Annotated in this window: 187 protein-coding genes, 1 tRNA gene, 3 pseudogenes and 1 riboswitch (2 of these 192 running past the window's edge); of the genes and pseudogenes, 106 read left to right on the forward strand and 85 right to left on the reverse strand. The window is 68.0% G+C overall.

Annotation, left to right across the window (positions count from 1 at the left end; genetic code table 11):
• Positions 1 to 353 carry the 3' portion of a 7-cyano-7-deazaguanine synthase QueC gene (gene queC, locus ACIPR8_RS03420; RefSeq protein WP_446540156.1) on the forward strand. Its footprint begins 316 nt before the window's first position, so 353 of the gene's 669 nt are visible here — the last part of the coding sequence; the start codon falls outside the window, past its left edge; its stop codon occupies positions 351 to 353.
• Between the two features lie 61 nt (positions 354 to 414).
• A tRNA-Lys gene (locus tag ACIPR8_RS03425) sits at positions 415 to 490 on the forward strand.
• Between the two features lie 796 nt (positions 491 to 1,286).
• On the opposite strand, the gene ACIPR8_RS03430 is transcribed toward ACIPR8_RS03425, so the two are convergent.
• Entirely contained in the window at positions 1,287 to 1,937 is a 651-nt protein-coding gene (locus ACIPR8_RS03430; protein ID WP_446540157.1) for a hypothetical protein, read from the reverse strand.
• A gap of 561 nt (positions 1,938 to 2,498) precedes the next feature.
• Positions 2,499 to 3,572, reverse strand: a complete 1,074-nt coding sequence (locus ACIPR8_RS03435) for a DUF5694 domain-containing protein (protein WP_446540158.1) — start codon at positions 3,570 to 3,572, stop codon at positions 2,499 to 2,501.
• Positions 3,573 to 3,863: 291 nt separating this feature from the next.
• On the opposite strand from ACIPR8_RS03435, the gene ACIPR8_RS03440 reads away from it, so the two are divergent.
• Both ACIPR8_RS03440 and ACIPR8_RS03445 read left to right on the forward strand, forming a co-directional pair.
• Positions 3,864 to 4,415: an ECF-type sigma factor gene (locus ACIPR8_RS03440; RefSeq protein WP_165931196.1), complete on the forward strand. Its 552-nt coding sequence runs from the start codon at positions 3,864 to 3,866 to the stop codon at positions 4,413 to 4,415.
• Between the two features lie 22 nt (positions 4,416 to 4,437).
• Positions 4,438 to 7,182: a protein kinase domain-containing protein gene (locus ACIPR8_RS03445; RefSeq protein WP_446540159.1), complete on the forward strand. Its 2,745-nt coding sequence runs from the start codon at positions 4,438 to 4,440 to the stop codon at positions 7,180 to 7,182.
• A gap of 4 nt (positions 7,183 to 7,186) precedes the next feature.
• Here the strand turns inward: ACIPR8_RS03445 and recQ are convergent, their stop codons facing one another.
• Complete coding sequence (gene recQ / locus ACIPR8_RS03450; RefSeq protein WP_446540160.1) at positions 7,187 to 8,989, reverse strand: DNA helicase RecQ; 1,803 nt, start codon at positions 8,987 to 8,989, stop codon at positions 7,187 to 7,189.
• Positions 8,990 to 9,305: 316 nt separating this feature from the next.
• A complete protein-coding gene (locus tag ACIPR8_RS03455) occupies positions 9,306 to 9,854 on the reverse strand; it encodes a Dps family protein (RefSeq protein WP_132865321.1) in 549 nt (182 codons plus the stop codon).
• An 88-nt stretch (positions 9,855 to 9,942) separates the two neighbouring features.
• On the opposite strand from ACIPR8_RS03455, the pseudogene hrpA reads away from it, so the two are divergent.
• Together hrpA and ACIPR8_RS03465 are read left to right on the forward strand one after the other, a co-directional pair.
• A pseudogene (gene hrpA, locus ACIPR8_RS03460) lies at positions 9,943 to 11,961 on the forward strand (ATP-dependent RNA helicase HrpA); the annotation flags it as partial.
• A gap of 78 nt (positions 11,962 to 12,039) precedes the next feature.
• Positions 12,040 to 14,148 (forward strand): annotated as a pseudogene (locus ACIPR8_RS03465) (DUF3418 domain-containing protein); the annotation flags it as partial.
• A 4-nt stretch (positions 14,149 to 14,152) separates the two neighbouring features.
• Here ACIPR8_RS03465 and ACIPR8_RS03470 read toward each other — a convergent pair.
• Positions 14,153 to 14,695, reverse strand: coding sequence for a DUF4124 domain-containing protein (locus ACIPR8_RS03470; RefSeq protein WP_446540161.1), 543 nt, complete (start codon positions 14,693 to 14,695; stop codon positions 14,153 to 14,155).
• Positions 14,696 to 14,736: 41 nt separating this feature from the next.
• Positions 14,737 to 15,261: a hypothetical protein gene (locus ACIPR8_RS03475; protein WP_192287414.1), complete on the reverse strand. Its 525-nt coding sequence runs from the start codon at positions 15,259 to 15,261 to the stop codon at positions 14,737 to 14,739.
• Between the two features lie 62 nt (positions 15,262 to 15,323).
• Here ACIPR8_RS03475 and ACIPR8_RS03480 point away from each other — a divergent pair, with 62 nt between their 5' ends.
• Complete coding sequence (locus tag ACIPR8_RS03480; protein ID WP_446540162.1) at positions 15,324 to 17,483, forward strand: RelA/SpoT family protein; 2,160 nt, start codon at positions 15,324 to 15,326, stop codon at positions 17,481 to 17,483.
• A 103-nt stretch (positions 17,484 to 17,586) separates the two neighbouring features.
• Positions 17,587 to 19,140 (forward strand): hypothetical protein, encoded by a 1,554-nt coding sequence (locus ACIPR8_RS03485; protein WP_446540163.1) that lies wholly within the window; start codon positions 17,587 to 17,589, stop codon positions 19,138 to 19,140.
• A 16-nt stretch (positions 19,141 to 19,156) separates the two neighbouring features.
• Here the strand turns inward: ACIPR8_RS03485 and ACIPR8_RS03490 are convergent, their stop codons facing one another.
• Positions 19,157 to 21,265 carry a glycosyltransferase gene (locus ACIPR8_RS03490; RefSeq protein ID WP_446540164.1) on the reverse strand — a complete coding sequence of 703 codons (2,109 nt, stop codon included), beginning with the start codon at positions 21,263 to 21,265 and terminating at the stop codon, positions 19,157 to 19,159.
• A gap of 96 nt (positions 21,266 to 21,361) precedes the next feature.
• On the opposite strand from ACIPR8_RS03490, the gene mrcB reads away from it, so the two are divergent.
• The 4 genes from mrcB (at position 21,362) to tsaB (ending at position 27,234) form a co-directional block, all read left to right on the forward strand.
• The gene (gene mrcB, locus ACIPR8_RS03495) at positions 21,362 to 23,779 is read left to right on the forward strand and encodes a penicillin-binding protein 1B (RefSeq protein ID WP_446540165.1); all 2,418 of its coding nucleotides are present in this window, start codon (positions 21,362 to 21,364) and stop codon (positions 23,777 to 23,779) included.
• Between the two features lie 8 nt (positions 23,780 to 23,787).
• Positions 23,788 to 24,318: a tetratricopeptide repeat protein gene (locus ACIPR8_RS03500; RefSeq protein ID WP_132865314.1), complete on the forward strand. Its 531-nt coding sequence runs from the start codon at positions 23,788 to 23,790 to the stop codon at positions 24,316 to 24,318.
• Between the two features lie 131 nt (positions 24,319 to 24,449).
• The gene (locus ACIPR8_RS03505) at positions 24,450 to 26,516 is read left to right on the forward strand and encodes an ATP-dependent DNA helicase (RefSeq protein ID WP_446540166.1); all 2,067 of its coding nucleotides are present in this window, start codon (positions 24,450 to 24,452) and stop codon (positions 26,514 to 26,516) included.
• A 10-nt stretch (positions 26,517 to 26,526) separates the two neighbouring features.
• Positions 26,527 to 27,234, forward strand: coding sequence for a tRNA (adenosine(37)-N6)-threonylcarbamoyltransferase complex dimerization subunit type 1 TsaB (tsaB, locus tag ACIPR8_RS03510; protein ID WP_446540167.1), 708 nt, complete (start codon positions 26,527 to 26,529; stop codon positions 27,232 to 27,234).
• A 54-nt stretch (positions 27,235 to 27,288) separates the two neighbouring features.
• Here tsaB and ACIPR8_RS03515 read toward each other — a convergent pair whose 3' ends face one another.
• Both ACIPR8_RS03515 and gshB read right to left on the reverse strand, forming a co-directional pair.
• On the reverse strand, positions 27,289 to 28,179 hold the full coding sequence (locus ACIPR8_RS03515; protein WP_132865311.1) for an energy transducer TonB family protein: 891 nt from the start codon (positions 28,177 to 28,179) through the stop codon (positions 27,289 to 27,291).
• Positions 28,176 to 29,126 carry a glutathione synthase gene (gene gshB, locus ACIPR8_RS03520; protein ID WP_192287409.1) on the reverse strand — a complete coding sequence of 317 codons (951 nt, stop codon included), beginning with the start codon at positions 29,124 to 29,126 and terminating at the stop codon, positions 28,176 to 28,178. The genes ACIPR8_RS03515 and gshB overlap by 4 nt, the downstream gene beginning before the upstream one ends.
• 237 nt (positions 29,127 to 29,363) lie before the next feature.
• Between gshB and pilG the strand changes: the two genes are divergently transcribed.
• The 7 genes from pilG to ACIPR8_RS03555 all read left to right on the forward strand — a co-directional run bounded on the left by pilG (position 29,364) and on the right by ACIPR8_RS03555 (position 41,580).
• Positions 29,364 to 29,765 carry a twitching motility response regulator PilG gene (gene pilG, locus ACIPR8_RS03525; protein WP_132866201.1) on the forward strand — a complete coding sequence of 134 codons (402 nt, stop codon included), beginning with the start codon at positions 29,364 to 29,366 and terminating at the stop codon, positions 29,763 to 29,765.
• 17 nt (positions 29,766 to 29,782) lie between these two features.
• Entirely contained in the window at positions 29,783 to 30,145 is a 363-nt protein-coding gene (locus tag ACIPR8_RS03530) for a response regulator (RefSeq protein WP_132865309.1), read from the forward strand.
• A complete protein-coding gene (locus tag ACIPR8_RS03535) occupies positions 30,145 to 30,675 on the forward strand; it encodes a chemotaxis protein CheW (protein ID WP_132865308.1) in 531 nt (176 codons plus the stop codon). The genes ACIPR8_RS03530 and ACIPR8_RS03535 overlap by 1 nt, the downstream gene beginning before the upstream one ends.
• 41 nt (positions 30,676 to 30,716) lie before the next feature.
• Positions 30,717 to 32,753, forward strand: coding sequence for a methyl-accepting chemotaxis protein (locus tag ACIPR8_RS03540; protein WP_132865307.1), 2,037 nt, complete (start codon positions 30,717 to 30,719; stop codon positions 32,751 to 32,753).
• 107 nt (positions 32,754 to 32,860) lie between these two features.
• Complete coding sequence (locus tag ACIPR8_RS03545) at positions 32,861 to 39,787, forward strand: Hpt domain-containing protein (RefSeq protein ID WP_446540168.1); 6,927 nt, start codon at positions 32,861 to 32,863, stop codon at positions 39,785 to 39,787.
• On the forward strand, positions 39,774 to 41,084 hold the full coding sequence (locus tag ACIPR8_RS03550) for a chemotaxis protein CheB (protein WP_446540169.1): 1,311 nt from the start codon (positions 39,774 to 39,776) through the stop codon (positions 41,082 to 41,084). The genes ACIPR8_RS03545 and ACIPR8_RS03550 overlap by 14 nt, the downstream gene beginning before the upstream one ends.
• Positions 41,085 to 41,109: 25 nt before the next feature.
• Positions 41,110 to 41,580, forward strand: coding sequence for a chemotaxis protein CheW (locus ACIPR8_RS03555; protein WP_132865304.1), 471 nt, complete (start codon positions 41,110 to 41,112; stop codon positions 41,578 to 41,580).
• A 112-nt stretch (positions 41,581 to 41,692) separates the two neighbouring features.
• Here the strand turns inward: ACIPR8_RS03555 and ACIPR8_RS03560 are convergent, their stop codons facing one another.
• Complete coding sequence (locus ACIPR8_RS03560) at positions 41,693 to 42,427, reverse strand: 16S rRNA (uracil(1498)-N(3))-methyltransferase (protein WP_446540170.1); 735 nt, start codon at positions 42,425 to 42,427, stop codon at positions 41,693 to 41,695.
• A gap of 124 nt (positions 42,428 to 42,551) precedes the next feature.
• Between ACIPR8_RS03560 and nudE the strand changes: the two genes are divergently transcribed.
• The 11 genes from nudE to ACIPR8_RS03615 all read left to right on the forward strand — a co-directional run bounded on the left by nudE (position 42,552) and on the right by ACIPR8_RS03615 (position 49,897).
• Entirely contained in the window at positions 42,552 to 43,100 is a 549-nt protein-coding gene (gene nudE / locus ACIPR8_RS03565) for an ADP compounds hydrolase NudE (protein WP_132865302.1), read from the forward strand.
• The gene (gene cysQ, locus ACIPR8_RS03570) at positions 43,097 to 43,903 is read left to right on the forward strand and encodes a 3'(2'),5'-bisphosphate nucleotidase CysQ (protein ID WP_446540171.1); all 807 of its coding nucleotides are present in this window, start codon (positions 43,097 to 43,099) and stop codon (positions 43,901 to 43,903) included. The genes nudE and cysQ overlap by 4 nt, the downstream gene beginning before the upstream one ends.
• 67 nt (positions 43,904 to 43,970) lie before the next feature.
• Positions 43,971 to 44,789, forward strand: a complete 819-nt coding sequence (mazG, locus tag ACIPR8_RS03575) for a nucleoside triphosphate pyrophosphohydrolase (protein ID WP_446540623.1) — start codon at positions 43,971 to 43,973, stop codon at positions 44,787 to 44,789.
• On the forward strand, positions 44,786 to 45,109 hold the full coding sequence (locus ACIPR8_RS03580) for a YnfA family protein (protein ID WP_313251747.1): 324 nt from the start codon (positions 44,786 to 44,788) through the stop codon (positions 45,107 to 45,109). Before mazG ends, ACIPR8_RS03580 begins: the two co-directional genes overlap by 4 nt.
• Positions 45,110 to 45,147: 38 nt before the next feature.
• Complete coding sequence (locus ACIPR8_RS03585) at positions 45,148 to 45,450, forward strand: DUF962 domain-containing protein (protein WP_132865298.1); 303 nt, start codon at positions 45,148 to 45,150, stop codon at positions 45,448 to 45,450.
• Between the two features lie 51 nt (positions 45,451 to 45,501).
• Positions 45,502 to 46,473: an SPFH domain-containing protein gene (locus tag ACIPR8_RS03590; RefSeq protein ID WP_132865297.1), complete on the forward strand. Its 972-nt coding sequence runs from the start codon at positions 45,502 to 45,504 to the stop codon at positions 46,471 to 46,473.
• A 3-nt stretch (positions 46,474 to 46,476) separates the two neighbouring features.
• Positions 46,477 to 46,908 carry an NfeD family protein gene (locus ACIPR8_RS03595; RefSeq protein ID WP_132865296.1) on the forward strand — a complete coding sequence of 144 codons (432 nt, stop codon included), beginning with the start codon at positions 46,477 to 46,479 and terminating at the stop codon, positions 46,906 to 46,908.
• A gap of 88 nt (positions 46,909 to 46,996) precedes the next feature.
• Positions 46,997 to 48,103 carry a glycine cleavage system aminomethyltransferase GcvT gene (gcvT, locus tag ACIPR8_RS03600; RefSeq protein WP_192287405.1) on the forward strand — a complete coding sequence of 369 codons (1,107 nt, stop codon included), beginning with the start codon at positions 46,997 to 46,999 and terminating at the stop codon, positions 48,101 to 48,103.
• A 90-nt stretch (positions 48,104 to 48,193) separates the two neighbouring features.
• Positions 48,194 to 48,589 carry a glycine cleavage system protein GcvH gene (gene gcvH / locus ACIPR8_RS03605; protein WP_132865294.1) on the forward strand — a complete coding sequence of 132 codons (396 nt, stop codon included), beginning with the start codon at positions 48,194 to 48,196 and terminating at the stop codon, positions 48,587 to 48,589.
• Between the two features lie 72 nt (positions 48,590 to 48,661).
• Positions 48,662 to 48,826: a hypothetical protein gene (locus tag ACIPR8_RS03610; RefSeq protein WP_446540172.1), complete on the forward strand. Its 165-nt coding sequence runs from the start codon at positions 48,662 to 48,664 to the stop codon at positions 48,824 to 48,826.
• 567 nt (positions 48,827 to 49,393) lie between these two features.
• Complete coding sequence (locus ACIPR8_RS03615) at positions 49,394 to 49,897, forward strand: histidine biosynthesis protein HisIE (protein ID WP_132865293.1); 504 nt, start codon at positions 49,394 to 49,396, stop codon at positions 49,895 to 49,897.
• Positions 49,898 to 50,179: 282 nt separating this feature from the next.
• On the opposite strand, the gene ACIPR8_RS03620 is transcribed toward ACIPR8_RS03615, so the two are convergent.
• Both ACIPR8_RS03620 and ACIPR8_RS03625 read right to left on the reverse strand, forming a co-directional pair.
• Positions 50,180 to 51,592, reverse strand: a complete 1,413-nt coding sequence (locus tag ACIPR8_RS03620; RefSeq protein ID WP_313251739.1) for a serine hydrolase domain-containing protein — start codon at positions 51,590 to 51,592, stop codon at positions 50,180 to 50,182.
• A 212-nt stretch (positions 51,593 to 51,804) separates the two neighbouring features.
• Positions 51,805 to 53,388, reverse strand: coding sequence for a GMC family oxidoreductase (locus ACIPR8_RS03625; RefSeq protein ID WP_446540173.1), 1,584 nt, complete (start codon positions 53,386 to 53,388; stop codon positions 51,805 to 51,807).
• A gap of 165 nt (positions 53,389 to 53,553) precedes the next feature.
• On the opposite strand from ACIPR8_RS03625, the gene ACIPR8_RS03630 reads away from it, so the two are divergent.
• The gene (locus ACIPR8_RS03630; protein ID WP_446540174.1) at positions 53,554 to 54,879 is read left to right on the forward strand and encodes an NTP/NDP exchange transporter; all 1,326 of its coding nucleotides are present in this window, start codon (positions 53,554 to 53,556) and stop codon (positions 54,877 to 54,879) included.
• Between the two features lie 50 nt (positions 54,880 to 54,929).
• The gene (locus ACIPR8_RS03635) at positions 54,930 to 55,277 is read left to right on the forward strand and encodes a DUF1304 domain-containing protein (protein ID WP_446540175.1); all 348 of its coding nucleotides are present in this window, start codon (positions 54,930 to 54,932) and stop codon (positions 55,275 to 55,277) included.
• 27 nt (positions 55,278 to 55,304) lie between these two features.
• On the opposite strand, the gene ACIPR8_RS03640 is transcribed toward ACIPR8_RS03635, so the two are convergent.
• The 4 genes from ACIPR8_RS03640 to ACIPR8_RS03655 form a co-directional block, all read right to left on the reverse strand.
• Positions 55,305 to 55,709 carry a hypothetical protein gene (locus ACIPR8_RS03640; RefSeq protein WP_446540176.1) on the reverse strand — a complete coding sequence of 135 codons (405 nt, stop codon included), beginning with the start codon at positions 55,707 to 55,709 and terminating at the stop codon, positions 55,305 to 55,307.
• A 6-nt stretch (positions 55,710 to 55,715) separates the two neighbouring features.
• Complete coding sequence (locus ACIPR8_RS03645) at positions 55,716 to 56,195, reverse strand: hotdog fold domain-containing protein (protein ID WP_446540177.1); 480 nt, start codon at positions 56,193 to 56,195, stop codon at positions 55,716 to 55,718.
• A 64-nt stretch (positions 56,196 to 56,259) separates the two neighbouring features.
• Positions 56,260 to 58,734, reverse strand: a complete 2,475-nt coding sequence (locus ACIPR8_RS03650) for an acyl-CoA dehydrogenase (RefSeq protein WP_192287400.1) — start codon at positions 58,732 to 58,734, stop codon at positions 56,260 to 56,262.
• Positions 58,731 to 59,639: an alpha/beta fold hydrolase gene (locus ACIPR8_RS03655; protein WP_132865285.1), complete on the reverse strand. Its 909-nt coding sequence runs from the start codon at positions 59,637 to 59,639 to the stop codon at positions 58,731 to 58,733. The genes ACIPR8_RS03650 and ACIPR8_RS03655 overlap by 4 nt, the downstream gene beginning before the upstream one ends.
• 165 nt (positions 59,640 to 59,804) lie before the next feature.
• Between ACIPR8_RS03655 and ACIPR8_RS03660 the strand changes: the two genes are divergently transcribed.
• Complete coding sequence (locus tag ACIPR8_RS03660; protein WP_132865284.1) at positions 59,805 to 60,407, forward strand: TetR/AcrR family transcriptional regulator; 603 nt, start codon at positions 59,805 to 59,807, stop codon at positions 60,405 to 60,407.
• Between the two features lie 123 nt (positions 60,408 to 60,530).
• Here ACIPR8_RS03660 and ACIPR8_RS03665 read toward each other — a convergent pair whose 3' ends face one another.
• The 3 genes from ACIPR8_RS03665 to hslO form a co-directional block, all read right to left on the reverse strand.
• A complete protein-coding gene (locus ACIPR8_RS03665) occupies positions 60,531 to 63,359 on the reverse strand; it encodes a TonB-dependent receptor plug domain-containing protein (protein ID WP_192287398.1) in 2,829 nt (942 codons plus the stop codon).
• Between the two features lie 235 nt (positions 63,360 to 63,594).
• Positions 63,595 to 64,413: an XOO1806 family protein gene (locus ACIPR8_RS03670; RefSeq protein ID WP_192287912.1), complete on the reverse strand. Its 819-nt coding sequence runs from the start codon at positions 64,411 to 64,413 to the stop codon at positions 63,595 to 63,597.
• Between the two features lie 151 nt (positions 64,414 to 64,564).
• A complete protein-coding gene (gene hslO, locus ACIPR8_RS03675) occupies positions 64,565 to 65,458 on the reverse strand; it encodes an Hsp33 family molecular chaperone HslO (RefSeq protein WP_132865278.1) in 894 nt (297 codons plus the stop codon).
• Between the two features lie 77 nt (positions 65,459 to 65,535).
• Here hslO and mtgA point away from each other — a divergent pair, with 77 nt between their 5' ends.
• From mtgA to ACIPR8_RS03690, 3 genes are read left to right on the forward strand one after another with little or no spacing between them, the layout of a single operon-like run.
• The gene (gene mtgA / locus ACIPR8_RS03680) at positions 65,536 to 66,291 is read left to right on the forward strand and encodes a monofunctional biosynthetic peptidoglycan transglycosylase (protein WP_446540178.1); all 756 of its coding nucleotides are present in this window, start codon (positions 65,536 to 65,538) and stop codon (positions 66,289 to 66,291) included.
• A 26-nt stretch (positions 66,292 to 66,317) separates the two neighbouring features.
• Positions 66,318 to 67,337 carry a glycosyltransferase family 2 protein gene (locus tag ACIPR8_RS03685; RefSeq protein ID WP_446540179.1) on the forward strand — a complete coding sequence of 340 codons (1,020 nt, stop codon included), beginning with the start codon at positions 66,318 to 66,320 and terminating at the stop codon, positions 67,335 to 67,337.
• Positions 67,297 to 67,728 (forward strand): CBS domain-containing protein, encoded by a 432-nt coding sequence (locus tag ACIPR8_RS03690; protein ID WP_132865275.1) that lies wholly within the window; start codon positions 67,297 to 67,299, stop codon positions 67,726 to 67,728. Before ACIPR8_RS03685 ends, ACIPR8_RS03690 begins: the two co-directional genes overlap by 41 nt.
• Before the next feature lie 18 nt (positions 67,729 to 67,746).
• Here ACIPR8_RS03690 and ACIPR8_RS03695 read toward each other — a convergent pair whose 3' ends face one another.
• From ACIPR8_RS03695 to ACIPR8_RS03710, 4 genes are all read right to left on the reverse strand, one after another.
• Positions 67,747 to 69,708, reverse strand: coding sequence for an AsmA family protein (locus ACIPR8_RS03695; protein WP_446540180.1), 1,962 nt, complete (start codon positions 69,706 to 69,708; stop codon positions 67,747 to 67,749).
• 120 nt (positions 69,709 to 69,828) lie between these two features.
• Positions 69,829 to 70,461 carry a PAQR family membrane homeostasis protein TrhA gene (trhA, locus tag ACIPR8_RS03700; RefSeq protein ID WP_132865273.1) on the reverse strand — a complete coding sequence of 211 codons (633 nt, stop codon included), beginning with the start codon at positions 70,459 to 70,461 and terminating at the stop codon, positions 69,829 to 69,831.
• A 125-nt stretch (positions 70,462 to 70,586) separates the two neighbouring features.
• Entirely contained in the window at positions 70,587 to 72,191 is a 1,605-nt protein-coding gene (locus tag ACIPR8_RS03705; protein ID WP_446540181.1) for a peptide chain release factor 3, read from the reverse strand.
• Between the two features lie 147 nt (positions 72,192 to 72,338).
• A complete protein-coding gene (locus ACIPR8_RS03710) occupies positions 72,339 to 73,142 on the reverse strand; it encodes a M23 family metallopeptidase (RefSeq protein ID WP_446540182.1) in 804 nt (267 codons plus the stop codon).
• A gap of 117 nt (positions 73,143 to 73,259) precedes the next feature.
• A riboswitch (SAM riboswitch) is annotated at positions 73,260 to 73,379 on the forward strand.
• 69 nt (positions 73,380 to 73,448) lie between these two features.
• Here ACIPR8_RS03710 and metX point away from each other — a divergent pair.
• The 4 genes from metX to rarD all read left to right on the forward strand — a co-directional run bounded on the left by metX (position 73,449) and on the right by rarD (position 77,917).
• Positions 73,449 to 74,477: a homoserine O-succinyltransferase MetX gene (metX, locus tag ACIPR8_RS03715; protein ID WP_446540183.1), complete on the forward strand. Its 1,029-nt coding sequence runs from the start codon at positions 73,449 to 73,451 to the stop codon at positions 74,475 to 74,477.
• Entirely contained in the window at positions 74,474 to 75,721 is a 1,248-nt protein-coding gene (locus ACIPR8_RS03720) for an O-succinylhomoserine (thiol)-lyase (protein ID WP_446540184.1), read from the forward strand. The genes metX and ACIPR8_RS03720 overlap by 4 nt, the downstream gene beginning before the upstream one ends.
• Positions 75,718 to 76,785 carry a homoserine dehydrogenase gene (locus tag ACIPR8_RS03725; RefSeq protein ID WP_446540185.1) on the forward strand — a complete coding sequence of 356 codons (1,068 nt, stop codon included), beginning with the start codon at positions 75,718 to 75,720 and terminating at the stop codon, positions 76,783 to 76,785. Before ACIPR8_RS03720 ends, ACIPR8_RS03725 begins: the two co-directional genes overlap by 4 nt.
• 229 nt (positions 76,786 to 77,014) lie before the next feature.
• Positions 77,015 to 77,917, forward strand: coding sequence for an EamA family transporter RarD (rarD, locus tag ACIPR8_RS03730; RefSeq protein WP_313251710.1), 903 nt, complete (start codon positions 77,015 to 77,017; stop codon positions 77,915 to 77,917).
• On the opposite strand, the gene ACIPR8_RS03735 is transcribed toward rarD, so the two are convergent.
• From ACIPR8_RS03735 to ACIPR8_RS03760, 6 genes are all read right to left on the reverse strand, one after another.
• Positions 77,892 to 78,680, reverse strand: a complete 789-nt coding sequence (locus ACIPR8_RS03735) for a hypothetical protein (protein ID WP_132865266.1) — start codon at positions 78,678 to 78,680, stop codon at positions 77,892 to 77,894. The genes rarD and ACIPR8_RS03735 overlap by 26 nt on opposite strands.
• Positions 78,681 to 78,866: 186 nt before the next feature.
• Positions 78,867 to 80,030: a low temperature requirement protein A gene (locus ACIPR8_RS03740; protein ID WP_446540186.1), complete on the reverse strand. Its 1,164-nt coding sequence runs from the start codon at positions 80,028 to 80,030 to the stop codon at positions 78,867 to 78,869.
• 28 nt (positions 80,031 to 80,058) lie between these two features.
• Positions 80,059 to 80,310, reverse strand: coding sequence for a hypothetical protein (locus ACIPR8_RS03745; RefSeq protein ID WP_132865265.1), 252 nt, complete (start codon positions 80,308 to 80,310; stop codon positions 80,059 to 80,061).
• 3 nt (positions 80,311 to 80,313) lie between these two features.
• A complete protein-coding gene (locus tag ACIPR8_RS03750; RefSeq protein WP_446540187.1) occupies positions 80,314 to 81,765 on the reverse strand; it encodes an aldehyde dehydrogenase family protein in 1,452 nt (483 codons plus the stop codon).
• An 86-nt stretch (positions 81,766 to 81,851) separates the two neighbouring features.
• Complete coding sequence (locus ACIPR8_RS03755; RefSeq protein ID WP_132865263.1) at positions 81,852 to 82,625, reverse strand: SDR family oxidoreductase; 774 nt, start codon at positions 82,623 to 82,625, stop codon at positions 81,852 to 81,854.
• A 98-nt stretch (positions 82,626 to 82,723) separates the two neighbouring features.
• Complete coding sequence (locus tag ACIPR8_RS03760; protein WP_192287386.1) at positions 82,724 to 83,206, reverse strand: hypothetical protein; 483 nt, start codon at positions 83,204 to 83,206, stop codon at positions 82,724 to 82,726.
• Positions 83,207 to 83,592: 386 nt separating this feature from the next.
• Here ACIPR8_RS03760 and ACIPR8_RS03765 point away from each other — a divergent pair, with 386 nt between their 5' ends.
• Together ACIPR8_RS03765 and ACIPR8_RS03770 are read left to right on the forward strand one after the other, a co-directional pair.
• Positions 83,593 to 84,165 (forward strand): hypothetical protein, encoded by a 573-nt coding sequence (locus ACIPR8_RS03765; RefSeq protein WP_192287385.1) that lies wholly within the window; start codon positions 83,593 to 83,595, stop codon positions 84,163 to 84,165.
• A 313-nt stretch (positions 84,166 to 84,478) separates the two neighbouring features.
• Positions 84,479 to 85,855 carry a sensor histidine kinase gene (locus ACIPR8_RS03770; RefSeq protein WP_446540188.1) on the forward strand — a complete coding sequence of 459 codons (1,377 nt, stop codon included), beginning with the start codon at positions 84,479 to 84,481 and terminating at the stop codon, positions 85,853 to 85,855.
• Here ACIPR8_RS03770 and ACIPR8_RS03775 read toward each other — a convergent pair.
• Both ACIPR8_RS03775 and ACIPR8_RS03780 read right to left on the reverse strand, forming a co-directional pair.
• On the reverse strand, positions 85,837 to 86,574 hold the full coding sequence (locus tag ACIPR8_RS03775) for a response regulator transcription factor (RefSeq protein WP_446540189.1): 738 nt from the start codon (positions 86,572 to 86,574) through the stop codon (positions 85,837 to 85,839). The genes ACIPR8_RS03770 and ACIPR8_RS03775 overlap by 19 nt on opposite strands.
• A 145-nt stretch (positions 86,575 to 86,719) precedes the next feature.
• Positions 86,720 to 88,102, reverse strand: a complete 1,383-nt coding sequence (locus tag ACIPR8_RS03780) for an L-serine ammonia-lyase (protein WP_446540190.1) — start codon at positions 88,100 to 88,102, stop codon at positions 86,720 to 86,722.
• A 98-nt stretch (positions 88,103 to 88,200) separates the two neighbouring features.
• Between ACIPR8_RS03780 and ACIPR8_RS03785 the strand changes: the two genes are divergently transcribed.
• The gene (locus ACIPR8_RS03785) at positions 88,201 to 88,428 is read left to right on the forward strand and encodes a glutaredoxin family protein (protein WP_132865257.1); all 228 of its coding nucleotides are present in this window, start codon (positions 88,201 to 88,203) and stop codon (positions 88,426 to 88,428) included.
• Between the two features lie 116 nt (positions 88,429 to 88,544).
• Here the strand turns inward: ACIPR8_RS03785 and ACIPR8_RS03790 are convergent, their stop codons facing one another.
• From ACIPR8_RS03790 to ACIPR8_RS03800, 3 genes are read right to left on the reverse strand one after another with little or no spacing between them, the layout of a single operon-like run.
• Positions 88,545 to 89,117 (reverse strand): YceI family protein, encoded by a 573-nt coding sequence (locus ACIPR8_RS03790; RefSeq protein WP_132865256.1) that lies wholly within the window; start codon positions 89,115 to 89,117, stop codon positions 88,545 to 88,547.
• Entirely contained in the window at positions 89,114 to 89,692 is a 579-nt protein-coding gene (locus ACIPR8_RS03795) for a cytochrome b (protein WP_132865255.1), read from the reverse strand. The genes ACIPR8_RS03790 and ACIPR8_RS03795 overlap by 4 nt, the downstream gene beginning before the upstream one ends.
• Complete coding sequence (locus tag ACIPR8_RS03800) at positions 89,682 to 90,359, reverse strand: YceI family protein (RefSeq protein ID WP_446540624.1); 678 nt, start codon at positions 90,357 to 90,359, stop codon at positions 89,682 to 89,684. The genes ACIPR8_RS03795 and ACIPR8_RS03800 overlap by 11 nt, the downstream gene beginning before the upstream one ends.
• A gap of 256 nt (positions 90,360 to 90,615) precedes the next feature.
• Here ACIPR8_RS03800 and ACIPR8_RS03805 point away from each other — a divergent pair, with 256 nt between their 5' ends.
• The gene (locus ACIPR8_RS03805; protein ID WP_446540191.1) at positions 90,616 to 94,191 is read left to right on the forward strand and encodes a hybrid sensor histidine kinase/response regulator; all 3,576 of its coding nucleotides are present in this window, start codon (positions 90,616 to 90,618) and stop codon (positions 94,189 to 94,191) included.
• A 5-nt stretch (positions 94,192 to 94,196) separates the two neighbouring features.
• Positions 94,197 to 97,760 (forward strand): two-component regulator propeller domain-containing protein, encoded by a 3,564-nt coding sequence (locus tag ACIPR8_RS03810; protein ID WP_446540192.1) that lies wholly within the window; start codon positions 94,197 to 94,199, stop codon positions 97,758 to 97,760.
• A 91-nt stretch (positions 97,761 to 97,851) separates the two neighbouring features.
• On the opposite strand, the gene mdtD is transcribed toward ACIPR8_RS03810, so the two are convergent.
• The 6 genes from mdtD to ACIPR8_RS03840 all read right to left on the reverse strand — a co-directional run bounded on the left by mdtD (position 97,852) and on the right by ACIPR8_RS03840 (position 103,251).
• Complete coding sequence (mdtD, locus tag ACIPR8_RS03815; RefSeq protein WP_446540193.1) at positions 97,852 to 99,282, reverse strand: multidrug transporter subunit MdtD; 1,431 nt, start codon at positions 99,280 to 99,282, stop codon at positions 97,852 to 97,854.
• A gap of 75 nt (positions 99,283 to 99,357) precedes the next feature.
• Entirely contained in the window at positions 99,358 to 100,041 is a 684-nt protein-coding gene (locus ACIPR8_RS03820; protein WP_446540194.1) for a hypothetical protein, read from the reverse strand.
• Positions 100,042 to 100,092: 51 nt separating this feature from the next.
• Entirely contained in the window at positions 100,093 to 101,166 is a 1,074-nt protein-coding gene (gene hemE, locus ACIPR8_RS03825) for a uroporphyrinogen decarboxylase (RefSeq protein WP_446540195.1), read from the reverse strand.
• 55 nt (positions 101,167 to 101,221) lie between these two features.
• A complete protein-coding gene (locus ACIPR8_RS03830) occupies positions 101,222 to 101,473 on the reverse strand; it encodes a WGR domain-containing protein (protein ID WP_132865249.1) in 252 nt (83 codons plus the stop codon).
• Between the two features lie 129 nt (positions 101,474 to 101,602).
• A complete protein-coding gene (aroB, locus tag ACIPR8_RS03835; RefSeq protein ID WP_446540196.1) occupies positions 101,603 to 102,712 on the reverse strand; it encodes a 3-dehydroquinate synthase in 1,110 nt (369 codons plus the stop codon).
• Positions 102,709 to 103,251 carry a shikimate kinase gene (locus tag ACIPR8_RS03840; RefSeq protein WP_132865247.1) on the reverse strand — a complete coding sequence of 181 codons (543 nt, stop codon included), beginning with the start codon at positions 103,249 to 103,251 and terminating at the stop codon, positions 102,709 to 102,711. Before ACIPR8_RS03840 ends, aroB begins: the two co-directional genes overlap by 4 nt.
• A 99-nt stretch (positions 103,252 to 103,350) precedes the next feature.
• Between ACIPR8_RS03840 and ACIPR8_RS03845 the strand changes: the two genes are divergently transcribed.
• Positions 103,351 to 103,554, forward strand: a complete 204-nt coding sequence (locus ACIPR8_RS03845) for a dodecin family protein (RefSeq protein ID WP_132865246.1) — start codon at positions 103,351 to 103,353, stop codon at positions 103,552 to 103,554.
• A 9-nt stretch (positions 103,555 to 103,563) separates the two neighbouring features.
• Here ACIPR8_RS03845 and ACIPR8_RS03850 read toward each other — a convergent pair whose 3' ends face one another.
• On the reverse strand, positions 103,564 to 104,382 hold the full coding sequence (locus ACIPR8_RS03850) for a kinase (RefSeq protein WP_446540197.1): 819 nt from the start codon (positions 104,380 to 104,382) through the stop codon (positions 103,564 to 103,566).
• Positions 104,383 to 104,423: 41 nt separating this feature from the next.
• On the opposite strand from ACIPR8_RS03850, the gene pdxH reads away from it, so the two are divergent.
• The 3 genes from pdxH to ACIPR8_RS03865 are packed head-to-tail and all read left to right on the forward strand — an operon-like array spanning position 104,424 to position 106,186.
• Positions 104,424 to 105,023 (forward strand): pyridoxamine 5'-phosphate oxidase, encoded by a 600-nt coding sequence (gene pdxH, locus ACIPR8_RS03855; protein ID WP_446540198.1) that lies wholly within the window; start codon positions 104,424 to 104,426, stop codon positions 105,021 to 105,023.
• Between the two features lie 30 nt (positions 105,024 to 105,053).
• Positions 105,054 to 105,398: a hypothetical protein gene (locus ACIPR8_RS03860; protein WP_132866197.1), complete on the forward strand. Its 345-nt coding sequence runs from the start codon at positions 105,054 to 105,056 to the stop codon at positions 105,396 to 105,398.
• Positions 105,398 to 106,186: a cobalamin-binding protein gene (locus tag ACIPR8_RS03865; RefSeq protein ID WP_446540625.1), complete on the forward strand. Its 789-nt coding sequence runs from the start codon at positions 105,398 to 105,400 to the stop codon at positions 106,184 to 106,186. Before ACIPR8_RS03860 ends, ACIPR8_RS03865 begins: the two co-directional genes overlap by 1 nt.
• 18 nt (positions 106,187 to 106,204) lie before the next feature.
• On the opposite strand, the gene ACIPR8_RS03870 is transcribed toward ACIPR8_RS03865, so the two are convergent.
• Positions 106,205 to 107,434, reverse strand: coding sequence for a citrate synthase family protein (locus ACIPR8_RS03870; protein WP_132865243.1), 1,230 nt, complete (start codon positions 107,432 to 107,434; stop codon positions 106,205 to 106,207).
• A 114-nt stretch (positions 107,435 to 107,548) separates the two neighbouring features.
• On the opposite strand from ACIPR8_RS03870, the gene prpB reads away from it, so the two are divergent.
• The 10 genes from prpB (at position 107,549) to pbpC (ending at position 127,581) form a co-directional block, all read left to right on the forward strand.
• Positions 107,549 to 108,433 (forward strand): methylisocitrate lyase, encoded by an 885-nt coding sequence (prpB, locus tag ACIPR8_RS03875; RefSeq protein WP_132865242.1) that lies wholly within the window; start codon positions 107,549 to 107,551, stop codon positions 108,431 to 108,433.
• Positions 108,434 to 108,523: 90 nt separating this feature from the next.
• Positions 108,524 to 109,681, forward strand: coding sequence for a bifunctional 2-methylcitrate synthase/citrate synthase (gene prpC / locus ACIPR8_RS03880; protein ID WP_446540199.1), 1,158 nt, complete (start codon positions 108,524 to 108,526; stop codon positions 109,679 to 109,681).
• Positions 109,682 to 109,990: 309 nt separating this feature from the next.
• Positions 109,991 to 112,606, forward strand: a complete 2,616-nt coding sequence (gene acnD / locus ACIPR8_RS03885) for a Fe/S-dependent 2-methylisocitrate dehydratase AcnD (protein WP_446540200.1) — start codon at positions 109,991 to 109,993, stop codon at positions 112,604 to 112,606.
• 117 nt (positions 112,607 to 112,723) lie between these two features.
• Positions 112,724 to 113,917, forward strand: a complete 1,194-nt coding sequence (gene prpF / locus ACIPR8_RS03890) for a 2-methylaconitate cis-trans isomerase PrpF (RefSeq protein ID WP_446540201.1) — start codon at positions 112,724 to 112,726, stop codon at positions 113,915 to 113,917.
• Between the two features lie 124 nt (positions 113,918 to 114,041).
• Entirely contained in the window at positions 114,042 to 115,163 is a 1,122-nt protein-coding gene (locus ACIPR8_RS03895; RefSeq protein ID WP_446540202.1) for an AAA family ATPase, read from the forward strand.
• On the forward strand, positions 115,160 to 115,570 hold the full coding sequence (locus ACIPR8_RS03900; RefSeq protein WP_446540203.1) for a bpX5 domain-containing protein: 411 nt from the start codon (positions 115,160 to 115,162) through the stop codon (positions 115,568 to 115,570). The genes ACIPR8_RS03895 and ACIPR8_RS03900 overlap by 4 nt, the downstream gene beginning before the upstream one ends.
• On the forward strand, positions 115,567 to 117,378 hold the full coding sequence (locus ACIPR8_RS03905) for a hypothetical protein (protein ID WP_446540204.1): 1,812 nt from the start codon (positions 115,567 to 115,569) through the stop codon (positions 117,376 to 117,378). The genes ACIPR8_RS03900 and ACIPR8_RS03905 overlap by 4 nt, the downstream gene beginning before the upstream one ends.
• Positions 117,371 to 120,082, forward strand: a complete 2,712-nt coding sequence (locus ACIPR8_RS03910; RefSeq protein WP_446540205.1) for a bpX6 domain-containing protein — start codon at positions 117,371 to 117,373, stop codon at positions 120,080 to 120,082. Before ACIPR8_RS03905 ends, ACIPR8_RS03910 begins: the two co-directional genes overlap by 8 nt.
• A 77-nt stretch (positions 120,083 to 120,159) precedes the next feature.
• On the forward strand, positions 120,160 to 125,079 hold the full coding sequence (locus tag ACIPR8_RS03915; protein ID WP_446540206.1) for an alpha-2-macroglobulin family protein: 4,920 nt from the start codon (positions 120,160 to 120,162) through the stop codon (positions 125,077 to 125,079).
• Positions 125,080 to 125,196: 117 nt separating this feature from the next.
• On the forward strand, positions 125,197 to 127,581 hold the full coding sequence (gene pbpC, locus ACIPR8_RS03920) for a penicillin-binding protein 1C (protein WP_446540207.1): 2,385 nt from the start codon (positions 125,197 to 125,199) through the stop codon (positions 127,579 to 127,581).
• Positions 127,582 to 127,650: 69 nt separating this feature from the next.
• Here the strand turns inward: pbpC and ACIPR8_RS03925 are convergent, their stop codons facing one another.
• Positions 127,651 to 128,229: a ferritin-like domain-containing protein gene (locus ACIPR8_RS03925; RefSeq protein ID WP_132865236.1), complete on the reverse strand. Its 579-nt coding sequence runs from the start codon at positions 128,227 to 128,229 to the stop codon at positions 127,651 to 127,653.
• Between the two features lie 27 nt (positions 128,230 to 128,256).
• Complete coding sequence (locus tag ACIPR8_RS03930) at positions 128,257 to 128,739, reverse strand: peroxiredoxin (protein WP_132865235.1); 483 nt, start codon at positions 128,737 to 128,739, stop codon at positions 128,257 to 128,259.
• A 150-nt stretch (positions 128,740 to 128,889) separates the two neighbouring features.
• Here ACIPR8_RS03930 and ACIPR8_RS03935 point away from each other — a divergent pair, with 150 nt between their 5' ends.
• Together ACIPR8_RS03935 and ACIPR8_RS03940 are read left to right on the forward strand one after the other, a co-directional pair.
• Positions 128,890 to 129,324, forward strand: coding sequence for an Hsp20/alpha crystallin family protein (locus tag ACIPR8_RS03935; RefSeq protein ID WP_446540208.1), 435 nt, complete (start codon positions 128,890 to 128,892; stop codon positions 129,322 to 129,324).
• A 120-nt stretch (positions 129,325 to 129,444) separates the two neighbouring features.
• Positions 129,445 to 130,341, forward strand: coding sequence for a DnaJ C-terminal domain-containing protein (locus ACIPR8_RS03940; RefSeq protein ID WP_446540209.1), 897 nt, complete (start codon positions 129,445 to 129,447; stop codon positions 130,339 to 130,341).
• A 75-nt stretch (positions 130,342 to 130,416) separates the two neighbouring features.
• Here ACIPR8_RS03940 and pilH read toward each other — a convergent pair whose 3' ends face one another.
• Together pilH and ACIPR8_RS03950 are read right to left on the reverse strand one after the other, a co-directional pair.
• A complete protein-coding gene (gene pilH / locus ACIPR8_RS03945) occupies positions 130,417 to 130,800 on the reverse strand; it encodes a twitching motility response regulator PilH (protein WP_132865232.1) in 384 nt (127 codons plus the stop codon).
• A 92-nt stretch (positions 130,801 to 130,892) separates the two neighbouring features.
• On the reverse strand, positions 130,893 to 131,888 hold the full coding sequence (locus tag ACIPR8_RS03950) for a YhdH/YhfP family quinone oxidoreductase (RefSeq protein WP_446540210.1): 996 nt from the start codon (positions 131,886 to 131,888) through the stop codon (positions 130,893 to 130,895).
• A gap of 141 nt (positions 131,889 to 132,029) precedes the next feature.
• On the opposite strand from ACIPR8_RS03950, the gene hflK reads away from it, so the two are divergent.
• The 5 genes from hflK to radA all read left to right on the forward strand — a co-directional run bounded on the left by hflK (position 132,030) and on the right by radA (position 138,220).
• A complete protein-coding gene (gene hflK, locus ACIPR8_RS03955; RefSeq protein WP_192287363.1) occupies positions 132,030 to 133,133 on the forward strand; it encodes an FtsH protease activity modulator HflK in 1,104 nt (367 codons plus the stop codon).
• A complete protein-coding gene (hflC, locus tag ACIPR8_RS03960; RefSeq protein WP_132865229.1) occupies positions 133,130 to 133,993 on the forward strand; it encodes a protease modulator HflC in 864 nt (287 codons plus the stop codon). The genes hflK and hflC overlap by 4 nt, the downstream gene beginning before the upstream one ends.
• Positions 133,994 to 134,345: 352 nt before the next feature.
• Positions 134,346 to 135,638: an adenylosuccinate synthase gene (locus tag ACIPR8_RS03965; RefSeq protein ID WP_446540211.1), complete on the forward strand. Its 1,293-nt coding sequence runs from the start codon at positions 134,346 to 134,348 to the stop codon at positions 135,636 to 135,638.
• Between the two features lie 408 nt (positions 135,639 to 136,046).
• Complete coding sequence (locus tag ACIPR8_RS03970) at positions 136,047 to 136,760, forward strand: AraC family transcriptional regulator (protein WP_132865227.1); 714 nt, start codon at positions 136,047 to 136,049, stop codon at positions 136,758 to 136,760.
• A gap of 74 nt (positions 136,761 to 136,834) precedes the next feature.
• A complete protein-coding gene (radA, locus tag ACIPR8_RS03975) occupies positions 136,835 to 138,220 on the forward strand; it encodes a DNA repair protein RadA (RefSeq protein ID WP_132865226.1) in 1,386 nt (461 codons plus the stop codon).
• A 108-nt stretch (positions 138,221 to 138,328) separates the two neighbouring features.
• Here the strand turns inward: radA and ACIPR8_RS03980 are convergent, their stop codons facing one another.
• Entirely contained in the window at positions 138,329 to 139,120 is a 792-nt protein-coding gene (locus ACIPR8_RS03980) for a cytochrome C assembly family protein (RefSeq protein ID WP_132865225.1), read from the reverse strand.
• Between the two features lie 110 nt (positions 139,121 to 139,230).
• Between ACIPR8_RS03980 and ffh the strand changes: the two genes are divergently transcribed.
• From ffh to rplS, 8 genes and pseudogenes are all read left to right on the forward strand, one after another.
• The gene (ffh, locus tag ACIPR8_RS03985) at positions 139,231 to 140,613 is read left to right on the forward strand and encodes a signal recognition particle protein (RefSeq protein WP_192287362.1); all 1,383 of its coding nucleotides are present in this window, start codon (positions 139,231 to 139,233) and stop codon (positions 140,611 to 140,613) included.
• 106 nt (positions 140,614 to 140,719) lie between these two features.
• Entirely contained in the window at positions 140,720 to 141,154 is a 435-nt protein-coding gene (locus ACIPR8_RS03990) for a hypothetical protein (protein WP_192287361.1), read from the forward strand.
• Positions 141,155 to 141,184: 30 nt separating this feature from the next.
• Positions 141,185 to 142,258: an NAD(P)H-dependent flavin oxidoreductase gene (locus ACIPR8_RS03995; RefSeq protein WP_446540212.1), complete on the forward strand. Its 1,074-nt coding sequence runs from the start codon at positions 141,185 to 141,187 to the stop codon at positions 142,256 to 142,258.
• Positions 142,258 to 143,049, forward strand: a complete 792-nt coding sequence (locus ACIPR8_RS04000) for an aminotransferase class IV family protein (protein WP_446540213.1) — start codon at positions 142,258 to 142,260, stop codon at positions 143,047 to 143,049. The genes ACIPR8_RS03995 and ACIPR8_RS04000 overlap by 1 nt, the downstream gene beginning before the upstream one ends.
• 137 nt (positions 143,050 to 143,186) lie before the next feature.
• A pseudogene (gene rpsP, locus ACIPR8_RS04005) lies at positions 143,187 to 143,444 on the forward strand (30S ribosomal protein S16); the annotation flags it as partial.
• Positions 143,445 to 143,456: 12 nt separating this feature from the next.
• Positions 143,457 to 143,972, forward strand: coding sequence for a ribosome maturation factor RimM (rimM, locus tag ACIPR8_RS04010; RefSeq protein ID WP_132865219.1), 516 nt, complete (start codon positions 143,457 to 143,459; stop codon positions 143,970 to 143,972).
• Between the two features lie 5 nt (positions 143,973 to 143,977).
• Entirely contained in the window at positions 143,978 to 144,757 is a 780-nt protein-coding gene (gene trmD / locus ACIPR8_RS04015) for a tRNA (guanosine(37)-N1)-methyltransferase TrmD (protein ID WP_446540214.1), read from the forward strand.
• A gap of 139 nt (positions 144,758 to 144,896) precedes the next feature.
• Positions 144,897 to 145,310 (forward strand): 50S ribosomal protein L19, encoded by a 414-nt coding sequence (gene rplS / locus ACIPR8_RS04020; RefSeq protein ID WP_132865217.1) that lies wholly within the window; start codon positions 144,897 to 144,899, stop codon positions 145,308 to 145,310.
• A 266-nt stretch (positions 145,311 to 145,576) separates the two neighbouring features.
• On the opposite strand, the gene ACIPR8_RS04025 is transcribed toward rplS, so the two are convergent.
• The 7 genes from ACIPR8_RS04025 to ACIPR8_RS04055 form a co-directional block, all read right to left on the reverse strand.
• Positions 145,577 to 146,044 (reverse strand): hypothetical protein, encoded by a 468-nt coding sequence (locus ACIPR8_RS04025; protein ID WP_446540215.1) that lies wholly within the window; start codon positions 146,042 to 146,044, stop codon positions 145,577 to 145,579.
• 108 nt (positions 146,045 to 146,152) lie between these two features.
• Entirely contained in the window at positions 146,153 to 147,952 is a 1,800-nt protein-coding gene (locus tag ACIPR8_RS04030) for an MFS transporter (RefSeq protein ID WP_446540216.1), read from the reverse strand.
• Between the two features lie 79 nt (positions 147,953 to 148,031).
• Entirely contained in the window at positions 148,032 to 149,156 is a 1,125-nt protein-coding gene (nagA, locus tag ACIPR8_RS04035) for an N-acetylglucosamine-6-phosphate deacetylase (protein WP_446540217.1), read from the reverse strand.
• The gene (locus ACIPR8_RS04040) at positions 149,153 to 149,929 is read right to left on the reverse strand and encodes a DeoR family transcriptional regulator (protein WP_192287354.1); all 777 of its coding nucleotides are present in this window, start codon (positions 149,927 to 149,929) and stop codon (positions 149,153 to 149,155) included. The genes nagA and ACIPR8_RS04040 overlap by 4 nt, the downstream gene beginning before the upstream one ends.
• A gap of 36 nt (positions 149,930 to 149,965) precedes the next feature.
• A complete protein-coding gene (locus ACIPR8_RS04045; protein ID WP_313251650.1) occupies positions 149,966 to 151,300 on the reverse strand; it encodes a D-tagatose-bisphosphate aldolase, class II, non-catalytic subunit in 1,335 nt (444 codons plus the stop codon).
• An 18-nt stretch (positions 151,301 to 151,318) separates the two neighbouring features.
• Positions 151,319 to 152,254, reverse strand: coding sequence for an ROK family protein (locus ACIPR8_RS04050; RefSeq protein ID WP_446540218.1), 936 nt, complete (start codon positions 152,252 to 152,254; stop codon positions 151,319 to 151,321).
• Entirely contained in the window at positions 152,247 to 153,395 is a 1,149-nt protein-coding gene (locus tag ACIPR8_RS04055; RefSeq protein ID WP_446540219.1) for an SIS domain-containing protein, read from the reverse strand. Before ACIPR8_RS04055 ends, ACIPR8_RS04050 begins: the two co-directional genes overlap by 8 nt.
• Before the next feature lie 320 nt (positions 153,396 to 153,715).
• Here ACIPR8_RS04055 and ACIPR8_RS04060 point away from each other — a divergent pair, with 320 nt between their 5' ends.
• The 3 genes from ACIPR8_RS04060 to ACIPR8_RS04070 all read left to right on the forward strand — a co-directional run bounded on the left by ACIPR8_RS04060 (position 153,716) and on the right by ACIPR8_RS04070 (position 161,654).
• On the forward strand, positions 153,716 to 157,078 hold the full coding sequence (locus ACIPR8_RS04060; protein WP_446540626.1) for a TIM-barrel domain-containing protein: 3,363 nt from the start codon (positions 153,716 to 153,718) through the stop codon (positions 157,076 to 157,078).
• Positions 157,079 to 157,201: 123 nt separating this feature from the next.
• Positions 157,202 to 160,177 carry a TonB-dependent receptor plug domain-containing protein gene (locus ACIPR8_RS04065; protein ID WP_313251646.1) on the forward strand — a complete coding sequence of 992 codons (2,976 nt, stop codon included), beginning with the start codon at positions 157,202 to 157,204 and terminating at the stop codon, positions 160,175 to 160,177.
• Between the two features lie 121 nt (positions 160,178 to 160,298).
• Positions 160,299 to 161,654, forward strand: coding sequence for a Gfo/Idh/MocA family protein (locus ACIPR8_RS04070; RefSeq protein WP_446540220.1), 1,356 nt, complete (start codon positions 160,299 to 160,301; stop codon positions 161,652 to 161,654).
• A gap of 147 nt (positions 161,655 to 161,801) precedes the next feature.
• Here the strand turns inward: ACIPR8_RS04070 and ACIPR8_RS04075 are convergent, their stop codons facing one another.
• Positions 161,802 to 163,277, reverse strand: coding sequence for an MATE family efflux transporter (locus ACIPR8_RS04075; RefSeq protein WP_446540221.1), 1,476 nt, complete (start codon positions 163,275 to 163,277; stop codon positions 161,802 to 161,804).
• A 103-nt stretch (positions 163,278 to 163,380) separates the two neighbouring features.
• On the opposite strand from ACIPR8_RS04075, the gene ACIPR8_RS04080 reads away from it, so the two are divergent.
• A complete protein-coding gene (locus ACIPR8_RS04080) occupies positions 163,381 to 163,791 on the forward strand; it encodes an RNA-binding S4 domain-containing protein (protein ID WP_446540222.1) in 411 nt (136 codons plus the stop codon).
• A gap of 150 nt (positions 163,792 to 163,941) precedes the next feature.
• Here ACIPR8_RS04080 and ACIPR8_RS04085 read toward each other — a convergent pair whose 3' ends face one another.
• Positions 163,942 to 164,550, reverse strand: coding sequence for a DUF937 domain-containing protein (locus ACIPR8_RS04085; RefSeq protein WP_313251642.1), 609 nt, complete (start codon positions 164,548 to 164,550; stop codon positions 163,942 to 163,944).
• A 154-nt stretch (positions 164,551 to 164,704) separates the two neighbouring features.
• A complete protein-coding gene (locus tag ACIPR8_RS04090; RefSeq protein ID WP_446540223.1) occupies positions 164,705 to 166,345 on the reverse strand; it encodes a catalase in 1,641 nt (546 codons plus the stop codon).
• A 236-nt stretch (positions 166,346 to 166,581) separates the two neighbouring features.
• On the opposite strand from ACIPR8_RS04090, the gene ACIPR8_RS04095 reads away from it, so the two are divergent.
• Complete coding sequence (locus tag ACIPR8_RS04095) at positions 166,582 to 167,274, forward strand: helix-turn-helix transcriptional regulator (protein WP_132865204.1); 693 nt, start codon at positions 166,582 to 166,584, stop codon at positions 167,272 to 167,274.
• Between the two features lie 66 nt (positions 167,275 to 167,340).
• Positions 167,341 to 167,961: a glutathione S-transferase family protein gene (locus ACIPR8_RS04100; protein WP_132865203.1), complete on the forward strand. Its 621-nt coding sequence runs from the start codon at positions 167,341 to 167,343 to the stop codon at positions 167,959 to 167,961.
• Positions 167,962 to 168,042: 81 nt separating this feature from the next.
• Here the strand turns inward: ACIPR8_RS04100 and mutS are convergent, their stop codons facing one another.
• From mutS to ACIPR8_RS04150, 10 genes are all read right to left on the reverse strand, one after another.
• A complete protein-coding gene (gene mutS, locus ACIPR8_RS04105) occupies positions 168,043 to 170,613 on the reverse strand; it encodes a DNA mismatch repair protein MutS (RefSeq protein ID WP_225591831.1) in 2,571 nt (856 codons plus the stop codon).
• A 137-nt stretch (positions 170,614 to 170,750) separates the two neighbouring features.
• Positions 170,751 to 172,070 (reverse strand): amino acid permease, encoded by a 1,320-nt coding sequence (locus ACIPR8_RS04110; protein ID WP_446540224.1) that lies wholly within the window; start codon positions 172,068 to 172,070, stop codon positions 170,751 to 170,753.
• Complete coding sequence (locus ACIPR8_RS04115) at positions 172,067 to 172,972, reverse strand: cation diffusion facilitator family transporter (protein WP_192287344.1); 906 nt, start codon at positions 172,970 to 172,972, stop codon at positions 172,067 to 172,069. Before ACIPR8_RS04115 ends, ACIPR8_RS04110 begins: the two co-directional genes overlap by 4 nt.
• 345 nt (positions 172,973 to 173,317) lie before the next feature.
• Positions 173,318 to 175,606, reverse strand: a complete 2,289-nt coding sequence (locus tag ACIPR8_RS04120) for an Orn/Lys/Arg family decarboxylase (protein ID WP_323439318.1) — start codon at positions 175,604 to 175,606, stop codon at positions 173,318 to 173,320.
• Positions 175,607 to 175,636: 30 nt separating this feature from the next.
• Positions 175,637 to 176,986 (reverse strand): arginine/agmatine antiporter, encoded by a 1,350-nt coding sequence (gene adiC / locus ACIPR8_RS04125; RefSeq protein WP_192287342.1) that lies wholly within the window; start codon positions 176,984 to 176,986, stop codon positions 175,637 to 175,639.
• Between the two features lie 102 nt (positions 176,987 to 177,088).
• Positions 177,089 to 178,510, reverse strand: a complete 1,422-nt coding sequence (locus ACIPR8_RS04130) for a DcaP family trimeric outer membrane transporter (protein ID WP_446540225.1) — start codon at positions 178,508 to 178,510, stop codon at positions 177,089 to 177,091.
• Between the two features lie 351 nt (positions 178,511 to 178,861).
• Positions 178,862 to 179,971 carry a metallophosphoesterase gene (locus ACIPR8_RS04135; protein WP_446540226.1) on the reverse strand — a complete coding sequence of 370 codons (1,110 nt, stop codon included), beginning with the start codon at positions 179,969 to 179,971 and terminating at the stop codon, positions 178,862 to 178,864.
• 282 nt (positions 179,972 to 180,253) lie between these two features.
• Complete coding sequence (locus ACIPR8_RS04140; protein ID WP_446540227.1) at positions 180,254 to 182,746, reverse strand: TonB-dependent receptor; 2,493 nt, start codon at positions 182,744 to 182,746, stop codon at positions 180,254 to 180,256.
• Positions 182,747 to 182,855: 109 nt separating this feature from the next.
• Positions 182,856 to 183,938 (reverse strand): ROK family protein, encoded by a 1,083-nt coding sequence (locus ACIPR8_RS04145; RefSeq protein WP_446540228.1) that lies wholly within the window; start codon positions 183,936 to 183,938, stop codon positions 182,856 to 182,858.
• 576 nt (positions 183,939 to 184,514) lie between these two features.
• Positions 184,515 to 185,948 carry a diguanylate cyclase gene (locus ACIPR8_RS04150; RefSeq protein ID WP_446540229.1) on the reverse strand — a complete coding sequence of 478 codons (1,434 nt, stop codon included), beginning with the start codon at positions 185,946 to 185,948 and terminating at the stop codon, positions 184,515 to 184,517.
• A 137-nt stretch (positions 185,949 to 186,085) separates the two neighbouring features.
• Between ACIPR8_RS04150 and ACIPR8_RS04155 the strand changes: the two genes are divergently transcribed.
• The 3 genes from ACIPR8_RS04155 to ACIPR8_RS04165 all read left to right on the forward strand — a co-directional run bounded on the left by ACIPR8_RS04155 (position 186,086) and on the right by ACIPR8_RS04165 (position 188,806).
• Entirely contained in the window at positions 186,086 to 186,883 is a 798-nt protein-coding gene (locus tag ACIPR8_RS04155; RefSeq protein ID WP_446540230.1) for a prolipoprotein diacylglyceryl transferase family protein, read from the forward strand.
• A gap of 28 nt (positions 186,884 to 186,911) precedes the next feature.
• On the forward strand, positions 186,912 to 187,736 hold the full coding sequence (gene dsbG / locus ACIPR8_RS04160; protein ID WP_446540231.1) for a thiol:disulfide interchange protein DsbG: 825 nt from the start codon (positions 186,912 to 186,914) through the stop codon (positions 187,734 to 187,736).
• A gap of 83 nt (positions 187,737 to 187,819) precedes the next feature.
• Entirely contained in the window at positions 187,820 to 188,806 is a 987-nt protein-coding gene (locus tag ACIPR8_RS04165) for a cation diffusion facilitator family transporter (RefSeq protein WP_446540232.1), read from the forward strand.
• Between the two features lie 117 nt (positions 188,807 to 188,923).
• On the opposite strand, the gene ACIPR8_RS04170 is transcribed toward ACIPR8_RS04165, so the two are convergent.
• A complete protein-coding gene (locus ACIPR8_RS04170; RefSeq protein WP_446540233.1) occupies positions 188,924 to 190,987 on the reverse strand; it encodes a 3-hydroxyacyl-CoA dehydrogenase NAD-binding domain-containing protein in 2,064 nt (687 codons plus the stop codon).
• A 238-nt stretch (positions 190,988 to 191,225) separates the two neighbouring features.
• On the opposite strand from ACIPR8_RS04170, the gene rpoE reads away from it, so the two are divergent.
• The 9 genes from rpoE (at position 191,226) to recO (ending at position 199,983) form a co-directional block, all read left to right on the forward strand.
• On the forward strand, positions 191,226 to 191,846 hold the full coding sequence (gene rpoE, locus ACIPR8_RS04175) for an RNA polymerase sigma factor RpoE (protein ID WP_132865191.1): 621 nt from the start codon (positions 191,226 to 191,228) through the stop codon (positions 191,844 to 191,846).
• Entirely contained in the window at positions 191,843 to 192,736 is an 894-nt protein-coding gene (locus ACIPR8_RS04180; protein WP_446540234.1) for a sigma-E factor negative regulatory protein, read from the forward strand. The genes rpoE and ACIPR8_RS04180 overlap by 4 nt, the downstream gene beginning before the upstream one ends.
• Positions 192,737 to 192,857: 121 nt before the next feature.
• Positions 192,858 to 194,378 (forward strand): DegQ family serine endoprotease, encoded by a 1,521-nt coding sequence (locus ACIPR8_RS04185; protein ID WP_446540235.1) that lies wholly within the window; start codon positions 192,858 to 192,860, stop codon positions 194,376 to 194,378.
• Positions 194,379 to 194,534: 156 nt separating this feature from the next.
• A complete protein-coding gene (gene lepA, locus ACIPR8_RS04190) occupies positions 194,535 to 196,325 on the forward strand; it encodes a translation elongation factor 4 (RefSeq protein WP_165931246.1) in 1,791 nt (596 codons plus the stop codon).
• A 53-nt stretch (positions 196,326 to 196,378) separates the two neighbouring features.
• A complete protein-coding gene (gene lepB, locus ACIPR8_RS04195) occupies positions 196,379 to 197,182 on the forward strand; it encodes a signal peptidase I (RefSeq protein WP_132865188.1) in 804 nt (267 codons plus the stop codon).
• A gap of 29 nt (positions 197,183 to 197,211) precedes the next feature.
• Positions 197,212 to 197,583, forward strand: a complete 372-nt coding sequence (locus ACIPR8_RS04200; protein ID WP_323439326.1) for a DUF4845 domain-containing protein — start codon at positions 197,212 to 197,214, stop codon at positions 197,581 to 197,583.
• Positions 197,573 to 198,250 (forward strand): ribonuclease III, encoded by a 678-nt coding sequence (rnc, locus tag ACIPR8_RS04205; RefSeq protein WP_446540236.1) that lies wholly within the window; start codon positions 197,573 to 197,575, stop codon positions 198,248 to 198,250. Before ACIPR8_RS04200 ends, rnc begins: the two co-directional genes overlap by 11 nt.
• Positions 198,247 to 199,146 carry a GTPase Era gene (gene era, locus ACIPR8_RS04210; RefSeq protein WP_132865185.1) on the forward strand — a complete coding sequence of 300 codons (900 nt, stop codon included), beginning with the start codon at positions 198,247 to 198,249 and terminating at the stop codon, positions 199,144 to 199,146. Before rnc ends, era begins: the two co-directional genes overlap by 4 nt.
• A gap of 111 nt (positions 199,147 to 199,257) precedes the next feature.
• The gene (gene recO / locus ACIPR8_RS04215; RefSeq protein ID WP_446540237.1) at positions 199,258 to 199,983 is read left to right on the forward strand and encodes a DNA repair protein RecO; all 726 of its coding nucleotides are present in this window, start codon (positions 199,258 to 199,260) and stop codon (positions 199,981 to 199,983) included.
• Between the two features lie 9 nt (positions 199,984 to 199,992).
• On the opposite strand, the gene ACIPR8_RS04220 is transcribed toward recO, so the two are convergent.
• Positions 199,993 to 200,709, reverse strand: coding sequence for an Hpt domain-containing response regulator (locus tag ACIPR8_RS04220; RefSeq protein ID WP_132865183.1), 717 nt, complete (start codon positions 200,707 to 200,709; stop codon positions 199,993 to 199,995).
• Positions 200,710 to 200,833: 124 nt separating this feature from the next.
• On the opposite strand from ACIPR8_RS04220, the gene rlmD reads away from it, so the two are divergent.
• The 9 genes from rlmD (at position 200,834) to ACIPR8_RS04265 (ending at position 209,423) form a co-directional block, all read left to right on the forward strand.
• Positions 200,834 to 202,171, forward strand: coding sequence for a 23S rRNA (uracil(1939)-C(5))-methyltransferase RlmD (gene rlmD, locus ACIPR8_RS04225; RefSeq protein WP_446540238.1), 1,338 nt, complete (start codon positions 200,834 to 200,836; stop codon positions 202,169 to 202,171).
• Between the two features lie 3 nt (positions 202,172 to 202,174).
• A complete protein-coding gene (locus ACIPR8_RS04230) occupies positions 202,175 to 202,660 on the forward strand; it encodes a CYTH domain-containing protein (protein WP_446540239.1) in 486 nt (161 codons plus the stop codon).
• Positions 202,661 to 202,936: 276 nt separating this feature from the next.
• Positions 202,937 to 203,626 carry a DsbA family oxidoreductase gene (locus ACIPR8_RS04235; protein ID WP_446540240.1) on the forward strand — a complete coding sequence of 230 codons (690 nt, stop codon included), beginning with the start codon at positions 202,937 to 202,939 and terminating at the stop codon, positions 203,624 to 203,626.
• Positions 203,627 to 203,692: 66 nt separating this feature from the next.
• Complete coding sequence (nagZ, locus tag ACIPR8_RS04240; protein ID WP_132865179.1) at positions 203,693 to 204,700, forward strand: beta-N-acetylhexosaminidase; 1,008 nt, start codon at positions 203,693 to 203,695, stop codon at positions 204,698 to 204,700.
• A complete protein-coding gene (locus ACIPR8_RS04245) occupies positions 204,700 to 205,251 on the forward strand; it encodes a hypoxanthine-guanine phosphoribosyltransferase (RefSeq protein ID WP_132865178.1) in 552 nt (183 codons plus the stop codon). Before nagZ ends, ACIPR8_RS04245 begins: the two co-directional genes overlap by 1 nt.
• A 117-nt stretch (positions 205,252 to 205,368) precedes the next feature.
• A complete protein-coding gene (locus ACIPR8_RS04250; RefSeq protein WP_192288545.1) occupies positions 205,369 to 206,115 on the forward strand; it encodes an S-methyl-5'-thioinosine phosphorylase in 747 nt (248 codons plus the stop codon).
• 90 nt (positions 206,116 to 206,205) lie between these two features.
• Entirely contained in the window at positions 206,206 to 206,412 is a 207-nt protein-coding gene (locus ACIPR8_RS04255; protein WP_005410590.1) for a cold-shock protein, read from the forward strand.
• 81 nt (positions 206,413 to 206,493) lie between these two features.
• Positions 206,494 to 207,729 (forward strand): FAD-dependent oxidoreductase, encoded by a 1,236-nt coding sequence (locus ACIPR8_RS04260; RefSeq protein WP_446540241.1) that lies wholly within the window; start codon positions 206,494 to 206,496, stop codon positions 207,727 to 207,729.
• A gap of 56 nt (positions 207,730 to 207,785) precedes the next feature.
• Positions 207,786 to 209,423 (forward strand): acyl-CoA dehydrogenase family protein, encoded by a 1,638-nt coding sequence (locus tag ACIPR8_RS04265; protein WP_446540242.1) that lies wholly within the window; start codon positions 207,786 to 207,788, stop codon positions 209,421 to 209,423.
• Positions 209,424 to 209,542: 119 nt separating this feature from the next.
• Here ACIPR8_RS04265 and ACIPR8_RS04270 read toward each other — a convergent pair whose 3' ends face one another.
• The 3 genes from ACIPR8_RS04270 to ACIPR8_RS04280 all read right to left on the reverse strand — a co-directional run bounded on the left by ACIPR8_RS04270 (position 209,543) and on the right by ACIPR8_RS04280 (position 211,748).
• Positions 209,543 to 209,971 carry a hypothetical protein gene (locus ACIPR8_RS04270; protein ID WP_446540243.1) on the reverse strand — a complete coding sequence of 143 codons (429 nt, stop codon included), beginning with the start codon at positions 209,969 to 209,971 and terminating at the stop codon, positions 209,543 to 209,545.
• A gap of 138 nt (positions 209,972 to 210,109) precedes the next feature.
• Entirely contained in the window at positions 210,110 to 210,451 is a 342-nt protein-coding gene (locus tag ACIPR8_RS04275; protein ID WP_132865173.1) for a hypothetical protein, read from the reverse strand.
• 121 nt (positions 210,452 to 210,572) lie between these two features.
• On the reverse strand, positions 210,573 to 211,748 hold the full coding sequence (locus tag ACIPR8_RS04280) for a thiolase family protein (protein ID WP_313251546.1): 1,176 nt from the start codon (positions 211,746 to 211,748) through the stop codon (positions 210,573 to 210,575).
• Between the two features lie 190 nt (positions 211,749 to 211,938).
• On the opposite strand from ACIPR8_RS04280, the gene ACIPR8_RS04285 reads away from it, so the two are divergent.
• On the forward strand, positions 211,939 to 214,773 hold the full coding sequence (locus ACIPR8_RS04285; protein ID WP_446540244.1) for a S8 family serine peptidase: 2,835 nt from the start codon (positions 211,939 to 211,941) through the stop codon (positions 214,771 to 214,773).
• A 58-nt stretch (positions 214,774 to 214,831) separates the two neighbouring features.
• Here the strand turns inward: ACIPR8_RS04285 and ACIPR8_RS04290 are convergent, their stop codons facing one another.
• On the reverse strand, positions 214,832 to 215,929 hold the full coding sequence (locus ACIPR8_RS04290) for a Glu/Leu/Phe/Val family dehydrogenase (protein WP_132865170.1): 1,098 nt from the start codon (positions 215,927 to 215,929) through the stop codon (positions 214,832 to 214,834).
• 306 nt (positions 215,930 to 216,235) lie between these two features.
• Here ACIPR8_RS04290 and ACIPR8_RS04295 point away from each other — a divergent pair, with 306 nt between their 5' ends.
• The 3 genes from ACIPR8_RS04295 to ACIPR8_RS04305 all read left to right on the forward strand — a co-directional run bounded on the left by ACIPR8_RS04295 (position 216,236) and on the right by ACIPR8_RS04305 (position 221,397).
• Entirely contained in the window at positions 216,236 to 219,754 is a 3,519-nt protein-coding gene (locus ACIPR8_RS04295; protein ID WP_446540245.1) for a methylmalonyl-CoA mutase family protein, read from the forward strand.
• An 81-nt stretch (positions 219,755 to 219,835) separates the two neighbouring features.
• Positions 219,836 to 220,303 (forward strand): DUF4288 domain-containing protein, encoded by a 468-nt coding sequence (locus tag ACIPR8_RS04300; RefSeq protein ID WP_446540246.1) that lies wholly within the window; start codon positions 219,836 to 219,838, stop codon positions 220,301 to 220,303.
• 50 nt (positions 220,304 to 220,353) lie between these two features.
• Complete coding sequence (locus tag ACIPR8_RS04305; protein ID WP_132865168.1) at positions 220,354 to 221,397, forward strand: S66 peptidase family protein; 1,044 nt, start codon at positions 220,354 to 220,356, stop codon at positions 221,395 to 221,397.
• Positions 221,398 to 221,436: 39 nt separating this feature from the next.
• Here the strand turns inward: ACIPR8_RS04305 and ACIPR8_RS04310 are convergent, their stop codons facing one another.
• The 7 genes from ACIPR8_RS04310 to ACIPR8_RS04340 form a co-directional block, all read right to left on the reverse strand.
• A complete protein-coding gene (locus ACIPR8_RS04310) occupies positions 221,437 to 222,399 on the reverse strand; it encodes a tetratricopeptide repeat protein (RefSeq protein ID WP_446540247.1) in 963 nt (320 codons plus the stop codon).
• Positions 222,400 to 222,452: 53 nt separating this feature from the next.
• Positions 222,453 to 223,043 carry a TMEM175 family protein gene (locus ACIPR8_RS04315; RefSeq protein ID WP_446540248.1) on the reverse strand — a complete coding sequence of 197 codons (591 nt, stop codon included), beginning with the start codon at positions 223,041 to 223,043 and terminating at the stop codon, positions 222,453 to 222,455.
• A gap of 90 nt (positions 223,044 to 223,133) precedes the next feature.
• Entirely contained in the window at positions 223,134 to 223,472 is a 339-nt protein-coding gene (locus ACIPR8_RS04320) for a tRNA-binding protein (protein ID WP_323439341.1), read from the reverse strand.
• Between the two features lie 80 nt (positions 223,473 to 223,552).
• Positions 223,553 to 223,951, reverse strand: a complete 399-nt coding sequence (locus ACIPR8_RS04325) for a nuclear transport factor 2 family protein (protein WP_446540249.1) — start codon at positions 223,949 to 223,951, stop codon at positions 223,553 to 223,555.
• Between the two features lie 26 nt (positions 223,952 to 223,977).
• On the reverse strand, positions 223,978 to 224,439 hold the full coding sequence (locus ACIPR8_RS04330; RefSeq protein ID WP_446540250.1) for a methyltransferase family protein: 462 nt from the start codon (positions 224,437 to 224,439) through the stop codon (positions 223,978 to 223,980).
• Between the two features lie 64 nt (positions 224,440 to 224,503).
• Positions 224,504 to 224,866, reverse strand: coding sequence for a VOC family protein (locus ACIPR8_RS04335; RefSeq protein WP_446540251.1), 363 nt, complete (start codon positions 224,864 to 224,866; stop codon positions 224,504 to 224,506).
• Between the two features lie 136 nt (positions 224,867 to 225,002).
• Positions 225,003 to 226,805, reverse strand: coding sequence for a DUF885 domain-containing protein (locus ACIPR8_RS04340; RefSeq protein WP_132865162.1), 1,803 nt, complete (start codon positions 226,803 to 226,805; stop codon positions 225,003 to 225,005).
• A gap of 194 nt (positions 226,806 to 226,999) precedes the next feature.
• Between ACIPR8_RS04340 and ACIPR8_RS04345 the strand changes: the two genes are divergently transcribed.
• On the forward strand, positions 227,000 to 227,794 hold the full coding sequence (locus ACIPR8_RS04345; protein ID WP_446540252.1) for a DUF4349 domain-containing protein: 795 nt from the start codon (positions 227,000 to 227,002) through the stop codon (positions 227,792 to 227,794).
• A 50-nt stretch (positions 227,795 to 227,844) separates the two neighbouring features.
• Here the strand turns inward: ACIPR8_RS04345 and ACIPR8_RS04350 are convergent, their stop codons facing one another.
• The 5 genes from ACIPR8_RS04350 to ACIPR8_RS04370 form a co-directional block, all read right to left on the reverse strand.
• Complete coding sequence (locus tag ACIPR8_RS04350) at positions 227,845 to 228,093, reverse strand: hypothetical protein (RefSeq protein ID WP_132865160.1); 249 nt, start codon at positions 228,091 to 228,093, stop codon at positions 227,845 to 227,847.
• Positions 228,094 to 228,108: 15 nt separating this feature from the next.
• Positions 228,109 to 228,501, reverse strand: coding sequence for an OsmC family protein (locus ACIPR8_RS04355; protein WP_132865159.1), 393 nt, complete (start codon positions 228,499 to 228,501; stop codon positions 228,109 to 228,111).
• A 107-nt stretch (positions 228,502 to 228,608) separates the two neighbouring features.
• Positions 228,609 to 230,003, reverse strand: a complete 1,395-nt coding sequence (locus tag ACIPR8_RS04360; protein WP_446540253.1) for a DUF2867 domain-containing protein — start codon at positions 230,001 to 230,003, stop codon at positions 228,609 to 228,611.
• A gap of 18 nt (positions 230,004 to 230,021) precedes the next feature.
• Positions 230,022 to 230,342 carry a metalloregulator ArsR/SmtB family transcription factor gene (locus ACIPR8_RS04365; protein ID WP_057635045.1) on the reverse strand — a complete coding sequence of 107 codons (321 nt, stop codon included), beginning with the start codon at positions 230,340 to 230,342 and terminating at the stop codon, positions 230,022 to 230,024.
• Between the two features lie 191 nt (positions 230,343 to 230,533).
• A protein-coding gene (locus ACIPR8_RS04370; RefSeq protein WP_446540254.1) for a peptidylprolyl isomerase crosses the window boundary here: on the reverse strand, positions 230,534 to 230,686 show its 3' end. It continues 762 nt past the right edge of the window; only the last 153 of its 915 coding nucleotides appear in the window; the start codon falls outside the window, past its right edge; its stop codon occupies positions 230,534 to 230,536.

The raw sequence follows: 230,686 nt of genomic DNA on the forward strand, positions 1-230,686 counted from the left end.
GCTGGGCCGAGGTCCTGGGCGCCAACGACATCTTCTGCGGCGTGAACGCCGTGGATTACTCCGGCTACCCGGACTGCCGGCCCGAGTTCGTGGCCGCCTTCCAGGCGCTTGCCAACCTGGCCACCAAGGCCGGCGTGGAAGGGGCGGGCATCGTCGTGCACGCGCCGCTGCAGTACCTGAGCAAGGCGCAGATCGCCGCCGAAGGACAGCGCCTGGGCGTGGACTTCGGGCTGACCGTGTCCTGCTACCAGGCCGACATGAACGGCCGAGCCTGCGGCCATTGCGACGCCTGCCGCCTGCGTGCGGACGGCTTCGCCGCCGCCGGCCTGGCCGACCCCACGCACTACGCCTGATTTCCGGTTTGCTGCTTCTTGCGCTAGAATGCGCACCCCGGCTACGGCCGGGTCTTTGTTTGGGCCGTTAGCTCAGTCGGTAGAGCAGAAGACTTTTAATCTTTTGGTCGAAGGTTCGAATCCTTCACGGCCCACCAAGCAAATCAAGCAGTTAGAAATCAGAAAAGGCACCGCATCGCGGTGCCTTTTTCGTGTGGTGCCTACTTGGTGCCTACATTCGCTGGGCTACATCGCCGGCTTCCATTCGTCGCGCATCCGCGCACGGAGGGTTCTCGGGGAACAAGATGGGACGACTTCGTCGTGGTGCCGAGTCGGCCATATGCGCCGATGTCTTCCGGCCCGTCAGGAGGCAGTCTCCAGTGGGTGATGTCGCTGCCGTCATCGCCGTGCCAGGGGGCCGAACACGGCCTCGCTCCGGACCCTGTGTCATAGCATCAGCTCGGCTCGCGATATCGCTGACCAAACTGTGCCGTTGGTTTGAAGTAGCCCGCCGCACGACGTGCTACAAGCCCCCCCCGAGCGCTGGCGAAGGTCGACCGAGTTGGCTACGCCGATCAAGGAAATGATCAAAGTAGAACCGTCGTTTGGCTATCGCACGGCTGCGGCGCTGCTAGACATGAATAAGAACGCGGTGCGGCGGATCTTCCAGCGCAAGGGGGGCAGGTTCGCAAGCGGGCCGTGGGGCAGCGCCGACGGATCGAGGCCAGGGCATCTTGAGCCGAACCTCTGGATCGGTGCTGGGCCATAGACCTTTGCCTGTATGGGGCGGGTACAGACTGGCGCCGGTGATCGACTGCCACATCCGGCAATTGCTGGGCTGGCACCTACCGCGGACCGGCAAGGCAAGCACGGCGTCCGCCGGCCTGGAACAGGCTCTGATCACCTGCTACGGCGCTTTGGGCCGCAACCGGTTGTTCATTACACTTCAGGGGCTCAGCGGTTTACCACACACCCTGCGGTTGCTGCGCCGTGGTAGGTGATATTGGTAAGCACATTACCGGTCTTGATTGTCCACGTTTCCCTACTGGTCCGCTTGAACTCGGTGCTGAGCTCTGTGGCGGGAATGGAAAGAGGCTGCCCGGGAAACGCTATTGTTATCGCCTTGCAGCTCATGGTTGCTACACCCACTGTTGACGTATTTTCAGTGAGAACGGTAGGGCAGTCGCGATCTTCTTCACCCGTCCTCGTGTCCCACATGAAGGGGTTGCTGAAACTCTCGATCACCTCCTGTTTGGTGGCGCAGACGGTCTCGCTTCGGGGCGGGACGGTTCTTCCGTCTGTGAGGGTTCCCGTGGTGACCATTGTCCACATGCCGGTCTGGGCGGCCTCCTGGACGACTTTCAGGTCGGAGAAATTTGCGGCATAAGTCAGCACCGGACTGGTCAGTACGGCGGCGAGCACAAGGTATGAGACTGCTTTCAATCGCATGAATCCCGATCTCCAAGGGTAATAAAGGCGCGGCATTCTACCCACTGCGAACTGTTGATTTCGGGCGGAATGCAGCCTGACAATTCGTTCAAGCCAAGCTTGCTTCATCGCGCTGGCAAAACGGCAGGTTAAGGAAGACCCGAACAACCAGTACATGCACTCAAATTTCCAGAATTCGAACCAACCTTGCAGGCCACTGGTAGTGAATCATTAACCTGTCGATCAATATCCGTATCGCAGGACGGTGCCTCCCGTCCTGCAGGCGCAACTGCTCTTTCGTTGTAGATCGGATTTAAAACAGATGGTTTTTGGTGGCCGTGCGTGGCCATCATGCCGCGTCAACGCATGCAAATAGAGATTGGAAAGAAAATGCGTGAAACGACCTAATGCGAGTGACGCACAAGCAGGCCCTGCCCGTAGCTCGCTGTAGTGGGCGCTTTCACTGCAATTCAAGAAGCTGGGAGGATCTCGGGCTCTCGTTCCCAGTTGAGGCATCGAATTTCTTGATCTTTTGGTCGAAGGTTCGAATCCTTCACGGCCCACCAGCATTGCCAAGGGTTCCGGAGATTCCGGAGCCCTTTTTTATTTCCGCAATCGGCAGTTTTTCGCAACTTCACTTCGTCCTGGTTGCAGAACGGAAAAGGCACCGCATGGCGGTGCGTTTTCCGTTCGGTGCCTGTCCGCCATCCCGGCGGTGAGGCGGCGGTGGATGCGCGGTTACTTCAGCAGCGTCGGCACATCGACGATGCGCACGTCGTGCATCTGGTCCAGGTAGGTGTCCAGGTAGGCCTTGTGCGAGGCGCCGACGATCACCAGCGTGCGCATGCCCGGCGTCGGTCCCATCAGGTCGCGGATGTTGGCCGCCATGCGCAGGTTGCGGGTTTCCCACGAGGTCACGTAGAGGCGGCCATAGCCTTGCGGCGAGGGTTCCTCCAGGGCAGCGCCGTAGTCGCCCTCGAAGGCGATCGGCGCCATCTCCGGACCGTTGTAGTGGCGATACAGCGCCAGCGCCTTTTCCGGTGTGTCGATCTGCGCTTCGATGCCTCCGAACATCGCCGACCGGCGCGCGTTGGCGGGGTTGTCCCAGGCCTTGCGGATGGCTGCCACGTAGGCCTTGGGATCGGGCCCGTAGCGGTCGGAACTGTGGTCATCCATCGGCCAGAGCCGCTCGTGGCCCAGGCGTGCGGCGAGTGTGGCGGCAATGACCGTGTTTTCATTGCGGCTGGCACGCAGGGCTTCCAGTGCGTTCACCAGTTCCTCGTCCAGGCCGTCGCCGGCGTGCCGTTCGGCGGCGGGAAGCCGCAGCCACTGGACGAGCGCGGAATCGCGCTCGCCGGCAGCCAGGAACGTGGCCGCCAAGCGGCGGCGCTGCATTGCCGTCGGCTGCGCGGGCCATGTGGCCAGCAGGGTTTCCGCCGCCGCGTTCGCGGCCGGTATGTCGAGCCCGGTGGCCTTGGCCGCGGCCGAGACGTCGGGGCAATAGTCGTGCATCGTCAGTGCGTAGCGGGAGGGCTGGCGGCTCAGCATGTCGCACTGCAGGCCCGAGACGGCCTCGATGGCGATGGCCCGTGGCTGCCAGTTGGCCAAGCGGTCGAGCAGGCCGGCGAGCGATGCGGGGTCGAACGTGTCCGGCAGCCCTGCCAGATGGGCGGTACCCAGTACCGCGACCTCGTTCGGCACGCCGTGCCGGGGCCCCTTGTGTGTGTGCGGTTCAAAGCCCTGCGCCTGTGCTGCGCCTGCCAGCAGGCATCCGGCCAGCGCCGTCCCGACCAGTAGGTTTCGTCCCAACATTCCCTGTATCACTCCCTGGCCCATGGTGGTTTGCCGTTGAAGCGCCAGCTCGGCGCAAGCTGGCGAGGATTCCTGTCTGCCCGAGGGGCTGTCAATGGCCATGTTTCACGGTGCCCAAGGTCATCGACGGACGGCGCTGGATACCTGCCTCACCTGCCGCCGGGGGACGACGCGCGCTATCGGGATGCCGGCGATGGCTGGCAGTGGATGAGCGCTCGGCCTACCATGCGGCTTGGCATCCGGCGCCCACGGCAGGCGGATGGCGACACCGATGGCGGCCCGGGGGCACGTTTGGACAGACAGATCACGCTATTGCTGCATCGCTGGCGCGAAGGCGACCTGGATGCGCGTGAGCACCTGTTCCAGGCGCTGTATGCGGACCTGATGCAGATCGCGCGCAGCCGCCTGTCCAACCAGACCAACGGCACGCTGCAACCGGCCGCGCTGGTCAACGAGTCACTGATGCGCCTGCTTGGCAGCGACGCCGACTACCAGGACCGTACCCATTTCATCGCCATTGCCGCGCTGAAGATGCGCTCGGTGCTGGTCGACCACCTGCGCGCGCGCTCTGCCGACAAGCGCGGTGGCAACGCCGAGCAGCTCACGCTTTCGCATGCGCAGGACATGAGCGATGAGGACACCATCGGCCATGACGTGCTGGCCCTGCACCAGGCGCTGAACAAGCTGGCCGAGCTGGAGCCGCGTGCGGCCAGCACCATCGAGCTGACCTATTTCGGCGGCATGAGCCGGGACGAGATCGCATTGGTGCTGGATGTCTCGGTGCCGACGGTGGACCGCGACCTGCGTTTCGCGCGGGCGTGGTTGAACCGGGAACTGCGCTGAAACCGCGCACGCCGGGGGCAGGGTGAAGGAGCGCTGGCAGCGGGTACGGGAACTGTTCGATGCGGTGTGTGAGCTGCCGCGTGAGCAGTGGCCCGCCGCGTTGGCCGAGCGTTGCGATGACCCGCAGGTGCGGGAGGAGGTGCTGCAGCTGCTGGGTGCGCAGACGGTGGGGCTCAGCCGGGTCAGCAACCGCCTGGACATCGCGCTGGCCCGGGCGATGGCCCCGGAGTTCGGCATCGGTGACCGGCTGGGACCGTGGCGGCTGATCGAGCGCGTCGCCCAGGGGGGCATGGGCACGGTGTTCAAGGCCGAGCGTGCCGACGGCGTGTACCAGCGGGTGGTCGCGATCAAGCTGCTGCACGGCTTGCCCGGCGGCATGGAAGTGGAGCGGCTGGCGATCGAGCGGCAGGTGCTGGCCGACCTGCAGTTGGCGCACGTGGCGCGGCTGTACGACGGCGGCACCACGCCCGATGGCCATCCGTACCTGGTGATGGAGTACATCGACGGCAAGCCGGTGGACCAATGGTGCAGCGAACAGCAACTGGACCTCCCTGCGCGGCTGGCGCTGTTCCTGGACATCTGCGGCATCGTGCAGTCCGCGCACGAACGGCTGGTGCTGCATTGCGACCTCAAGCCGAGCAACGTGCTGGTGCAGGGCGACGGGCAGCCGGTGCTGCTGGATTTCGGCCTGGCGCGGATGCTCAGCGAGGTGCGCCAGGAGCGGGATTCGGGCTATTGCACGCCGTCGTATGCCAGCCCGGAGTTGATCCGCGGGCAAATGGTCGGTGCCGCCGGTGATGTGTACAGCCTGGGCGTGATGCTGCTGGAGCTGGTATCGACCCGGCCCTGTCTGCGCGAGCCCGGTGACGTGGACGTGCCGGTGCCATTGCCCAGCGAGCATGCGCCGGCGGAGTTGCCGTGGCGCCGGCGCCTGCGCGGTGACCTGGATGCCATCGTCCGGCGTGCCTGCGCGCTGGATGTCGGCGAGCGCTACCGTACCGCCGAGGCGTTGATGGGCGATGTGCGTCGCTACCTGGAACAGCAGCCGCTGCAGGCCCGTCGTGCTGATCGCCTGTACCGCGTGCGCAAGGCGTTGCGCCGCAACTGGCAGGGCGTGGCAGCGGCCAGCGGCTTGCTGGTGCTGCTGCTGGCGTTCGTGATCGGCCTGGTGCAGACCCGCCGGCAGGCGCAGGAGGAGGCCGCCGTCGCCCGCCAGGTCAGCAAGTTCATGGTGGGCGTGTTCGAGACGGCCGACCCGTTCCTGCGCACCGAGCGGGGGGAGGAGGAACTGACCGCACGCCAGCTGCTGGATCGTGCGGCATTGCAGGTGGACAACGAGCTGCGCGAAGCGCCGGTGGAGCGTGCGCGGATGCAGGCGGTGCTGGGTGCGGCCTACCAGAACTCGGGGGTGCCGCTGCAGGCGGAGCGGTTGCTGCAGCGGGCGTACGAAGGGTTCATGCGCACGGATGTGAACCGCCGCGAGGATGCCGCGTCGGTGCTGGCCAGCCTGTCCACGCTGAGGACGAATGAAGGTGACGGTGCCAAGGGGCAGCAACTGGCCGAGCGCGGCCTGGCGCTGGTCGATGGCGCGGCGACGTCGGAAGTGAAGGCACGCCTGCTGGCGGCGCGTGCGTTGGCCTATACCAACCAGCAGCTGTTCGACCGTGCGGAAGTGGCGTTCAAGCAGGCGCGCGCGGCCTATGCGGGGCTGTCCGGCACCGATGACGAGGCGCAGCTGCACGAGCTGGTCTACAACACCGGCCTGATGTACCTGCGCTGGGGGCGCACGCAGGACGCCGCGCGTCACTTCCGGCAGGTGATCGACAGCCTGCATGGCCGGCGCACCAGCCTGGCGCTGGCCGCGGAAACCCGGCTGGCGCAGATCCTGCGCGAGCAGGGCGACTACGCGCAGGCACTGCCATTGCTGCAGGCCGGCATGCACCAGGCCATCGCACTGTATGGCGCCGAGAACAGCTTCGTGCTCGTGCAGCACGAGGCCCTGGCCGACCTGTACCAGGACATGGGCAACTTCACCGCGGCCGAGGAGCAGTTCCGGGCACGGCAACGGCTGAGCGCGATCATCGATGGCGAAGCGTCGGTGCGCTACTCGATGGGATTGTTCAACTACGGCACCCTGCACGAGCAGCGCGGTGACCTGGATGCGGCGGAGCAGATGTATCAACGCGCCTGGGAAATCCGCCGCGACCAGCTCGGGGCGCAGGCGCCGGTGACGATGCGCGCCGAAAGCGGGCTGGGGCGGTTGCTGATGCGGCAGGGGCGGATGGAGGCGGCCGGAACCCACCTCAAGCACGCCGACCTTGGGATGGCCGCCGCGCTGCCAGCCGATGCACCCGGGCGGCAGGAAGTGCGGCTGTACCGCATCGCCTGGCATGTCCGCCAGAACGAACTGGAGCAGGCCAACGCGTTGCTGGAGCCCATTGGCGCGCAGGCAACGCCGATGCTGTCGCTGCAGTTGCTGCAGGTGCGCGCGGACCTGGCCGCGCGGCGCGGTGACGGGAAATCCGCGCTGGCCCTGCGTGATGCGGCGTTGGGACTGTCGATCAGCGTGTACGGGCAGGACAAGATGGAGACCCTGCAGAACCGCATCGCACTGGCGGAAACGCAGCTGCAGTTCGGCCATGCCGGCAAGGCGCTGGCCGAGCTGGACAAGGTGGCCCCGGTGCTGAGCCGCATGCAGGTCGATGGTTCGCCGGACCGGCGCAAGGTCGAAGGGCTGCTGTTGCTGGCCCGCGGTGGACGCGGCTGACGGCTCAGCCCTGCTCGCGCACGATGTCCACCAACCGCTGGCCATAACGGGCCAGCTTGCTGCCACCGATGCCGCCGACCCGGCCCAGCGCGTCGATGCTGGTCGGCCGTTGCTCGGCGATGTTGCGCAGCGTGCTGTCGTGGAAGATGACGAAGGCCGGCACGTTCTGCTCGCGCGCCAGTTCCGCGCGCAGCCCGCGCAGGGCATTGAACAGGGCCAGGTCCCCGGCCTGCACCGGCAGGCCGCTGCGCTGGCCGCCACGTTCGCGTTCGCGCGCCACCGGGCTCTCGCGGCGCATCATCAGCTGGCGACGGCCCTTGAGCACGTCGCGGCTGGCGTCGGTCAGGCGCAGCCCGCCGTGCGCCTCGGGGTCGACTTCCAGCAGGCTGGCCGCGACCAGCTGGCGGAACACGCTGCGCCAGCTGCGCGCATCCAGGTCGCTGCCGATCCCGTAGGTGCTGAGCTTGTCGTGGCCGAGCTGGCGCATGCGCTCGTTGTCGCTGCCGCGCAGGATGTCGATCAGGTGGCCCACGCCGAAGCGCTGGCCGCTGCGGTACACGCAGCTCAATGCCTTCTGCGCCGGCACGGTGGCATCCCATGCAGCCGGCGGGGTCAGGCAGTTGTCGCAGTTGCCGCAGGGCTTGGGGTAGGTCTCGCCGAAACCGGCCAGCAGCACCTGGCGGCGGCACTGCATGGATTCGCAGTAGCCGAGCAGGTGGTCGAGCTTGGCGCGCTCCAGCTGCTTGCGCTCCTCACTGGCCTCTGACTGCTCGATCATCTGCTTGAGCAGCACCACGTCGCCGAGCCCGTAGCACAGCCACGCCTCGGCGGCCTCACCGTCACGGCCGGCGCGGCCAGTCTCCTGGTAATAGCCTTCCATCGACTTGGGCAGGTCGGTATGCGCGACGAAGCGCACGTCCGGCTTGTCGATGCCCATGCCGAAGGCGATGGTGGCGCACATCACGATGCCGTCCTCGTGCAGGAAGCGGCGCTGGTTGGCCGCACGCACTTCCGCCGGCATGCCGGCGTGGTAGGGCAGGGCCTGCAGGCCTTCGTTGCACAGGAACTGCGCGGTTTCCTCGACCTTGCGCCGGGACATGCAGTAGACGATGCCGGCTTCGCCGCGGTGCGCCTTCAGGAAATCCAGCAGCTGGCGCTTGGCGTTGTCCTTCTGCACCACGGTGTAGCGGATGTTGGGACGGTCGAAGGAACTGACGAAGTGGCGCGCCTGCGCCAGGTCCAGGCGTTCGGCGATCTCGCGCTGGGTCGGCGGGTCGGCGGTGGCGGTCAGCGCGATGCGCGGCACCTGCGGCCAACGCTCGTGCAGCACGGTCAGCTGCCGGTATTCCGGGCGGAAGTCATGGCCCCATTGCGACACGCAATGGGCCTCGTCGATGGCGAACAGGGCGACCCGGCTGCGTCCGAGCAGCGACAGGAAGCGGCCGGTGAGCAGCCGTTCGGGGGCGACGTAGAGCAGCTCCAGCTCGCCGTCGAGCAGTTCGCGCTCGACCCGTGCGGCCGTCTCGGCATCCAGCGTGGAGTTCAGGAACTCGGCACGCACGCCGGCCTGGCGCAGCGCTTCCACCTGGTCCTGCATCAGCGCGATCAGGGGCGAGATGACGATGCCGCAGCCATCGCGCAGCAATGCCGGGATCTGGAAACAGAGGGATTTGCCGCCGCCGGTGGGCATCAGCACCAGCGCGTCATTGCCGCTGGCAACATGTTCGACGATGGCCTGCTGGTCGCCGCGGAAACTGTCGTAACCGAAAACGCTGGAAAGCAGTTCTTGCGCGTGACTCTGGGGCATCGCGCTAGTTTACCTGCTGGCGTGGACTGGCCGGGTGTCGGTTATGTGGCTTTCGCGCAGGGGAGACGATGCCGGGGCGCGTAGGGCGGTTGGCGGCGGTGCGCAGGCAGCACCCCACCCCGGCCCTCCCCTTCGCTGCGCGAAAGGGAGGGGGTGTTCACGCAACCTGGCAGAAGCCAGCGAAATCGCCGAACGCAGCGAACCCGTTCTTCCCCCTCCCTTTCGCGCAGCGAAGGGGAGGGCCGGGGTGGGGTAAGCGCTGCTTCCCCGGCTCGAACCTGCCTCGTCCACGCGAGGGGAGGCAGCCCTGCAACGCTTACTGCAGCAGCGAACGCAGCATCCAGGCGTACTTTTCGTGGATCTGCAGGCGCTGGGTCAGCAGGTCCTCGCTGGGCGCATCATTGGCCTTGCCGGCCTGTTCCAGTACCTTGCGCGCGGTGCGGCAGACCGCTTCGTTGCCGGAGACCAGCTGCTGGACCATTTCGCGCCAATCCGGGGCATCGGTCAGGCCGGGCTCCTCGGCGATGGAGGTCAGGGTCACGAATTCACGGTAGGAACCGGGTGCGTTGAAGCCCAGCGCACGGATGCGCTCGGCGATCTCGTCCAACGCGTTCCATTGCTCGGTGTACTGGTCCATGAACATGTTGTGCAGCGAGTTGAACATCGACCCGGTGACGTTCCAGTGGAAGTTGTGGGTCTTCAGGTAAAGGGTGTAGGCATCGGCCAGGAAGTGTGAAAGGCCGTCGGCCACCTTCTTGCGATCGCTGTCCTTGATCCCGATATCCACCCCCGGGGCCGACGGTGCGGCCGCGGCGAGCTTCTTCTTGCCGGCTTCGGATTTGCTGCTGTGCTTGGTTTTGGCCATGACGCTTTACTCCTTGGCGGGTTGAATGGCTTCACAATACCGCTCCGGTAACCGTACCGGTATTTCAAGTTTTCACGTTGAACGATTGATGAGCGCTATCGAAAATCAGACTGCCATCCGCCTGCGCGACGCCCGCAAGGCCATTGACGGGGCGATGAGCCGCGACCGCGGCCGCCTGCTGGGCCTGTGGTCACGCTGGCAGGGCAAGCCGGCCGATGCGGCCGCCGAGCAGGCGCTGTTGCAGCTGTTGGAACGCTCGCAGGCGCAGCGCAGGCAGCGGGCCGCGCAGCCGGTTTCCATCACCATGGACGATGCGCTGCCAATCGCGCGTGAAGCCGACCGGATCACCGCGCTGATCCGCGCGCACCAGGTGGTGGTGATCGCCGGTGAAACCGGTTCGGGCAAGACCACCCAGCTGCCGAAGCTGTGCCTGGCCGCCGGCCGTGGCCAGGCCGGCATGATCGGTTGCACCCAGCCACGCCGCATCGCCGCCCGGGCGGTGGCCGCGCGCGTGGCCGAGGAACTACAGACCGAGCTGGGTTCGGTGGTGGGTTACCAGGTGCGCTTCACCGACAAGGTCGGCGAGGACAGCCGCATCAAGTTCATGACCGACGGCATCCTGCTGGCCGAGATTGCCTCCGACCGCTGGCTGTCGCGCTACGACACGCTGATCATCGACGAGGCGCACGAACGCAGCCTCAACATCGATTTCCTGCTGGGCTACCTGAAGCAGCTGCTGCGCAAGCGCCCGGACCTGAAGCTGATCGTCACCTCGGCCACCATCGACACCGAGCGTTTCTCGCGCCACTTCGACGATGCACCGGTGGTCAACGTCGAGGGCCGGACCTACCCGGTGGAAGTGCGCTACCGCGCACTGGACGAGGCGGCAGCCAACGGCGAGGAAATGCGCCCGGCCGGCGCGCGCGGCCGCCGCGAGGACGCGGATTCGGACCCGGTGTCGGTCAACGACGCCATCGTCGCTGCGGTGGACGAGATCACCCGCAGCGACGCGCGTGGCGACGTGCTGGTGTTCCTGCCCGGCGAGCGCGAGATCCGTGACGCGCACCAGGCGCTGGAGCGCCGCAAGTACCGCGAGACCGAAGTGCTGCCGCTGTATGCGCGGCTCTCGGCCAAGGACCAGGACCGGGTGTTCAACCCGGGCCCGAAGCGCCGCATCGTGCTGACCACCAACGTGGCCGAGACCTCGCTGACGGTGCCGCGCATCCGTTACGTGATCGACCCCGGCCTTGCCCGCGTCAAACGCTACAGCCCGCGCCAGAAGCTGGACCGCCTGCACATCGAGCCGGTGTCGCAGGCCAGCGCCAACCAGCGCAAGGGCCGCTGCGGCCGCATCTCCGAAGGCATCTGTTACCGGCTGTATTCCGAAGCCGATTTCCAGTCGCGCGCGGAGTTCACCGACCCGGAGATCCGGCGCTCCTCGCTGGCCGGCGTGATCCTGCGCATGTTGCAGCTGGGCCTGGGCCAGATCGATGAATTCCCGTTCCTGGAAGCCCCCGACGAGCGCGCGGTGGCCGACGGCTGGCAACAGCTGGCCGAGCTGGGCGCCATCGATGCGGAGCGCAAGCTGACCGCGATTGGCCGGCAGATGGCCCGCCTGCCGGTGGACGTGAAGCTGGCGCGCATGCTGGTGGCCGCACAGAAGGGCGGTTGCCTGCGCGAGATGCTGGTGATCGCCGCATTCCTGGGCATCCAGGACCCGCGCGAGCGTCCGCCGGAAGCCCGCGAGGCGGCCGACAACGCGCATGCGCAGTTCGCCGACGGCCGTTCGGAGTTCATCGGCATCCTGCGCCTGTGGGAGGCCTATCGCATCGCACATGAAGATCTCACCCAGTCCAAGCTGCGCGACTGGTGCGGACGTCATTTCCTGGGCTTCCTGCGCATGCGCGAATGGCGCGAGCTGCACCGCCAGCTGCGCCTGCTGTGCGAGGAGCTCGGTTGGTCGGTCAACGAGGGCGATGCCTTCGGCAGGGCGCTGCTGGCCGCACCGGTCGCGGTGCCGGCCGGCGGCGATGCCGAGGCCAAGCGCAAGGCCACGCGTGGCGAGCTGCACAAGGCCGCGCGCCTGGCGCGCGAGGGCAAGCCGGACCCGGCTGCCACCGGCACGCCCCGTGCGCAGGGCAGGGGGAACGCCGAGTCCGACACCGCGCCAGGTATCCCGGAGAAGGTGCGCGTGGCCGCCTACCAGGCCCTGCACCGCGCGATCCTGGCCGGCCTCCCGACCCAGGTCGGGCATCGCACCGACAAGGGTGATTTCCAGGCGCCACGACAGCGCCGTTTCCACCTGTTCCCGGGGTCGGCGCTGGCCAAGCGGCCGCCGCCGTGGGTGCTCAGTGCCACGCTGCTCGACACCCAGCGCGTCTGGGGCCTGACCAATGCGTCGATCGAGCCGGACTGGGTGATCGCCGAGATTCCCCACCTGCTGGCGCGCAAACACTTCGATCCGCATTGGTCGCGCGCGCAGGGACAGGTGCTGGCGTCGGAGCAGATCAGCCTGTTCGGCCTGGTGCTGGCACCGAAGAAGCCCGTGCATTACGGCAAGATCAACCCGGGCGAGGCGCACGACATCTTCGTGCGGCAGGCGCTGGTGACCGGCGAGATCAACACGCGCGCCGGCTTCGTCGCCGACAACATCAAGGTGCTGGAGCAGGCGCGCGAGGAAGAAGCCAAGCTGCGCCGTGCCGGCATCGTCGCCGACGAGGATTGGCAGACACGCTGGTACCTGGATCGGGTGCCGCCGCATATCCATTCGGCCAGCCTGCTCGACGGCTGGTGGCAGGCGTTGCCGCCGGAGCAGCGTCGCACGCTGCAGTGGTCGTTGACCGACCTGCTGCCGGGCGAAGGCAGCGAGGAAGACCGCTACCCGAAGTACTTCGCGCTGGGCGACGCACGCCTGGCGATGCATTACCGCTTCGAGCCCGGTGCCGAGGATGACGGCGTGACCCTGGACGTGCCATTGCACCTGCTCAATGCGCTGGACCCGGCGCGGCTGTCGTGGCTGGCACCGGGCTTCGTCGCCGACAAGGCCAGTGCCATGATCCGTACCTTGCCCAAGGCGATGCGCCGCAACTACGTGCCGGCGCCGGACTTCGGCCGGGCCTTCTTCGAGGCCTGGCCGCAGCCTTCGGCCGATGACATCCGTGGCGAGCTGGCGCGCTTCCTGAGCAAGACCACCGGGGCGACGGTGGCGGCCACCGATTTCGAGGTGGATGCCCTGGAGCCGCACTTGCGGATGAACCTGCGCCTGTTCGAGGCGGCGCCGTCGCGCGGCGCTGAACCGGGCAGGGGCAATGCACCGGGCAAGGAGGTCTCGGCGAACGGGAAGGGAGCCAGGCTGCTGGCCATGTCGCGCGACCTGGAGGCGCTGCGTGCGCGCTTCGGCGAACGTGCCGGCAGTGCGTTTGCCGCGCGCGCCGGGCAGGCGCTGGCGGCCGAAGGCCTGCGCGAGTTCCCGTCGGCAGCGATCCCCGGGCAGGTCCCGGGCGAGGCCGGCGTGCCCGCCTATCCGGCGTTGGTGGACACCGGTGATGCCGCCGCGCTGCGCATCTTCGCCGACCGCAACGAGGCGGCGCTGGCGCATCCGCTGGGTGTACGCCGGCTGCTGGAAATCGGCCTGGCCGACAAGGTCAAACAGGCCCGCAAGCAATTGCCGGTCTCGCCCAAGACCGGCCTGTTGTACGCGGCCATCGAGTCGCAGGAGCGCCTGCGCGGCGACCTGGTGGATGCGGCGATGAACGCGGTACTGGCCGATGGCCTGGCCGGGATCCGCACACCGGAGGCGTTCGAGCAGCGCCGCAGCGAGGCCGGCAGGCAGTTGTTCGGCGAGGCGATGACACGGCTCAAGCTGGCCGAGACCATCCTGGGCCTGGTCGGTGAGCTCAAGCCACAGCTGGAAGCACCGCTGATGGGCTGGGCGCGCGGCAACCTGGACGACATGGAGGCGCAGTTGGCAGGGCTGGTGCATGCCGGCTTCCTGCGTGAAACGCCGGCCGATGCGCTGGCCCAGTTCCCGCGTTACCTCAAGGCCATGCTGCTGCGCGCCGAACGCGCCAAGCGTGACCCGCCGCGTGACCAGGCACGCATGCTGGAGCTCAAGCCGTTCGTCGACGCGCTGGATGAGGCGCGGTTGCAGGGCCGCGCCGCGCGTGCCGAATGGGCGGCGTTGCGCTGGGACATCGAGGAGCTGCGGGTATCGCTGTTCGCGCAGGAACTGGGCTTCCGCTCGGGGATCTCCGCCAAGAAGCTGGCGCAGCGGGTCGCCGCGTTGCGCGGCTGACCCCTCAGCGGGCCGGCACCGCCGCCGGGCGGTGCTGCTCGGCGCAGGCGCGGCGCGCAGTGTTGAGCTGGCTCTGTGCGTTGGCGTGTTCGCGGGTGATGGCCTGGCGGAACGTGGCCATGCGCCCGCGCAGGGCCTGGCTGCGCTCGGCGGTGGTGGCCGCGGCCAGCTGGTCGTTGAGCATGGCCATCTGCTGCTGCAGGGTGCCGACGCGGTCGTTGGACGAGCCGTAGATCGATGCCGTGGCCGTGGCGATGCAGGCACGTTCGGCGGCGCGGTTGGCCTCCCCATCGGCGCTGGTGCCGGCATCGGCGGTCGCCGCCGGCGCGGCCTCCGTCGGGGGCTGGCCGGGTGGCTCGGTACCGGTGCCGGCAGCCGTCGACGCGATGCGGTCCTCGCGCAGCTTCATCGGCTCGGCGCGGGCGTCGCAGGGATGCTCGGAGTACATCGTCTCCCCCGATTTGCCCTTGCATTTGTAGACCTGCGCATGCGCGCCGGCAGGAAGCAACAGCAACAGCAACAGGGGCAGCAGGATCGTGTTGGGCATGGCAGGTGGGGTCGCTGGGAGGGGCGGTGCCGCGGCGTCGGTCACTTGGTCCGGCGGACCTTGGCGCGGGTGTTCAGACCTTCCACGCGCAGGTACCAGACGTTCATCAGCCCTGGGGTGATCTCCACCGTGGGCATGTCACGGCGCACGCCGGAGACGCTGGCCTCGTCGGTCTGCTCCCAGACCTGGCCGTTGTCGAGCGTGTACTGGCGGCCCTTGCCGAAGCCACGGAATTCGCCTTCCAGCTTGGCCACGATCGGGTCGCGGCTACCGAAATCGAAGAAGCCGCGGTTCTTCACGATCACTTCCTGGCGCCCTTCCTCGCGGGCCTGTTCCACCGCGGCGCTGGCAACGCTGGCGGCCTGTTCCACCTTGCCCTGCAACCAGTTGTTCAGTGCCGCCAGCTCCTCGGCATTGAGCTTGTCCAGGCCGGCGGCCTTGAACTCGGCGGGCGACATCTGCTGCTGCAGGTCGCCATGGACCACGCGCTGGGCATGGGCCGGCAGCAGCGGCGACAGTGAAAGCGCGGTGAAGGCGGCGAGGACGGCAAGGCGAGGCAGCTTCATGAACGTTGTTCCCGGCGGCAGTTGGGCGCTAGTGTAGGGGCATCCACCTGCAATTGACTGCTGTGAACCGTTCTTCCTCCCCTGGCCTGGATACGCTGCTGCAGCGTCCTTCCACCCGCGCCCTGTCCGAACCGCTGCGGCAGGCCCTGTTGTCGTGCTGGCAGCAGCCCGACGTGGCGCACGCGCCGCGCCTGCCCTGGCCGGTGTTGGCCGACACCCTGGATTCGCTGGCGCTGCTGTCCGCCGACGAGAGCGTGATCATCGCCGCGCTGCTGTTCGACCTGCCGGGCCTGCGCGCGCGCGCGGCCGAGCTGCCGCTGGGCGGCATGGCCGCGGCGGTCACCGGCCTGCTTGATGGCCAGGACGCCGCCGACCAGGTGTGGGCGCTGCATGCCGGGCGCGACGCCGGGCGCAACTCCGAGGGCCTGCGCCGCCTGCTGCTGTCGATCATCCATGACCTGCGCGTGGTGCCGATCCTGCTGTCGCGGCAACTGGCCTGCATGCGCGCGGCCGACAAGCTGCCCGACGAACAGCGCCGCGCACTGGCCCAGCTGACCCGCGACATCCATGCGCCGCTGGCCAACCGGTTGGGCATCTGGCAGTTGAAATGGGAACTGGAAGACCTGGCGTTCCGTTTCCTGGACCCGGAAACCTACCGCCACATCGCCCGCGAAGTGGACGAGACGCGCATCGCGCGCGAGCGCTACGTCGAAGCAGTGAAGCGCAAGCTGTCCGGTGCCCTGGCCGAACAGGGCATCCCCGCCGAGGTCAGTGGCCGCCCGAAGCACATCTACAGCATCTGGCGGAAGATGCAGAAGAAGCACCTGGCCTTCGAGCAGCTCTACGACCTGCGCGCGGTGCGGGTGATGGTCGACGACGTGGCCGCCTGCTACGCCACGCTGGGCGTGGTGCATGCGCTGTGGACGCCCATCCCCAGCGAGTTCGACGACTACATCGCCCGGCCCAAGGCCAACGACTACCGCTCGCTGCATACCGCGGTGATCGGCCCGGAGGGGCGCACGATCGAAGTCCAGATCCGTACCCATGAAATGCATGCCCAGGCCGAACTGGGCGTGGCCGCGCACTGGAAGTACAAGGAGGGCGGCAAGGGCGCGGAGAAGGCGTTCGACCGCAAGATCACCTGGATGCGCCAGCTGCTGGAGCAGGCCCAGGACCCGGCCGCGCCGGAGGACCTGGCCGGCGCGCTGGATGCCGAACTGGTCGAGGACCGCGTCTACGCGCTGAGCCCCAAGGGCGAGGTGATGGACCTGCCGGCCGGGGCGACGCCGCTGGACTTCGCCTACCACGTGCACACGATGGTCGGGCACCGTTGCCGCGGGGCGAAGATCAACGGCCGCATCGTGCCGTTGACCTACCACCTGCGCAGTGGCGACCGGGTCGAGATCCTGACCGGCAAGGAGGCCGATCCCCGTCGCGACTGGCTGTTGCCGGCCAACGGCTTCCTGGCCAGCAACCGCTCGCGCGAGAAGGTGCGCTCGTGGTTCCACAAGCTGGACCGTGCGCGCAACGTGCAGGCCGGCCGCGACCTGCTGGACCGCGAACTCAAGCGGCTCGGCCTGCAGCAGGCCGACCTGGCGACCGTGGTGCGGCGCTTCCACGCCGAGAGCGTGGATGACCTGTACATCCAGGTCGCGCTCGGCGACACCGGCCCCAACCAGGTCAGCCGCGCGCTGCTGGAAGCGGAGAAGGCGGCGCAGGCACCGGCCGCGCCGCCGCCGTTGCCGCGTCCCACCGCGCGACGCGGCAGCACCGGCAAGTCCGATTTCACCGTGCAGGGTGTGGGCAACCTGCTGGTGCAGCTGGCGCGCTGCTGCCAGCCGGTGGCCGGCGAACCGATCCAGGGCTACATCACCCGCACCCGCGGCGTCACCGTGCACCGGGCCGACTGCGTCGCGCTGGCCCGGCTGGCCGCCGCGCACCCGGAGCGGGTGCTGCCGGTGGAGTGGGGGCGCACCGGCTCCGGCTACGAGGTGGACGTGATGGTGCGTGCGGTCGACCGGCGCTGGCTGCTCAAGGACATCACCAACCTGATCGCCCAGGAAGACGCCTACGTCACCGAGATCAACAGCGACAACCTGCGCGAAAGTGGCCGGGTGCAGTTGCGCCTGCGCCTGAAGGTCAGCGACTACGGCCAGCTCTCCACCTTGCTGGGCAAGCTGGATGCACTGCCGGGCGTGGACGACGTGCGCCGCTTGGGATGATGCCGCGCGCCCTGTCCGGCAGCGGGCAGGTGCGCGCCTCACGGGAAAACACGGCAGGGCACGGCAGGATGGCCGTCATGCCCCGACAGGTATGCTGGAACGCATGGAGAATTGGCGGCACCGCTGCAGGCAGGGACTGGAAACGCTCGGCGACACGCTGCGGCTGTATGGCCGTTGGTGGGTCGCGCGTGGCTGGAACAGTCCGCGTGCGTGGCGCTCGATCGGCCTGGGCGTGGCGGCGTTGGCGTTGCTGTTGACCCTGCTGCGGCAGCCGTTGGCCGATTGGTTCTGGCCGGAAACACGCATCCAGCAGTTGCTCGATGACGGTCGCCGTGCCCTGGCGCAGGGGCGGCTGACCGCCCCGGATGGCGATGGGGCCCGCGAACTGTTCGCCGCGGCGGCGGCCCTGGACCCGGACCGGCGCGACGTGCAGGACGCCTTGGTGCAGACCGGCCAGGCGGCGTTGGCGCAGGCACGCCGGCAGATGGGTGCCGGCCAGTTGGCCGCGGCACGTACGTCGCTGGAGCTGGCACGGCAACTGCAGGCGCCTTCGGCCGAGATCGAGCAGATCGAGCGCGCGCTGCAGCATGGCAGCCGCGAGCAGGACGGCGTGGAGCAGTTGCTGCGCGATGCGGAGGCCGCGCACCTGGCTGGCAGCCTGGACGACGGGCCGGACAGCGCGCTGCCGCTGTACCAGCGCGTGCTGGCGGTGCAGCCGGACCGCATGCAGGCGCTGGAAGGACGCGACGACGCGTTGTCCGACCTGTTGGCACGGGCCTCGGGTGATGCCAACGAAGGACGGCTGGCCGACGCGGCGGCGCTGCTGCAGCGGGTGGAGCGTTATGACCCCGGCCATGCCGAACTGCCGGCGGCCAAGGCGGCGCTCAATGCGGCGTTGGAACAGCGCGCCCGGCAGGGCGAGCGCGAACTGGCGCGTGGACGGTTGGCGCAGGCCGCCGAATCGTTCCAGAAGGTGCTGGCGGTGGGCGAGGACGCGGCCGCGCGCCGTGGCCTGCAGCGCATCGCCGTGGCACAGGCACAGGAGGCCACGCGCCTGGCTTCCGACTTCCACTTCGGGCAGGCCGAGGCGGCGCTGGCGCAGGCCCGCGCGCTGGCCCCGGACAGCACCGAGGTGGCCGCCGCCGAGCAGGCGGTGCAGCGTGCGCGCGACGCACGCCAGTCGATGGAAACCCCCTTGTCCAACGCCGAGCGCGAGCGGCGCCTGAAGCGCCTGCTCGTGCAGTTGCAGGAAGCCGAGGCGCGCGAGCAGTGGCTGTTGCCACCGGGCAGCAGCGCCTATGACCGGTTCAAGGCAGCGCAGGCGCTGGCGCCGCAGGATGCGCGGGTGCGGCGCGCCGCTGCCCGGATCCAGCCGGCGGCCCGGCAGTGCATGGAAGACAACCTGCGCGGCAATCGCCTGCGTGCCGCGCGCACCTGCCTGGATGCCTGGCAGGCGTTGGCGCCGAGCGACCCGGCGCTGGCCCCCGCGCATCGGCGCCTGGCCCAGCGCTGGCTGGCCGTTGGCAGCGAGCGGCTGGGCATGGGCGACACCGCGTTCGCCGCGCAGGCCCTGCAGCAGGCGCGCCAGATCGACCCGGGCACGCCGGAAATCCACGCGTTCGCCGAACGCGTGCGCTCGGCCGGTCCGGGGCCCTGAGCCGCGCAGGGCGGCGTCAGTCGAAGAACACCCGCGTGACCGCCGCCTGGGCGGCCTCCATCGAGAAGTGCCGGGCGATGTTGTGCAGGCCGTTGTCGGACAGGCGCTGCCACAGCACCGGATCGGCATACAGCTGCACCACCGCATCGGCGAAAGCCTGCGCCTCATCGGCCACGCGCACGTCCTGGCCATCGCGCAGGAACATGCCCTCCACGCCGCAGCTGGTGGCGACCACCGGCTGGCCGTGGGCCATGCTCAGGTTGACCTTGCCCTTGACCCCGGCGCCATAGCGCAGCGGTGCCACCGCGAGGCGGGCCTGTTCCATGTACGGCACCACGTCCGGTACGTAGCCGTGCACGATCACGCCGGGGCAGGCGGCGGCCAGCGCCTGGATGGCCTCGGGCACGTCCGCACCGATGCAGTGGAAGCGGACATCGGGCAGCTGTACGCGGATCCGCGGGAACACCTCGCCGATGAACCACTGCATCGCGTCCAGGTTCGGCGGGTGGCGGAAGCCACCGACGAACACCAGGTCGTGGCGCTGCGCGTACGGCAGGCCGTGGCCGGCCACTTCATGCAGGTTGGACACCAGTTCGACCCGGACCTGCGGCGCGTCCACGCGTAGCTGCTCCTGTTCGGCGGCACTGACCAGCAGGGTGATGTCGGTGGCGGCCATGATCGCCAGCTCGCTGGCGCGGGTACGCTCGGCGCCACGCAGCAGGCTGGCGTCGCCGGCCACTTCGGCGCCGCGGCGCTCGCGCAGGTAGTGCAGGTCGACGGTATCGAACACGGTGCGCGCCTGCGGCGCGAATTCGCGGACCAGCGCCAGGCATTCGTTGGCGACGTGGTAGCGCACCATCATCACCACCGCGAAGCGCTTGCCGTTGTCACGCAGCCAACTGCCGATGCCGCCCAGGAACGGTGCGTGCCAGACTTCCACGCCCATCGCCTGCAAGGCTTCGGTGGCGCCGCCGGCATGCTCGCCGCGGGTGGGCACGAACACCACGTGCGCGCCCTGCGCGAGCAGCATGCGGATCAGGTTGACCTGGCGCAGTGACGCCGAGTCACGGTCCGGGTGCGGCATGGATTCGTCCAGGACCAGGATCTGGCGCTGGTCCCGGTGCAGCAGCGCCGGGCCGGGCACGCTGCCGACCGGCAGCTGCCGGCGCAGGGCATCGCGCCACTTGTCGGCGAACACCTGCTGGTTGCGTACCTGGTAGGCCTTGACCCCGCTGCCGGTATCGGTGCCATTGCTGGTGCCTTCGTCGTGCACCACGCGGCTGGCCGGCTGGACCAGCACGCGCCGGCCGGCGGCGCGCACCTTGAAGGCCAGGTCGGTGTCCTCGTAATACGCCGGCGCGTAGCGGGCATCCAGCCCGCCAAGCTGTTCGAACAGTGCACGCGGCACCGCCAGCGCCGCACCGGAGCAGTAGTCGGCGTCGCGCAGGCTGGCATAGCGGGGATCCTCCGGCGACTCGAAGCGGCCGTAGCTCCAGCAGCTGCCATCGTCGAACACCACGCCACCGGACTCCTGCAGGCGGCCATCGGGGTACAGCAGCTGCGCGCCGACCAGGCCGGCTTCGGGAACCCGGGCGAAGGTATCCAGTAGCGCATCCAGCCAGCCGGGCTGGGGAACGGTGTCGTTGTTGAGCAGCACCACGTAGTCGCCGCGACTCAGGCGCAGGCCGTCGTTGCAGGCGGCGATGAAGCCGCCGTTGCGTTCACGCAGGTGGTAGCGCAGGCCCTGCACCTGCGGCATCCAGGTGGCGGTTTCGTCGCTGCTGCCGTCGTCGACCACCAGGATCTCGCAGCTGGCCGCCGGCGGATGCGCGGCCAGCGCGCGCAGGCAGGCCAGGGTGTGGGCGCAGTGGTTGTAGACCGGGATCACGATGCTGGCGCGCGGCTGTTCGCTGGCCGGCACGCTGAACGGTGCGAACGGTGCGAACGGGGCGGCTTCCGGGAAGAACAGCGGCGCGCGCTGCGGCGGCGGCTGGCGGCGGGTATGCACGCCGACCCGGTGCAGGGTGGCGCGCCAGCCGCGGGTACGCAGGCTGGCCAGCCCGCGGCGGATCAGGCCGACGATGCGTTTGAGGTGGTAGCGCGCATCGGCCAGCGACATCGACATTCCGGTGGAACTCCAGCTTAAGCAGGGAAGGGCCCGCGACCGCGCCCCGGGGCATGGCTGCGTTAGACTCATTGCAACTCACATTCTCGCATCCCCGTGCCGCCACGCTACGATTCCGACGAGTTCGACGACGATACCGACGACAGCAGTCCGCCGTGGCGCAGCCGCCTGATCACCTGGGGCATGGCCGCCGTCGCCCTGGGATTGGGCTTCCTGGCCCCCTACACGATCTACCTGAACAACCAGGTCACCCAGCGTTTCGGTGAACTGCGCTGGCAGATCCCGACCCGTGTCTACGCGCGGCCGTTGGTGCTCAGCCCGGGCGTGGCGATGAACGCGGCCACGCTCAAGACCGAGCTGGCGGCCTCCGGCTACCGTGATGACGGCACCGGCAGCAGCCCCGGCACCTACCGCGTGCAGGGCGGCAGCTTCCGCATTTCCAGCCGCGGTTACATCGACGTGGATGGCCGGATCGCGCCGCGCCAGGTCGAGGTGGTGGTGTCTGGCGGGCAGGTGGCTTCGCTGCGTGACGCGGCCGACCGCAAGGGGCTGAAGGCGGCGCGGCTGGACCCGGCGCGCATCGCCACGCTCTATGGCCAGAAGCAGGAGGAGCGCCGCCTGGTGCGGATCTCCGAGACCCCCGAGCTGCTGGTCACCGGCCTGCAGGCGGTGGAAGACAAGGACTTCGCCCATCACCACGGCATCGACATCAGCGGCATCGTGCGCGCGGTGTGGGTGGCCGTGCGTTCGGGCGGTGAAACGCGCCAGGGCGCCAGCACGCTGACCCAGCAGCTGGCGCGCAGTGGCCTGCTCGGGATCGGCAAGGAACAGACGCTGACCCGCAAGTTCAATGAAGTGCTGTACGCGCTGATCATGGAGGCGCGCTACGACAAGGCCACCATCCTGGAGGCCTACCTCAACCAGGTCTACCTGGGCCAGCGTGGCAAGCAGGCCATCCACGGCGTGGCGTCGGGCGCGGAGTTCTGGTTCGGGCGCGACCTCAATTCGCTGACCACCGAGCAGGTGGCGTTGTTGATCGGCCTGGTCAAGGGGCCGTCGTACTACGACCCGCGGCGCAACCCGGACAACGCGCTGGACCGCCGCAACTTCGTGCTCGGCAAGCTGCACGAGAACAAGCTGATCGACGATGCCGAGTACCAGCGCGCACTGAAGGCACCGCTGGGCGTGTCCAAGACGCCGGGCATCGCCGCGGCCAACCGCTTCCCGGCCTACATCGACCTGGTGCGCCGCCAGCTGGGCAACGACTACCCGGAAAGCGTGCTGCAGGGCGCCGGCCTGAACGTGTTCACCGGCATGTCGCCGTCCGCCCAGGCCTACGCCGAAGGGGCGGTGCAGCACACCATCAAGGCACTGGAGAACAAGCGCCGCCCCGAACTGCAGACCGGGCTGGTGCTGACCGACGTGCACAACGGCGACGTGCTGGCGGTGGTGGGCAGCCGCGACGTGTCCGAGCCGGGCTTCAACCGCGCCATCGAGGCGCAGCGCCCGGTCGGCTCGCTGCTCAAGCCGTTCGTCTATCTGCTGGCGCTGGCCCAGCCGGACCGCTTCTCGCTGGCGACCTGGGTCGAGGACACGCCGGTGACGGTCAACCTCAGCCGGGGCCGCAACTGGACCCCAGGCAACGCCGACAACCGCAGCCATGGCACGGTCCGGCTGATCGATGCACTGGCGCGCTCCTACAACCAGGCCACGGTGCGCGTGGGCATGCAGGTCGGCCCGGAGCGGCTGACCCACCTGATCAACGTGCTGGCCGGGCTCAAGGCCGAGGCCAACCCGGCGGTGATCCTGGGCTCGACCGACCAGAGCCCATACGGCATGACCCAGCTGTACCAGTTCCTGGCCTCCGGTGGTGAAATCCAGCCGTTGCACGCGGTGCGTGGCGTGGTCGATGCGCAGGGCAAGCTGCTCAAGCGTTACGACAAGAGCCCGGCGCCGGCGCAGGAGGGCGATTCCATCGCCGCCAACCTGATCAGCGTGGGCCTGCAGCAGGTGGTGGCCAGTGGCACCGCCGCCCGGCTCAACGCCGAGGGCCTGTCGCACCTGCAGGCGGCCGGCAAGACCGGCACCTCCAACGATGGCCGCGACAGCTGGTACGCCGGCTACACCGGCGACCACCTTGCGGTGATCTGGATGGGCAACGACCAGAACGAACAGACCGGCCTGTTCGGTGCCTCCGGCGCGATGCGGGTGTGGTCGGGCATCTTCCGCAACCTGCCGAGCAAGCCGCTGCGCGTGAACAACAAGGGGCTGGACTGGCAGTACGTGGATGCCAACGGCAACAACGCCACCGACGAAGGTTGCCCGGGCGCACGCCGCTTCCCGTTCGTGGTCGGCTTCGCGCCGGCGTATGCGCCGTGCAGCCCGCCGGCCGAGGCCGTGCCGGATGCCGGCGAGGGTGGCAGCGAAGGCGGTGGCTGGCGCAGCTGGTTCGGGCTGGACCGCAAGGCGCCTGAACCGGCCTCCACGCCCGCTTCCGAGACGCCTGCGCGATAATGCCGGGCATGAACGTTTCTTCTGCTCTTCGTTTCGCGCTGGCCGCTACGGCGGCCTCCCTGCTGCTGGCGGCCTGCGTGAGCACGCCGCCGTCGCCACCGGTCGTGCAGGACACCACCACGCCGGCCCAGCGCCTGGCCGCGGTGGAGGCCATCGCCGGCGTCGATGACACCGAGTTGTCGGTGCAGCCGCTGCGCGACGCCCAGGTCGATGACCTGCGCGAGAACGCCATCGCCAAGCGCAAGGCCGGTGACCTGGCCGGTGCCGCCGAGGACCTGAACCAGGCGCTGATGCTGGTCGACAATGACCCGGGCATCCTGCAGGAACGTGCCGAAGTGGCGCTGCTGCAGGCCGACTGGGCGCGCGCGGAGACCCTGGCCAAAAAGGCCGTGGACCTGGGTTCGCGTACCGGCCCGTTGTGCCGCCGGCATTGGGCGACCATCGAGCAGTCGCGCCTGGCCCGCGCCGAGAAGGAGAACGCGGTGTCCGCGCACGCGCAGATCGAAGGCTGCACGGTGCCGGGGATCAAGCGGTTCTGACCGCGCCCGGGACGCGGGCAGCGATGCCGCGACGCTGAGTGGCCGGCAGGACCCGTGCACCGGGTTCCCTCGAACGGTCGTCTCGTCCACCGCCCTCCCGTTCCCCGACACCGGTTCTCCGCGCCAAGGCCATGTCCTCCCTCGCCACCGCCAGCTGTGAAGCCCTCAGCGAAGGCGGCGCGCTCGCCCGCGCGCTGGATGCCTTCGTGCCGCGCCCGGCCCAGTTGCGCCTGACCGGTGCCATCGCCGAGACGCTGCAGCAGCGCGACGTACTGCTGGCCGAAGCGGGGACCGGCACCGGCAAGACCTTCGCCTACCTGGTGCCGGCGCTGCTGTCGGGCCTGAAGACCATCGTTTCCACCGGTACCCGCGCGTTGCAGGACCAGCTGTACCACCGCGACCTGCCGCGCGTGCGCGCCGCGCTGGGGGTCGGCCATCGTGCGGCGTTGCTGAAGGGACGCGCCAATTACCTATGCCGCTATCGCCTGGACCAGGCGCGTGGCGAGCCGCGCTTCAGCACGCCGGAGCAGGTGGCGCAATTCCAGCGCATCGTGACCTGGTCCGGGCGCACGCAGTACGGCGACATCGCCGAGCTCGATGGCCTGGCTGACGATTCGCCGCTGCTGCCGATGGTCACCTCCACCGTCGACAACTGCCTGGGCACCGATTGCCCGTTCTGGAGCGATTGCTTCGTGGTGCGGGCCCGCCAGCGCGCACAGGAGGCCGACCTGGTGGTGGTCAACCATCACCTGCTGCTGGCCGACCTGGCGCTCAAGCAGGAAGGCTTCGGCGAAATCCTGCCTGGCGCGCAGGCGTTCATCATCGATGAGGCGCACCAGCTGCCGGAACTGGCCACCAATTTCTTCGGCGAAGGCTTCGGCATGCGCCCGTGGCAGGAGCTGGCCCGCGACTGCCTGGCCGAATGCCGCAGCGTCGCCGGCGCGCAGGCCACCCTGCAGCAACCGGTGGCGACGCTGGAGCTGGCGCTGCGCGCGCTGCGCGAGGCGATGGAAAAACTGCCGCCGCGCGGCACCCGCTGGCGGGCGATGGCCCAGCCGGAAGTGGCCGACGGCTTCGATGCGGTCAGCGCCGCACTGGCGCAGCTGCGCGATGCGCTGGCGTTGGTGCGCGAGGCCTCGCCGGGCCTGGATGCCTGCCATGCGCGCGCGCAGGAAGCCGTGTCACGGCTGGCGCGCTGGCTGGGCGAGGACCTGCCGCTGTTCGATTTCGAGGCCGACGAGCATGACGCCGCCGGCGTCGACGATGGCAACGACGTGCTCTGGTACGAGCTGACCCCACGGGGGTTCCGCTGCCAGCGCACGCCGATGGATGTGTCCGGCCCGTTGCGCGAGCACCGCGAGCGCTCGATGGCGGCGTGGGTGTTCACCTCGGCCACGTTGACCGTGGACGGCGGCTTCGATCACCTGGCCAAGCGGCTGGGGCTGGATGACCCGGACACGCTGGTCCAGCCCAGCCCGTTCGATTGGCCGCAGCAGGCACTGTGCTATCTGCCCCAGCACCTGCCCGATCCGGCCGCGCGCGGCTATGGCACGGCGCTGATCGCCGCGCTGCGGCCGGTGCTGGAGGCCTCGCAGGGGCGGGCGTTCCTGCTGTTCGCTTCGCATCGCGCGTTGCGCGAGGCCGCCGAGGCGTTGCGCGACGGGCCATGGCCGCTGTTCGTGCAGGGCGAGGCACCGCGCGCCAGCCTGCTGCAGCGTTTCCGTGACTCCGGCAACGGTGTGTTGCTGGGCTCGGCCAGCTTCCGCGAAGGCGTGGACGTGGTCGGCGATGCACTCAGCGTGGTGGTCATCGACAAACTGCCGTTCGCCGCGCCGGACGACCCGGTGTTCGAGGCGCGGCTGGACGCGATCCGGCGCGAGGGCGGTAATCCGTTCCGCGACGAACAGCTGCCGCAGGCGGTGATCGCGCTCAAGCAGGGCGTAGGACGGCTGATCCGCAGCGAGACCGATCGCGGCGTGCTGGTGCTGTGCGACCCGCGCCTGTTGTCCAAGGGCTACGGCCGGGTGTTCCTGGATTCGCTGCCACCGTTCCGGCGGACGCGCGAACTGGCCGATGTGCAGGCCTTCTTTGCGCGACAATGGGGCCCTTCGCCTGAAACCGATGCCGCCGCGACCATCGCCGCGGGTGTGCCTGACGCCGTCGCGGATCCTGCCGTGCCGCCATTTTCCCTGTCGTGAACGTATCGCCATGAAGCTGCTCGCCTTTGAAACCGCCACCGAAGCCTGTTCCGTCGCCCTGCATGTGGATGGGCAGGTGCTGGAGCGTTTCGAGGTCGCGCCGCGCCGGCATGCCGAACTGTGCCTGCCGTGGGCCGAGCAGTTGCTCGCCGAGGCCGGCGTTGCCCGCAGCCAGCTCGATGGCATCGCACTCAGCCGTGGTCCCGGCGCCTTCACCGGCGTGCGCCTGGGCATCGCCATCGCCCAGGGCATCGCGTTGGCGCTGGACCGCCCGTTGCTGCCGGTATCCACGCTGCAGACGCTGGCGTTGCGCGCACCGGCTGATGCGCCACGGGTACTGGCCAGCATCGACGCCCGCATGGGCGAGATCTACGCCGCGCGTTACCTGCGTGATGCGGAGGGTGGGCTGCTGCTGGACGGGCAGGAAGTGCTGGTGGCCCCGGAGGCGTATGAGCTGCCGGACGATGCTTCGGCCTGGTCCGCGGTCGGCACCGGCCTGGGGGCGCTGGAAGGCGTGCTGGCGGCGCGGCTGGCCGGGCGTCTGCTCACGCAGGACCCGGCGGCGCTGCCGCATGCGGCGGACGTGCTGAAGATCGCGGTGCCGATGCTGGCTCGTGGCGAAGGCATCGCCCCGGAACGGGTGCAGCCGGCCTACCTGCGCGACAACGTCGCCCTGACCCTGGTCGAGCAGCAGGCGCTGCGCGATTCCAGGCGCTGAGCGGGCCGCAGGCAGAACTCCACAGGCAGGGATGGAATCCCCGCCGTCACCGCCTCAGCGGTCGTCGCGCAGCTCGCCACCGGGCAGGAATACCCAGGTGCGGGTGACCTGCAGGATGTCGATGTCATCCTCGGTCCGTGGCAGCGCCGGGAATGGCTGCGCCAGTTCGATCACGCGCAGGGCGGTGGCATCGAGCAGCGGCACGCCGCTGCTGCGCAGCACCCGGCTGCTTTCCACGCTGCCGTCGCGGCGCACGCCCACCGTGATCACCACCTGGCCACCCAGCCGGCGCCGGCGTGCTTCGTCGGGGTAGTTGAGGTTGCCCACGCGCTCGGCGCGGTCCACCCAGGCGCGCAGGTAGTTCGCGTAGGCGTACTCGCGGGTGCTGGCCGAGACGAACTTGCGGTTCGGCCGCTTGGCATATTGCTCCGAGCGCAGGTGCACCTCGGCGGCTAGGCGCGCCATCTCCGCGTCGCGCTGCTCGCGGGCGGTCATCGGCGCATTGGCATCGGGGCGGTCGGGCAGGGGCCGCGACTGCGCATCGGCGACGCGGTCCTGGCCGTGCACGCTGGTGATCACCCGTGCTTCCGGCGGAGGCGGCGCGGCGGCCGACTGCGCCTGCAGCGGCACCGGGGCCAACCCGTCCTGGTTCTGCGGCACCACGCCGGCCTGGCTGTCGCGCGGACGCTGTGCCTTGTCATGGTCGCCGCCGCCCTGCTGGTTGGCCTGGGCGAGGAAGTCGGCCTGCTTGGGCGTCAGTGGCGTGCTGGTCTGGCTGAAGATCACGTCCAGCGTCGGCACCAGTGGCGCGTTGTCGCTGACCGCGAAGCCCACGCCCAGGATCAGCAACCCATGCACCAGCGTGGACAGCACCAGCGTGGCGGTCAGTCGTTGCTGTTCGGTAACGCGTGACGAGGCGGGCAGGCCGGCGGCGGTGGAACTCATTGCGTCAGGCCGGCCTCGATGACGTCGAACAGCTGCCCGGCGATGTTCAGGCCGAACTGGGCGTCCAGCTCGCGCACGCAGGTGGGGCTGGTGACGTTGACCTCGGTCAGGTAGTCGCCGATCACGTCCAGGCCCACGAAGCGCATGCCACGGCGCTTCATCTCCGGGCCGACCTGGGCGGCGATCCAGCGGTCGCGCTCGCTCAGCGGGCGGCCTTCGCCGCGGCCACCGGCGGCCAGGTTGCCGCGGAACTCGTCGCCCTGCGGGATGCGCGCCAGGCAGTAGTCCACCGGTTCGCCATCGACCAGCAGGATGCGCTTGTCGCCGGCGCTGATGTCGGGGATGAAGCGCTGCGCCAGGGCCAGTTTGTGGCCGCCTTCGGTCAGCGTTTCCAGGATCACGTTCAGGTTCGGATCGCCCGTGCCGCTACGGAAGATCGAGCGGCCGCCCATGCCATCCAGCGGCTTGAGCACTGCCTGGCCGTGTTCAAGCACGAAGGCCTTCAGCTCGGCGGCGCTGCGGCTGACCAGGGTCGGCGGGCAGCACTGCGGGAACAACAGCGCGGCCAGCTTCTCGTTGAAGTCGCGCAGGCCCTGCGGGTCGTTGACCACCAGCGCGCCGGCCTGCTGGGCGATGCCCAGGACGAGGGTGTCGTACAGGTACTCGCCGTCGAACGGCGGGTCCTTGCGCATCAGCACGATCTGGCCGGGGCCGAACGCCAGCGGCGCGAAGGCACCCAGGGTGAACCAGCCGGCCTTGTCGTCGCGGACCTGCAGCGGCGCCACCTCGGCCATGGCCACGCCCCCGTGCAGGGACAGGCCGCCCGGGCGGACGTAGTGCAGGCGGTGGCCACGGCGCTGGGCTTCCAGCAGCATCGCGAAGGTGGTGTCCTTGGCGATCTTGATGTGGGCGATGGGGTCCATCACCACGATGACGTCTAAAGGCATGGGTCCAATCCGGCAATTCAGACGGTGATGGTAGCCGTTCGTGGCAGGTGCGCCCAGCGCGGGACGGGGCGGGGGAGCCTGAATGGACTTGCGCCATAAATGAGAAGTACGTCACATGTGAAGGATGTCCGGCCTGTTCCCGTGGACATTGCTTGACAGCAGCCGCGTGGGCTGGGATATAGATGCGCTTTCGCGGCGGCATCGTCGATGCAGGCCGCGCGTTCGGGGAAACAGGAAATGGTTGAAGAAATGGCTGCGGGTGGGGAACTCGCAGGACTGAGGGTGATGGTGATCGATGACTCGAAGACCATCCGGCGTACCGCCGAAACACTTCTGAAACGTGAAGGCTGCGAGGTCGTTACCGCGACCGATGGCTTCGAGGCATTGGCCAAGATCGCCGACCAGCAGCCACAGATCATCTTCGTCGACATCATGATGCCGCGTCTGGACGGGTATCAGACCTGTGCCCTGATCAAGGGCAACCAGCTGTTCAAGTCGACGCCGGTGATCATGCTCTCGTCCAAGGATGGCCTGTTCGACAAGGCACGCGGCCGCATCGTCGGCTCCGAGCAGTACCTCACCAAGCCATTTACCCGCGACGAACTACTGGGTGCCATCCGCACATACGTCAACGCCTGACCAGGGGGTAAGGCAAAATGGCTCGAATTCTGTTGATCGAAGACTCACCGACCGACCGGGCGGTGTTTACGCAATGGCTGGTCAAGGCCGGCCACGAAGTATTGTCGGCGGACAACGCCGAGGAAGGGCTGCAGATCGCACGCAGCCAGGGGCCGCAACTGGTGTTGATGGACGTGGTGCTGCCGGGCATGAGCGGTTTCCAGGCCACGCGCGCGATGTCGCGTGACGAGGCCACCCGCGATATCCCGGTGCTGATCGTCAGCACCAAGAGCATGGAAACGGACAAGGCCTGGGGCATGCGCCAGGGTGCGACCGACTACATCGTCAAGCCGCCGCGTGAGGATGACCTGATCGCGCGGATCAACAAATTGGTGGGTTGATGCGTTCTCCCTTCGACATCCTTGAAGCTTACGAACGGCGCAGCCTGGCGCACGCGGTGCAGTTGCCCGAGCGGCGCTTCTCACAGGATGTCTGGCGCGGGGTGGGCTTCCGCATCGGCACGCGCCACCTGGTGTCCGACTTCCGCGAAGTGGTCGAAATCGTGCCGATGCCGCCGATCACCCTGGTGCCCGGCGCGCAGCCGTGGCTGCTGGGCGTGGGCAACCTGCGCGGCAACCTGTTCCCGGTGGTGGACCTGAAGAATTTCCTCGAAGGCGAGCGTACCGCGCCGCAGGAAGGCCAGCGCGTGCTGATCATGCGCCAGGCCGGCGGCGACGTGGCGCTGGTCATCGACGAGTTGTACGGCCAGCGCAGCTTCGAGCAGCACATGCAGGTGCCGGCCGGTGACATCGCCCAGGGCCGCTATGCCCACTTCGTCGAGCGTGCCTTCCACGACGAGGGGCGCGACTGGGGCGTGTTTTCGCTGTCGTTGCTTTCCCGCACTCCTGAATTCCGGCAGGCCGCCGCCTGATTGGCGTGCCTGCTTCATCGCATTGATATCGAGGTCGAACGATGAGTACTGCTCCTGAATCCACCAGGGCCGGCAAGCTGGGCAACGTGGGCACCAACTTCTGGTTGGGCCTGCTGGTGCTGTCGATGATCGTCTTCGGCGCCAACACCGGCGTGGCAACGTGGCAGGGCAGCCGCCTGGCAGGCGCCAGTACCGGTGCCGCCGACCTGCAGGTGCTGTCACAGCAGCTGGCCAACCAGGGCCGCGACGCCGTGGGCGGCAGCCGCACGGCGTATGCCGCGTTCAAGGACACCCGCAGCAAGATCGAAGGCACCGTGAGCGAGCTGCAGGGCCGCTTCGGCACCGAGGCCGGCGTGTCCCGCCCGCTGGCCAACCTGGTCGACACCTGGAAGCCGCTGTCCAAGAACGCCGAACAGATCGTGGCCAGTGAGCCGGCGATCATGGCGCTGGCCGGCAACGCCGACAGCTTCGTCGGCGCGGTGCCGCAGCTGCAGGCGCAGTTGAACGAGGTGGTACGCGAAATGACCGCCGGTGGCGCGCAGTCCTCGCAGGTGTACAACGGCCTGCAGCAGGTCGTGGTGGCCGGCACGATGGCCCGCCGCGTGACCGAAATCCGCGCCGGTGGCCCGGGCGCCAGTGGCGCCGGCGACGCGCTTGCGCGCGACATGGTGGTGTTCTCGCAGGTGCTGGAAGGCCTGCGCCACGGCAACCAGGAAATGGGCATCACCGCGGTGCGCAGCGCCGATGCACAGGTGGCGCTGGAGCAGTCGGCCAACCAGTGGGCGAAGATGAAGAAGGACGCCGACGCCATCCTGGCCAGCTCGCGCAACCTGTTCGCCGCACAGTCCTCGGCCACCGCGCTGACCACCGGCTCGGACAAGATGCTGGAGAGCAGCCGCAGGCTGTTCGACGCGTTCTCGGCCTTCGGCTCGACCCGTGATACCCGCATCTTCCCGAACTTCTGGTGGAGCGTGGTGTTCGGCGGCCTGTCGGTGCTGTCGATCATCATGTTCGTCTGGAGCACCGTGCGCAGCCGTTCGCGCGAACAGGAAACCCGCTACCAGACGCAGGTGGAGTTCAACAGCCGCAACCAGCAGGCGATCATGCGGCTGCTGGACGAAATCAGCTCGCTCGGTGAAGGTGACCTGACGGTGAAGGCCTCGGTGACCGAGGACATGACCGGCGCCATCGCCGACGCAATCAACTACGCCGTGGACGAACTGCGCCACCTGGTGACCACCATCAACGACATCTCCAGCAAGGTGGCGGTGTCGGCGCAGGAAACCCAGGCCACCGCCATGCAGCTGGCAGAAGCGGCCGGCCACCAGGCCGACGAGATCACCAGCGCCTCGGACCGCATCGGCGAAATCGCGACCTCCATTGAACAGGTGTCGCGCAACTCCAGCGAGTCGGCCGAAGTGGCACAGCGCTCGGTGGTCATCGCGACCGAGGGTGCCGGCGTGGTGCGCCAGACCATCCAGGGCATGGACCAGATCCGCGACCAGATCCAGGAAACCTCCAAGCGCATCAAGCGGCTGGGCGAGTCCTCGCAGGAAATCGGCTCGATCGTGGAACTGATCAACGATATTTCCGAGCAGACCAACATCCTGGCATTGAACGCGGCCGTGCAGGCAGCGTCGGCCGGTGAAGCGGGCCGCGGCTTCGCGGTCGTGGCCGACGAAGTGCAGCGCCTGGCAGAACGTACCTCCGGCGCGACCCGTCGAATCGAAGGCCTGGTCCAGGCGATTCAGGCCGATACCAACGAAGCGGTCACCTCGATGGAGCAGACCACCGCCGAAGTGGTGTCCGGTGCGCGCCTGGCCGAGGACGCCGGTACCGCGCTGACCGAAATCGAACGCGTGTCCAACGCGCTGAACAACCTCATCAAGAGCATCTCCGTCGCCGCCAACCAGCAGGCCGCAGCCGCTACCGACATCACCCAGACCATGGGCGTGATCCGGCAGATTACCGGCCAGACCTCGCACGGTGCGGGGCAGACCGCCGATTCGCTGGGCCAGCTGAACCAGCTGGCGGCCGAGCTGCGGCGTTCGGTGGCCGACTTCAAGCTGCCGGCTTGAACGGGCTGACTGGTCGGGGATGAAGGGAACCAGCAGATGAAGTATTGCCATACCGCGAAGCAGGGCCAGAACCTCGCCATGCGATCGCTGCTGTACAGGGGAGTGCGATGAGTACCTTGCGCGATGCCATGAGCCACGCGGCGCTGGGCTGGGTCAAGCCGGAGCTGGACGAGACCCTGCGCCAGGTGCGCAACGAGGTCGAGCAGTTCGTTGAAGACCCGAGCGACACCAGCCGCATGCGTTTCTGCGCCGGCTACCTGCACCAGGTGCAGGGCACGCTGCGCATGGTCGAGCTGTACGCCCCGGCGATGGTGGCCGAGGAGCTGGAGCTGCTGGCCAACGCGGTGCGCGACGGCGCCGTGCCCGAGCGCGAGGAAGCCTGTGCCACGCTGATGCGCGGCACCGTGCTGTTGCCGGACTACCTGGAGCGCCTGCAGAACGGCCACCGCGACATCCCGATCGTGCTGCTGCCGCTGCTCAACGAGATCCGCGCCGCGCGTGGTGCCGAAGGCATCAACGAGAGCGTGCTGTTCGCGTTCAACCCCGATGCCAGCGACGCCAGCCCGGCCGAACTGGAACATGCCCGCGGCAGCCTGCGTGGCCGCAACCGCGAACTGCTCGACACGGTCGGCAACGCGGTCAAGGAAGACCTGATGCGCATCAAGGATGCGCTGGACCTGCACGTGCGCACCGGTGGCAACGCGGCCGACCTGCAGACCCAGGTCGACGAACTGCGTGCGGTGTCCGACACGCTGGGCGTGATGGGCCTGGGCGTTGCCCGCGGCATCGTCGCCAAGCAGCGCGACGCGCTGGCCGAGGTGGTCGCCGGCAACCGTGGCATCGACGACAACCTGTTGCTGGATATCGCCGGCTCGCTGCTGTACGTGGACGCCTCGCTGGACGACCAGGTCGCCCACCTCGGCGCGAATGCCGAAGGCGAGGACGACGCGGCTGCGGTGGAAACCCGGCGCACGGTGGAGGTGCTGGCGCACGAAGCCATCGCCAACTTCACCGCCGCGCGGGAATCGTTCGTCGCCTTCATCGAGACCAACTGGGACCACGAGCGCCTGGCCGAAGTGCCGCGCCTGCTCGGCGAGGTCGCCGGCGCGCTGCGCATGCTGGAACTGCCGCAGCCGGCCGACTACCTGCTGGCCGTGCGCCAGTACATCGAATCCGAACTGATCGGACGCCGCCGCATTCCCGGTGGCCGCCAGTTGGATACCCTGGCCGACGCCATGGCCAGCCTGGAGTACTACCTCGAAGCGCTGCGTGACCGCCGCTCGGGCCGCGAGGACATCCTCGACATCACCCGCAGCAGCCTGGAAGCACTGCATTACTGGCCGATCCCGGCATTGACCGTCGACGCGCCGGCCGGCATGGCCGCCGCCGTCACGATGGACGCACCTGCCATGGCGGAAGCTGCCCCGGTTGCGCTCGTCGAGGCCCCGGCAGCGGCCGAGCCGCCGGTCGAGACGCCGCGGTGGGACCTGGAACCGGTGCAGGAAACGCCGGTCATCGTCGAGGAAGCCGCTCCGCAGGCCGAGCCCCCGGTACAGGAGCCGGTTGCCGCGACGGTTCCGCCGCCGCTGCCGGAGATCGTGCCTGCCGCTGCCGCTGCCGCTGCCACGCCAACGCCGGCCTATCCATTGCTGTTCGGCGCGGCCATCCATGCCAAGCCCACGTTGAACGAACTGCCGTCGGTGCCGAATGTCGCCGGGCCGTTCGAGGTGCCGGCCGAACCGGCCGTCACTGCGGATGCGTCGGTGTTCGACCCGGTCGCGGCCGAATACACGCAGCCGGTGGGCAACGACGATGTCGTGGCGCCGATCGTGCTGGAAGAGCGTGACGATGCACCGGCCACGGACATCGCACCCACCGCATTCCAGGCTTTCGACCCGGTGGCCTCCGAGGAGGTCGTGCCCGAGGCTGCGGCATCGACGGTCTTCACCTTCGACAGCAGCCTGCTGGAGCTGGACGATGCGTCTGCGCGCGTCGAGCCGGCCGCGGTGCAGGACGTGACCGTCGCCGACGGCTTCTTCGCGCCGGAGCTGGACGAGGCAGTCACGCTGGAAGCAGCGTCGCCCGTCGAACCCGCCGCGATCGACGCACCGGCTGACTGGCAGCTGGAGGAAGCGCCGCTCCTGCAACAGCCGACCGAAGCCGCCGATGCTGCCACACCGGTGGCACCGGCCGAGGAGCCGTCGGTCGTGGTCGCCCAACAGGTGCCCGAAGCGGTGGAAGTGGCCGATGCCGAGGCTGCCGCCTTCATGGCCGAGCTCAATGCCGCCGCCGACGCGTTCGATCCGTTCGCACGCCCGGCCGCGCCGGAACCGGCACGCGTGCCGGAGCTGGTGGAGGCCGCGGCTGCGGCCGCCGCACCTGCCGCGCGTGCACCGGTGTCGTTCGCCACGCTCGATGGCGGGTTCATCGATGGTGGTGATGACATCGACCAAGACATCCGCGATGTCTTCATCGAGGAGTTCGACGAAGAACTGGTCAACTTGGGGCACCTGTTGACGGCCTGGCGCGCTGCGCCGGGCAACATGGAGCGGCTGCGCCCGGTGCGCCGCGTGTTCCATACCCTCAAGGGCAGTGGTCGCCTGGTTGGCGCACGCACCTTGGGCGAGTTCAGCTGGAAGATCGAAGGCATGCTCAACCGCGTGCTGGACGGCAGTCGCCCGGCCAGCCCGGCCGTGGTCGCCATGGTCAACCAGGCCTATGACGTGCTGCCGGAGCTCAATGCCGCGCTGCGCGGCGCCGGCAGCCTGCATTCGGACCTGCTGGGCATGCAGGATGTGGCCGACCGCGTCGCCGCGGGCGAGGAAGCGTTCTACCAGACGCCGAGTGCTGCGCCTGCTCCGGCACCCGCGCCGGTCGCCGAGGCGATCGTGGCCGAGCCGATGGCGGTGGCCGCCGTCGAGGCGGAAGGCACCCCGGCCTCGGTGGACAGCGTGCTGCGCGAGATCCTCGAAGCCGAGGTCAGCGTGCACCTGGAAACGGTCAATCGCTGGCTGGCACAGTCGAACGAAGCACCGCAGCCGGTCAACGAAGACCTGCTGCGCGCCGTGCACACCATGAGCGGTGCGTTCGCGATGACCGACGTGCCGGTGATCACCAGCATCACCTCGCCAGCCGAATCCTTCGTCAAGCGCTCGCTGGCGGCCGGCATCGTGCCGGGCGCGGTCGGTGTACAGGCGCTGTCGCAGATGGCAGCGGCCATCGACACCACCATCAACGCACTGCGCGACCAGGCGCCCCGTATCCCGGCATTCCCGGGTGTGGCCGAACGCCTGCAGGCGCTGGTCGATGCATTGCCGGATGCCAAGTGGCCGCCGATGCCGGCCGAGGACGAGTTGTCGCTGGACGACGCCGACCCCGCAGCCGTCGAGGAAACCGGCGCGGTGGAACCGTCCACCCCGGAACTGTCCATGGCCGAAGACTTGTCGGCGTACCTGGATGCCTCGCTGCTGGAAGGCACGCCGGGCGCCGTGCCGGTGCAGGATGTGCAGACGGATGCCGGACAGGCCATCGAATCGCCTGTGGACCTGTCGTCCACCGAAGCGGAGATGGCCGTCGAGCCGACGACCACGACGGACGCGGTTGCCGCCGCGTTGAATGTTGTCGATGCAGCCGATACTGCGCAGCAGAATTCCCACGCCGACGTGGATGAAGCCGCACAGCGGGCACCGATCGATGAGGCACCGGTTGCCTTCGCCGACGACGTCCGCCAGGAACCCGCAGAAGCGGCCGAAGTGCCGTCCGCGCAGGAAGCGGTTGAGTCTCCGGCGGCTTCGGGGACATCGTCACCGTTCGCCTGGCTGGCGACGGCCGGCGCAGCGGTTGCGGGCGTCGCGGCCGCGGCGTTCCGCAAGGACACGCCAGCCGAGGAGGTTGTTCCGGCCCGTGAGGCGAACGCGCTGGAGCCGTCCGTGCCCGACGAGGCCACGCCGAGCGAATTCGAAGCCCCGTCGGTGCAGGACGCCGACCTTGTTGCCGACGCCGACGCCGACGTGCAGGTGTCGGAGTTCGCGGCGCAGGTGGACGAGGTCGAGGACTTGTCTGCCGAGCTCGCACCGCTGGCGGATAGCGAAACGGTGCCGGCCTCGGAAGCTGCCCTGCAAGATGTCGATGCCGAAGGTGCTGTCGCGGTCGGGAACGACGTGGATGCACTGCCGGAAGCGGTTGTCGTCGACGTCGAGGAAACTGCCTCCGACGTCGCAGCGACGGACGCCGCCGTGGACGAAGCGACGGCCGGTGTCGAGGATGCCGATGTGTCCGCGCCCAGCGAAATGCGGCTGGAAGACACTGGTAACGTCGCCGAAGACGCGCCGCTGCAAGACGCAGCGGCTGAAGCCGCAGTCGCACCGGCGCTGGAAGACGCCGCGGTCGACGTGCCGGTTGCCGTCGTCGTGGAACGCGACGCCGCCGCCACCGCAGGCGCCGAGGTCGCAATCGACCCGGTCGTGGACGCGGAAGAGGTCGACACGCCGGCTGCCGATGTGGCCGGGCAGGGCGACGAAATCACGGCGCCGGCTGAACCTGTTGCCGACGTGCCGGTCGATGTGCCGGGCATGGCTGCCAGGATCGAACTGGCGCCACTGACCGCCCCGTTGCCGGAAGACCAGCCGGTGGTGGTGTCCGAGCCGGTGCTGGCCGAACTGGTGGTCGGCCCGCTGGACTTCAACGAGCTGGACCGCGAGCTGGTCGACATCTTCGTCGAGGAAGGCAAGGACCTGCTCGACCACTGCGATGGCCTGCTGCACGAGCTGCGCTCGACGCCGGAGGACCGCGAAGCACTGGCGGGCCTGCAGCGCGACCTGCACACCCTCAAGGGTGGTGCGCGCATGGCCGGCATCAATGCCATTGGCGACCTTGGCCACGGCATCGAATCGCTGCTGGAAGCGGTGGCGGCCAACCGCACCGAGATGACCCGCGGCGACGTCACGCTGCTGGAGCGGGGCTTCGACCGCCTGCACCAGCTGCTGGTGCATACCGGTGATCACCACGCGGTGCAGATGCCGCTGGACCTGATCGGCGCGTTCGAAGCCCGTACCGATGGCCGCGCCGAAGCGGCACCGGCACCGGTCGAGGCACCGGCGCTGGACGCGTCCGCCCCGATGCCGGTGACGGACGAGGTGCAGCCGCAGCCGCTGGCAGCCGCGGTGCCGTTGTCGGCACCGGTGATCGACGAGCAGGCCGCCGAGGAAGACGGTGCCCCGCGTGGCCAGGAACAGGTGCGCGTGCGCGCGGACCTGCTCGACAGCCTGGTCAACCACGCCGGCGAAGTGGCGATCTACCGCTCGCGCCTGGAGCAGCAGCTCGGTGCCTTCCGTGGCGCCATGGCCGAACTGGACCGCACCAACGCGCGTCTGCGCGACCAGCTGCGCCGCCTGGACCTGGAAACCGAAGCCCAGATCGTCGCCCGCTACCGCCGCGAGCACGAACAGGCCGACCAGACCTTCGACCCGCTGGAACTGGACCGTTTCTCGACGCTGCAGCAGCTCAGCCGTGCGCTGAACGAATCGGCGGCCGACTTGGGCGGCCTGCAGGGCGTGCTCGACGAGCTGTCGCGCAACTACGACACGCTGCTGCAGCAGCAGTCACGCGTGAGCTCGGAACTGCAGGACGGCCTGATGCGCGCGCGCATGGTGCCGTTCGACGGCCTGGTGCCGCGCCTGCGTCGCGTGGTCCGCCAGGCCGCGCACGACACCGGCAAGCAGGTGCACCTGAAGCTGGAAGGCACGCACGGCGAACTGGACCGCAACGTGCTCGACCGCATGGTCGCGCCGCTGGAGCACATGCTGCGCAACTCGGTTGCGCATGGCCTGGAAGAACCGGCCGCACGTGCCCGGGCCGGCAAGGTCGAGGAAGGCGAGATTGCCCTGCGCCTGCGCCGCGAAGGGTCGGAAATCGTGCTGGAAGTGGCCGATGACGGCGCCGGCCTGGACCGCGCGGCGATCCGCCGTCGCGCCGAGCAGCGTGGCCTGCTGGGCGCCGAGGAGCAGATCGACGACAGCCAGCTGGACCAGATGATCTTCGCCTCGGGCTTCAGCACCAGCGAGCAGGTCAGCCAGCTGGCCGGCCGTGGCGTGGGCATGGACGTGGTGCGCAACGAAGTACGCCAGCTTGGCGGCTCGGTGGACATCCATTCCGAGCGTGGCCACGGCGCCACCTTCACCCTGCGCCTGCCGCAGACGCTGGCGGTCACCCAGGCGGTGTTCGTCCGCATCGGCGAGACCACCTACGCGGTGCCGGTGGCATCGGTCAGCGGTATCGGCCGCATTTCCCGCGAGCGCTTCGAATCCGGGCAGAGCGGTTACCACTACAACGGCGAAGACTTCACCCTGTACAACCTGGGCACCCTGGTCGGCCAGGCCGCAGCCAAGGCCGAAGGCCAGAACGAGATCCCGTTGCTGCTGGTGCGCTCGGGCGACCTGCGCGCGGCGGTGGCGATCGACCAGGTGCTGGGCAACCGCGAAATCGTGGTCAAGCCGGTGGGCCTGCAGATCGCCTCGGTACCGGGCATCTACGGCGCCACCATCACCGGCGAAGGCAACGTGGTGGTGATCCTGGACGTCGCGCCGCTGGTGCGTCGCCACCTGGCCCAGCCGCAGCAGGCGGTGGAGGCGACCGTGGTCACCAGCCAGCGCCATGCGCCGCTGGTGATGGTGGTCGACGATTCGCTGACCATGCGCAAGGTCACCGGCCGCGTGCTGGAGCGCCACAACTTCGAGGTCGCCGCCGCGCGCGACGGCGTCGAGGCGCTGGAGCTGCTGGAAGAGCGCGTGCCCGACCTGATGCTGCTGGACATCGAGATGCCGCGCATGGACGGCTACGAGTTGGCCACCGCCATGCGCGCCGACCCGCGCTACAAGGACGTGCCGATCGTGATGATCACCTCGCGCAGCGGTGACAAGCATCGCCAGCGTGCGTTCGAGATCGGCGTGCAGCGTTACCTGGGCAAGCCGTACCAGGAGCTGGACCTGATGCGCAATGTCTACGACCTGCTGGGGATCGCACGTGTACGCGAATGACACCACCAAGCCGGTAGCCCTGCTGGCCCGTGCCGGTGCGGCACGCGAACGCCTGCGTGAGGCAATTGCCGCCGCCGGTGGCCACGTCGTGCTGGAGGAGGATCCCAACCAGCTCGACGGTGCCGCCCTGGAAGCCGCTGCGCCGCAGGTGGTGCTGGTGGCGTTGGAGCCGGCGGTCGAGGACGCCCTGGAGCGCCTGGAGCCGCTGCTCGAAGCCCCGCACCTGACCCTGATGTTCGAGGAAGCCGAACTGGCCGCGCGTCGCGAGGGCTGGGAGGCGCAGCGCTGGATCCGCCACCTGGCCGCCAAGCTGCAGGGACATGGCAACGTGCTGCCCCCGGGGCAGGAGGACGACGCCGCCGAGCCGGCCGCCGCACTCGAACCGGGGCTGCCGGAACGTCCGGCCGATCGCCATGTCGATGCGCCGTTGCAGTTCCACCTCGACGAGGCATTCGTCGAGTCGGTGGACGTGCCGGCCGACGCGCTGTACGTGCCGCCGGTCGTGCCCGAAGAGCGTCCGCAGGTGCTTTCCTTCGAGGAACTGATCGCAACGCCGGCGGCCGAGTCGCCGCCGCTGCCGGAACCGGCCGGGACCGAACCGGCCGTGCAGGTGCCGGCGGCGGAGACCACCGCACCGGTCATGGACTTCAGCAAGTGGTCGCTTGTCGAGGAAGAGGGTTACCAGGAGGTTGCGGCGACGCCGGAGGCCCCGCCACCGCCGGCGCTTGCCAGCCTGCTGAACACCTCGCTGTCGCTGGTCGACATCGAGGAAGAAGGTGCCGATGGCGGAGCAGTGCTGCTGTTCGCCGGCATCGGCGGCCCGGACGCGGTGCGCCGCGTGCTGGCCGGCCTGCCGGAAGATTTCGCGCGCCCGGTGCTGGTGCAGTTGCGCCTGGACGGTGGCCGGTACGCCAACCTGGTCAAGCAGATGTCGCGTGCGACCAGCTTGCCGGTGAGCCTTGCCGAACCGGGCGTCAGCCTGGCCGGCGGCAATGTCTACATCCTGCCGGATGCCACCAGCCTGTCGTCCGAGGGCGGCTTGCGCTTTGGCGACGGGCAGGGTGACCTGCTGGAGGCATTGGACCCGGTGCGCAGCGCGGTGATGCTGCTCAGTGGCGCCGATGTCGGCTTGGTCGAACCGGTGCTGGCGTTCGCCGAACGCGGTGGCTGGGTCGCGGGCCAGATCGGTGAAGGCTGCTACGACCCGGCGGCGGCCAGCCAGCTGGCGGTTGCCGGCAAGCCGGCGGGCGACCCGGAGTATCTGGCCGCCGAACTGGCAACGCATTGCGCCGGCTGATGCCGGCGCAACCAAGGAATCGACGATGAGCTACGCAAACAACGACGAAGTACGTGGGGTCCTGATCCAGGCCGGCAACGAGCGCGTGCTGCTGCCCAATGCCACGGTCGCGGAAATGATGTCGCGTGTGCCGGTCGAGCCGATCGGCAATGCCCCGGCCTGGCTGGTCGGCCAGATCGCCTGGCACGGCTGGAGCGTCCCGCTGCTGTCCTATGCCGGCCTGAGCGGGCAGGGCGGCGAGCCGGTCAGCGGCAACAACAAGGTGGTGGTGCTCAAGGCCCTGGGTGGAAACCCGGAGCTGCCGTACTTCGCGCTGCTCACCCAGTCCTTCCCGCAGCTGATCGCGGTGCCCCGTGATGGCCTGCTGGCCGACGCATCGGAAGAAAGCCTGCCGGGCGTGGTGCACATGCGCGTGCTGCTGGGCGAGCAGAGTGCCCTGCTGCCGGACCTGGATGCCATCGAAAGCGCGGTGACCGCGGCGCTGGCGGCCGCCTGAGCCCAGCGCCGGGACAGAAAAGCCGCGCACTCGCGCGGCTTTTTTTTATCTGTCACCAGCCTGTGCGGCCGCGACCGCCTGCCGGGCCACTCGCGCGTGCACCCGGCAACGCTCAGAGATCGCCCAGCTTCGCCTGCAATGCGGCGATGGCCGCCAGCCCCGCGGTTTCGGTGCGCAGGATGCGCGGGCCGAGCTGCAGGCCCTGGAAGCCGGCATCGGACAGTTGCTGGCGGTCACGGGGCGACCAGCCGCCTTCCGGACCGATCGCGATCACCACGCCATTGGCCGGTGCCGCCTCCAGCGTGGCAAGGCGATGCTCGCCCTGCGGGTCCAACGTCAGTCGCAGGGTCTGGGGCGGCAAGGCCGCGGCCGCGGCGGCCAATGACAGCGGTGCGTCGATTCGGGGAATCCGTGCGCGCCCGGATTGCCCGCAGGCCGAGCCAACCACGCTGCGCCAGTGCGCCAGCCGTTTCTCGGCGCGCGCCGCATCCAGCTTCACCTCGGTGCGCTCGGCATTGACCGGCAGGATCCGGCTGACGCCCAGTTCGGTGGCCTTCTGCAGGATCAGGTCCATCTTCTCGCCGCGCGCGATGCCCTGCAGCAGGGTGATCGTCAGCGGCGATTCGTTGTCCAGTGCGTCGGAGCGGTCGACATGCACCTGCACCTCGCGCTTGCCGATGCTGCTTACCGTGGCGGCGTAATCGTGGCCGTCACCGTTGAACAGCACGCAGCCTTCGCCTTCGCGCAGGCGCATCACCCGCACCAGGTGATTGGCGGCCTCTTCGGGCAGCGACAGGGTCTGGCCCACCTGCAGTGGCAGGTCGACGGGGCAACGGGTCAGGCGCATCGGGGGACCTCGCGATGGCGGGTCGGCGGGAAAGGGGCCGGGTCTGCTAGCATTTCAGGCTCATGAGAACGTATCTGCCAATGCGCATTCTATCGATCCTCCGCATTCGTGCCGGGGCCCACGCATGAGCCGCCGGTTGCCGCAGATCCACAAGGTGGTCGAGCAGGACATCGGTCCGTTCCGCCAGGAACAGCTGGACCTGGAGTTTTCCAACGGTGAACGCCGCCACTTCCAGCGGCTGGTGAGCCGTGGGCATGGCGCGGTGGTGGTGGTGCCGATGCTGGACGCCGAGACCGTGCTGCTGGTGCGCGAGTACGCCGCCGGCCTGCACCGCTACGAACTGGGCTTGGTCAAGGGCCGCATCGATGCCGGCGAAACCCCTGAACAGGCCGCCGACCGCGAGCTGAAGGAAGAAGCCGGCTACGGCGCGCGCAAGGTCGAGGTCCTGCGTGCGATGACATTGGCACCGACCTACATGAGCCACGCGTCGTGGCTGGTGCTGGCGCGTGACCTGTACCCGGAACGGCTGGCCGGGGATGAGCCGGAGGAGCTGGAAGTGGTGCCGTGGAAGCTGGCCGAGCTGGACCAGCTGATGCTGCGCGAGGACTTCTCCGAAGGCCGCTCGCTGGCGGCGCTGTTCATCGCCCGCGAGTGGCTGGGGAAGCAGGCATGAGTGGGCTGGACCGTTTGCAGCGCGAGGCGGTGATCGACATTGCCCAGCGTGCCGGCGTGGCGATCATGCAGGTCTACGCCAATGGCTTCGATATCGAACGCAAGGACGATGACAGCCCGGTCACCACCGCCGACCTGGCCGCACACCGGCTGATCGTCGACGGCCTGGCGGCACTGACACCCCACATCCCGGTGCTGTCCGAGGAGTCGGCGCAGCTGCCATGGGAAACCCGTCGGCAGTGGTCGCGCTACTGGCTGGTCGACCCGCTCGACGGCACCCGCGAATTCATCAAGCGCAATGGCGAGTTCAGCGTGAACATCGCGCTGATCGTCGATGGCCACGCGGTGTTCGGCGTGGTGCAGGCACCGGTGACCGGGGTGGTCTGGCACGCAATGCGTGGCGACAGGGCCTATCGCCGGGAGAACGGGCAGGACGAGGTGATCATCACCCGCGTGCCGCCGGCGCTGCCGTTGCGTGTGGCCGCCAGCCGTTCGCACCGCAGCGACCGTACCGAGTTGCTGCTGCAGCGCATGGGCGAGATCGAGATGGTCGCGCAGGGCTCGTCACTGAAGTTCTGTCGCATCGCCGAGGGCACGCTGGACGTGTACCCGCGGCTGGGACCGACCAGTGAATGGGACACGGCCGCCGGGCAATGCGTGCTGGAGGCCGCCGGTGGCGTGCTGCTGGCCGCCGACAGCGGCGCACCGTTCCAGTACAACCAGCGGCCGCGTCTGCTCAATGGCGACTTCGTCGCGTTGGGGGATGCCTCGCTGCCGTGGCAGGACTGGGTGGCCGGGCTCTGAGCCCGCTGCCTGCATGCTGATCCGCGCCGGCCGACGCCGGCGCTTTGTTGATGAGGGCACCACCGACATGTCCGGGCGCAACGACATCCAGACGCTGTTGAACATCATGGCGCGCCTGCGCGATCCGGACGGCGGCTGTCCGTGGGACCTGCAGCAGGACTTCGCCAGCATCGCGCCGTACACCGTCGAGGAAGCCTACGAGGTGGCCGATGCGATCGATCGCAACGACCTGGACGACCTGAAGGACGAACTCGGCGACCTGCTGCTGCAGGTGGTGTTCCACGCGCAGATGGCCAGCGAGCAGGGGGCGTTCGACTTCGGTGACGTGGTGGCCTCGATCAGCGACAAGATGGTCCGCCGCCATCCGCACATCTTCGCCGACGCCCGCGTTGACGGTGCCGGCGATGTCAGCGCCAACTGGGAACAGATCAAGCGCGCCGAGCGTGCCGCCCGGGGCGAGACCGATGATTCGGCGCTGGCCGGCATCTCGCGCGGCCTGCCGGAATGGCAACGGGCGACCAAGCTGCAGTCGCGTGCCGCGCGCACCGGCTTCGACTGGCCCGACCCGGTGCCGGTGCTGGACAAACTGCGCGAGGAGGTGGATGAGGTGCAGGCCGAGTTCGCCGCCGGGCCGGTCGATGCCAACCAGGCGCGGCTGCAGGAGGAAATCGGCGACGTGCTGTTCGTCTGCGCCAACCTCGCGCGGCACGCGCGCGTCGATGTCGGCACCGCGTTGCGCCAGGCCAACCTCAAGTTCGAGCGCCGCTTCCGCGCGATGGAAGCACACGCGCGGGCACGCGGTGGTGCCATGCAGGACCTGGACCTGGCGCAGCAGGAAGCACTGTGGCGGCAGGTGAAGGACGAGGAAAAGGGCGCGGCGCGATGAAGACGGCGTTGCTGTTCCTGCTGACCGCGGTGGCCGAGATCGTCGGCTGCTACCTGCCGTGGTTGTGGCTGCGCAGACAGGGCAGTCCCTGGCTGCTGCTGCCGGCGGCGGCGAGCCTGGCGCTGTTTGCCTGGCTGCTGACCTTGCACCCCACCGCCAGCGGGCGCGTCTATGCGGCCTACGGCGGCGTCTATGTGTGCGTGGCGCTGCTGTGGCTGTGGCTGGTGGACGCAGTGCGGCCGAGCCGCTGGGACCTGCTGGGCGGTGGCCTGTGCCTGCTCGGCATGGCCGTGATCATGTTCGCGCCACGCGCCGACTGAAGGTTCTATCCTGCGCGCGGGAACCCCGGGAGCAGGCCATGTCGCGTTTCAGCAGTTTCCGCCAGTTCTACCCGTACTACCTGCAGGAGCACCGCAACCGCACCTGCCGCCGGCTGCACTTCATCGGCAGCTGGGGCGTGCTCGGCTGCCTGGCGCTGGCCATGTGGCAGCAGCAATGGGGCTGGTTGCTGGCCGCGCTGCTGTGCGGCTACGGCTTCGCCTGGGTGGGGCACTTTTTTTTCGAGAAGAACCGCCCGGCCACCTTCAGCCATCCGTTCTATTCCTTCGCCGGCGACTGGGTGATGTTCGCCGACATCCTGCGCGGGCGCCTGCCGCTGTAACCGGCGGGGCTGGCTATACTCGCCCCATCACACAGGCTCGGGAGAGGGCAAATGGGCGGCGGAGCAGGATTTCTCGCGTTGGTCGTGGCGGTGGCAGGCATCATCGTCCTGTTCAAGACCGTGCGCATGGTGCCGCAGGGCTACGAGTGGACGGTCGAGCGCTTCGGCAGGTACACCCACACGATGACCCCCGGCCTGCACTTCCTGTTCCCGGTGGTGTACGGGGTGGGGCGCAAGGTCAACATGATGGAGCAGGTGCTGGACGTCCCCAGCCAGGACGTGATCACCAAGGACAACGCGGTCGTGCGCGTGGACGGGGTGGTGTTCTTCCAGGTGCTGGACGCGGCCAAGGCGGCCTATGAAGTGGCCAACCTGGAAGTGGCGATGATCGCCCTGGTCCAGACCAACATCCGCACCGTGATCGGCTCGATGGACCTGGACGAATCGCTGAGCCAGCGCGAGACCATCAACGCCAAGCTGCTCAACGTCGTCGACCACGCCACCAACCCGTGGGGCGTGAAGGTCACCCGCATCGAGATCAAGGACATCCAGCCGCCGACCAACCTGGTGCAGTCGATGCAGCAGCAGAAGATGGCCGAGCAGAACAAGCGCGCCGCGGTGCTGGAAGCCGAAGGCGTCCGCCAGTCGGAGATCCTGCGCGCCGAAGGCCAGAAGCAGGCCGCGGTGCTGGAGGCCGAGGGCCGCAAGGAGGCCGCCTTCCGCGATGCCGAGGCCCGCGAGCGTCTGGCCGAGGCCGAAGCCAAGGCGACCACGATGGTGTCCGACGCCATCGCCAACGGCAATGTGCAGGCGATCAACTACTTCGTCGCGCAGAAGTACGTGGAGGCCTTCGCCGAACTGGCCAACTCGCCGAACCAGAAGCTGGTGCTGATGCCGATGGAGGCCTCCGGCGTGATCGGTTCGATCGCCGGCGTCGCTGAATTGGCCAGGGAGGCGTTCGGCCGCCAGGACGAGCGCAAGCCGGCACCGGCACGCGGCAACCCGCCGCCGCTGGAGCGCTGAGCCATGCGCTGGGAGGTCATTGCGTGGGCGGCGCTGGCGGTGGTGCTGTTCGCCGCCGAAGCGTTGCTCCCCGGCGCATTCATGCTGTGGATGGGCATCGCCGCGGCGGTGGTGTTCGCGCTGGTGTGGCTGTTCGATGGCATGAGCCTGCTGCTGCAGGTGGTGCTGTTCGTGGTGCTGAGCTTCGTCTCCATCCAGGTCTACCGCACCTGGTTCCGCAAGGCGGCACGGCAAAGCGACCAGCCACTGCTCAACCGCCGCGCCGAGCAGCTGGTCGGGCGCGTGGTGGTGCTCGAACAGGCCATCGTCGATGGCAGCGGGCGGGCCAAGGTCGACGATGCGCTTTGGGTGGTGGCCGGGCCGGACCTGCCGGTGGACAGCCGCGTGCGCGTGGTGGCGGTGGACGGCATGACCCTGAAGGTGCAGCCGGCCTGAGTGCCGGCGGTGCCATCGTGTGGCGGTGCCGCAGGTTTTAAATGGTGCCATCTGGGATAATGCCGCACCTCTTTTACGTGGAACGGCCATGACCCTGAAAACCCTGCTCAACGACACCCACCGCTCGCTCGGCGCCAAGATGGTCGACTTCGGCGGTTGGGACATGCCGATCCACTACGGCTCGCAGATCGATGAGCATCACCTGGTCCGCACCGCGGCCGGCATGTTCGACGTCAGCCACATGACCGTGGTCGACCTGAAGGGTGCGCGCACCCGTGAGTTCCTGCGCCACCTGCTGGCCAACTCCATCGACAAGCTCAAGGTCAGCGGCAAGGCGCTGTACTCCTGCATGCTCAACCCGCAGGGCGGGGTGATCGACGACCTGATCGTCTACTTCCTGGGCGAGGACTTCTTCCGCATGGTGGTCAACGCCTCCACCCGCGAGAAGGACCTGGCCTGGATCCGCCAGCAGGCCGCCGCGTTCGACGTGGACGTGGTCGAGCGCGAAGAGCTGGCGATCGTCGCCGTGCAGGGGCCGCAGGCGCGTGCGCTGGTCGCCGGGCTGGTGGCCGAGGCCGACCGCGCCGCGCTGGACAAGCTGGCACGTTTCGCCGCGCTGGAGGTCACCTCCAGCGCCGGCGTGAAACTGTTCGTCGCACGTACCGGCTACACCGGCGAGGACGGCTACGAAGTGCTGTTGCCGCAGGACCAGGTCGTCGCGTTCTGGAACGCGCTGCTGGCCGCCGGCGTGAAGCCGGCCGGCCTGGGCGCGCGTGACACGCTGCGCCTGGAAGCGGGCATGAACCTCTATGGCCAGGACATGGACGAAACCGTCAGCCCGTTCGAAGCGGCGCTGGCCTGGACCGTCAGCTTGGACGAGGGTCGTGACTTCATCGGACGCCCGGTGCTCGAGGCGCAGAAGGCTGCCGGTGACGCGCGCCAGATGATCGGCCTGGTGATGGACGAGAAGGGCGTGCTGCGCCATGGCCAGAAGGTGCTCACCGCCAATGGCGAGGGCGAGATCCTGTCCGGTACCTTCTCGCCGACGCTGGGCAAGGCGATCGCCTTCGCCCGCGTGCCGGCCGGCGTGCCGGGCGAGGTGCGCGTGGACATCCGTGGCAAGGAAGTGCCGGTGCGGGTGGTGAAGTTCCCGTTCGTGCGCGACGGCCAGGCGCAAGCCGGCATCAACCTCTGATTGTTTGCCTGACCGGACCGGGCACCACCGCGTGCCCGGTTCGTTAAACTAGTGTTCCATCCCGACCACCGCTTTTTTCGGAGCAGTTCCATGAGCGAGATCCCTGGCGACCTCAAATTCCTCAAGTCCCACGAGTGGGCCCGTACCGAAGGTAACGGCCGCGTCACCGTCGGCATTTCCGACCATGCCCAAGGCCTGCTGGGCGACCTGGTGTACGTCGAGCTGCCGGCTGTCGGCGACAGCGTGCAGGTAGGCGTCGGCGCCGCCGTGGTTGAATCGGTCAAGGCGGCATCGGATGTCTACAGCCCGGTGTCCGGTACCGTCGTGGAGGTCAACGAAGCACTGACCGACAAGCCGGAAACCATCAACGAAGACGCCTACGGCGACGGCTGGCTGTTCGTCGTCGAGTTGTCAGAACCGGAGCAGTTGAACGACCTGCTCGGTCCGGACGACTACGCCGAGATGCTGGAGAACGAGGACCACTGAGTCCGTTCCGCATCGACGAGACGGCCGCCGCGAGGCGGCCGTTTTTGTTTGCGCCGATGTCAGCGCCGCGTGATGACGTGGACGCAGGGCAAGTGTTCGGCGACGGACGGCGACATGCTCGACCGGCATCAACACATGCGCGCGGCGGCGCGAACGGTTGCCGCCAAGGCGGCGAAGGGTGCAAAAAATTCTGCGCAAAATGTCCGTCGCGCTGAACAAAGGATCACCACCGGCTGAATTTTTTTTTGCTGCCGGGCGGGTGTCGGCCGAGCGTCGCCGGCACCCCGCAAGGTGTCGGCATCGATGCTGCACGCATGCATGCGTTGCCGCATGCGTGAAACGAAAAGTGCGTTTTTCCCGATGTTTTTTGCATTCGTGTTTTTCGCGACCGCCTTGGGTGCGATCGATGGGCGGGTGCCTGCGGTGCCGGAAGGTCGGTGGCGGCGGAGGGGTGGCGCGGGTGCTTCCCGAAAATTTTTTGAAAAGACAGTTGACAGTAAAAAAAACCGTGATTAGGTTTCGCCCAGCAGACCTTTCCTGCGGAAGCGAGTGAGCCGGATCAACATTCAGACGCGAAGCACAACTTGGACGTCCGCCAGGATTCTCTCGATGGTGGAGCAGGACTCGCTTCCTTCCGCGAAACACCCCCCGAACAAGACATGGCACCCGTGGCGGGAATCGTTGCGGGTGTTTCTGTATCCGTCACGACGCGCCTGACGCGTCGTCGGTCCTCCGCGGATCCAACCGCGGGTTTGCTTCAACTGGGCATTTCAATTCCATAGATCACTGACGAGGAGCCATACAATGGCCACGAAAAAAGCTGCTAAGAAGCCGGCCGCCAAGAAGGCGGTGAAGAAAGTCGCCAAGAAAGCTGCCGTGAAGAAGGTTGCCAAGAAGGCAACCGCCAAGAAGGCAGTGAAGAAGGTCGCCAAGAAGGCCACCGCCAAGAAGGCCGTCAAGAAGACCGCCAAGAAGGCAGTGAAGAAGGTCGCCAAGAAGGCAACCGCCAAGAAGGCAGTGAAGAAGACTGCCAAGAAGGCTGCTGCCAAGAAGACCGTCAAGAAGGTTGCCAAGAAGGCCGCCGCCAAGAAGGCGGTGAAGAAGGTTGCCAAGAAGGCAACTGCCAAGAAGGCCGTCAAGAAGGTTGCCAAGAAGGCCACCGCCAAGAAGGCCGTGAAGAAGACCGTCAAGAAGGCCGCCGCCAAGAAGCCGGCTGCCAAGAAGGTTGCTGCCAAGAAGAAGCCGGCCGCTCGCAAGAAGAAGGCCGCTCCGGTCGCCCTGCCGGCAACCCCGGCACCGCTGATCTGATCCAAGCTCGGTAGCGGTACCTGAGACTCCTTCCCCGACTGCCCAGCGGGGAGGGAGTTTTTTTATGCGCGACGTCCACCTCGTAGGAGCGGCCTTGGCCGCGAAGCCGATACCCAACCGGGCGTAGGCGTGATTCGGTGGCCGCTCGTTGTGCGGGTGACGGATGCACTGCCGGCCGGCGCCGGATCGGTCGCCGTGGTGCCGGCTTCGCGGCCGATGCCGCCCCTGCGAAAAAAGAAGGGCGGCCATTGGCCGCCCTCGGGTGTTGCACGAATGTCGGGATCAGCGTGGCGAGGCGTTGGCGCGCTCGGACGAGGCGCCCTTCTTGCCGCTGCGTGCCGGGGCGCTGTCCTCGGCCATCAGGTTGTCGCTGCCGAAATCGGTGTCCACGTCGAGCCAACGCTGCGTCGGCAGGCCGATGGCACGGTCCAGGATGGTCGGCATCATGCCGCTGGGCAGGCTGCTCTCGCCGTTCCACATGATGGCGATGCCCAGGTCGCGCTCGGGCAGCAACGCGACCAGTCCGCGATAGCCCTGCACGGCACCGGCATGGAACACCACCTGGTGCCCGGAGTAGTCGAACACGCGCCAACCCAGTGCATAGCCAGCCGAGGACAGGCGCTGGTGACGCCAGCCCGAACGCATCTCGCCGGGCGTGTTGACCAGCGGTGCATGCAGGGTGGCCAGCAGCGGCGCCGGCAGTACGTCCGGACGGTGGCCGGTGTGGGCCAGCAACCACTGCGCCATGTCACTGGCGCTGGCGTTGACGCCTGCCGCCGGAGCCACGCGGTAGTAAGTGGGCTTGGGGCTCAGCGACACCCAGCCATTGCGGCTGCGCACGTGCGGGCGCGCCCAGCGCGAGCTGGCCTGGATGCCGGCCAGGCCCAGGCTGGCATCGTTCATGCCCAGCGGCTTGAGGATGCGCTTCTCCACCGCCTGCTCGTAGAAGTTGCCCGAGGCGGCGAACACCACGTCGCCGACCAGACTGAAGGCGACGTTCTGGTAGGCGTAGCAATCACCCGGCTCGCAGCGCAGTGGCGCGCTGGCCAGCTTCTGGGTCAGCGTGTAGTAATCGGCATTGGCTTCGACGTCGCGGTCGTAGGCGTTGTAGGTGAGGCCGACACGATGGCTCAGCACGTCGGCGACGGTGAGCTTGCTGGTGGCCTCCGGCGTGGACAGGCGGAAGCCGGGCACGTAATCGGTGACCTTGCTGTCCCAGCGCAGCGTGCCGTCGTTGACCAGCAGGCCGGCCATGGTGCCGGCGAAGGCCTTGGACAGCGAGGCCAGGCGGAACACGGTGTGCGCATCGACCGGCTGCGGGTTGCTGATGTCGGTGACGCCGTAGCCACGCGCCGACAGGATGCGGCCGTCCTGCACGATCGCCATCGCCATGCCCGGCACGCGGTTGCCGTAGGTCAACTGCTCGGCCAGCGATTCGATGGCAGCGACGTTGAAATCGGCGGGCAGCGCTTGCACCTGGTCCGGCCGCAGGGCGACGCGATAGGGCATCGGCTGGGTCGGCGATTGGGCGGGGGCGTTCTCAAGGTTCACCGGCAGGGCGGCCGGCGCTGCCGCGGCGGGCAGGCTGTCGTGGGTCGGCGTCTGTGCCGTCGAAGACAATGCGAAGGGCATCAACACCCCGAGCAACCCCGATGCCACCGGACGGATACGCCGGCGATTGTTGTTCTCTTTCATCGTGATGGATGCCTGTTGGTTACAGCTGCCAGCGATTCTAGCGCCGCTTTTCCTGATTGCACAAACAAGAAGAGGATGAATGGGCATCATGTTGAAATCGCTGATTTTTCTTTAAGCCGGCAGCAGGGTTCGGGACCGTCCGCTGGATCGCCGGGGCCATGCAAAGCTGACTGCGCTGCAAAGCGTGATGCCTGCCACGAAGCGATGGCCTCTCAGCCCCGGATCAGGGCAGCGGCGCGCTCGGCGATCATGATGGTCGGGGCGTTGGTGTTACCGCTGACCAGCGTGGGCATGACCGAGGCATCGATGACCCGCAGCCCGTCGATGCCGCGTACCCGTAGCTGCGGATCGACCACGGCGGTGGCGTCGCTGCCCATCCGGCAGGTGCCGATGGGGTGATAGATGGTTTCGGCCTTGGCGCGGATGAAGGCCTCCAGCCCGGCGTCGTCCAGGTCCTCGCGTTCGGGGAACAGCGGCGCCCTGCGCCAGCGATCGAACGCGGACTGGCGCAGGATGTCCCGGCTCAGCCGTGCGGCCTCGATCATCATCTTCAGGTCGAAGCCGCCGGCATCCCCCAGGTAGTTGGCGTGGATGCGCGCCGGCGCACGCGGGTCGCTGCTGGCCAGGCCGATGTGGCCGCGGCTGCGCGGATGCAGGTAGCAGGCGTGCAGGGTGTAGCCGTCGCCGGGTAGGCGATGGCGGCCGTGGTCATCGAGCATCGCCGGGACGAAGTGGAACTGGATGTCGGCGCGCTCGTCGGGGGCGTAGCGGCTGCGGACGAAGCCGCCGGCCTCGGCCACGTTGCTGGTGCCGGCGCCACGCCGGCCGCGCAGGAAGTAGTCGAAGCCGATCTTCAGTTCGCTGGCGCGGTCGTAGCTGACGCCGGGCACGGTGCGGTAGAGCGTGCAGATGTCCAGGTGATCCTGCAGGTTGGCGCCAACGCCGGGCTGGTCCAGGTGCACGTCGATGCCGTGGTCGCGCAGGTGGTCGGCCGGGCCGATGCCGGACAGCATCAACAACTGCGGCGAGTTGATCGCACCGGCACTGAGCAGTACCTCGCCGCTGGCGCGCAGGTGCCGGCGTTGCCCGCCGACGCGCAGCACCACGCCGGTCGCGCGGGCGTCGTCGATCTGCACGCGCTCGACCTGCGCGCCGGTGAGCACCTGCAGGTTGGGGCGCTGGCGCACGGGCGTGAGGTAGGCCGCGGCGGAGGAGCAACGGGCACCGTCCTTCTGGGTGACCTGGTACAGGCCGACCCCCAGCTGGTCGGGACCATTGAAGTCCTCGTTGAGCGCATGGCCGGCCTGCTGCCCGGCCTGCAGGAAGGCATGGCTCAGTGGGTTGACGTGGCGCAGGTCGGCCACCTGCAGCGGGCCGTCGGCACCGTGCAGGGCATCGGCACCGCGGCGGTTGCCCTCGCTGCGCCGGAACCAGGGCAGCACGCTGTCCCAGTCCCAGCCGGTGGCACCGGCCTGTGCCCAGCGGTCGTAGTCGCCGCGCACGCCGCGCACGTAGCACATGGCATTGATCGAACTGGAACCGCCCAGCACCTTGCCGCGCGGCCACCACAGCCGGCGCTGGTTCAAGGCCGGCTCGGGCTCGGTGTCGTAGCTCCAGTTGACCCGGCGGTTGCGGACCAGCCGCGCGATGCCGGCGGGCATGTGGATCAATGGGTTCCAGTCACGGGGGCCGGCTTCGACCAGCAGCACCCGCCGCTGCGGGTCGGCGCTGAGCCGGTTGGCCAGCACGCAACCGGCCGAGCCGGCACCGACGATGATGTAGTCGAATTCCTTCACGGTATTCCCCTGCTCGAGCGTTGCAGGATAGGGCTTGCGACAACTGTCTGGCAGCACGTCCGGCGCACTGGCGATGTTGCAGTGCATTAGATAACGTACGCGCACCGTATCCCCCGGAGTACCCATGCCGTCGTCCCATTGCCACCTGTGCGTCCGGGGTGCTGCATGAGCGTTGCCGGCCGTGCCTCCCTGTCGCGATTGACCCAGGCACTGCGCGAGTCGCCGGCGCTGTGGTGGTCGTTCCTGTATTTCTTCTGCCTGCTCAGCGGCTACTACGTGCTGCGCCCGGTGCGTGAGGCCATGGCGGCCTCGGCCGACCTGCAGACGATCTTCCCGGCATCGCTGATTGCCTGGTTCGACGCGCACGGCATGCCGCTGAAGGACTTCACCCTGCAGTTCCTGTTCACCTGCGTGTTCCTGATCATGCTGGTGATGCAGCCGCTGTATGGCTGGCTGGTCAGCCGCTTCCCGCGGCGGGTGTTCCTGCCGGTGATGTATGGCTTCTTCATCGCCACGCTGCTGGGTTTCTACGTGATGTTCAACAGCGGCGTGCCGGGGCGCGGGATGGCGTTCTTCTTCTGGATCACCGTGTTCAACCTGTTTGCGGTGGCGGTGTTCTGGAGCTTCATGGCCGACGTGTTCTCCAATGCGCAGGCGCGTGCCTACTACGGCTACATCGGTGCGGCCGGTACGGTCGGCGCCTTCCTGGGCCCGATCATCACCAGCTCGCTGGTGCAGCGGGTGGGTATTGCCAACTTGATGCTGGTATCGGCCGGCTTCCTGCTGGTCTGCGTGCTGTGCATCTGGCGGCTACGCAGGTGGGCGGTGCTGCGCGAGCATGACCAGAAACTGGTCGACGGCGAGCAGCCCATGGGCGGCAGTGTGCTCGATGGCCTGAAGCTGATCGCACGCGAGCCGCTGCTGCGTTGGCTGGCGCTGCTGGTCATGTTCGGCGTGAGCATCGGCACGATGCTGTACAACGAGCAGGCGGCCATCGCGCGGCGGATGATCACCGACCCGGCCGCCAGCACCGCGTTCTATTCGCGCATCGACCTGGCGGTGAATGCGTTGACCCTGATCGTGCAGTTGGGGATCACCCGCTGGCTGCTGTCGCGTTTCGGTATCGCCCCGGCATTGTTGATCCCGGGTGTTGCCATCATCATCGGGTTCTCAGCGTTGGCTGCCTCGCCGTTGCCGCTGATGGTGGCGATGGTGCAGGTTCTGACCCGCGCCAGCGAGTTTTCGCTGGGCAAGCCGGCGCGCGAGACGATCTATACGCGCGTGGACCGGCAATGGCGCTACAAGGCCGGCGCGGCGATCGACACGGTGGTTTATCGCGGCGCAGACCTGACTTCTGCCTGGATTCACAAGGGGTTGTCGTTGTTCGGCTCGCACCTGGTGTTTGCCGGTGGCACAGTAATGGCCATCTTGATGACGCTGTCGGCGCTGGGCGTGTTGCGCGAGGAAAAGAAGCTGCCGCGCGATCGTTGAACGCAGCGGCGTGTCCGCCTGTCTTTGTTGGCCTGAAGGAAACAACGCCCATGTCCCTGCTCGCGCTGCTGCTGACCGTGCTGGTCGCACTCCTGCACGTGTACTTCCTGGTGCTGGAGATGTTCCTGTGGACGCGCCCGCTGGGGCTCAAGACATTCCGCAACACGCCGCAGAAGGCGGAGATGACCCGCGTGCTGGCGGCCAACCAGGGCTTGTACAACGGCTTCCTCGCCGCCGGGATCATCGCCGGCCTGGCACTGGGACAACCGGTGCTGGTGACGTTCTCGTTGGTCTGCGTGGTGGTGGCCGGTGCCTATGGCGCGTGGAGCGTCAGCCCGCGCATTTTCCCTATCCAGGCCGTGCCGGCGATTCTCGCACTGGTGTTGCGGGTGCTCTGACGCCAGCGCGCCGGCAAGCGCTGCCGCTCAGTGGCTGATGGCGCGCATGAAGCCCAGCCACATCGGCACGGCATGCAGCGCCGCGCCCAGCACGAACAGGCCTGTCAGCAGGTGCACGCGCCAGTCGTTGATGCGCAGGAAGACGAACTGTTCAATCGTCCGACTCAGCCAAAACACCGCCATGAAGCACAGCAGGACCACCCCCAGGCGCGTGTCGACCAGGTCCGAGGTGAAGGCCAGCGCGATCATCCCCATTCCCAGGAATACGTAGATCACGCGCAGGTTGAGGATCTGCATGATCGCGCGGTTGGCGGTGCTGAGCTGGGCGAGCTCGCGCTTCCAGCCGAACAACCGCCAGAACGCCAGATGGAAGGCGGCAAACCCCAGGCTGTGAACGCCTGCCAGGCGCACCAGCAATTCGGCGGTCGTCATGGGTGATCAGCCTGTGCGAGGAGGGCGCGGCGACACCCACATCGCGATGGTCGCATGGAACACCTCGGTCCTTGCCGCATCGGTCACGCTGACCCCCACCGGTAGATCGTAGCCGGCCGCGGCACTGACGATGGGCCGCAGTGGCGTCGCCACGGCCTTCAGTACGCCCAGGGCCTTGGCCTGGTACTTCACCTCCATGCCCTTGGGGATCCAGCGCATGTCCGCTGGCAGGCTGGCGTCCACCATCACCCCGCCGACCAGCTCGGCCAGGTTGCACATCGCGATCGCATGCACGGTGCCGATGTGGTTGCTGATGCGGCGGCGCTGGCGGATCACGCCCTCGCAGCGGCCTGGCTCCAGCGCGGTGATGGTGGGCGAGATGCTGGCGAAGTAGGGGGCCTTGAAGCACACCGCGCGCGTGAACAGCCAGTGCCCGGCGGGCCAGAGGGTGAAGCGGCGGTACAGCGAAAGCAGCGGAGCGGTCATGGGAGCTTCCTGATATGAAAACGGCGGGCACCAGGCCCGCCGTCGTTGTCGCATTGTCGCTGGCTTACGCGGCCTGCTGCGGGCGCTGCTTGCCCGGCAGGTCGTAGTAGCCGGCCGAACGCAGTTCGTGCGGATCGAAGTCGTCCACGGTGATCGTGTCCATGGTCAGTTCGCGCAGCTCTTCCAGCAGCTTGCGCTCGTCCTGGGTGATCACGCCCTCGGCCACGGCCTCGTCCAGCTGGGTGGCGAAGGTCAGTGCCTCGATGCCCTTGGTCTTCAGCGCCTTGAGGAACTTGCGCTCCACCGGCTCGGCCATGATCGCCTTGGACAGGTAGCTGTTGATGCGGCCACCCGGGTTGTTCTCGCACGGGGTCAGGAACACGCCGTGGGCCAGGCGGTCACGGGCCTCGCCCGGTGCCATCAGGGTGGCGGCGACGCGGCGGCTCAGGCGGTCGCCCGGTGCCTCGGCGCGGCGGCCGAACGGGAAGATCAGCGCCCACATCAGCCAGCCGATAGGACGGATCGGGAAGTTGCGCAGGGCAGCGGACAGCGATTCCTCGATCTTGTGCACGCTGTCGTGGAAGGCCCAGGCCAGCAGCGGCTGGTCGGCCTGCGGTGCGCCTTCGTCGTGGTAGCGCTTGAGCATGGCGCTGGTCATGTAGATGTGGCTGAGCACATCCCCCAGGCGGCCGGACAGCGATTCCTTGAACTTCAGCTTGCCGCCCAGCGTCATCATCGAGATGTCGGCCATCAGCGCCAGGTTGGCCGAGTAGCGGTCCAGCTTGCGGAAGTAGCGGCGGGTGTAGGCGTCACCGGGGGCCGCGCCGAAGCGGGCGCCGGTCAGGCCGAACCACAGCGAGCGCACGGCGTTGGAGATGCCGAAACGGACATGGCCGAACAGGGCCTGGTCGAACTCGCGCAGACCGGCCTTGCGGTCCTCGTCCTGGGCGGCCTTCATTTCCTTGAGCACCCACGGGTGGCAGAGGATCGCGCCCTGGCCGAAGATCAGCAGCGAGCGGGTCATGATGTTGGCGCCTTCCACCGTGATGGCGATAGGCGCGGCCTGCCAGCTGCGGCCGGCGAAGTTGCGCGGCCCCAGGATGATGCCCTTGCCGCCGATCACGTCCATCACGTCGGAAATGACTTCGCGGCTCATGTTGGTGCAGTGGTACTTGGCAATGGCCGACGGCACCGACGGCACGTCGCCACGGTCAACCGCCGCGGCGGTGGCCTGCGACAGCGCGCTGATCTTGTAGGCCTTGCCGCCGATGCGCGCCAGCGCTTCTTCCACGCCTTCGAAGCGGCCGACCGACAGGCCGAACTGCTTGCGGATGCGCGCGTAGGCGCCGGTCACCACTGCACCTGCCTTGGCGCCGCCCGAAGCGGTCGAGGGCAGGGTGATGGAGCGGCCCACGGCCAGGCACTCGTTGAGCATGTTCCAGCCCAGGCCGCGCTTCTCGGCGCCGCCGATCAGCTGGGTCAGCGGGATGAAGACATCCTTGCCGCGGATCGGGCCGTTCTGGAACGTGGAGTTCAGCGGGAAGTGGCGGCGGCCGATCTCCACGCCGGCGGTGTCACGCGGCAGCAGCGCCAGGGTGATGCCGATGTCCTTGGTGTCGCCGAGCAGGCCGTCCGGGTCGTACATGCGGAAGGCCATGCCGATCAGCGTGGCCACCGGGGCCAGGGTGATGTAGCGCTTGTCGAAGGTCAGCTTGACGCCCAGCACTTCCTCGCCCTTCCACTGGCCCTTGCAGACGATGCCGAAGTCGGGGATGGAGGTGGCGTCGGAGCCGGCGAACGGGCCGGTCAGGCCGAAGCACGGTACTTCCTGGCCGATCGCCAGGCGCGGCAGGTAGTAATCCTTCTGTTCCTTGGTGCCGTAGTGGTTGAGCAGTTCACCCGGGCCCAGCGAGTTGGGCACGCCGACGGTGGAGCTGACAACGCTCGAAACCGATGCCAGCTTCTGGATCACCTTGTGGTGGGCCAGCGCGCTGAAGCCCAGACCGCCGTATTCCTTCGGGATGATCATGCCGAAGAACCGGTTCTTCTTGATGTAGTCCCACAGCTCCGGCGGCAGGTCGGCGTGGACGTGGGTGATCTCGAAGTCGTTGACCATCCGGCACAGTTCCTCGACCGGGCCATCCAGGAAGGCCTGTTCCTCGTCGGTGAGCTGCGGCTTGGGATAGTTGAGCAGGATGTTCCAGTCCGGGTCACCGGTGAACAGCTCGCCCTCGAAGCCGACCGAGCCGGTTTCCAGCGCGATGCGCTCGGTCTTGGACAGCGGCGGCAGCACCTTGCGGAACACGCCCATGAACGGGGCGGTGATCAGCGGCTTGCGCAGGAACGGCAGCAGCACCGGCACGCTGACCAGGGCCAGGATCGCGGCGGCCACGAGGATGGCGGTCTGGTGGACGCCGGCGAACCAGCAGATGCCCAGCAGCACCGCGCTGATGGCGGTCCAGATGACCAGCCGCATGCGGTGGTAGGCGACGAAGGCGCCTGCGAGCAGCAGGGCCAGGAAGGGGACGACGATGCTCATTGGCTTGCTCCGGTAACGTGCTCGGTTCGGGCGGACGCTGCGGCAGAAGGCAGTGCGTCCAGATAGTTCAACACGGCGGCGGTAAACGCGTTGTTGTCATCGCCGGCGACCATGTGGGTGGCCTCGGGCAGATGCACGTGCTGCGCGTGCGGCACCAGTGTCATGAATTCTTCGACGGTCTGCGGCGAGACCAGGTCGCTGCGGCCGCCGCTGATCAGCAGCAGCGGGCACTGCACGCGCCGCGCCGCATCGGCGATGGCGTCCTGGTGCTGCTCGCTGTCGCGGGCCAGTTCCTGGACCAGGCGCGGATCCCAGTGCCAGCTCCAGCGGCCGTCGGTGGTGGGGCGCAACAGCGCGCGTAGTGCATCCTCGCTCTTGCGCGGGCGGTGCGGCATGTAGGTGGCGATGCTGTCGGCGGCGGCTTCCAGCGAGGCGAAGCCCTCCGGATGCGCGCTCATGAAGGCCAGGATGCGCTCCACGCCGCGGGTTTCCCAGCGGGGGGTGATGTCCACCAGCACCATTGCCGAGAACAGCCCCGGCCAACGGGCTTCGGCCATCAGGCCGAACAGCCCCCCCATCGAGGCGGCGACCAGCACCGGTGGGCGGCTCAGCTCGCCGGCCACCACGATCAGGTCGTCGGTGAACTGTTCGCCGTGATAGGGCAGGTCGGCGGCGTTCCAGTCCGAGCCGCCATGGCCGCGGGCGTCGTGGCTGAGCGCGGCATAGCCGGCCGCGTTGAGGGCCTCGGCGGTGCTGGTCCAGGCGCCACGGGTCTGGCCGAAGCCATGCGCGAACAGGATTGGCGGGCGCTTGCCGGGCCAGCGCGTGGCCGCCAGGGTCGCGCCGTGGGCGCCATCCAGGCGGATGTCTTCGCTGCGCGACGGGGAAGAGGGCATGTTGACCATACCCGATAGTATGGATTGCGTGCGATGACTGTCAATACCCTTCGGTATGGAAGCCGGTTATCCTGCGGTGACGGGCTTTCCGGGGACCGGTCGTAAGTGCACTTTGTGCGGATATATCCCTCGTGCGTACTGCAACCAGTCCCCGCCGTATGGTTAAATCTGCGCATGAATGACACGACAGCTTCTTCCGCAGACGCCCGCGGCGCGCGGCACAGCCGCCTCAGTGCGGATGATTGGGCACAGGCAGCGCTGGACCTGATCGCAGAGCAGGGGGTGGGTGCGGTGGCGGTCGAGCCGCTGGCCCGGCGCCTGGGCGTGACCAAGGGCAGCTTCTACTGGCACTTCCCCTCGCGCGATGCCCTGCTGCAGGCGGCGCTGGAGCGCTGGGAAGTGGTCGAGCAGCAGCAGGTCTTCGGCAGCCTGGAAGAAGTCCCCGACCCGCGTACGCGCCTGCGTGCGCTGTTCCAGCTGGTTGCGCACGAGGTCACTCCGCACGTGATCTACAGCGAACTGCTCAAGGCGCTGGACAACCCGATGGTGCGCCCGGTCATCGACCGCGTGTCACAGCGGCGCATGGAGTACCTGATCGCCTCGTTCCGCCAGGCCGGCCTGAGTTCCACCGACGCCCGCCATCGCGCGCGCCTGGCCTATGCCGCCTATGTCGGCTTCCTGCAGCTGTCGCTGCAGCTGCAGCAGCCCAAGCAGGCCCGCGAGGACTTCGAGGCCTACGTCGAGCACGTGATCGAGACGTTGATCCCGGGCAACTGATCGTGGCGCCGTGAATGAGAAGGCCGCAGCGTGCTGCGGCCTTTTTTGTGTCCTTGCAACAGCCAACAAAAAACCACGGCCCCGAAGGGCCGTGGTCTGTTTCCGGGTACTACCTGGCTACGATCAGAACTTCTGGTTGTAGCGCATGTAGAAGAAGCGGCCCGGGATTTCGTACTGCGGGTCGAACGAGTTGGCGAACGTGGTGTACGACTTCGGCGGGTCACGATCAAAGGCGTTGTTGACGCCGATGGTGATCTGGCCGTTCCACGGCGTCTTCCAGTAACCGCTCAGGTCGGTGTAGGTCACGCTCGGGATGTGGCGCTGCGGGTCAGCCTTGTTGCCACGGCCGATGTGATCCGCGTCCGAGCACAGGCGTGCGAAGTTGCCGCCGGTGTAGTTCGAGCCGGTGCAGTCCTCGACCTGGCTGGAGTAGTAACGCGCCGAAGCGGTGGCACCGAAGTCACCCAGCTGCCAGGCAACCAGCAGGTTGGAGCGGATACGCCAGTAGTTGTCGCGGTCCAGGTAGTTGCCGACGCGGTTGTAGCCTTCGGTCACCGGATCCTCGACGGTGTAGCTCGAGGTGTAGGTGCTGTCCCAGATGAAGTTGAAGCTGCCGAAACGGGTATCCGGCAGGCGGTAGCCGACGGTGAAGTCCCAGCCTTCCACTTCCATGGTGCCGACGTTGTTGGGCACGGCCAGCATGTTGGAGATCTGGCCGGTGGTGTCACGGGTGATCATGTCGCAGATCGAGCTCACGCCCTGCTGGTAGCAGGCGTCCAGCATCTGCTGGGCGTTCTGGGCGTAGATGGCGTCTTCGATCTTGATGTTCCACCAGTCAAGCGACAGGTCCAGGCCCTGCACGAAGCTCGGGCTGTAGACGAAGCCCAGGGTCTTGGAGACGGAGGTTTCCGGACCCAGCTTGGTGTTGCCCCCGACCGTGGTGCGGATCTGCGGGTTGGACTGGGTGTAGGCCGGCACGCCGGCGCAGCTGGCCGGAGGCGTGTTGGCATCGTCACCAATGGTGCCGGCGCACGGATCGGCGACGTCTTCAAAGGTGTCGCTCACGCCCGAGAACAACTCATTGATCGACGGGGCACGGAAGCCCTGCGACCAGTTACCGCGCACCATCAGGTCATTGATCGGCTTCCAGCGGAAACCGAACTTGCTGTTGACGGTGTTGCCGAAGTTGCTGTAGTCGGAGAAGCGGGTGGCCACGCTGAAGTCCAGCAGCTGGGCGCCGGTCACGCCGGCGAGCAGCGGGATCGCCAGTTCCAGGTAGGCTTCGTCGAGCTTGTAACCGCCGCTGGTGGCGGTACGCGAGTTGCCGGTGGTGTCACCGGAATTGATCAGGCCATCGGGATCATCGAAGCCCGACTCATCACGGCGTTCAACGCCGGCGGAGAAGGCGAACGCGCCGCCCGGCAGGTCGAACAGCTCGCCGCCGATGTTCGCGTAATAGGTCTTCTGCTCATAACCGTAGACGTCGTGCGCGGTGAAGCTCGCGTACTTGATCATCTCCGGGGTGAGCGAACCGGCGCCGCTGAGCATGTTCATCGGCACGCAGCCGTCGATCGCGTTGCCTGCGGTACCGCAGCGTGCAACGCCATCGCCGTCGATGAACGATGCGCCCAGGGCGTTGCGCAGGGCCGAGATGTTGAAGAAGCCGGTGGTGATGTCGGTCTGGTCGTTCTTGCCGTAGAACATACCGGCTTCCCAGTTCCAGAAGCGGCTGCCGACTTCGAAGTCACCTTCGAACGCGCCGTTGAAGCCGTAGGTCTTTACGTTCTGCGTATAGATACGGCCACCGGTCTCCATCGCGCGGTACTGGATGTAGTCGATGTCACGACCGGTGTTGTTGTAGATGTTGTCCTTGCTGATGACGATGTTGGCGCCGTTGGTGCCCGGTGCGGCACGGCCCAGCACGATCGGCATGGCGGCCAGGACCTGCTCGGACTTGCGCTCGTTGTAGGTCACCGTGGTCTTGAAGCGGACGTTGTCGGTGATCGACAGGCCGGCGTCGGCGAACAGCGAGGTGCGCTCCTGCGGGGTCACCAGCAGGTTGCCCGGGGCGTGGTTGAAGCTGTCGGCGCTGGTGTAGTTGCGCCAGGTGCTGCCACCATTGCCGGTGACGAAGTAACCAGCGCTGCCATCCGGACGGGTGGATTCGAACTTCGGCGAGCCATCGCTGTTGAAGCCAGTCTGGCCGTAGTAGCCGAAGCGGCCGTCCGGGGTGGTGCTGCTGTTGCCGGTGTTCGGCAGCGAGCCGAAGGCCGGCACCGCCGAGATCGCGCGGTCGCCCGCCCAGACCGGCTCTTCCTTGACGTAGCCGACGCCGACGGTGGCATGCCAGCGATCGCCGCTGGAGCCGATGGTGAAGTCGTACGATTCGCGCGAGCCGTCGCCCTTGTCGTACTGGCCGAAGTAGGCATTGGCTTCAGCGCCGTCGAAGTTCTGGCGCAGGATGATGTTGACCACGCCGGCGATGGCGTCGGAGCCGTAGATGGTCGATGCACCGTCCTTCAGGACTTCAATGCGCTCAACCGCAGCGGTAGGAATGGTGTTCAGGTCGACGGCGCCGCCCAGACCGGTGCCACCAACCCAGCGACGGCCATTGACCAGCACCAGCGTGCGGTTGGAGCCCAGGTTGCGCAGGTTGACGCGGGTTTCGCCGTTGCCACCGTTGTTGTAGGTGCTGTTGAGGCTGGAACCGTTGGTGCTGATGGTCTGGATGATGTCGCCGATCGAGGTCTGGCCCTGGGCCTGGATCTGCTCACGGCTCATCGTGAAGACCGGCTGAGAGGTTTCCACGTCGGCGCGCTTGATGCGCGAGCCGGTGACTTCGATCTTGTCGAGGGTGGTGGTGTCCTGGGCGAACGCGGCGCCGGCCGGGAACACGCTTGCTGCCAAGGCGACGACAACTGCGTCGCGCAGCTTGGTGGTCTTGCAATTCATTGGGTCTCTCTCTCTGCCAAGTGGACTTGGGTGTTGCACGTGTGGCCTGGGTGGGGTCGAAGGGCGATCCCAAAACCCGAGGTCGATACCGATAGTACTTGCGCCTGCAAATAAATTAAAGATTGGTTAATGGAAGGGTGGAAGGTCATCAAATTCGGCAAAGTGCTGATTTGAAAGGCGGAAACGAAGAACGCCCCAAAAAGGGGCGTTCAGGGAAGTCACTTGGAAATTGCGGTTACAGATCCTGCTCGTAACGCACGTACGGTATCGCACCGTCGTCGTTGCTCTCATTGCGGGGCGAGAACGGGTTCTTGCCGCGGGTGATGACGTTCTCCGCACCGACGGTCAGCTGGCCGCTCCACGGGGTGCGCCAGGTGATGCCCAGGCCGAGCCCTTCCCACTTGCTGCTGCCGGGGGCATCGACCACGCGGCCGATGACGTTGGCGCTGAAGGCGCCGTAGCCACCGCCCACGCTCAGACTCTTGCTGTCCCACTGGTCGACGATGGCCGGGGAGGCGTCACTGAGCGGTACCAGGCGGGCCTTGGCCAGGGTGCCGCCGATCGAGACGAAGCCTTCCCTGCCGATGTTCTTCTGCCCGAACACGGTCAGGTCGTTCTGCTCGACCCGGGCCGCGCCGGAACGGCTGCCACCGGCCAGCCAGGCCGGCAGGGTGTCGCGGCCGGTGCCGGCGGTGACGCCGATGCGGCCGCCGGGACGGTTGAAGGCGGTGGTGGCGGAGATGTGATGACCATTGTCGTCGTCATCGTCGCCCAGGCTGGCCAGCATGCAATGGCTGGCCAACCCGCTGATGCTGCTGCCGCGGCTGCTGTTGCACAGCAGGCCCAGCGAGTCGCCGGAGGACAGGCCAAACGCGGCATCCAGCGAGCTGCGGCCGAAATTCCAGCGGGCACCGGCACGCTGTTCGCCGGTCGGCTCCAGGTAGAGCAGGGCCTCGACCTTGCCACTGCCGCGGTTCCAGACCGGCAGGACGGTGCTGTCGGTGCGCGGCTTGTTCTGCGCATGCACGCCCGTGATCGCGCCAAGGGCGATCATCAAGGCAAGCGGCAGGCGCAGGAAGGCGTTCATGGACTCACTCTGACCCCGGATGCGCGGGGAAGTTCCCGGCGCGTGAGCCATTGATCCTATGGTGTTTATGGTTTCTTAACAAGTCCTCGTCCTCCCCAGAACGTAAACTCGCAATCCCTTATTGCAACCGCTCGGGGGCGGGCTGCTGGGCCGGTGTAGAAGCGAACAATACGCCGAATTCCGTCAAAGGGAAGTGGTATTGGCGGCCACAGAACTCGCAGCGGACCTCGACCTGGCCGGTGGCCTCGGCGGCGGCCCGGGCCTCCTCCTCGCCCAGCGACTGCAGCATGGCCTCCACCCGCTCGCGCGAGCAGGAACAGCCGAAGCGCAGGGGCTTGTCGCCCATCAGCTGGGGGTGCTCCTCATGGAACAGGCGGTGCAGCAGTTCGGCGCCGGGCAGGGCCAGCAGTTCCTCGCGGCCCAGGGTGTCGAACAGGGCGCCGACGCGGACCCAGCCGTCCTCGTCGCCGGCATCGCCGGGCAGCTTCTGCAGCAGCAGGCCGGCGGCGTGCTCGCCGTCGCAGGCCAGCAACAGGCGGGTCGGCAACTGCTCGGAATGGCGGAAATAGTCCTCGAAGGCGTCGTCCAGGGTGTCGCCGCTGAGGTTGACCAGGCTCTGGTAACGCTGCGGTTCGCGCGGGTCCAGGCCCGGGTTTTCGATGGTGATCGCCAGCAGGGTGCCTTCGCCGAGCCCGCTCAGGCTGGACGGCGCGTCCTCGCCCTCGGCCAGCTGGGCGATGCCGCGCAGGGTGCCGGCGGAGGTGCATTCGGTGAACAGCGCGCGCAGCGCGGAGCTGCTGCGCAGCTGGATCGACAGCCGGCCATCGACCTTGGTGTGGCCGGTGAACAGCGCCGTAGCCACGCTGGCCTCGCCGAGCAGCCGCGCGGCGGCGGGCGGGTAGTCGCCGTGGGACAGGATTTCGCGCCAGCTTTCACCCAGACGGACATGGACGCCACGGACGCCGGCATCGGGCAGGAGGAAGCGGGTGAGGAGGTCGGAGGTATCGGTCATGGGGACGGCATCTGCGCGAGGTGGGGGCCGGTGCCGGATAATGCGCCGGACGATGGAATCTGCAAGGTGGGTCTTCAATGGGGGCGGAGCAGGACGAGCGCAAGGTCGCGCCGGAACAGGCGGGGGCGGCCCGACGCCGCCGCGGCTGGTGGTGGTGGATGTGGCGGGTGCCGGTGGCGCTGGCGTTGTTCAGCGTGCTGCAGGTGCTGGCGTTGCGCTTCATCGATCCGCCGTTCTCCACGGTGATGCTGTTCCGGCAGGTGGAGGCCCTGGCGCAGGGCGAATGGGGGTTCCGGATCCACTACCAGTGGCGGGGCCTGGACCAGATGGCGGCCAGCGTGCCGATCTCGCTGGTGGCCGCCGAGGACCAGCGGTTCCCCGAGCACAACGGCTTCGACCTGCAGGCCATCGAGAAGGCGCGGGCAAACAATGCCAAGGGCAAGCGCCTGCGCGGGGCCAGCACGATCAGCCAGCAGACCGCCAAGAATGTTTTCCTGTGGCAGGGGCGCAGCTGGCTGCGCAAGGGGCTGGAGGTCTGGTACACGGTGCTGATCGAGGCGTTGTGGTCCAAGCAGCGCATCATCGAGGTCTACGCCAACGTCGCCGAATTCGGTGACGGCATCTACGGCGTGCAGGCCGCCTCGCGCAGCTACTGGAACAAGGACGCCTCCCAGTTGAGCGCGGCCGAAAGCGCGCGCCTGGCCGCGGTGCTGCCGTCGCCGCGGCGCTACAGCGCGGCCCGCCCCGGTCCTTACGTGCAGCGCCGCGCGGCTTGGATCCAGCGCCAGGCCCGGCAGTTGGGCGGAGCGGACTATCTGGAGGCGGGCGATTGAGCCGGCGGCCTGCGTAGAATCGGGCCATGAATCCCGCTGATCGCCTGACCCTTGTCATCACCGCCTTCAACGAGCAGGACGCGCTGCCGCTGCTGCATCCGCGGCTGTGCGCGCAGCTCGATGCGATGGCGGACGTGGATGGCCGCATCCTGTACGTGGACGACGGCAGTTCCGATGCCACCTGGGCGGTGATCGAGCAGTTGGCGCAGGATGAACGGCGCGTGGCCGCACTGCGGCTGTCGCGCAATTTCGGCAAGGAGATCGCGCTGACCGCCGGGTTGGATGCGGTGGAGGAAGGCGCGGCGATCATGCTGGATGCCGATGGCCAGGATCCGCCGGAGCTGATCCCTGAGTTCGTCGCGCTGTGGCGGCAAGGCTACGACGACGTGCACGGCACGCGCTGGGCACGCGACGGCGATGGCTGGATGAAGCGGGCGACCGCGGCGGTGTTCTACCGCCTGATCGGTCGCCTGTCGAAGACGCCGATTCCGGCCGATACCGGAGACTTCCGCCTGCTCTCGCCACGCGCGCTGGCCGGGTTGCGGCAGTTGCGGGAGCGGCAGCGTTTCATGAAGGGATTGTTCGGCTGGGTCGGTTACCGCCGCATCGCCTTGCCGTACCGGCGTGGCGAGCGCATCGCCGGGCGCAGCAAGTTCGGTTTCTGGAAATTGTGGAATTTCGCGCTGGAAGGCATCACCAGCTTTTCCACCGCGCCGTTGCGCGCGGCGACCTACCTGGGCCTGTTCACCGCGGCCAGTGCATTCGTGTTCGGTACCTGGGTGGTGGGCAAGGCCGCGCTGTACGGCGACCGGGTCGCCGGTTGGCCGACGATGATGGCGGTGATCCTGTTCCTGGGCGGGGTGCAGCTGATCGCGCTGGGCCTGATCGGCGAGTACCTGGGGCGCCTGTACATGGAGGCCAAGCAGCGGCCTTTGTACCTGGTCGACACATGGCGCCCGGCGAACGTGGCAGTATCGGCAGCACCGATCAGCGCAGGAGAACGCCATGCAGACCGTTCGACAGTTGCTGGGGAGCAAGTCCCCTGAGATCCACGCGGTGCGGCCCGAATCGGCCGTGATCGACGCTATCCGCCTGATGGCGCAGAAGGGCATCGGCGCGGTGCTGGTGATGAATGGGCCGAAGCTGGTCGGCATCCTGTCCGAGCGTGACTACGCGCGCAAGATCGTGCTGATGGACCGCTCCTCGGCGACCACGCCGGTGCAGGAGATCATGACCGCCGAGGTGGTCACCGTGGCGCCGACGGTCAGCGTCGAGCAGTGCCTGGAGCTGGTCACCCAGCGCCGCATCCGCCACCTGCCGGTGCTGGAGGGCGGCGAGGTGGTCGGCGTGATTTCCATCGGCGACCTGGTCAAGTCGGTCATCGAGCAGCAGCGCCGCGAGCTGGGCCAGCTGCAGGAATACATCACCCAGGGCTGAGCGGTCCGGTGGCGGGTGCTACCGGGCGTAGTGTCCGCCGCAGTTGGCATCCTTGCCCGGCCCGGTTTCCAGGGTGGCCAGCAGCGCGGCCGGTGGGGCGATGCTGCCCAGCGTGAGGGCGATCGCTCCGCGGATGCCCAGCGCCTTGAAGTCGGGGCGGAAGGACGGGTCCTTGAAGGTGCCGCCGATGCGCAGCGGCGAACGCAGGGCGAGGATGCTCTTGTCCTTTGGACGCGGCCGCAGCAGCAGGTCCAGGTGTTCCTGGCGCAGGCTGACCGTGCCCTCGCCGACGACCAGCGTGTCGGTGGTGTCGAAGGCCAGCGCGCGCGCCTGCATCAGCCCGTCCTGCACGCCGAAGTCGGCGAAGGCGCAGCGCAATGGGATCTGCTTGTCACCGGTGAACAGGAATTTCACCGATTCGGCGATATCCAGCCCGGCCACTTCCATCAGCAGGTTGCCGATGTGGCCGCGGCCCATGCCGATGGCGACGTTGCCGTCGCTGCTGCCGAGCATGGCGGCCACGGAATTACCGGTCCCGCTGAGCTGGACGCGGCCGCTGATGCCACCGGAGGCCTGTTCGGCCAGCTTGGCATCGGGGAACAGCCGGCCCAGCTGCACGTTGCGCAGGTTGGCATCCAATGCGGTGGCGATCTGCGGGCGACGGGCATCCATGCGCAACGTGCTGCGGATATGCCCGCCGGCCACGCCGAAGTCCAGCGGCTCCAACCGCAGCAGGCCATCGTCGAGCAGCAGGTGTGCGTCCATGTCATCCAGCGGCAACGACGGCGCATTGATGCGGCGGGCCTTCCAGCGCACATCGGCATCCATCGCGCGCAGCTTGCCGAGGTCATAGGCCTTGTCCGGCAGTACAGTGGGCCTGGCCGCCAGGCGCGCGGCCTCGGCCTTCTGCCGGGCGTTGGCCGATTCCTCGCCGCCAGTCTTCGGTGGCGCCCCGACGAAGCCGGCCAGGTCGTCGAAGTCCAGCCGCTGCGAGAGCAGGTTGGCCTGCAGTCGCGGTCGTTCACCACCGGTCTCCACTTGCACGTCACCGCCCAGGTCGCTGTTGCCCACCACGCCGGTGAAGCCGGTGTAGCGCCAGCGCTGGTGATCGCGCGCGAGCTGGCCGTTCAGCCGGTACGGCGGGGAAGACGGGATGGCGATGCCGATCAGCGGGTAGAGCTCGTCCAGGTCCTGGCCGCTGAGCTGGAGTTGCAGGTTGAACACCTGCAGTTGGAAGGGGTTGGTCAGGCTGCCGCTGGCGCGCGCACGGGTGGCACCGGCACGGGCATCGAACGCGATCCGGAACGGGGTGTCGCTATGGGTGAGTTCCAGCGGCGATTCGGTGCTGCCGCGCATCGAGAACGCGGCACCGCGCCAGTGCCCATTGCCTTCCACGTGGAGGGGCGGGGCGGCATCACCGTGGGATGGCTTGCCGCTCTGCAGGTCGAGCGCGACATCGGTGCGTCCGGCGGCGTCGACGAAGCGCAGCTTGCCGGCGTCGATGCGCAGGCGCTTGAGCTGCAGCGTGCTGTTGCCACCGCTGCCGCCGAGGACGTCCCAGTTGCCGGGCTGGCCCTGGGTAGGGGCGGTCTGCAACAGCACATCCGGGTGGGTCAGGCGGATTTCCGGCAGCTGGACGCTGGCGCGCAGTAGCGGCAGCAGGCGGATGTCGACCTCGACCCGGCGTACGCGTGCCATTTCCGGTTGGCGGGCCCATGGCGCATTGGCGAACGTGATGCCATCGCCACGCACCGTGGTGGTGCGGCCCAGCGTCACGTCGAGGTTGTCGATATGCAGGGCGCGGCCCGTGCGTGCCTGCACCGCGCGTTCCAGCGGTGCTTTGAACCAGTTCCAGTCCCACAGCAGGAACAGGGCGAGCAGTGCGCCGAGCAGGGCAAGCAGCACGGCGAGCAGGCGTTTGCCGGGGCGTGCAGGCCAGCGTGAGGGGCGCGTCTTCGGTTGGGCGGACGGGCTGTTCACGCGCCCATGGTTGCCGCTCAGCGGTGCAGGGCGCGCGAAGCAATCATTGTCGTGGCGTGCATGTTCCGTTGCCGGCGCGTATGAACCTGCGGGGCATCGCCGGCCGGCGGGCGCACCCGGTCAAAGCAGCAGCGCGGTCACCGCGACGAAATGGCAGACGCTGCCGCCGATCACGAACAGGTGCCAGATGGCGTGCGAATACGGGACCTGCTCGCGATGGTAGAAGAAGGTTCCCAGCGTGTAGAACACGCCGCCGCCGAACAGCCAGCCGATGGTCCACCCGTCCAGCGAGGCCCACATCGGCTTGATCGCCACCACCACCAGCCAGCCCATGGCGATGTAGATGGCCGTGGACAGCTTCTTGAAGCGGCCGGTGTAGAACAGCTTGAACACCACGCCGAACAGCGCCAGTGCCCAGATCGCACTGAACAGGCCCCAGCCCCACGGGCCGCGCAGGCCGACGAGGGTGAAGGGCGTGTAGGTGCCGGCGATCAGCAGGTAGATCGCGCAGTGGTCGAAGATCTTCAGCCGGCCCTTGGCCACCGGATGCTGGATGGCGTGGTACAGGGTGGAGGCGGTGTACAGCAGCAGCAGGGCGACACCGAAGACGATGGCGCTGCCCAGCTCCCAGCCATCCCCGTAGATGGCGGCCAGGGTGATCAGCACGGCGCCGCCGGCCAGTGCGGTGACGGCGCCCAGCCCGTGGGTCAGGGCGCTGGCGATTTCTTCCCGGATCGAAACAGCTGTGGTCATGTGCGACTGCCGCGGGCGGTGGGGAAGCCCGATGGCAGCTATTAAAGCAGGGAACGGGCCGGGAGCGGGAACCGGAACGGGACAGCCGTTCCCGTTCCCATTCGCGCAGGGCGGTCCTCCCGCCTTCAATCCACCGAGACGGTATGCGCCGCTTCGCGGGTAGCGGAGAAACGCACGTCCGGCGCGCGCTCCTCGGCCAGCTGCAGGTTGACCCGGGTCGGGGCCAGGTACACCAGGTGGCCGGAGGCATCGATGCTGAGGTTGTTGGCGTTCTTCTCGCGGAACTCCTCCAGCTTCTTGGCGTTGCTGCAGGTGACCCAGCGCGCGGTGGTGATCGAGACCGGCTCGAACACCGCTTCCACGCCGTACTCGTCCTTCAGGCGGTAGGCGGCCACGTCGAACTGCAGCACGCCGACCGCGCCGAGGATCAGGTCGTTGCTCATCAGCGGGCGGAAGAACTGGGTGGCACCTTCCTCGGACAGCTGCGCCAGGCCCTTCTGCAGCTGCTTGAGCTTGAGCGGGTCCTTCAGGCGGGCGCGGCGGAACAGTTCCGGGGCGAAGTTGGGGATGCCGGTGAAGGTGACCGCTTCGCCTTCGGTGAAGGTATCGCCGATGGAGATGGTGCCGTGGTTGTGGATGCCGATCACGTCGCCCGGCCAGGCCTCGGCGGCGATCTCGCGGTCGCTGGCCATGAAGGTCAGCGCGTTGGCCAGCTTCATTTCCTTGCCGCTGCGCACGTGGAAGGTCTTCATGCCGGCGCTGAACCTGCCCGAGCACACGCGCATGAAGGCCACGCGGTCACGGTGCTGCGGGTCCATGTTGGCCTGGATCTTGAACACGAAGCCGCTGAGCTTGTCTTCCTGCGGGGCCACGTCGCGGCCGGTGGTGGCGCGTGCCTGCGGCGCCGGCGCGTGCTCGACGAAGAAGTCCAGCAACGGCTGCACGCCGAAGTTGTTCACGCCCGAGCCGAAGAACACCGGGGTCTGCTCGCCGCGCAGGTAGGCGTCCTTGTCGAACGGATGGCTGGCGCCCTGCACCAGCTCCAGTTCGTCGCGCAGGTCGGCCAGCATCTTCTCGCCGATCTTCCCGGCCAGGCCGGGTGCATCGATGGACGGGAAGATGGTGGAGTCCTGGCGGGTGAAGTTGCGGCCCGGTTCGTACAGGTGCACTTCGCCGGTGAGCAGGTGGACCACGCCCTTCAGGCGCTGGCCCATGCCGATCGGCCAGGTGACCGGGGCGCACTGGATGCCGAGCACGGTTTCCACTTCATCCAGCAGCTCGATCGGGTCCTTGCCCTCGCGGTCGAGCTTGTTGATGAAGGTCATGATCGGGGTGTCGCGCAGCCGGCAGACTTCCATCAGCTTGATGGTGCGCTCTTCCACGCCCTTGGCCACGTCGATGACCATCAGCGCCGAGTCCACCGCGGTGAGCACGCGGTAGGTGTCCTCGCCGAAGTCGGCGTGGCCGGGGGTATCGAGCAGGTTGACGATCTTGTCTTCGTACGGGAACTGCATCACCGACGAGGTCACCGAGATGCCGCGCTCCTTTTCCAGCGCCATCCAGTCGGAGGTGGCGTGGCGGGCGGCCTTGCGGCCCTTGACCGAACCGGCCATCTGGATCGCGCCTCCGAACAGCAGCAGCTTTTCGGTCAGCGTGGTCTTGCCGGCGTCAGGGTGGGAAATGATGGCGAAGGTGCGGCGGCGCGCGGCTTCGGAGGCGACTTCGGACATGGTCGGGGGCGCCCGCCCGGGCGCAGCAGTAGACGAATGAACCGGCAATTATACCTGTCGGCCGGCCGCAACAGCGGCGGCCGCGCGCCCGGCGCGTTCAGTTCGGCGGCAGCGGGTGCACGGTGGCGGGTCGCTGGGCACCGTCGTTCAGCGGTCCTCGCGCGGGAAGCGCAGTTCGCCGTTGGGGCTGTCCATGCGGAACGGCACCGATACCAGCGCCAGCCCGGTGTTGGCCTGCACCGCGAAATGCAGGTGCGGGCCGCTGCTGCGGCCGGTGTTGCCCGAGCGGGCCAGCACCTGGCCGACCTGGACCCGTTGGCCCGGGCGGACCTGCAGCCCGCCGGACTGCAGGTGGGCGTACAGGCCGATGCTGCCGTCGCCGTGCAGGACCCGGACCAGGCAGCCCTGCCCGGGCGAATCGGCGATCACCTGCATCACGGTGCCGTCGCGTGCCGCCTGCACCGGCGTGCCTTCCGGCAGCGGGAAGTCGACCGCGTGCAGGTTCTGCGGGTCGCCATGGCTGAAGCGGCCGCCGAACGCCTGGCTGACGCGGATGGCCGCCTGCCGGAAGGGCAACTGGTAGCGGTAGGCGTCGGGCCGGGCCGCAGGATCACCCGGGACTGCATCCAGCACCAGGCGCGCGCCACTGGCGTTGCCGGGCAGCCAGGTCAACAGGCGTTCCTCGTTGGCGGCAAGCAGGTGCGGCGGCGCGGGAGCGTCCAGTCCGCGCAGCTGCACCTGAACCGGACCGGACAGCAGGTTGCGCGCGATCACCGCATGGCCACCGCCGCGCGCCTGCAGGCGCAGGCTGGCGAAGTGGTCGGCCGGGGAGGTGGCCGGGATGGCCGGGGCGCCGCCGAGGTTCCAGCCCTGGCGCCAGCGCGCGCCGGGACTGGCGTCGCAGCCGAGGGAGAGCAGCAGGAGGAGCGGGAGCAGCGTGGTTGGGCGCACGGTGAGGGGGCAGGCAGGGGGTAGTGGATTGTGCCTGCTTGGTTGCGTCGGAAACCTATCCATCTCTTTATTCGAATAAAGCGATTGACATGGGCGCGGGGCGCTGGCATCGTAGCGCCACCATCGAGACCGGCAGAGGGACAGGCCCTTTGAAGCCGGGGCAACCAGCAGACGCGCAAGCGCCTGTGTTTGGTGCCAAATCCTGCGGTGACCACTGTGTCCGCCGAAAGATGGTTCGATCCGTACCCCGCGTACGGCGAACACGGGCCCGCGAAGCTCGATGGCTGCTCCTTACCGGATATCGCCATGCGTTTCGCCACTGCCATTGCCGCCCAGGAATTCCCCGCCGCTTCCCCGGACAGCGCTGAACGCGCCATTCCCGCCGTGCGCGGCGAGGTCGAGGTGCGCCTGGCGATGCGTCATGCAGGACAGCGCCTGCTGCGCCTGCGCTACGAACTGGTCGGCACGGCCGGCACGCCGGTGGTACTGGTGGCCGGCGGCATCTCGGCGCATCGGCACATCGCCGCCAACAGTGGTTTCGGCGAGAAGGGCTGGGCCGAGGGGCTGGCCGGGGTGGGCCGCGCGCTGGATCCCAGCCGTCGCCGCCTGCTGGGCGTGGATTTCATCGGCGCCGACGGCGAGCTGGACGCGCCGATCGATACCACCGACCAGGCCGACGCGATCGCCGCGCTGCTGGACGCGCTGAAGATCGAACAGCTGCACGGTTTCGTCGGCTATTCCTACGGCGCCTTGGTTGGCCAGCAGTTGGCCGTGCGCCACCCGCAGCGGCTGGCCAGGCTGATCGCGGTCAGCGGCGCACACCGCCCGCATCCGTATGCCTCGGCCTGGCGCGCGCTGCAGCGCCGCGCGGTGGCGCTGGGCCAGCTGCAGTGCGCCGAGACGCACGGGCTGGCACTGGCCCGCCAGTTCGCCATGCTCAGTTACCGCACGCCGGAGGAGTTCGGCGAGCGCTTCGACGCCGCGCCGGAAGTGGTCAATGGCCGCGTGCGCGTGGCCGCCGAGGATTACCTCGACGCTGCCGGCGCGCAGTACGTGGCCCGCACCCGCGTCAACGCCTACCTGCGCCTGTCCGAATCCATCGACCTGCACCGCGTCGACCCGGCCGCCATCAGCGTGCCGACCCTGGTGGTCGCCGTGGAAGGCGACCGCCTGGTGCCGCTGTCGGACCTGGTCACGCTGGTCGAGGGCCTGGGCCCGCGCGGCAGCCTGCGCGTGCTGCGCTCGCCCTACGGCCACGACGCCTTCCTCAAAGAAACCGATCGCATCGACGCGATCCTCGCCAACGCCCTTCGCCTGCCCGGAGAAACCGCATGAGCCTGTCCCACACTTCCGCTGTGTCCTGTAGCCGCGTCACCGCGGCCGTGCGTGCCGGCATCGACCGGGACACCGCCCACGGCGCGGTGACGCCGCCGATCGTGCTGTCATCCAACTTCAGCTTCGACGGCTTCGGCAACAAGCGGCAGTACGACTACACCCGCAGCGGCAACCCGACCCGCGACCTGCTGGGCGAAGCCCTGGCCGAACTGGAAGGCGGCGCCGGCGGCGTGGTCACCGCCACCGGCGTGGGCGCGATCAACCTGGTGCTCAATGCGCTGCTGCAGCCGGGTGACCGCCTGGTGGTGCCGCATGACGCATACGGCGGCAGCTGGCGCCTGTTCAACGCGCTGGCCACCAAGGGCCACTTCGAGCTGGTCACCGCCGACCTGACCGACCCGCGCTCGCTGGCCGATGCCCTGGCGCAGCAGCCGAAGCTGGTGCTGATCGAAACCCCGTCCAACCCGCTGCTGCGCATCACCGACCTGCGCTTCGTGATCGACGCCGCGCACAAGGCCGGTGCCAAGGTGGTGGTCGACAACACCTTCCTGTCGCCGGCACTGCAGACCCCGATCGCGTTCGGGGCCGACGTGGTGCTGCATTCCACCACCAAGTACGTCAACGGCCACAGTGACGTGGTGGGCGGCGCGGTGATCGCCGCCGATGCCGAGGTCCACCAGCAGCTGGTGTGGTGGGCCAACGCGCTGGGCCTGACCGGTTCGCCGTTCGATGCGTTCCTGACGCTGCGTGGCCTGCGCACGCTGGATGCACGCCTGCGCGTGCACCAGGAGAACACCCAGGCGCTGGTCGAGCTGCTGGTGGGCAATGAAGCGGTGTCCAACGTCTATTACCCGGGCCTGGAATCACACCCGGGCCATGCGGTGGCGGCGCGCCAGCAGAAGGGCTTCGGCGCGATGCTGTCCTTCGAGCTGGAGCCGTGCGACGGCGAGGACCCGCACGCGGCGGTGCGCGCCTTCGTCGATGGGCTGCAGTACTTCACGCTGGCCGAATCGCTGGGTGGCGTGGAGAGCCTGGTGGCGCACCCGGCGACCATGACCCATGCGGCGATGACCGCCGAAGCGCGCGCCAAGGCCGGCATCAGCGACGGCCTGCTGCGCCTGTCGGTGGGCATCGAGTCCAGCCAGGACCTGCTGGCCGACCTGCAGGCCGCCCTGGCCCGTGCGGCCAACGTGATCGCGCAGTCGCGGGACGCCTCCAAATGCAAGAAAACGGTGGATGCATGAGCGCGCAGCTGCGTCCGCAGGAAACCACGCAGGCCCGGCTGGTGCTGCTCGGCACCGGCACCGTCGGCTCGGCGTTCGTCAGCCGCTACCAGGCCCTGCAGCAGCGCCAGCTGAGCCTGCCGGCGCTACATGTGGTGGCCAACTCGCGCATCGCGCTGGCCTGCGGTGATGCGCCCGATGCGGTGCTGTCACAGGCGCGCAATGCGCAGCGCGGTGAAGGCGAGCCCGTGCACCGGCAGGAAGTGGGACGGCTGGTCGCCGGCGACATCGTGGTCGATGCCACGGCCAGCGAGGCGGTGGCCGCCGATCATGCGCAGTGGCTGGCGCAGGGCATCCACGTGGTGACGGCCAACAAGCTGGGCAACGGCACCGCGCTGGTGCGTGCCCGCGACATCCGCGCCGCCGCCGATCACGGTGCCGCGCAGTACGGCGATGCCGCCACCGTCGGCGCCGGCCTGCCGCTGCTGCGCAGCATCCGCGCGCTGGTGGCCGGCGGCGACCATGTGCATGCGATCGAGGGCGTGCTGTCCGGGTCGCTGGCCTGGCTGTTCGACCGTTACGACGGCAGCCAGCCGTTCTCCGCCTGCGTGCGCGAGGCCGCTGCCGCCGGGTACACCGAACCGGACCCGCGCATCGACCTGTCCGGCGAGGACGTGCGGCGCAAGCTGCTGATCCTGGCGCGTGCGGCCGGCGTGCCGCTGGAGGCCGAACAGGTGCAGGTGGATTCGCTGGTGCCGTCGGCGTTGGCCGCGTTGCCGGCCGCCCAGGTCGATGGCGCGCTGGAACTGCTGGACGCGCCATTGGCCGAGCGCCTGCAGCAGGCCCGTGCGCAGGGCCTGAAGTTGTGCGTGGTCGGGCGCGTGGACGCGCAGGGGGCCCACGTGGGCCTGCGCGCCTTGCCGGCCGATCATCCGCTGGCCGGTGGGCGCGGCACCGACAACCGCGTGGCGATCCACAGTGACCGGTACAGCACCCAGCCGCTGTTGATCCAGGGGCCGGGGGCGGGTGCGGAAGTCACCGCCGCGGCACTGCTCGATGATGTGCTGGGGATCGTGCGCCGCTGAGTGACGCATGCCGGTTCGGTGCGGATGTGGGGCTGCAGGGCATGTGCAGCGATGCGGGGTGACGGCGGGGGCGTGAGGCGGGGTTCCCCTCCCGGCCGAAGGGTTGGGGATCGGCGTTGGTCCCGGTACCCTGCGCCGGTGGCACGCTCCCTGCGTCGATGCCGCGTGTCCCGCGGCGGCTGCCGCCCCCTCAGGTGCGGGTTGCCCTGTCTGTCGATCGGGTGGTTCCGTGTCCAAGGGTGTGCTGGTTTCGTTGGTGGCGTCGCTGCTGTTCGGCGTGATGTATTACGGCAGCCCGCACCTGGCACCGCTGCAGGGACAGGACATCTTCGGCTGGCGCGTGCTGTTCGCCGTGCCGCTGGTGGCGCTGATGCTGCGGGTGAGTGGCGAGCGCACGTTGATACCAGGCACCTTGCAACGCCTGCGCACCGACCGCCGGCTCTGGCTGGCGATGCCGGCCTGCGCGGCGATGGTCGGGGTGCAGTTGTGGTTGTTCCTGTGGGCGCCGCTGCACGGGCGGGCGTTGCAGGTGTCGATGGGCTACTTCCTGCTGCCGCTGGTGATGGTGCTGGTCGGGCGCGTGGTCTATGGCGAACGCCTGTCGCCGCTGCAGCGGCTGGCGGTGGCCAGCGCCGCGTTCGGCGTGGGTTGGGCGCTGCTGCGCAACCACGGCCTGTCGTGGGAGATGCTGCTGGTGGCACTGGGCTATCCGGCGTACTTCCTGGTGCGCCGGCACCTGGACATCGCCCATCTGGGCGGCTTCTGGGTGGAGCTGGTGCTGTTGCTGCCGGTGGCGGGGTGGGCCGCGATCGGGGATGGCCAGGCGCTGCTGCAGATGCTGGCGCAACGCCCGGCGCTGTATGCATTGATCCCGTTGCTGGGCGTGGTCAGCGCGGTGGCGCTGATGTGCTACGTGCTGGCGGCGAAGATGCTGTCCTTCAGCCTGTTCGGACTGCTGACCTACGTCGAGCCGGTGCTGTTGATGCTGGCCGCACTGCTGCTCGGCGAGAGCGTCGGGCCGGGCCAGTGGCCGACCTACATCGCGATCTGGATCGCGGTGGCCCTGCTGGCGCTGGAAGGCGGCATGAAGCTGCGCCGCCGCCGGTTCAACGGCGGCTGTAGCGGTCCCTGAGATAGCGCTGGACATCGGCACGGGTCATCGGCGTGCCGTCGTGGCTGACGGCGCTGAAGTCCACGCCGTTCTCCCAGAGCTGGAGCGCGTTGACCACGGCGATGTTCTCCGAGGCGGTGCGTTCCTGCAGCCCCAGCAGGTAAGCATTGAAGCCGGCCTCGCGCAGCCAGGAGTCGTAGCTGGCGTCGTGATCGGTGGCGAACTGCATCTGGTAATGGCACTGCTCGCGGTCCGGCGACGGGCGTGCGTCGCACTGTGCATCCCAGGCATGCAGGCCGATCACCGCGTCCGGCTCCAGCTGGCGCTGCGCACCGGCGGCCCAGAGGGCAACGCACATGCTGGCGCAGTGCGAGCTGACCCGCACGATCAGGTTGCGGCGGCGGATCATCCGCGCCGCTTCCAGGCCAGGCTTGGCGTAACCGCCGCCACTGGTGATGTCGATGCGTTGCAGCGAAGGGTTGGCGTCCAGCGCCGCCTGCAGGTCCTGGGCGAAGTTGCGGCCGACGCTGCCCGTGATGCGCAGCACGCGGCCCTGTTCGCCCACCGTCATGCGCGCTTCGTCCAGGGTGGCCAGCGTGGTGGACTTCTCACCCTGCACGACGTGCGCCTCCGAGCGTGCCGCGCCGCGCGAAGACGCGGCTGCGGGGCCGGGCGTCGCATCGGCCTGCGCCGTCGCGCCGGCGTCAGGTGCGTCGCGCCTTCCGATGTACCAGGCCAGCACCACCAGCACGCAGGCGCCCAGCATGACCCGGGTGAGGGTCAATCCGCCCTTCCTGGGCTCGGGCCGCCTGCGGGGTGCCGGGCGCATCGGTGCCGGGCGGGCGGGGTCCTGTTCGCTGTGCATCCTGTTCCCTGGGCAGATCGTGTGGTGGCCGGATTCTGATCTGCCCGGCAGGGCACTTCAAGACAAGGATTGGACACCACGGCGGGAGGACACCGGCCCGCAGGCTCAGCTGCGATTGGCGCTGGAATGCTGCTCCCATCCGGTCACCACGAACAGGACCACGGTGGTCCACGCATTGGCCACAAGCAGGTTGAAGCGCCAGCCGACGATCGCGGTGATCGCAAGAAGTCCCAGGCCGACCAGGTGCGAGACGGGGTAGTGCCCGTGGATCACCCGCTTGTACAGGCCGCTGCCGAGCAGGAACAGCGCCGGTCCCACCACCAGCACCAGCAGGGACGTTCCGTCCATGCGGGCGGTGGGGTGCGCGATGACCAGGTCATTGCCGACCGCGGTGACGATGACGCCCGCCAGGATGAGCACGTGCAGGTAGTGGAACAACGCGGCGTAGCGGCCGGGGTCCGGTGCGTGGACGATGACCTCGGTCGCTTCCTTCACCGCGACGCTGAAGTAGACCCGCCACATCGCCACGCTGCCGGCGAACGCGGCCGTGAACGCGAGCAGCATCGGCATGTCCCAGTGGTGGGCGTGGCCCAGCGTTGCGCCCGCGACCAGGACCGACTCGCCCAGCGCGACGATCATGAACAAGGCACAGCGCTCGACGATGTGCCCGCCTTCCACCGTCCAGTCGCGCTCGCTGTTCGAACGGCCCAGGCCCGGCAGCGGGAAGCCGAACATCGGGGACAGGTACTCGCAGGCCACGGCCACCGCCCACAGGAGCATCCGTGGCGTGCCTTGCTGCAGGCCGCCGGCGATCCAGAACACCGCGCTGATGCAGGCCCATCCGAGGATGCGCGTGTAGTTGGAGGCCAGCGGTGCGTTGCCCAGGCTGACGCGGATGTACAGGGCGCGCCCCACCTGCATCAGCGCATAGCAGCCGGCGAAGAGGAGACCGCGCTGGCCAAAAGCGTCCGGCAGGGCCGCGGCCATCCCCAGCGAGACGAACATGAGCCCGAACAGCATGCGGCGGATGCGCGGGGACTCGGGGTCGAACCAGTTGGTGATCCAGCAGGTGTACTGCCAACCCAGCCAGACCGCGAACCACAGCAGCAGCGCCTGGGCGGCGCCGAGCGGGGTCAGGTTGCCCAGCAGGAAGTGCGATACCTGGGTGACCGCAAAGACATAGACCAGGTCGAAGAACAGTTCCGCGTAACCGACCTTGGCCTCATGGCCGTCGCGCACGCGGAGCATGGAGTGGATTCGGGAGTTCACCGGGGCATCCGTGGCGAGGGGTTCGGGGTCACTTGGCCGCGTGCTTCCACGCCAGCCACACCGCCAGCGCGAGTGGCACCAGGTAGATCGCGGCCTGGATCGGCAGCTCCTCGCGCAGCGTGTAGCCATGCGACAGGCCCGTGCGCAGGTTCCAGCCGACGACGGCCAGCCACGCCGCGGCGAAGAGCACGGCCGCCATCACGCGTCGTGAGGGGCCCCCCAGCCACGACGCCAGGGCGGCCAGGAGAAGTCCAGCAACGATCAGCAGGGTTGTGCGCATGGTTCAATCCGTCGCGTTGGGGTGGGTGTTCGTATCCGGCATCGGTGAGGCGTCATCCCAGGGCGCGGGCGGTTCCGTCCACGCGAACAGCCCCAGGCTGCCGGCGATGTCCTTGCCGGCGTAGGGCGGGAAGACGTCCAGCACCTCGTCGGGGTTGCCGATCAACATGGCCTTGGTGTTGCTCAGCGTGTCGAAGCCGGCCTTGCCGTAGTACTTGCCCATCCCCGAGTAGCCGACGCCGCCGAAGGGAAGGCTGTCGATCCAGCAGTGCAGGTTGGTCTGGTTCACGCAGCCGCCACCGAAGGACACGCTCCCCAGGAAGTAGTCGATGGCCGCCGGGTCCTTGCTGAAGATATAGGCCGCCAGCGGCCTGGGCCTGCGCTTGATGAGGCCGACCACTTCGCGCAGGTCGTCATAGGGGATGACGGGCAGGACCGGGCCGAATACCTCCTGCTGCATGGCCGGGTCGGTCCACGCGGAGGGATACAGCACCGTCGGCTCGACGTACCGGCCGGGGACGTCGAAGCGACCGCCATGCACGACCTTGTCCGGGAGGATGTACGAGGCCACGCGTTCGGCATCATGCTCGCTGATCATCCGCGCGAAATCCGGGCTGTGGCGGGGGTCTTCGCCGTACATATGGATCAACGACCGTCTCAGGCGCGTGATGAACGCATCGGCGATCGAGCGGTGCACGCAGACGTAGCCCGGGGCCACGCACCACTGGCCGGCGATGGCGTTGTGGCCCCAGGCGATCCGGTCCACCGCGATGTCCAGGTTGGCGCTGGCATCGACGACGGTCGGGTTCTGCCCGCCCAGTTCCAGCACGACCGGGGTCAGGTGCTCGGCGGCGGCGCGCAGCACCACCTTGCCGACCGCCGAGCTGCCGGTGAAGAAGATGAAGTCGAACGGCAGTTCCAGCAGCGCCGCGATCTCCTCGCGGCCGCCGGTGACGATGGCGACATCCTCGGGGTTGAAGTGGTTGGTGATGCAGCGGCTCAGCAGTTCGGCGGTCGCCGGGGTGGTGTTGGCCGGTTTCAGGACCACGGTGTTGCCTGCGGCCAGCGCGGCGATGGCGGGGTCCAGCAACAGCAGGATCGGCGCGTTGAAGGGGCCGATGACCAGGGTCACCCCGTACGGCTCCTTGAACACGAGGCCACGGTTGCCACGGGCCTCCAGTTCCGGCGGGATCGGCACCGGTTGCGGTGCCATCAGGGCCTTCAGGTTGTCCCGGTAGTACTGGATCACGCCCAGCGGGACAGTGATCTCGAACAGCTGCTCGAACGGTGGCTTGCCGAAATCCTGGTGCAGCGCCGCGCAGAGCGCCTGCTGGTGCTCGCGCAGCATCCGTTCCATGCGGTCCAGTTGCTCCAGGCGCCATGCAAGGGACTTGGTGGCATCGGTGTCGAACCGCGCCTTCTGCGCGTCGAAGCAGGACTGGAAACGATTGCTCATCGTGATTACCCCACGCGATTGGCTGCTGAACGCCCTGTCCATGGAACAGGGAGGGTGACGCGCTTCGTGCGCGTCACCGCCATGCATCAGCGGGTGGTATAGCCGCCATTGGCGAAGATGGTCTGCCCGGTGATCCACCAGCCGTCGGTGACCAGGAACTTGACGATCGGCGAGATGTCCTGGATGTCGGTCAGCCCGGTCCTGCTGTACTTGCTCAGTGCCGCCGCGGACTTGTGGTAGGCCACCGCGTCCGGCTGTTCCTGCCCGTAGAAGAACGGCGTATCCATCGGGCCCGGGCCGATGGCGTTGACCGAAATGCCACGCTCGCCGAACTCCTTGGACGCGGCGCGCGTGTAGTGCTCCACGGCGGCCTTGCTGCCCGGGTAGATCGCATAGAACGGCGTGTAGGCGGCCAGCAGGGAGCTGACGATCGTCACGATGTTCCCGCCGTCGGCGAGGACGCGCCCGGCCTGCTGGATGAAGAAGAACGCGGCCTTGGCATTGGCGTCGAAGCTCTTGTCGTAGTCGGCCTCGGTGATGTCGGCGATGGGTTTCTTGATGACCACGCCGGCGGTGTTGATGGCGATGTCGACCTGGCCGAAGTGGGCCTTGGCCTGGTCGAACAGCTTCACGTTGTTGTCGACCACCGCCAGGTTTCCCTGGAACAGGGTGGCATCGGCCCCCTTGGCCTTCAGTTCGGCGGCGGTCTTCTCGGCGTCGGCGCGGGAGGCGTCACTGTTGTAGTGGAGGGCGATGCCGCGCGCGCCGGCATCGACGAACTGGTGGGCGATCAGCGCGCCGAGGTTCTTGCCGCCGCCTGCGATCACGGCGACTTTGTTCTTCAGGGAATGGTCGTTCATCTGCATGTTCCTGGTGGTGGGGCGGTGGTGATGGCGCTTCCGGCACGCCGGCGGTCGCCGTGTGGCCTCGCTGCGGCGCAGGAGGAGGTGCTTGCAGCTCAGTTGCCGCGGGGTTCGTCCCGCTGTGGAGCGTTCTCCTGGCGCAGGGCATCGAGCAGCCGGGTGAGTTCGGAGCGACTCTCCCGGGAGGCTGCCAGGCGGCTTGCGCCGGTCCTGGCATCGGTGCCACGCAGCCAGCCGGGCGCGGACGGGCCAAGTGCGGCCAAGGCCGCTTCCTGGATGCAGGCCTGCCGCAGCGCGGTGAGGACCGGTTGCAGTTCGCGCAGCGTCCTCACCCGCAGCGCCGGGGTGCTGCGCGCGCTGCGCTCGTTCTGCGCCTGGCGCCGCAGCTGCACGGCGGCGGCAGCCAGCAGCGCGGCGCTCAACGGGTCCGTCTGGCGGATCTCCGTCGAGCGTTGCGCGACCCGTTCATGCAGATCGAATCTCGAGAGGTCCTGGGGAAGGTGCGGATGCATCAATGCCTGCAGTTCCCCGAAGCTCGGGGTCCGCGGGTTGGGCGGCGCGGGCGCGGTGCCTGTCATCGCGGGGCGTGTTTCATCCGACGAGGCGTGGCCTGCACGTGGCGTGTCGGCGGGATGCAACGGCGCGCGGTGCGGCGATGCGTGGCGGGGACGGTCATTCCTCATCGTTTATCACCGACGGGGTGAGGAAGCATGCGTGAACATCATGTCAATAGCCCTTATCTTCCGTTGCCAACAGGTACGGGATGGCGGGGTCATGCTTGCTGCGACGTCAACGCAATGCCGCACGCCTTCAGGGCCAGGGCATCGATCTGATGACACTGCTCGGTTGTGTCCTGCGTAGCACGGTTCAGGTAGAGGCTGGCAGACATGCGGCGTATTTCCTGCAGGGCCTGGACACGTTGGTGGGTACTGAGCGAGGCGTTGTCCAGTGATTCGATCAGGGCGTGGATCTGTTCGATGCTTGGGTGCGTCATGACGGTGTGTTCTTCGCGTTGGAGTGTCGGGCCCCTGCGGCGCCCTGCTGGGCTTGGGCCGGGGTGATGGGTTCTGTCAGGACGTTCCGGGATCAGGTTGACGTGCTGAAAACGGTTGGTGTGCTCAATTCCATGCTTGTCTATCCCGTGAAATCCGTCGGCGCCGTCAGCAGCTACACGTTGCATCTGGCGGACTGGCCCGAGGTCTGCCTGCCGGGTTCGGAGTACTCCAGGGAAAAGCTCAACGCAGCGCTCAGGGCGGCCGTACGCGAACACATGCGGGCCGGAAGGCTCATCCCGCTGCCACGGAGCCGGCCGCGGGACGGTATCGACGCGCGCCTGTCGGCTGCGGAGTCGATGAAGGTGCTGGTCCTCAATGAGATGGTGAGAAGCGGTGCCTCCTGTCACTCCCTGGCGCAGACCCTGTGCATGCCCGTGGATTTCGTCAGGGCCGGCCTGGACATTTCGCAGCCGTTGAACATCGACCTGCTCGAGAGCATCGTCGGTGCACTGGGGCGGCGATGGGTTGCCTACATCGCGTGAGACCGGTGGTCGGGCACGCTGTGCTTGACGCTCCGGATACCACCGCCGGATCATGCGCGGACGCGGGTGTGTCAGGGTTTCGGGGATGTCGCTCCTGGCGGGAACTGCGGCGGCTTTAAGCTACAAAAGCGGGTCATTGAATACACGCATCGTTTGTCACCGCGGGGGTGATAAACGGTGAGGAATGGCCTTTGTGTCTGTTCTGTTTCGGCGCCTGGGGCGCGCGCGGCGATGACCGGCGCCGCGCCAGGCCGGTGGATGCCAGGAGACTCCCATCAAGTACGATTTTTTCCTCGGTCGGGTCCGGCGCTGGTTGTCGAACATCCCTGTCGACGATCCGGTTGATCGTCGCAATGCCCCCTTCGTGCAGGTGCTCCTGCTGTTCCTCGGGGTGTTCATCCCGCTCAACAAGTCGCTGTTCCTGTACGCCGTGCTGAGCGGTCGCTGGACGCGGGTCGTGCCGGATGCAACGGCGCTGGCCGCCGACCTGGCCACGGACGTGTTGATGACCTCCGCCGCATGGACAGGCGTGTGGTTGATCCGGCGTGGTCGTTTCCGCCAGGGCGTGCACGTGTTCCTCGGCGTGGTGATGCTGTCGATGGCGATCATCTACATCACCACCGGCATGGCGGGCGTGGGGTTCGATCCCATGCCGATGATCCTGCTGGCGTTGGCAGGCCTGATCCTGGGGCGCCGGACACTGTGGATCACGCTGGCCACGTTGCTGGGGGTCATCGCGGCGACCCTGGTCGCCGACCTCGTGCGCGCGGCGCTCGGCGGCGGGGCGATCTCGGTCACGGGTCTGGGCAAGGCCGTATCGCTGGCCGGTATCTGGCTGCTCATCGCCATCGCGCTGGACCGCACCGTGGCCGCGCTGCGCAACAGCCTGGAGGAATCCAACGCCCGCGGGCAGGCGCTGGCGCTGGCCTACGAACGGCTCCAGGAAGAAGTCCGCGAGCGCGAACGCACGCGCGACCAGCTCGTCCACGCGCAGAAGATGGAGGCGGTGGGCCGCCTGGCCAGTGGCGTGGCCCACGACTTCAACAACGTGCTGGGCATCATCCTGAGTTATGCCGCGCAGCGGGAACGGTTGGCCGACAGGGGGGCGCCGGCACTCTATGAGGCGCTGGGCGACGTGGACCTGGCCGCCAGGCGGGCGTTGACCATCAGCCGGAAGCTGTTGAGCTTCAGCCGGCAGGAAGTCGCACGGCCGGAGGTGTTCGACGCGGCGGCGTCACTGCGCGAACTGATGCCGATGCTGAAGCAGCTGTTCGGGGCGCGGGTCCGCCTGCAGCTGGAGTGCGCCGATGGCGCGTTGCCGGTGCGGATGGACATCGATCGCTTCGGGCTGGTGATCATCAACATCGCCGCCAACGCGAGGGATGCCATCACCGATACCGGCACGTTCCGCATCCAGGCAGGCCGGCTGGACGGGGCCTGGGTATGCCTGGACCTGACCGATGACGGCAAGGGCATGCCGGAAGACGTGCGCACGCAGGCCTTCGAACCCTTCTTCACCACCAAGCCGAGCGGGATGGGGACTGGCCTGGGCTTGTCCGTGGTGCGCGACATGCTGCTGGAGGCCGGCGGAAAGATCGACCTCGTTGGCCCGCCGGCGCAGGGCACGACGGTGCGGATCCTGCTGCCGCTGGCCATGGATGGGGAGACCGCTCAGCTGGCGAGCACGTAGCCCTTTCCGCGGACCGAGAGCAACGGCAATGGCGGGGCATCGGGCGCGGCGGCGGCGGCCTTGCGGCGGACGCGGTGCACCAGGGCTTCCAGGCGATGCGGGTCGAAGTCCGAAGCGTCATCGGTCAATGCGTCGATCAGCCGCTCCCGCTCCACGGTCTGGCCGCGATGGCGGGCCAGCAGGGCCAGCAGTGAACGCTCCGGGGTGGTCAGGGCGATGATCCTGCCGGTGGGCGTTTCCAGGCACCAGCCATCGGAGAGCAGCCGCCACGTGCCGGGCGGTTCCGTTGGCACCGTGCCGGTTGCCGTGCGTGGCAGGCGGCGTGACAGGCTGTGCAGGGTGACGGCGATGATCTCGACGTCCACGGGCTTGGCCAGATAGATGTCCGCCCCGTCGCGCAGGGCGCGCAGGTGGTTCTCGCGGTTCCCGGTGCCGGTCAGCATGACGATGCCCAGCCCGGGCTGGATGCGGCGCAGGTGCGAGGCGATGCTCAGGCCGTCCTCGCCCGGCAGGGCGATGTCCAGGATGACCACATCGAAGGCCTCGGCCAGCAGGCCCCGATACAGTTCCGTGGCATCGCCATACCCCTGGACGTTGAACCCATGGTCGCGCAGGCCGGGAAGCAGGACGCGATCACGCAGCAGCGCGTCGTCCTCCGTGACCGCGACCTTCAGCGGTGGCTCCGGAAGGTCGGGCGTGGGCGTGGTTCTGTCGTTCAAGTGGGGGCGTGATCGTTGATCGTCGCGCCAGCCTACTGCAGTCACCGGGGCTTTTGTAAGCGACCCGGTCGGCGACCGCGGCAGGCCGGTCGCCGGAGGCGGCGATGACGCCGCGGGGTACCGCGCGTGCCGGCCCGTTGGCCGGTCAGCACTCGATGACGTTGACGGCCAGGCCGCCGCGGCTGGTTTCCTTGTACTTGTCCTGCATGTCGCGGCCGGTGTCGCGCATGGTCTTGATGACCTTGTCCAGCGACACCTTGTGCTTGCCGTCGCCACGCATGGCCATGCGGCTGGCATTGATCGCCTTGACCGCGCCCATCGCGTTGCGCTCGATGCAGGGGATCTGCACCAGCCCGCCGATCGGGTCGCAGGTCAGGCCGAGGTTGTGCTCCATGCCGATCTCGGCGGCATTCTCGATCTGGCCCGGGTTGCCGCCCAGCGCGGCCATCAGCCCGCCGGCCGCCATCGAACAGGCCACGCCCACTTCGCCCTGGCAACCGACCTCGGCGCCGGAGATGGAGGCGTTCTCCTTGTAGAGGATGCCGATCGCCGCGGCGGTGAGCAGGAAGTCGAACACGCCCTGCTCGGTGCTGCCGGGGCAGAAGCGGTCGTAGTAATGCAGCACCGAGGGGATGATGCCGGCTGCGCCGTTGGTGGGCGCGGTGACCACGCGGCCACCGGCGGCGTTTTCCTCGTTGACCGCCAGCGCGTACAGGTTGACCCAGTCCAGCGTGGTCAGCGGGTCGCGCATGGCCGCTTCCGGGCGCGCGGACAGCTCGCGGTACAGCGTGGGCGCGCGGCGGCTGACGTGCAGGCCGCCGGGCAGGGTGCCCTCGGAGCGGATGCCGCGCGTCACGCAGGACTGCATGGCGTCCCAGATCTCGCGCAGGCCGGCGCGGATCTCGTCCTCGCTGCGCCAGCATTTCTCGTTCTCGAACATCATCTGCGCGATGCTCAGGCCGCTGCGCGCGGCCTGAGCCAGCAGCTCGTCGCCGCTCTTGAACGGGTAGGGGATGGGCGTCTGGTCGGGGACGATGCGGTCATCGGCGGCATCGTCCTCGTTGACCACGAAGCCACCGCCGACGGAGTAATAATCGCGGGTGGCGATGATCTGGTCGTCGGCGTCGTAGGCTGTGAAGCGCATGCCGTTGGTGTGGTACGGCAGCTTCTGGCGCTTGTTCATGGGCAGGTCGCGCTTCTCGTCGAAGGCGATTTCGTGCTGGCCCATCAGGTGGATGCGCTTGGTGCTGCGGATGCGCTCCAACGCGGCCGGGATGATGTCCGGGTCGATCAGGTTGGGGCGGTGGCCTTCCAGGCCGAGCAGTACCGCCTTGTCGGTGCCGTGCCCCTTGCCGGTCAACGCCAGCGAGCCGAACACCTCGGCGCGGATGCGCACGGTGTCCTGCAGGTGGCCCTGGTCGAGCAGCCAGCGGTGCACGAAGCGCTCGGCCGCGCGCATCGGGCCCACGGTGTGTGACGAACTCGGGCCGATGCCGATCTTGAACAGGTCGAACGTGCTGACGGACATGCGTGCTTCTGCGTACTGCGTGGAGAGGGCCGCTATTCTACGTGCTGGCGGCGGCGGGCCATGCCTGCAGCGCAGCATTCCAACCACAGGGCAGCGGCATGAGCGGATTGGTGTTGTTCCAGCGCGATGATTGTCATCTGTGCGACCAGGCGCTGGCGGTGCTGGCGCAGGCACGCGCACCGGCGTTCGAAAGCGTGTTCATCGATGACGACGCGCCGCTGGAGGCGCGCTACGGGACGCGTGTGCCGGTGCTGCGCGATGGCGCCGGGCGCGAACTGGAATGGCCGTTCGACGCGGCCAGCGTGCAGCGTTGGCTGAAGCAGTAGCGCGGAGCCGGGCCGATGGGCCCGTGCCGGGCGTGGCTCGGCACGGACAACAGCGGCGCGATGGCCGGTGGCGCGGAGCCACGCTCCGCTGCACCGGCGCCGCGCAGGGTCGTGGCTTACTTGGCGTTGAGCTTGACGATGGTGCTGATCGCCGTTTCGTTGGGGATGGTCTTGGTATCGGTCCAGTCGCCGCCGCCCACGCCGAAGTCCAGGCGCTTGACGGTGGCCTTGCCGGTCAGCACCGGCTGCGCGCCCGGCGCCCAGGTGAAGGTCAGCGTGACCGGTTTGCTGACGCCCCGCAGTTCCAGCGTGCCATCGGCGGCGAACTGGTTGTTGCCCAGGGCACGGAAGCCGTTGGCGGTGTAACGGGCCTGGGCGAACTGGGCCACGTTGAAGAAGTCCGCCCCCTGCAGGGTGGAGTCGCGGTCGGTGTTGCCGCTGCGGGCACCGGCCAGCGGGATGCTGACATCAAGCTTGCCGGCGGCCGGGTTGGCCGGATCGAAGCTGACCTGGGTCTGGAAGCCCGGGAAGGTGCCGGTGAAGACTTCGCCGTCGTACTTGGTGGCGAATACCAGGATCGAGCCGGTCCCCGGTGCCTGCACGTAGTCGGCGGCCATGGCCGGGGCGACGGCCAGCATGCCGGCCAGGGCGGCGGCGACGGCGGCCGGGGAGGTGAGTTTGATGTTCATGCGGATTCCTTTTGCGGGGTGCTGAGCCAGCCTTGCGGCAGCATGCGGGTGAGGGTGGCGTCACGCTGGTGAACGTGATGGAAAACGGCGGCGCCGGCATGGCCCAGCACCAACAGGATCAAGGCCCAGAAGCCCCATTCATGGATCAGGTGCGAGACCTGCGCGGCCGATTCGCTCGGCGCGACCAGCTTGGGCATCTCGACCAGCCCGAACAGCTTGAACGGGCGCAGGCCGCTGGCCGAGTCGTACAGCCAGCCCGACAGCGGGATGGCGAACATCATCACGTACAACAGCCAGTGGGTGAGGCTGGCCACGCGCTCCTGCCAGCCCGGCGTGCCCGGCACCGGTTCGGGCGCGCCGGCGTACAGGCGCCAGCCCAGGCGCGCGACGACCAGCACCAGCACGGTGATGCCGATCGACTTGTGCATCGTGTAGATCCAGAAGTACTTCGGGGTCTTGGGAAACTCGCCCATGACCAGGCCGACGATGCCCAGCGCCAGGATCAACAGGGCGATCAGCCAGTGCAGGGATTTGCTGACGCTTCCCCATTGCTGGGCGGTGTTCTTAGTGGTCATGGCGTGGTTCCGTCTGAGTGGCGTGTTCCAGCGCGGCATCGGCCGCGTCCTGGAGGGAAGTGTCCTGCGCGTCGGCAGGGGTGTCGGTGTCCGGCGCGGGCGCGGAGGCGTTGTCGTCACGCACCGCCTCGGCCTCGATGCGCAGCTCCACGCGGTCGCCGATGACCGACTTCCATGCGTTGATGCCGAAGTCGGCGCGGCTCAGCGCGGTGGTGGCGGAGAACCCGGCGGTGCGGCGGAATGGCGGCAGCGGGTGACGCTTCACCGCATTGAGGGTGACCTCCAGCACCACCGCGCGGGTGACGCCGTGCAGGGTGAGCTGGCCATGGACGCGCGCATGGGTGGCGTCAACGGCCTCCACGCGGTCGGAGACGAAGCGCGCCCGCGGGAAGCGCTCGCCGTCGAGCAGGTTGCGCGCCAGCGTGGCCTGGTTCCATTTCGCATCCCCCAGGTCGACCCGGGTGAGTGGCACGGTGACGTCCAGCCGGGCGCTGCTCCAGTCCTGCGGGTCGAAGTGCAGCATGCCCTCGCTGCCCGAGACCGTGCCCAGCGCCTGTGAGAACCCGGCGTGCTCGATCGCGAACAGCACCCGCGTATGCACCGGGTCCAGCCGGTACGGCTCGGGTGCCGCAGCGGCCGCCAGCGGCAGCAGCCCCAGTGCCAGCATCAGGATGGGTCGCAACAAGGTCCCGGCTCCCCGGTTTCGGAATGGGCATGATTCTAGGCACAGTTGGGCGGAGGTTTGTGCGTACACGCTGCAACGGTTTGTTACAGCTGTCTGTGGTTCCGGCGGTGACGGGAGGGGAACTTTTTTGCTCCGCCTCCGCATGGACGCTAAAGTCGCAGCCTTGCGCGGGGCTGGGACGGCGGGGAGTGGCCGTTGCAGGGGCGCAAATGGACAGGCGAGGAGCAACGGACGTGTGATGAAGCGGTTCCTGGGAATTACCGGGCTGGCACTGCTGCTGTGGCTGGCCGTCGCGCCGGCGATGGCCGCGGTACTGGCCGAGACGCCGAACATGCGCCGGCTGGGGGTCGCCGAAGGCCTGCCATCGCGGATGGTGCTGGCCCTGGCGCAGGACCGCCAGGGATACGTCTGGGCGGCCACCGATGATGGCCTGGCCCGCTACGATGGCCACCAGCTGCGGGTCTGGCGCCAGGACCCCGACGATCCGGACTCGTTGCCCGGCAACGTGCTGGAGACCCTGCTGATCGACCCGCAGGATCGGGTCTGGCTGGGTGCCAACGGCGCCGGGCTGATCATGCTCGATGCCCAGCGCAAGGCGTTCCAGCGTTTCCAGGCCGTCGAGGAACGCTGCACCGAACAGGTCTGGGCACTGGCCTCGGTGGAGGGCGAGATGTGGGTGGGCAGCTCCGGCACCGGCATCTGCCGGCTGCATGCCGATGGCCGCGTGACCCAGTACCGGCATGTTCCCGGTGACCCGCACAGCCTGCCCGACGACACCATCTATTCGCTGCTGCTCGGCAAGGACGGCGCGTTATGGATCGGCACTGCCGATGGCCTGGCCCGCCGCGCGCCGGGCAGCGAGCAGTTCACCCGCATCGTCGCGCCGCTGCTGGCCGGCAAGACCATCATCCGCATGAGCGCCGACCGTGACGGCGGGTTCTGGGCCGGCACCGAGAGCGGGCTGTTCCGCGTGCTGGACAATGGACTGGTGTTCCCCGCGCCGTGGCCGCAGGCCCAGCAGTCGCGGGCGGCGGTGCTGCTGCACGACCGCGACGGCGGGTACTGGATGGGAACCTCCAACGGCCTGTACCGCGGTGATGGCAAGCAGCTGACGCTGCTGGCCGGCGGGCGCGGCAGCGACTTCCTGACCGAGCACAGTGGCGTGCTGGACCTGCTGCAGGATCACGAAGGCGGTGTCTGGACGGCCCTGCTGACCCAGGGCCTGGCCTACCTGCGACCGGACTGGAAGCGCTTTTCCACTGTCTCGCGGCTGGACGGCAAACCGCTGGAAAGCCTGTACATGCGCAGCGGTGCGGCCGATGGCGATGGCTTCCTGGTCGGTGGCGCACACGGGGTCTACCGGCTCGATGGCAGCGGGCAGCTGCAGCAGCTGGCCGACGAGGCGCGGTTGGGCGTCGGCGGGATCTGGTCGGTGCTGCGTGGCGCCGATGGACAGGTCTGGGCGGGGCGGGCCGGCAGTCTGGTGCTGTTCCGGCCCGAAGGCCAGGGGCGTCGGGTCGTGGACCTGGGCGTCGGCAGCGATCCGCAGTTCCGCGCCGACCTGATGCGCCGCGCCGCCGACGGCAGCGTGTGGTTGTCGATCATCGGATACGGCCTGCAGCACCGTGCCGCGAACGGTGAGCTGTTGGCCACCTATCCGGCCGGCGCGTCGCCGGGCCTGCCCGACAAGCTGGTCGAGCAGTTGCTGATCGACCGCAACGGCACGGTGTGGCTGACCGGCGCGGCCGGCGTGCTGTACTTCGACGGCACCCGCTTCATCACGTTGCAGGGCGTGTCGCGGGGGGGCGTGTATGACATCGCCTTCGTCCCGGACGGAACGGTCTGGCTGGCGCGCGACGGCGCGCTGGAGCACTACCGCCGCGAAGGCGACCGCCTCGTGCTGCAGCAGCGGCTGGGCAATGCGGAGGGCGTGCCGGCGGTGATGATGGGCGGGCTGGTGCTGGGGTGTTCCGGACAGCTGTGGGCCACCACCCCGCGCGGCCTGCTGCTGTGGCAGCCGGGGGCGCGGCGCGTGCGCCTGCTCGGCGGTGCCGATGGCCTGCCGGACGCGGAGTTCTCGCCACGCCCACCGGCGATGGGCGGTTGCGACGCAGCGCTGGCGGTGCAGGCCAGTGGACTGGTGGTATTCAACCCGGACCAGGTGGCGCAGCCGCTGCCGGCCTCCAAGCTGGTGATCGGTTCGGTGCATGTGCGCCGCGATGACGCGGTCAGCGAACAGGCGCTCAGCGGAGAGGTGATCCACCTGGGGGCCGGCGACCGTGACCTGCGCGTGCAGGCACGGCTGATGTCCTTCGCCGACCTGGCCAGCCACCGCTTCCGCTTCCGCGTGGAGGGCTACGACCAGAACTGGGTGGAGGTCAGCGCCGAAGGCGAGCGGGTGCTGTCGCGGCTGCCGCCCGGGCACTATCGCCTGGAGGTGCAGGGCGCGGCCGGCGACAGCGGCTGGACGCCGGTGCAGGCCTTGACGGTGGAAGTGGCCTCGCCCTGGTGGCTCAGCGGTGCAGCGATCGCCGCCTGGGTGGCGGTGCTGGCCCTGCTGGTCAGCGCGGCGCTGCTGGCCTACCGCCGCCGCGTGCGCCGGCGTAGTGCATGGCAACTGGCCCTGCACAAGCAGGAGCTGGCCGAACAGGCCTCCCTGGCCAAGACCCGCTTCCTGGCCACGCTGGGCCATGAGGTGCGCACGCCGATGACCGGCGTGCTGGGCATGAGCGAGCTGCTGCTGGACACCGACCTGGATCCCCGCCAGCGGCGCTATGCCGGTGCCATCCAGCAGGCCGGTTCGCACCTGCTGCGGCTGCTCAACGACGCGTTGGACCTGGCCCGCGTCGAGTCGGGCAAGCTCGAGCTGGGCAACCAGCCGTTCAATTTCAGCAAGGTGCTGGAGGAAGTGGTGGCGCTGATGGCGCCGATGGCTGAGCGGCGCGGCCTGGCGTTCGAGTACGCGCCGGGCTTCGACGGTACGGTCGAGGTGACCGGCGATGCCATGCGCCTGCGCCAGATCGTGATGAACCTGCTGAGCAACGCCATCAAGTTCACCGAGCAGGGCAAGGTGCGGCTGGAGGTGGCATTGCTGCCGGACAACACCGGCCTGCGCCTGACCGTCAGCGACACCGGGCCGGGCATCAACGACGAGCAGCAGGCGCGCCTGTTCCAGCGCTTCGAGCAGGCCGATGGCTGGCGCACCGCCTCGCGCTACGGCGGCAGTGGCCTGGGGCTGGCGATCTGCCAGGAGCTGGCGGCGGCGATGGGGGGCAACATCCGTGTCAGCAGCCGCCTGGGCGAAGGGGCCAGCTTCCAGGTGGAGCTGCCGCTGCACTGGGTGCAGGGCGTGCAGGCCCCGCAGGAGGGCGACGCGGAGGCTGCGGCCGGCAGCGAGCCGCTGCGGATCCTGCTGGTGGAGGACGACCCGACCGTCGCCCAGGTCATCGCCGGCCTGCTGCGCGCGCGCGGGCATACGGTGGTGCATGCGCCGCACGGCCTCGCCGCGCTGGGCGAAGTGGCCGAGCAGGCGTTCGACATCGGCCTGTTCGACCTGGACCTGCCCGCGCTCGATGGCATGGCGCTGGCCCGGCAGTTGCGTGCGTCCGGGCACCTGTTCCCGTTGATCGCGGTCACCGCGCGTTCGGATGGCCAGGCCGAGCAGTTGGCGGCGGCGGCGGGGATGGAAGGGTTCCTGCGCAAGCCGGTCACCGGCCAGCTGCTGGCGACCACCATCACGCAGGTGTTGTTACGCTCACGCGCCCAACGTGGTGGGGGACCGGCCCTGGCCGGGTTGCCGATGCACGAGGAATGACGGGAATGAAAGGGTGTGTACGCGCCGTGCTGCTGGCGCTGTCCGTGTGCCTGCTGGCGCCGGCCAATGCCGAGGTGCCGGCCACGCCGCAGCCGCGCCAGCTCACCGTGGCCGACGGGCTGCCGTCGAGCACCATCAATGCCTTCGCCGAGGATCGCACCGGTTACCTGTGGCTGGCCAGCCGCGATGGCCTGGCGCGCTATGACGGGCGCAGCTACCGCGTGTGGCGGGCCGAGGACGGCCTGCAGGACAACCAGGTCTGGAGCCTGCACGTCGACGCCGCCAACCGCCTGTGGATCGGCACGCAGAATGCCGGGCTGGTGATGCTGTCGGCGGACCGCCGCAGCTTCACCTTCTACAACCGGCGCACCCACCCGGAGATCGGCAGCAACACGATCTGGTCGATCGTCACCACCGCCGACGGCAGCACCTGGTTCGGTACCGCGACCGGCGGCCTGCACCGGCTCGATCCGGACGGGCACATCACCCGCTTCATGCCGATCGACGGTGACCCCAACAGCCTGCCGGCGGCGGCGGTGACCTACATGGCGGTGACGCCGGACGGCACCCTGTGGGTCGGCACCAAGGGCGGGCTGGCGCGCTGGACCGGGCATGACTTCGAGCAGGTGGGGGAGTCGGTACTGCCGTCCGAGCGCATCAATGGCCTGAAGGTGGACCGCGAGGGCCGCCTCTGGATCGCCACCAACCTCGGGCTGGTGGTGCGCACCGCCGACGGGCGGTTCCAGCGTTCGGTCTGGCCCGGCATGCAGGCCGGCGACGTGCTCAACATGCTGCAGTACTCCAGCGACGGCGATTACTGGCTCGACACGCTGGCCGGGCTGGGGCGTTTCCGCGCCGGCCGCGTGCACAACGTGGGCCTGTACAGCATGCAGGAGCGCGGCATGGTGCGGCCGAACTGGTCCAGCGCCTACGAGGACCGCGAAGGCGGCCTGTGGTTCGCCAGCACCAACGCCGGGCTCTGGCACCTGCCGCCGAGCTGGCGCCAGTTCTCGGTGCTGTCGCGGCACCTGGACGACCCGGCCTCGCTGCGCAACCCCAACCCGCTGGCATTGGCACCGTCGGCTTCCGGCGGCATCTGGGTGGTGGGCACGCGCGGCGCGCTGGACCGCCTGGATCCGGCCACCGGCGAGGTCGAGCAGCACCTGGAAAAGATCAGCGGCATGAACTGGCCGCAGTCGTTGGCCGAAGACAACAAGGGCCGGGTCTGGATCGGCAGCCTGGACGAACTGATCCGCTATACCCCGGCCAGTCACGAGGTGCGCCGCTGGCAGGCCGGCGATGCGGCGGATGCGGCGATGACCGGTGATGCGGACATCGTGCGGCAGTGCGCGGGCGGGCGGATCTGGGTGTATTCCGAGGACGGCGGCATCCAGCAGCGCGACGGGGACGGCCACGTGCTGCTGCAGATGCAGCCGGGCACGCACGGGTTGCCGCCGGCGATCGTGGAGGACATGTACTGTGGCCCCGGCGACGACCTGTGGCTGGCCACCGGTGCCGGCCTGTTGACCTGGCAGACGGCGCAGCAGCAGTTCGTGCAGGTGCCCGGCGCCCCCACCGACCGCATTTCCAGCTTCAACCTGACCGACAGCGGCGTGGCCTGGCTCGCCGGCCTGGGGCGGATGGACCGTTACCTGTGGGATGGCCGGCGCATGACCCTGCTCGATTCGGTCGGCCCGGCGCAGGGCTACCCGATGCTTGGCGCGCACGGGTTGGTGGTCGACCCGCAGGGCGTGGCGTGGGCGACCAGCGCACGTGGCCTGATCCGCATCGACCCGGCCAGCCGCTCGGTGCGCATGTATGGCGTGCACGATGGCCTGCCGAGCCAGGAGTTCCGGCGCCGCACGCTGGTGCAGGCGCGCGGTGGACAGATCGCCGGCGGCACGCCGGATGGCGTGGTGTTGTTCGACCCGCAACGCGTGCGCCTGTCGGCGCGCCAATCGCCGCTGGTCATCGAGCGGGTGAGCGTGCGTCGCGCCGAGCAGGAACAGGATTTGACCCACCAGACCCCGCTGCAGATCCTGCCCGGCGACCGCGACCTGCGGGTGTCGGCGCGGCTGCTGTCCTTCGCCGATTCGGCGATCAACCTGTACCGTTTCCGGCTGGAAGGTTATGACCCGGATTGGGTGGAAGTGGGCGCATCGGGCGACCGGGTGTTCCCGCGCTTGCCGCCGGGCAGCTATCGGCTGCAGGTGCAGGCGGCGACCTCGGACAACGTCTGGTCGACGGTGCAGACGCTGTCCTTCCACGTGCAGCCGCCGTGGTGGCGCAGCACCGGTGGCCTGGCCGGCCTGATCGTGCTGGGCGTCGCGCTGCTGTTGCTGGGCGCCTGGTTGTACCGGCGCCGGCTGGCGCGGCGCCACGAATGGCAACTGGCCAAGCACAAGCAGGAACTGGCCGAACAGGCCTCGCTGGCCAAGACCCGCTTCCTGGCCACGCTTGGCCACGAGGTGCGCACGCCGATGACCGGCGTGCTGGGCATGAGCGAACTGCTGCTGGCCTCGGAGCTGGACGACCGGCAACGCGGCTACACGCAGTCGATCCGCCGTGCCGGCGAGCACCTGTTGCGGCTGGTCAACGACGCGCTGGACCTGGCGCGCATCGAGGCCGGGCGGCTGGAACTGCAGGTCCAGCCGCTGGACCTGCAGCAACTGCTGGACGACGTGCGCGGGCTGATGGAGCCGCTGGCGCAGCGGCGTGGGCTGGCGTTCTCGCTGCACAGCGAGGCCAGTGCGCGCACGCGGGTGACCGGTGACGTGCTGCGCCTGCGCCAGATCCTGCTGAACCTGCTGGGCAACGCGATCAAGTTCACCAGCGATGGGCAGGTGCGCCTGCGGGTGGAGATGGGCGAGGGTGGCAGCGGCATCTGCTTCGATGTCTGCGATACCGGGCCGGGCATCAATCCGGAGCAGCGCAAGCGCCTGTTCCGCCGCTTCGAGCAGGCCGACGGCGCGCGTACCGCGGCCCGTTATGGTGGCAGCGGCCTGGGCCTGGCGATCTGCCACGAACTGGCGGTGGCCATGGGCGGCACCATCGAGGTGGAAAGCACGCCCGGCACCGGCAGCTGCTTCAGCGTGCGCCTGCCACTGGCGTGGGAGGTGGTGCCGGAGACGGCGGCCGACGGTGTCGGCGTGTCGTCGTGGAAGTCACTGCCGCCGTTGCATGTCCTGCTGGTGGAGGACGACCCCACCATCGCCGCGGTGATCCGTGGCCTGCTCGAAGTGCATGGGCACGGCGTGGTGCATGCCGCGCATGGGCTGGCCGCGCTGGCCGAGGTGTCCAATGCGCGCTTCGACGTGGCCCTGCTGGACCTGGACCTGCCCGGCATCGACGGCTTCGGGCTGGCCTTGCAACTGCGCACGATGGGCTACGAGATGCCGTTGATCGCGGTGACCGCGCGTTCGGACGCCGAAGCCGAGCCGCAGGCACGCAAGTCCGGTTTCGATGACTTCCTGCGCAAGCCGGTGACCGCGCAGATGCTGCTGGAAGCCATCGCCGGGGTGCTGGACGCACACCAGCGCCGTGCGCAGGGGCTGGCCCCGCGCGGCTGAGCTCCGGCAAGCCGGGACCGGGATCGTGCGCGGGGCCACGCATGCTGCTCCCGGGGACGCGCCACTGCAGGCGGCGTGCTCGCGTGCGCGGTTACTCGGCGACTTCCTCGACCGCCTTGGGATGCGGGCGGTTTTCCGGCAACTGCCAGAACACCAAGGTGGAGCTGAGCGTGATCGCACCGACGCAGATGAAGGTGGCGTGCAGCGCGGCGGTCGCGCCGTGGCCCACCAGGTGCGTGCCGAAGGTGGCCAGCAGGCTGCCGGCGGTGGCCGCGCCGAAGCCGGTGGCCAGCATCATCACCATCGACAGCAGGCTGTTGCCGCTGCTGGCCTGCTCCATGTCCAGGTCGCGCAGGGTCACGGTGTTCATCACGGTGAACTGCATCGAGTTCACCGCGCCGAAGGCAGTCAGCAGCACCAGCTGCACCCACACCGGCTGGCCCCCGTCGATCAGTGCGAAGCCGGCCATCGCCACGCCCACGCAGACGGTGTTGATCATCAGGATGCGGCGATAACCGAAGCGCTGCACCAGCGACACCGCCGCGCGCTTGGCAGCCATGCCGGCCAGCGCCACCGGGATCATCATCATGCCCGCCCGCATCGGGCTCATGCCCAGGCCGACCTGCAGCAGCAACGGGATCAACAGCGGCATCGCCCCGCTGCCGATCCGTGAGAACAGGTTGCCGAGGATGCCGATGCGGAAGCTGGTCACATGGAACAGCGTCAGCGGGAACAAGGCATCACGGCTGTTGGCCGCATGCAGCCAGTAGCCGGCCAGTGCGGCGATGCCGATCACCGCCAGCAGGATCACCAGTGCATGCGCCGAGCCTAGCCCGGAGACGCCGTCCAGTGCCAGCGACAGGGCGACCATGCCGAAGGCCAGCATCAGGTAGCCGGCCAGGTCGAAGCGGTGCTTCTGCTGCCCGTAATGGTCGGGCATGATCCGCAGCGCGGCGACCAGCCCGATCAGGCCGATCAGGCCGATCGGCAGGTTGATCAGGAAGATCCAGTGCCACGACGCCACTTCCACCATCCAGCCGCCCAGCGTCGGGCCCAGCAGCGGGCCGATCAGCGCGGGGATGGCGATGAAGCTCATCGCCGACAGGAATTGTTCGCGCGGTACGGTACGCATCACCGCCAGCCGCCCGACCGGCAGCAGCATCGCCCCGCCGATGCCCTGCAGCACGCGCGCGGCCACCAGCCATTGCAGGCTGGGTGACAACGCGCAGGCCAGCGAGCCCAGGGTGAACAGGATGATCGCCGTCATGAAGGTGCGGCGGGTGCCGAAGCGGTCGGCGATCCAGCCCGAGGCCGGGATGAACGTGGCCACCGCCAGCGCGTAGCTGAACACCACTGACTGCATCTGCAGCGGGCTTTCGCCCAGGCTGCGGGCCATCGCCGGCAATGCGGTGTTGACGATGGTCGAGTCCAGCATCTGCATGAAGATGGCCAGCGACACCAGCCACAGCAGCGGCTTGTGGGCGTTGCCGGCGGGCAGCGGGCTGGAAACGGCGTTGGACATCATGACGGCTCGCGGGGGCAGGCCGTCATTGTCGCTCCTGGCGCGTGCAGGTCACGCGCAGATCACGCCTGGCCCTCAATCACCGCCGCCGTAGCTGTACAGCGAATGGGCCGGGTTGTCCGGGTCGGCGGCCAGGGTGGCGGTGGTGTTGAGCTCGCCCAGGGTCAGCCGCCAGGTGCCGTCATCCGCTTCCATGGTGCAGGTCGGCACCGCGCTGGGATTGACCCTGTGGGTAGGCTCGCAGTCTTTCTCGATCCGCGTGCGCAAGGTCTGCAGCAGCTGTTGCAGCGGGGCATCGATGACGTAGGTCCGCAGGATGTGCATTTCGCCGGCATCCTCGTCGTAGCGCAGCACCGGCAGGTCCAGCAGCGTCACCGCACCCGGCTTGAAGGTCGCGCTGGCCGCATAGGACAGGTAGCCGCTGCCGTCGTCATAGGCCTCGCGCGTGCACGAGGTGAGCGAGAGCCGAGCGATCACCGCCGACCAGCGTGGGGACAGCTCGTCCTGCTTGACCAGCCGGAGCTGGTCGCAGCGTTGCGGGAAGTCGCCCATCCCGGTGCTGAAGATCGCCAGTTGGGTGAGGTTCTCATTCGAGGCCAGGCTCGGGAAATCCTCGGGCTGGATCTTCAATGCGTTGCTGGCGGCGCCGGCCACGGCCGGCGTGGCGGTCGGTGCCGGTGCCGGCGTGACATCGGCCGAACAGGCGGCCAGTGCGCACAGCAGCGGAGCGCACAGCAGGGAGATGCGGGGCAGTGACATGGCGTTCTTCCTTGAAACGGTAAGGGGGCCGGCGTTGCCGGCCGCCCTGGGTCAGCGTCGGCTCAAGCGATGTACCGCATCCACCAGCACGGCGACGTGATCGGGATTCATGTCTGGCGACATGCCATGGCCGAGGTTGAATACATGGCCTTCGCGCGAGCCGCCGTTGCCGGCGGCGTAGCTGTCCAGCACCTTGCCCACTTCCCGGGTGATCGCCTCGGGCGAGCCGTACAGGGTGGCCGGGTCCAGGTTGCCCTGCAGCGCGACCTTGCCGCCGGCCGCACGCACCGCGTCCTCCAGGCCGATGGTCCAGTCCACGCCGACGCCGTCGGTGCCGGTGGCGGCCAGTTCGGCCACGTACTGGCCGGTGCCCTTGCCGAACAGGATCAGTGGGGTGCGCTCGGCGCCTTCGCCACGCGGCAGTTCGGCGGCGATGCGCGAGAGGTAGCGCAGCGAGAACTCACGGTACATGGCCGGGCCGAGCACGCCGCCCCAGGTGTCGAACACCTGCAGCGCCTGCGCGCCGGCCGCGCGCTGCGCCGACAGGTAGGCGATGACCGCGTCGGTCACCACGCCCAGCAACTGGTGCAGGGCCTTGGGCTCGTTCAGCGCCATCGCCTTGATGCGCGCGTAGTCCTTGCTGCCACCGCCCTCGATCATGTAGCAGGCCAGCGTCCACGGGCTGCCGGAGAAGCCGATCAACGGCACCTTGCCGTCCAGCTCGCGGCGGATCAGGCGCACCGCGTCCATCACGTAGCCCAGCTCGGTCTCCATGTCCGGCACCGCCAGCCTGGCGATGGTGGCGGCGTCACGCACCGGGTCCTTGAACTTGGGGCCTTCGCCATCGGCGAAGTACAGGCCCAGGCCCATCGCGTCGGGCACGGTGAGGATGTCCGAGAACAGGATGGCCGCGTCCAGGTCGAAGCGCTCCAGCGGCTGCAGGGTGACTTCGCAGGCGACTTCGGGGTTCTTGGCCATGCCCAGGAAGCTGCCGGCGCGGGCGCGGGTGGCGCGGTACTCCGGCAGGTAGCGGCCGGCCTGGCGCATCAGCCAGACGGGGGTGCAATCCACCGGTTCGCGGCGCAGGGCGCGCAGGAAGCGGTCGTTGCGGAGGGGGCTGGTCACGGTGGAGCTCCTTGGCAGTGGGCGGCGCGGGCGCATCGCGCCCTGCAGGGTCCGCTCAGGGTTGTGGCAGGCCGCTGGTGAACATCACCTGGAAGCCGCGCTTGATCTGTGCGTCGCGTGCCTTCTCGAAGGCGTCGCGGGCTTCGTCGTGCTGCAGGAACAGTTCGCGGCGAAGCTGCACGCGGCCTCCGGTCTGGCCGCTCTCGCGCAGCAGCTCCCAGCCGCCGAGCAGGTCCGGCACCAGGGTGAGCTGTACGTAACGGGGGGCTTCTTTGCCGCTGGGCGGCTGTTGCAGTAGGACGCGCATGGCGGCGATTGTAGCCGTTGCGCGGGATTTGGGCCGCTTTCCGGCGGCATGCCCCGGCATCGCCACGGCGTGTGCAGGTCCTCCGCCCCCGTGGCCGCAGGCCAAGGGGACGGGGAAGGCGCGGGCACCTCAGCCCTGGCGCAACACCGCCAGCACCGCGGCTTCGTCCACGTCGGCCACGACCTCGGCCTTGCCGATGCCACGCCACAACACCAGGCGCAGGCGCCCGGCGATGTTCTTCTTGTCCAGGCGCATGTGCGCGAGCAGGCCGTCCGGTTCCAGCCCGGCCGGGATCCGCACCGGCAGGCCATAGGCCAGCAGCAGCTCGCGCAGGGTGTCGGTGTCGGCCGCATCGGCCATGCCCAGCGCGGCGGACAGGCGCGCGGCCAGCACCATGCCCACCGCCACGGCCTCGCCGTGGTTGAGGTTGTCATTGCCCGGTGCGCCGTAACCCTGCGCCGTCTCGATGGCGTGGCCGAAGGTGTGGCCCAGGTTGAGCAGCGCACGCTCGCCCTTCTCCAGCGGGTCGCGTTCGACGATCTCGGCCTTGTGCTCGCAACTGCGGGCGATGGCCTGGGCCAGCGCGGCATCGTCGCCGGCCAGCAGCGCGGCACGTTCGGCCTGCAGCCACTGGAAGAACAGCGGGTCACGGATGGCGCCGTACTTGATTACCTCGGCCAGCCCGGCGCGCAGCTCGCGCACCGGCAGGCTGCGCAGGGCGGCGGTGTCGGCGATGACCGCGCGCGGCGGGTGGAAGGCGCCGACCAGGTTCTTGCCCTGCGGGATGTCCACGGCGGTCTTGCCACCGACCGAGGAGTCCACCATCGCCAGCAGCGTGGTGGGCAGCTGCACGCAGTCCACGCCCCGCATCCAGCACGCCGCGGCGAAGCCGGCCAGGTCGCCGACCACGCCACCGCCCAGTGCCAGCACGCAGGCATCGCGGGTGGCGCCCAGCGCCGCCAGCGCGGCGATCGCACCGGCGAAGTTGTCCAGGGTCTTGGACGCCTCGCCGGCCGGGATCACGTACTGGCCGATCTTCAGCTCGGGGCGGGCCGCCTGCAGGGCATCGCGGACGCGTGCCAGGTACAGCGGGGCCACGGTGTCGTCGCTGGCCAGCAACACGTGGCGTCCGCGGATGGCCGCGCCCAGCAGGCTGGCGTCGGACAGCAGGCCGGGGCCGATGTGGATCTGGTACGGGAGTTCGCCGCCAACGGCGACGGTACGGGGGGAAGCGGTCATGCGGTGGGTTCCGAGATCTGCCATTGGCTGGCAAGCCGTACCACCAGTTGGGCGGTGGCTTCGGCGGAGGTGTAGAGGTCGGTGTCGATGATCAGGTCGGCCAGGTCGCGGTACAGCGGGTCGCGCAACGCGGCCATGTCGGCAAGCACCTGTTCGCGGTCGGGACGTTGCAGCAGCGGGCGGGTCTTGTCCTTCTGCAGGCGCTGCAGCTGCGACTGCACGCTGACCCGCAGGTAGACCACGAAGCCGCGTTGGCGGATGCGCTGGCGGTTGTCGGCATCCAGCACCGAGCCCCCGCCGGTGGACACCAGTTGGCCGTTGCCCTGCAGCAGGTCGTTCAGTACCCGCTTCTCGTGGGCACGGAAGCCGGCCTCGCCGAGGTTCTCGAAGATGGCCGGGATGCTGGTGCCCACGTCATCGACGATGGCCTGGTCGGCATCGATGAAGGCCAGCCCGAAGCGTTCGGCCACGCGGCGGCCGATGCAGGTTTTTCCGGCGCCCATGGGGCCGATCAGGATGAGATTGGGGGCGGGATTCATCGTAGGGCGATGCTAGCACCTCGTGTCAGTGCCTTAACACGGTAGCAGCCAAGCTCGCGGACTCCACGAATGGTTCGTGGTGCAACCAAGGAGTCGGACATGAGTGTGGCGAAGATCATCGAAGTCAGCGCGTCGTCCAAGACCAGCGTCGAGGACGCCGTGCGCACCGGGTTGAAGAAGGTGGCCGAGACCGTCAAGGGCATCCAGGGCGCGTGGATCAACGAAACCAAGGTGGTCACCGACGGCCAGGGCAACATCACCGAATGGCGGGTCAACCTGCGGGTGACCTTCCTGGTGCAGTAAGCCGCCCCCCTACAACGGACGGCGTTGCGCATCCAGCGGGATGACCCGGTCGGCGAGCGCCGGCAGGGTGCGCAGCGCCTGCCGGCTGATGCGCTCGTAGAACTGCACGAAACGTTCCACCTGCGCCCGGCTCATGCTGGTGCGCCCCGGCGAGGCCTGCTGCAGTGCCTGCTCCTGCTGCCAGCGCCAGTGCGGGACCACCGAGAAGCCCGGCGGCTGCAGGAACCACAGCCGGTCAAAGCGCTGCCACAGCGCGGGGTAGTCGTTCGCCAGCGCCTGGTTGCACCAGCGGCGCCAGATACCGTCGCCATCGGCCTCGCGCTCGAGCGCGTTCAACGGTGCCTGCAGTGCGGCATCCTGCTCGGCCGGCGTGCCCAGGAACCAGCCCTCGAACACCAGCAGGTCCAGTGGCGTGTCCTGCACCTGCCATTGCGCTTCGGGCACCCGTTCGTCGGCCAGCTTGTCGAAGCGGGGCAGGGCGGAAGCCCGGCCCGCCTTGGCCGCATCCAGGGTGGACAGCGCCAGCGGCAGGTCATGCGTGCCCGGCGGGCCGCGCGTGGCCAGCAACGGGTGGATGCGGTCGGCCAGGCGCTGGCGCTGGGCGCGGGTGAGGTAGGTGTCGTCGATGGACAATGCCGCGGCCTGCAGCCCACGCGCGCGGGCCAGCTCGACCACCTGCGCGGCCAGGGTGGACTTGCCGCTGCCCTGCACGCCACTGATGGCCAGCACCGGCGTGCGCGCGCCACTGGCCAATGCATCGTCGAGCGCCTGTTCGACCAGCGCCTGCGCGAAGCGTCGTGGGGAAAAACTGTGCGGAACGGGGGACATGCCGCCACAATAGCTCAAACCCCTGCCGTACGAAGCCGCTCATGACCGATCTTTACGCCGAAGCACTTACGACTTTCGCCGCATTGTTTGACGAGGCAAAAGCCGGTGCCGAAATCGATGCCGCCGCGATGACGGTGGCCACCGCCGACATTCACGGCCGTCCCTCGGCACGCACGGTGCTGCTGAAGGCCTTCGACGAGCGCGGCTTCGTGTTCTACACGCACCTGGACAGCCGCAAGGGCCGCGAGCTGCACGAGAACCGCGCGCTGGCGTTACTGTTCCTGTGGCGCAGCCTGCGTGAGGCCGGCATCCAGGTGCGGATCGAAGGCGACGCGCAACTGGTCGCGCCGGCCGAGGCCGACGCATACTTCGCCTCGCGCCCGCGCATGAGCCAGATCGGCGCGTGGGCCTCGGTGCAGTCGCAGCCGCTGGCCTCGCGCGAGGCGTTCGAGCAACGCCTGGCCCGGTTCGAGGCCCAGTTCGAAGGGCGGGACGTGCCGCGCCCGGACGGCTGGAGTGGCATCCGCGTGGTGCCGCAGCGCATCGAGTTCTGGTACGGCGCCGACTTCCGCCTGCATGAGCGCTGGTGCTACGAGGCCGATGCGGCCGGGCAGTGGAGCAAGCGGATGCTGTTCCCTTGAGTTGCGGTGGCTGACGATGGCGGGGCAATGATGAAGCTGCATCCGGTCTACCGCATCACCGTGTTCGTGCCGCCCGCGCACCTGGAGGCGTTGAAGGCCGGCATCCTGTCCGTGGACCCGCTGGCCGCCGGCGGCTACGCGGCCGGCATGTGGGAATCGGCGCCGGGCCGGGAACAGTTCCGCGTGCTGGACGGCACGGCCAGCGCATCCGGTCGGTCCGGCGAACTGGTACGCGAGCCCAGCGTGCGGCTGGAGTTCTGCATCCCGCGCGATCCCGGGCGCCTGCAACGCCTGCTGACGCAGGGCATTGCCGCCCATCATCCTTGGAACACCCCGGCGGTGTTCGTCGATAGCACGGAGTTCGCAAGCCCATGATTGGCCCGCGTCGCATCGTCTGCCTCACCGAGGAGCCGACCGAAACCCTGTACGCGCTGGGTGAACAGGAGCGCATCGTCGGCATCAGCGGCTTCACCGTGCGGCCACCGCAAGCACGGCGCGAGAAGCCCAAGGTCAGTGCCTTCACCAGCGCCAAGGTGGGGGAGATCCTCAAGCTCAAGCCGGACCTGGCGATCGGTTTCTCCGACATCCAGGCCGATATCGCCGCCGAATTGATCCGGCATGGCGTGGAGGTGTGGATCGCCAACCACCGCAGCGTGGCCGGCATCCTCGATTACATCCGCCGGCTCGGCGGGCTGGTGGGCGTGGCCGCGCGTGCCAACGCCTATGCCGACGGCCTGCAGCGCGGGCTGGATGACATCGCCGCGCAGGCCGCGCGGTTGCCGCAGCGGCCGCGCGTGTACGTGGAGGAATGGGACGAGCCGATCATCACCGGCATCCAGTGGGGCGCCGAACTGGTGACCATCGCCGGCGGCGACGATGTGTTCCCCGAGTTGTCGCGCGAGCCGCTGGCCAAGGCGCGGATCCTGGCCAACGGTGATCCGGTGATCGCGCGCAACCCGGACATCATCATCGGCTCGTGGTGCGGCAAGAAGTTCCGCCCCGAGCGGGTCGCCGCACGTCCGGGCTGGGCCGCGATCAACGCCGTGCGTGATGGCCAGCTGCACGAGATCAAGTCGCCGCTGATCCTGCAGCCGGGCCCTGCGGCGTTGACCGATGGGGTGCAGGCCATCGCCGCGATCATCCAGGCCTGGAGCCGCCGCTAGGCGCGGCTTCGGCCCCGCCTACGCGGGCTTGCCGGGGACCACGCCGGTGTAACGCGCGCGTGGCCGGATCAGCGTACCCAGCGCCTGCTGCTCCAGGGCGTGCGCCAGCCAGCCGGCCAGCCGGGCGGTGGCGAACATCACCAGCGCGTGCGCGCCGGGCAGGCCATAGGCGTAGCAGATCGCCGCCAGCAGGCCGTCGATGTTGGGGTGCTGGCCACTGTGCTCCTCGGTGGCCGCCAGCACGCTCTCGATGTGCTGCATCGCCGGCGTGCCACCGCGCAATCCACGCAGCACGCGCAGGACCTCGGCACCGCGCGGGTCGCCCTGCGGATACAGCACATGGTTGAACCCCGGCAGGTCGTCGCCGCGCCGCCAGCGACCGGCAATGAACTCCGCCGCCGCGCCGCTGGCTTGTGCATCCAGCAACAGCGCATGCGCGCGTGCGGTGGCACCGCCATGGCGCGGGCCGGACATCGCGGCCAGGCCGGCGCAGACGGTGGCGTGCAGGTGCGCGCCGGTGGAGGCCACCACGCGCGCAGCAAAGGCCGACACGTTGAGCTCATGGTCGGCACACACCACCAATGCGGTGCGTACCACCTCGGCAAAACCCTCGTCCCCGGCGCACCAGCTGTCGGCCAGCAGGCGATGCACCGGGCGCGCATCCGGCTGCACGCCGACCAGCAGCGCGGCGTTCTGGCGCAACAGTGCCGCGGCTACCTCGCGGCGCACCGGTGCGGCGGCGTTGAGCGACTGACGCTGTCCCAATGCCAGCAACGGCAGGCAGGCCATGGCCCGCTCCAGCGGTGGAAGTGATCCGTCCAGCGCCAGCGGGGCAATCCGCTCCGGCCAATGCGGTGGCGGCTGGGGCGTGAAGGGGTCCAGTTCCTCGCAGTCCCACAGCAGCCGCGCGGTGTCTTCCAGGGTCGCCCCGTCCTGCGCCGCCGCGACCGCCGAGCGGCCGCGGTAATAGGGCGAATCCGGCTGGATCAGCGAGATGCCGGTTTCCAGTACCGGCAGGCCACGGTCCAGGCTCTGCGCAGCCCCCCGCGCCGCGCCACGGCCTGCTCGCTTGCGCTGTGCCAGCCGCTCGACCTCGGCGCGCAGGTACACCCGACTGCGCTGGTCCGCGCCCGGTCGCGAGCTGAGCTGGCCACGGCTGACATAGGCGTACAGCGTGGCCGGGCTGATCCCGAGCAGGGTGCAGACATCGCTGGCGGACAGCAGGTCGTTCTCGGCGTTATCGGTCATGCGCATTCAATAGGTTGATTTATTGAATCAAGATTGATCAATGAGTCCGATGGTGACAGATTGTTTGTCATAGCGGAATGGCATCGTCGCCTCCGCCACGCAAGGAGCCATGCCATGAGTCTTTCTTCCGCCGGCGCCGCCTTCCGCGCCGCACTGGCTGCCGAATCGCCGCTGCAGGTGATCGGCGCGATCAACGCCAACCACGCCCTGCTGGCCAAGCGCGCCGGCTACCGGGCCATCTACCTGTCCGGCGGCGGCGTCGCGGCCGGCTCGCTGGGCCTGCCGGACCTGGGCATCAACACCCTGGAAGACGTGCTGATCGACGTGCGCCGCATCACCGACGTGTGCGACCTGCCGCTGATGGTGGACATCGACACCGGCTTCGGCCCGAGTGCGTTCAACATCGCGCGCACGGTGAAGTCGCTGATCAAGGCCGGTGCCGCGGCCTGCCACATCGAGGACCAGGTGGGGGCCAAGCGTTGCGGCCACCGCCCGGGCAAGGAGATCGTGTCGCAGGGTGAAATGGTGGACCGCGTGAAGGCGGCGGCCGATGCCAAGACCGACCCGGATTTCTTCCTGATCGCCCGTACCGACGCGATCCAGATGGAAGGCGTGGACGCGGCCATCGAGCGTGCCATCGCCTGCGTCGAGGCCGGCGCCGATGGCATCTTCGCCGAGGCTGCCTATGACCTGGAAACCTACAAGCGCTTCGCCGACGCGGTGAAGGTGCCGCTGCTGGCCAATATCACTGAATTCGGGGCCACGCCGCTGTTCAGCCGCGATGAGCTGGCTGCTTCGGGCGTTGCGATCCAGCTGTTCCCGCTGTCGGCGTTCCGCGCGGCCAACAAGGCGGCCGAGAACGTCTACGAAGCCATCCGCCGTGACGGCCACCAGCGTAATGTGGTGGACACGATGCAGACCCGCGAGGAGCTGTACGACCGGATTGGTTACCACGAATTCGAGCGCAGCCTGGACAGGACGTTTGCTGCGAAGAAGTAACGGGGCCGCAGCATCCGGCCCTCACCCCCAGCCCCTCTCCCGCAGGCGGAAGAGGGGAGCTAAATCCCGCATCTGATCGAGGTTCACACCATGTCTGAATCCACCGCCGCCCCGGCGTTCAAGCCGAAGAAGTCCGTCGCCCTGTCCGGCACCGCCGCAGGCAACACCGCGCTGTGCACGGTCGGTCGCAGCGGCAACGACCTGCACTACCGCGGTTACGACATCCTGGACCTGGCCAACACCAGCGAGTTCGAGGAAATCGCCCACCTGCTGGTGCACGGCAAGCTGCCGAACAAGGCCGAGCTGCGCGCCTACAAGGCCAAGCTGAAGGCGCTGCGTGGCATCCCGGCGGCGGTCAAGGCCGCGCTGGAAGAACTGCCGCCGTCGGCCCACCCGATGGACGTGATGCGCACCGGCGTGTCGGTGATGGGTTGCGTGTCGCCGGAGAAGGACGACCACAACCATCCGGGTGCGCGTGACATCGCCGACAAGCTGATGGCTTCGCTCGGCTCGATGCTGCTGTACTGGTACCACTGGAGCCACAACGGCAAGGTCATCGACGTGGAGACCGACGATGACTCCATCGGCGGCCACTTCCTGCACCTGCTGCACGGTGAGCAGCCGCGCGAATCGTGGGTCAAGGCGATGCACACCAGCCTGATCCTGTACGCCGAGCATGAGTTCAATGCCTCCACGTTCGCCTGCCGCGTCATCGCCGGCACCGGCAGCGACATGTACAGCGCCATCACCGGCGGCATCGGCGCCCTGCGCGGCCCGAAGCACGGTGGTGCCAACGAAGTCGCCTTCGAGGTGCAGAAGCGCTACGAGACGCCGGACGAGGCCGAGGCCGACATCAAGGCACGCGTGGAGCGCAAGGAAGTGGTCATCGGCTTCGGCCACCCGGTCTACACCGTGTCCGATCCGCGCAACAAGGTGATCAAGGAGGTCTCGCGCGAGCTGTCGGCCGAGCAGGAGAACATGAAGATGTACGACATCGCCGAGCGCCTGGAATCGGTGATGTGGGACATCAAGAAGATGTTCCCGAACCTGGATTGGTTCAGCGCCGTCAGCTACCACATGATGGGTGTGCCGACCGCCATGTTCACCCCGCTGTTCGTGATCGCCCGCACCGCCGGCTGGAGCGCGCACATCATCGAGCAGCGCATCGACGGCAAGATCATCCGCCCGAGCGCCAACTACACCGGCCCGGAAGACCAGACCTTCGTGCCGTTGGACAAGCGGGTTTAAGACGACCGCACCATCTCCGCCACAAGCGAGATAAAGCCCCTCTCCCGCTTGCGGGAGAGGGGTTGGGGTGAGGGGAAGCTCCTGGCACGTGGAGCAAGCTTCAAGCCCGTAAAAAAAAGCGAAGCAAAGCTGGAGCTCAAGCAAGAGCAAGAGCAAGAGCAAGAGCAAAGCTCCCCCCATCCGCCCTCCGGGCACCTTCCCCCGCACGCGGGAGAAGGGATACCTCAGATTCCATGTGCTGCTGTGGGTTTGCTGCATTCGCGCACAACCCAAAGCACACCAGCAAGCCCAGACCCTCACAGGCCAGCCATGAACACCGATTACCGCAAGCATCTCCCCGGCAGCACGCTGGACTACTTCGACGCACAGGCCGCTGTGGATGCGATCGCGCCCGGTGCCTATGCCACGCTGCCGTACACCGCGCGCGTGCTGGCCGAGAACCTGGTGCGCCGCTGCGACCCGGCCACGCTCACCGATTCGCTCACGCAGCTGATCGAGCGCAAGCGCGACCTCGATTTCCCGTGGTTCCCGGCACGCGTGGTCTGCCACGACATCCTCGGCCAGACCGCACTGGTCGACCTGGCCGGCCTGCGCGATGCCATCGCCGACAAGGGTGGCGACCCGGCCAAGGTAAACCCTGTGGTGCCGGTGCAGCTGATCGTGGACCACTCGCTGGCGGTGGAATGCGGCGGCTTCGACCCGCAGGCGTTCGAGAAGAACCGCGCCATCGAGGACCGCCGCAACGAGGACCGCTTCCACTTCATCGACTGGACCAAGCTGGCCTTTGAGAACGTGGACGTGATCCCGCCGGGCAACGGCATCATGCACCAGATCAACCTGGAGAAGATGTCGCCGGTGATCTGCCAGCAGGGCGGCGTGGCGTTCCCGGATACCTGCGTGGGTACCGATAGCCACACCCCGCACGTTGATGCACTGGGCGTGATCGCGATTGGTGTTGGCGGGCTGGAAGCAGAGAACGTCATGCTGGGTCGCGCTTCGTGGATGCGCCTGCCCGACATCATCGGCGTCAAGCTGACCGGCAGGCCGCAGCCCAACATCACCGCCACCGACGTGGTGCTGGCGCTGACCGAGTTCCTGCGCAAGGAGCGCGTGGTCGGTGCGTGGCTGGAGTTCTTCGGTGAAGGTGCGGCGGCGTTGACCATTGGTGACCGCGCCACCATCTCCAATATGTGCCCGGAGTACGGCGCCACCGCGGCGATGTTCTACATCGACCAGCAGACCCTGGACTACCTGCGCCTGACCGGCCGCGAGGAGGCCCAGGTGGCGCTGGTCGAGAATTACGCAAGGACTACCGGCCTGTGGGCCGACGCACTGGCCACCGCCCAGTACGAGCGCGTGCTGGAGTTCGACCTGTCCAGCGTGGTCCGCAACATGGCCGGCCCGAGCAACCCGCATCGGCGCTTGCCGGTGTCGGACCTGGCCGAGCGCGGCATCGCCGACGAAGCCAAGCTGGAAAGCGGCAGGAACGAGGAAGCGCAGGGGCTGATGCCCGATGGCGCGGTGATCATCGCCGCCATCACCAGCTGCACCAACACCTCCAACCCGCGCAACGTGATCGCCGCCGGCCTGCTGGCGCGCAACGCCAATGCGCGCGGCCTGCTGCGCAAGCCGTGGGTGAAGTCGTCGCTGGCACCGGGTTCCAAGGCGGTGCAGCTGTACCTGGGGGAAGCCGGCCTGCTGCCGGAGCTGGAGAAGCTGGGCTTCGGCATCGTCGCCTTCGCCTGTACCACCTGCAACGGCATGAGCGGCGCGCTGGACCCGAAGATCCAGCAGGAGATCATCGACCGCGACCTGTACTCGACCGCGGTGCTGTCGGGCAACCGCAACTTCGATGGCCGCATCCACCCGTACGCCAAGCAGGCCTTCCTGGCCTCGCCGCCGTTGGTCATCGCCTATGCGATCGCCGGCACGGTGCGCTTCGACATCGAGAAGGACGTGTTGGGCGTGGATGCCGAAGGCAACGACGTGCGCCTGAAGGACATCTGGCCGAGCGATGCCGAGATCGACGCGGTGGTGAAGGCGTCGGTCAAGCCGGAACAGTTCCGCAGCGTCTACAACCCGATGTTCAACGTGCGCGTCGAGCATGGTGCACCGGTCAGTCCGCTGTATGACTGGCGCCCGCAGAGCACCTACATCCGCCGCCCGCCGTACTGGGAGGGCGCGCTGGCCGGGGAGCGCACGCTGCAGGGCATGCGCCCGCTGGCGGTGCTGCCGGACAACATCACCACCGACCACCTGTCGCCGTCCAACGCGATCCTGCGCTCCAGCGCGGCTGGTGAGTACCTGGCCAAGATGGGCCTGCCGGAAGAAGACTTCAATTCCTATGCCACCCACCGCGGCGACCACCTCACCGCGCAGCGCGCCACCTTCGCCAACCCGAAGCTGTTCAACGAGATGGTGCGCAACGACGATGGCAGCGTGAAGCAGGGTTCGCTGGCGCGCGTGGAGCCGGAAGGCAAGGTCATGCGCATGTGGGAAGCCATTGAAACCTACATGGAGCGCAAGCAGCCGCTGATCATCATCGCCGGTGCCGACTACGGCCAGGGCAGCTCGCGCGACTGGGCCGCCAAGGGCGTGCGCCTGGCCGGCGTGGAGGCCATCGCCGCCGAAGGCTTCGAGCGCATCCACCGCACCAACCTGATCGGCATGGGCGTGCTGCCGCTGGAGTTCAAGCCGGGCACCGACCGCAACACGCTGGGCATCGACGGCACCGAAACCTTCGATGTCATCGGCGCGCGCCAGCCGCGCACCGATCTGACGCTGGTGATCCACCGCAAGGACGGCAGCACGGTGAACGTGCCGGTCACCTGCCGTCTGGATTCGGACGAGGAAGTGGCCATCTACGAAGCCGGCGGCGTGCTGCAACGCTTCGCGCAGGACTTCCTGGAAGCTTCCGCCAGTTGATGCGCCAGCCCCTGGACGGGGCTTTGCTTGGAGCCCCTCTCCCGCCGGCGGGAGAGGGGTTGGGGTGAGGGCAGCCGTTTCTGCCCTTGTCGTTGATGCACGTCAGGAAACCCAGTCATGTCCCATGTTCCGCAGATCAGAATCCCCGCCACCTACCTGCGCGGCGGCACCTCCAAGGGCGTGTTCTTCCGCCTGGAAGACCTGCCGGTCAGCGCGCAGGTGCCCGGCGCGGCACGCGACCGCCTGTTCCAGCGGGTGATCGGCTCGCCCGATCCGTTCGCCAAGCAGATCGATGGCATGGGCGGGGCGACCTCCAGCACCAGCAAGTGCGTGATCCTGTCGCCAAGCAGCAGGCCCGACCACGACGTGGACTACCTCTATGGCCAGGTCTCGATCGACACCGACTTCGTCGACTGGTCGGGTAATTGCGGCAACCTGTCCACCGGGGCCGGCGCGTTCGCGCTGCATGCCGGCTACGTCGATCCGGCCCGTGTTCCGGAAGATGGCGTCTGCGCGGTGCGTATCTGGCAGGCCAACATCAACAAGACCATCATCGCGCACGTGCCGGTCAGCAACGGCCAAGTGCAGGAAACCGGTGACTTCGAACTGGACGGGGTGACCTTCCCGGCGGCGGAGATCGTGCTGGAGTTCATCGATCCGGCCGATGAGGGCGAAGGCGAGGGCGGCGGTGCGATGTTCCCGACCGGCAACCTGGTCGATGACCTGGAGGTGCCGGGTGTCGGTACGCTGAAGGCCACGATGATCACCGCCGGTATCCCGACCGTGTTCGTCAACGCGGCCGACATCGGCTACACCGGCACCGAGCTGCAGCCGGCCATCAACGAGGACAAGGCGGCGCTGGCCCGGCTGGAAGCCATCCGCGTCGCCGGTGCGCTGCGCATGGGGCTGATCGCCTCGCCGGAGGAAGCACTCAAGCGCCAGCACACGCCGAAGATCGTGTTCGTCGCGCCGCCACAGGACTACGTGTCCAGCGGCAACAAGCCGATCAAGGCCGGTGACATCGACCTCAACGCCCGCGCCCTGTCGATGGGCAAGCTGCACCACGCGATGATGGGCACCGCTTCGGTGGCCATCGCCACCGCGGCGTCGGTGCCGGGCACGCTGGTCAACGCGGCTGCCGGTGGCGGCCAGCGCAACGCGGTGCGCTTCGGCCACCCGTCCGGCACGCTGCGGGTCGGCGCCGAGGTGGCGCAGGTCGATGGCCAGTGGACCGTGACCAAGGCGGTGATGAGCCGTAGCGCGCGCATCCTGATGGAAGGCTGGGTGCGGGTGCCGGGCGATACGTTCTGAGTGCCGGGGGTGCCGTGCCCGGCGCACGGCAACCATGGTTGGGCTGTTTCGGTCGGGGCCGCTGCGCTAGAGTGCAGCAACCTTCAATCGAGCCCGATGTACCTGCTTCGCTGGTACCCCTGTCATGGACGAACTTTCCAGCGCCGCAGCGCGCCTTCGCAGTCTCGTGCGCTCCGCCACCGTTGGATTGGTGGGGCGTGAGCAACTGGCCGAACTGATCCTGCTCGCCGCGGTCGCGCATGAGCACCTGCTGGTGATCGGCCCGCCGGGTACCGCCAAGAGTGCCGTGGTGCGGCGCGTGGCCAACCTGATGGGCGGGCGCTATTTCGAATACCTGCTCGGGCGCTTCACCGAGCCGGCCGAGCTGTTCGGGCCGGTGGACCTGCGTCGCCTGCGCGAAGGGCGGGTGGAAACCGATGTCGCCGGCATGCTGCCCGAGGCCGATGTCGCATTCCTGGACGAAGTCTTCCTCGGTTCCACCGCCATCCTCAATACCTTGCTGGGCGTGCTCAACGAGCGCCGCTTCCGACGTGGGCACACCGATGTGGCCTGTCCGTTGCGGGTCTGTGTGGGCGCCGCCAATGCACTGCCCGAGGACGAGTCGCTGGCCGCGTTCGCCGACCGTTTCCTGCTGCGCCTGTTCGTGGCGCCGGTGGCCGACAGCGAACTGGAGGCCCTGCTGGAAGGGGGCTGGCGCGCGGAGCAAGGGGTCGAGCAGGCGCAGCATGCGCTGGGCGACCTGGACCTGCTGGCCGGGCGCGTGCTGCACGTGAACCTGGACGCGGTACGCGGCCCATTGGCCGAGGCGGTGCGGGCGCTGCGCAAGGCCGGGCTATCGCTTTCGGACCGACGCATCGTGCGCACCCAGCGACTGGTGGCTGCGGCGACCGTGCTGGCCGGCCGACAGACCGCAACCGAGGCCGACCTGTGGCCGCTGTTCTACGTGCTGCCCAGCCACGAGGCGCAGTTGTCGGCGCAGGAAGCGCTGCGTGACTCGTTGAAGGTCGCCGCCAACCCGACCCTGAGCAGCGCGGCCGAGCTTGCGGCGTTGCAGCCGGCCTCGCGGGTGGACCGTCTGTTGCAGGCGGCACGCGCCTGCCTGGCGACGGATGACGAGACAACCTCGCGCACGTTGGCCGAGGCCCTGCTGCGCGAGATCGACGCCAACTTCGTCGCCGATGCGATGCCCGAGCTCCTGCTGGCCGAGCGCACGCGGCTGGTTGCCCATGTCGCGGCCAGTGCATGAAGTGGTCATGGTGCGCACCGGTTGAAGCGCCGGTCGCGCAGGGCATGGTGGCATCCGGCGCGGCGGCCCGCGTGCTTCTGCAGGCCATCACGGGTGCGGAGTCGGGCACCTTCCGGGTTGCCGCCCATGCCGACCTGCTGGTCGTGCTGGGAGCATTCGACCGCTTGCCATGGGTGGCCGATGCCACGTACATCGCGCCGGCCGGTGACGCTGCGGGCCTGTGGTTGCCGACCAACGTGTGGCCAGACGTCTCCGTGGACCTGGTACAGGCGGCGCTGGTGCGCCGCCACGGCCCGTTGCCCTTGTTGCTGCTGCCGTCGCCGGCGCAACTGGTGTCACTGGCGAGGGTCGTGCCGTTGGACGGCGGCTGGGTCGCGCGGCTGCAGGCCCGTTGGGCCGGGGCATGAGTACGGTCAACGCGCTGCCGCTGGCATTGCAGCCGTGGCAAACGTGGCTGCAGTTGTTCGAGACGGATATCGCCGTCACCCTGGGCGAGTTGCTGTTGCGGCTGGACCCGCTGATGGGGCGTGGGCAGGTGCAGGTACCTGCGGTTTCCGCGGTGCACGACGGCCTGGGCGGAATTGACCGACGGGGGCCCTACGAGCGCCTGCTGCTGAGCGAGTGGGGCCTGGCCGACGCGGCCCCCGACGAGTTCCTGCGCCGCGCCGCTGCCGGTGAGCACCTGTTCCTGGCGCCGCGCGCGGTGGAGCGGCAGACCGATGCGGTGGTGGTCGGCCTGTTTGATGCCGGGCCGCTGCAGTGGGGCGCGCCGCGGCTGGTGCAGGTGGCGTTGTGGATTCTGTTGGCGCGTCGCGCACGCACCCAACGCGCCCGTTTCCTGTGGGGCATGGCGCATCTGCCCGGTGCGCTGAGCGAAGCGCAGGATGCATCGGCGCTGCTGGCCCTGCTGCATGCGCGCACGCCGCTGATGGCCGATGACAGCCAATGGCAGGCATGGACGGATCATCTGCAGCAAACGCATGGCAAGGGGGAGCGCTGGTGGTGCGGCGGCCAGCCGGCCACTGCGCTGGCATGCACGCACCAGGCGTTGACGCGCAGTGGCATCGATCGTCAGCTGCAGGTCCGGCTGGGGCGGCGTGGCAGCGAGCGTGTACTGCAGCTGTCGGTCCCCACCACGGCCGCGGCAGCACGGTTGCTGCGTGGCGAGTTCCGCGGCGCGCCGGCGGGACAACGCGTGGCTGCGCATGGGGCCCACCGGTTCTCGCGTCAGCAGCGGCCGATCTTCAGCCTTGACGGGCAGCGCGTGGTGGTCCCGTTGCTGGGATCCCCTCGCGCCTGCCAGGTGAACGTGCCGACCGGGAACAGGGTCCAGCACAGGCGCAAGCTGATCCGTTACCACGAGTGGTCCACGGGCATGCAGTTGCTCGGTGGCCTGATGGTTGGAAAGGAATTCTGCGGTGTGCTCGCCAGCCAGCAGTTCCTGCGGTTCTGGAAGCTGCCGGGGCTGCCGACGCAGGTGCGGGAACGTCCACCAGGCAGCGTGATGACGGTGCGTCCCGGACTTCCGCAGTGGATGCAGGGGGCGTTGGTGCACGCTTCCCAGCGCGGAGCACCAGCGCGCGAACTGTTGTTGCTCGACCATGGCGGGCATCTGCTGGGGTGGACGGCCAAGGATGGGCCACGACCGGTCGCGGACCAGGTGGTTGCTCTGCAGCAGGTCAGTGCCGAGAGCGTGTTGTATGCGCGGTTCGAGGCCGGGGTGCTGCAGGTCGGTGCGCTGAACGCCGGCGGCGCAAGGAACATCAGCTGGCAGTTGCCGTTGCCACACCGTCCCAAGGCGGTGTGGTTGGCCAGGCGCGGGACGGGAGATGATGGTGTGCTGGTGGCTGCCCACTTCCAGGAGGGGGGGCGCTGGGCCTGCCGCATGGTGGTGTTTGGTGTTGGCCGGTCGCCGGAGCAGAGCGATGTCTCGCTTTGGCAGGACTGGCGGCCGCAAGGATTGGTGGCCGGGGAGGGAGGGCAGCAGCCCGATCGCCTGCTGGTGCTGCGTGCCGATCGGCGCGCATTGCTGGCCGCCGGCAAGGATGGGCCGGAGATGCTGTACACCTCGGCCAGTGATATCGGGAGCGTATCGGTATCGGTCGATGGCACCCGGGTGGCGGTGGTGGACCTGGCCGGCAATCTGAAGGTGCTGGGTGACGGGGGGCGCGTGGAATTGCTCACGCTTCATGGGTCGGAGGAAGCACATGGCTGAATCCCTGAGGGTCAACGTGCGCCAGCCGTCGTGGCGCGGACGCCAGGAGGTGGCTGCGCTGTGGTTCCCGCATGACTGGCTGAGCGTGGAGCAACGTCAACACCGGTTGCTGCAGTGCTGGGTGCCAGGCAGTCTGGCCTGGCGTTTCACGCAGGGCGACCTGTTGTGCTGGCCTGCACCGCGTTCCAGAGACTGCGCCAGGGTGCCTGGCGTCCCGCTGTGCAGGATCAAGGGCCGACTGCACGCCGCGCCGCTGAGTGCCACCGAGCAGGCCGCGCTCCCGGCCTGCGACGTGGTGTTGATCGATGGCGCACAGGCGCAGCCGCTGCAACTGGAAGACGCGCAGCGCCTGGATGTGGCGGCCTGGCTGGATGCCAGTGACTATGCGATACGCACGCTCTATGACCTGTCACTGCCGGCATCGACCGCGAAGTTGCCGCAGTTGGAGGGCAAGGGTGTGCGTGAAGTGCTGGGTGAAGTCATCCCCGCGCCGAGTTCCGAACGGGAGTCACTGCTGGAGCAATTGGGGCGCGGTAGCGGCGGGCGTCGCAGTCCCCTGGACGCCTTGCGTGATGCCCTGCCACGGCTGGCAGGGGAGGTGGCACGGCTGCTGCCGAGAGCCACGTCGGGCGCAGGCAGCGATGGTGCAGGCGTGCAGGCCGGCGGTGTGGCGGCACGTCGCCCGCCACCTGCACCCTCGGCGTGGCGGCGCCGCCTGGAGCGGCTTGCGGCCACCTCGCGGGTCAGCAAGCTGATCGGCCACCGCCAGGGGGCGTACATGCGGCGGATGCTGGCAATGTTCGAGGACGGTGACCTGCATGAGGCGTTGCGGCATGCCCTGCCGCTCTCCAACGGCGGCAACGACGACTCGATCGGACAGGCATTCGGCACGCCCGGGCGACGCAGCTCGCTGGACATCGGTGTGCGGCATGCCGGCGGCCGGGTGTCGATCAACCTCGACCCGGAGCTGGACAACTACCTGCGCAGGACCTACCAGGCGGCGTTCGAGCGGTTTGACCGCGCCGGTCGCTTCGACGAGGCGTTGTTCGTGCTGGCCGAGTTGCTGTGCGAGCGGCAGCGGGCACTGGATTACCTGGTCCAACACGGGCGCCATGCGCAGGCGGCGGAGTTGGCGCTGGGTTGGGACATGCCTGCGGCCAACTGCATCCGCCTGCTCGTGCTGGCCGGTGATCTCGAACGTGCGGTGCAGGTGGCCCGGCGCGACAATGCCTTCGCCGACGCCATCGCGCAGCTGGAGCCGGAACACAGGAGTCTCACCGGACAACTGCGCGTGTCATGGGGGCAGGCGCTGGTCGAGCAGGGCGATTGGCTGGGGGCGGTGGATGCGGTGTGGCCGGTGGCCGCGGCGCACGGGCAGGCACGGCAATGGTTGTCGGTGGCGCTGCAGGGCGATGGTGAGCTGCACGCGCGGGCGCTGGTGCGGTGCGCGCAGTTGCTGCCGGACCAGTTGGAGGCTTGCCTGCCAGCGTTGGACCGGTTGCTGGACATCGACGCCGAGCCGGCGCCGCGTGAAGCCATGTTGGCGGTGCTGCGCAGCGGTGGTGGCATAGGGCGGGCGCGCGACATCGCCCGACTGCTGCTGCCCGTACTGGCGGCCGACCGGGCATTGGGGCGGGTCGCCTGCACCGGCAAGGACCTGGATCGGTTGTTGAAACTGGCCGATGACCCGCTGCTCAGCGCCGACGTCCCTGGCTGGAAGCTGCCGCCGCTGGCGGCCACCCAGCACCTGCAATGGCGCTCCGAGCCGTTGCGGCTGCGGGCCCCGCAGGCCGGGCTGTGGGCCTTGCAGGACGTGCTTGCGCTTCCCGGACGCCGCTACCTGGCGGCGCTGGGCGAAAGTGGCGCGCTGCTGCTGGACGCCTACGGGCAAGTGCAGCAGCGTTATGCGGTGCCCACCTGGCAGCTTGTGGCCGGCGGTACCGGCGGCATCGCCCTTGCGCTGGCCCGGCGCGAGCGCAACTGGCACGTCTACCGCTTCGACCTGGTCACACAGACCGTGCACGATCTCGGGCAACTGGACATGGACCAGCATGCGCCGTCGATGAATGGCCTGGGCTGGACGATCCGGCGCGGCCAGCACCTGCGGGTGCTCGATACCGGGCGCGGCCTGGATCAGGTGCTGTGGCAGGTGGAGGTGCCGGAGCCGCTGCTGGCCTGCAGTTTCTTCGCTTCCCGCGAGGTCTGCCTGGTCGGCGAGGGCGATCGCCTGCAGGAGTGGAGCTGGGCGTTGCCGGGCCGCCGTCGTCTGCTGGCACGCAGCTTTGCCTTCGACGCGGCGTTACCGCTGCTGGCCGCGCCGTTGACCGGCATGTTGCAGCCCCGGGTAAGCCGTGAAGGCCAGGCATTGCAGCTGCGCCACGAGGTGGATGGCAGAAGCGTCTCGGTGGAGCTTGACCGTTTCACCGACCGCGAATGGGAATCACTGCTGCCCGGTGGCCCGGGGTTGCAGCTGCAGGTCCTGCAGAGCGGGCTGCTCTGGGTGCAGCTGGGCCGGTCCGACCTTGTCCTGGGCTATCTGGTGCGGGTGCATGATGGCCATTGCGTGGCCCGGGTGGAATGGCCGGCGGACGCGTTGCTGCGGCTGCGCGACCAGACCGACAACCTGGTGCTGCACGATGACCGTGGACGGGTGCTGTCGATCGACCTGGCGACCAGCACGCCGCACGCCCTGTCACTGCGCTAGGGTCCGGAAACCACGGGCCTGTACACAAGGTCCATGCCGATGGCTGGGTATACTCCGGCCATCTGCAGGAGGACGCCATGGGCAACAGGAAGTCGTGGGGATTGCGGGGGGCAGCGCTGGTTCTGGCGGCGATTGCCTTGATTGCAGGATGCAAGCGCAACGAGACCGGGCAGCTGCCCGGCACCAGTGGCGAGGCCATCCAGGCCAAGCGCGAAGAGGTCAAGGGCTTCGTCATGCTGCGGGCCTATCCGGACCAGCAGCGCGGTGACGGGATGGCGTTGGCGGTGGAGTTCTCGCGGCCGCTGGTCGGCACCCAGGACTTCGACAAGCTGCTGCGCTTCGAGGAGAAGGTCGGCACCGAGGAAAGCAGCTGGTCGCTGTCCGATGACGGCAAGACCCTGCGCTATCCCTACGTGGAGCCGGCCAAGGAATACACCCTGATCATTTCGCCGGACCTGCTGGCCGCCGATGGCAGCCGGCTGGGCACGGAGGTGAAGCAGAAGGTGTTCAGCGGCGAGATGGAGCCGGCGGTCGGTTTCGCTTCGCAGGGCAGCGTGCTGCCGGCCAAGGAGAGCCGCGGCCTGCCGGTGGTGTCGGTGAACGTGCCGGAGGTGGACGTCGAATTCCTGCGCGTGCGCGAATCCGAGCTGCCCAGCTTCTTTGCCCAGTACCAGCGTGGCGGCCGTCGTGGCAGCTGGGAGCTGGACAGCGAGTACAGCGACAATACGCCGCTGTCGCAGCTGGCCGAGCCGGTCTACATGAACCGCTTCGTGCTTGGTGGCAAGCAGAACGAGCGGGTACTGACCTACCTGCCGATCCAGGAAGTGAAGGAACTGCAGCAGCCGGGCCTGTACTTCGCGGTGATGAAGCGCACCGGCAGCTTCGGCGGCGAATACGACACCGCGTTCTTCTCCGTCAGCGACATCGGCCTGCACACCCGCGCCTACAAGGACACGCTGTTCGTCCACACCGCGTCGCTGGCCGATGGCACGCCGGCCAGGAAGGTCGACCTGAAGGTCATCAACGCCAAGGGCGAGGTGATCCTGAGGGGGCAGACCGACGGCAACGGCAACGCGTTGCTCAACTACACGCTCGATGCCACCCAGGTGCTGGTGGCTTCCAGCGGCAGCGATACCACGATGCTGCCGTTCAACCAGCCGGCGCTGGACCTGAGTGAGTTCGCGGTGGCCGGCCGCCAGAATGCCAACTTCGATGTATTCGCCTGGTCCGGGCGTGATCTGTACCGCCCCGGCGAGACGGTGCGCGTGTCCGCGCTGCTGCGTGACAACGACGGCAAGCCGCTGCCGGCCCCGGCCAATGGCGGGTTGCCGGTGTTCCTGCGGCTCAAGCAACCCGATGGCAAGACCTTCCGCGAAACCCGCCTGCAGGCAGGCGAGCAGGGCTATTTCTCCTTCGAGCAGGTGATCCCGGTCGAGGCGCCCACCGGCCGCTGGCAGGTGGAGTTCCGCACCGACCCGGCCAGCAAGGAAGCGGTGCAGGGCATGACCCTGCGCATCGAGGAGTTCCTGCCCGAACGCATGAAGCTGGACCTGGACAGCGCGCAGAAGACGCTCAAGCCGGGCGAGCCGCTCAAGCTGCAGGCCGACGCGGCCTACCTGTACGGCGCTCCGGCCGACGGCAACCGCTTCACCGCGCGCCTGGCGGTGGCGGTGGAACAGCATCCGGTCGAGGCGATGCCGGGCTGGTTCTTCGGCGATCCCACCGTTGAGCTGCCGCGGCAGGCCAACGACGTGATCGACACCACCCTTCCCGGCGATGGCAAGCTGCGCCAGGACATCCCGCTGCCGGCCGAGGTCGGCAAGGGGACGACAGTGGCGGCGGTGGTGTCGGGCAGCGTCTACGAGACCGGCGGCCGCACCGTCACCCGCACGCTCAAGCGCGTGCTGTGGCCGGCCCCGGCACTGGTGGCGGTGCGCCCGTTGTTCGACGACAAGGACGGTGCCGACGCCAACGCCAATGCGCGCTTCGAGCTGATGCGCGTGGATGCCGAGGGCAATCCGCAACCGGGCAAGGGCCTGAAGGTCACGCTGGTACGCGAGCTGCGCGATTACCACTGGACCTACACCGACAACCGTTGGGACTACGACTTCACCCGTCGCTTCGAGAACAAGGAAACCCGCACCCTCGATGCCGGCACCACCGCGGCCCGCTTCGACTTCCCGGTGGAGTGGGGCGATTACCGGGTGGACGTGTTCGATCCCGCCACCGGCCTGACCACGCGCTATCCGTTCAGTGCCGGCTGGAGCTGGGAGGACGAGAACCGCGGCATGGACGCACGCCCCGACAAGGTCAAGCTGGCGCTGGACAAGACCAGCTACCGCGCCGGTGACACGCTGAAGGTGACGGTGACGCCGCCGCATGCCGGCCGTGGCCTGTTGATGGTCGAAAGCGACAAGATGATCTACGTCCAGGACATCGACGCCAAACCGGGCAGCACCTTCGAAATCCCGGTGACCGCCGACTGGGAGCGCCACGACGTCTACGTCACCGCGCTGGTGTTCCGCGGCGGCAGCGCGCCGAGCAAGATCACCCCGGCGCGCGCCGTGGGCGTGGCCCACGTGCCGATGAACCGCAGCGACCGCCGCGTCGCCGTGGGCCTGGTGGCGCCCAGGCAGATGCGTCCCGAACAGCCGATGACGGTCACCGTCAGTGTGCCTGAGCTGGCCGGCAAGCCGGCCCATGTCACCGTCTCGGCGGTGGACGTGGGCATCCTCAACATCACCCGTTTCCCGGTGCCGGATGCCCCGGCGCATTTCTTCGCGCAGCGACGCCTGGGCGTGGATGCGTATGACATCTACGGGCGCGTGATCGAGAGTTTCGACGGCAACACCGGCAAGCTGAAGTTCGGTGGCGACATGGCCCTGGCGGCGCTGCCGCAGGCCAAGCGGCCGACCGCGCGAGTGCAGACCGTTGACCTGTTCTCCGGGCCGGTCGCGCTGGACGCCAAGGGCAATGCGCGGGTGCAACTGAACGTGCCGGACTTCAACGGTACCCTGCGGGTGTCGGCGATGGTCTATTCGGACCAGCGCTACGGCAACCGCGACGTGGAGACGCTGGTGCGCGCGCCGATCCTGGCCGAGGCCAGCATGCCGCGGGTGATGGCGCCGGGCGACCGCAGCATGGTCACCCTGGACGTGCAGAACTTCACCGGCAAGCCCGGCCAGTTCACGGTACGGGTGGACGGCGAAGGCCCGCTGGGCATCGCCGAGTCCTCGCGCTCGGTGCAGTTGGGCGCGGATGCCAAGAGCACCCTGAGCTTCCCGTTGACCGCGCAGGAAGGCTACAGCGTGGCCAAGGTGCGGGTGCGCGTGGACGGCAACGGTTTCAAGGTCGACCGGCGTTATGACCTGCCGGTGCGCGCGGCCTGGCCGCAGGTGCTGCGCTCGCAGACCCGCACGCTCGATCCGCTGGCACCGGTCACCCTGGACAGCAGCTTCATCGATGGCCTGATGAGCAACTCGGTCAGCGCCCGCATGCTGGTCAGCGCGCTGCCGCCGATCCCGTTCGCCTCCGCGCTGCAAGGGGCGCTCAATTATCCGTATGGGTGCGCCGAGCAGACCACGAGCAAGGGCTACGCCGCGTTGATGCTCGACCAGGCCACCTCGGCCATGCTCGGCGCCGATGGGCTGGATGCCAAGGCGCGCCGCGAGCGCATGGAAGGTGCGTTCGGCCGATTGGCATCGATGCAGGTGGCCAACGGCAACTTCTCGATGTGGGGCAACGACGACTACATCAACCCGGCGCTGACCCCGTACATTGCCGAGTTCCTGCTCGATGCCAAGGACGCCGGCTTCGCGGTGCCAGAGAACGTGCTGCAGAAAGCGCTGGACCGGATCAGCGAAGACCTGCTCAGCGGTGGCAACCAGTTCTACGGGCAGGACAACCGGGAGGCACTGAAGTTCGCCAACCAGGCCTATTCGGGCTATGTGCTGGCGCGGGTCAACCGCGCGCCGCTGGGAACCCTGCGCACGCTGTGGGACAACGAGCGCAGCAAGGCGGTGTCCGGCTTGTCGCTGGTGCACCTGGGCGTGGCGCTGTCGCTGCAGGGCGATGGCAAGCGCGGCCAGGCCGCGATTGCCGCCGGCTTCGCCAAGGCTACGAATGACCGTCCGTCCTACTTCGGCGATTACGGCAGCGTGCTGCGTGACGATGCGCTGATGATCGCACTGACCCACGAGCGCGGCCTGGCCAAGCCCGAGTACGACGCACGTGCAGTGTCCATGGGCCGCGAGCTGGAGGCCCGTCGCAACAGCGGCTGGCTGTGGCTGAGCACGCAGGAGCAGGTGGCGTTGGCACGCCTGGGCAAGGCCTTGATGGTCAACCAGAAGAAGCTGGTGTCCGGCGAACTGGCCGTGGGTGAGCGCCGCGAGGCGATCGACGCGCGCAAGGCGTTCGGCCGGGTGTTCGATGCAGCCCAGCTGGCGCAAGGCGTGCGTTTCTCGCCGCAGGGTGAGGCCCCGATGTTCGCCAGCCTGGACGTGGCCGGCATCCCGCGCCAGGCACCGGCGCCGGACAACCGCCATATCGGCATCGAGCGCACCTGGTACGGCACCGACGGCAAGCCGTGGACACCGCGTCCGTTGAAGGAAGGCGAGGCCTTGATCGTGCGCCTGAGCGTGACCGCCAATACCGCGATGCCCGAGGCATTGGTGACCGACCTGTTGCCGGCAGGCCTGGAGATCGAGAACTTCAACCTCGGTGATGCCAAGCAATGGGCCGACGTGGTGGTGGATGGCGTGGAGATCAGCGACCGTGGCAGCGCCGCCGACATCAAGCACGAGGAGTTCCGTGACGACCGTTACGTGGCGGCGGTGAACCTGTCGCGCGGCCGGACGGCGAACGTGTTCTACCTCGTCCGTGCGGTCAGCCCGGGTACCTACACCGTGCCGCCGCCGCTGGCCGAGGACATGTATCGTCCCGACCTGCGCGGTGTGGGGCGCTCCACCCCGAGCACGATCACGGTGGTACAGCCCTGACCCCGCCGCGCCTGCGCAACACGGTAGGAGCGGCTTCGGCCGCGAGGCCGGGAATGCCCGGCTTCGCGCCCGGGGTCGCTCCTGCTCCCCAAGGTCACGATTGAAGAACACGCACCAGTGAACACGCGCTTCCCGCGCCTGAAGCAGCTTGGCAAGCGCCTGCGCTCTCCCCGCACCCTGCGCCTGCTGCGCTGGGGCACCGCCACATTGCTGGCGTTGCTGCTGGTGCTGGACCTGGCCTTCCCGCCACCACTGCCGCGGTCGCGGGAGACCAGTACGCTGGTCGTCGCCGCCGACGGCACGCCGCTGCGTGCCTTCGCCGATGCCGAAGGCGTCTGGCGCTATCCGGCCGGCGCGAAGACGGTTTCGCCGCTTTACCTGCAGGCGTTGCTGACTTACGAGGACCGCTGGTTCTGGCGGCATCCGGGCATCAACCCCTGGGCGCTGCTGCGTGCGGCCAGGCAGATGGTGCTGGAGCGGCGCATCGTCTCCGGCGGTTCGACGCTGACCATGCAGGTCGCGCGCATCCTCGACCCGCATACGCGCACGCCATGGGGCAAGCTCAAGCAGCTGTTGCGTGCGGTGCAGCTGGAGGTGCACCTGAGCAAGGCCGAGATCCTCGACCTGTACCTGGAGCGCGCGCCCTACGGCGGCACCATCGAAGGCGTCGAGGCGGCCAGCTGGGCCTACCTGGGCAAGTCCGCCGCGCACCTGTCCCAGGCCGAGGCCGCACTGCTGGCCGTGCTGCCGCAGTCACCGAGCCGGCTGCGTCCGGACCGCCATCCCGAGGCCGCGAGACGGGCCCGCGACAAGGTGCTGGCGCGCATGGCCGAACTCGGCGCGTGGTCGGCCGACGAGGTCGCCGATGCGCGCATCGAGCCGGTCGTTGCGCGCTCGCTGAAGCAGCCGCTGTACGCGGCGCTGCTGGCCCAGCGCCTGCATGCGGCGCAACCGCGCGCCGCGCATATCCAGACCACGCTCGACGCCGGCCTGCAGCGCACGCTGGAGGAACGCGTGGCAGCGTACTTCTCGCAGCTGCCCGAGCGCACCTCCGCCGCGCTGCTGGTGATGGACAACACCACGCTGGAGGCCCGTGCCTACGTGGGCTCGGTCGCGTTCGGTGACAAGGCGCGGCTGGGGCACGTGGACATGGTGCAGGCCTGGCGCTCCCCCGGCTCCACGCTCAAGCCGTTCCTGTACGGCATGGCGCTGGACGATGGCCTGATCCACTCCGAGAGCCTGTTGGTGGATGCGCCGCAGAGTTTCGGCGGCTATCGCCCGGGCAACTTCGATGCCGCGTTCAATGGCCCCATTGGCGCGGCCAGTGCATTGCGCCTGTCGTTGAACGTGCCCTCGGTGGACCTGCTCGACCGTGTCGGCCCGGCGCGCTTCACCGCCCGGCTCGCCAACGGCGGGGTCACGCTGCGCTTCCCGCATGGGGCCAAGCCGAACCTGGCCGTGATCCTGGGCGGCACCGGTGCCCAGCTGGAGGGGCTGGTCGGAGCCTTCTCGGCGTTCAACCGCGGTGGCATCGCCGGGCGCGTGCGTTACACGCCGGACGATCCCCGGCTCGAGCGGCGGATGATGTCCGAAGGCGCGGCGTGGATCGTGCGTGACATCCTCGAATCCAACCCGCGCCCGGGGTACGGCGTGGGCACCTTCGACACCGGCGGCCGCCCGCGCGTGGCATGGAAGACCGGCACCAGCTTTGGTTACCGCGATGCCTGGGCCATCGGCGGTACCCGCCAGTACACCGTGGGGGTGTGGGTCGGCCGGCCCGACGGCACCCCGCTGCCCGGCCAGTACGGAGCGGTCACCGCGCTGCCGCTGATGTTCGAGGTCATCGACAGCCTGCCGCGCCAACCGGGCGACAACGCCACCCGGACGGCACCGGCCAGCGTCACTGAAATGGACATCTGCTGGCCGTTGGGCATCACCGCCGAGCAGACCCCGCCATCGATGTGTCACCGGCGGTTCCCGGCGATGGTGCTCGACGGCGTGGTGCCGCCCACCTTCGCCGAACGCGACGCCCGCCTGTGGCAATCCGGTCGCCTGCGCTTCGAGGTGGATGCAGTGACCGGGCAGCGGGTATCGGTGGACTGCGACGGCCATCCGGCCCGTGAGCAACGCGAGATCGCCCGTTGGCCGGCACTGGCTTCACCGTGGTTGTCGACCGTGCAACGGCAGGCACAGCAGTTGCCGGTGCTCGCGGCCGATTGCCCGGACGATGGCCGCCAATCGCGTGGCGTACTGCATATCGACGGCCTGAATGACCAGTCCACGCTGGCCCGGCCACCGGGTGCCACGCATGGTCCGCGCCTGCAGCTGCGCGCACTGGGAAGCGATGCCACCGTCCAATGGCTGCTCGATGGCCGCTGGATTGCCCAGACCCAGGGCGCGCGGGTGTTCATGCACGACTTCGAGGACGCCGGCGAACACACGCTCACCGCCCTGTCGGACGACGGCAGCTGGGCACGCGTGCGCTTCCGCGTCGTCCACTAGCCGGCAGGAGCCGAAGTCCCGGACCGCCAGGCGGTCATGACGTGGCAAGCGAGGCCGCTGCTGCCGAGGTTATTCGCCGATCCAGCCGTCCAGCATGTCGGCGAAGTCATCGGCATGGTCCTCCTCCTGCGCCAGGATCTGCTCCAGGATGCGCTTGGTGGTGGTGTCCTTGTCGCCGATGAAGTTGATCATCTCGCGATAGCTGTCGATGGCGATGCGCTCGGCGATGAGGTTCTCGCGGACCATGTCGCGCAGGTTGCCGCCTTCCTTGTACTCGGCGTGGGAGCGCGCGGTGAGGGTGTCCGGGTTGAGGTCCGGTGCACCGCCCAGTTGCACGATGCGGTTGGACAGCAGGTCCGCATGCGCCTGCTCCTGCTGGGCGTGTTCCAGGAACTCGGCCTTCACCGTGTCGGCCAGCATCCCCTTGGCCATGTAGTAATGCCGGTAGTAGCGCAGCACGCAGACCCATTCGGTGGCCAGCGCATCGTTGAGCAGCTTGATCACCGTGGTGCGGTCGGCGCTGTAGCTGGGCGTCACCGCACCGTCTTCCATGCGTTTGCGCGCGTTGGCCCGCAGGGTCTTGCGGTCGGTGAAGCCGGGCGTCGGGGCGGTGGGCTTGCTCGGCTTCGCGGCGGGCTGCTTGCTCATGGCTGGCCTTTCCTTCTGTTGGGGAAACTACTCCGGCAGATGGGCGAGCACGTACTCGGCGGAGGACACCTCGAACTGGCCGGGTTCCTCGACATAGCTGCCGCGTACCACGCCATCTTCCACGTACAGCGCGAACCGGCGCGAGCGCATGCCCATGCCGGAACTGCTTGCGTCCATCTCCAGCCCCAGCGCACGGGTGAACTCGCCGTTGCCGTCGGACAGCATCTGCAGGCCATCGGGCACCGATTGGCTTCGGGCCCAGGCCTGCATCACGAATGGATCATTGACCGCCATGCAGAACACCTCGATGCCGCGGCTGCGGAAATCATCGAAGTGCTCCACGTAACCGGGCAGGTGGCGGGCCGAGCAGGTCGGGGTGAACGCGCCGGGGACGGCGAACAGCACCACCTTGCGGCCGTCGAACAGGGTGTGGGTATCCACCGTTTCCAGGCCCTCGCGCAGGCGCTTGAGGATGACTTCGGGAATGCGGTCGCCGACTTGGATGGACATCAGTAACTCCTGTGCTGAATGTCAGTTTAGTGATCGATTGGAAGTGCAGCGTCAAAAGCTTGAAAACACGGCTTTCACGCAACACCTCGTGGGCATGGGAACGGCATCGCCATTCCGGCAGTCCGGGCCCCCACATTTCAGGAGGACATGATGAGCATCGTACGTTACCGCCAGTGGCCGACGCAGTCCGAAATCCGCAATCTGCTGGGCCCGTTGCTGGAAACCCCCGCCACCTCGCCGCAGGGCTGGGCGCCGGCGGTGGACATCCGCGAGGAGCCGATGCAGTTCGTGCTGTTGGCCGACCTCCCCGGCGTGGAGCCGTCCAGCATCGAGGTGCAGATGGACAAGGGCGTGCTGGAGATCCGTGGTGAGCGCAGCGCACCGGCCGCCGCCGGGGAAGGCCGCTTCTCGCGCAGCGAGCGACGCCATGGCGCGTTCAATCGCCGCTTCGCCCTGCCGGACAGCGCCAACGCCGAGGGCATCGCCGCCCGCAGCCAGAACGGCGTGCTGGAGATCCGCATCCCCAAGCGCGAGGAACCGGCACCGCGCCGCATCCAGGTCCAGGCCGCTTCCCCGGCCGTGTGAGTGCGCCTCCACCAGCACGAGCGCCGTGGCCCGGTAGAATGGCGGCCACGGCGGTTGCCGGTTGCATGACGGCCCGTTGCCGAAAGGTGGCGGGCCTGACTTTTTTGCAGAGGTGTATGGATGGAATTCAAGGATTACTACGCAACGCTGGGCGTGGAGCCCACCGCCGGCGATGCCGAGATCAAGACCGCCTACCGGCGTCTGGCGCGCAAGTACCACCCCGACGTCAGCAAGGAAGCCGGTGCGGAGGAGAAGTTCAAGGCGGTCAATGAGGCCTACGAGGCGCTGCGCGATCCGCAGAAGCGCCAGGCCTATGACCAGCTGCGCGCGCAGGGCTACCGCCCGGGCGAGGAATTCCAGGCACCGCCCAACTTCGGCGGCGGCCAGGGGTTTGATTTCGAGGAGGTGTTCGGCGGTGGCGGTGCCGGCGGCGGCTTCAGCGATTTCTTCGAAAGCCTGTTCGCGCGCCAGCGCGGTGCCGGCGGGGCGGGGCCGCGTGGTCGTCCCGGGTTTGGCGGCGCCGGGCCGCAACAGATGCGCGACACCCGCGCCAAGCTGTCGGTGCCGCTGGAGGCGGCGTACAGCGGCGACAGCCTGCGCATCACCGTCGATGGTCGCCAGCTCGACGTGCGCGTGCCCAAGGGCATCCGCCCGGGCCAGGTGATCCGGCTGGGCGGGCAGGGCAGCGGGGGCGGCAACCTGATGCTGGAGGTGGAATACGCCTCGCACCCGCAGTTCGAGGTGGACGGGCGCAACATCCTGTACACCCTGCAGGTCACGCCGTGGCAGGCGGCGCTGGGCACCAGCATCAGCGTGCCGACCCTGGGCGGGGCGGTGGAACTGAAGGTGCCGGCCGATTCGGACAGTGGCCGCAAGCTGCGCCTGCGCGGCCGTGGCCTGCCGGGCAAGCCCGACGGCGACCAGATCGTGGAACTGGAGGTGGTGGCCCCGGTGGCGACGACCGAGGCCCAGCGCAAGGCCTACCAGGAACTGGCGAACGCCTTCGGTGACAGTTGAGGCCGGTGCGTCCGGTCCCCGAGCACGAAAAAGGCGAGCTCCCCGGCTCGCCTTTTTCGTTCCCGCCCTCCGGCGTCAGCCGGCCGGCGGGGCCTCGGCGCTGAACACCTGCGCGATCACCGCGGACAGGTCTTCTTCCGAGAACGGCTTGGTGATATAGGCCTTGGCGCCCTGGCGCATGCCCCACAGACGGTCGGTGTCCTGGTCCTTGGTGGTCACCAGGATCACCGGGATGTGCTGGGTGGTGGCCTCGCGCTTGAGCGTGCGGGTGGCCTGGAACCCGTTGAGGTTCGGCATCACCACGTCCATCAGCACCAGGTCCGGCAGCACCGACTTGGCCGCTTCCACCCCGGAAGCGCCATCGGTGGCGGTAAAGGTCTCATGCCCCAGCTTCTCTACGATGCGCTGGATGCCCATCAGCTGAGACGGCGAATCGTCAACGATCAGGATGCGCGCCATGTTCTTCCCCAAGAGTCAGCGACGAGTGTAGTGCCGGCCCGGGCCCGGCGTGAAGCCGCCAGCGCCGGGTCCGGGCCGGGTCAGGATGGCGGTCAGTCGATTCTTACGACCGTGCGCCCGAAGGACTTGCCGGCGAGCATCGTATCGAACACACCCGGCAGTTCGCCAAGCCCCACTTCACGGGTACAGATGGTGCCCAGGTGGCGCGGCTTCCAGTCCCCGCCCAGCAGGGCCCAGACCTGCTCGCGGATGTCCCGGGCGGTGCCGGCCGAGGCCACGCCCAGCAGGGACACGCCGCGGATGATGAAGGGCATCACGGTCATGTCCAGCTCCGCGGTGGCCGCCAGGCCGGCCGAGGCCACGTTACCGTAGGGGCTGGTCTGGGCCAGCAGGCTGGTCAGCATCGCCCCGCCGACGTTGTCCAGCCCGCCGCCGAAGCGGGCCGATTCCATCGGCCGGGTGGTGGCCAAGGCATCGCGGCCCAGTACCTGGCTGGCACCGATCGCGGTCAGGTAGTCGGCCGCCTCGGCCTTGCCGCTGACGGCATGCACCTCGAAGCCGGCCCGGCTGAAGATGTCCACCGCCAGCGAGCCGACCCCGCCGGTGGCGCCGGTCACCGCCAGCGGGCCGAGCGCCGGGGATTGGCGGTTCTCGGTCATCCGGAACAGCGCCAGCGCGGCGGTGAAGCCGGCCGTGCCCAGCACCATGGCTTCACGCAGGTCCAGCCCGGCAGGCAGCGGGATCACCCATCGGGACTCCAGTCGCACGTACTGGCTGTAGCCGCCGTCGCGGGTCTCGCTCAGGCCGCAGCCGGTGGTCAGCACCTTGTCGCCCTCGCGGAAGGCCGGGTCGGTCGAGGCCACCACCTCGCCGGCCACGTCGATGCCGCCGACCAGCGGGAAGTGGCGCAGGATCTTGCCCTTGCCGGTGCCGGCCAGGGCGTCCTTGTAGTTCACCGAGGACCAGCGGGCACGGATCACCACCTCGCCGGGGCTGAGCTGGTCCAGCGCCAGCGGCTCCAGGCCGCTGCGGTAGCCCGTCTCGTCGTTGTGGATGCGGAAGGCGGAAAACGGGGTGGAAACGGACATGGCGGCCTGCACTGGAACGGGGGATGTCCAAGATAGCGGTTGCGAAACGGCAGGTCAGCCTCATCTAGTAGAATCGGGATTCGATTGATGGCCGGGTCCGGCGGGAACTCCCGCACCCCGGCCCTTACAGATGGAGCATGCATGGCCTGGAATACACCCGGCGGCAATGGTGGGGGCGCGGACGACCGCGGCCCGCGCAAGCCACGTGGCGGAAATGGCAACGGATGGGGCGGCAACATTCCCGGCCCGTTGCGCGACCTGTTTGATGGCGGCATCTGGCGCTGGGTACTGATCGTGGTGGCCTTGCTGGTGCTGTTCTCCAGCTTCCAGCTGATCGGCGAACAGCAGCGTGGCGTGGTGCTGCGCTTCGGCCAGTTCTCCCGCATCCTGCAGCCGGGCCCGAATTTCAAGCTGCCGTGGCCGATCGAGTCGGTGGTCAAGGTCAACGCGACCCAGATCAAGACCTTCAGCAGCAACGTGCCGGTGCTGACCCGCGACGAGAACATCGTCAACGTGGCGGTCAACGTGCAGTACCGCGTGGACGACCCGCGCCAGTACCTGTTCGGTACGGTCGATGCCGACCAGATGCTGGAGCAGTCCGCGCAGAGCGCGGTGCGCGAGCAGGTGGGCCGTGCCGACCTGAACACCGTGCTCAACAACCGCGGTCCGCTGGCCTCGGTGGCCGAGCAGCGCCTGCAGGCCTCGCTCAAGGCCTACAACACCGGCCTGAGCGTGACCGGCCTGACCCTGCCCGATGCCCGTCCGCCGGAAGAAGTGAAGCCGGCCTTCGACGAGGTCAACGGTGCCCAGCAGGTCAAGGAACGCCTGATCAACGAAGCCCAGGCCTATGCGGCCAAGGTCGTGCCGGAGGCGCGTGGCCAGGCCTCGCGTGCCCGCACCACCGCCGAAGGCTACAAGCAGGCCGCCGTGGCCAAGGCCGAAGGTGACGCGCGCCGCTTCACCCTGCTGCAGGCCGAGTACAAGAACGCGCCGGAAGTCACCCGCAAGCGCCTGTGGCTGGAAACCGTGCAGCAGGTGCTGGCCGAGAACCGCAAGGTCATCGGTGGCGATGGCCGCCAGCTGATCTACGTGCCGATGCCCGCCGATGCGGCCAAGGGCACCGGCAACGCCCCGCAGCTGACCCCGGACATGGTCGTGCCGGCCCTGCCGTCGGCCACCGACAGCATTCGCAACGCGGACCGTTCGGTCTCGCGCTCGGCAAGTCGTGAGGAGGCCAGCCGATGAAGAATTCATTTGTGATCGGCCTGCTGGTCGTGGTGCTGCTGGGCCTGCTGGGCTCGGTGTACGTGGTCCGCGAGGACCAGACAGCGATGGTGCTGAACCTGGGCAAGGTGGTGCGTTCGGACATCAAGCCGGGCCTGCACTTCAAGGTGCCGCTGGTGGAAACCGTGCGCGTGTTCGACCGCCGCTTCCAGGTGCTGGACACCGCCCCGGCGCGTTACTTCACCGCCGAGCAGAAGGACGTCAGCGTCGACTTCTTCGCCATCGGCTACATCTCCGACGTGCGTTCGTACTACCGCTCCACCGGCGGTGACGGCAAGGTGGCCAATGCCCGCCTGGCGCCGATCATCACCGACTCGCTGCGCAACCAGATCAACTCGCGCACCCTGCAGGCGCTGGTGTCCGGTGACCGCGGCGAGCTGATCGCCGGCCAGCTGAAGGCGATCAACGAGGCGGTCAAGCCGCTCGGCATGCAGATCATCGACCTGCGCATCAAGCAGATCGACCTGCCGACCGACAGCCAGGTGATCACCGACGTGTACGAGCGCATGCGCGCCCAGCGCAAGCAGGAGGCCGCCAAGCTGCGCGCCGAGGGCGAGGAGCAGTCGCTGACCATCCGCGCCCAGGCTGACCGCGAGAGCACCGTGATCGTGGCCGAGGCCGAGCGCGATGCGCAGCAGCTGCGTGGTGAGGGCGATGCCCAGGCCGCCGCCATCTACGGCAAGGCCGGCTCGGCCGACCCGGCGTTCTACTCGTTCTACCGCAGCCTGGAGGCCTACCGCGGCTCGATGACCGACGGCAATGGCGTGATCGTGCTCGACAAGAACGACCCGTTCCTGCAGTACCTGAAGAACGACCGCTGACCCTTGCGGCAGCACCAGGCTCGGCCCGGTGCTGCCAGATACCTGTAGCGCCGGGCCATGCCCGGCATCAACGTAGCGGAGGGTGGCTGCGTTCACGGGGCCGGGTCTGAACGACCGGCCACTGCCGCCGATGGGATGCACCGCCAGGGGTGGTAGCCGTCAGGCAAAACCCGGATAATCCAGAAAAGCCGGTCGGGCCTGCTCCTCACAGAGCGTCCCGTTCGGCTTTTTCCGTGTATGGCCTTGACGTTTGCCGGCGCTCCCCGATGGGGCACCACTGTGGCTGACCATTGGCTCCGCACGGCCCCGTCCGCGGCCCCGATGGCCGCAGCAAATTCAGGAGTTACCCGTCATGGGTCAATCAGTTGTTGTTCTCGGCGCCCAGTGGGGCGATGAAGGCAAGGGCAAGATCGTCGATCTGCTGACCGAGGAGATCGGTGCAGTGGTCCGTTTCCAGGGCGGCCACAATGCCGGCCACACCCTGGTCATCAACGGCAAGAAGACCGTCCTGCACCTGATTCCGTCCGGCATCCTGCGCGATGACGCGCTGTGCCTGATCGGCAATGGCGTGGTGATTTCCCCGGCCGCCCTGCGCAAGGAAATCGAGGAGCTGGAAACGGCCGGCGTGGAAGTGCGTTCGCGCCTGAAGATCTCCCCGGCCGCGCCGCTGATCATGCCGTACCACATCGCCCTGGATCAGGCCCGCGAAAAGGCCGCCGGCGGCAAGGCGATCGGCACCACCGGCCGTGGCATCGGCCCGGCCTATGAAGACAAGGTGGCGCGCCGCGGCATCCGCGTTGCCGACCTGCACTACCCGGAACAGCTGGCCGAGAAGCTGCGTTCGGCGCTGGACTACCACAACTTCGTGCTGACCCAGTACCTGGGCGTGGAACCGGTGGACTTCGACACCGTCTACCGGGAAGCGCTGGCCTTCGGCGAGTACGTCGAGCCGATGAAGTCCGACGTGGCCGGCATCTGCCATGACCTGCGCAAGCAGGGCAAGCGCGTGCTGTTCGAGGGCGCGCAGGGCGCGCTGCTGGACATCGACCACGGCACCTACCCGTACGTGACCAGCTCCAACACCACCGTCGGCGGCGCGCTGGCCGGTGCCGGTGTGGGCGCCGATGCGATCGACTACGTGCTGGGCATCGCCAAGGCCTACGCCACGCGCGTGGGTGGCGGTCCGTTCCCGACCGAACTGGACGACGAGATCGGCCAGGGCATCCGCGACCGTGGCGCCGAGTACGGTGCCTCGACCGGCCGTCCGCGTCGCTGCGGCTGGATGGACATCGTCGCGCTCAAGCGCGCCGTGGCCATCAACGGCATCTCGGGCCTGTGCATCACCAAGCTGGACGTGCTCGACGGCATGGAAAAGCTCAAGATCTGCATCGCCTACGAATACCGTGGCAAGCGTACCGAGTACGCCCCGCTGGATGCGCAGGGCTGGGAAGAGTGCACCCCGGTGTACCTGGAATTCCCGGGCTGGAGCGAGAACACCCACGGCGTCACCGAGTGGGACAAGCTGCCGCCGGCCGCCCGCGCTTACCTGCGCGCGCTGGAGGAACTGGCAGGCTGCCCGATCTCGATCGTGTCGACCGGTCCGGACCGCGACCACACCATGGTCCTGCAGGATCCGTGGGGCTGATCGCCCGTCACCGCGTTTGATGCGTGAACCAAGGCCCCGCGAAAGCGGGGCCTTGTGTTTGCAGCCTTGCGGTGGATGGTCATGGGATGGGGCGTCGCCGTCCGCGGGCATGGGCCTGGGGACTGGGGACTGGGCAGTGCCGCGGCCGGTGATGCCAGGGTGCTTCCCGCAGGGCCAGTCCAGTTCGGGTGCCTGGATTGTGCCGGTTCCGGCATCCGGGGTATTTCATGCCATCAAGGCGCGATGCGCCTGGAGCTGGATCCTGCCTGCAGGGACCACACGGGTGGCCTGAGGCGGCCCGTCTGCCCGCCCGCCGCCGGGAATGTCTTTCGGCCCTGCGGATTCCATGCCGGATCAGGCATCATCGGATGCCCGGTCGGCTTTTCTCCGACGCCACATGTCGTCCCGATGCGTATTGACCCTGCCGAAATCGAAGCCCTGTTCGACGCCATTCCCAGCGTGCTGTTCTTCGCCAAGGACACCGACGGGCGCTACACGCACGTCAACATGACGATGATGCAGCGGCTCGGCGTGAAGTCGCGCAGCGAAGTGATCGGGCGACGTGCCGATGAGCTGTACCCGGTGGGCATGAGCGAGGCCTACGTGGCCCAGGACCAGCGCGTGCTGGGGGGGGAGGTGATCGAGAACGTGATGGAGCTGCAGTTGTTCGCCAACCAGCAGCCCGGCTGGTGCCTGACCTGCAAGCGGCCGATCATCGAGGATGGCAGGGTGGTGGGCCTGATCGGCATCTCGCGCGACCTGGGCCAGCGTGGCGGGCTGGAGTCGCAGTACGAGCCGTTGCGGCTGGCGCTGGATTACCTCAACACGCACTACGCCGAGAACGTGCGCATGCAGACCCTGCTGGACATCACCGGGTTCTCGCTGTCCAAGCTGGAGCGCTCGTTCCGCAAGGTGTTCCAGATGACCCCGCAGCAGGTGCTGACCCGGCTGCGCATCCAGATCGCATTGCACCTGCTGCACGGCGAGGACAGCGTGGCCAGCATCGGGCAGGCCTGTGGTTTCAGCGACCAGAGCGCGTTCACCCGCAAGTTCAAGGCCGAAGTGGGCATGGCGCCGCGCCAGTACCGGGCGATGATCGCCGCGCGCGCGCTGCTGAACTGAGTCCGGGGCCGTGCTGGTCGCAGCCACTGCGACCACCCTCGGCTATCCTGCGGTCCCCCGTCGCAGGAACCTCCATGGCCAAGCCCCGTAACAGCGCCTACGTCTGCACCGAATGCGGTGCCGAGTACAGCAAATGGCAGGGCCAGTGCACCGAGTGCGGTGCGTGGAACGTCCTGAGCGAGATCGTGCTGGAGAGCGCGGCCGCCGCCAAGTCGCCGGCCGCGCGCCGCAGTGGCTGGGCAGGCAAGGTCGAGGCGCCGAAGATCACCGCGCTGAAGGACGTGCAGCAGACCGAGCACCAGCGCGTGTCCACCGGCATCGGCGAGTTCGACCGGGTGCTCGGCGGCGGGCTGGTGGAAGGCGCGGTGATCCTGGTCGGCGGCGATCCCGGCATCGGCAAGTCCACGCTGTTGCTGCAGGCGGTAGCCAGGATGGCCAGTACACTACCGGTGCTGTACGTGACCGGCGAGGAATCGCTGGCCCAGGTGGCGGGCCGTGCGGTGCGGCTGGAGCTGCCGCTGGAGGGCCTCAACGGGCTGTCCGAGACCGGCGTGGAGAACATCCTGCAGCACGCGGCCTCGGCGCGGCCCAAGCTGATCGTGGCCGATTCGGTGCAGACGCTGTGGACCGAAACCCTGACCGCTGCCCCCGGCTCGGTCAGCCAGGTGCGCGAAAGCGCGGCGCGGCTGGTGCGCTTTGCCAAGGAAACCGGCACGGCGGTGTTCCTGGTCGGGCACGTCACCAAGGAAGGCGGCATCGCCGGCCCGCGCGTGCTGGAGCACATGGTCGATGCGGTGCTGTACTTCGAAGGCGAGAGTGGTAGCCGCTTCCGCGTGCTGCGCGCGTTCAAGAACCGCTTTGGCGCGGTCAACGAACTGGGCGTGTTCGCGATGGGCGAGAAGGGCCTGAAGGAAGTGCCCAACCCGTCGGCGATCTTCCTGTCCGGTGGCAGCACCCGCCAGCCGGGCAGCTGCGTGATGGTTACCCGGGAGGGCACGCGGCCCCTGCTGGTGGAAGTACAGGCGCTGGTGGATTCCTCGCCGCTGTCCAACCCGCGCCGCGTCGCGGTGGGGCTGGAGCAGAACCGCCTGGCGATGCTGCTGGCCGTGCTGCACCGGCACGGCGGGGTGCTGGTCGGCGACCAGGACGTATTCGTCAACGTGGTCGGTGGCATCCGCGTGCAGGAAACCGCGGTCGACCTGCCGGTGTTGCTGGCGGTGTTGTCCTCGCTGCAGGACCGGCCGCTGGCGGAGAAGACCATCGCCTTCGGCGAGGTCGGCCTGTCCGGCGAGATCCGGCCGGTACCGAACGGCGAGGATCGCCTGCGCGAGGCGGCCACGCACGGCTTCAAGCGCGCCATCGTGCCCAAGGCCAATGCCCCAAAGACCGGCTCGGTGAAGGGCATGGAAGTGATTGCGGTGGAGCGGCTGTCCGAGGCGCTGGAGGCGGCATCGGAATGATCCGTAGCGCTCTGTAGAGCGGAGCCATGCTCCGCCGGGGCCTTGCCGACGATTCCTGCTGATGCCCGAATCCCGCTGCCGCGCCTGGCGCGGCAGTACCGGGCGTGTTTAGTTCTTTCCCAACACCAGCTCGATCACGAAGCGGCTGCCGAAGAACGCCAGCAGCAGCAGCGCCATCGCGCTCAGGGTCCAGTGGACGGCCTTGCTGCCGCGCCAGCCGTAACGGCGGCGGCCGATCAGCAGGGTGCCGAACACTATCCACGACAGCACGCTGAGCACGGTCTTGTGCACCAGCTTCTGCGCCAGCAGGTCATCGACGAACAGCACGCCGGTGACCAGGGTCAGGGTCAGCAGGCTGAAGCCCACCGCGATCGTGCGGAACAGCAGGGTTTCCAGGTCCGCCAGCGGCGGCAGGGCGCGCAGCCAGGGGCGGAAATCGCGACGGCGCAGGGCACGCTCCTGCAGCCACAGCATGATCGCCAGCAGCGCGGCCACGCTCAGCGTGGCGTAGGCCAGCAGTGCCAGCCAGGCGTGGGTGGCCAGGCGCCAGCCCAGTACCTTGCTCGGTTCGTGGCCGTAGCCGTGGTAGGCGAGCAGGCCGATGGCGGCCAGCGGGAACACCACCACGCCCAGTGCGGCCATGCGCCCGCGCGCGCCGACCAGGGTGGTCAGCACCGCCATGCCCAGCCCGACCAGGGACAGCGCCGCGAAGAAGTGCATGTCCGGACCGCCGCTGGTCTGCATCGCCACCATCAGGTGGTAGCCGGCATGCAGGACGACGGCGCTGACCGCCGGCAGCAGCCAGGTGCGCGGCAGGGCGTTGCGATCCATCGCCAGTCCGCGCACGAGCAGGGCCGTTGCCAACAGGTAGAGGACGGCGGCGATGAGAACGATTGTCATCGGCACAGTTTCGCACACGGACCCGCCGCTGGCGACGTGAACCGGCGGGCTCGCGGGCGGGTCGCTATACTTGGCGGCTCTGTATCCACGATTCCCGCAGGTTGCACCGCATGTTCGAGTCACTGACCCAGCGCCTTTCCGGCACCATCGAGCGCCTGCGTGGGCGCGGCCGCCTGACCGAGGAGAACATCCGCGAGGCCACCCGTGAAGTCCGCATCGCGCTGCTGGAGGCCGACGTGGCCCTGCCGGTGGTGCAGGCCCTGGTCGAGAAGATCAAGGTGCGCGCGGTCGGCCAGGAAGTGCTCAAGTCGCTGACCCCCGGCCAGGCGCTGATCAAGGTCGTCCGCGACGAGCTGACCGCGGTGATGGGCTCCCAGGCCACCGACCTGAACCTCAATGTCCCCGCGCCGGCCATCATCCTGATGGCGGGCCTGCAGGGCGCCGGCAAGACCACCACGGTCGGCAAGCTGGCCAAGCACCTGAAGGAAAAGCGCAAGAAGAAGGTGATGGTGGTCTCGGCCGACGTCTACCGCCCGGCCGCGATCGAGCAGCTCAAGACGCTGGCCCAGCAGGTGGATGTGTTGTTCTTCCCGTCGGCCCCGGACCAGAAGCCGGTGGACATCGTGCGCGCTGCCATCGATGACGCGCGCAAGTCGTTCGTCGACGTGCTGCTGGTGGACACCGCCGGCCGCCTGGCCATCGATGAAGCGATGATGGCCGAAATCAAGGCCCTGCACGCGGCGATCAACCCGGTCGAGACCCTGTTCGTGGTCGACTCGATGACCGGCCAGGACGCGGCCAACACCGCCAAGGCCTTCGGCGAGGCGCTGCCGCTGACCGGCGTGGTGCTGACCAAGACCGACGGCGACGCCCGTGGCGGTGCCGCGCTGAGCGTGCGCTACATCACCGGCAAGCCGATCAAGTTCACCGGTACCGGTGAAAAGGTCGATGGCCTGGACGTGTTCCACCCCGAGCGCGTGGCCAGCCGCATCCTGGACATGGGCGACGTGCTGTCGCTGGTGGAGCAGGTCGAGCAGCAGGTCGACAAGGACAAGGCGCAGAAGCTGGCCGAGAAGGTCGCCAAGGGCAAGAAGTTCGACCTGAACGACATGCGCGACCAGCTCGAGCAGATGCAGAACATGGGTGGCATCGGCGGCCTGATGGACAAGCTGCCGGGCCTGGGCCAGATCCCGGACCACCTCAAGCAGCAGGTCACGCAGAGCAAGGAAGTGCCGCGCATGATCGCCATCATCAACTCGATGACCAAGAAGGAGCGCCGCAACCCGGGCCTGCTCAATGGTTCGCGTCGTGCCCGCATCGCGCGCGGCTCCGGCACCCAGCCGGCCGACGTCAACAAGCTGATGAAGCAGTACATGCAGATGGAAAAGATGATGGGCAAGCTCGCCGGCGGCGGCATGAAGGGCATGCTGCGCAACATGAAGGGCATGCTCGGCGCGATGGGCGGTGGCAAGGGCGGCTTGCCTTTCCGCTGAAATGTGAAGCCGGCGCTGGAGGCGCCGGAATGCTCCCGATACAAGGCTTGCGGCGCGTGGGAAGCCACGATGTTTCGCCGTCATCCGAACGATCAGGAGTACATGCATGAAGAAGGGAATCGGGCTGCTTGCAATGGCCTTGGGCCTGGCGGCGTGCGGCGATGACCGCTCGCCGTCCCCGCGCACGGGACGTGCCGTCGACGGAAGTGCCATGGATTTCGTGGCTGGCCCTGGCGAGGGCGTGGACAGGCGCATGTCGCTCACGCTCGAGGTCGCGCCGGCGATGGCCGCGCGCGGGCTGACGGTCACCCTGGGCAAGAGCCGCGGGATGGGGGCCAGGGACGCGTCCATCTACGTGATCGCGTCCCACTCGTTCGCTGGCACGTTGGTGGCCAGGGCGCTGGATGCCGAGGGCAGCGAGATCGGCCGGGCCTTGGTCGAGGTGGCAATGGCTGCCGATGACGCTCAATATGTGGACTTCACCTTCAGCGAAGAGATGGACAGCCAGCGGGTGCGGAGCTACGCCCTTTCGGTGCGCTGATCCGGGTGGCCCGCTGGCGTCGTGATCGCCATGCACAACCCTGCAATCGCCGCGCGTGTTGCCGGCTTCTGCCAACGCTTCGGCGTTGACGTCCCCATTCTCCTGGCGCCGATGGCCGGCGCCTGCCCGGTACCGTTGTCGGTGGCGCTGGCCAACGCCGGCAGCATGGGGGCGATGGGCGCGGTGCTGTCCACGCCTGGGCAGGTCGGGGAATGGATGGAGGCCTTCCGCGCGCAGTCCGCGGGGCCGGCGCAGGTCAATGTCTGGATTCCCGATCCAGCGCCTGCCCGCGACGTGGCTGGTGAAACCGCGACCCGGGCGTTCCTCGCGCAGTGGGGGCCGGAGGTGCCGGCCAGTGCCGGTGATGCCGGCCCGGCGGATTTCGATGCGCAGTTCGAGGCCCTGGTCCAGGCGCGACCAGCGGTGGCATCCAGCATCATGGGGGTGTTCTCGCCGGCACAGGTGCAGCGCCTGAAGGACGCCGGCATCGCCTGGCTGGCCGGTGCCACCACGCTTGCCGAAGCCCTGCAGGCGCAGGCCGCCGGAGCCGACGCGGTGATCGCGCAGGGGGCCGAGGCCGGTGGCCATCGCGGCGCATTCGAGGCTGACCAGGCCGAGCAACAGCTGGTCGGTTTGTTCGCGCTGCTGCCACGTCTGGCCGACCGGCTGGAGGTGCCGGTGATCGCCGCCGGAGGCATCGCCGATGGACGTGGCGTAGCCGCCGCGTTGGTGCTCGGTGCCAGTGCGGTGATGGTCGGCACGGCCTTCCTTGCAGCGGATGAATCCGATGTCCCCGATGCCTGGAAGCAGGCCTTGCAGGACGCCGAGCCGGAAGGCACGCGCACTACCCGTGCCTTCAGCGGCCGGCTGGGGCGCGCATTGGATACCGCGTATGTGCGCGCCGCGGCCGCTCCGGATGCACCTGCGCCGCGTCCTTATCCGGTGCAGCGGGGGCTGACCGCCGCCATGCGCCGGCAGGCCGGTGCCGATGGCCGGATCGACGCGATGCAGGCCTGGGCCGGGCAGTCGGCGTGGATGGCGCGACGCGAACCGGCGGCACGTATCCTGCAGTCGATGTGGGCACAGGCGCAGGTGCTGCTGTGATGCGATTGTTCTGCAATGGCCGGCCGGTGGACGTGGACGTGCTCGCCCCGGCGCTGGTCAACTATGGCCACTTCACCTCGTTGCAGGTACGCGGTGGGGCGGTGCAGGGCTGGGCGCTGCATGTGCAGCGGTTGCGGCAGGGCACGCGTGAACTGTTCGATGCCGACCTGGACGCGGCCAGCCTGCAGCGCTGGCTCAAGCGCGCCCTGGAGGCCTGCGAGGTGGGCGATGCATCGGTGCGGATCACCGTGTTCTCGCGTGCCTTCGACTTCCGGCAGCCGCAGCAGGCCGTGCCCATCGATGTCCTGATCGGGATCGGCGTGCCGGCGACGATGCCGGTGGCCGGACGCGCGGTGCTGGCGGTGTCCTACCAGCGCGAGCTGGCGCATGTGAAGCATGTGGGGACCTTTCCGTTGTTCCATTACCGGCGGCAGGCGATGGCGGCCGGGTATGACGACGCCTTGTTCGTCGATGCGGCGGGCTGCATCAGCGAGGGCAGCACCTGGAACGTGGCGTTCTGGGATGGCGGCCGGGTGATCTGGCCGCAGGCAACGGCGCTGCGCGGGGTCAGCGAGCTGCTGCTGATGGATGGGCTGGCGGCGTTGGGCCAGGGGCAGGTGCGGCGCGAGGTGCACCTGCCGATGCTGGCAGGGATGAGCGGCGCGGTGGCCTGCAATTCCACCGGCCTGTGGCCGCTGGCGCGGATCGGGGAGCAGGTGTTCGAGCAGTCGGACCTGCTGCTGGAGCTGCTGCAGCGGGCGCTGGGCGAGGCGCCGTGGGCGGTGCTTTAGGGCGTTTGGGGTGTGAAGGCTTGAACATCTGTTCAGCTTCGGCCGAGGCCCAACACTTGGAATGCCCCGGACCCGTCGCTATAATCGCCGGCTTACCGCGCCATCCTGGCGACTGGGCAACATAGGAAAACACCACCATGGTCAAGATTCGACTGACCCGCGGCGGCGCCAAGAAGCGTCCGTTCTACCACATCATCGTGACCGACGTCCGTAGCGCCCGTGATGGCCGCAACATCGAGCGCGTCGGCTACTACAACCCGGTCGCCCAGGGCGCCGAGCAGCGCGTTGTGCTGGACATCGCCGCCGTCGACAAGTGGGTTGCCAACGGCGCCCAGCTGACCGACAAGGTTCGCAACCTGTACAAGGAAGCGACCAAGGCCCAGGCCGTCGCGGCCCGACTGCTTCATATGAATAAAGATTCCGAGCGCCGGATCCTGCTGGGCAGGGTTGCCGGCGCTTTTGGTGTGCGCGGCGAGCTGAAGCTCGAGTCCTGGACCGAGCCCCGTTCCGCCATCTTCAAGTACCAGCCGTGGATCCTGCGCTCCCCCTCGGGGCAGGAGTCGGAGCTGACCGGCGTGCGTGGACGCGAGTCGGGCAAGGCCCTGATCGCCACCTTCCCGGGCGTGGACGACCGCAATGTGGTCGAGGCCATGCGTGGCACCGAGATCTACATCCTGCGCAGCGCGCTGCCACCGCCCAAGCCGGACGAGTACTACTGGGTCGACCTGGAAGGCCTGGACGTGCAGACCGTGGAGGGCGTGAAGCTGGGCCAGGTCTCGCACCTGTTCAACACCGGCTCCAATGACGTGCTGGTGGTGCGCGGCGACCGCGAGCGCATGGTGCCGTTCGTGATGGACGACTTCATCAAGTCGGTGGACTTCGAGGCCAACCTGGTCGTGGTCGACTGGGATCCGGAGTTCTAGCCCGCGTGCGCGTCGACGTCATCAGCCTGTTCCCCGAATTCCTGGCGCAATCCGCCGCGCTGGGCGTGGTCGGCCGTGCGCAGGAGCGCGGGTTGCTGGAGCTGCATGGCTGGAACCCGCGTGACTACGCCGAGGGCAACTACCGGCGGGTGGACGACCGACCGTTCGGGGGCGGCCCGGGCATGGTGATGCTGATCGAGCCGCTGCGTGCCGCGCTGGCGGCCGCCCGCGCGGCCGACCCGCAACCGGCGCCGCTGATCTACCTGAGCCCGCAGGGCCGCCCGCTGACCCAGGCCAAGGTCCGGGAGCTGGCGGCGCTGCCGCGCATGATCCTGCTGTGCGGGCGCTACGAGGGCGTGGACGAGCGTTTCCTGGCGTCGGAGGTGGACGAGGAGATCTCCATCGGCGATTACGTGCTGTCCGGCGGCGAGCTGGGTGCGGCGGTGATCATCGATGCGGTCACCCGCCTGCAGGACGGTGCCCTGAATGACGCCGAGTCGGCGGTGCAGGACAGCTTCGAGGGCGATGGCCTGCTCGACTGCCCGCATTACAGCCACCCGTCCAGCCACGCGCTGGGTGACGTGCCGGACGTGCTGCGCTCGGGCAACCACGCCGCCATCGCGCGCTGGCGCCGGCAGCAGTCGCTGTTGCGCACCGCGCTGCGCCGGCCGGACCTGCTCGACGAGGCCGGCCTGGACAAGACCGACCGCAAGCTGCTGGCCGAGGCCCGGGAGGCGCAGGCCGCTGGCCTGCCGCCAACCACTGGCGCCGAGGGTAATCAGTAGGTTAGAATTGCGAGTTCCCACCAGCCATTCAGGCTGGCATGGGGCGCCAGAACAACAAACGTGCAGCGCAATTCGGCGACTGCATAAGCCCACGTTGTCGGATACCGACACGCCCACCCCGAATAATCGGTGTAATCCAATGAGCAAGCTGAACAAGTCCATCGTCGCGGAGTTTGAATCCGCCCAGATCACCCGCGAACTGCCGAAGTTCAGCCAGGGCGACATCGTCGTGGTGAACGTGAAGGTGAAGGAAGGCAACCGTGAGCGCGTGCAGGCTTACGAAGGCGTCGTGATCGGCACCAAGAACGCCGGCCTGAACTCCTCGTTCACCGTGCGCAAGATCTCGCACGGCTACGGCGTCGAGCGCGTGTTCCAGACCCACAGCGCCCTGATCGACTCGGTTGAAGTGAAGCGCCGCGGCAAGGTTCGCGCCGGTAAGCTGTACTACCTGCGTGGCCTGGAAGGCAAGGCTGCTCGCATCAAGGAAGATCTGGCTGCTGCCCAGCAGGCCAAGGCTGCCCGCCTGGCTGCCAAGGCTGCCGCCGCCGAGTAATACCCGCACGCAGGTCCGCCTGCATGCAGCAAACGGCCACCTTCGGGTGGCCGTTCGCGTTTGTGCGGTGTGGATGTGTTGCGTTGCCCTCATCCGCCCCTTTGGGGCACCTTCTCCCGTAAACGGGAGAAGGGAGGTCTGCGCGAGGTTTCGGGGTCACCGGCCAACGGCCGGATCGCGGCAACCCCATCCCTTCTCCCGCGCGCGGGAGAAGGTGCCCCGCAGGGGCGGATGAGGGTCTCTATTGCATGGCCGTGCCGCCGTTGTTACCGGCCGGCAGCGGTTCTCGGCCACCACCAGAACCACAGCGGTGTACCGGTTCCGCCGGGGATAGTGATGGAATAGTCGCCGCGGCCTTGCAGCACATCCAGCAGTCCATCACGGATTGCCGCCGTGCCTTCAGTGCCAAACGCAAGAACGGCCAGGTCCTGTTCCATGGCAAGTCCCCAGGTGTGTGGATCATTGGAAAAAGTCAGCCGCAGTTTCCCTGGGGTACGCCAAGCCACCCCGGCCCTGTTGTTGGGTACACCAAGGTGCGCCGCTGTCGGGGGAGTGATCTGCAGGGTTCGCGTTGCAGGCGCGGAGTCGTGGGTCAGTGCGTCGAGCAAGGCGATCATCGAGTGACCGCCTTCCGCGTCTGCCGTCAGATGCCAACCTGGATAGTTGCGGTCGTTCCCGGCGTAGTACCAGAGAACAAGCGTGCCGGCCTGCTTCCATGCATGTGTACGCTGCATTGATGGCTCCTTGGCGATGACCCGGCCGAGACCGGGAATAGCCTCCAGCTTGCCATCGGCTGATGCCCGCCGCACGTTGAACGTTACGACAGGCAGGCTGCCTTGGGCTCAGCGGAAATGTGCCTCGATCTGCTCCAGCGTCTTGCCCTTGGTTTCCGGCAGCCAGAACGTGGCGACCAGGAAGAACACGAACGTGCAGCCGGCCCAGAACAGGAACATGCTGGCGTAGCCGTGCTGGCCGACGGTGGGCAGGAAGATCGCGGCGATGCTGGTGGAGACGAACTGGTTGATCAGCAGGGCAATGCTCATGCCGTTGGAGCGGATGCGGTTGGGCATCAGCTCGGACAGCGCCAGCCAGACGCAGACGCCGGGACCGACCGCGAAGAAGGCGACGAACACCAGGATGCAGGTGGCGACCATCCAGCCATGCTGCGCCGACGGCACCGGGCCGATCCAGGCCTGGTCGATGTGCAGTGGGGCGTCGGCCGCGGCGGCCGGGTCCGGAAAGGGATTGAGGTGCAGGCGGCGGAAGAAGCTGCCGATCACGCTGTCCGCGCGTACGGTGGCGTCGCGCTGGATGCCCAGCAGGTGGTCGCTGGGGTTGTCACTGCGCAGAGAGCGCACGTCGCTGAAGCCGCCGTAGGCATAGGACACCGTCAACTGCATCGGTTGGTCACCGCGCATGTGGGTGCCGGCCAGTTGCCGCCATTGCGAGGGGTCCAGTTCCAGCTGCAGGCCGTCGGCGAGAACCATCTGCTGGATGCGCGGTTGCACGTCCAGCCGCCCCTGCTCGGCCTTGAAGAACAGCATCGCCGCGCCCAGCAGGGCCACGCAGATGCCGCCGCTGCCAAGCATCAGCAGGAACTTGCGGCCCTTGCGGTCGACCAGCAGCAGCGCGACCACGGTCATCACCGCGTTGAGCAGCTTGATCGCCACGTCGGCACCGTTGGCCGCCGCGCCGGGCAGGCCGGCCTGGTTGAGGATATTGACGGCGTAGGCCAGCACCGAGTTGATGCCGGTGGCCTGGGTACAAGCCAGCACCACGCAGGCGAGCAGGAACGGCACCATGTAGCGCCTGCTGAGCAGGCGGTCGCGCTGGCCGTCGGCACGCGCGGCCACCGGTGCCTGGATGTCGGCCAGGGTGCGCTCGACCTGGCTGGCCGGCAGCGTGCGCTGCAGGCTGCGGCGGGCGGCGTCGAGGCGGCCGCGCCGTACCAGCCAGCGCGGCGATTCGGACAGCCACAGCACGCCGGCGCAGAACACCACGCCCGGCAGCAGACAGCTCCAGAAGATGGTGCGCCAGGCGTGGTCCTTCACCGCGAACAGTTCCTGCGCCTGCTGCGCCAGCGGCAGGTGGCTGACCGCACGCGTGGCATCGTCCACCGCGTGCGCCTGGTACAGGCCGATCAAGGCGGCCAGCACCAGGCCGATGGTCAGCAGCAGCTGGAACATCGCCGCGCCACGGCCGCGCCGTTCCGGTGCCAGCACTTCGGCCAGGTACAGCGGGATCACCACGCCGATCAGGCCGCCGCTGATGCCCTGCAACAGGCGGCCGAGCAGCAGCGGCGTGTAGCCCGAGGCCAGCGCCATGATCGGGATGCTGGCGGTGAACAGCACGCCGGCCAGCAGCATCGCGCCGCGGCGGCCGATCAGGTCGGCCACCAGCCCGGCGAACAGCGAGGACAGCACGCTGCCCAGCAGTACCGCGGCGACCACGAAGCCCAATTGCTGGCTGCTCAACTGCCAGGCGTGGCTGGCGGTGGCCTCCAGGTAGGGCAGGGCGCCGGCGATGATGCCGATGTCGATGCCGTACAACAGCCCACCCAGCCCGGCGATGAAGAGCAGGTAGCGCACCGGCCAGCGCGGGGCGGCCTCGGTGGCGGGTACGGCGAAGGCGGTATCGGTCATCGGGAGCGCTCCGGGAGCGGTGGCAGGTGCGCGGCTGCGCGTTGGATGCCGGTGCGCGTTGCACGCACCGGAACAGGGGTCAGTGCAGGGCCGGACGTGGGTCGATCGGTTGGCCGTTGACCCAGACCTGCTGCAGCTGCAGGTCCGGGCCCAGTACGACCATGTCCGCGCGCAGGCCCGGGGCGATGCGACCGCGGTCGTCCAGGCCGAGGTAGTCGGCGGGGATGGTGGACACGCGCTGCGAAGCATCGGCCAGCTCCAGGCCGACGTCGACCAGGTTGCGCAACGCCTGGTCCATGGTCAGCGCGCTGCCTGCCAGCGAACCGCTGGCCAGACGCACGCAGCCCATGCACTTGTGCACGCGCTGCTCACCCAGCGCGTACTCGCCGTCGGGCATGCCGGTGGCGGCGGTGGCATCGGTGACCGCGTACAGGCGCGGGATGGCGCGCGTGGCCATGCGGATCACGCCGCGATGCACGTGCTCCAGGTCAGGGATGAGCTCGGCGTACTCGGCGTGGGCCAGGGCGGCCGCGGCGATGCCGGGGTTGCGGTGGTCCACGCCGGTCATGCCGTTGAACAGATGGGTGAAGCCGACCGCGCCGGCCTGCAGCGCGGCCACCGCGTCCTCGTAGGTGCCGGCGCTGTGGCCGACCTGCACGCGGATGCCCATTGCCGCCAGCGCGGGAATGAGCGCGGTGTGCTGGCCGATCTCCGGCGCGAGGGTCAGCACCTTGATGGGCGCCAGCGCGTGCAGGTGCTGCACCGATTCCAGCGTGGCCTCGAGGGTGCGCGGCGGTTGTGCGCCGAGCCGTTGCGGGCTGATGAACGGGCCCTCCAGGTGCACGCCGATGATCTGCGCGGCGTCGGCATCGGGGGTGGCGATGACCTGGGCCAGCCCGCGCAGCGCATCCTCGATTTCCTCGAACGCGGCGGTCATGGTGGTGCCGAGCAGGGTGGTGGTGCCGTGGCGTGCATGGGTGCGGGCGATGGTGCGCGCGACGTCGCCGCCCTGCATCAGGTCCACGCCGGCGCCGCCGTGCACGTGCAGGTCGATGAAGCCGGGCAGGAGGATCGGCAGGTCGCCGGCATCACCGGCGTGGTCCTCCACCTGCAACGTGCGGATCCGCTGGTCGAAGTGCACGCTGCCGCGGCGCCAGCCCAGCGGGGTGAGCACGCGGCCGTGCAGGGAGCGGGTGTCGGTCATGAAGAGGGCTCGGCGATGATCACTTCGATCCCCTGCTGCAGCAGGCCGTCGCGGGTGGCGTCGTCGATGCCGGGGTCGGTGATGATGGCGTGGACCTGGTCGAGGCGGACGATGCGGTGCAGGCTGACGCGCCCGAACTTGGAGGCGTCGGTGAGCACCACGATGCGCCGCGCGCGTTCGACCATGCGGTGGTTGAGGCGGGCTTCGCCCTCGTCGTGGGTGGTCAGGCCGAACTGCAGGTCCAGGCCATCCACGCCGAGGAACAGGGTGTCGAAGCTGTAGGTGGTGAGGCTGGATTCGGCCTGGCTGCCCTGCAGCGACAGCGACTGCTTGCGCAGCACGCCGCCGGTCAGCAGGACGTTGATGCCCGGTGCGTTGGCCAGCTCCCAGGCGATGTTCAGCCCATTGGTCATCACCGTGACCTCGCGCTGGTCGTGCAGGTGGCGGGCCAGGGTCATGGTGGTGGAGCCGGAGTCGATGATGATGTTGTCACCGGGCTGCACCAGCTGCGCGGCGCGCGCACCGATGGACTCCTTCAGCGACAGGTTCAGCACGTCCTTCTCGTGGATGTCCTGCTCCTGCGGCGGCACCCGCACCAGCGTGGCGCCGCCGTGGGTGCGCGTGGCCAGTCCCTGCGACTCGATCTGCCCCAGGTCGGTGCGGATGGTGACCGCCGAGACGCCAAATTGCTCCACCAGGTCCGATACCTGCACCGAACCCTGCTCGATCAGGAGCTGCAGGATCTGCTGGCGTCGCGGGCGGGTGTTGCGCATGTCGGGTCTCGTTCTGGTGGGAAGGAAAGGGGGAGATTACCCTTTCGCAAGAACGGAAGTTTGCGTGCTTTCGTTTTCCCGGCGCGTGCCGGCCTGGTTGTCGCTGCAGGCGCGCGCGTACTCGGCCAGGCACAGGCCGACGTGGAACTGCACCAGCTCGGCCGGCGTGTTGGACAGCGCCCCGGCGCGCACGGCGCGGAACTGCTCGGGCAGGTACTGGCTGAGCAGCACCAGCGGCGGCGCATGGGCTTCCAGGTTGGCGAACAGGGTGGCCACGGCCTGCACCAGCGCCGGCTCGCCCCAGTAGTAGCGGCAGCGGTCGCTGAAGGCGAACGCGCGCAGCAGGCGCAGCGTGGCCTCGTCGCCGTGGTAGTGCGCCTGCCAGTACTTCGGCTGCGCCAGCATCACCTGCTCCAGCACCTGCGGCAGCTGCGAGCATTGCCCGGCGGGCAACAGCTGCGCTTCGATCGTGGCCAGCGCGAACAGGGCCTCGCGGTAGGCGAAGGTCGCTGCCGGGCCGACCTTGAGGATGGCGAAGTGGTCGCGCACCAAGGCATGCAGGCCGGATTCGCGCTGGTAATCGGTGGAGTGCGCCTCGAACACGATGCGCGGCTGCTGCTCAAGGAAGTCGGCCAGCGCGGCGGCCTCGTCCGGGTCGTAGTCGTGCACGCTGCTGTGGTCGAAGTCCACGCCCGGCTGCACCACCATGGCGATCACGCGCTGCCAGGCATCGCGCAGCGGCGGCGTGTCGAAGGCCTGCTGGTGGATGGCCAGGGTCTGCGCGGCGGCGGCCGGCGTGGTGACGGCCAGCCCGCCTTCCAGCGAGGCTTCGCCGCCGGGGACCGGCACCTCGGTGCCGATCACGTAGACCGGCAAGGGCAGCCCGTTTTCAACGGCGGTACGTTCGGCGATGACGGCCAGCTCGGCCGAGCGTGCGGCGACGGTGGCGTCGGGCAGCGGCGTGGGGTCGTCGGCACAGGACATGCTGCAGTCCAGGTGGATCTTGTGGAAGCCGGCGGCGACATAGGCTTCGATCAGCACGCGGGCGTTGGCCATCGCGTCGGCGGCCGGCTGCTTCTGCCAGGCGTTGGGGCCGAGGTGGTCGCCTCCGAGCACCAGGCGCTCGCGCGGGAAGCCTTCGGCGTCGGCCAGCTGCCACACGTAGTCGCGGTACTGCGGCGGGGTCATGCCGGTGTAGCCGCCGAACTGGTCCACCTGGTTGGAGGTGGCCTCGATCAGCAGCAGCGTGTCGTGCGCCAATGCCACGTGCATGGCCGCGCGCAGCACCTGCTCGTTGCTGCAGCAGACGCTGTACAGGCCCACGTTGTGGCCTTGGCGGTGGGAGAGGAGCAGGGACTGCAGCGGTGACATGGACGGACTCCCGGGGGATCAGGAAAAGACGGGTTGGCTGACGAGCAGGGCGGCACCACGGGCACCGCCGGCATCGCCGAAGCGCGGTGGCACGATCGGTGGCACCTCCACGCCGTCGAACAGGTGCGCGGCGATGGCGGCCGGCAGTTGCTCATACAGCGGCGCGTACTGCGAAAGGCCGCCGCCGAGCACGATCACGTGCGGGTCCAGCGCCAGCACCAGCGCGGCGAAGCTGTGGCCGAGCAGGTCGCGGTGGATGTCCAGCGCCTGGCGTGCACGCGCATCGCCGGCGTCGGCCAGGGTGATCACGTCGCTGGCGTTGCGGGCGGCGCCGCCGAGGTGGCGCTCGATCATCGCCACGCCGCTGCCGGAGACATAGCGCTCGACGCAGCCGCGCAGGCCACAGCCGCACTCCAGCAGTGGCAGTTGATGGCGTTGCAGCAGGCCGGCCGGGACACTCCAGTGCCCCCATTCGCCCGCCAGCCCGTTGAAGCCGCTGACCAGCCGCCCCTGCACGCAGTAGCCGCCGCCGGCGCCGGTACCCAGGATGGCGCCGAACATGCTGGCGTAGCCTTCGGCGGCGCCGCCATGCGCTTCGGACAGGGCGAAGCACTGCAGGTCGTTGCCGAAGTGCAGCGGGCGCTGCAGCAGGTCGCGCAGGTCCTGGGCCACGGCCTGGCCGGTGAGGGCCGGCACGTTGGCGCTGAGCTGGCGGCCACTGCGACGGTCACGCACGCCGGGCAGCGCGATGCCGATGGCGACGGCCGGATTGCCGCGCGCCTGGTCGGCATCGTGGACCAGGTGCTTCACCGCCTGCAGGAAGGCCGGATAGTCCCCCTGCGGGGTCGCAACGCGTTTGCGCCACGTCACCTGCAGGGTGGCGTCGCAGGCCACCAATTCGATCTTGGTGCCGCCGATGTCGATGCCGTAGCAGGTGCGGGTGGCGTCAATCATGGTGGATGGTCACGCCCTTGACGACCCGGTTGACCGTGCCATCGGGGAAGGGATTGTCCGGGGTCAGGCCGAGCGCGGCCGAGCGCTGCAGCGCGTACAGCTGCGCGAACGGCAGCCACACCGGCGCCAGCCAGCTGTCCGGCAGGGCCGGTACCGGCAGGGTGTAGTCGTCGCCGGCGTCCAGCTGCGGGCCGATCGACAACACCTTGCCGGCCACGCCATCGGCGCGCAGCTCTTCCAGCAGGTCCTGTTCGTAGCGACGCGCCAGCGGCTGCACGCTGCGGAACACGACCACCAGCGTCTCGCCGTTGAGGGTGGACTTGGGGCCATGGCGGAAACCCAGCGGCGTGTTGGCCAGGGCAAGCACGCGTCCGGCGGTGAGCTCGAGCACCTTCAGCGCGGCTTCGCGGGCCAGTGCTTCGTGCGGGCCGCTGCCCAGGTAAATCACGCGGGAGAACGGTTGTTGCGCGAGCGTGGCGACGGCTGCATCCCAGTCGGCGATGCCCTGGCGCGCGAGCGCGGCCACCTGCGCCAAATGCTGGATGCGCGCGTTCCACGACGCACGGTCGAAGCTGGCCAATGCCGCCAGCAGCATGCAGCTCAGGCTGCTGGTCATGGCGAAGGCGCGGTCGCAGGACGCCGGTGGCATCAGCAGCGTGCAGGTATCGGCACGGCCGGCACCGCGGCGGGCCAGTTCGCCGTCGGCATTGCAGGTGATGTCCAGGAAGCGCGCGTCGTCCACGTCGGCGCGCACGCGCTCCACCGCGGCGACGCTTTCCGGGCTGGAGCCGCTGCGGCCGAAGGACACCAGCAGAGTCGGGCGGTCACGCTGCAGGTACAGCGCCGGATGGGTGAGCAGGCTGGTGGTATGCACGGCGCGGATCTCCGCCGGCCACTGCGCGTTGAGGGTGTCGGCCACCATCTCGGCGATGAAGCCGGAACTGCCGGCACCGGTGAACAGCACGCGTTGCCGCGGGTCGTCCAGGCGTTCGCCGAGGAAGGCCTGCAGGCGCGGCGCATGTTCGGACAGATCGTGGGCCAGCGCCTCCCACAGCAAGGGCTGTTGGGCGATTTCGGCGGCGGTATCGGCACCGCCCAGGCGCTGCCAGTTGGACAGATCGGAAAGCAGGGTGAGGTCCATTCTTGGTTCCTGTTGTGCAGGCGAACCATCTTCGTTTTCTTTCGAAATGTCAAATATCGAAAGTAAATGAAAAGAATATGCCGGCGATCATGTACCCGTCGCGATCGGCGTCACGAACGAAAGGTTTCCATGAAAACCCTTTCGCCCCGGGTGAATGCGCGAATCCGGGGGTAACGGAAAGTGGTGCTTTGCACCATCTTTCGATTGCAAGAAATCCCACTTACTTTTTGCTTTCATTTTGTTGACATCTTTCGATTTGCTGCCCTAGAGTCGGCCACAACCGCATTTCGAAACGTCCGATGAACGGGCCTGGGGACACGATGCACAACCGCTTCCGTCAATCGCCGCTGCTGGTGGCCCTGCTTTCGGCGCTGTTGTTGCCGGCGCTTCCGGCGCAGGCCGAGCCGGTGGGCAACCTGCGCTCGGTGAGTGCTTCGGACGGGCGCGATGGCGTGCGCGGCTGGGAACTGCTCACCGACAACGGCAGCAAGCTGCGCATCGAAGTGCTGGCCAATGACATCGTGCACGTGCAGGCCGGGCGCAACGGCAAGCTGACCGACGCCGGCAACAAGGCCGCGCCGATCGTACTGCCGCAGCCGGTGCAGCCGGTGCAGGCAGAGCTGGAGGAGGACGCCAGCGAGATCCGCGTACGCACGCCGGCCCTGGTGCTGCACGTGCAGCGCCAGCCCCTGCAACTGCGCCTGGAACGGCTGGACGGCGCGCGTGGCGTGCCGATGTGGCAAGAGCTGCAGCCACTGGACCTGGATGCGGCGCAGAGCGTGCAGGTGCTGTCCTCGCAGGCCGATGAGGCGTTCTATGGTGGTGGCCAGCAGAACGGCCGTTTCCAGTTCAAGGGCCGCGAGCTGGAGGTGTCCTATTCCGGTGGCTGGGAAGAGGGTGACCGCCCCAGCCCGGCGCCGATGCTGCTCAGCTCGCGGGGCTGGGGCATGCTGCGCAATACGTGGAGCGATGGCAGCTACGACCTGCGCCAGCCCGACCAGTCCACGCTGCTGCACCGCGAGGACCGCTTCGACGCGTACTACTTCGTGGGTGCCGACCTGCAGCGCCTGCTCGAACGCTACACCCAGCTGACCGGCCGCCCGAACATGGTCGCGCGCTGGGCGCTGTCCTACGGCGATGCCGATTGCTACAACGACGGCGACAACATCAAGAAGCCCGGCAGCGTGCCCGAAGGCTGGAGCGATGGCCCCACCGGCACCACGCCCGACGTGGTCCAGAGCGTCGCCGCCAAGTACCGCGAGAACGACATGCCCGGCGGCTGGATCCTGCCCAACGACGGCTACGGCTGCGGCTACAAGCAGCTGCCGGAAACCGTGCAGGGGCTGGCCAGGTACGGCTTCAAGACCGGCCTGTGGACCGAGAACGGCGTGGACAAGATTGCCTGGGAAGTCGGCAAGGCCGGCAGCCGGGTGCAGAAGCTGGACGTGGCCTGGACCGGGCAGGGCTACCAGTTCGCGATGGACGCCAACCAGCAGGCCTTCAACGGCATCCTCAATAATTCCGACTCGCGCCCGTTTCTGTGGACGGTGATGGGTTGGGCCGGCATCCAGCGTTATGCGGTGGCATGGACCGGTGACCAGAGCAGCAGCTGGGATTACATCCGCTGGCACGTGCCGACCCTGGTGGGTTCGGGCCTGTCGGGCATGGCCTACGCCAGCGGCGACGTCGATGCGATCTTCGGCGGCAGCGCCGAGACCTTCACCCGCGACCTGCAGTGGAAGACCTTCACTCCCGTGCTGATGGGCATGTCCGGTTGGTCGTCCAATGCGCGCAAGCACCCCTGGGCCTTCGACGAGCCGTATCGCTCGATCAACCGCAACTATCTCAAGCTGAAAATGCGCCTGACCCCGTACATGTACGGGCTGGTGCACGACGCTGCCCAAAGCGGTGCGCCGCCGGTGCGCGGGCTGATGTGGGACTACCCGCAGGACCCGCACGCGCAGGATGAAACCTACAAGTACCAGTTCCTGCTCGGCCGCGACCTGCTGGTCGCGCCGGTCTACCGCAGCCAGGCGGCGAGCCGTGGCTGGCGCCGCGACATCCATCTGCCGGCCGGTGGCTGGTACGACTATTGGGATGGCCGCCACCTGCAGGCAGGTGCCGAAGGCAAACAGTTGGACCGTGCGGTCGAGCTGGCGACGCTACCGGTATTCGTGCGCGCCGGTGCGATCCTGCCGATGTACCCGGAGATGCTGTTCGACGGCGAAAAGCCGTTGGATGAGGTGACCTTCGATCTGTATCCGCAGGGTACATCCAGCTACACCCTGTACGAAGACGATGGCAGCACCCGCCGTTACCAGAAGGGCGAGTCGAGCACGCAGCAGATCCGCGTGCAGGCACCGGCGCAGGGCAGTGGCCCGGTGCAGGTGGAGATCGCGCCGGTGCAGGGCGAGTATCAAGGCCAGTTGGCGCAGCGCCGTTATGGCCTGCGCGTATTGAACCGCAGCGCACCGACCGCCGTGCAGCTGGATGGCCGCGCGCTGCCCCAGCTGGCCGACGCGGCCGCGCTGCAGGCCGCCAGCGAGGGCTGGTACTTCGATGGCAAGGAGCGCAAGGGCACGCTGCATGTGCGTACCGCCAGCCAGGACATCCGCACCTCGCTGAAACTGCAGCTGGATTTCCCGGTCGCCGCGGCGCTGGCCGACGACGCTTTCCCGAACGCGCCCGAACTGGGCCGCGCGCTGCCGTCCGACAGCCTGCTGGTGGTCAACCGCCCGGCCGAAGAGCCCGGCCATCCGCTGGAAAATGCCTTCGACGACGATGCGGCAACGTGGTTCCGCAGCGTGCGCAACCAGGCCATCCGCACCGGCGCCCACGAATGGGTGGTGGGCTTTGGCGAACGCAAGCTGATCGACGGCATCGAGCTGGCACCGCGCAATGACCAGCACTGGAAGCATGGCCAGGTGCGTGATTACGAGATCTACATGGCCGACAGCAACGGCGAGTGGGGCAAGCCGATCGCCAGCGGTCATCTGCAGCTGAAGCAGGAACTGCAGCGTATCGACTTCCCGGCCCACGCCGGCCGCCTGCTGCGCTTCCGCGTGCTCAGCGTGCAGAACCCGGAGGGAGATGGCGCAAGCGGTGCCGATCCGATGGTGAGCGCAGCGCAGGGCAGCAGCGCACGTGCGGTGGATGCACTGCAGCCGCGCGACGTCGGCCCGATCGCGCTGTCCACCTTCCATATCCTAGAGCAACAGGCGGCCGAGCGGCCGGCCCGGCAGCAGTACCTCTCCCAGCTGCCGCTGCCGGCCGCACTGGCCGCGTCGGTCCATGCCGACCGCGCGTTCAGCGCCGACGTGCCGATGCGCATGAACGGCCTGCAGTTCCGCCGCGGCCTGGGCGTGTCGGCCAGCAGCCGCATCGATATCGCGTTGAAGGGCAACTGGAAGCTGCTGCGCGCCGACCTGGGCATCGACGACCAGTGCCGCAAGGCCGGTGGCATGCAGTTCCAGGTGTGGGGCGAGGACCGCCTGCTGTACGACAGCGGCCTGGTCAAGGCACCCGGCGTGGTCAAGCCGGAACTGGATGTGCGCGGGCTTTCCCGCCTGAGCCTGCGCACGCTGGGTGCGCAGGGGGATGACCCGGCCCGGGTGTGTGGCAACTGGGCCAACGCCGTGCTGATCGGCGAGGAGGGCGACACCGCCGACTACGTCGCCCCCTGACCACCACCACCACGTAACACCGCTGCTCCCCGTACCACGCCGACCACGGCCGTAAGGCCGTGGCCCGGGATCGCTTTGCCCGCCAACTGCTGTTCTTGCGTGACCTTTCCAGGAGAGAACCCGATGTTGCCAGCCCGCCGCAATCCCCATCGCTGTACATTCGCCCCGTTGTCGCTGGCCATCGCCAGCACCCTGTTCGCCATCGCCGCACCTGCCTTCGCGCAGGACACCGACGGCAAGGACAAGGACAAGGCCACCGAACTGGCCCGCATCGAGGTCACCGGTTCCAACATCCGCCGCACCGACGTGGAAACCGCCTCGCCGGTGCAGGTCATCAGCAAGCAGGACATCCAGAACATGGGTGCACGCACGCTGCTGCAGGTGCTCGACAACCTGCCTGCCGCGCGGCCGGGCCAGGTGGATTCCAAGTCGTTGTTCACCGGTTCCGATGGTGCCTCGCAGGCCAACCTGCGCGGTCTCGGCGCACAGGGGACGCTGGTGCTGCTCAACGGTCGTCGCCTGTCGTACTACGGCGCACCGGCAGGCTTCCAGACCCAGTTCGTCAACATCGATGCCATTCCTGCCGCCGTGATCGAGCGCATGGAAGTGCTGACCGATGGCGCCTCGGCCGTCTACGGCACCGACGCGGTGGCCGGCGTCATCAACGTCATCACCAAGAGCAGCTACCAGGGCCTGGAGGTCAGCGGTACCTGGGACACCGCCTCGCGCTTCGATTCGTTCGGCGAAACCCAGGCCAGCATCACCGGTGGCTTCGGTGACCTGTCCGAAGACCGCTACAACGTCTATGCCAGCGTCAACATGTACAAGCGCGACGGCATCCCGGACAGCGAGTGGTACCTCAAGAACCCGGCGCAGTTCTACGTCAACAACCCGGATTACATCAAGAATCTGCGGCTGGACACCGGCAGCGCGCCCGGCGTGTTCAACCCCGGCTACTACTACGCCATCGACCCGGTCACCGGGGCGCGGATGGACGAGGCCGCGCCGGGCTGCAACAACGTGCTGCAGGTGGCCAGCGGCACGCGCTGCATCTGGCAGACCTGGATGAACCGCCAGATCAACGGCGGCGCCGATTCCAAGCGCGTGACCGCCTACGTCAACGGCCACTTCCAGCTCAACGATGCCACCGAGGCGTTCGCCGAGGTCACCTACACCGACATCGACCTGCATGCCAACGGCGGCACGCCGCGCGCCTATGGCACCACCACCGGCAACCCGCAGAGCTGGTTCTCGCGCAACACCGGCAACACGGTCAACCAGTTCCTGACCCCGTGGCTCGGCCCGAACAACGAATACAACCACGCCAGCCCCGAGATGAAGGCACTGATGGGCGGCGTGGTCGGTCTGGGCTACCTGCTGCAGGACGTGGGCGGCGGCCATTTCGGCCAGCGCAACACCGACGAGAGCTACCGCGCGGTGGCCGGCCTGCGCGGCAGCGCCGGCGACTGGAACTGGGAAACCGCGTTCGCCACCGCCGGCTCGCACTCGGTCACCTACCAGACCACCAACGTCAACCTGAAGGGGTTCGAGAAGGCATTCGGCCCGTACACCATCGATCCGGGTACCGGCCGCGTCATCATTTCCGATCACCCGGCCTACAAGTTCGGCGAGATCAGTGAAGCCAACGCGGCGCTGATCCGCGAAGCCTTCCCGACCTTCGACATCGAGTCGTGGACCCGCCTGCATACCCTGGACGGCAAGATCGAGGGCCCGCTGTTCAAGATGCCGGCCGGCGAGGTGCGCGCGGCGTTCGGCTTCAACGCCACCCGCGAGACCTTCTACACCCCGGGCAATCCGGATGCCGCCAACGGCCTGATCACCCAGCAGGGCGGTTCGTGGTTCGACGGCAAGCGCAACACCTACGCGCTGTTCGCCGAAGCCGTTGCGCCGCTCACCGAGAAGCTGGAGATGGACCTGGCGTTGCGCCTGGACAAGTACCCGGGCTTCAGCGCCAACGCCGCGCCGAAGATCGGCCTGAAGTACCAGGCATTGCCGCAGCTGATGCTGCGCGGTACCTATTCCGAAGGCTTCCGCGCCCCCAGCCTGGCCGAGGCCGGCAGCGGCGGCGTGTATGCGCAGATCGGTGGCTACCGCGATGAGATCCGCTGCAACGAGACCAATGCCATCGCCGGCCTGCTGCGGCAGTCCAACCGCGTCGTCGACCAGGACCTGGGCAACAGCCTGTGGAACAGCGACTGCAGCCGCAACGTGGCACGCATGACTCAGCCCAACCAGGACCTGAAGCCGGAGAAGGCCAAGATCGCGACCCTGGGCGTCGTGTTTGAACCCACCGACTGGCTCTCGGTGTCGGCCGACTACTGGTTCGTGTACCGCCGCGACGAGATCGTCGCACCGGACTACAGCAAGGAAGAGGACATCGACTCGATGACCCGCTTCCCGATCACCGAGACCGACCTGTCCAACCTGGCCGCGCTGGCCAACATGTGCAACGACCCGGCCAGCGGTGTGAGCTGCCCGTCCACCTTGCCCGGTTACAGCACCGGCAACGTGGCCAGCGTGATCGGCCAGTACAGCAACCGCGGCCGCACCCTGATCGACGGCTTCGACGTGGACCTGCGCAGCCGCTTCGACCTGGGTGAATGGGGCCGCCTGAACATCGGTGTCGCCGCGACCATCGCCAACCGCAACATGTACAACTCCGACAACGGGGACGGCTGGTACTACGGCAACGTGGTCGGCTACTACAACAACCCGAAGGTGCGCGCCACCTTCAACACCAACTGGACCTACGGCAAGTGGGACACCGGCTTCTACGTCAACTATGTCGGTGGCACCAAGTGGGCGTATGACCGCATCGACGCGCAGGACAACAACGCCCAGACCTGCACCGGCAGCTACCTGGACCTGGCGCCCGGCCATTGCGGCGGCGCACCGGCCTGGTGGACGGCCAACCTGAGCGTGAACTGGCGTCCGATCGAGAAGCTGAGCGTGGGCGTGACCGTGAAGAACCTGTTCAACCGCCTGCCGTTCTACGACCCGAACGACTGGATGAACTTCGCCGGCTACACCAACAACTTCGGTCGCATCTACAGCGTGACGGCGACCTACAAGTTCTGAGCCTGCCACGCCCCGGCACCCTCCCCCGCATGCGTTGCATGCGGGGGAGGGTGATGGCACCGTCAGTGCGGGGCCGATACGCCTGCCGGCAACGGCACGATTTCACGAAAGAGGACATGCAATGAAACGCAGGGAATTCATCCTGGCCAGCGCGGCCCTGGCCGCCACCACCCTGTTGCCGCAGATGCCGGCCTGGGCGCGCAACCGCAAGGTGCGGCTGGGCATGATCGGAACCGGCATGCGCGGCCAGGTGCTGCTCAAGGAGCTGGTGCGGCGTGAGGACGTGGAGATGGTGGCGCTGTGCGACATCGAGCCGATCATGCTGGGCCGGGCGATGGACATGGTCGCCAAGGCCGGCAAACCGGCGCCCACCACCTACGGCCAGGACGGCGGCGTCAATGCCTGGAAGCGGCTGCTGGAGCAGCGCGGCCTGGATGGCGTGATCATCGCCACGCCGTGGGAGTGGCATGCGCCGATGGCCATCGCAGCGATGCAGGCCAAGGTGGCGGTGGGTTGCGAAGTGGTCGCCGGCATCACCCTGCAGGACCACTGGGACGTGCTGCGGACCCAACTGGACACCGGCACGCCGTACATGCTGCTGGAGAACGTGTGCTACCGCCGCGACGTGATGGCCGCGCTGCAGATGGTCCGCGCCGGCCTGTTCGGCGAACTGGTGCACCTGCAGGGTGGCTACCAGCATGACCTGCGCGGGGTGAAGTTCAACGACGGCAATCCAGAGCACCCCTATGGCAGCGGCGTGGAGTTTGGTGCCAAGGGCTGGTCCGAGGCGCGCTGGCGCACCGAGCATTCGGTCACGCGCAACGGCGAGTTGTATCCCAGCCACGGCATTGGCCCGTGCGCGATGTACACCGGCATCAACCGTGGCAATCGCTTCACCCACATCAATGCCTTCGCCAGCAAGGCGCGCGGCCTGCACGAGTACACCGTGGCCAAGAGCGGCGGTACCACGCATCCCAGCACGCAGGTGCAGTTCAAGCTGGGCGACATCGTCACCACCACGCTGGCCTGCGCCAACGGCGAGACCATCCTGCTGCAGCACGACACCTCGCTGCCGCGCCCGTACTCGCTCGGGTTCCGCGTGCAAGGCACCAAGGGCCTGTGGATGGACCTCAACCACGGCATTCATATCGAAGGGCGCAGTCCGCCGCACCAGTGGGAGGAGTTCCAGGTCTACCAGGACCAGTACGAGCACCCGCTGTGGAAGAAGCACGCCGAGACCGCCGCCGGGGCAGGGCACGGTGGCATGGATTGGTTCGTGATCCATGCCTTCGTCGAGTCATTGAAGGCGCAGGCGCCGATGCCGATCGACATCTTCGACGCGGTGACCTGGAGCGCGATCACGCCGTTGTCCGAGCAGTCCATCGCCAATGGCTTCCAGACGCTGGAATTCCCGGACTTCACCAACGGCCTGTGGCAGCAGCGCAAGCCGATCTTCGCGTTTGACGCCAGTTACTGAAGGCCGTACAGCGGTAGTGCCGAGCCACGCTCGGCGGCAGGTCTTGTCAACGCCGGCGCCGGGCATGGCCCGGCGTCACCCGTCCCTTCCGCGCAGCGAAGGGGCGGAGAGGGCAAAGAAGCCCGTCATCCGCACCGGCCACGCCCTTCAGCGCGTCGCCGGTTCCTCGACCTCGGGGTTGGCATCGGCCACCGGCGACGGCGGCGTGGACGCCACCTCGGCCGGCGTGGCCAGGGTGTCCGGCGCATGCTTGTCCAGCATCTTGGCCTTGCGCCAGTTACCCCAGCGGTAGTACGCCATCACCATCAGCATCGAACAGAACGCACTGGTCGGGAAGCTCCACCAGATCGCGTCGGCCCCCAGCGCCGGCTGCAGCAGCTTGGCCATCGGCACGCGGATGCCCCACATGCCGATCGCCAGGATCACCAGCGGTGGCACCACCGCGCCGGTGGAACGCACCACGCCGGACACCACGAAGTTCACGCCGAAGAACAGGAACGACCACACCGCGATGTGGTTGAGGTGGCGGCCGATCTCCAGCGCCGGGCTGGCCTCGGGCAGGAACAGCGCCAGGGTGCTGCGGTCGAACAGGAGGATCGGCGCGATCAGCGCACCGGTCAGCAGGAAGTTGAACAGCACGCCGGTGCGCGCGGTTGCATCCACGCGGTCCCAGCGCCCGGCACCCACGTTCTGCGCGGCCATCGACGAGCAGGCCGCGCCGATGGCCATCGCCGGCATCTGCACGTAGGTCCACAACTGCAGTGCCGCACCGTAGGCCGAGGCGGTCTCCACGCCGTAGCCGTTGACCATGGAGATCATCATGATCATCGCCAGCGAGATCAGCACCATCTGCAGGCCCATCGGCACGCCCTTGAGCACCAGTGCCTTGAGGATGTCCAGGTCGATCTTCAGCAGCGCGGCATCCTTGCGGCCCAGCCACAGCATGTGGCGCTTGTTGCGCAGGTACAGCAGCATCGCCGCCAGCGACAGCCCCTGGGCGAAGAAGGTGGCCCACGCCGCGCCGGCCACGCCCAGTTCCGGGAACGGGCCGATGCCGAAGATCAGCAGTGGGTTGAAACCGATGTCCAGCAGCACCGACAGCAGCAGGAAGCGGAACGGCGTGCGTGAATCGCCTGCGCCGCGCAGGGCCGCGGTGAGGAAGGCGAACGCGTAGATCAGCGGCATGCCGAGGAAGATCACCTTCAGGTAGGCATCGGCCAGCGGCATCGATTCGGCCGGCGTGCCCATGGCCACCAGCAGCCGGTGCGACAGGAACCAGCCGGCCACCGCGATCACCGCCGACAGCCCGATGAAGAAGGTCGCGCTGGTGCCCATGACCCGGCGCGCCTGCGGCAGGTCGTTCGCGCCGATCGATTGGCCGATCAGGATGGTGGCGGCCATGCCGATGCCGAACACCGAGCCGATCAGGAAGAACATGATGTTGTTGGCGTTGGCCGTGGCGGTCAGCGCCGCCTCGCCCAGGAACTTGCCCACCCAGATCGCGTTGACCGAGCCATTGAGCGATTGGGCGATGTTGCCGGCCAGGATCGGCAGCGAGAACAGCAGCAGGCTGCGGCCGATCGGGCCCTCGGTCAGGTTGCGGGCTTGGCTTGCTTTCGACATGAATGCGCTGGTCAGGCTCGAGGTCCGGCACGTTAGCACCTTGACGGTGACGATGCCGGCCCCATGTAGGCAGGGCAGACCTGTTGCAACCCAGTGGAGCCTGATGAATCCCGAAGCCCTTCCCGTGGTCCCCAGTATCCGCCTCGACGTGTGGTTGTGGGCGGCACGTTTCTACAAGACCCGCAGCCTGGCCAAGCAGGCGGTGGACACCGGCAAGGTCGAGGTGGGTGGCCAGCGGCCCAAGTCCTCGCGCGCGATCCGCATCGGCGATGCGTTGCGGGTACAGCGCGGTGAGGAGGTGTTCGAGATCAGCGTGCGCGGGCTGAGCGACATGCGTGGCCCCGCACCGGTGGCGCAAGGGTTGTACGAGGAGAGTGATGCGTCACGAAAGGCCCGCCAGGAGGTGCGCCTGCGTCGTGCCGCCGAGCGCACCGGCTACCAGGCCCCGGAGCACAAGCCCGACAAGCGCGCCCGCCGCCTGATCCGCGCCCTGGGCGACATCGACGCCCTGTAGGAGCGGCCTCGGCCGCGAAGCCGGGGTTCGTCCGCCGCAGGGAATGATTGCAATTGCAGGAGCCCCAACCTCGCGTCCGAAGGCGCTTCCACGGGAAAAAAAACGCCACCGCGAGGGTGGCGTTATTGTTTCAGGCGCAGCCCGAACAGGTCAGCGCTTGCCCGAGCCCAGCAGGCCGCTGCCCAGCTTGATCAGGTCGGACACGCCGAACTGGCCGTCGCCGTCCTGGTCCAGCACGCTGCCCAACAGGCCGCCGCCGATGCCGCCGGCCTGGCTGACCTGCTGCTTCTCCTGGCCCAGAATCTGCGCCAGCCCACCGGCACTGGCCTGGTTGCCCCCCCCGGCCATGCGCTGGGCCAGGTAGGCCATCACGATCGGGGCGAGGATCTTGAGCAGCTGGCTGGAATTGCCCTGGCTCAGGCCGGTGGCCTGGGCCAGGCCGGTTTCCGCGCGGCCCTGGTTGCCGCCGAAGATGTGGCCGAGGATGCCGGCACCGTTGGTGGCCGGACTGCTGCCGCCGCCCAGCACCGAGCCCAGCACGCTGCCGATATCCAGGCCGCTGTGATTGTTCTGCAGCGCGCCGAGCAGGGCTTCGGCGCCCTGAGGCTTGGCGGCGTTGTTGCCCAGGGCGCCCATCAGCAGCGGCAGGGCGGCACTGATCGCGCCGGAAGCCTGCTGGCTGTCGATGCCCAGTTGCTGGGAAACCTGTTGCAGGGGCGCACCCTGCAGCTGGGAAAGAAGGTCGTCGGTCAGGCTCATCGGTGGTTTCCTTTGCGGTGGGTGGCCAAGCCGGGATGGTAACCCCGCGCGGGGTGGCCGGTGTGGCAGACGGCAACGCCCGGAATGCCATCCAGGCATCCCGGGCGTCGGGGTGGTGCGGGTGACCCGCCCGTTCAACCGGACGGGTGCGGTGTCACAGCGTGATGTCCTCCGCACCCGGGGTGGCGCTGGGGAAATCGCTGCCCGGATGGGCGGGCTGGAACGGGTCGGACGGGTTCGCCGCCAGCTTCTTCAAGGCCTCGGCGATACCGGCGCCATACGCCGGGTCGGCCTTGTTGCAGTTGTCGATGTGGCGCTGCTTGATGAAGTCCGGCGCATCACCCAGGGCACGCGCGGTGTTGTCGAACAGGCGCTGCTTCTGCTCGGCGTTGTAGCTGCGGAACAGCGCGCCGGGCTGGCTGAAGTAGTCGTTGTCGTCCTCGCGGAAGTTCCAGAAGTCGGCATCGCCACGGATCTTCAGCGGCGGCTCGCGGTACTGCGGCTGTTCCTGCCACTGGCCATAGCTGTTCGGCTCGTAATGCGGCAGGCCGCCGTAGTTGCCGTCCACGCGCATGGCGCCGTCGCGGTGGTTGCTGTGCACCGGGCAGCGAGCCGCGTTCACCGGGATCTGGTGGTGGTTCACGCCCAGGCGGTAGCGCTGTGCATCGCTGTAGGCGAACAGGCGGGCCTGCAGCATCTTGTCCGGCGAGGGGCCGATGCCCGGCACCAGGTTGCTTGGTGCGAACGCCGACTGCTCCACGTCCTGGTACCAGTTGTCCGGGTTGCGGTTGAGCTCGAACTCGCCCACCTCGATCAGCGGGTAGTCGCTCTTGGGCCACACCTTGGTCAGGTCGAACGGGTGGATGCGGTAGGTCTCCGCCTCCAGCTCCGGCATGACCTGCACGAACAGCTTCCACTTCGGGAACTCACCGCGCTCGATCGCCTGGAACAGGTCGCGGCCGTGGCTCTCGCGGTCCTTGCCCACCAGTACTTCGGCCTGCGCGTCGGTCAGGGCCTGGATGCCCTGCTGGCTGTGGAAGTGGAACTTCACCCAGAAGCGCTCGCCGTCGTTGTTGGTGAAGCTGTAGGTGTGCGAGCCGAAGCCGTGCATGTGGCGGAAGCTGCGCGGGATGCCGCGGTCGCTCATCACCACCGTCACCTGCATCAGTGCCTCGGGCAGCAGCGTCCAGAAATCCCAGTTGTTGCGCGCGCTGCGCAGGTTGGTGTGCGGGTCGCGCTTGACCGCCTTGTTGAGGTCGGCGAACTTGCGTGGGTCACGCAGGAAGAACACCGGGGTGTTGTTGCCGACCAGGTCCCAGTTGCCTTCCTCGGTGTAGAACTTCAGCGCGAAGCCGCGGATGTCGCGCTCGGCATCGGCCGCGCCGCGCTCGCCGGCCACGGTGGTGAAGCGGGCGAACATCTCGGTCTGCTTGCCCACCGCCGAGAACATCCTGGCGCGGGTGTACTTGCTGATGTCGTGGGTCACGGTGAAGGTGCCGAACGCGCCCGAACCCTTGGCGTGCATGCGCCGCTCGGGAATGATCTCGCGGTTGAGGTTGGCCAGCTTCTCCAGCAGCCACACGTCTTCCATCAACAGCGGGCCACGCGGGCCGGCGGTCTTGCTGTTCTGGTTGTCCACCACCGGCGCACCGAAGGCGGTGGTCATCGGCGTCACCGGCGCGTCGCCGTGCTTCTGCGTGGGCGTGGTGCTGGTATCGCGCTGCGATTGGGCGGCCTGCTCCGGTGTCGGGGCACTGTGGTACGGACAGGTCGGCTTGGTGTCGTTGCTGCTCATCGCTGGCTCCTGCTGGCTAGTGGGACATCTTGGACCGACTGTAGCCACGGGCAGGTGAAATGGACAATCAAATGATCCGTTCGCATTGATAGCATTCATCTATCGCCGCCCGGAAATGTATCTGCGCCGGCTGTTGTCTTTCGGCTGCCTCGTCTCGGTCATCGCACCGCAACATGGCGCGGTGCAGGGACGGGTGTGGCGGCTATGCTGTGCGCCCCCGTTTCCCGGTCACCGGCATGAGCCAACGCGCCACCCGCCTGCTGCACCTGCTTGATGAACTGCGCCGACGCCGCAAGCCGGTGCGCGGTGCGCAACTGGCCGACCGGCTCGGCGTCAGCCTGCGCACGGTGTACCGCGATATCGACGCACTGCGCGGGCAGGGGGCCGACATCGTCGGTGACCCGGGCATCGGTTACCAGCTGCGTGCCGGCTTCCTGCTGCCGCCGATGATGTTCTCGGCCGAGGAACTGGAAGCACTGGTGCTCGGCGCGCGCTGGGTGGCGTCGCACGCCGACCCGGAGCTGGCGGTAGCCGCAGGCGCGGCGCTGGAGCGGATGACGGGCGTGTTGCCGGAAGGGCTGCGCCTGCAGGTGGAGACCAGTGGCCTGTTCGCACCGCAATGGCATGCCGCCGAACCGGAGCCGTGGCTGCCGGCGTTGCGCCGTGCGATCCGTGCCGGCAACGCGGTACGCATCCACTACCGCGATGGGGAGGGGCGCGCCAGCGAGCGGGTGATCTGGCCCTTCGCCATGGCCTTCCTGGCCGAGATCCGCCTGCTCGCCGCATGGTGCGAGATGCGTGGTGATTTCCGCCACTTCCGCGCCGACCGCATGGTCTGGCTGGAGGATACCGGCCAGCGTTATCCGGAGCAGCGTCATCGCCTGTTGCGGCGCTGGAACCAGGAGTGTTTGCAGCGCGGTCCGCGTTGACTGCTGACAACGGCTGTCAGCAGGCCCTGCGCACACTGCAGGCTCCTTACAAGGCAGGTGCCTGACATGTCCGACACGCTCACGTTCCATACCCATCCGCAATCGCGCGGGCGCATCACCCGTTGGATGCTGGAGGAAACGGGTTTGCGCTACGACGCGGTGATACTGGAGTACGGCACCAGCATGAAGTCCGCGCAGTACCTGGCGCTCAATCCCATGGGCAAGGTCCCGGCGTTGCTGCAGGGCAGTACGGTCATTACCGAGAACGCAGCGATCTGCCTGCATCTTGCGGATCTGGCGCCCTGGAAGGGATTGTTGCCCCCGGTGGGCAGCGCCGAGCGCGGTGCCTGCTATCGCTGGGTGCTATTTGCGGCCGGGCCGCTGGAGGCCTTCGTCACCGATCGTCGCCATGGCTCGCTGGCACCGCCAATGGAAGCGGGTTATGGCACCGCCGAGGACCTGATGCACACATTGGAAACGGCGGTGGCCGGCAAGCGCTATCTGGTCGGGGATAGCTTCACCGTCGCCGATCTGTATATGGCCTCCTTCCTGAGTTACTACATGCGTGTCGGCGAGCTGGAGGCCAAGCCGGTGTTCACGGATTACTGCGCAGTCCATCTGCAGCGACCGGCGTCGGTGCGTGCGGGTGAGCTGGATGATGCGCTGGTGACCGCCAGCGCAGCCTGAGCCCGTCATCGCAGGAGCGGCCTCGGTCGCGAACCGCGTCTGGATACATCGAGGGCCGCTTTCGCGGCCCTCGGTGTTTCGTTACAACAACGACTTCACGCGGTACAGCGCTTCCAGCGCCTGCTTGGGCGTCAGCTCGTCCGGATCGATCGCCTGCAGTGCATCCAGCGCGGCCGAGCTCGGGGCGGCGAACAGCCCGAACTGCTGCGGTGCATCCAGTGCCTGTGGTGCCATCGCGGCGGACTGGGTCTCGCCGCCGCGTTGCTCCAGTTCGGCCAGGCGACGCCGCGCCTGCGCCACGGTCGCACGCGGCAGGCCGGCCAACGCCGCCACCTGCAGGCCGAAGCTGCGGTTGGCCGGGCCGTCCTTCACCGCATGCATGAACACCAGCCGCTCGCCACCGTTCTTGTCGGTGTGCTCCACCGCATCCAGGTGCACGTTGGCGATGCCGCTGGCGCCGCCTTCGTGGCTCTCGTCGGCCAATGCGGTCAATTCGAAGTAATGCGTAGCGAACAGGGTGTAGCAGCGGTTCTGGTAGGCCAGGTGGCGGGCCACCGCATCGGCCAGCGCCAGGCCGTCGTAGGTGGAGGTGCCGCGGCCGATCTCGTCCATCAGCACCAGCGAATGCGCGGTGGCGTGGTGCAGGATGTAGCTGGTCTCGGCCATTTCCACCATGAAGGTGGACTGGCCCTTGGCCAGGTCGTCGCCGGCGCCGATGCGGGTCAGGATGCGGTCGATCGGGCCGATCAGCGCACGGCTGGCCGGCACGAAGCTGCCGATATGCGCCAACAGCACGATCAGCGCGTTCTGGCGCATGTAGGTCGACTTGCCGCCCATGTTCGGGCCGGTGATGACCAGCATGCGGCGGTCCGGGTGCAGGTCGATGTCGTTCGGCTCGAACGGTGCATCCCGCACCGCCTCGACCACCGGGTGACGGCCGCGCTCGATGCGCAGGCAGGGTTCGTCCTGCAGTTCGGGCTGCGCCCAGTCCAGCGCCTGCGCGCGTTCGGCGAAGGCGGCCAGTACGTCCAGCTCGCTGAGTGCGGCCGCGCAGCGCTTGAGCGGCTCCAGGTGTTCGCCGACGGTGTCGAGCAGACCTTCGTACAGCAGCTTCTCGCGGCTGAGCGAACGCTCGCGCGCGGACAGCACCTTGTCCTCGAAGCTCTTCAGCTCCTCGGTGATGTAGCGCTCGGCGTTGGTCAGGGTCTGGCGGCGGGTGTAGTGCACCGGCGCCTTGTCGGCCTGGCCCTTGCTGATCTCGATGTAGTAGCCGTGCACGCGGTTGTAGCCGACCTTCAGCGTGGCGATGCCGCTGGCCTCGCGCTCGCGCAGTTCCAGGTCGATCAGGAACTGGTCGGCGTGGGTGGACAGCCGGCGCAGTTCGTCCAGCTCGGCGTCATAGCCCTCGGCGATCACGCCGCCGTCGGACAGCTTCAGTGGCGGTTGTTCGGCGATGGCGCTGGCCAGCAGCTGCGCGCTTTCGTCGTGCGAGCCCAGTTCGGCGCGCAGCTGTTGCAGCCGCGGCGAGTCCAGTCCATCCAGCTGCGCATTGATGGCCGGCAGCAGGCCCAGGCCGTCGCGCAGGGTGGAGAAGTCACGCGGGCGTGCCGAGCGCAGCGCCATGCGGGTGAGGATGCGTTCGATGTCGCCCAGCGCACGGAAGCTCTCGCGCAGGTCGGCATCGGTGCCGCGGTCGATCAGCGTGGCGACGGCGTGGTGGCGCTGCTGCAGCACGTTGCGCAGGCGCAGCGGACGGTGCAGCCAGCGCCGCAGCAGGCGCCCGCCCATCGGCGAGACGGTGCTGTCCAGCACGCCGAGCAGGGTGTTGCGGGTGTCGCCATCCACGCGCGTGTCCAACTCGAGGTGGCGGCGGGTGGCGGCATTCATCGCGATCGCCTCGCCGGCGTTCTCCATCGCGATCGAGGTCAGGTGCGGCAGGCGCTGCTTCTGGGTTTCCTCGACGTAGCCGAGCAGCGCACCGGCCGCGGCGGTGGCACGCGGCTTGTCGTCGATGCCGAAACCGGTGAGGTCGTGCAGCTTGAAGAAGTTCAGCAGCTGGCGGCGGCCGCTGTCGGCGTCGAACAGCCACGGCGCACGCCGGCGCACGCCGCTGCGCTGGCGCAGGAACTCGGGCCAGTCCTCCTCGTCGGGCACCAGCAGCTCGGCCGGTTCCAGGCGGGCCAGTTCGGCTTCCAGGGCGTCGTCGGTCTCCACTTCGTTGACCAGGAAGCGACCACCGGCCAGGTCGGCCCAGGCCAGCCCGTAGCCGGCCTTGGTCCGCGACAGCGCCATCAGCAGGGTATCGCGGCGTTCATCGAGCAGGGCTTCGTCGGTGACGGTGCCGGGGGTGACGATGCGCACCACCTTGCGCTCGACCAGCCCCTTGGCCAGCGCCGGGTCGCCGATCTGCTCGCAGATCGCCACCGATTCGCCCAGCGCCACCAGCCGTGCCAGGTAGCCCTCGTAGGCATGCACCGGCACACCGGCCATCGGGATCGGCGCACCGCCCGAGCTGCCGCGCTGGGTCAGGGTGATGTCCAGCAGGCGCGCGGCCTTGCGCGCGTCGTCGTAGAACAGTTCGTAGAAATCGCCCATCCGGAAGAACAGCAGCAGGTCCGGGTAGTCGGCCTTGGCTGCGAAGAACTGCTTCATCAACGGGGTGTGTTCGGGCTTCTTCTCGGTCACGCGCATTCCACTTCGATAGCCGGGCAGGGGGCTGCCACAAAGGGGGCATTGTAGTGGCTGGGCGCGGGCAGGACGAAGCGGGAGGCCGGGCGAGCCGGCCGGGGTCAGTCCCGGTTGCCCTGCGTGTGCATGCGCTGGCGGAAGAACGGGTACAACGCCGCGCTGAACAGCAGGGCGACGGTGGCGTAGGCCAGCAACTGGGCGTCGGCGCCAACCAGCGCATACAGGCAATAGGCCACGGCGGTGGCGGCGATGAACAGGCAGCCGGCGCGCAGCGCGCCCTGCTCGTTGCGCTCCAGCGTGGTCGCGACCAGCGCGCCGGCCGAGAACAGGTAGGGGATGATGGTCAGCAGCACCGCGATGTTGGTGAGCTGGTCGAACTGGCGGGCCAGGGTGGGCGAGGAGGTGACCAGCAGCAGCCCGCTCATCAGCACCGCCACGATCATCAGGCCGGTGCCGGGCATGCCATGCCGGTTGAGCCGGCAGAACACGCGCGGGAACAGGCCATCCTCGGCGGCCGCCTTGGCCGACTGCCCGACCAGCAGCATCCAGCCGCCCAGCGCGCCCACGGACTTGAAGATGGCGCATAGCGCGATCACCACCACGCCCCAGGGGCCGATCATCAGCCTGGCCACCTCGGCGAACGGCGCCGAGGAGTCGCGCAACTGTTCCATCGGCAGCATGCCCATGATCACCAGCGAGCAGCTGACGTAGATCACCGCTGCCAATGCCAACCCGAACAGGGTGGCCAACGGAATGTTGCGGCGCGGGTCGTCGATGACGTCGGCCGAGACCGCCGCACTCTCCACGCCCATGAAGGCCCACAGCGCGATCGACGCGCTGCGCGAGATCGCGGCACTGTCGCTCATGCCGCTGACGTTCCAGCCGGCGCGGAACAGGTCCGGGTCGAACCACCACCAGCCGGCGATGGCGATGCCCAGGATCGGGACCAACGCCAGCAATAGGGTGCCGGTCTCCAGCGCGCCGATCCAGCGGGCGCCGCGTGCGTTGGCCAGGCTCAGCAGCCAGATCACCGCCAGGGTGAACCCCAGCCGCGGGTAGATGCCTTCCAGCCAGGGCCACAGCTGGCTCAGGTAGCCAGTGACCACCAGGGCGATGGCGACGTTGCCGATCCAGTTGCCGAACCAGTAGGCGTAGTTGCTGACGAAGCCGATGTAGTTGCCGAACGTGTCACGCGCATACGCATAGGGCCCGCCCGGCTGCGGGTTGAGTTGCGACAGGCGGGCAAACACCAGGCCCAGCGCGATCGCCCCGGCGGTGGCGATCATCCAGCCGAAGGAAGAGATGCTGCCGACCGTGGCCAGGTTGGCCGGCAGCAGGAACACGCCGGTGCCGATCATGTTGCCGGCGACCAGCATGGTGGCCATGGTCAGGCCCATCTTGCGCGGGGCGGAGGTGCTCATGTCCAGGCCGGGTCGGAGGTGAAGTCGATCGTCAGCCAGAACCGGCCCGAGCGGGCGTCCAGGCGGTTGGCGATGCCGTCGCGCAGGCGGTCGACGTCGCCGATGCTGCCAAGCCGGGCGTCCGGCCGGGTCAGCACGTGGATCTCGATGAACTGCATGCGCCCGATCTTGGCGACGTGGCTGGTGAAACCGTCGAAACCGTGTTCGTCGACGAACTGCTGCATGACCTCGCGTACCCGTCGGTCCAGGTCGTCCGGGGCCACCTGCAGCACCTCACGGGCGGCCTTCCATGCCGCGCGCAGCGGCACCGGCAATGCCACCACGCTGATCGCGGCCAGCACCAGCGGGTCGATGTAGGGGATCCAATGCGCGTGTGCGCCACCGCGCAGGGCAAAGGCGATGAGGAAGGACAGCACCACCGCCAGGCTCATCAGCCCGGTCAGCAGCCACGCACGGGCATCCAGGGCCAGCAAACCGGATTGCAGGCGACGGGCATGGCGGCCGATCCAGACCGCCATGACCAGGTCGACCACCGCCAGCAATGCCGCCCAGGCCAGGCCGGGGCCGAGCCGTGTCTCGTGCCCGCCATCGCTGAAGCCGATGACGGCATTGGCCAGCGCGTAGATGCAGGCCAGGCTCAGGATTGCGCCGCCCAGTGCCTCGACCATCGGTTCCAGGTGCCAGAACCCGTACTGGAAGCGCGGGCTCTGCTCGTTGGCCATCAACCGCAGTACCGCCAGCGCCACCAGGGTCAGCGCGACATCGACCAGGCTGTAGATGCCGTCGAACAGGATCGCCTGCGACCGTGCCAGCAGGCCCCCGAAGAAACCGATCGCCGCGACCAGGACGGTCGCCGCGATCGACAATTGCAGTACGCGTTGTTCCTGGCCGGTGCTGGTCATCAAGGCATGCCGTGGTGCATCCGTTGGTTCCCGTCATCGCGGGGGCGGCGGGTGTCGCCCGCATCGTAGCTGCTTCTCCGGCCGGCGGCAGGGTGCGGCCGGGCTGAAGGGAAAGCACAAAGCACCCTCATCCGCCCTGGCGGGCACCTTCTCCCGCCAGGGCGGGAGAAGGGAGCGGCGCGGTCATCGCCGCCGTCGCCGTACCCGCCGGCCGAAGCGGCGTTGCCACACCTTGCAACCCACTGAAGCAGGAACGGGCATCTGCCGTGCCAGAGCCCCTCTCCCGCAGGCGGGAGAGGGGTTGGGGTGAGGGCGCTTGCCATATCCCCCGCGCCGCTTCGGCGGTTACAGCTTCAGGACTTCCACCTTGTAGCTGGGTTGCGCGCCGCTGTCGTCGATGATCAACCCATGCACGTCCGACTCGAAGCCCGGGAAGCGCGCGTTCTGCTCGCGGGCGATGCGCAACGACTGGATGATCGGTTCATCCTGCGCGCCGAAACGCTCGCCCGGCATGATGGTCGGGATGCCCGGCGGATACGGCACCAGCATCGTGCCGGCCACCCGGCCGCTGATCTGGTCGATGTCCACGCGCTCGATCTCGCCGCGCACCAGGTGGTTGTAGGCCTCGGCCGGCGTCATCACCGGTTCGGGCAGGTCCACGTACATCTCGCGCATGACCTCGGCCACGCGGAACTCCCGGTTGAAGGCATGCAGGGCCTCGCACAGGTCACGCAGGCCCCAGTTGGCGTAGGCGGCCGGGTGGTCCTGGATCAGGCTGGGCAGTGATTGGCTCAACGGGGCGTTGGCGTCGTAGAGGTCCTTGAACGCCATCAGCTCGGTGACCAGCGTGCTCCACTTGCCCTTGGTGATGCCCATCGAGAACAGGAACAGCACCGAGTACAGGTTGGTCTTCTCCACGGTGATGCCGCGGGTCCACAGGAACTTGCTCAGCACCGCGGCCGGGATGCCCAGCTTGCCCATCTCCCCGTCCATCGACAGGCCGGGCGTGAGCAGGGTGACCTTGACCGGATCGATCAGCACGTAGTCATCGGCCAGGTTGTCGAAGCCGTGCCAGCGTGCATCCGGGCGCAGGTACCAGTCCGGACGCGAGGTGACCATCGGCTTGCTGCTGTCCTCGCGCGCCAGCGTGCGCTCCACGCCATCGGGCTGCCAGACCTTGAACCACCATTCGTCCCGGCCCAGGTCCTCGCTGACATGCAGCATTGCCCGGCGGAAGGCCACCGCCTCGTCGTGCATCTCCTGCACCAGCGACCGCCCGGCCTCGCCTTCCATCATCTTCGAGGCGACATCGCAGGAGGCGATGATGCCGTAGTGCGGGCTGGTGGAGGTGTGCATCATGAACGATTCGTTGAACCGCTCGGCATCCAGCTCGCGGGTGGCGGCATTGCGCACGTGGATCATCGAGGCCTGCGAGAACGCGGCCAGCAGCTTGTGCGTGGACTGGGTGGTGAAGATGATCGCGTCCTGCTCGCGCGGCTTGCCCTTGGCCATGCCGTAGTGGTTCTCGTAGAACGGGTGGAACGCGGCGTAGCCGTACCAGGCTTCGTCGAAGTGCAGGAAGTCCACCGCGGTGCCGAGGTTGTCGGCGATCTTCTCGGCGTTGTAGCAGAGCCCGTCGTAGGTGGAGTTGGTGACCACCGCGATGCGCGGCTTGGCACCCGGCTTGGCCGCCTTGCTGGCCAGCGGGTTGGCCTGGATCATCCGCTGCAGCGCCTCGCCGGAGAACTGGTCCAGGCTGATCGGGCCGATGATGCCGTGCGCGTTGCGGCTGGGGGTGAAGTACACCGGGATGCCGCCGGTCATGATCAGCGAGTGCAGCAGCGACTTGTGGCAGTTGCGGTCCACGAACACGATGTCGCCGCGCGCCACGGTGCCGTGCCAGACGATCTTGTTGGCGGTGGAGGTGCCGTTGGTGACGAAGAAGGTGTGGTCGGCGCCGAAGTTGCGCGCGGCCTCGGCTTCGGCGTCGCGGATCGGGCCGGTGTGGTCGAGCAGCGAGCCGAGTTCCGGTACCGAGATCGACAGGTCGCTGCGCAGCGTGTTCTCGCCGTAGAACTGGTGCAGCGCACGGCCCACCGGCGACTTGGTGAACGCCACGCCACCGGCGTGGCCGGGGGTATGCCAGGAATAGTTGGACTCGGCGGCGTGGTGGATCAGCGCCTTGAAGAACGGCGGCAACAGCGTGGCCATGTAGTCTTCGGCCGCGCGCATCACCTGGCGGGCGATGAAGCTCTTGGTGTCCTCGAACAGGAAGATGTAGCCGTGCACGTACTTGAGCAGCTTGCTCGGCACCTTCTCGATGGTACGGCGGTCGCCGTACAGGAACACCGGCAGGTCGGCGCGGCGCTTGCTCTGCTCGCGCAGGAAGGCGAGCAGCTGCTGGAACTGGTCGTCGTTCTCCTCGGTGCCGTCGATGGAGATCAACACCGCCGAGGCGGCCACGTAGGTGCGTGCGCCGGCGCGCGCGTCATCCAGGGTCAGGCCGCACAGCACGCGCTGGTCGTTGTGGCGCAGCTCGTCGGCCAGGGCGCGGATCAGGATGCCGTTGATGCGCGGCGACTCGTAGTCCGCGTCGATGATGACGATGGGATAGTCCAGGGACTTGAAGTACATGGTGGTTTCCTTTTCTACCGAGCGGGGGATTCAGTTCGAAGCGGCACGCGGGGTGCCGGTGGGCGAGAAGCGGGCAAGCCGTTGCTTGCGGCGTTCTTCGCTGAAGAACGGATAGAAGACGGTGATGAACAGCACGAACAGGAACGCGTACTGCACGATCGTGCCGGACGAGCCGAAGATGGCCCACAGGCAATACACCACCGTGATGCTGGTCAGCACCCAGAACGCGCCGGTATGCACCAGCGTGTGCGAGCGCTCCACCACGAAGTAGCAGGCCACGCAGGAGTAGATGTAGGGCAGCAGGGTCAGCACCACCGCCGCGGAGGTGATGACGTCGAACTGCGCCGACGCGGTTTCCGAGGTGGAGGTGATCAGCACCGCCAGGGTCATCAGCACCGCCACGATCAGCACGCCCTTGACCGGCACTTCGTCCTTGTTGATCTTGCTGAAGATGCTGGGGAACAGCCCGTCGTCCGAGGCCGCCTTGGCGCTTTGCGCGGTCAGCAGGATCCAGCCGCCGAGCGAGCCGGCCGCACCGATGAAGGCGCACAGGCTGACCAGTGCGCCGCCCCAACCGCCGACCGCATTGGCCGCGGCCAGGGCGAACGGCGCGTCGGAGACCTGCAGGTCCGCGTTCGGCACCATGCCCATGATCACCGAGGAGCTGGCGATGTAGGCGATCGCCGCGAGGAACACCCCGGCAAGCGTGGCGCGGGCGACGTTCTTCTCCGGGTTCTCGACCACGCCGGCGGTGACCGAGGCCGATTCCACGCCGATGAAGGCCCACAGCGTCAACGCCGCGGCGCTGGACACCGCGCCGAAGTTGGATTCGCCGGAGACGTTGTAGGCACCCTTGAAGATGGTCGGGTCAAAGAAGAACCAGCCGAAGATCGCAATGCCCAGGATCGGCACCAGCGCGAAGCTGGTGGTCACCGTCTGCACGCGGCTGACGAAGGCCGGGCCGATCACGTTGGCGAAGCTCAGCGCCCACACCAGCAGCAGCACCGCGATGCAGCGCGGCAGTGGCTGGGACAGGATCGGGAAGAAGTAGCTGAAGTAGCCCACCGCCGCGATCGGGATGGCCACGTTGCCGATCCAGTTGGCGAACCAGTAGATGGTGTTGGTCTGGAAGCCCATGTACGGGCCGAACCAGTCACGTGCGTAGGCATAGGGGCCACCGGCCTGCGGGGCGAGCTTGCCGAGCTTGGCGAACACGAACGCCAGCAGCAGTGCGCCGGCGGTGGTGATCAGCCAGCCCCAGATCGAGGCGGTGCCGATCTTGGCCAGGCTGGAGGGCAGCAGGAACACGCCCGAGCCCATCATGTTGCCGGCGACCAGGAAGGTTGCACCGACAACGCCGATTTTCTTCTGACCTGCCATGGGTGTCTCCTTTCACCGGGTTGCCGGTGTGATTACAGGGAAAGGCGGTGGACGTTCTCGATAGCTGGCGGCCGGCCGCGCTGCTGCCGGCGTGCGGGCTGGCTACTTGATGAAGCTGTACTGCAGGCTGCCCTGCACGCGCAGGGTGTCTGCGCTGCGGCCGTCCTGCAGGCGCTGCTGGCCGTAAAGCACTTCCATGCCCATCGTCCAGGACGGGGCAGGGCTCCATATCAGGTTGAGCGCGCCGTACTGGCTGCGGCGGAAGGCATCGCGGGCCAGCGCGTCGGCGTCATCCAGATGCAGTTGGCCGTAGATCAGGTTCGAGCGCCACATGTCCGACCAGTAGTGGGTGTAGCCGAAAAAGCCGCCATACAGCGGCAGCGCCTTGAGCTGGCCGTTGGCGTTGATCGCCGCATCCAGCCCCGAGCCGGTGAGGTCGGCGGTGTAGCGGCTGATGCCCTTGCCGCCGACCATGCCGAACAACAGCAGGTCACGTTCGGCGATGGCAAACGAGCCGCTCAACTGCAGACCACCGCCGAAGGTACGGTCGCTGCGCCCGTCGCCGTCATAGCCGAGGCTGCGCGCGACCGCGCCAAGCTGCAGGTGGCCCCAGTCGCGCTCCATGCGTGCGACCAGGCTGATGTCGGGTAGCCGCTCGGTGCTGATGTCGGCATCGCCGGGGTTGGCCAGCTGTGAATCGGGGTCTTCGGCAGCGAGGGTCAGGGTGTTGCCCTTGCCCAGCGCGAAGCTGTGGTGGATGCCGGCCACCAACAGGTAGCCGGCCGCACCGGGTCCGGCGAAATCCAGGGTGTCCGGCAGCGAGTCGGCATCCATGAACGTGGAATAGCCGTAGCCGGCATAGGTGTTGCCCAGCTGCCCGTAGGCATGGCGCAGGCGGAATTCATAGCTGTCGCTGCTGCCGAAGAAGTCGTTCTCCAGGTAGAAGCGCAGGTTGCCGTGGGTGGTTGGGCGGCGCGCCTCGAAGCTGAAGCGTGTCTGCTTGGCATGCATGTCGAAATGCGAGACATCGCGATGCGGGCCGCCGACCGGGATGGACGAGGTGACGAACTGCTGGTTGTCACCGGCCGCGCGGCTGTCGGCGATGGCATCGAGCTTGGCGTAGCCGCCCAGGCGGATCAGGGTCTCGGTGCCGGGGATGGCGAAGAAGCCCTTCAGTTCCGGATCGGTGGGCGAGGGCGCGTTGTCCGGGCGCGATGCCGCCGTGGACGGGTCGGCGACCGAGTCGCGTGGCGGCAGGATGGACGGTGCGGCGGCCGCGCCACGGGTGGGGGACGCTGCGGTTTCAGTCTGCGCCAGTGGCGCCGTCGCCTGCGTATCAGGTGCTTGCGCGGGCGACGGGCTTGGCGTGTACGGCGGTGGATCCTTGCCCTGTTCGCGTTCCAGCGCGTCCAGGCGCGCGGTCAGGGCCTGCAGGTGCGCCTGCACCTGGGTGATCTCCTGCCTCAGGGCACCGACGGAGTCCTGGGCGAGAGCGGCTCCCGGGGCCAGGAGCAACGGCAGCATCGCAAGTTTTCGTGGTTTCATCGCCTGTCCCAAGCTATGCAAAACACCACGTCGCGACAGGCGCTGGCCCGTGCGCGGCTTCTGTTTTCAGTGTGGTCGCCTGGCAGTTCCCGATGTCCGGCGACGTTCCCCCTTGGTCACGTTGGCCCAGATTTCATAACAGGAATGTGAAACAAACCGAAAAAAGTCGAAATCCGGCGATGGGCAGCCGCACACGCCCCTTGTGATGCGGGCAAGGCGTGACCGGCTTCCGTGCGGGTGAGAATCCGTGAGCGTGCGCGGCACCGGAAACCGGCCGGGCGTGGGCCGCGGGTGTTGCGGATTGCAACACTTCGGCGTGGGGGCTGGGCGTCAGTCGCCCGCGTCGAGGGTGCCTTCGGCCAGCGGCACACGGCTGCCATCCAGCAGCCCGCGGCTGAGCTGGTCGTTCTCGATGAACAGCAGTTCCCCGCTTTGGCCGTCCTTGATGCTGCTGTCGATGGCGATCACGCGCCCATCGTGGAACTGGCTGACATGCGGCATCGAGGTGTGACCGACCACGATGCGGCGCAGATCGAGCTGGTCGAGCACCTGTTGCACCCCACCGGCATCCAGGCGGCCATCGAAGTAGCCGCGGTACCAGATCGGGCTGGTCTTGCCGTCGTACAGCGGTGCAGTGGCCGGGTCCGCCTTCACCTCGGCCTTGGGCTTGCCCAGCGACGCGCGGTAGGCCGCGTTGGTCGACTCCGGCGCCAGCGCCATCTGCACCGCTTCCGGTGCAATGCCGCCGTGCAGGAACAGCGTGTCGCCGATGCGCAGCAACACCGGGCGGGTGCGCAGCCATTGCCCGATCACCGAGTCGGCACCGTACAGGTCCGGGTAGCTGCGCCCCAACCGCTGCGCACTGCGCAGGTACTTGGGATTGACGTAGCGCAGGTCGTCGTAGAGCACCATCGTTTCGTGGTTGCCAAGGACGAAATGCACCGCGCCACCGGCGTCGGCGGCCTGCTGCTGCAGGCTGTAGAGCAGCCAGAAGGCTTCGGTCACCTGCGGGCCCCGGTCGAACACATCGCCGGCCACCACCAGGGTGTCGCGGCCCAGCGACCAGCGATCCCGTGCGTCGATCACATGGTGTGCGCGCAGCAGGCGGACCAGCAGATCGTACTGGCCATGGATGTCGGAGACCGCCACGATGCGCGGCACCGCGGGCAGTACGGCAGCCGCCGATGCAACCGGTGCGGTCAGGCGCAGGGGATGGGGATAGCCGCATCGCGGGGGCAGCCGCGCGCCATGCAGGCGCTGCCGCAGTGTGCGCGAGACCACCTGGTCATCGCAGATCCAGTGCGCCTGCAACCGCTTGCCGTTGCGGAACACATAGGGCCCGTCGGCATCGACGTGTTCGGCAGGCGCCACCGGTTCGGCGGCTGCCGCGATCATCGGGAACAGGCACAGCAGCAGGGTGGCGGCGCGGAGCAGGGACATCGGCAGGGAGCGGGTGACGGAGGTGGGCGGCATCGACTCCGAGCATATGCCGCCGCCATGCCGCCAGGCATGTGCCGATGGTCGGCCTCCGCCGCGCAGCAACGCGGCGCTGGGCAGGCAGGGCGCCGGTTGGGTCGGGCAGGGTTCCCGGCGCAACCGGGCCCCGGGGTGGGAAGCCGTCGGTTCGGCAACGCCGCACGAAGCGATCCTTGGTGATGACCGGGGAACGGTGCAGATATCCTGCCGGCAGCGTGATGCCGTATGCCGGCAGGTAGCGGCGCGTCACCAGCTTCTGCTGATCGTCAGGCGGAAATTGCGACCGAACAGCGGGCGCCCGTAGATCGCCTCCGCCGTGCCTTGCCCATCCAGGATGTCGGTGCGGGTGTTGCCTTCGGTCAGCCCCTTCTCGTTGGTCAGGTTGTCGCCGACCAGTTGCACGCCCCACGCACCGCGCTTCCACGACACCCCCATGCCCAGGGTCTGGTAGGCCGGCAACGCGGTCTGGTTGAACAGATCGACATAGGACTTGCCCACGAAGTCGTAGCGCAGCCAGGTTTCGAACTGGTCCGGGCCATGGGCGTAGCGAACGCTGGGCCGCAGGTTGCCGTACAGCTTGGGCTCGCGAACGATCTGCTTGCCGTTCACTGCGGAAGGGTCGGCGCCGGCGTCGTTCTGGAGATCCTTGTACTGCGGGTCGCTGACGGTGACTGCACCGGACACGCTGAACCAGTCGGTGGCATGGAACATGCCATCCACTTCCACGCCCTTGGACACGGCGGTGCCGATGAACGGGACCGACTGATCATTGCGGCCGGTGCTGGGGTTGTAGGTCGTGAACGAGGCATTGAGCGGGTCGAACTTGGTATAGAACGCCGTCAGGTAGAGGTAGGAGCGGCCGAAGGCGGCCTTCAGGCCCAGTTCGTACTGGTCCAGTTTGGTGGTCACGATGGTGGCGTCGATGCTGCGTGCCACCGACGAGTTCGGCACCACTTCCATGTGCGAGATGCGTGCGTAGGCACCGATGGTGGGACTGAGGTCGTAGTTGGCGCCGAGCGTCCAGTTGGTCGCGCGCGGATCCAGCGCGTGATGCTGGACCGTGCCGGTGAAACGCCGGGTCGCGTCGTCGGCCAGGGTGCTGGCATCTCCCATGTTGGCCTGCGTGGTCTGCTCGGCGTAGCCCTCGTAGCGGTAGCGCTCGTGGCGGATGCCGGCATCGAGCTTCAGGCGCTCGTTGATGGTCCAGGTGTCGTTGGCATAGATCGCGAACATGCGGGCATCGACTTCGCCGCGATTGAGCGTGGTGGCGCTGCGCAGGATGCCATTGTCGGTGACGTACCCCAGCGGATTGCCATTGGCGTCATAGGCCACCAGGTCCAGCAGTTGGGGCTGGTCGTGGACCTGCAGCAGCATGTCCTGGTACACGTTGAACGAGGTGCTGCCATAGAACGAGGTATAGACGCCGACATTGACGTCATGCGTTCCCAGGGCGGTTTCGAACAGGCGGGCTGCACCCAGGTCGGCCTGGCCGGAATAGAAGTCCGAATCCGCCGCGCGGTACTGGCCGGACATCACCAGCCCGGATTCGGTGGAAGGGTCGTACGGCACACTGCCATTGCTGCCGGCGATGGCGTAGCCCATGCGCGCCACCTCCGCGCCGAAAGCATTTCGGGCCGCCGAAAGGTAGCCGTTGGCGAACGTGGTGGCGTCGCTGGGGTTGGTGGTGGAGTACAGGGCGTCGAATGTGTTGCTGCCCTTGGTGTAGCCGGACTTGAGCGAGACGACCCAGTCGCCGGCGCTGTTCTCGTACTGGAAGCCAACGTTGCCGAAACGCATGTGGCGGCCATCGGCAAGATCACGGTTCATGCTCTGCACGGCGCCGGCACTATCCAGGTACTTCAGGTCCACGCTGCGCAGCGACGGGGTGTTGAGGGTGCCGGTGAAGTAGTTGATGTACGGGTCGAGCGAGACCTTGGAGTCGCGGGGGTCGGCTACCGGGATGGGCAGGTAGAAGGTGTTGTGGTCGTTGACGTAGGTGGCGCTGACCTTGAACCAGTGGGTGTCGTCGATGAAGTGCTTGATGTTCGCGCGGATCTGGCCGCCCTTGTCATTCGGGAAGCCGTTGTCGCGGTAGCCATCGTGCTCGCGCAGGAATCCGCCGATCGCGTAGAAGGTGTCCGTGTCCAGGGCTCCGGATTGGTAGAGTTCGCTGCGGTATAGCCCGGTGTCGCCCACGGTGATCTGGGCCTTGCCCTGGGTTTGCTCACCTCCTTCGGCCAGGATGTTGTTGACGATGGCGGCGCTGCCGCTGGCGTAGATAGGCGCCGGGCCCCCGCGCACCACCTCCACCCGTTGGTTCATCACGTCGAGGCGGTTCATGCCGTCGCCGGAATTGAAGAAGTTGCCTTCCAGCTCGTGGTAGAGCGGGAGACCATCCTGCTGGAACGTGACGTAGCCGCGGTCGGTGGGAATGCCGCGCAGGCGGGTGATGTTCATCACCTCGCCCCCGGTGGCCTCCACATGGATGCCGGGCACGCCGCCGAGCAGCTCGGCGTAGTTCTTCGGTGCGAGCTTCTGGATGTCTTCGCGACTGAGTGCATTCACGGCATAGGAGGCATCGAAGCGCCGTTGTGTGCGCGCTGCGCCGGTGACGACCACGGCATCCAGCGTCGCCGCTGCGCTGTCAGGTTGGTTGTTTCCGTTGCCTTGGGCAGCAGGAGGGGATTGCGCCAGAGCGGTGCCGTGCAGGGTGATCAATGCCAGACTGATCGCTGACATCAGGAGCGAAGGTTTCATCGAGGGAGCGGCCTTGTGGGGCGGTGAGGAAGACCGCAGCACGGTAGGTTTGATCGATGACGGATTTGTTTGCTTCCACGGAAATAAATGCTCAGGTTGCATCGTCGGCGCTGAGCCGGTGGATCGGGAGCAACGCGGCGCCGATCGACACGGCCGAACCGGCCAGGCGCGAGACATGCAGGCGTGGCTGCGGCAGGTCCAGCGTGCTGCTCCAATGGCTCCGCTGTGCCAGTTGGGCGCCCACGGCGTCGAGTACGCGCAGCGGCAGGGCGCCGGAAAGGATGACCGCGCCCGGGTCGAGCCACGCCGTCCCGGCCTTGGCGGCAACACCGAGTTGCTGCCCGGCGCGCGCGGCCCACGCATCGACGATCTCGATGTGCTCCTCCAGGTGTCGCTCCAGTTCGAACAACGTGCGGATGTCCGCGCCGGCCGCACGCAGCGTGGCCAGCAGGTCCAGCCCTGAAGGGCGAGGGGCGTCCAGCGGGAACAACCTGCCGATATCACCGGCATTGTTGAACTCCCCGCGCAACACGCTGCGCCGATGGATTACCCCGCCCCCCACGCCGTGTCCAATGAACAGCAACAGCGCCGAAGCGCAGTCGCCGATCAGGCCGCTGTCGTGGTACTCGGCCAGCGCCGCCAGCGTGGCGTCATTCTCGACCCATACCGGGAAGCTGAAGCGGTCATTGAAGAACTGGTGGTTGTCGATCGCCCGCCAGCCGTGCAGCCAGTTCACGACGTGCCGCTGCGTGGGGCTGGAGGCCACCACCGGGCCAGGAACGGCCACGCCCAGGCCGAGGAAGCGCGAGTGGAGCAGCGCGGGCCGATGGGCCAGCGCCTGCAGGCGCTGGTCCAGCACCTGGACGAAGTCTTCCGGGTCGGGGCTGTCGAAGGCGGTCGCGTCGCGGGCGAGGACATGCCCGGCAAAGTCCACCAGCGCGATCTCCAGCCAACCGGGGTGAACGGTTGCACCGGCGGCATATCCTGCACCGCCGGCCAGCGCCAGTGGCACCTGCGGCCGGCCACGTTGCCCGTCGGCTGCGGGTGCACATTCTTCGACCACGCCCAGCATCAGCAACTCCCGGGTCAGACGGGTCAGTGCGCCGTTGTGCATGTCCAGCCGATGGGCGATGGTGATGCGCGGTGCGCTACCCATCAGTCGCAGCAGCCTCACGATTCGCTTGTGATCCGTATCCAGCCGGATCGATGGACGGTGCTGGGGGGGAGGTGCCGGATGAAGGTTCAAGGGGGCGTTCCGGTGGGCATGCGCTGCCGGTCTGGCAGCGCGCGCAGGGTGATGGAGAGCATGCTGCGGACGGTCGGCACCGCCACGACAAGGGCAATGCTGTCGGGGGGATGTTCAACGCGGTGGATCTCGTGGGATGACTGCGGCGGCAACCTTGTACCCGCTTGGCGTGACCGATGACGGCTGTTGCATTGCGGTCGGTGTCGGGCGGAGGCACCGACCGCGTGAGGCGGGGCGCGGTTTCGCGTCGGGCGTTGCTGGATGAAGGTTTGCCGGCCGCCGGCCATGCCACGGCGGCGGTGGATGGCCACAGGCGAATGGCCTCTGTCCGGACGAAAAGCGGGTACGGAAGCGCAGGCGGTGCGCGGGCCGGGCGGCGCAGCAGCCGGCCAGGATCGGTGCATGGCTCGCGGTCACACTGCCGCGGCCAGGTGCGGTGAGCGGATCAACCGGTCCGTTCAGTCCACTGGTTGGTTGGGCAGCCCGGTGAGTACTTCCTGCCGGTCAGCCGCGCTGCAACGCGGCCCGGCCCGGGGCGGTCGGCAGTCCTTCATCGCCGAGTACGACGCGGTTGCGGCCCTGCTTCTTGGCCTGGTACATCGCCGCGTCGGCGCGCGCCATCACCCGCTCGTAGTCGGGGTGGCCGTCGTACATCGCCACGCCGATGCTGGAGCTGACGTCCAGCAACTGCCCGTCGGCCAGGGCCACCGGTGAATCGGCGATGCGACGGCACAGCCCTTCGGCGATCACCAGCGCCTGGCGCTGGTCGACCGCGACCAGCACCACGATGAACTCTTCGCCGCCGTACCGGAACACGTAGTCGCTGCCGCGGGTGAACTGGGTCAGGACGCCGGCCACATGCTGCAGTGCGCGGTCGCCGGATTCATGGCCATGCGCGTCGTTGATGTGCTTGAAGTGGTCCAGGTCCAGCAGCAGCACGGCGAAGCTGCCTGCCGATTTCTCGGCCAGTTCGATCTCCCTGCGCAGCACGGTGGGCAGGAAGCGGCGGTTGAGCAGGTTGGTCAGCGCATCGCAGCCGGCATCCAGTTCGCCGATGCGCTCGAACAGCATGCCGAGCAGGTTGCGCACCTGGCCCACCTTCATGCGTACGTCCTGCAGCTGCGCGGCGCGCAGGGTGGCGTCCTCGTGGCTGGAGAGCGTGTGCTCCAGCAGCCGGTCCACTTCCGCGATCAGGTGGAGGATCTGGTTGGTCTCGGTGCTCTCGCCAAAGCTGGGAATGCCCTTGTGGGTGAACCACAGGCCGAACTCCGAACGCGCCAATGACTGGAAGCCGGGCATCCGGCCCGTGCTCGCCAGGGCGTAGAGCAGGGTGTTCTCCCAGTCCAGCAGCAGTGCACGCTGGCGCTCGCGCTCGGTGCTGACGTTCTGCACCAGAGAGAACAGCCGGTAGGCGGCATCCGTGCGCGAGGAACGCTCGCGGGCGTTGGAGTAGGCCAGGGTCATGCCTTCCAGCGCGATGTCGAAGGATGCGGTCAGGCTGGCGATTGCCGCGTGCGCGGTTTCGCCGTGCCCGGCCTGCTCCACGATCAGGCTGAAGATGCGTTGCTTCAGTACGCGCGTGCCACGCGTGACCAGGTCCACCGGGATGCCCACGCGCGCATGCACGTCGCCGATCACGCGTTGCGCGGCCAGCAATTGCTCGACGTCGTCCGGCATTGCGCCCAGCAGTCCGGTCAGCCAGCGCTGCATGGCCGGCTGCAATCGCACCCGCACCTGGTCGTGCGACATCGAGCGTGATGCACGGCTGTCGTTCAGCATGACCTTGTAGAAATGGGCCGCCAATGCCGGGGCGTGGTCGCTGGCGATCGCGGCCAGCAGTGCATGGGCGGCGGGGCCTGCGGTGGCCAGGCTTTGTTGCCAGCCAGCAACCAGCGGGCAAGCCTCGGGATCGCAGGAGTGGGGAGATGCGGGTTTCATGCGTAGGATAGGCAACCGCCGGCAGGCAGGTGCCCTGTATCGGCAAATTCAACGGTAACTTTAGGAAGTAGTGTGCGGAAGTCTCCAACTGCCGTCCAATCTGTTTGCATGGCTTTTCCTGATATGCGGAGCGCGCTGTGATCAGCGCCGGGCCGTTCCCGATGATGGCAGTGATCGCGCTGGTGGCGTTTGCCATTGCGTGGTTTTTCGCGCGTGCATTGGTCCCGGCCGTCGACGGCCTGCGTACCCGCACCGGCGCGGTCGTGCTCGATGCGCTGTTGCTGGCGCTGCTGGGCGCGCGCCTGGCGCACGTGCTCCTGCATGCGCCGGACTATCTGTCCCAGCCACTGTCGATCATCCGCCTCGGTGATGGCGGCTGGTCGATCTGGGCCGGCGTGCTGGTGGCTGCCGCGTATGCGTTGTGGAAGACGCGTGCGGTGGTGCCGCGCAAGCCGGTGTTGCTGGGGTTGGCCGCGGGTGCGGCGTTCTGGGCCATTGGTGGCATGAGCCTGTTCGCGTTGCAGCGTGCTTCCATTCCCTTGCCCGAAACGGTGCTGCAGGACCTGCAGGGGCAACCGGCGCCGCTCACGGCCTTCGCCGGAAAGCCGGTGGTGATCAACCTGTGGGCGACCTGGTGCGGCCCGTGCCGGCGCGAGATGCCGGTGCTGGCTGCCGCGCAGAAGGCACACGCATCGGTCGATTTCGTGTTCGCCAACCAGGGCGAAACAGCGGAGGAGGTCATCGACTTCCTGCAGTCCGGCCAGCTCGGGCTGGAGAACGTACTGCTCGACGCAGAGTCGGCGGTGATGCAGCAGACCGGTGCACGCGCATTGCCGACGACCCTGTTCTTTGGCGCCGATGGCCGTCTGCGCGACGTGCACATGGGCGAACTGTCGCGGGCAACGCTGGAAACGCGCCTGCGTGAGCTGCAATGAATTCCAAATCCTGATGACGAGGTTGATGATGATCCGCCCCCGTTCGATGTTGTTCCTGTTGGCCACCGCCGCGCTCGTGCCGGCAGCCTGTGCGCGTGATGCCGAGCCGGCCAAGGCGCAGGCACCCGCTGCTGCGTCCGCCGCCACGCCGGGCCAGACCAATGAGCCGGAAGTGATCCGGACGCTGCGCACGCAGGGCGTGGAGTTCATGGGTACCTTCGAAACGCCGCTGGGCCTGACCGGCTACGCCGGTGCGGCAGGCCAGCAGCCGCTGGCGGTCTACGTGTCCAAGGATGGCCAGTACGCGGTGGTCGGCACGCTGGTCAACGCCAAGGGCGAGGACATCGGCGCCGGCAAGTTGAAGGAACTGGTGTCCGGCCCGATGGGCGCGCAGGCATGGAGCAAGGTGGAAGCCAGCCATTGGGTGGCCGACGGCAAGGCCGACGCCCCGCGCGTGATCTATGCCTTCAGCGACCCGAACTGCCCGTACTGCAACCACTTCTGGGAAGCCGCGCGGCCGTGGGTGGAGGCGGGCAAGGTGCAGATCCGCGAGATCCTGGTCGGCGTGATCCGCCAGGACAGCGCCAACAAGGCTGCCGCCATCCTGGCAGCGGCATCGCCGGAGCAGGCGCTGCTGGAGAACGAGCGTAACTTCGCCAAGGGCGGCATCAAGCCGTTGGCGAGCGTGCCGGCCGAGGTGCAGGCCCAGCTGCGCGCCAACGAGATGTTGATGATGGAACTGGGGTTCCAGGGAACGCCGGGCATCGTGTTCAAGAACGCTGATGGCGCGGTGCAGATGCGCTCGGGCCTGCCGCAGGGGGCCGACCTGCAGACCGTGCTCGGCCCGCGCTGAACCCGCGCATGGGCGCGTGCGGCGATGTAATAGTCTCCGCCGCACGCGCCTGACTAAGCTGGCCCCGTTTCCTGGAGCCTGCCATGAGCCACGACCACAACCACCTGCCCAGCGAGATCCGCCACGAGAAGCCCTTGTGGTGGGCGCTGGGCCTGACCACGTCCTACCTCATCGTCGAAGTGGTGGGCGCGTTCTGGACCAACAGCCTGGCGCTGCTGTCCGATGCGGCGCACATGGCTACCGACGCCATTGGCCTGGTGATCGCGCTGACCGCCGTTCGCCTGAGCCGGCGCCCCCCCGACGCCCGCCGCACCTATGGCTACGCCCGCCTGGAGGCGCTGGGAGCGGTGGTCAATGGCCTGCTGCTGTTCGGCGTGGGCCTGTACATCCTGTGGGAAGCCGTCGATCGCTTCCGCGAACCGCAGGCGATCGCCTCGACCGGCATGATGTGGGTGGCCGCGTTCGGCCTGGTGGTCAACCTGATCGCCATGCGCCTGCTCAGCGCCGGCAGCGGCGAGAGCCTGAACATCAAGGGGGCCTACCTGGAAGTGTGGAGCGACATGCTCGGTTCGGTGGCGGTGATCGCCGGCGGCCTGATCATCCACTTCACCGGCTGGACCCTGGTCGACCCGATCCTGGCGGTGCTGATCGGCCTGTGGGTGATCCCGCGCACCTGGGTGCTGCTGCGTGATGCGATCAATGTGCTGCTCGAAGGCGTGCCGAAGGGCGTGGTGCTGGGCGACATCGAACAGGCGCTGCGCAGCCACGACGGCGTGGCGGGGATCCACGACCTGCACGTGTGGGCACTGGCATCCAGCACCCCGGCGTTGACCGCGCACGTGGTGATCACCGACGGCCGCGAGCAGGACAACCTGCGTCGCCAGCTGGCTGACCTGCTGCACGAGCGCTTCGCGATCGACCATGTGACGTTGCAGATGGAAATCGACCATTGCGGTGATGACTGCGCCGTGCCGAAGCCGCAGGCTGATCACGATCACGATCACGATCACGATCACGATCACGATCACGGCCCGGACGCGCAGGGCCATCACGGCCACGTCCATCGCTGAGCATCTGCCGGCAGGAGCGACCTGGGCCGCGAAGCCGACGGCCGCACCGGCCACGAAAGGAAAACGGAGCCCTCGCAGGCTCCGTTTTCGTATTCCACCCGGTGGGCGGGTGAACCGTCAGGCCACCGGTTCGCGCAGCACCGGCAGGTCCCAGCCCGGGCGCGGCGCGAAGCGGTCGCCATGGCGGGCCTGCAGGACCTTGAGTTTCTCGACCAGGCCATCAGCCCCGGCCGACCGGATGTACTGGATCGGGCCGCCGCGGAACGGGGCGAAGCCGGTGCCGAAGATCACGCCCGCGTCGAGCAGGTCGGCATCGGCGACCACGCCGTCGTGCAGGCAGGCCACCGCTTCATTGAGCAGGGGCAGGATCAGGCGGTCTTCCAGGTCACCCGGGGCCTGGTAGTCCTTGGCCACTTCCGGCTTCACCGCACGGCCGTTTTCCCACTTGTAGATGCCCTGGCCGTCCTTCTTGCCACGCTTGTCCTGCTCGACGGTCGCCAGCGCCGCCGGGATCTGCAGGCCCAGGAACGGTGCCAGCTCCTTGCCCACGCCGGCGGCCACGTCCAGGCCCACGGTGTCGAGCAGCTCGATCGGCCCCATCGGCATGCCGAACTTCACCGCCGCCCTGTCGATCACCGGGCCGGGGATGCCTTCGGCATAGGCGGTGGCCGCTTCCAGCATGTACGGGAACAGCACGCGGTTGACCAGGAAGCCCGGGGTGCCGGCCACCGGCACCGGGAACTTGCCCAGCGCCTTGCAGAACGCGGCCAGCCGCTTCTCGGTTTCCGGGGCCATGCCGTCGTGGTGGATGATCTCCACCAGCGGCATCTGCGCGACCGGGTTGAAGTAGTGCAGGCCGGCGAACTGCGCCGGGCGCTGGATGTGGTCGCGCAGTTCGACCAGCGGAATCGACGAGGTGTTGGTGGTCAGCAGCGCATCGGCCTTCATTTTCGGCTCCAGCGACTGGTACAGCGCACGCTTGGCCTCCGGGTTCTCGATGATGGCCTCGATCACCAGGTCGGCCTGGGCCACGCCGTCGCCGGCCAGGTCGGCCTTCAGGCGCGCGGTGACCTCCGGGCGCTTGGCCGGGTCCTTCACCTTTTTCTCGAACAGCGCCTGGGCGCGGGTCATGGCCGGGTCGATGAAGCGCTGTTCGCGGTCCTGCAGGGTCACGGTGAAGCCCTTGTAGGCCGCCCATGCGGCGATGTCGCCGCCCATCACGCCGGCACCGACCACATGCACGTGCTGGATGCCCGAATCCTTGCCGCCCAGGCCCTTGAGCCGTTCGGTCAGGAAGAAGATGCGGATCAGGTTGCGTGCGGTTGGGCTGCTGGCCAGCTTGACCACGGCGCGGCGCTCGGCGTCCAGGCGCTTCTGGATCGGGCTGCCACCGGTGCGCTCCCAGGTGCTGATCAGCGCGTACGGCGCCGGGTACTGGTCCTTCTTGGCCTTGCGGGCGACCTGCTTGGCCATCTGCGGGGCCAGGATCTTGCGCGCCAGCCAGGTATTGGTGGCCCACGCGGTGGCGCGTTGCTTGAACGGCCGGGTGGTGCCCGACTGCGCCAGCGACACCGCCGCGTCCACCAGCACCGCAGGTGCGGCAACCTTGTCGACCAGCCCGATCGCGCGCGCGGCCGAGGCCGACAGGGTGCGTCCGGTCAGCATCATGTCCATCGCCGCCGGGGCGCCGACCAACTGCGGCAGGCGTGCGCTGCCACCCCAGCCCGGGAAGATGCCCAACTGGGTTTCCGGCAGGCCGATGCGGGTGGAGGCGTCGTTGGAGGCCACCCGGTAGCGGCAGGCCAGCGCCAGCTCGGTGCCGCCGCCCAGGCAGTGGCCGTGGATGGCGGCCACGGTCGGGCAGGGCAGCTCGGACAGCTTCTGGTAGACGGTCTGGCCACGCCGGATCGCGTCATTGACGGTGCCGCGGCGATCGAACTCCTGGAATTCCTTCAAGTCGGCGCCGGCGATGAAGCCGGCCGGCTTGGTCGAGCGCACCACCACGCCCTTGGGCGGATCGATCGCCAGGCGCTCGATGATGTCACCCAGTTCCAGCAGCACGTCCTGCGACATCGCGTTGACGGGGCTGTCCTTGCGGTCGAGGCTGAGCACGGCGATGCCGTCCTGCCGCAGCTCGGTGTGCCAATGATTGAAGCGGAGCCCATCGAAGCCTGAAAGCATGGGACGTTCCATCCGGTTGTGTATGGAGAAGATCGCTATGATCCAGAGGTTGTTTCCTCGGCGTCAAATCCCAATGCTTGGGGATGTGATGCGTTCGCACCGCCGCCGGTTCAGGGCAGGCTATCCGAACGGAAGTTAAAAGCGGGTTCGCCCCCCTCTGGCGAGGGGACTGAACTTTTTCCGCGAGCAGCGGTCATAACGCCCGACGTCGGTTGGGCTGACAGGAGTGCGGCCCGTTATGGCCGAGGTTGAAACACCGCAGGAGCTGGATCTGGAGCTGGTCCGGCGCGTGCAGCGCGGCGAGAGCGCGGCGTTCGATGTCCTGGTGCGCAAGTACCAGCATCGGATCATCGCGCTGATCGGGCGCTACATCGCCGACTGGAGTGAATGTCAGGACGTGGCCCAGGACACTTTCGTCCGCGCCTACCGCGCGATCGGGAATTTCCGTGGCGACGCCCAGTTCTATACCTGGTTGCATCGAATCGCAGTGAATACCGCAAAGAACTACCTGGCTGCACACAACCGGCGACCGCCGACCGATGACGTGGAAATCGGCGACGCCGAACAGTTCGACAGCGGTACCCGGCTGCGGGATACCGATACGCCCGAGCGCGAGTTGATGCGCCAGGAGCTGGAACAGACCGTGATGAAGGCGGTCGACGCGTTGCCTGAAGAGCTGCGCTCGGCCATTACGTTGCGAGAGGTGGAAGGCATGAGCTACGAGGAAATCGCACAGAAGATGGGCTGCCCGATCGGCACGGTGCGTTCGCGGATCTTCCGTGCGCGCGAGGCCATCGACGCCCAGTTGCGCCCCTTGCTGGACACCGCCAGTGCCACCCGTGAGCGGAGCCGCGTATGAACCCCACAGGCCGTACCCCGGAAATGACCGATACCCCCGACAAGCTGGACCTCCACAACCGCCTGCAGTTGTCCTGCTTGGTGGATGGTGAGCTGGCCGCTGACGAAGCGCGCTTCCTGTTGCGCCGGATCGAACACGACACCGAACTGGCCAGCTGCCAGGAGCGCTGGCAGCTGGTGGGTGACGTGCTGCGCGGGCGCGCCGTGGCCCCGGCACCGCTGGATTTCAGCGCGCGGGTGCAGGCGGCCGTGGCCGCCGACCTCCAGGCGCAGGGGCCGGTGCAGGTCACGCGGGCCAAGCCACGCAGTGGCTGGCGGCGTTGGGGCGGCGGGGCCGCGCTGGCGGCGTCGGTGGCGGCCGTGGCCCTGTTCATGGCCCGCGAGCAACTGCCTGACAACAGTGCGCCGGAACCGGTGATCGCCTCGGCGGCACAGGTGGCGACGCCGGCCGCGCCGTCGGCCCCGGCACCGCAGCAGGGCGCGGTGCTCAATGACGCCGCCGGCCTGGCTGCGGCGGCACCGGCCGTGGCAGCCGCCGTGGCCCGCCGTGAGTCCGCGCCGCGGCGTGGCAGTGCCACCCGGACCCAACAGGCCGCCCGTGCCTCGGCCGTGGCACGGGCCAGCGAGCCGCAGCGTGCAATCGCCGCCGCGGCGCCGGTGCTGCCGGCCGCTCGCGCCGTCCATGACCCGCTGCAGGCGGCCGATCCGTTCGCCGCGGCCGGCACCCTGCAGGCACGTCCATGGCCGCGCTCGGCGCTGTCGCAGGGCGGGGCGTTCAATGCCAGTTTCCCGGCCCAGCAGGGCGGTGCGACCTTCTATCCGTTCGAGCCGCGTCTGCCGGCGCAGGATGCCGAACAGGCCGACCTGCCGCGCCTGCCATCGCATCGCTGAGTACTTCCCGGCTGGCCACAGGCGCTGGCCGGACCTTCCCCCTTGACCCCGGATGGCATGCTGCACGCCTGCCCTGACGGATCTCCTTGACCCCAATTCCTGAATCGGAGGCTCGACGCTGATGTCCAACCGTATCCATGCCCAGATGCTGGGCCTGCTGGCGATGACCCTGCCGCTGGCCGCCTGCGCACAGACCACTGCCCCGTCCGCCCCGACCGAGCAGGTCGCCGCGGCGCGCCCGCAGGCCCCTGCGGCACCGCTGGTCAGCGGCCTGCCGGACTTCACCCAGCTGGTGGACCAGGTGGGCCCGGGCGTGGTCAACGTGGAGACCATCATCGGCGCGCGCCGCAACCCCCGCATGGTCAATGGCCCGGGCATGGACGACATGCCGGAGTTCTTCCGGCGCTTCTTCGGCCCGGATTTCCAGATGCCGGGGCCGGGCCAGCAGGCGCCGGACAGCGGGCCGCGTGGCCGGGGCATGGGCTCGGGCTTCATCATTTCCAATGACGGCTACGTGCTGACCAACCACCACGTCATCGACGGCGCCGAGTCGGTCAAGGTCAAGCTCAGCGACCGCCGCGAGTTCACCGCCAAGGTGGTCGGCAGCGATGCCCAGTACGACGTGGCCCTGCTCAAGATCGAGGGTCGGAACCTGCCGACCGTGCGCGTGGGTGATTCCAATACCCTCAAGCCGGGCCAGTGGGTGGTGGCGATCGGCTCGCCGTTCGGCCTGGACCATTCGGTCACCGCCGGCATTGTCAGTGCGCTGGGTCGCAGCACCGGTGGGCAGGAGCAGCGCTATGTGCCGTTCATCCAGACCGACGTGGCGATCAACCAGGGCAATTCCGGCGGCCCGTTGCTGAATACGCGCGGCGAAGTGGTGGGCATCAACTCCCAGATCTTCTCCGCCTCCGGCGGCTACATGGGCATCAGCTTCGCCATCCCGATCGACCTGGCGATGAATGCGGTGGACCAGATCAAGAAGACCGGCAAGGTCAGCCGTGGCCAGCTGGGCGTGATGGTCGGGGCGATCAACGCCGACGCGGCCGAGGGCCTGAAGCTGCCGGACGGCCGCGGTGCGCTGGTCAACCAGTTGGTGCCGGACAGTGCCGCCGCCAAGGCGGGCATCGAGGTGGGCGACGTGATCCGTTCGGTCAATGGCACCGAGATCAATTCCTCCAGCGACCTGCCGCCGCTGATCGGCGCGATGGCGCCGGGCAGCAAGGTGCGGATGGGGATCCTGCGCGATGGCCGGGCCCGTGACATCACGGTCACCCTGAGCGAGCTGGCCGAGGACGCGCAGGGGGCCGCCCCGGCCCCGGGGGCGGCTGATGAGGCCAAGCCGCAGGTGGGCGCCAACGCCCTGCTGGGCCTGGACGTGGCCGACCTGACCGCGCCCGAGCGCCGCCAGCTGGGGCTGGGGGCCAACGAAGGCGTCCGGATCACCCGGGTCAACAGCCAGGCAGGCCGCGAGGCCCAACTGGCCCCGGGCATGGTGGTGCTGCAGGTGGGGCGTACCCCGGTGGGCAGCGTCGCGGCGCTGAACCGGGAGCTGGCCGGCTACAAGAAGGGTGACGTGGTCATGCTGCTGGTCCGGGCCGGTGCCAACAGTGCCTTCGTGGCCATCCGCGCCGGCGACTGAGCCCGCAGGCCCAGCCGTTGCAAGGGGAGCCGCCTTCGGGCGGCTCCTTTCGTTCAGCCCGTTCAGGCCTTGGTGCTGGGCTGCTTCCGGGCATGCGATAATGCCCCGTTATCCTGACGACGCCGCGCGCCGCCGCTACCTATGTCCCACGATTCAATGCGGATGATCCGCAACTTCTCCATCATCGCCCACGTCGACCACGGCAAGTCCACCCTGGCCGATCGCATCATCCAGTTGTGTGGCGGCCTGAGCGCGCGTGAAATGGAAGCGCAGGTGCTCGACAACAACCCGATCGAGCGCGAGCGTGGCATCACCATCAAGTCGCAGTCGGTGTCGGTGCCGTATACCGCCCGCAACGGCCAGACCTATTTCCTGAACTTCATCGACACCCCCGGGCACGTCGACTTCTCCTACGAGGTCAGCCGCTCGCTGGCCGCGTGCGAGGGCGCGCTGCTGGTGGTCGATGCCGCCCAGGGTGTGGAGGCGCAGTCGGTGGCCAACTGCTACACGGCCATCGAGCAGGGCCTGGAGGTGGTGCCGATCCTCAACAAGATCGACCTGCCGACCGCCGACATCGACCGTGCCAAGGCCGAGATCGAGGCCGTGATCGGCATCGACGCCTCCGACGCGGTGGCGGTCAGCGCCAAGACCGGCCTGAACATCGAGGAGGTGCTGGAAGCCATCGTGCACCGCATCCCGGCCCCGGCTGACCGTGGTAGCAACAAGCTGCAGGCGCTGATCATCGACTCCTGGTTCGACAACTACCTGGGCGTGGTCTCGCTGGTGCGCGTGATGCAGGGCGAGATCAAGGCCGGCGACAAGATCCAGGTCATGTCCACCGGCCGCTGGCACCAGGTCGACAAGGTCGGCGTGTTCACCCCCAAGCGCAAGGAAATGCCGTCCCTGCGCGCCGGCGAGGTGGGCTGGATCAACGCCAGCATCAAGGATGTCCACGGCGCACCGGTCGGCGATACGCTGACCCTGCTGGCCGACCCGGCGCCGGAACCGCTGCCGGGCTTCCAGGAAATGCAGCCGCGCGTGTTCGCCGGCCTGTTCCCGGTCGATGCCGAGGACTACCCGGACCTGCGCGAGGCGCTGGACAAGCTGCGCCTGAACGACGCCGCGCTGCGCTTCGAGCCGGAGAGCTCCGAGGCGATGGGCTTCGGCTTCCGCTGCGGCTTCCTGGGCATGCTGCACATGGAAATCGTGCAGGAGCGCCTGGAGCGCGAGTACAACCTCGACCTGATCAGCACCGCGCCGACGGTGATCTACGAGGTGCTCAAGAGCGACGGGACCATCGTGATGATGGACAACCCGGCCAAGCTGCCGCCGATCAACACGGTCGAGGAAATCCGCGAGCCGATCATCCGCGCCAACATCCTCACCCCCGAGGAGTACATCGGCAGCATCATCAAGCTGTGCGAGGAAAAGCGTGGCAACCAGATCAGCATCACCTACATGGGCAGCCAGGTGCAGATCAGCTACGAGCTGCCGATGGCCGAAGTGGTGCTGGACTTCTTCGACAAGCTCAAGTCGGTCAGCCGCGGCTATGCCTCGCTGGACTACCACTTCGTCCGTTTCGAGGCCGGCCCGTTCGTGCGCGTGGACGTGCTGATCAACGGCGACAAGGTCGACGCGTTGTCGCTGATCGCCCACCGCAGCCACGCCGATCGCCGTGGCCGCGAGCTGTGCGAGAAGATGAAGGACCTCATTCCCCGGCAGATGTTCGACGTGGCCATCCAGGCCGCGATCGGTGCGCAGATCATCGCCCGTACCACGGTCAAGGCCATGCGCAAGAACGTGTTGGCCAAGTGCTATGGTGGCGACGTTTCGCGCAAGAAGAAGCTGCTGGAGAAGCAGAAGGAAGGCAAGAAGCGCATGAAGCAGGTGGGCCGCGTGGAGATCCCGCAGGAAGCCTTCCTGGCCGTGCTGCAGATGGACAAGTAAGCAAGCCTCTGGGGCCGGTGCGATGCACCGGCCAACGCTGCAAAGGACCGTGAATGAAACTGTTTGAGATCCTCCTGGTCGTGCTGACCCTGGGCTCCGGCCTGATCCTGCTGGCCGACAAGCTGTTCCTGGCCAAGCGCCGGGCGGCCAAGGCCGGCCTGCTGGACGGCGACGAGCCGGCCGTCGTCGATTACTCCCGGGCGTTCTTCCCGGTGCTGGCGGTGGTGCTGATCCTGCGCAGCTTCGTCGCCGAGCCGTACAAGATCCCGTCCAGCTCGATGATGCCGAACCTGCTGATCGGCGATTTCATCCTGGTCAACAAGTTCTCCTACGGCTTCCGCCTGCCGATCACCAACACCAAGATCATCCCGGTCGGCGAGCCCAAGCGCGGCGACGTGGTGGTGTTCAAGCCGCCGCACGCGCCGGACCAGAACTGGATCAAGCGCGTGGTCGGCCTGCCGGGCGACCGCATCGGCTTCCACGGCGACACCCTGTCCATCAATGGCCAGCCGCTGGGCTACCAGGAGAAGGGCGAGTACATCGGCAAGGGCCCGGGCGCGGAGATGACCGGCGCCAGCCTGTTGACCGAAGACCTGCCGGGGCGTACCCATACCGTGCTGGAACTGCTGGGCCGCGCCGATCCGCGCGGGCAGGGTGACTGGGTGGTGCCGGAAGGGCAGTACTTCGTGATGGGCGACAACCGCGACAACAGCGAAGACAGCCGTTTCTGGACGCAGACCCACTTCCTGCCGGAAGAGAACCTGCGTGGCAAGGCCTTCATGATCTGGCTCAACTGCTCGGGCTGGTTCTGCAAGGCGAGTTTTGAACCGTCCCGGATCGGGACGGGCATCCAATGATCCATCAACGCGTATCTGGGGAGATCGCTATGAAGCACAAGCAAGGTGGTATGACGCTGCTGTCGTTCGTGATGGTGCTGGCCGTGGTCGGCTTCGCGCTGTTCATTGGCATGAAGCTGTTCCCGATGTACCAGGAGTTCTACGCGGTCAAGACGTCGATGGCCGCGTTGGCCAAGGAGCCGGGCAGCGGTGACCCGACCCGGGCGCGCGAGATGTTCTTCAAGCGCATGGACCTGAACTACTCGGAGAGCGTGAAGCCGGGTGACCTCAAGTTCGACCGTGCCGGTGGTGGCATGCGCATGACCGTGGATTACGAGGTCCGCCGCCCGCTGGTCGGCAACCTGGACATCGTTGCCCACTTCGAACATTCCCAGGACCTGACCGGAAGCAGTGTTGACTAAGACGTTCCAACGGAATGACCTGATCGGTCATCCATTCAAGGATCAGGACCTGCTCAAGCAGGCCCTGACCCACCGTAGTGCCGGCGCTCCGCACAACGAGCGCCTGGAGTTCCTCGGCGACAGCATCGTCAACCTGCTGATCGCCGAAGCGCTTTTCAGCCGTTGGCCCAAGGCCGACGAGGGCGCGCTGACCCGCGCCCGTGCCTCGCTGGTGTGCGAGGGCGCGCTGGCGGTGATCGCGCGGACCCTGAACCTCGGCGAGCGCCTGACGCTGGGGCCGGGCGAGATGAAGTCCGGTGGCCACCGCCGTGATTCGATCCTGGCCGACACCGTCGAGGCGGTGGTCGCCGCGATCTACCTGGATGCCGGCTTCGAAGCCTGCCGCGCGCGCGTGCTGCCGTGGTTCGAGGCCTCGCTGGCCGCGGTGCCGGCCGGCAAGCCGGAGAAGGACCCCAAGACCCGCCTGCAGGAATGGCTGCAGGCCCGGCAGAAGCCCCTGCCGGTATACGAGCTGGTATCGGAGACCGGCGACGACCACGCCAAGCACTTCCATGTGCGCTGCAGCGTGGCTGACCCGGCCGTGACCACCGAAGGCGAAGGCACTTCGCGACGACTGGCCGAACAACAGGCGGCGGCTGCCGCGATCGAACAACTGGATCCCAAGTGAACGACACCACTTCCCATCGCTGTGGCAGCGTCGCGGTCATCGGCCGCCCGAATGTCGGCAAATCGACCCTGACCAATGCCCTGGTCGGCGCCAAGATCAGCATCGTTTCCAACCGCCCGCAGACCACGCGCCATCGCCTGCTGGGCATCGCCACCTTCCCGGAAGGCCAGCTGGTGCTGGTCGACACGCCCGGCTTGCACCGCCAGCAGAAGCGGGCGATGAACCGGGTGATGAACCGCGCCGCGCGCAGCTCGCTGGAAGGCGTGGACGCCGGCTTGCTGGTGATCGAGGCCGGGCGCTGGGACGAGGAGGACACGCTGGCCTTCAACGTGCTGCGTGACGCCGGCATCCCGGTGGTGCTGGTGGTCAACAAGGTGGACCGCCTGAAGGAGAAGGGCGCGCTGCTGCCGTTCCTGCAGGAAATCACCGTTGGCCGCGAGTTCGCCGCCGTGCACCCGATTTCCGCGCTCAAGCGCAACGGCCTGGAAGCGCTGGTGCGCGACCTGATCGGGCTGGTGCCGGAAGCGCCGCCGATGTTTGGCGAGGATGAAATCACCGACCGCAGCCAGCGCTTCCTGGCCGGCGAGCTGGTCCGTGAGCAGTTGATGCGCCAGTTGGGCGAGGAACTGCCATATGCCACCACCGTGGAGATCGAGCGGTTCGCCGAGGACGGCGGGCTGCTGCGCATCGGCGCGGTGATCTGGGTCGAGCGCGAAGGCCAGAAGGCCATCGTGATCGGCAAGGGCGGTACCCGCCTGAAGGAGATCGGTGCCAAGGCCCGCCTGCAGATGGAGCGCCTGTTCGGAGCCAAGGTGTTCCTGGAAACCTGGGTGCGCGTGCGCGAAGGCTGGTCCGACGACGAAGCCGCCCTGAAGGCCTTCGGCTACGGCGAGTAAGCCGTGAGTGCGGGCGGGAGCGCTGGCCGTTCCCCGCCTGCCCGACCCGGCATGGCCGCACGCCCTCACAGGCCGGCCATCGCCCCCTGATTACTGTCCCGGTTCCCCCCGATGCGTATCGAAGACCAGCCGGCCTACGTACTGCATGCGCGCCCCTGGCGCGAGACCAGCCTGCTGGTCGAGGTGTTGAGCCTGGAGCATGGCCGTCTGGGCCTGCTGGCGCGCGGCGTGCAGGGGCCGAAGAAGCAGGCCCTGCGGGCTGCCCTGCAGCCGCTGCAGTCGATCCGTTTCGATGCGGTGATGGGCGGTGAGCTGGCCCAGCTGCGCCGTGCCGAAAGTTGTGACGTGGCGCCGCGCCTGCACGGCCACGCCATGCTGGCCGGCTTCTATGTCAATGAACTGGTGATGCGGCTGGCGCCCCGCCAGGATCCGCTGCCGGAACTGCATGCCGCTTACGGCCAGCTGCGCGCGCGGCTGGAACAGGACGGCCCCCTGGCCTGGTCGCTGCGGCGGTTCGAGCGGGACCTGCTGGAGGCGCTGGGGGTGGGGTTTGACTGGAGCAGCGCGGCCGACGGTGAGCCGATCGACCCGGCGGCCCGGTACCGGCTGGATCCGCAGGAGGGGCCATTGCGGCAGCTCAGCGAGCGCAGCAGCCAGGAGCGGCGCGCGCTGGCCACCGGTACCGCATTGCTGGCCCTGGCCGAGGACCGTTGCCCCGGGGCCGCCGACCTGGCCAGCCTGCGCCCGCAGATGCGCGCGGTGCTGCTGCACCACCTGGGCGGGCGTGGGTTGAAGTCCTGGGAGATGCTGGGCGACCTGAGCCGCCCGGCGGAGTAGGGCCTGCGCTCAGCGGAGCAGCGTGCCGACGGCCAGCTCGAACTGCTGGCGTGCCGGTGCCGAGCCCGGATGGGCATGCAACTGGCGCACGGCCCGGGCCAGGCGCAGCGCGCCGACGAAGCCGCAGCTGGCCTTGAGCCGGTGCAATTGGCTGCGGGCCTCGTCCTCGTCCTGGTGCTCCAGGGCGCGGCGCACCGCATCGCGCGCGTTGGGCAGTTCGGACAGGAACAGCTCGCGCAGGGCGCGCAGGTGTGCCTGCTGCCCATTCAGCGCGCTCAACGCCACGGTCTCGTCCCAGTCCGGGACTTCCTGGTTGTCGTCCACTTCGTTGCTGTTGGCCGCGGACTTGGCCAGGGTGCGGCGGATCGCCTTGAGCAGCGTTTCGCGGCTCATCGGCTTGATCAGCGTTTCGCTGAAGCCCGCACGCTGCAGGTTCTGCTGCATTTCGCTGCTGGCATCGGCGGTATGGGCCAGCGCCGTCACCTGCGGATCGCGGGCACGCAGGTGCTGCAGCAGGCTCGGGCCATCGCCGTCGGGCAGGTTCACGTCGATCAGCAGCAGGTCGTAATGCGCGGATTCGGCGCGACGCAGCGCGCTGGCGAACGAGTCGGCGATGTCCACCGTCGCTGGCAGCGATTCAAGGGCGAACTGGAAAAAACCTTGGCTGGTCATGTCGTCCTCGACCAGCAGCAGGTGCGGGATGGTTCCCTGTCGTTGCGTATTCATCTGCTGCCTCCATGCCAGCGTCCTTTTGCATATTAGCCGCAGGATCGTCAGGCGCAAGCGGCCGGGGTCCTCCCGGCCCGCTTCTGCGACAATACGCCCCCTTTTGCCCGCAGCCGTTCGCCACGTGGCCCGATCCAGATCCCGCATAGACAAGACCCCGTTCCAGACCGACATCCTCGACCTGAGCCACGACGGCCGCGGCGTTGCCCGCCGTGAAGGCGAGGGCGGCAAGGTGACCTTCATCAGCGGCGCGCTGCCGCAGGAAACGGTGATGGCCGAGCAGACCGGCAAGAGCCGCCATTTCGATGAGGCACGCACCGTCGAGGTGATCACCGCCTCGCCGCACCGGGTCGCGCCGCGTTGCCCGCATTTCGGCGTCTGCGCCGGCTGCGTGCTGCAGCACCTGGACGAGCCGCAGCAGATCATCGCCAAGCAGCGCGTGCTGATGGACAACCTGGAGCGCATCGGTCACGTCACGCCGGGCACCGTGCTGCCGCCGTTGTCGGGCGAGGCCTGGGGCTACCGTCGCAAGGGGCGGTTCTCGGTGCGCCGCGTCGAGAAGAAGGACAAGACGCTGGTCGGTTTCCGCGAGCAGGACCCGCGCTTCGTGGCCGACCTGGGCCAGTGCCTGACCGTGATCCCGGAGATCGGCACCAAGGTGTCGGCGCTGTCTGCCTTCATCGAGACACTGGACGGCAAGCGCGACATCCCGCAGATCGAGTTCATTGGTGGCGATGCCGCCATCGCACTGACCGTGCGCCACCTGCAGCCGTTGTCCGATGCCGACACGCAGGCATGGGCGGCATTCGGCCAGGAGCACGGCTTCGCGATTTATCTGCAGCCCGGTGGGCTGGAGTCGGTGCACCCGCTGTGGCCGGCCGAAGGCGTCCCGCTGTCGTTCGCGTTGCCGCAATGGGACGTGGAGCTGGCGTTCCGTCCGCTGGACTTCATCCAGGTCAATGCCAAGCTCAACCAGCAGATGATCGCGCATGCGCTGACCCTGCTCGACGCGCAGCCGGACGAGCGCGTGCTCGACCTGTTCTGCGGCCTGGGCAACTTCACCCTGCCGCTGGCACGCACCGTGCGCGAAGTGGTGGGCGTGGAGGGCGAGGCCGGGCTGGTGGCGCGTGCGCGCGAGAACGCGCAGCGCAATGGCCTGGACAACGCGCAGTTCTTCGCCGCCGACCTGACCCAGGACCAGCGCAACACGCCGTGGATGAAGCAGGGCTTCGACAAGCTGCTGCTGGACCCGCCGCGCTCGGGTGCGATCGACGTGCTGCAGCAGCTGCCGCTGAAACAATTCAAGCGCATCGTCTACGTCAGCTGCCATCCGGGCTCGCTGGCACGCGATGCCGGCTACCTGGTCAACGAGCAGGGCTTCACCCTGGTCAGTGCCGGCGCGATGGACATGTTCCCGCACACCGCGCACGTGGAAAGCATCGCCGTCTTCGAGAAGAAGTAAGCCATGGGCATCGAGATCGAACGCAAGTTCCTGGTCACCAGCGACGAATGGCGCACCGCCGCGCATGCCGTCATCCCGATGGCGCAGGGCTACATCAACGACACCGCGGCGATGGACAGCGGTGCGCAGAAAGCCTCGGTGCGGGTCCGCATCCAGGGCGACGCGGCCTACCTGAACATCAAGTCGCGCGAGCTGGGCCACACCCGGCAGGAGTTCGACTACCCGATCCCGGTGGGTGACGCGCGTGATCTGCTGGCGCTGTGCGTGGGTGGGCTGATCGACAAGCGCCGCCACCTGGTCCACCACGGCGGCCTGCTGTGGGAAGTGGATGAATTCCTCGGCGACAACGCCGGGCTGGTGGTGGCCGAAGTGGAGCTGCAGAGCGCTGACCAGGCGTTCGACAGGCCGGGCTGGGCGGGTGCCGAAGTGACCGACGAGCTGCGTTATTACAACCTGGCGTTGGCCTCGCACCCCTACACCCGCTGGTAGAGGCGGCCTCGGCCGCGAAGCGAGAAGGGCTGAACGGCGGACCCCTCCCCAGCCCTCCCCTTGCCTGCGGCAAAGGGAGGGGGCGGTTCGTGCAGCGCGCTCAGATCACAGCGAAGCCCGCTCTGGCCCCCTCCCTTTGCCGCAGGCAAGGGGAGGGCTGGGGAGGGGGGACGCTCGACCATCCCATCCACGGCACGATCCAATCCATCAGGCCGCAACGCCGACGGCGCAGACTTCGCTAGGCTGATCCATCCCCTTTGCGAAAGAAGAATCCCCATGCGCATCGACATCTGGTCCGACGTGGTCTGCCCCTGGTGCTGGATCGGCAAGCACCGTTTCGAACGCGGCCTGGCGCTGCTGGGCGACAAGGCCCCGGAGGTCGAGGTGCATTGGCATCCGTTCCTGCTGGCCCCGGATGCCGATGAAACCCCGGTACCGCTGCGCGAGGCCTATGCCGCCAAGTTCGGTGGCGTGGAGCGCACCAACCAGATGCTGGCCCAGACCCAGTCCACCGCCCAGGCCGAGGGCCTGCCAATGGACTTCGACCAGGGCCAGGTCAAGGTGACCACGCTGCCGGCGCACCGGCTGCTGTGGCTGGCCGGGCGTGAAGGCGTGCAGGCACCCGTGGGGGAGGCGCTGTTCCAGGCCCATTTCGCCCAGGGCCGCAACCTGGCCGACCCGCAGGTGCTGGCCGAGGCCGCGGCGGCGGGCGGCATCCCGGCCGAGCGCGTGCAGGCGTTGCTGGCCTCGGACGAGGGCATGAACGAGGTCCGTGCCGGGCTGGGCCAGGCGCAGGCGCTGGGCATCCAGTCGGTGCCGACCTTCGTCATCAACGGCCGCTATGCCGTCCAGGGCGCGCAGCCGCCGGAAGTGTTCGCCGAGGTACTGGCCAAGGTCGCCGCCGAGCTGGCGCCGGCCCCGGCGCAGGATGAACAGGCCTGCGGTCCGGACGGCTGCAGCATCTGACGGCGCTGGCGCCATCTGCGACAATGCACGGCTTCGCCGCCGCCTGCGGCGACCAGGAGTCTTTGCATGCTGTTGATCGGCGTCGCCGGAACCGAACTGACCGCCCAGGAACGTGACTGGCTGCAGCACGATGCCGTGGCCGGGGTGGTGCTGTTCAAGCGCAATTTCGCCTCGCGTGCGCAGGTGGTCGAGCTGACCTCGGCGATCCGTGCCGCCACCGCGCGCCCGTTGCTGGTGGCGGTGGACCAGGAAGGCGGACGGGTGCAGCGCTTTCGCGAGGGCTATGCCGATCTGCCGCCGCTGGACGGCTTCGGCAAGTTGTTCGCCACCGATCCGGAAGCGGCGCTGGCCCTGGCCGAGCAGCACGCCTGGCTGATGGCCAGCGAGATCCGCGCCAGCGGGCTGGACCTGAGCTTCGCGCCGGTGGTCGATGTCGGCCACGGCAACCTGGCCATCGGCAACCGCGCCTTCAGCGAGGACCCGCAGGCCGTGGCCGCGCTGACCGCGGCCTACGTGCGCGGCATGCACTCGGTCGGCATGGCCGCCACGCTCAAGCATTTCCCCGGGCACGGCACGGTGCGCGAGGACACCCACGTCGATACCGCCGTGGACCCGCGCCCGCTGCAGGCAATGGAAACGCATGATCTGGTACCGTTCCGCGCAGGCATCGCCGCGGGCGCCGATGCGGTGATGATGGCCCATGTCATCTACCCGCAGGTCGCGCCCGAGCCGGCCGGCTATTCGCCGCGCTGGATCAACCAGATCCTGCGCCAGGACATGGGCTTCCGCGGCGTGGTGTTCTCCGACGACATCGGTATGGCGGCCTCGTTCGCCGCCGGTGGCGTCAAGGCCCGGGTCGATGCCCACCTGGATGCCGGTTGCGACGTGGTGCTGGTCTGCCACCCGGAACTGGTCGAAGAATCGCTGCAGGCCGTGGCCGGCCGCAGCTTGAATACCGCCGCGCTGCTCGGCCTGATCGGCCGTGGCGCGATGGGTTGGGGCGGCCTGCTCGCCGATACCCGCCATGGCGATACCCGTAACCGTTTGCTTGAAAACCTTGGAAGAACTGTCTGATGTCCAAACTCACTCTTGAACAAGCGGTGGCCCAGGCCGACCTGCTGGTCGACCGTCCCACCATCGACAAGGCCATTGCCGGTATCGCCGACGCCATCGCGCGCGATTACAAGGGCGAGGTCCCGGTGTTCCTGTCGATCATGAATGGCGCGCTGCCGTTCGCCGGCCAGCTCGCGCTGGAACTGGGCGCACGTGGCCAGGACGCGCAGTTCGATTACATGCAGGCCTCGCGCTACCACGGCGAGACCGGCGGCGAGCTGGTCTGGAAGCACCGCCCGGTGTCGGCGCTGTTCGGCCGTCGCGTGATCCTGGTCGACGACATCCTGGACGAGGGTTTCACCCTGCAGGGCGTGCGTGACTGGTGCATGGAGCAGGGTGCCACCGACGTGCGCATCGCGGTGCTGACGGTCAAGCAGCACGACCGCTGCCTGGCGGGCGTCAAGGCCGACTACGCCGGTGTGAACCTGCCGGATCGCTTCGTGTTCGGCTTCGGCATGGACGTGGACGAGTCGCTGCGTTCGCTGCCGGCCATCTACGCGATGAAGCAGTAACAAGCACGAAGCCGCTTCCGGACCGGACGGGTCCGGGTGCGTGCCGTCAAAACGTGGGGCCGGTCGTGCGCAGGCGCGGCCCGGCCCCATTGCGTACCCGTACCTTCAGGAACAAACATGGAACCCATCGCCCTGGCCGTGATCGGCGGCACCGGTGTCTACAAGCTCGCCGCCCTGGACGATGTCCAGACCCATGAGGTGGAAACCCGCTACGGCGCGCCGTCCGGCCCGGTCCGGGTCGGCCTGCTCAACGGCCAGCGCGTGGCCTTCCTGGCCCGTCACGGCGAGGGCCATTCGATCCCGCCGCACAAGATCAACTACCGCGCCAACCTGGCCGCGCTGCAGCAGCTGGGCGCGACCCGGGTGCTGGCACTGAACACCGTCGGTGGCATCACCGAGCAGTTCGGCCCGCGCGTTCTGGCCTGCCCGGACCAGTTGATCGACTACACCTGGGGCCGTATCTCCACGCTCAGCGAGGAGGAAGGCAGCGAGGTGCTGCACGTGGACTTCGGCCATCCGTACACGCCGTCTTTCCGTGCCAAGGTGCTGGCCGCAGCGCAGGCCCGGGGCGTGGTGGTGCAGGACGGTGGCTGCTACGGCGCCACCCAGGGGCCGCGACTGGAGACCAATGCGGAAATCGCGCGGATGCGCCGTGATGGCTGTGACCTGGTGGGCATGACCGGCATGCCGGAGGCGGGCCTGGCGCGTGAACTGGGGCTGGAATACGCCTGCCTGGCGATCATCGCCAACTGGGCCGCCGGCTGCGGCGACGCCGGGGAGATCACCATGGCCGAGGTGCTGGCCAACGTGGACGCCGCCTCGGCGGGTTTGCCGACTTTGGTCGGAGAACTGGCCCGGGGGTGATTGTCTTCCCGGCCCAAGCTTTGCATACTCCGTCCGTGCGCTTCATTCAGCGTGCATCAATCCATTCATCGAACAAGGTCTCGCATCACCATGCCGAACGGTACCGTCAAGTGGTTCAACGACGCCAAGGGATTTGGCTTCATCTCACCGGAGGACGGCAGCGCCGATGTCTTCGCGCACTTCTCCGCGATCAATTCCAAGGGCTTCCGCAGCCTGCAGGAAGGCCAGCGCGTCACGTATGACGTGACCCAGGGCCCGAAGGGTGCCCAGGCTTCCAATATCACGCCGGCCGAGTAATCCACTCGGTTGTGCCGAAAAAAACCCCGCTGAGGCGGGGTTTTTTTTTAGTGGCCGTGGCCGGGCCAGGGAGAACTGGGAATGCGCAAGTCGTTGGATATCGCCATCGTCGGTTACGGCACGGCCGGCCAGTCGCTGGCGGTGCTGCTGAGCCGGGATGGGCACCGGGTGCAGGTGTTCGAGCAGGTGCCGCGGCCGGGGCCGGTGGGCGCGGGCTTCCTGCTGCAGCCGACCGGCCTGCAGGTGCTGTGGCAGATGCAACTGCTGCCGCAGGTGTTCGCGCATGGGGCAGTGGTGCGCCGCCTGTATGGCGAGACGCCGTGCGGGCGGGCGGTGATGGACATGACCTATGCCGGGCTGGACCGGCGCCTGTACGGCGTGGGCATGCAGCGCGGCGCCCTGTTCGCGCTGCTGGACCAGGCCTGGGATGCATCCGCGGCGCTGCACGTGGACAGCCGCATCACCGCCATCGATGACAGTACCCGGCGCGTGCAGGACCAGCACGGCCACTGGCATGGCCCGTTCGACCTGGTGATTGCCACCGACGGTTCGGCGTCGGGCCTGCGTGCGCAGGTGCAGGGTACGCGGCTGGACCGCGTCTATCCGTGGGGCGCCCTGTGGTGCCTGTTGCCGGCCGATGACTGGGCATTCGCCGACGAACTGCGGCAGCGCTACGTGGCCGCGCGCAAGATGATCGGGCTGCTGCCGGTGGGGACCCGCCCGGGCGACGACACGCCGCGCCTGAGCTTCTTCTGGAGCCTGCCGCGTGATGGCTTCGCGGCCTGGGAGCAGGCCGGGCTGGCGCCGTGGCTGGAAGAGATCGCGCAACTGTGGCCCGAAGCACGCGCGCGTCTGCACGGTGTCACCGTGCAGTCCCAGCTGGCGCGGGCCAGCTACCGCGACGCGGTGATGGACCGCTGGTACCGGGGGCGGCTGGTGCTGGCCGGCGACGCGGCCCATTCGATGAGCCCGCAGCTCGGCCAGGGCGTGAACATGGCGCTGCTGGATGCGCTGGCGCTGCGCGACGTGCTGCGCGCCGAGGACGATGTCGATGTGGCGCTGGCCCGCTACCAGGCGCAGCGCAAGGCGCACGTGGGCATGTACCAGTTCTGGAGCCGCTGGCTGACGCCGGTGTTCCAGTCCGACCGCGACTGGGTGGCGCGCGCACGCGACCTGTTGTTCAAGCCGATGGGGCGCATGCCGGGTGGCCGCGGACACATGCTGCGCGTGCTCAGCGGCACCCAGCACGGCATGTTTGGCAGGTTGCCGCTGGAGGAGGCCTTCATCGCCGCGTTGCAGGAACACCACGGCCGTTAGCACGCCCTTGGCGGGCATGCGGCAGAATCGGGTGTCAGACCCCGGGAGCCGACGCCATGTCATCGCAGCCGCCACCGTTCGAAACCCACGTCGTCGACAACCAGGTGCCGCCCTTCGGCGAGCGGGACCTGTGGCAGGACGACCTGGCCCTGCAGCAGGCGGTGGTGCGCGAGGGCGCGGCGTTCTTCAGCGCCGAACTGCGCCACTACGGCACGCTGGCCGGTGGTGACCTGTACCGCGCCGGTTTCGAGGCCAACCGCCAGCGCCCGCAGCTGCGCACCCACGATGCGCAGGGGCATCGCATCGATACGGTGGATTTCCATCCGGCGTACCACCAACTGATGGCCACCGCCAAAACCCACGGCGTCGCTGGCCTGTCGTGGCACCGCCCGCGTCCGGGCGGGCATGTGGCGCGGGCGGCGCTGAGCTACCTGCACCACCAGGCCGAGGCCGGGACCAGTTGCCCGTTGACCATGACCCATGCCGCAGTGCCGGTGCTGCGGCAGGAGCCGGCGCTGGCCGACTGGGCCGACAAGGCCGCCGCGCCCTTCTACGACCCGCGCGACCTGCCGATCGGCGACAAGGTCGGCATCACGCTGGGCATGGGCATGACCGAAAAGCAGGGCGGTTCGGACGTGCGCGGCAATACCACCACGGCCACGCCACTGGCCGCCGACGAGGAATACAGCCTGGTCGGCCACAAGTGGTTCTTCTCGGCCCCGATGTCCGATGGCTGGCTGGTGCTGGCGCAGGCCCCCGGTGGCCTGACCTGCCTACTGATGCCGCGACGGCTGCCGTGCGGCCGTCGCAATGCCTTCCACCTGATGCGGCTGAAGGACAAGCTGGGTGATTGGGCCAACGCCTCCAGCGAGGTGGAGTTCTGCGGGGCGTGGGCGCGGCGGGTGGGCGAGGAAGGGCGGGGCGTGGCCACCATCATCGAGATGGTCATGCTCACCCGCCTGGATTGCATGCTCGGTGCGGCGGCGGAGATGCGCATGGCGCTGGCACAGGCACTGCACCATGCCCGGCACCGGCGCACGTTCGGCAAGCGGCTGGTCGAACACGCGCTGATGGCCAACGTGCTGGCGGACCTGGCCATCGAATCGGAAGCGGCCACGTCATTGGCGATGCGGGTGGCACGCGCGGTGGACGCCGCCCCGACCCAGCCGGCCGAGGCCGCGTTCGCGCGCATCGCCACCGCGATCGGCAAGTTCTGGGTCTGCAAGCGCGTTCCCGCGTTCGTCAATGAGGCCCAGGAATGCCTGGGCGGCGCGGGCTATGTCGAGGAGTCGATGTTGCCGCGGTTGTACCGGCAGGCACCGTTGAACTCGATCTGGGAAGGCAGTGGCAACGTGCAGTGCCTGGACGTGCTGCGTGCATTGGCGCGCGAGCCGCGCGCACTGCAGGCGTTGCTGGACGAACTGCAGCAGGCCGAAGGGCCGGGCGGGGCGTATGACGCTGCGCTGGAGGCGCTGCGCGTGCAACTGGCCGCCGGCGAGGTGGCCGAGGCCGACGCGCGCTCGCTGGTGGCACGGTTGGCGGTGCTGCTGCAGGCCGCGGTGCTGCGGAAAGCCGGCAGCCCGCTGGCGGAGGCGTTCGTGCAGTCGCGGGTTGCGCGCAGTGGCGGCGTCTACGGGCAACTGCCCGCCGACCTGCCCTTCGCAGGGATCCTAGCGCGCGCGTTGCCGGCCTGAACCGTTCGCCGTTGCCGCTGCGGCGAAGCCGCCGCATGGGGCTGCTTCGGCGGCAAGGCTTCGGGCCTGCGGGAAGAACGCCACGCAGCCGCGCTCAGGCGGCCGCGTGGCGGTTCAGGTCAATGCTTGGCTTCGTCGGCCTTGGCGCGCGCGTCCTGGGCGACGTCATGCGCATGGTCGGCGGCCTTCTGCGCGGCGTTGGCGGTTGCCGCGCTGGCGTCGGCGGCGGCCTGCTTGGCTGCAGCGTCGGCATCGGCGGCGGCTTCCCTGGCGGCACTGCCAGCGTCGCGGGCAGCCTGGGCGGTGGCATCGGCGGCCTTGTCCAGCGCCTGCTGTGATTCGGCGGCGGCATCGCGGGTGGCCTGGGCGGCTTCGTGCGCGGCATCGCGGGTTGCATCGGCAGCCGAATCCGCCGCGTTGCGTGCCGCGGCGGCGGCATTGTCGGCAGCGGCGGCGGCATCACGCTTGGCCTGCTCGGCATCGGGGTTGTTGCAGGCAGCCAGGGCCAGTACCAAGCTGGTGGCCAGCAGCGGGGTGAGCAGCTTCATCGTGTCTCTCCTTGCGGGAACCCGGCCACAATCTAGGGCGACACGTATTCAGATCTTGTCAACGCGCCGGACGCCGGCAATAAAAAAAGCCGCTGGCGAACCAGCGGCTTTTCAAGACAAGCGTGGAAGCAGAAGTTATTACTTCTTGGCTTCTTCAGCAGCGTCCTTGGCTTCAGCAGCGACGTCCTTGGCGGCGTCGGCAGCGTCGGCAGCGGCGCCGGCAGCGGCGTCGGTGGCGGCGCCAGCAGCAGCCTGGGCAGCGTCGCCAGCGGCGTCAGCAGCGGTGGCGGCGGTGTCGGCAGCAGCCTGAGCGGCGTCAGCGGTGGCGGCGCCAGCGGTGGCAGCCTGGTCAGCAGCAGCCTGGGCTTCGGTGGCAGCCTGGTTGGCGTCGGCGGCAGCGTCAGCAGCCTGTTCCTGCTTCGAGCAGGCAGCCAGGGCCAGACCCAGGGTCATCGCGATCAGCAGCTTGTTGATGCTCATTTGTGAATCCTCGTCGTGAAATTTGGCAACGCGCCATTGCGCGCCGGGAACATGATGACAAGCCCATTTGGGGTGTCAAGCGGGTACGCATTCAGGTTTGAGAAAATCTGAGAAATTCCAATCAGATCAATTCGATGGCAATTGCGGTTGCTTCGCCGCCGCCGATGCACAACGATGCGACACCGCGCTTGAGGCCGCGCGTGCGCAAGGCATTTACCAGCGTAACCACCAGGCGCGCGCCCGAGGCGCCGATCGGGTGGCCCAGTGCGCAGGCACCGCCATTGACGTTGACCTTGCCGTGCGGAATGCCCATTTCGCGGATCGGCGCCATGGCCACGACGGCGAAGGCTTCATTGATCTCGAACAGGTCCACGTCGGCCACGCTCCAGCCGGCCTTTTCCAGCACCTTGCCGATCGCGCCGAGCGGGGCGGTGGTGAACCATTCCGGCTCCTGCGAGAAGGTGGCATGGGCCACGATGCGGGCCAACGGCTGCACGCCACGCTTGGCGGCATCGTCGGCCGACAGCAGGACCACCGCGGCGGCGCCGTCGGAAATGCTGGACGAGCTGGCGGCGGTGACGCTGCCGTCCTTCTTGAAGGCCGGGCGCAGGGTCGGGATCTTGGCGATGTCCGACTTGCCGGGCTGCTCGTCCTGGTCCACCTCGACCTCGCCCTTGCGGGTGGCGACCTTCACCGCAACGATCTCGTCGTTGAAGGCACCGTTGGCCTGGGCGGCCTGGGCGCGCTTGACCGACTCGATGGCGTAGGCGTCCTGCTCCTCGCGGGTGAAGCCGAACTTGCTGACGGTGGCTTCGGCGAACACGCCCATGGCCTGGCCGTCGTACGGGTTGGTCAGGCCATCCCATGCCATGTGGTCCACGGCCTGGAAGTTGCCGTAACGGTTGCCGGTACGCGAGTTGGGCAGCATGTGCGGGGCGTTGGACATGGACTCCATGCCGCCGGCCACCACGATGCTGGCCGAGCCGGCCTTGATCAGGTCATGGCCCAGCATGATGGCCTTCATGCCCGAACCGCAGACCTTGTTGAGCGTGGTGGCGCCGGTGCTGATCGGCAGGCCGGCGGCCAGTGCGGCCTGGCGGGCCGGGGCCTGGCCCAGGTTGGCGGGCAGCACGCAGCCCATGATCACTTCGGAAACGTCGCCAGCGGCAACGCCGGACTGGGCAAGGGCGGCGCTGATCGCGACCGAACCCAGGGTCGGGGTGGGGACGCCGTTGAACTGGCCAAGGAAGGAGCCAATAGCGGTGCGCTTGGCGGCGGCGATGACGATGTCGGACATGGGCAATCTCGGTTATACCTTGCGGCAATTATCGAACGTCCCCGGTGGCTGGCCCATTGGACCATCGGCACATCCATCAGGGGGACGGACTGTCGTTGCAGTATAGAAGGTGGGGATGACCGGGCCGATTGCCGGTATTACCTGAATTGGCAATTGCATCGTAAGGCGCTGCGTGCGCCGGGAGAGGGCGATGACGACGAAGACGATCCGCCACGGGCTGTCGGTGGCCTTGGTGCTGGCGTTGGGGGCATGCGGCGGTGGAGGTGGCAGCAAGTCCAGCCCGCCACCGGCGACCCCGCCGCCGCCCACGCCCGATCCGCCGACCACGCCCCAGCCGGCGTTCGATGCGCATCTGGCCTTGACCAACACGCGTGCCGCACAGGCCCGTGGCCTGACCGGCAAGGGCCTGCGCATCGGTGTGGTTGATTCGGGGGTGATGCGCAATCACCCGACGCTGGCTGGGCGGGTGGTCGCCAACTACACCTATCTGGATTCGCCGCCCAACAACCTGACCGTCGATGACGTGGTGGGGCACGGCACCACGGTGGCGCAACTGGCCGCGGGAGCGGCCGCCGGCAGCTTGCCTGGAGGCGTGGCGCCAGGGGCGGAAATCGTGTCGGCGCGGATCATCGCCGACGAGAGGCCCCGCGATGATGGTTCCGGCCAGGGCAATGAAGTCACCGGGGCCCTGGGCATGGCATCGGTGCACCAGGACCTGATCAATACAGGCGTGCGCATCATGAACAACTCCTGGGGCGGGCTGTACTGGACCCGCGCCAGCGCGACCGCCGCGATCGCCGCCGAGTACCGCCCCTTCGTCGTCGACCACGACGGGCTGGTGGTGTTCGCCACCGGCAACGAGTCGCGTGGCAACCCGTCCGACACCGCTGCATTGCCAAGCAAGGCCGGTGTGGACGGAAGCCTGCCGGCAGCGGACCTGGAACGCGGGTGGCTGGCGGTGGCGGCGCTGGATACCGCCAAGCCGACTCAGCTGGCCAGCTATTCCAATGCCTGCGGCGTGGCAAAGAGCTACTGCCTGGTGGCACCGGGGACGGCGGCCTTCGTCGGCCATGAGAGTACCGCCGGCAACCTGCAGTACTTCTACGGCAGCGGCACCTCGTATGCGGCGCCGTTGGTGTCCGGTGCCGCCGCGCTGGTCTGGGAGGCGTTCCCGTACTTCAACAACGACCTGGTGCGACAGACCCTGCTGGGTACGGCCACCGACCTTGGCGCGCCGGGCCCCGACGCGGTGTTCGGCTACGGCTTGCTCAACGTCGGCAAGGCCGTCCTGGGGCCGGGCAGGTTCGACTGGGGCGATGTGACCGTCAACGTCGATCAGACCGGGCTCAATTCGACATGGCGCAACCCGATCAGTGGGGCTGGCGGGCTGGTCAAGACCGGCGTCGGTGCGTTGGTGCTGACCGGCACCAACAGCTATGTCGGCACAACCCGCATCGAGCGTGGCACGCTGGCCCTGCGCGATGGCGGCTCGATCCGTTCAGCGGTCACCATCACCGCGCAATCCACTCCGTCCGCCGCTGCGCTGCAGTTCATGTCCGGTGACAACCGGGTGACGGGCAACGTGGACAACGGCGGCAGCGTGATCCTGCTGGCCGGGGACGGCACGGGCACGATCGAAGGCAACTACGTGCAGCGCTCCAATGCCCTGTTGATGGTGGCGCTGGGCACGCAGGCGTTGCAGGTCACCGGCACGGCGACCCTGGCCGGCGGCGTGCAGATCAACGGGATGGTCGGTGGTTATGTGGCGCAGGACGGCAAGCGCCAGGACCTGGTTCAGGCGGGTGGGGGCGTGAGCGGCGAATTCACCCTGGCACCGGCGGTGACCGGCAACACGGGCCTTAGCCTGCTGGAAAGCCATTACGGATATGACGCCAACCACGCCTGGCTGGTGCTGGACCGGGTCAGCGTGACCCGTGCTGCAGCGGCAGCCGGAGCAGGGAACGCGGCGCGATCGTCCGCACAGCGCGTGGAGCAGGCGTTCGAACTGCTGGATGCCGACGCGACGGCGCAGGCATCCCCGTTCGCGACGGCGGCAGCAGCGTTGCAGCGGGTGGATGGCGGTTTCGCGGGGTTGGAGCGGAGCCTGGAGAGCCTGTCCGGACGTGCCCATGCCGCTGCAACGACAATGACCTTCGACAGCATCGACATGCAGCGGCGTGCGCTGTCCAGCCAGTTCGCCGGCAAGGGCGCAGCCCCGGCAGCTGACGGGACCTGGATGCGCGCGCTGGGCGGCGGAGGGCAGGGCGGGTACCTGGGCAGCGACTACAACGTCGGTGGCTGGATGATGGGCAGTGATGTCGCCATCGCCTGCAACGGGGTACTGGGCTTCGCCTTCGGCCAGACACGCGCCAACGATGCCGGCGGCACGTCACTGGAGCGGAGCCGTGACCGCCAGACACAATCGCAGGTGTATGCCGGCTGGGGGTTCGGGCAGGCCTATCTGCTGGGCCAGGCCGGGTTCGGCCGGTTCCAGCGGGAGCTGGACCGGGGCCTGTTGCTGGGCAGTGAGCGCGCTGGCGTGCAGTCGCGGTACGGCGGCCGGTTCCTGAGCGGCAGCATCGAGAGTGGCTACCGCTTCGGGACGGCGGCTAGGCAATGGATGCCCTACCTCGGCGTGGAGTACGCGCGCATCGACAACGACGCTTTCCATGAGCAGGGCGGCCAGGGCTTCGGCCTGCGCAGCGAGGCCTGGAGCAGCCGCCGCCTGCAGGCCTTGGCAGGCATGCGCGGAAGCTACCGCTGGAAACGCGTTGCCCTCAACGGGTACGCCGAATGGCAGCAGGCCCTGCAGCAGAGCGGCCTGGCCCTGGATGCCCGTTTCGTCGGCATCGATGCCTGGGCACCGTTGGATGGCGTGCAGCCGTGGCGTTCGGGCGGCCTGTTCGGGGTGTCGCTTGAGGCATGGATGAGTACGCAGGCGCGGTTGTCGCTGGGCTATGACCAGCGGTTTGGGCCGCGTGCTGAAAACCGCCAGGTGTCGCTGCGGCTTGCCCGGGAATTCTGAGGAATCGGGGGCGGAAGTGAGGGCGCGCGGGTGACGGCGGCCCTCATCCGCGTCCGGTTTACTCGCCGCGCAGGCGGTTCATCCGCGGGGTGGAACGGCCCATCGGCATCTTCAGCTTGCCGATGGCTTCCAGCCGGGCTTCGGCGATGCGGTCGGCCGCGCGCTGCGGGGAGACATCCTCGCGCTCGGACTGGTCGAAGATCCTGCCGAGGTTGTGGTAGATGCTGCGGATCAGGCGCATCGCGCGTTCGCGGTTGTAGCCGTCGATCTCCAGCGACACATTCATCACGCCGCCGGCGTTGACCGCGTAATCCGGGGCCCACAGCACGCCGCGCTTGTACAGCTCGTCGCCCACCGCATGGCTGGCCAGCTGGTTGTTGGCGGTGCCGCAGATGACCTTGACCTTGAGCCGGTCCAGCGTGGCCATGTCGATCGCGCCTTCCATCGCGCAGGGCGCCAGCACGTCGGCGGCGACATCGTAGATGGCGTCGGGCTTGACCGCCTCGCAGCCGTACTCGCTGACCGCGCGCTGCACCAGCACCGGGTCCAGGTCGGTCACGTACAGCTTGGCGCCGCGCTCGCGCAGCAGCTTCACCAGCTCCATGCCGATATGGCCCAGGCCCTGCACGGCGATGCCGAGCTTGCCGATCTCCTCGTGCCCGAACTGGCGCTTGACCGAGGCCATCAGTGCCTGCAGGGCGCCATAGGCGGTGAACGGGGCCGGATCGCCGGAGCCGCCATGGACCTGGTGGACGCCGGTGACGTAGCCGGTCTCCAGGTAGATGTTCTCCATGTCGTTGACGTCGGTGCCGACGTCCTCGGCGGTGATGTAGCGCCCGCCCAGGGCCTCGACCTGGCGGCCGAAGGCGCGGAACAGCACCTCGCTCTTGTCGGTGCGCGGGTCGCCGATGATCACCGCCTTGCCGCCGCCGACGTTCAGCCCGGCCAGCGCGTTCTTGTAGGTCATGGTCCGGCTGAGCCGCAGCACGTCGCGCAGGGCGTCGTCGGTATTGGCGTAGGGGCGCATGCGCACGCCGCCCAAGGCAGGGCCCAGCGTGGTGTTGTGGATGGCGATGATTGCCTTCAGGCCGGCTTCGCGGTTCTGGCAGAACACGACCTGTTCATGGCCGGAAGTCTCGAGGGTTTCGAAAAGCATGGAAGCTCCGATGGCGTTTGTTGCCACAACGTCAGTGATCCTGCAGGCAAACAGCAGGCCGGAAAACAAAAAATGCGACTTCCTCGTGTGCAGGACGGGGGTCGCGGGCCGCCATTCTAATCCATTCCCGGTAGGGGAATGTTCAGGACGGTAGTACCTGACTGGGCGCTTGGCTTTGCCCAGACAGGGCGCGTCGTCATCACCCGATAGCGCAAACGGCGAAAAGGTCACGCTGCGCTGCAACCTGACCTGCCGCGCGCGCGGTTCTATCATCGGTTTCAACAGAAACCGGATGTTGCACGGCCCATGAGTACTCCCGCCTCCCAGCTCCCGCAAGTCCAGCCGGAGTCCACCCCGCTGCGCTTCGTCACCGCCGCCAGCCTGTTCGATGGCCACGACGCGGCGATCAACATCATGCGCCGCCTGATCCAGGCGCAGGGCGCGGAGGTCATCCACCTGGGCCACAACCGCAGCGTCGAGGACGTGGTGCGGGCGGCGCTGCAGGAGGACGCCGACGCGATCGCGCTGTCCTCCTACCAGGGCGGCCACGTGGAGTACTTCAAGTACATGGTCGACATGCTCAGGGAGCGTGGGGCCGGCCATATCAAGGTGTTCGGCGGTGGCGGCGGCACCATCACCCCCGAGGAGATCCGCGAGCTGCAGGCCTACGGCGTGGAGCGCATCTACCACCCCAATGACGGCATGAAGATGGGGCTGGTGGAGATGATCGAGGACGTGGTGGCGCGCGCGGGCAAGGCGCGCGACGCCCGCGCTGCGGAGTCCGGCGACACCGCCCCGGCGATCGAGGACGAGATCGGCATCGGTCGGGTGCTGTCGCAGCTGGAGGACGGCGACCATTCCGAGGCGGAGCTGGCGCACCTGCGCAAGCAGTGGCAGCTGGCCTCCGGCAGGACGCCGGTGGTGGGCATCACCGGCACCGGCGGCGCCGGCAAGTCCTCGGTGACCGACGAATTGCTCAACCGCTTCCTGGCCAGCTTCCCGCAGATGCGCATCGCGGTGATCTCGGTGGACCCGACCCGCCGCCGCACCGGTGGCGCGCTGCTGGGCGACCGCATCCGCATGAACTCGCTGCGCTCCAAGCGCGTGTACATGCGCTCGATGGCCACCCGCCGCCAGCACGCGGCGATCAACACCGTGCTGCGCGATTGCATCGGCTTCCTGAAGTCGCTGCAGTTCGACCTGGTGATCGTCGAGACCGCCGGCATCGGCCAGAGCGATTCGGAGATCGTGGACCTGGTCGACTTCCCGATGTACGTGATGACCAGCGATTTCGGCGCGCCGAGCCAGCTGGAAAAGATCGACATGCTCGACTACGCCGAGCTGGTGGTGCTCAACAAGTTCGACAAGCGCGGCGCCGAGGATGCGCTGCGCGACGTGCGCAAGCAGTGGAAGCGCAACCGCACCGCCTTCACGATGAAGGACGAGGACGTGCCGGTCTACCCGACCATCGCCAGCCAGTTCAACGACCCGGGCATCAGCTGGATGTTCGCCAACCTGTGCCGCCTGCTGCGCGAGAAGGTCAAGGCCGACGCTGGGCTGCAGCCGCGCATCGATACGACGCTCAAGGAGCCGCGCGCCACCGTGCTGATCCCGGGCAGCCGCGTGCGTTACCTGGCCGAGATCGCCGAGCAGGGCCGTGGCATCAACGCCCGCATCGACTCGCAGGCCGAGGTGGCCGAGCGTGCGCAGAGCCTGTGGCAGGCGCTGAAGGAACTGGGTGATGCGACGCTGCCGGGCGCGCTCGACCTGTACCCGGCCGATGCACTGACCGAGGCGGGCGCCGACAACAGCATCCGCACCCTGCGCCAGCGCTACAACGACGCAGTGCAGTCGCTCGATTCGGACGCGCTGCGCCTGTTGCGCGAGTGGCCCGCACGCCTGAAGTCGATCACTGAGCCGGTCAACGAATACCAGGTGCGTGGCAAGACCATCCGCGTGGAGAACTACCGCGAGTCGCTCAGCCACCAGCAGATTCCCAAGATCGCCGCGCCCACCTACCGCAGCTGGGGCGAGCTGCTGGTGTTCCTGCAGAAGGAGAACCTGCCGGGCTCGTACCCGTACACCGGCGGCGTGTATCCGTACCGCCGCACCGGCGAGGACCCGATCCGCATGTTCGCCGGCGAAGGCACGCCCGAGCGCACCAACCGCCGCTTCCATTACCTCAGCGTCGGCCAGCCAGCCGCGCGCCTGTCCACCGCCTTCGACAGCGTGACGCTGTATGGCGAGGACCCGGCGCCGCGCCCGGACATCTACGGCAAGATCGGCAACTCCGGCGTCAACATCCCCACGCTGGACGACATGAAGAAGCTGTACTCCGGCTTCGACCTGTGCGCGCCGACCACCTCGGTGTCGATGACCATCAACGGCCCGGCGCCGATGATCCTGGCGATGTTCATGAACACCGCCATCGACCAGCAGGTCGAGAAGTATCTGCAGGAAGATGCCGCGCGCTGGGCCGCGGCCGAGGCGAAAATCGCGAGGATCTTCGAAGGCCGCACCCGACCGCAGTACCACGGCGAGCTGCCGCCGACCAACAACGGCCTGGGCCTGGCGCTGCTGGGTGTCACCGGTGACCAGCTGGTCGATGCCGACACCTACGCGCGCATCAAGGCCGAGACGTTGTCCACGGTGCGCGGCACCGTGCAGGCGGATATCCTCAAGGAAGACCAGGCACAGAACACCTGCATCTTCTCCACCGAGTTCGCGTTGCGGATGATGGGCGACATCCAGCAGTACTTCGTCGACCACAAGGTGCGCAACTTCTACTCGGTGTCGATTTCCGGCTATCACATCGCCGAAGCCGGCGCGAACCCGATCAGCCAGTTGGCCTTCACCTTGTCCAACGGTTTCACCATCGTCGAGTACTACCTGGCGCGTGGCATGAAGATCGATGACTTCGCGCCCAACCTGTCGTTCTTCTTCTCCAACGGCATGGACCCGGAGTACACCGTGATCGGCCGCGTGGCGCGCCGCATCTGGGCGCGGGCGATGCGCGAGCGTTATGGCGCCAACGAGCGCAGCCAGATGATGAAGTACCACATCCAGACCTCCGGCCGCTCGCTGCACGCGCAGGAGATCCAGTTCAACGACATCCGCACCACGCTGCAGGCGCTGTATGCGCTGTTCGACAACTGCAACAGCCTGCACACCAACGCCTACGACGAGGCGATCACCACGCCGACCGAGGAGAGCGTGCGCCGCGCGGTGGCGATCCAGATGATCATCAACAAGGAGCTGGGGCTGAACTTCTGCGAGAACCCGTGGCAGGGCAGTTTCATCGTCGACAAGCTGACCGACATCGTCGAGGAGGCCGTGTACAAGGAGTTCGAGGCGATCAGCGAGCGCGGTGGCGTGCTGGGCGCGATGGACACCATGTACCAGCGCGGCAAGATCCAGGAAGAGTCGCTGTACTACGAGCACAAGAAGCACGACGGCAGCCTGCCGCTGGTCGGCGTCAACATGTTCCTGCCCAAGGAGCATGCCGGCGAGGTGGCCACCGAGATCGAGCTGATCCGCTCGACCGAGGAAGAGAAGGGCCAGCAGATCGAGAACGTGCACAACTGGCAGCGCAACCGCAACGCGCTGGCTCCGGCCGGCGAGACCTCGCATTCGCATGAGGTTGAAGGCGTGGCGGCTGAAGAAAGCGATGTGCATGACGGCCATGGCTTGGCGTATCTGCAGAAGACCGCGCGTGATCGCCGCAATGTGTTCGAAGCGCTGATCGAGGCGGTCAAGACCCACAGCCTGGGGCAGATCAGCCATGCCCTGTACGACGTGGGTGGCGAGTACCGCCGCAACATGTAATCGAAGCGGGTAGTGCCGAGCCATGCTCGGCACGAAGCCCGTGCTGCCGAGCCGAAGTCGCCAGCACGGATATGTGGTCCCGTGGGGGCGGAATCGGCTGCTATTCTTCGCCAACATCTTGATGAGGTGGGCGGGCTGGGCATGGCTGAGTATTCAAAGGACGTGTCCCCGGTGGGGTGGTACGTCGGTTCGTATCAGTTGCGCTTCGTTGAGTTGGATGCGTCTGAGAACGACGATCCTGATGCGGAATTCACGGTCTGGGAGAACACCATCATCGTGAAGGCCGATAGCTTTGCAATCGCATACGAGAAGGTGATTGCGGTTGGTATGGAGGCGACATCACCCTACAAAGGCGGCGATCAAGGTATCCCAGTGCAATGGCTCTTTGAGGGGGTTACCGAGTTGCTTCCAATCTACGAACCCCTTGATGACGGTGCGGAGATCATGTGGGCAGAGCACCCGGCGACCAGATTGACGAGACTGCGTCAGCGAGCCAGGTCGCTGGAGGACCTGAGGCAGCGCTTGGATAAGGACGCAGGGCAAGGGTGATCGCATGGGTCCACAATTGGGAACCGTTTCTTTTTACTGTAGGCAGCAACATGGATAGACGGCGTTTCATCGGTGGTACCGCCCTGGCAGCCACGCTGCCGCTGCTCGGCCTGCAGGGCGCGATGGCAGCACCGCGTGGGCGTCTGCTGCCGCCGGCCCTGAACAAGGGCGATACCGTCGGGCTGGTCAGCCCGTCCTCGGCCAGCAGCGATCGATTGAGCCTGCAGCTGGCGCGCGAAGCGATGGAAGCGTTCGGCCTGAAGGTGAAGACCGGCGCACACTACGACGCGCGCCATGGCCACCTGGCCGGTACCGATGCCGAGCGCGCCGGTGACCTCAACGCGATGTTCGCCGACACGCAGGTCAAGGCGATCGTCTGCGTACGGGGTGGCTCCGGTGCCGCGCGGCTGCTGCCGTTGCTGGACTACGACCGCATCCGCGCCAACCCCAAGATCCTGCTGGGGTACTCGGACATCACCGCCCTGCACAGCGCCATCCAGGCCCGGACCGGGTTGGTGACGTTCCATGGGCAGATCGGCTCGGGCACCTGGAACCGCTTCAACGCCGACCAGTTCGAGCGCCTGTTCTTCAAGCGCGAGCTGATGCACTACCAGAACACGGTGGTGGATGCCGACGACGAGCTGGTGCCGCGCCGCAACCGCACGCTGACCCTGCGCGGTGGCACGGCCCAGGGCGAGTTGGTCGGCGGCAACCTCACCGTGCTGACCGCCTTGGCCGGGTCGCCGTACCTGCCGGACTTCACCGGCAAGATCCTGTTCCTGGAGGACGTGGAAGAGGCGCCTTACCGCATCGACCGCATGTTCAGCACGTTGAAGCTGATGGGCGCGCTGGACAAGGTCGCCGGCTTCATCTTCGGCGAATGCACCGATTGCACGCCGGGCGACGGTTACGGCTCGCTGACGCTGGACCAGATCTTCGATGACTACATCCTGCCGCTGAAGATCCCGGCCTATCGCGGTGCGATGATCGGCCACATCCGCGAGCAGTTCATCGTGCCGGTCGGCGGCAAGGTGGCGATGGATGCCGATGCCGGCACATTCGAACTGCTGGAGCCGGTGTTCGCAGGCGCGTGAGTGGCAACGGGCGCGGCGATCAGCGCTGCGCCGGTTGACTCATTCTTCCTCGTCCGCGTCGTCTTCTTCCCCGTCGTCCTCGAGGGACTGCCACCAGGCGCTGCCGGCCACCGGGGCCGGGGGCGCACGTTCGCGTGTTTCGATGGCGTCGACGTGACGCCCGGCATGGCCATCGGCCCAATCCCTGAGCAGCTTCTCCACCGACCTGCGGCTCTGCGCGGCGATGCCGAGGTTGCGCTCGGCCTGCCACGCGGCGTCTTCCTGCGCGGCGTGCTGATGCGGCGCACCGTAACTGCAACGCAGGCAGTAGTGGCGGATGCTGCGCGTCCAGTCCTCGGCGTGGCCGATGCCGGGCACGGTCGCCCGCAGCAGCGCATCCAGGTCGTCCTGGTCATCGGCGCGAACGAACACCACGAAGGTCTGGAACAACGACGGCACCAGCCGGCCCAACTGGTTGAACACATGCACCTCGCGCTCGCCGTCGAAGCGGCTGCCGGTCGACGCACCATCGTGCAGCACGATGTCGCCGAAGCGGTGGCCGCTTTCCGGCAGCGGTACGTTGAGCACGCGTGCGCGCACCGGATCAACGCGGCGCACGAAGACGGTCTCGCCACCCTGCCAGGGGTTCAGGCGAACCACGGCCACGCCGAAGTCGCCATCGATCGGGCCTTCGGTGCCGGGCAGGGCGATGCCGCAGGCGGTCCATAGTTCACGCACGGTGTCCCAGCGGCCGAGCGCGGTGGCGGCGATGGCCGCGTTCCAATGCTCGGCCTGGCCGTGTTCCTCGTTCAGGGCGATGGCCTGCAGGTTGTGCCGCAGCGAGGTGGGCCAGTCCAGCAGGTACTTGTGCACCAGCCCCTGCATGTAGTGGTAGTAGCGGTTGTCCGGGTGATGCTGGAGCAGGGTGCCGAAATCGCGTGCGGCGTCTTCCAGCGCGCCATCATCCACCGCGGCATAGGCGCGGTGATGGATCTGCTCCAGTTCATCGGGGGTGTCGTTCATGCCGCTGCCAGTGTCCGGGTCGGCGCATGATCGCACGGGCCTGCCGGCCAGGATCAGGGGGCGGGAGGGTCGACGGCCAGCCCGCGCTCGATGCGACGGTCGGGGATCAGCCACATCAGTGCCACGCCGACGTAGATCGCCTGCGCGACATGCACCTGCACGAAACTGACGCCGATACCGGTGAGGTAGAGCAGCGGCGACAGTTTTCCCTTCCAGTCCCGGCCGAGTACCTCGCGCAGGGTCGACTCCCTGCCTTCGGCGGCAACGATGCGTTGTTGCAGGAATGCATAGGCGATGGCCGCGGCCAGCAGTACACCGCCGTAGGCGGCGGTAGGCAGCGGCAGCAGGTAGTAGTCATCCATCCAGCGCGTGGCGAACGGCAGCAGCGACAACCAGAACAGCAGGTGCAGGTTGGCCCACAGCACGCTGCCGGAGATGCGCTTGCAGGCCTGCAGCAGGTGGTGATGGTTGTTCCAGTAGATGCCCACGTAGATGAAGCTGAGCAGGTAGGCCAGCAGGGTGGGGATCAGCGGGCGCAAGGCCTGCAGGGTGCCGCCCTCCGGCGTTTTCACCTCCAGCACCATGATGGTGATGATGATGGCCATGACCCCATCACTGAATGCTTCAAGCCTGCCCTTGCCCATGTGTGGTTTCTGCCGGTCAGTGGTGGGTACGTGGTTGCCGCACAGTATCGGCCGACGGCGTGATGGCGCCGTCGGGATCCACCGGCGGCCTCACAGCAGCCGCGTGCCCAGCGGGACGTCGTGCTCGGGCACGCACAGGCTGACCCGGCCTTCGGCATCGTGGAAGCCGGTGACCAGGCATTCGGACATGATCGGGCCGATCTGCTTGGGCGGGAAATTGACCACAGCCACCACTTGCTTGCCAACCAGCGTGGCGGGGTCGTACAGGGCGGTGATCTGGGCGCTGGACTTGCGCACGCCCAGTTCCGGGCCGAAGTCGACCTGCAGCTTGTAGGCAGGCTTGCGGGCTTCGGCGAACGGTTCGGCGGCAATGATGCGGCCGACGCGCAGTTCGACCTTGGTGAAGTCCTTCCAATCGATCGTTTCCATGGTGCCTCGGTGGTTGTGGCTCATCCTGCGGTGGTGGATGAGGCCACCACGGCGATGCGGGTTGTGCGGTACTGCCGACGTCAGGTGGCTGCCGGCAGGGGGACGTAGACCTCGTGCCAGAGCACGACTTTGCCATCCGCGTCGAAGCGCATCAGCAGCATCGCGCGGAAGTGTTCGCGGCGGCCATCGCCGTAGGCGATGTGCGCCCGCATCGACAGGGTGACGGCATCACCATCGGCCAGCGCGTGGTCGACGTCGTAGTCGATGCCCGCCATGCCGGCCTTCATGCCGTTGAGGAAGGCCAGGTAGTCGGCATGGCTGGCGGCGTAGTGGCGCCCATTCGGCTCGACCACGAAGTGCTCGGCGAAGCATTCGCCAACCTGCGCTTCGCTCAGCACCGAGGTGGCATTCAGATGCCGGCGGTTCCAGTCGAGGACGGCATTTGCCTGGCGCAGCAGTTGTTCACGGTCGAGGGGCATGCAGCATTCCTTCAGGGGTGAGGGCCTTACAGCCAGCGTCGCGTGCGGGTACGGAAGGCGTCGAAGGCAGGGCCGAAGCGCTGTGCCAGATAGCGTTCCTCAGGCTGGATCTGGAAGCGTGTGATGTAGGCAACGAAGACGGGCACTGCCAACAGCGCAACGGCGTTGCGCAGCCACAGGCAGGCGGCCAGCAGGACCAGTGCCTGGCCCAGGTACATGGGGTTGCGGGTGAAGCGGTAGACGCCGTGCGTCACCAGGTGCGTCGTACGCTGCGGGCGTAGTGGGTTGACCGTGGTGCCGGCGCGCTGGAACAGCAGCTTGGGTACCAGGTTGAGCAGTACCCCGGCGCTCGCCGTCACGGTGACGATGGTGACCCGCATCGGCAGGGAAAAGGCGAAGCCCGGCAGTTGGTGGGCACACAGCCAGGCGAGCAGGCCGCACAGCAACAGCACGATCGGTGGCGGAAGGCGGGTGTCGAGCGTGGTCATGACGCAGCGATGCTACGCGCGTGATGCCCGTCCATCCAGTGCATCGGCAATGGCCGGCGTCGGCTCAGAGGTTGTGCCCGATGCGCCACAGCACGCCGGCAGGATCGACCCGCGTGAAGTCGCGCATGTTCCAAGGCTGGTCGGCAACCGCGCTCACCCGGGTCTGGAAGCGTTCGATCACACCGCTTTCATGGACGTGCCGATGCCAGTCATCGGCGTTCTCCACCAGCAGGTGCATCATGAAATTGCCGGCATGCTCGGCCACGAAGAACGGCTGCAACAGGAAGCGGGTGCCGCCGTGGCGCACGTAGGCCAGGTCGTCGGATGACCACGGGATCTCGAAGCCCAGCTGCGTGTAGAACGCCATCGAATGGGCCAGCTCACGCGCAGGGACGAAGGCCTTGATCTCGACGGCGGCAAGGTTCACGGCGGCGGTCCTGGGAGCGGGTAGGGATGGTCATTACACCACCGTCGGCGTGTGCCTGGAGTGCGTTCAACGCTGGTCGGAAACGCCGACGCCCGGAAGGTCCCGGGCGTCGGTGTGGAACGGGCGGGCCGCGCGCTTACTGGATCGGCTGGTCCAGCATCAGCTGGCGGGCGAAACGCACCGGCGGTGCGCCGTAGGACAGGATCTGGTCGTGGTAGGCCTTCAGGTTGAAGTTGGCCCCCTGCTTGTCCTGCACCGCCTTGCGGGTGTCGAAGTGTTCCTGTGCACCGACGAAGTAGGTCGGCAGCTGCGCTGAGGTCAGCTGCGCGCGCACCCACTTGCCGGCCGCTTCGCTTTCCTGCTGGAAGGCGTCGTGGGTCATCAGGTGCATGGCCTGCTCGCGGCTCCAGTTGTCCACGTGCACGCCCTGGTCGAGGATGGCGTTGGAGATCGTGCGCAGGTAGAACTTCAGCTGCACTAGGTGGAACAGCGGGTCGTTATCCAGGTAGCCCTGTTCCTGCATCATGCGCTCGGTGTAGACCGCCCAGCCTTCGGCGAACAGGCCCGAACGCAGCACGGCGCGCAGCGTGGACGGGAACTTGCCCGAGTGCCAGCCTTCCAGGTAATGGCCAGGTGTGCCTTCGTGGATCGACAGCAGGTGGATCATGCGGCTGTTGTACTCGCGCAGGAACGAGTCAACCTGCTTGTCGTTCCAGTCGTCCGGGATCGGCGACACCGCATAGAAGGTCTTCAGGTTCTTGTCCAGCGGGCCGGGCGAGTCGCAGTAGGCCACGGCCACGCCGCGCTGGAACTCCGGCATCAGGATGATGTCCACCGGTGCATCGGGCAGGGTCATCAGGTCATGCGTGCGCACGAACTCGGTGGACTGGGCCAGCGAGGCCTTGGCGTCGTCGACCACCTTGTCGCGCGCCGGCTTGTCGGCATAGGCCAGTTCCAGCGCGGCCTCGATGGCCTTCTGCTGCTGGTCGTCGGTCGGGTTGGCCGGCATTTCCGGTGCGCCCGGCTTGTCCTTCAGTACCTGCTGGGCGATGCCGTACATGTCCGCGCGCACGCGGGTCAGCTCGGCGCGGGCACGCTCGCCGATCTCGGCGCGCGAGAGCGAGGAGTTGAGCGAGAACTTCAGCTTCTGGTCGTACTTCTCCGCACCGATGCGGAAATCGCCCTTGGCGTTCGGCACCAGGGTCTTGTCCAGCCATTCCTGCTGCTCGGCCACGGCCTTGTTGAGGGCGTCGATGGCAGCGGTCAGGCGCTGCTGGTCGGCGGCCTCGAGCTGGCCGATGTTGGGCGTGATGAAGGTCTCGACCAGGCTGAGGATGCCCTTGTTCTGCTTGGCAACGGTCTCGGCGTGGATCTTCGGCACGCGGGCCGGGTCCAGGTTGGCACGGGCGGCGGCGAAGATCTGCGGGATCTTCTCGATGCGCGCGGTGGCCGACTTCAGGCGCTCGGGCAGCGGCGCGAACTCGCGGGCCATCAGGCCGTAGATGGCACTGCCGGCCAGGCCGTTGTAGACCTGCGGATCCCACTGCCAGGACTGCAGGGTTTCGTTGTTCCAGATATCGGACTGCAACTGGTTGCGCAGGATCGCGGCGTCGACCTGGTTCTCGCGACCGAGCTTGCTGACGTCGACCTTGTCCAGGTCGGCGAGCAGGGCCTTGCTGGCTTCCAGGCTCTTCTTCTGGCCGTCGGCGCTGAGGTCGTCGAGCTCGCCGTCGTAGCGGTGGTCGCCGATCTGGGTGGCGCTGACCGGGGACAGCTGCATCCAGGTATCCAGTGCCTTCTTCGACAGTTCGGCGAACTGGGCGTCGGCCTGGCTCTGGCCGGCCTGCTCGGTGCTGGCGGTCGGGGCGGTGGGGGCTTGGCCGTCCTGGCAACCGGCCAGGCCGGCGAGCAGGGCGGCGGCGAGCAGGTGCTTGCGCATCGTTGATCCTGGAGCGTTGGGAAACCCCGAGCATAGGCCGGGTGCGGGGCGGGGCGCACCTGCCGTTGGTTGGGCGGGCCGTGCCGGATCGGGCAAAGGCAGGCGCCACCGCGCCTGCACATTTCCTTAGCGTTCGTATTCAGGCAGGTGGTTATGCTTGCGTGGCACGATCAATTCACGGGGAACAAGGACGCATGACGTATCTGCAGGGAATGGGCTGGGCGCTCGGGTTGGGCGCATTGCTGGCATTGGCCGGCTGCGGCAAGCATGAAATGGCCAGCGCCGGCGCGGTGGCGGCCGAGGCGGTGCAATCGCCGGAAGGGGCCTTCCTGGCCTATGAACACACCGTGCAGCTGCAACTGCCGGGCAAGGAGATCGCGCCGCGGGTGAAGGCGGTGGCCGAGGCCTGCCAGAGCGCGACGTTCGGCGACTGCGCCGTGTTGAATGTCTCGCAGCAGGCCGGCGACGCGCCGCGCGGGACGATCAAGGTGCGCATCGCCCCCAAGGGAGTGGAGCCACTGATCGCCCTGGCCGCCGACAAGGGCGAGGTCACCAACCGCGACACCGAGGCCGAGGACCTGGCCCAGCAGGTGGCCGATACCCGGTTGATGCAGGATCGCCTGAAGAACGAGCATGCGCGCCTGGTCCAGTACCAGCAGCGCAGTGACCTGGCGGTGGCCGACCTGTTGACCCTCTCGCAGCGGCTGTCCGAGATCGAGGCCGGGTTGCAGCAGGCCGACCGCGACGCCGCGCAACAGCATCGTCGTATCGACACCCAGTTGGTCACCCTGGATTTCGAGTCGACCAACAGCCAACGCAATCGCAGCGAGATCGGCCGTGCATTCGGCGATTTCGGCGAGATATTCACCACCAGCCTGGCCTACATGATCCGCGTGGCGGCGGGCCTGTTGCCGCTGCTGATCGTCGGCGGCTTCCTGTTGTGGTGCCTGCGCGTGTGGCTGCGCCGGCGCCGCGCGAAGAAGGGCTGAACGACAACGGCGCCGAAAGGCGCCGTTGTTCATTCAACCGTAGGAGGCGGTCAGCCGTGCAGGTGCAGTTCCGGTACCTGCTTCTCGTGCACGGCGAACAGCTCCTGGAACTCTTCCTCGTTCAGCTCGTCGGGCAGGTAGACCGCCACCTGGCTGACCGTGCCGTGTTCATCCACCCGCTCACGCGGACCAGCACGCAGCGAGATCTCGCGGTCCTTCCAGGTGGTCACCATCGGGGCGTCTTCCCACTGGGTGACTTCGGCGTTGTCGTTGTCCCAGAGCACGACGATCGTATACATGCGTGTAGTTCCTCTTCAGCTGCGGCGTTCGCTGGTGATGGTGGCGCCTTCGCGCATCACCAGGGTCACCGGCGTGCGCTGGACCACGTCCAGCAGGCGTTCCCATTGCGCATCGCTCAGCGGGCCGGTGGCCGACAGCACGCGATGCACCTGCAGCTTACCGGCTTCGTCGCGGCTGGAGGTCAGCTCGGCGCTGAACTTGCCCAGGTCCCAGCCTTTCTTCTGTGCATACATGCGCAAGGTAATCGCCGTGCATGAGGCCAACGAGGCCAGGTACAGGTCGAACGGCGCCATGCCGGCCCCCTGTCCGCCCAGGCTTGGCGGTTCATCGGCGATCAACTGGTGCTTGCCGTTGCTGATGGCATGCGCGTAATCGGTATCGGTGGATTCGATGGTGACGTGTGCCATGGCAGCTGCTCCGGTAGTAGGGATGGGCTTACGTTAGCTGCTGGAGGTACCGGCCGGTAGGTCGGGCCGGTGGCCGGATCGTTCCATCGCCTGAACGATGCGGCGGTTCAGGCTGCGCCGGCCGGCGCCATCTCCCGTTCTTCCGCGTGTACCAGCGCAGCCACCGCCGATTGCAGCATTCGCGGCGCGATGTAGTGCCGATGCACCGGGTCCACCACCCCCATGTAGGCGCGGCCGAACAGGTTGCGGCAGCGCACCCGCGTGGACAGCGTGAACAGCATGCCATCGCCGTCGCGCTGCACCGAGACACCGCTGCGGAACCCAAGGTGGCGATCATCGGCCCCCAGCAGCACCTGCGCGTGCTCGGCGTCGACCTGGGCGTCCAGCACCGGGAAGCGTTGCGCGAAGCGCTGTGCCGCCGAATCGTTGAGCAGCGACGACACCGGGCAGCCCAGCGTGGACGTGCGCAGCCCCAGCGGCTTGACCAGCAGGTTGCGGAACCGCATCAGGCCGCTGACCGGCGCGGCCGGCTGTTCGATGAAGGCCTCCAGCAGGCGTACCAGCAGGTGTTCCGGCGACTGCCGCCCGAGCCAGCGGGTGTCGATGCGGATCTGCACGCTGTCCTGGTGGTGATGACCGTGCAATTGCGCGGCGAGCAGGGAGCGTGCGGGCAGGGCAGGCAGTGTGCACGTGCGCAGCGCGGGCAGGTCCTGGCCGACAACCCCATGCAGCCGGCACAGGCGGGCGAGCGTCTGGCGCGCCCGGCCGACATGCCGACGCAGGTGCGCACACAGGCCGATGCACCAGGACGTGTCCATCGCGTGGGTGAAGCCCAGCGTGGTGGTCGGGACCGGCGCCTTGGTCGGGTCGAGCTGCGACAGCGCCTGCAGCAGCGCCGGCGGCAGCAGTTCGGTCAGGCTGGCCAGGTCCGCTTCGCCGCGACCGACCTGTGCGCGGGTGGCCGGGTCCAGCTCACCGGCGGTTTCGTCCGGGTGGCACGACACGGCGAACAAGGCCGGGTGCTGCCCGTTGCCGTGCAGGGGCTGGAACTGGTGCCAGGTGCGTGCCGCCATGCGTACGGTGAACAGGCAGTCGGCAGGGATCTCGACGTGGCGCAGGCCTTCCAGCGCACCGGCCTCGGCCGATGACGTGGCCGGGATGAATCGCAGCCGTGCGCCGCCGCTGCCGCTGACCGCGGTGAACAGGCGCGGGCCGGCGTGCCGATGGAACGGATGGCCGGCGCTGCCGACCGAAAAGGTGTACAGCGAGGCGGGATCGTGTGCCGCGAAGTCGGGTGCGGACAGGCGTACCGATGGCTCATCGAGCGCATCGTTGAACTGCGGGTGATGCTGCTGGCGCTGGCCGGCACGCAGGGCCAGCGCATCGCCGGCACCAGGATCAAGCTGGCTGAGCAGGGTGACTTCCACCGCCCGCCTTCCATCGGCGGCGGCAATCGAGACACGGGGAAAACTGCGGTCGCGGGTCGTGCGGGTGCGTTCCATGGCGTGCCTCGATGGCGATCAGGTAGCGGGTTTGGCCTTGGCCTTGCGGCGCGATTCGCGTTGCAGCGGGCCGGCCGTGGGGCAGACCTCGAAGGCGAACCTGCTGAGGGTGTTGACCATGTTGTCCGGGGTCAGCCGGTAATAGACGAACTGGCCGCGGCGCTCGCTGGTGACCAACCCGGCGGCAGCCAGCACCGACAGGTGGCGGGAGATGGCCGGTGCGCTCATGTCGAAGCGCTGGCCGATCTCGCCGGCGGTGAGTTCCTGTGCGGACAGGTAGGCCAGGATCTCGCGGCGTGGACGCGAGGCCAGGGCTTCAAAGATCTGGTCGGCAGCCATGGGTAATCACTTAACTAATTCGTTAATTGATTAATTGCACGGGCGCGCCGTGCTGTCAAGCGTGGATGCAGGGCGGCGGGGGCGCCTTGTGCCCGGTCCTCTCCTTCGCGGAGCAAATGGCAGGACCGGGCAGGGGCGGAGCTGGCCCGCGTGATCCACTTCGGGCAGGCCTTGCCGCCCGGGTCGACCGCTTATTTCACCGCCGCACCCACGCGTACCGGCAGCGGGATGTTGCACAGGTCGATGTGCCCGGCGGCACGCTTGTAGAAGCCGTCCACGCGGTTGCGGCGCGCTTCCACCGCATCGGCGAAGGTTTTGGAATCGGTGCGCAGCACCTGCAGTGG

The sequence above is a fragment of the Stenotrophomonas sp. LARHCG68 genome (assembly GCF_052871705.1).

Coding starts and splice junctions, on each gene's coding strand:
- ACIPR8_RS03430 (WP_446540157.1), bottom strand. CDS start 1,937: ATGTACTGGTTGTTCGGGTCTTCCTTAACCTGCCGTTTTGCCAGCGCG.
- ACIPR8_RS03435 (WP_446540158.1), bottom strand. CDS start 3,572: ATGTTGGGACGAAACCTACTGGTCGGGACGGCGCTGGCCGGATGCCTG.
- recQ (WP_446540160.1), bottom strand. CDS start 8,989: ATGCCCCAGAGTCACGCGCAAGAACTGCTTTCCAGCGTTTTCGGTTAC.
- ACIPR8_RS03455 (WP_132865321.1), bottom strand. CDS start 9,854: ATGGCCAAAACCAAGCACAGCAGCAAATCCGAAGCCGGCAAGAAGAAG.
- ACIPR8_RS03470 (WP_446540161.1), bottom strand. CDS start 14,695: ATGCCCAACACGATCCTGCTGCCCCTGTTGCTGTTGCTGTTGCTTCCT.
- ACIPR8_RS03475 (WP_192287414.1), bottom strand. CDS start 15,261: ATGAAGCTGCCTCGCCTTGCCGTCCTCGCCGCCTTCACCGCGCTTTCA.
- ACIPR8_RS03485 (WP_446540163.1), top strand. CDS start 17,587: ATGGAGAATTGGCGGCACCGCTGCAGGCAGGGACTGGAAACGCTCGGC.
- ACIPR8_RS03490 (WP_446540164.1), bottom strand. CDS start 21,265: ATGTCGATGTCGCTGGCCGATGCGCGCTACCACCTCAAACGCATCGTC.
- ACIPR8_RS03500 (WP_132865314.1), top strand. CDS start 23,788: ATGAACGTTTCTTCTGCTCTTCGTTTCGCGCTGGCCGCTACGGCGGCC.
- ACIPR8_RS03505 (WP_446540166.1), top strand. CDS start 24,450: ATGTCCTCCCTCGCCACCGCCAGCTGTGAAGCCCTCAGCGAAGGCGGC.
- tsaB (WP_446540167.1), top strand. CDS start 26,527: ATGAAGCTGCTCGCCTTTGAAACCGCCACCGAAGCCTGTTCCGTCGCC.
- ACIPR8_RS03515 (WP_132865311.1), bottom strand. CDS start 28,179: ATGAGTTCCACCGCCGCCGGCCTGCCCGCCTCGTCACGCGTTACCGAA.
- gshB (WP_192287409.1), bottom strand. CDS start 29,126: ATGCCTTTAGACGTCATCGTGGTGATGGACCCCATCGCCCACATCAAG.
- pilG (WP_132866201.1), top strand. CDS start 29,364: ATGGTTGAAGAAATGGCTGCGGGTGGGGAACTCGCAGGACTGAGGGTG.
- ACIPR8_RS03530 (WP_132865309.1), top strand. CDS start 29,783: ATGGCTCGAATTCTGTTGATCGAAGACTCACCGACCGACCGGGCGGTG.
- ACIPR8_RS03535 (WP_132865308.1), top strand. CDS start 30,145: ATGCGTTCTCCCTTCGACATCCTTGAAGCTTACGAACGGCGCAGCCTG.
- ACIPR8_RS03540 (WP_132865307.1), top strand. CDS start 30,717: ATGAGTACTGCTCCTGAATCCACCAGGGCCGGCAAGCTGGGCAACGTG.
- ACIPR8_RS03545 (WP_446540168.1), top strand. CDS start 32,861: ATGAGTACCTTGCGCGATGCCATGAGCCACGCGGCGCTGGGCTGGGTC.
- ACIPR8_RS03555 (WP_132865304.1), top strand. CDS start 41,110: ATGAGCTACGCAAACAACGACGAAGTACGTGGGGTCCTGATCCAGGCC.
- ACIPR8_RS03560 (WP_446540170.1), bottom strand. CDS start 42,427: ATGCGCCTGACCCGTTGCCCCGTCGACCTGCCACTGCAGGTGGGCCAG.
- nudE (WP_132865302.1), top strand. CDS start 42,552: ATGAGCCGCCGGTTGCCGCAGATCCACAAGGTGGTCGAGCAGGACATC.
- cysQ (WP_446540171.1), top strand. CDS start 43,097: ATGAGTGGGCTGGACCGTTTGCAGCGCGAGGCGGTGATCGACATTGCC.
- mazG (WP_446540623.1), top strand. CDS start 43,971: ATGTCCGGGCGCAACGACATCCAGACGCTGTTGAACATCATGGCGCGC.
- ACIPR8_RS03580 (WP_313251747.1), top strand. CDS start 44,786: ATGAAGACGGCGTTGCTGTTCCTGCTGACCGCGGTGGCCGAGATCGTC.
- ACIPR8_RS03585 (WP_132865298.1), top strand. CDS start 45,148: ATGTCGCGTTTCAGCAGTTTCCGCCAGTTCTACCCGTACTACCTGCAG.
- ACIPR8_RS03590 (WP_132865297.1), top strand. CDS start 45,502: ATGGGCGGCGGAGCAGGATTTCTCGCGTTGGTCGTGGCGGTGGCAGGC.
- ACIPR8_RS03595 (WP_132865296.1), top strand. CDS start 46,477: ATGCGCTGGGAGGTCATTGCGTGGGCGGCGCTGGCGGTGGTGCTGTTC.
- gcvT (WP_192287405.1), top strand. CDS start 46,997: ATGACCCTGAAAACCCTGCTCAACGACACCCACCGCTCGCTCGGCGCC.
- gcvH (WP_132865294.1), top strand. CDS start 48,194: ATGAGCGAGATCCCTGGCGACCTCAAATTCCTCAAGTCCCACGAGTGG.
- ACIPR8_RS03610 (WP_446540172.1), top strand. CDS start 48,662: ATGACGTGGACGCAGGGCAAGTGTTCGGCGACGGACGGCGACATGCTC.
- ACIPR8_RS03615 (WP_132865293.1), top strand. CDS start 49,394: ATGGCCACGAAAAAAGCTGCTAAGAAGCCGGCCGCCAAGAAGGCGGTG.
- ACIPR8_RS03620 (WP_313251739.1), bottom strand. CDS start 51,592: ATGAAAGAGAACAACAATCGCCGGCGTATCCGTCCGGTGGCATCGGGG.
- ACIPR8_RS03630 (WP_446540174.1), top strand. CDS start 53,554: ATGAGCGTTGCCGGCCGTGCCTCCCTGTCGCGATTGACCCAGGCACTG.
- ACIPR8_RS03635 (WP_446540175.1), top strand. CDS start 54,930: ATGTCCCTGCTCGCGCTGCTGCTGACCGTGCTGGTCGCACTCCTGCAC.
- ACIPR8_RS03640 (WP_446540176.1), bottom strand. CDS start 55,709: ATGACGACCGCCGAATTGCTGGTGCGCCTGGCAGGCGTTCACAGCCTG.
- ACIPR8_RS03645 (WP_446540177.1), bottom strand. CDS start 56,195: ATGACCGCTCCGCTGCTTTCGCTGTACCGCCGCTTCACCCTCTGGCCC.
- ACIPR8_RS03650 (WP_192287400.1), bottom strand. CDS start 58,734: ATGAGCATCGTCGTCCCCTTCCTGGCCCTGCTGCTCGCAGGCGCCTTC.
- ACIPR8_RS03655 (WP_132865285.1), bottom strand. CDS start 59,639: ATGGTCAACATGCCCTCTTCCCCGTCGCGCAGCGAAGACATCCGCCTG.
- ACIPR8_RS03660 (WP_132865284.1), top strand. CDS start 59,805: ATGAATGACACGACAGCTTCTTCCGCAGACGCCCGCGGCGCGCGGCAC.
- ACIPR8_RS03665 (WP_192287398.1), bottom strand. CDS start 63,359: ATGAATTGCAAGACCACCAAGCTGCGCGACGCAGTTGTCGTCGCCTTG.
- ACIPR8_RS03670 (WP_192287912.1), bottom strand. CDS start 64,413: ATGATCGCCCTTGGCGCGATCACGGGCGTGCATGCGCAGAACAAGCCG.
- hslO (WP_132865278.1), bottom strand. CDS start 65,458: ATGACCGATACCTCCGACCTCCTCACCCGCTTCCTCCTGCCCGATGCC.
- mtgA (WP_446540178.1), top strand. CDS start 65,536: ATGGGGGCGGAGCAGGACGAGCGCAAGGTCGCGCCGGAACAGGCGGGG.
- ACIPR8_RS03685 (WP_446540179.1), top strand. CDS start 66,318: ATGAATCCCGCTGATCGCCTGACCCTTGTCATCACCGCCTTCAACGAG.
- ACIPR8_RS03690 (WP_132865275.1), top strand. CDS start 67,297: ATGCAGACCGTTCGACAGTTGCTGGGGAGCAAGTCCCCTGAGATCCAC.
- trhA (WP_132865273.1), bottom strand. CDS start 70,461: ATGACCACAGCTGTTTCGATCCGGGAAGAAATCGCCAGCGCCCTGACC.
- ACIPR8_RS03705 (WP_446540181.1), bottom strand. CDS start 72,191: ATGTCCGAAGTCGCCTCCGAAGCCGCGCGCCGCCGCACCTTCGCCATC.
- metX (WP_446540183.1), top strand. CDS start 73,449: ATGCGTTTCGCCACTGCCATTGCCGCCCAGGAATTCCCCGCCGCTTCC.
- ACIPR8_RS03720 (WP_446540184.1), top strand. CDS start 74,474: ATGAGCCTGTCCCACACTTCCGCTGTGTCCTGTAGCCGCGTCACCGCG.
- ACIPR8_RS03725 (WP_446540185.1), top strand. CDS start 75,718: ATGAGCGCGCAGCTGCGTCCGCAGGAAACCACGCAGGCCCGGCTGGTG.
- ACIPR8_RS03745 (WP_132865265.1), bottom strand. CDS start 80,310: ATGCGCACAACCCTGCTGATCGTTGCTGGACTTCTCCTGGCCGCCCTG.
- ACIPR8_RS03750 (WP_446540187.1), bottom strand. CDS start 81,765: ATGAGCAATCGTTTCCAGTCCTGCTTCGACGCGCAGAAGGCGCGGTTC.
- ACIPR8_RS03755 (WP_132865263.1), bottom strand. CDS start 82,625: ATGAACGACCATTCCCTGAAGAACAAAGTCGCCGTGATCGCAGGCGGC.
- ACIPR8_RS03760 (WP_192287386.1), bottom strand. CDS start 83,206: ATGACAGGCACCGCGCCCGCGCCGCCCAACCCGCGGACCCCGAGCTTC.
- ACIPR8_RS03780 (WP_446540190.1), bottom strand. CDS start 88,102: ATGTCCGTCAGCACGTTCGACCTGTTCAAGATCGGCATCGGCCCGAGT.
- ACIPR8_RS03785 (WP_132865257.1), top strand. CDS start 88,201: ATGAGCGGATTGGTGTTGTTCCAGCGCGATGATTGTCATCTGTGCGAC.
- ACIPR8_RS03790 (WP_132865256.1), bottom strand. CDS start 89,117: ATGAACATCAAACTCACCTCCCCGGCCGCCGTCGCCGCCGCCCTGGCC.
- ACIPR8_RS03795 (WP_132865255.1), bottom strand. CDS start 89,692: ATGACCACTAAGAACACCGCCCAGCAATGGGGAAGCGTCAGCAAATCC.
- ACIPR8_RS03800 (WP_446540624.1), bottom strand. CDS start 90,359: ATGCTGGCACTGGGGCTGCTGCCGCTGGCGGCCGCTGCGGCACCCGAG.
- ACIPR8_RS03805 (WP_446540191.1), top strand. CDS start 90,616: ATGAAGCGGTTCCTGGGAATTACCGGGCTGGCACTGCTGCTGTGGCTG.
- ACIPR8_RS03810 (WP_446540192.1), top strand. CDS start 94,197: ATGAAAGGGTGTGTACGCGCCGTGCTGCTGGCGCTGTCCGTGTGCCTG.
- mdtD (WP_446540193.1), bottom strand. CDS start 99,282: ATGTCCAACGCCGTTTCCAGCCCGCTGCCCGCCGGCAACGCCCACAAG.
- ACIPR8_RS03820 (WP_446540194.1), bottom strand. CDS start 100,041: ATGTCACTGCCCCGCATCTCCCTGCTGTGCGCTCCGCTGCTGTGCGCA.
- ACIPR8_RS03830 (WP_132865249.1), bottom strand. CDS start 101,473: ATGCGCGTCCTACTGCAACAGCCGCCCAGCGGCAAAGAAGCCCCCCGT.
- aroB (WP_446540196.1), bottom strand. CDS start 102,712: ATGACCGCTTCCCCCCGTACCGTCGCCGTTGGCGGCGAACTCCCGTAC.
- ACIPR8_RS03840 (WP_132865247.1), bottom strand. CDS start 103,251: ATGAATCCCGCCCCCAATCTCATCCTGATCGGCCCCATGGGCGCCGGA.
- ACIPR8_RS03845 (WP_132865246.1), top strand. CDS start 103,351: ATGAGTGTGGCGAAGATCATCGAAGTCAGCGCGTCGTCCAAGACCAGC.
- ACIPR8_RS03850 (WP_446540197.1), bottom strand. CDS start 104,382: ATGTCCCCCGTTCCGCACAGTTTTTCCCCACGACGCTTCGCGCAGGCG.
- pdxH (WP_446540198.1), top strand. CDS start 104,424: ATGACCGATCTTTACGCCGAAGCACTTACGACTTTCGCCGCATTGTTT.
- ACIPR8_RS03860 (WP_132866197.1), top strand. CDS start 105,054: ATGAAGCTGCATCCGGTCTACCGCATCACCGTGTTCGTGCCGCCCGCG.
- ACIPR8_RS03870 (WP_132865243.1), bottom strand. CDS start 107,434: ATGACCGATAACGCCGAGAACGACCTGCTGTCCGCCAGCGATGTCTGC.
- prpB (WP_132865242.1), top strand. CDS start 107,549: ATGAGTCTTTCTTCCGCCGGCGCCGCCTTCCGCGCCGCACTGGCTGCC.
- prpC (WP_446540199.1), top strand. CDS start 108,524: ATGTCTGAATCCACCGCCGCCCCGGCGTTCAAGCCGAAGAAGTCCGTC.
- acnD (WP_446540200.1), top strand. CDS start 109,991: ATGAACACCGATTACCGCAAGCATCTCCCCGGCAGCACGCTGGACTAC.
- prpF (WP_446540201.1), top strand. CDS start 112,724: ATGTCCCATGTTCCGCAGATCAGAATCCCCGCCACCTACCTGCGCGGC.
- ACIPR8_RS03895 (WP_446540202.1), top strand. CDS start 114,042: ATGGACGAACTTTCCAGCGCCGCAGCGCGCCTTCGCAGTCTCGTGCGC.
- ACIPR8_RS03900 (WP_446540203.1), top strand. CDS start 115,160: ATGAAGTGGTCATGGTGCGCACCGGTTGAAGCGCCGGTCGCGCAGGGC.
- ACIPR8_RS03905 (WP_446540204.1), top strand. CDS start 115,567: ATGAGTACGGTCAACGCGCTGCCGCTGGCATTGCAGCCGTGGCAAACG.
- ACIPR8_RS03910 (WP_446540205.1), top strand. CDS start 117,371: ATGGCTGAATCCCTGAGGGTCAACGTGCGCCAGCCGTCGTGGCGCGGA.
- ACIPR8_RS03915 (WP_446540206.1), top strand. CDS start 120,160: ATGGGCAACAGGAAGTCGTGGGGATTGCGGGGGGCAGCGCTGGTTCTG.
- ACIPR8_RS03925 (WP_132865236.1), bottom strand. CDS start 128,229: ATGAGCAAGCAGCCCGCCGCGAAGCCGAGCAAGCCCACCGCCCCGACG.
- ACIPR8_RS03930 (WP_132865235.1), bottom strand. CDS start 128,739: ATGTCCATCCAAGTCGGCGACCGCATTCCCGAAGTCATCCTCAAGCGC.
- ACIPR8_RS03935 (WP_446540208.1), top strand. CDS start 128,890: ATGAGCATCGTACGTTACCGCCAGTGGCCGACGCAGTCCGAAATCCGC.
- ACIPR8_RS03940 (WP_446540209.1), top strand. CDS start 129,445: ATGGAATTCAAGGATTACTACGCAACGCTGGGCGTGGAGCCCACCGCC.
- pilH (WP_132865232.1), bottom strand. CDS start 130,800: ATGGCGCGCATCCTGATCGTTGACGATTCGCCGTCTCAGCTGATGGGC.
- ACIPR8_RS03950 (WP_446540210.1), bottom strand. CDS start 131,888: ATGTCCGTTTCCACCCCGTTTTCCGCCTTCCGCATCCACAACGACGAG.
- hflK (WP_192287363.1), top strand. CDS start 132,030: ATGGCCTGGAATACACCCGGCGGCAATGGTGGGGGCGCGGACGACCGC.
- hflC (WP_132865229.1), top strand. CDS start 133,130: ATGAAGAATTCATTTGTGATCGGCCTGCTGGTCGTGGTGCTGCTGGGC.
- ACIPR8_RS03965 (WP_446540211.1), top strand. CDS start 134,346: ATGGGTCAATCAGTTGTTGTTCTCGGCGCCCAGTGGGGCGATGAAGGC.
- ACIPR8_RS03970 (WP_132865227.1), top strand. CDS start 136,047: ATGCGTATTGACCCTGCCGAAATCGAAGCCCTGTTCGACGCCATTCCC.
- radA (WP_132865226.1), top strand. CDS start 136,835: ATGGCCAAGCCCCGTAACAGCGCCTACGTCTGCACCGAATGCGGTGCC.
- ACIPR8_RS03980 (WP_132865225.1), bottom strand. CDS start 139,120: ATGACAATCGTTCTCATCGCCGCCGTCCTCTACCTGTTGGCAACGGCC.
- ffh (WP_192287362.1), top strand. CDS start 139,231: ATGTTCGAGTCACTGACCCAGCGCCTTTCCGGCACCATCGAGCGCCTG.
- ACIPR8_RS03990 (WP_192287361.1), top strand. CDS start 140,720: ATGAAGAAGGGAATCGGGCTGCTTGCAATGGCCTTGGGCCTGGCGGCG.
- ACIPR8_RS03995 (WP_446540212.1), top strand. CDS start 141,185: ATGCACAACCCTGCAATCGCCGCGCGTGTTGCCGGCTTCTGCCAACGC.
- ACIPR8_RS04000 (WP_446540213.1), top strand. CDS start 142,258: ATGCGATTGTTCTGCAATGGCCGGCCGGTGGACGTGGACGTGCTCGCC.
- rimM (WP_132865219.1), top strand. CDS start 143,457: ATGAATAAAGATTCCGAGCGCCGGATCCTGCTGGGCAGGGTTGCCGGC.
- rplS (WP_132865217.1), top strand. CDS start 144,897: ATGAGCAAGCTGAACAAGTCCATCGTCGCGGAGTTTGAATCCGCCCAG.
- ACIPR8_RS04025 (WP_446540215.1), bottom strand. CDS start 146,044: ATGCAGCGTACACATGCATGGAAGCAGGCCGGCACGCTTGTTCTCTGG.
- ACIPR8_RS04030 (WP_446540216.1), bottom strand. CDS start 147,952: ATGACCGATACCGCCTTCGCCGTACCCGCCACCGAGGCCGCCCCGCGC.
- nagA (WP_446540217.1), bottom strand. CDS start 149,156: ATGACCGACACCCGCTCCCTGCACGGCCGCGTGCTCACCCCGCTGGGC.
- ACIPR8_RS04040 (WP_192287354.1), bottom strand. CDS start 149,929: ATGCGCAACACCCGCCCGCGACGCCAGCAGATCCTGCAGCTCCTGATC.
- ACIPR8_RS04045 (WP_313251650.1), bottom strand. CDS start 151,300: ATGTCACCGCTGCAGTCCCTGCTCCTCTCCCACCGCCAAGGCCACAAC.
- ACIPR8_RS04050 (WP_446540218.1), bottom strand. CDS start 152,254: ATGATTGACGCCACCCGCACCTGCTACGGCATCGACATCGGCGGCACC.
- ACIPR8_RS04055 (WP_446540219.1), bottom strand. CDS start 153,395: ATGGACCTCACCCTGCTTTCCGATCTGTCCAACTGGCAGCGCCTGGGC.
- ACIPR8_RS04060 (WP_446540626.1), top strand. CDS start 153,716: ATGCACAACCGCTTCCGTCAATCGCCGCTGCTGGTGGCCCTGCTTTCG.
- ACIPR8_RS04065 (WP_313251646.1), top strand. CDS start 157,202: ATGTTGCCAGCCCGCCGCAATCCCCATCGCTGTACATTCGCCCCGTTG.
- ACIPR8_RS04070 (WP_446540220.1), top strand. CDS start 160,299: ATGAAACGCAGGGAATTCATCCTGGCCAGCGCGGCCCTGGCCGCCACC.
- ACIPR8_RS04075 (WP_446540221.1), bottom strand. CDS start 163,277: ATGTCGAAAGCAAGCCAAGCCCGCAACCTGACCGAGGGCCCGATCGGC.
- ACIPR8_RS04080 (WP_446540222.1), top strand. CDS start 163,381: ATGAATCCCGAAGCCCTTCCCGTGGTCCCCAGTATCCGCCTCGACGTG.
- ACIPR8_RS04085 (WP_313251642.1), bottom strand. CDS start 164,550: ATGAGCCTGACCGACGACCTTCTTTCCCAGCTGCAGGGTGCGCCCCTG.
- ACIPR8_RS04090 (WP_446540223.1), bottom strand. CDS start 166,345: ATGAGCAGCAACGACACCAAGCCGACCTGTCCGTACCACAGTGCCCCG.
- ACIPR8_RS04095 (WP_132865204.1), top strand. CDS start 166,582: ATGAGCCAACGCGCCACCCGCCTGCTGCACCTGCTTGATGAACTGCGC.
- ACIPR8_RS04100 (WP_132865203.1), top strand. CDS start 167,341: ATGTCCGACACGCTCACGTTCCATACCCATCCGCAATCGCGCGGGCGC.
- mutS (WP_225591831.1), bottom strand. CDS start 170,613: ATGAAGCAGTTCTTCGCAGCCAAGGCCGACTACCCGGACCTGCTGCTG.
- ACIPR8_RS04110 (WP_446540224.1), bottom strand. CDS start 172,070: ATGAGCACCTCCGCCCCGCGCAAGATGGGCCTGACCATGGCCACCATG.
- ACIPR8_RS04115 (WP_192287344.1), bottom strand. CDS start 172,972: ATGACCAGCACCGGCCAGGAACAACGCGTACTGCAATTGTCGATCGCG.
- ACIPR8_RS04120 (WP_323439318.1), bottom strand. CDS start 175,606: ATGTACTTCAAGTCCCTGGACTATCCCATCGTCATCATCGACGCGGAC.
- adiC (WP_192287342.1), bottom strand. CDS start 176,986: ATGGCAGGTCAGAAGAAAATCGGCGTTGTCGGTGCAACCTTCCTGGTC.
- ACIPR8_RS04130 (WP_446540225.1), bottom strand. CDS start 178,510: ATGCTGCCGTTGCTCCTGGCCCCGGGAGCCGCTCTCGCCCAGGACTCC.
- ACIPR8_RS04135 (WP_446540226.1), bottom strand. CDS start 179,971: ATGTCCCTGCTCCGCGCCGCCACCCTGCTGCTGTGCCTGTTCCCGATG.
- ACIPR8_RS04140 (WP_446540227.1), bottom strand. CDS start 182,746: ATGTCAGCGATCAGTCTGGCATTGATCACCCTGCACGGCACCGCTCTG.
- ACIPR8_RS04150 (WP_446540229.1), bottom strand. CDS start 185,948: ATGAAACCCGCATCTCCCCACTCCTGCGATCCCGAGGCTTGCCCGCTG.
- dsbG (WP_446540231.1), top strand. CDS start 186,912: ATGATCCGCCCCCGTTCGATGTTGTTCCTGTTGGCCACCGCCGCGCTC.
- ACIPR8_RS04165 (WP_446540232.1), top strand. CDS start 187,820: ATGAGCCACGACCACAACCACCTGCCCAGCGAGATCCGCCACGAGAAG.
- ACIPR8_RS04170 (WP_446540233.1), bottom strand. CDS start 190,987: ATGCTTTCAGGCTTCGATGGGCTCCGCTTCAATCATTGGCACACCGAG.
- rpoE (WP_132865191.1), top strand. CDS start 191,226: ATGGCCGAGGTTGAAACACCGCAGGAGCTGGATCTGGAGCTGGTCCGG.
- ACIPR8_RS04180 (WP_446540234.1), top strand. CDS start 191,843: ATGAACCCCACAGGCCGTACCCCGGAAATGACCGATACCCCCGACAAG.
- ACIPR8_RS04185 (WP_446540235.1), top strand. CDS start 192,858: ATGTCCAACCGTATCCATGCCCAGATGCTGGGCCTGCTGGCGATGACC.
- lepA (WP_165931246.1), top strand. CDS start 194,535: ATGCGGATGATCCGCAACTTCTCCATCATCGCCCACGTCGACCACGGC.
- lepB (WP_132865188.1), top strand. CDS start 196,379: ATGAAACTGTTTGAGATCCTCCTGGTCGTGCTGACCCTGGGCTCCGGC.
- ACIPR8_RS04200 (WP_323439326.1), top strand. CDS start 197,212: ATGAAGCACAAGCAAGGTGGTATGACGCTGCTGTCGTTCGTGATGGTG.
- recO (WP_446540237.1), top strand. CDS start 199,258: ATGCGTATCGAAGACCAGCCGGCCTACGTACTGCATGCGCGCCCCTGG.
- ACIPR8_RS04220 (WP_132865183.1), bottom strand. CDS start 200,709: ATGAATACGCAACGACAGGGAACCATCCCGCACCTGCTGCTGGTCGAG.
- ACIPR8_RS04230 (WP_446540239.1), top strand. CDS start 202,175: ATGGGCATCGAGATCGAACGCAAGTTCCTGGTCACCAGCGACGAATGG.
- ACIPR8_RS04235 (WP_446540240.1), top strand. CDS start 202,937: ATGCGCATCGACATCTGGTCCGACGTGGTCTGCCCCTGGTGCTGGATC.
- nagZ (WP_132865179.1), top strand. CDS start 203,693: ATGCTGTTGATCGGCGTCGCCGGAACCGAACTGACCGCCCAGGAACGT.
- ACIPR8_RS04245 (WP_132865178.1), top strand. CDS start 204,700: ATGTCCAAACTCACTCTTGAACAAGCGGTGGCCCAGGCCGACCTGCTG.
- ACIPR8_RS04250 (WP_192288545.1), top strand. CDS start 205,369: ATGGAACCCATCGCCCTGGCCGTGATCGGCGGCACCGGTGTCTACAAG.
- ACIPR8_RS04255 (WP_005410590.1), top strand. CDS start 206,206: ATGCCGAACGGTACCGTCAAGTGGTTCAACGACGCCAAGGGATTTGGC.
- ACIPR8_RS04260 (WP_446540241.1), top strand. CDS start 206,494: ATGCGCAAGTCGTTGGATATCGCCATCGTCGGTTACGGCACGGCCGGC.
- ACIPR8_RS04265 (WP_446540242.1), top strand. CDS start 207,786: ATGTCATCGCAGCCGCCACCGTTCGAAACCCACGTCGTCGACAACCAG.
- ACIPR8_RS04270 (WP_446540243.1), bottom strand. CDS start 209,971: ATGAAGCTGCTCACCCCGCTGCTGGCCACCAGCTTGGTACTGGCCCTG.
- ACIPR8_RS04275 (WP_132865173.1), bottom strand. CDS start 210,451: ATGAGCATCAACAAGCTGCTGATCGCGATGACCCTGGGTCTGGCCCTG.
- ACIPR8_RS04280 (WP_313251546.1), bottom strand. CDS start 211,748: ATGTCCGACATCGTCATCGCCGCCGCCAAGCGCACCGCTATTGGCTCC.
- ACIPR8_RS04285 (WP_446540244.1), top strand. CDS start 211,939: ATGACGACGAAGACGATCCGCCACGGGCTGTCGGTGGCCTTGGTGCTG.
- ACIPR8_RS04290 (WP_132865170.1), bottom strand. CDS start 215,929: ATGCTTTTCGAAACCCTCGAGACTTCCGGCCATGAACAGGTCGTGTTC.
- ACIPR8_RS04295 (WP_446540245.1), top strand. CDS start 216,236: ATGAGTACTCCCGCCTCCCAGCTCCCGCAAGTCCAGCCGGAGTCCACC.
- ACIPR8_RS04305 (WP_132865168.1), top strand. CDS start 220,354: ATGGATAGACGGCGTTTCATCGGTGGTACCGCCCTGGCAGCCACGCTG.
- ACIPR8_RS04310 (WP_446540247.1), bottom strand. CDS start 222,399: ATGAACGACACCCCCGATGAACTGGAGCAGATCCATCACCGCGCCTAT.
- ACIPR8_RS04315 (WP_446540248.1), bottom strand. CDS start 223,043: ATGGGCAAGGGCAGGCTTGAAGCATTCAGTGATGGGGTCATGGCCATC.
- ACIPR8_RS04320 (WP_323439341.1), bottom strand. CDS start 223,472: ATGGAAACGATCGATTGGAAGGACTTCACCAAGGTCGAACTGCGCGTC.
- ACIPR8_RS04325 (WP_446540249.1), bottom strand. CDS start 223,951: ATGCCCCTCGACCGTGAACAACTGCTGCGCCAGGCAAATGCCGTCCTC.
- ACIPR8_RS04330 (WP_446540250.1), bottom strand. CDS start 224,439: ATGACCACGCTCGACACCCGCCTTCCGCCACCGATCGTGCTGTTGCTG.
- ACIPR8_RS04340 (WP_132865162.1), bottom strand. CDS start 226,805: ATGCGCAAGCACCTGCTCGCCGCCGCCCTGCTCGCCGGCCTGGCCGGT.
- ACIPR8_RS04345 (WP_446540252.1), top strand. CDS start 227,000: ATGACGTATCTGCAGGGAATGGGCTGGGCGCTCGGGTTGGGCGCATTG.
- ACIPR8_RS04350 (WP_132865160.1), bottom strand. CDS start 228,093: ATGTATACGATCGTCGTGCTCTGGGACAACGACAACGCCGAAGTCACC.
- ACIPR8_RS04355 (WP_132865159.1), bottom strand. CDS start 228,501: ATGGCACACGTCACCATCGAATCCACCGATACCGATTACGCGCATGCC.
- ACIPR8_RS04360 (WP_446540253.1), bottom strand. CDS start 230,003: ATGGAACGCACCCGCACGACCCGCGACCGCAGTTTTCCCCGTGTCTCG.
- ACIPR8_RS04365 (WP_057635045.1), bottom strand. CDS start 230,342: ATGGCTGCCGACCAGATCTTTGAAGCCCTGGCCTCGCGTCCACGCCGC.